The 221,669-nt window shown below is 58.6% G+C and carries 232 protein-coding genes, 1 tRNA gene and 1 pseudogene (1 of these 234 running past the window's edge); 122 read left to right on the forward strand and 112 right to left on the reverse strand.

Features of this window, described 5'->3' with window-relative positions; all coding sequences use genetic code 11:
* Window positions 1-163 precede the first annotated feature (163 nt).
* The 6 genes from ACR0B0_RS12605 to ACR0B0_RS12630 form a co-directional block, all read right to left on the reverse strand.
* Window positions 164-634 (reverse strand): aminoacyl-tRNA deacylase, encoded by a 471-nt coding sequence (locus ACR0B0_RS12605; protein ID WP_170361221.1) that lies wholly within the window; start codon window positions 632-634, stop codon window positions 164-166.
* A 424-nt stretch (window positions 635-1,058) separates the two neighbouring features.
* A complete protein-coding gene (locus ACR0B0_RS12610) occupies window positions 1,059-1,442 on the reverse strand; it encodes a carboxymuconolactone decarboxylase family protein (RefSeq protein ID WP_170350759.1) in 384 nt (127 codons plus the stop codon).
* A 17-nt stretch (window positions 1,443-1,459) separates the two neighbouring features.
* Window positions 1,460-2,200 (reverse strand): sulfotransferase-like domain-containing protein, encoded by a 741-nt coding sequence (locus ACR0B0_RS12615; RefSeq protein ID WP_480648042.1) that lies wholly within the window; start codon window positions 2,198-2,200, stop codon window positions 1,460-1,462.
* A 20-nt stretch (window positions 2,201-2,220) separates the two neighbouring features.
* Complete coding sequence (locus ACR0B0_RS12620) at window positions 2,221-3,039, reverse strand: hypothetical protein (RefSeq protein WP_480648044.1); 819 nt, start codon at window positions 3,037-3,039, stop codon at window positions 2,221-2,223.
* A gap of 19 nt (window positions 3,040-3,058) precedes the next feature.
* Complete coding sequence (locus ACR0B0_RS12625; RefSeq protein WP_480648046.1) at window positions 3,059-4,147, reverse strand: aromatic ring-hydroxylating oxygenase subunit alpha; 1,089 nt, start codon at window positions 4,145-4,147, stop codon at window positions 3,059-3,061.
* Window positions 4,144-5,031 carry a MurR/RpiR family transcriptional regulator gene (locus ACR0B0_RS12630; protein ID WP_170350755.1) on the reverse strand — a complete coding sequence of 296 codons (888 nt, stop codon included), beginning with the start codon at window positions 5,029-5,031 and terminating at the stop codon, window positions 4,144-4,146. Before ACR0B0_RS12630 ends, ACR0B0_RS12625 begins: the two co-directional genes overlap by 4 nt.
* A gap of 68 nt (window positions 5,032-5,099) precedes the next feature.
* On the opposite strand from ACR0B0_RS12630, the gene ACR0B0_RS12635 reads away from it, so the two are divergent.
* From ACR0B0_RS12635 to ACR0B0_RS12670, 8 genes are read left to right on the forward strand one after another with little or no spacing between them, the layout of a single operon-like run.
* Window positions 5,100-7,556 carry an FAD-dependent oxidoreductase gene (locus ACR0B0_RS12635; protein ID WP_480648048.1) on the forward strand — a complete coding sequence of 819 codons (2,457 nt, stop codon included), beginning with the start codon at window positions 5,100-5,102 and terminating at the stop codon, window positions 7,554-7,556.
* Window positions 7,553-8,635, forward strand: a complete 1,083-nt coding sequence (locus tag ACR0B0_RS12640) for an alcohol dehydrogenase family protein (RefSeq protein WP_480648050.1) — start codon at window positions 7,553-7,555, stop codon at window positions 8,633-8,635. The genes ACR0B0_RS12635 and ACR0B0_RS12640 overlap by 4 nt, the downstream gene beginning before the upstream one ends.
* Before the next feature lie 2 nt (window positions 8,636-8,637).
* Window positions 8,638-9,210 (forward strand): dimethylsulfonioproprionate lyase family protein, encoded by a 573-nt coding sequence (locus ACR0B0_RS12645; protein ID WP_425081743.1) that lies wholly within the window; start codon window positions 8,638-8,640, stop codon window positions 9,208-9,210.
* Window positions 9,207-10,313, forward strand: a complete 1,107-nt coding sequence (locus ACR0B0_RS12650; RefSeq protein ID WP_480648052.1) for a mandelate racemase/muconate lactonizing enzyme family protein — start codon at window positions 9,207-9,209, stop codon at window positions 10,311-10,313. Before ACR0B0_RS12645 ends, ACR0B0_RS12650 begins: the two co-directional genes overlap by 4 nt.
* Complete coding sequence (locus ACR0B0_RS12655; protein ID WP_254429568.1) at window positions 10,310-10,594, forward strand: cupin domain-containing protein; 285 nt, start codon at window positions 10,310-10,312, stop codon at window positions 10,592-10,594. The genes ACR0B0_RS12650 and ACR0B0_RS12655 overlap by 4 nt, the downstream gene beginning before the upstream one ends.
* Entirely contained in the window at window positions 10,591-11,697 is a 1,107-nt protein-coding gene (locus ACR0B0_RS12660; RefSeq protein WP_425081741.1) for a mandelate racemase/muconate lactonizing enzyme family protein, read from the forward strand. The genes ACR0B0_RS12655 and ACR0B0_RS12660 overlap by 4 nt, the downstream gene beginning before the upstream one ends.
* The gene (locus ACR0B0_RS12665; RefSeq protein ID WP_480648054.1) at window positions 11,694-12,797 is read left to right on the forward strand and encodes a mandelate racemase/muconate lactonizing enzyme family protein; all 1,104 of its coding nucleotides are present in this window, start codon (window positions 11,694-11,696) and stop codon (window positions 12,795-12,797) included. The genes ACR0B0_RS12660 and ACR0B0_RS12665 overlap by 4 nt, the downstream gene beginning before the upstream one ends.
* 1 nt (window position 12,798) lies before the next feature.
* Entirely contained in the window at window positions 12,799-14,076 is a 1,278-nt protein-coding gene (locus ACR0B0_RS12670; RefSeq protein WP_480648056.1) for an aspartate aminotransferase family protein, read from the forward strand.
* 222 nt (window positions 14,077-14,298) lie between these two features.
* On the opposite strand, the gene hemC is transcribed toward ACR0B0_RS12670, so the two are convergent.
* Window positions 14,299-15,258 carry a hydroxymethylbilane synthase gene (gene hemC, locus ACR0B0_RS12675; protein ID WP_170350748.1) on the reverse strand — a complete coding sequence of 320 codons (960 nt, stop codon included), beginning with the start codon at window positions 15,256-15,258 and terminating at the stop codon, window positions 14,299-14,301.
* A 107-nt stretch (window positions 15,259-15,365) separates the two neighbouring features.
* Between hemC and hemE the strand changes: the two genes are divergently transcribed.
* Window positions 15,366-16,400, forward strand: coding sequence for a uroporphyrinogen decarboxylase (hemE, locus tag ACR0B0_RS12680; protein ID WP_480648058.1), 1,035 nt, complete (start codon window positions 15,366-15,368; stop codon window positions 16,398-16,400).
* A gap of 57 nt (window positions 16,401-16,457) precedes the next feature.
* Here hemE and ACR0B0_RS12685 read toward each other — a convergent pair whose 3' ends face one another.
* Entirely contained in the window at window positions 16,458-17,567 is a 1,110-nt protein-coding gene (locus ACR0B0_RS12685; protein ID WP_480648060.1) for a CaiB/BaiF CoA transferase family protein, read from the reverse strand.
* 171 nt (window positions 17,568-17,738) lie between these two features.
* On the opposite strand from ACR0B0_RS12685, the gene ACR0B0_RS12690 reads away from it, so the two are divergent.
* From ACR0B0_RS12690 to uvrC, 6 genes are all read left to right on the forward strand, one after another.
* A complete protein-coding gene (locus ACR0B0_RS12690; RefSeq protein WP_170350745.1) occupies window positions 17,739-18,668 on the forward strand; it encodes an ABC transporter ATP-binding protein in 930 nt (309 codons plus the stop codon).
* On the forward strand, window positions 18,665-19,426 hold the full coding sequence (locus tag ACR0B0_RS12695) for an ABC transporter permease (protein WP_170377866.1): 762 nt from the start codon (window positions 18,665-18,667) through the stop codon (window positions 19,424-19,426). Before ACR0B0_RS12690 ends, ACR0B0_RS12695 begins: the two co-directional genes overlap by 4 nt.
* 114 nt (window positions 19,427-19,540) lie before the next feature.
* Window positions 19,541-20,338: a S49 family peptidase gene (locus ACR0B0_RS12700; protein WP_170350743.1), complete on the forward strand. Its 798-nt coding sequence runs from the start codon at window positions 19,541-19,543 to the stop codon at window positions 20,336-20,338.
* Window positions 20,339-20,506: 168 nt separating this feature from the next.
* Window positions 20,507-21,469 carry a calcium/sodium antiporter gene (locus tag ACR0B0_RS12705; protein WP_170350742.1) on the forward strand — a complete coding sequence of 321 codons (963 nt, stop codon included), beginning with the start codon at window positions 20,507-20,509 and terminating at the stop codon, window positions 21,467-21,469.
* A gap of 21 nt (window positions 21,470-21,490) precedes the next feature.
* A complete protein-coding gene (locus ACR0B0_RS12710) occupies window positions 21,491-22,270 on the forward strand; it encodes an SDR family oxidoreductase (RefSeq protein WP_480648062.1) in 780 nt (259 codons plus the stop codon).
* A 290-nt stretch (window positions 22,271-22,560) separates the two neighbouring features.
* Entirely contained in the window at window positions 22,561-24,435 is a 1,875-nt protein-coding gene (gene uvrC / locus ACR0B0_RS12715; RefSeq protein ID WP_480648267.1) for an excinuclease ABC subunit UvrC, read from the forward strand.
* Here uvrC and ACR0B0_RS12720 read toward each other — a convergent pair.
* Window positions 24,432-25,316 carry a DMT family transporter gene (locus ACR0B0_RS12720; protein WP_170412566.1) on the reverse strand — a complete coding sequence of 295 codons (885 nt, stop codon included), beginning with the start codon at window positions 25,314-25,316 and terminating at the stop codon, window positions 24,432-24,434. The genes uvrC and ACR0B0_RS12720 overlap by 4 nt on opposite strands.
* 181 nt (window positions 25,317-25,497) lie before the next feature.
* On the opposite strand from ACR0B0_RS12720, the gene pgsA reads away from it, so the two are divergent.
* The 3 genes from pgsA to ACR0B0_RS12735 are packed head-to-tail and all read left to right on the forward strand — an operon-like array spanning window position 25,498 to window position 26,860.
* Entirely contained in the window at window positions 25,498-26,166 is a 669-nt protein-coding gene (gene pgsA / locus ACR0B0_RS12725) for a CDP-diacylglycerol--glycerol-3-phosphate 3-phosphatidyltransferase (RefSeq protein WP_480648064.1), read from the forward strand.
* A 3-nt stretch (window positions 26,167-26,169) separates the two neighbouring features.
* Window positions 26,170-26,415: a molybdopterin converting factor subunit 1 gene (gene moaD / locus ACR0B0_RS12730; protein ID WP_170350738.1), complete on the forward strand. Its 246-nt coding sequence runs from the start codon at window positions 26,170-26,172 to the stop codon at window positions 26,413-26,415.
* 1 nt (window position 26,416) lies between these two features.
* Entirely contained in the window at window positions 26,417-26,860 is a 444-nt protein-coding gene (locus tag ACR0B0_RS12735) for a molybdenum cofactor biosynthesis protein MoaE (RefSeq protein ID WP_170350737.1), read from the forward strand.
* Between the two features lie 36 nt (window positions 26,861-26,896).
* Here ACR0B0_RS12735 and ACR0B0_RS12740 read toward each other — a convergent pair whose 3' ends face one another.
* The 4 genes from ACR0B0_RS12740 to ubiA all read right to left on the reverse strand — a co-directional run bounded on the left by ACR0B0_RS12740 (window position 26,897) and on the right by ubiA (window position 31,049).
* The gene (locus ACR0B0_RS12740; RefSeq protein ID WP_170350736.1) at window positions 26,897-27,715 is read right to left on the reverse strand and encodes an isocitrate lyase/PEP mutase family protein; all 819 of its coding nucleotides are present in this window, start codon (window positions 27,713-27,715) and stop codon (window positions 26,897-26,899) included.
* Window positions 27,716-27,783: 68 nt separating this feature from the next.
* Window positions 27,784-28,104: a hypothetical protein gene (locus ACR0B0_RS12745; protein ID WP_058281823.1), complete on the reverse strand. Its 321-nt coding sequence runs from the start codon at window positions 28,102-28,104 to the stop codon at window positions 27,784-27,786.
* Window position 28,105: 1 nt separating this feature from the next.
* Window positions 28,106-30,022 carry an OmpA family protein gene (locus ACR0B0_RS12750; protein ID WP_480648066.1) on the reverse strand — a complete coding sequence of 639 codons (1,917 nt, stop codon included), beginning with the start codon at window positions 30,020-30,022 and terminating at the stop codon, window positions 28,106-28,108.
* A gap of 64 nt (window positions 30,023-30,086) precedes the next feature.
* On the reverse strand, window positions 30,087-31,049 hold the full coding sequence (ubiA, locus tag ACR0B0_RS12755) for a 4-hydroxybenzoate octaprenyltransferase (protein ID WP_170350734.1): 963 nt from the start codon (window positions 31,047-31,049) through the stop codon (window positions 30,087-30,089).
* Between the two features lie 12 nt (window positions 31,050-31,061).
* On the opposite strand from ubiA, the gene ACR0B0_RS12760 reads away from it, so the two are divergent.
* The 9 genes from ACR0B0_RS12760 to ACR0B0_RS12800 all read left to right on the forward strand — a co-directional run bounded on the left by ACR0B0_RS12760 (window position 31,062) and on the right by ACR0B0_RS12800 (window position 40,531).
* Window positions 31,062-31,787, forward strand: coding sequence for a 16S rRNA (uracil(1498)-N(3))-methyltransferase (locus ACR0B0_RS12760; RefSeq protein WP_480648068.1), 726 nt, complete (start codon window positions 31,062-31,064; stop codon window positions 31,785-31,787).
* Window positions 31,784-32,515, forward strand: a complete 732-nt coding sequence (locus ACR0B0_RS12765; RefSeq protein WP_480648070.1) for an endonuclease NucS domain-containing protein — start codon at window positions 31,784-31,786, stop codon at window positions 32,513-32,515. Before ACR0B0_RS12760 ends, ACR0B0_RS12765 begins: the two co-directional genes overlap by 4 nt.
* On the forward strand, window positions 32,512-33,039 hold the full coding sequence (locus tag ACR0B0_RS12770) for a hypothetical protein (protein ID WP_480648072.1): 528 nt from the start codon (window positions 32,512-32,514) through the stop codon (window positions 33,037-33,039). The genes ACR0B0_RS12765 and ACR0B0_RS12770 overlap by 4 nt, the downstream gene beginning before the upstream one ends.
* A gap of 64 nt (window positions 33,040-33,103) precedes the next feature.
* Window positions 33,104-34,474 carry a glutamate--cysteine ligase gene (locus tag ACR0B0_RS12775; RefSeq protein ID WP_480648074.1) on the forward strand — a complete coding sequence of 457 codons (1,371 nt, stop codon included), beginning with the start codon at window positions 33,104-33,106 and terminating at the stop codon, window positions 34,472-34,474.
* Window positions 34,475-34,557: 83 nt separating this feature from the next.
* Window positions 34,558-35,631, forward strand: coding sequence for a phenylalanine--tRNA ligase subunit alpha (pheS, locus tag ACR0B0_RS12780; protein ID WP_058281830.1), 1,074 nt, complete (start codon window positions 34,558-34,560; stop codon window positions 35,629-35,631).
* 532 nt (window positions 35,632-36,163) lie between these two features.
* Window positions 36,164-36,958 carry a CE1 family esterase gene (locus tag ACR0B0_RS12785; RefSeq protein ID WP_480648076.1) on the forward strand — a complete coding sequence of 265 codons (795 nt, stop codon included), beginning with the start codon at window positions 36,164-36,166 and terminating at the stop codon, window positions 36,956-36,958.
* A gap of 69 nt (window positions 36,959-37,027) precedes the next feature.
* Window positions 37,028-37,435: a cupin domain-containing protein gene (locus tag ACR0B0_RS12790; protein WP_480648078.1), complete on the forward strand. Its 408-nt coding sequence runs from the start codon at window positions 37,028-37,030 to the stop codon at window positions 37,433-37,435.
* A gap of 88 nt (window positions 37,436-37,523) precedes the next feature.
* Complete coding sequence (gene pheT, locus ACR0B0_RS12795) at window positions 37,524-39,920, forward strand: phenylalanine--tRNA ligase subunit beta (RefSeq protein WP_170350727.1); 2,397 nt, start codon at window positions 37,524-37,526, stop codon at window positions 39,918-39,920.
* Window positions 39,921-40,081: 161 nt separating this feature from the next.
* Window positions 40,082-40,531 carry a YtoQ family protein gene (locus tag ACR0B0_RS12800; RefSeq protein ID WP_170397082.1) on the forward strand — a complete coding sequence of 150 codons (450 nt, stop codon included), beginning with the start codon at window positions 40,082-40,084 and terminating at the stop codon, window positions 40,529-40,531.
* Between the two features lie 71 nt (window positions 40,532-40,602).
* On the opposite strand, the gene ACR0B0_RS12805 is transcribed toward ACR0B0_RS12800, so the two are convergent.
* On the reverse strand, window positions 40,603-41,301 hold the full coding sequence (locus ACR0B0_RS12805) for a glutathione S-transferase family protein (protein ID WP_480648080.1): 699 nt from the start codon (window positions 41,299-41,301) through the stop codon (window positions 40,603-40,605).
* Between the two features lie 209 nt (window positions 41,302-41,510).
* Between ACR0B0_RS12805 and ACR0B0_RS12810 the strand changes: the two genes are divergently transcribed.
* Entirely contained in the window at window positions 41,511-42,323 is an 813-nt protein-coding gene (locus ACR0B0_RS12810; protein WP_264187366.1) for a mechanosensitive ion channel family protein, read from the forward strand.
* Between the two features lie 169 nt (window positions 42,324-42,492).
* On the opposite strand, the gene ald is transcribed toward ACR0B0_RS12810, so the two are convergent.
* Window positions 42,493-43,611, reverse strand: a complete 1,119-nt coding sequence (gene ald, locus ACR0B0_RS12815) for an alanine dehydrogenase (protein ID WP_226689294.1) — start codon at window positions 43,609-43,611, stop codon at window positions 42,493-42,495.
* Window positions 43,612-43,749: 138 nt separating this feature from the next.
* Here ald and ACR0B0_RS12820 point away from each other — a divergent pair, with 138 nt between their 5' ends.
* Window positions 43,750-44,208: an Lrp/AsnC family transcriptional regulator gene (locus ACR0B0_RS12820; protein ID WP_170350721.1), complete on the forward strand. Its 459-nt coding sequence runs from the start codon at window positions 43,750-43,752 to the stop codon at window positions 44,206-44,208.
* A 3-nt stretch (window positions 44,209-44,211) separates the two neighbouring features.
* On the opposite strand, the gene ACR0B0_RS12825 is transcribed toward ACR0B0_RS12820, so the two are convergent.
* Window positions 44,212-45,051, reverse strand: coding sequence for a CPBP family intramembrane glutamic endopeptidase (locus tag ACR0B0_RS12825; RefSeq protein WP_170350720.1), 840 nt, complete (start codon window positions 45,049-45,051; stop codon window positions 44,212-44,214).
* 291 nt (window positions 45,052-45,342) lie between these two features.
* Here ACR0B0_RS12825 and ppk2 point away from each other — a divergent pair, with 291 nt between their 5' ends.
* Window positions 45,343-46,260, forward strand: coding sequence for a polyphosphate kinase 2 (gene ppk2 / locus ACR0B0_RS12830; protein ID WP_170350719.1), 918 nt, complete (start codon window positions 45,343-45,345; stop codon window positions 46,258-46,260).
* A gap of 56 nt (window positions 46,261-46,316) precedes the next feature.
* Here the strand turns inward: ppk2 and ACR0B0_RS12835 are convergent, their stop codons facing one another.
* The 3 genes from ACR0B0_RS12835 to rpsU all read right to left on the reverse strand — a co-directional run bounded on the left by ACR0B0_RS12835 (window position 46,317) and on the right by rpsU (window position 49,260).
* Complete coding sequence (locus ACR0B0_RS12835) at window positions 46,317-47,456, reverse strand: CAP domain-containing protein (RefSeq protein ID WP_480648083.1); 1,140 nt, start codon at window positions 47,454-47,456, stop codon at window positions 46,317-46,319.
* 203 nt (window positions 47,457-47,659) lie between these two features.
* Window positions 47,660-48,757: a CAP domain-containing protein gene (locus ACR0B0_RS12840; protein ID WP_480648084.1), complete on the reverse strand. Its 1,098-nt coding sequence runs from the start codon at window positions 48,755-48,757 to the stop codon at window positions 47,660-47,662.
* Window positions 48,758-49,053: 296 nt separating this feature from the next.
* Window positions 49,054-49,260: a 30S ribosomal protein S21 gene (gene rpsU, locus ACR0B0_RS12845; protein ID WP_005614280.1), complete on the reverse strand. Its 207-nt coding sequence runs from the start codon at window positions 49,258-49,260 to the stop codon at window positions 49,054-49,056.
* Between the two features lie 111 nt (window positions 49,261-49,371).
* Here rpsU and ACR0B0_RS12850 point away from each other — a divergent pair, with 111 nt between their 5' ends.
* Together ACR0B0_RS12850 and ACR0B0_RS12855 are read left to right on the forward strand one after the other, a co-directional pair.
* Window positions 49,372-50,064, forward strand: coding sequence for a COQ9 family protein (locus ACR0B0_RS12850; RefSeq protein ID WP_170350715.1), 693 nt, complete (start codon window positions 49,372-49,374; stop codon window positions 50,062-50,064).
* Between the two features lie 55 nt (window positions 50,065-50,119).
* On the forward strand, window positions 50,120-51,106 hold the full coding sequence (locus tag ACR0B0_RS12855) for an NAD(P)H-quinone oxidoreductase (protein ID WP_170377834.1): 987 nt from the start codon (window positions 50,120-50,122) through the stop codon (window positions 51,104-51,106).
* Window positions 51,107-51,137: 31 nt separating this feature from the next.
* On the opposite strand, the gene ACR0B0_RS12860 is transcribed toward ACR0B0_RS12855, so the two are convergent.
* Window positions 51,138-51,995, reverse strand: a complete 858-nt coding sequence (locus tag ACR0B0_RS12860; RefSeq protein ID WP_170350712.1) for a DUF2189 domain-containing protein — start codon at window positions 51,993-51,995, stop codon at window positions 51,138-51,140.
* A gap of 191 nt (window positions 51,996-52,186) precedes the next feature.
* Between ACR0B0_RS12860 and ACR0B0_RS12865 the strand changes: the two genes are divergently transcribed.
* On the forward strand, window positions 52,187-53,170 hold the full coding sequence (locus tag ACR0B0_RS12865; protein ID WP_170412613.1) for a quinone oxidoreductase family protein: 984 nt from the start codon (window positions 52,187-52,189) through the stop codon (window positions 53,168-53,170).
* Window positions 53,171-53,276: 106 nt separating this feature from the next.
* Here ACR0B0_RS12865 and ACR0B0_RS12870 read toward each other — a convergent pair whose 3' ends face one another.
* The 8 genes from ACR0B0_RS12870 to ACR0B0_RS12905 all read right to left on the reverse strand — a co-directional run bounded on the left by ACR0B0_RS12870 (window position 53,277) and on the right by ACR0B0_RS12905 (window position 58,588).
* The gene (locus tag ACR0B0_RS12870) at window positions 53,277-53,750 is read right to left on the reverse strand and encodes a YHS domain-containing (seleno)protein (protein WP_170350710.1); all 474 of its coding nucleotides are present in this window, start codon (window positions 53,748-53,750) and stop codon (window positions 53,277-53,279) included.
* A 179-nt stretch (window positions 53,751-53,929) separates the two neighbouring features.
* The gene (locus tag ACR0B0_RS12875) at window positions 53,930-54,199 is read right to left on the reverse strand and encodes a hypothetical protein (RefSeq protein WP_480648086.1); all 270 of its coding nucleotides are present in this window, start codon (window positions 54,197-54,199) and stop codon (window positions 53,930-53,932) included.
* A complete protein-coding gene (gene plsY / locus ACR0B0_RS12880) occupies window positions 54,196-54,801 on the reverse strand; it encodes a glycerol-3-phosphate 1-O-acyltransferase PlsY (protein WP_480648088.1) in 606 nt (201 codons plus the stop codon). Before plsY ends, ACR0B0_RS12875 begins: the two co-directional genes overlap by 4 nt.
* Window positions 54,801-56,081: a dihydroorotase gene (gene pyrC, locus ACR0B0_RS12885; protein ID WP_170516704.1), complete on the reverse strand. Its 1,281-nt coding sequence runs from the start codon at window positions 56,079-56,081 to the stop codon at window positions 54,801-54,803. Before pyrC ends, plsY begins: the two co-directional genes overlap by 1 nt.
* Window positions 56,078-56,464, reverse strand: coding sequence for a hypothetical protein (locus ACR0B0_RS12890; RefSeq protein ID WP_226689300.1), 387 nt, complete (start codon window positions 56,462-56,464; stop codon window positions 56,078-56,080). Before ACR0B0_RS12890 ends, pyrC begins: the two co-directional genes overlap by 4 nt.
* The gene (locus ACR0B0_RS12895; RefSeq protein WP_480648090.1) at window positions 56,449-56,967 is read right to left on the reverse strand and encodes a hypothetical protein; all 519 of its coding nucleotides are present in this window, start codon (window positions 56,965-56,967) and stop codon (window positions 56,449-56,451) included. The genes ACR0B0_RS12890 and ACR0B0_RS12895 overlap by 16 nt, the downstream gene beginning before the upstream one ends.
* A complete protein-coding gene (locus tag ACR0B0_RS12900; protein WP_170412619.1) occupies window positions 56,964-57,899 on the reverse strand; it encodes an aspartate carbamoyltransferase catalytic subunit in 936 nt (311 codons plus the stop codon). The genes ACR0B0_RS12895 and ACR0B0_RS12900 overlap by 4 nt, the downstream gene beginning before the upstream one ends.
* Window positions 57,900-57,958: 59 nt before the next feature.
* Window positions 57,959-58,588 (reverse strand): scavenger receptor class F, member 2, encoded by a 630-nt coding sequence (locus tag ACR0B0_RS12905; RefSeq protein WP_480648092.1) that lies wholly within the window; start codon window positions 58,586-58,588, stop codon window positions 57,959-57,961.
* An 85-nt stretch (window positions 58,589-58,673) separates the two neighbouring features.
* Here ACR0B0_RS12905 and ACR0B0_RS12910 point away from each other — a divergent pair, with 85 nt between their 5' ends.
* The 6 genes from ACR0B0_RS12910 to ACR0B0_RS12935 all read left to right on the forward strand — a co-directional run bounded on the left by ACR0B0_RS12910 (window position 58,674) and on the right by ACR0B0_RS12935 (window position 66,171).
* A complete protein-coding gene (locus ACR0B0_RS12910) occupies window positions 58,674-59,438 on the forward strand; it encodes a uracil-DNA glycosylase (RefSeq protein WP_480639040.1) in 765 nt (254 codons plus the stop codon).
* The gene (locus ACR0B0_RS12915) at window positions 59,438-60,037 is read left to right on the forward strand and encodes a metallophosphoesterase family protein (RefSeq protein WP_170350703.1); all 600 of its coding nucleotides are present in this window, start codon (window positions 59,438-59,440) and stop codon (window positions 60,035-60,037) included. Before ACR0B0_RS12910 ends, ACR0B0_RS12915 begins: the two co-directional genes overlap by 1 nt.
* Window positions 60,034-60,654, forward strand: a complete 621-nt coding sequence (locus ACR0B0_RS12920; RefSeq protein WP_480638690.1) for a LysE family translocator — start codon at window positions 60,034-60,036, stop codon at window positions 60,652-60,654. Before ACR0B0_RS12915 ends, ACR0B0_RS12920 begins: the two co-directional genes overlap by 4 nt.
* Window positions 60,655-60,660: 6 nt before the next feature.
* Window positions 60,661-61,203, forward strand: coding sequence for a molybdenum cofactor biosynthesis protein B (gene moaB, locus ACR0B0_RS12925; RefSeq protein ID WP_480648094.1), 543 nt, complete (start codon window positions 60,661-60,663; stop codon window positions 61,201-61,203).
* A gap of 106 nt (window positions 61,204-61,309) precedes the next feature.
* The gene (locus ACR0B0_RS12930; RefSeq protein WP_480648096.1) at window positions 61,310-62,764 is read left to right on the forward strand and encodes an efflux RND transporter periplasmic adaptor subunit; all 1,455 of its coding nucleotides are present in this window, start codon (window positions 61,310-61,312) and stop codon (window positions 62,762-62,764) included.
* Between the two features lie 5 nt (window positions 62,765-62,769).
* Window positions 62,770-66,171, forward strand: coding sequence for an efflux RND transporter permease subunit (locus ACR0B0_RS12935; RefSeq protein ID WP_170350696.1), 3,402 nt, complete (start codon window positions 62,770-62,772; stop codon window positions 66,169-66,171).
* On the opposite strand, the gene ACR0B0_RS12940 is transcribed toward ACR0B0_RS12935, so the two are convergent.
* On the reverse strand, window positions 66,141-66,587 hold the full coding sequence (locus tag ACR0B0_RS12940; protein ID WP_170350694.1) for an NUDIX hydrolase: 447 nt from the start codon (window positions 66,585-66,587) through the stop codon (window positions 66,141-66,143). The two genes, ACR0B0_RS12935 and ACR0B0_RS12940, sit on opposite strands and share 31 nt — an antisense overlap.
* 3 nt (window positions 66,588-66,590) lie before the next feature.
* A complete protein-coding gene (locus ACR0B0_RS12945) occupies window positions 66,591-67,403 on the reverse strand; it encodes a protein-disulfide reductase DsbD domain-containing protein (RefSeq protein WP_480648098.1) in 813 nt (270 codons plus the stop codon).
* A gap of 146 nt (window positions 67,404-67,549) precedes the next feature.
* Between ACR0B0_RS12945 and ACR0B0_RS12950 the strand changes: the two genes are divergently transcribed.
* Window positions 67,550-68,104 carry a YqgE/AlgH family protein gene (locus tag ACR0B0_RS12950; RefSeq protein ID WP_170350691.1) on the forward strand — a complete coding sequence of 185 codons (555 nt, stop codon included), beginning with the start codon at window positions 67,550-67,552 and terminating at the stop codon, window positions 68,102-68,104.
* On the opposite strand, the gene ACR0B0_RS12955 is transcribed toward ACR0B0_RS12950, so the two are convergent.
* Window positions 68,105-69,055 carry an L-threonylcarbamoyladenylate synthase gene (locus tag ACR0B0_RS12955; RefSeq protein ID WP_170350690.1) on the reverse strand — a complete coding sequence of 317 codons (951 nt, stop codon included), beginning with the start codon at window positions 69,053-69,055 and terminating at the stop codon, window positions 68,105-68,107.
* A gap of 138 nt (window positions 69,056-69,193) precedes the next feature.
* On the opposite strand from ACR0B0_RS12955, the gene ACR0B0_RS12960 reads away from it, so the two are divergent.
* The 7 genes from ACR0B0_RS12960 (at window position 69,194) to ACR0B0_RS12990 (ending at window position 75,702) form a co-directional block, all read left to right on the forward strand.
* Window positions 69,194-70,897: an acyl-CoA dehydrogenase family protein gene (locus ACR0B0_RS12960; protein WP_170350689.1), complete on the forward strand. Its 1,704-nt coding sequence runs from the start codon at window positions 69,194-69,196 to the stop codon at window positions 70,895-70,897.
* A complete protein-coding gene (locus ACR0B0_RS12965) occupies window positions 70,897-71,943 on the forward strand; it encodes an MBL fold metallo-hydrolase (RefSeq protein WP_170551684.1) in 1,047 nt (348 codons plus the stop codon). The genes ACR0B0_RS12960 and ACR0B0_RS12965 overlap by 1 nt, the downstream gene beginning before the upstream one ends.
* A 4-nt stretch (window positions 71,944-71,947) precedes the next feature.
* The gene (locus ACR0B0_RS12970) at window positions 71,948-72,400 is read left to right on the forward strand and encodes a DUF6173 family protein (RefSeq protein ID WP_170350687.1); all 453 of its coding nucleotides are present in this window, start codon (window positions 71,948-71,950) and stop codon (window positions 72,398-72,400) included.
* A gap of 62 nt (window positions 72,401-72,462) precedes the next feature.
* The gene (locus ACR0B0_RS12975) at window positions 72,463-74,301 is read left to right on the forward strand and encodes a glycerophosphodiester phosphodiesterase (protein WP_480648100.1); all 1,839 of its coding nucleotides are present in this window, start codon (window positions 72,463-72,465) and stop codon (window positions 74,299-74,301) included.
* Window positions 74,288-74,848 (forward strand): hypothetical protein, encoded by a 561-nt coding sequence (locus ACR0B0_RS12980; protein WP_480648102.1) that lies wholly within the window; start codon window positions 74,288-74,290, stop codon window positions 74,846-74,848. Before ACR0B0_RS12975 ends, ACR0B0_RS12980 begins: the two co-directional genes overlap by 14 nt.
* A 68-nt stretch (window positions 74,849-74,916) precedes the next feature.
* Entirely contained in the window at window positions 74,917-75,051 is a 135-nt protein-coding gene (locus tag ACR0B0_RS12985; RefSeq protein ID WP_058281864.1) for an aa3-type cytochrome c oxidase subunit IV, read from the forward strand.
* A gap of 18 nt (window positions 75,052-75,069) precedes the next feature.
* Complete coding sequence (locus tag ACR0B0_RS12990) at window positions 75,070-75,702, forward strand: hypothetical protein (RefSeq protein WP_170350684.1); 633 nt, start codon at window positions 75,070-75,072, stop codon at window positions 75,700-75,702.
* On the opposite strand, the gene ACR0B0_RS12995 is transcribed toward ACR0B0_RS12990, so the two are convergent.
* Window positions 75,691-76,023 (reverse strand): AzlD domain-containing protein, encoded by a 333-nt coding sequence (locus ACR0B0_RS12995; RefSeq protein WP_170350769.1) that lies wholly within the window; start codon window positions 76,021-76,023, stop codon window positions 75,691-75,693. The two genes, ACR0B0_RS12990 and ACR0B0_RS12995, sit on opposite strands and share 12 nt — an antisense overlap.
* A complete protein-coding gene (locus ACR0B0_RS13000; protein ID WP_480648104.1) occupies window positions 76,020-76,736 on the reverse strand; it encodes an AzlC family ABC transporter permease in 717 nt (238 codons plus the stop codon). Before ACR0B0_RS13000 ends, ACR0B0_RS12995 begins: the two co-directional genes overlap by 4 nt.
* Between ACR0B0_RS13000 and ACR0B0_RS13005 the strand changes: the two genes are divergently transcribed.
* Genes ACR0B0_RS13005 through ACR0B0_RS13025 form a run of 5 tightly spaced genes read left to right on the forward strand, consistent with a single transcriptional unit; the run spans window position 76,735 to window position 81,407 of the window.
* Entirely contained in the window at window positions 76,735-77,673 is a 939-nt protein-coding gene (locus tag ACR0B0_RS13005) for a formate dehydrogenase accessory sulfurtransferase FdhD (RefSeq protein WP_480648106.1), read from the forward strand. The two genes, ACR0B0_RS13000 and ACR0B0_RS13005, sit on opposite strands and share 2 nt — an antisense overlap.
* A complete protein-coding gene (locus ACR0B0_RS13010) occupies window positions 77,670-78,206 on the forward strand; it encodes a hypothetical protein (protein WP_480648108.1) in 537 nt (178 codons plus the stop codon). Before ACR0B0_RS13005 ends, ACR0B0_RS13010 begins: the two co-directional genes overlap by 4 nt.
* The gene (gene mobA / locus ACR0B0_RS13015) at window positions 78,203-78,847 is read left to right on the forward strand and encodes a molybdenum cofactor guanylyltransferase MobA (RefSeq protein ID WP_170350680.1); all 645 of its coding nucleotides are present in this window, start codon (window positions 78,203-78,205) and stop codon (window positions 78,845-78,847) included. Before ACR0B0_RS13010 ends, mobA begins: the two co-directional genes overlap by 4 nt.
* Window positions 78,844-79,335, forward strand: coding sequence for a molybdopterin-guanine dinucleotide biosynthesis protein B (gene mobB, locus ACR0B0_RS13020; RefSeq protein WP_480648110.1), 492 nt, complete (start codon window positions 78,844-78,846; stop codon window positions 79,333-79,335). Before mobA ends, mobB begins: the two co-directional genes overlap by 4 nt.
* The gene (locus ACR0B0_RS13025; protein ID WP_480648112.1) at window positions 79,332-81,407 is read left to right on the forward strand and encodes a molybdenum cofactor synthesis domain-containing protein; all 2,076 of its coding nucleotides are present in this window, start codon (window positions 79,332-79,334) and stop codon (window positions 81,405-81,407) included. The genes mobB and ACR0B0_RS13025 overlap by 4 nt, the downstream gene beginning before the upstream one ends.
* On the opposite strand, the gene ACR0B0_RS13030 is transcribed toward ACR0B0_RS13025, so the two are convergent.
* From ACR0B0_RS13030 to ACR0B0_RS13040, 3 genes are all read right to left on the reverse strand, one after another.
* Window positions 81,404-82,396, reverse strand: a complete 993-nt coding sequence (locus ACR0B0_RS13030) for a hypothetical protein (RefSeq protein ID WP_480648113.1) — start codon at window positions 82,394-82,396, stop codon at window positions 81,404-81,406. The genes ACR0B0_RS13025 and ACR0B0_RS13030 overlap by 4 nt on opposite strands.
* Before the next feature lie 14 nt (window positions 82,397-82,410).
* Window positions 82,411-82,881, reverse strand: coding sequence for a transcription elongation factor GreA (greA, locus tag ACR0B0_RS13035; protein WP_058282071.1), 471 nt, complete (start codon window positions 82,879-82,881; stop codon window positions 82,411-82,413).
* Window positions 82,882-83,122: 241 nt separating this feature from the next.
* A complete protein-coding gene (locus ACR0B0_RS13040; RefSeq protein ID WP_170350675.1) occupies window positions 83,123-83,503 on the reverse strand; it encodes a VOC family protein in 381 nt (126 codons plus the stop codon).
* Between the two features lie 84 nt (window positions 83,504-83,587).
* On the opposite strand from ACR0B0_RS13040, the gene soxR reads away from it, so the two are divergent.
* The 4 genes from soxR (at window position 83,588) to ACR0B0_RS13060 (ending at window position 88,444) form a co-directional block, all read left to right on the forward strand.
* Window positions 83,588-84,043, forward strand: coding sequence for a redox-sensitive transcriptional activator SoxR (gene soxR, locus ACR0B0_RS13045; protein WP_170350673.1), 456 nt, complete (start codon window positions 83,588-83,590; stop codon window positions 84,041-84,043).
* A gap of 135 nt (window positions 84,044-84,178) precedes the next feature.
* A complete protein-coding gene (locus ACR0B0_RS13050; RefSeq protein WP_480648115.1) occupies window positions 84,179-85,825 on the forward strand; it encodes an electron transfer flavoprotein-ubiquinone oxidoreductase in 1,647 nt (548 codons plus the stop codon).
* A gap of 131 nt (window positions 85,826-85,956) precedes the next feature.
* Window positions 85,957-87,633, forward strand: a complete 1,677-nt coding sequence (locus tag ACR0B0_RS13055; RefSeq protein WP_480648269.1) for a tetratricopeptide repeat protein — start codon at window positions 85,957-85,959, stop codon at window positions 87,631-87,633.
* Window positions 87,623-88,444 carry a 4-(cytidine 5'-diphospho)-2-C-methyl-D-erythritol kinase gene (locus ACR0B0_RS13060; protein WP_480648117.1) on the forward strand — a complete coding sequence of 274 codons (822 nt, stop codon included), beginning with the start codon at window positions 87,623-87,625 and terminating at the stop codon, window positions 88,442-88,444. The genes ACR0B0_RS13055 and ACR0B0_RS13060 overlap by 11 nt, the downstream gene beginning before the upstream one ends.
* On the opposite strand, the gene ACR0B0_RS13065 is transcribed toward ACR0B0_RS13060, so the two are convergent.
* Complete coding sequence (locus ACR0B0_RS13065; protein ID WP_480648119.1) at window positions 88,437-89,435, reverse strand: polyprenyl synthetase family protein; 999 nt, start codon at window positions 89,433-89,435, stop codon at window positions 88,437-88,439. The genes ACR0B0_RS13060 and ACR0B0_RS13065 overlap by 8 nt on opposite strands.
* 56 nt (window positions 89,436-89,491) lie before the next feature.
* On the opposite strand from ACR0B0_RS13065, the gene ACR0B0_RS13070 reads away from it, so the two are divergent.
* The 3 genes from ACR0B0_RS13070 (at window position 89,492) to ACR0B0_RS13080 (ending at window position 90,763) form a co-directional block, all read left to right on the forward strand.
* Window positions 89,492-89,707: a putative signal transducing protein gene (locus ACR0B0_RS13070; RefSeq protein ID WP_037316655.1), complete on the forward strand. Its 216-nt coding sequence runs from the start codon at window positions 89,492-89,494 to the stop codon at window positions 89,705-89,707.
* On the forward strand, window positions 89,704-90,477 hold the full coding sequence (locus ACR0B0_RS13075) for a tRNA1(Val) (adenine(37)-N6)-methyltransferase (RefSeq protein WP_480648121.1): 774 nt from the start codon (window positions 89,704-89,706) through the stop codon (window positions 90,475-90,477). The genes ACR0B0_RS13070 and ACR0B0_RS13075 overlap by 4 nt, the downstream gene beginning before the upstream one ends.
* Window positions 90,478-90,598: 121 nt before the next feature.
* Complete coding sequence (locus ACR0B0_RS13080) at window positions 90,599-90,763, forward strand: YdcH family protein (RefSeq protein ID WP_170350663.1); 165 nt, start codon at window positions 90,599-90,601, stop codon at window positions 90,761-90,763.
* On the opposite strand, the gene yddG is transcribed toward ACR0B0_RS13080, so the two are convergent.
* From yddG to ACR0B0_RS13130, 10 genes are all read right to left on the reverse strand, one after another.
* Window positions 90,760-91,626 carry an aromatic amino acid exporter YddG gene (gene yddG / locus ACR0B0_RS13085; protein ID WP_480648122.1) on the reverse strand — a complete coding sequence of 289 codons (867 nt, stop codon included), beginning with the start codon at window positions 91,624-91,626 and terminating at the stop codon, window positions 90,760-90,762. The genes ACR0B0_RS13080 and yddG overlap by 4 nt on opposite strands.
* 137 nt (window positions 91,627-91,763) lie before the next feature.
* The gene (gene phbB, locus ACR0B0_RS13090) at window positions 91,764-92,486 is read right to left on the reverse strand and encodes an acetoacetyl-CoA reductase (RefSeq protein WP_170350661.1); all 723 of its coding nucleotides are present in this window, start codon (window positions 92,484-92,486) and stop codon (window positions 91,764-91,766) included.
* 187 nt (window positions 92,487-92,673) lie between these two features.
* Entirely contained in the window at window positions 92,674-93,849 is a 1,176-nt protein-coding gene (locus ACR0B0_RS13095) for an acetyl-CoA C-acetyltransferase (protein ID WP_170350658.1), read from the reverse strand.
* Between the two features lie 183 nt (window positions 93,850-94,032).
* Window positions 94,033-94,866, reverse strand: a complete 834-nt coding sequence (locus ACR0B0_RS13100; protein ID WP_170350657.1) for an EAL domain-containing protein — start codon at window positions 94,864-94,866, stop codon at window positions 94,033-94,035.
* A gap of 92 nt (window positions 94,867-94,958) precedes the next feature.
* Window positions 94,959-95,147, reverse strand: coding sequence for a GlsB/YeaQ/YmgE family stress response membrane protein (locus tag ACR0B0_RS13105; protein WP_226689314.1), 189 nt, complete (start codon window positions 95,145-95,147; stop codon window positions 94,959-94,961).
* Between the two features lie 93 nt (window positions 95,148-95,240).
* Complete coding sequence (locus ACR0B0_RS13110; protein ID WP_480648125.1) at window positions 95,241-96,212, reverse strand: sterol desaturase family protein; 972 nt, start codon at window positions 96,210-96,212, stop codon at window positions 95,241-95,243.
* A complete protein-coding gene (locus ACR0B0_RS13115) occupies window positions 96,209-96,595 on the reverse strand; it encodes a hypothetical protein (protein ID WP_170350652.1) in 387 nt (128 codons plus the stop codon). Before ACR0B0_RS13115 ends, ACR0B0_RS13110 begins: the two co-directional genes overlap by 4 nt.
* A gap of 60 nt (window positions 96,596-96,655) precedes the next feature.
* Window positions 96,656-96,985 (reverse strand): hypothetical protein, encoded by a 330-nt coding sequence (locus ACR0B0_RS13120; RefSeq protein ID WP_170350651.1) that lies wholly within the window; start codon window positions 96,983-96,985, stop codon window positions 96,656-96,658.
* Between the two features lie 87 nt (window positions 96,986-97,072).
* Entirely contained in the window at window positions 97,073-97,435 is a 363-nt protein-coding gene (locus ACR0B0_RS13125; protein ID WP_170361356.1) for a hypothetical protein, read from the reverse strand.
* A 65-nt stretch (window positions 97,436-97,500) separates the two neighbouring features.
* Window positions 97,501-98,067 carry a TlpA disulfide reductase family protein gene (locus tag ACR0B0_RS13130; RefSeq protein ID WP_480648127.1) on the reverse strand — a complete coding sequence of 189 codons (567 nt, stop codon included), beginning with the start codon at window positions 98,065-98,067 and terminating at the stop codon, window positions 97,501-97,503.
* Window positions 98,068-98,088: 21 nt separating this feature from the next.
* Between ACR0B0_RS13130 and argH the strand changes: the two genes are divergently transcribed.
* The 5 genes from argH to ACR0B0_RS13155 all read left to right on the forward strand — a co-directional run bounded on the left by argH (window position 98,089) and on the right by ACR0B0_RS13155 (window position 103,805).
* The gene (gene argH, locus ACR0B0_RS13135; RefSeq protein WP_480648129.1) at window positions 98,089-99,477 is read left to right on the forward strand and encodes an argininosuccinate lyase; all 1,389 of its coding nucleotides are present in this window, start codon (window positions 98,089-98,091) and stop codon (window positions 99,475-99,477) included.
* Complete coding sequence (locus ACR0B0_RS13140; protein ID WP_367647942.1) at window positions 99,474-99,659, forward strand: argininosuccinate lyase; 186 nt, start codon at window positions 99,474-99,476, stop codon at window positions 99,657-99,659. Before argH ends, ACR0B0_RS13140 begins: the two co-directional genes overlap by 4 nt.
* A 91-nt stretch (window positions 99,660-99,750) precedes the next feature.
* Complete coding sequence (locus ACR0B0_RS13145; protein ID WP_480648131.1) at window positions 99,751-99,900, forward strand: hypothetical protein; 150 nt, start codon at window positions 99,751-99,753, stop codon at window positions 99,898-99,900.
* Window positions 99,901-99,965: 65 nt separating this feature from the next.
* Window positions 99,966-101,231 (forward strand): diaminopimelate decarboxylase, encoded by a 1,266-nt coding sequence (gene lysA, locus ACR0B0_RS13150; RefSeq protein WP_480648133.1) that lies wholly within the window; start codon window positions 99,966-99,968, stop codon window positions 101,229-101,231.
* Window positions 101,232-101,267: 36 nt separating this feature from the next.
* Window positions 101,268-103,805, forward strand: a complete 2,538-nt coding sequence (locus ACR0B0_RS13155) for a TIGR02302 family protein (protein ID WP_480648135.1) — start codon at window positions 101,268-101,270, stop codon at window positions 103,803-103,805.
* A gap of 18 nt (window positions 103,806-103,823) precedes the next feature.
* Here ACR0B0_RS13155 and ACR0B0_RS13160 read toward each other — a convergent pair whose 3' ends face one another.
* Entirely contained in the window at window positions 103,824-104,624 is an 801-nt protein-coding gene (locus tag ACR0B0_RS13160; protein WP_480648137.1) for a zinc-ribbon domain-containing protein, read from the reverse strand.
* Window positions 104,625-104,807: 183 nt separating this feature from the next.
* On the opposite strand from ACR0B0_RS13160, the gene ACR0B0_RS13165 reads away from it, so the two are divergent.
* Genes ACR0B0_RS13165 through ACR0B0_RS13180 form a run of 4 tightly spaced genes read left to right on the forward strand, consistent with a single transcriptional unit; the run spans window position 104,808 to window position 107,716 of the window.
* Window positions 104,808-105,485 (forward strand): cell division ATP-binding protein FtsE, encoded by a 678-nt coding sequence (locus ACR0B0_RS13165; protein ID WP_480648139.1) that lies wholly within the window; start codon window positions 104,808-104,810, stop codon window positions 105,483-105,485.
* Window positions 105,482-106,381: a cell division protein FtsX gene (locus ACR0B0_RS13170; RefSeq protein ID WP_170361370.1), complete on the forward strand. Its 900-nt coding sequence runs from the start codon at window positions 105,482-105,484 to the stop codon at window positions 106,379-106,381. The genes ACR0B0_RS13165 and ACR0B0_RS13170 overlap by 4 nt, the downstream gene beginning before the upstream one ends.
* Window positions 106,381-107,121, forward strand: coding sequence for a lysophospholipid acyltransferase family protein (locus ACR0B0_RS13175; protein WP_170350640.1), 741 nt, complete (start codon window positions 106,381-106,383; stop codon window positions 107,119-107,121). Before ACR0B0_RS13170 ends, ACR0B0_RS13175 begins: the two co-directional genes overlap by 1 nt.
* Window positions 107,108-107,716: a pyridoxamine 5'-phosphate oxidase family protein gene (locus tag ACR0B0_RS13180; RefSeq protein WP_170350639.1), complete on the forward strand. Its 609-nt coding sequence runs from the start codon at window positions 107,108-107,110 to the stop codon at window positions 107,714-107,716. Before ACR0B0_RS13175 ends, ACR0B0_RS13180 begins: the two co-directional genes overlap by 14 nt.
* A 149-nt stretch (window positions 107,717-107,865) precedes the next feature.
* Here the strand turns inward: ACR0B0_RS13180 and lpdA are convergent, their stop codons facing one another.
* From lpdA to mdh, 11 genes are all read right to left on the reverse strand, one after another.
* Window positions 107,866-109,254 (reverse strand): dihydrolipoyl dehydrogenase, encoded by a 1,389-nt coding sequence (gene lpdA, locus ACR0B0_RS13185; protein WP_480648140.1) that lies wholly within the window; start codon window positions 109,252-109,254, stop codon window positions 107,866-107,868.
* Between the two features lie 73 nt (window positions 109,255-109,327).
* Window positions 109,328-109,597 (reverse strand): hypothetical protein, encoded by a 270-nt coding sequence (locus tag ACR0B0_RS13190; protein ID WP_170350636.1) that lies wholly within the window; start codon window positions 109,595-109,597, stop codon window positions 109,328-109,330.
* Window positions 109,598-109,599: 2 nt separating this feature from the next.
* Complete coding sequence (gene odhB, locus ACR0B0_RS13195) at window positions 109,600-111,105, reverse strand: 2-oxoglutarate dehydrogenase complex dihydrolipoyllysine-residue succinyltransferase (protein ID WP_170350635.1); 1,506 nt, start codon at window positions 111,103-111,105, stop codon at window positions 109,600-109,602.
* Window positions 111,106-111,108: 3 nt separating this feature from the next.
* Window positions 111,109-114,066, reverse strand: coding sequence for a 2-oxoglutarate dehydrogenase E1 component (locus tag ACR0B0_RS13200; RefSeq protein WP_170350633.1), 2,958 nt, complete (start codon window positions 114,064-114,066; stop codon window positions 111,109-111,111).
* A gap of 39 nt (window positions 114,067-114,105) precedes the next feature.
* Window positions 114,106-114,810 (reverse strand): sulfotransferase family 2 domain-containing protein, encoded by a 705-nt coding sequence (locus ACR0B0_RS13205; protein WP_480648142.1) that lies wholly within the window; start codon window positions 114,808-114,810, stop codon window positions 114,106-114,108.
* A 57-nt stretch (window positions 114,811-114,867) separates the two neighbouring features.
* Entirely contained in the window at window positions 114,868-115,410 is a 543-nt protein-coding gene (locus tag ACR0B0_RS13210; protein WP_480648144.1) for a DUF805 domain-containing protein, read from the reverse strand.
* The gene (locus tag ACR0B0_RS13215; protein ID WP_480648146.1) at window positions 115,407-116,093 is read right to left on the reverse strand and encodes a hypothetical protein; all 687 of its coding nucleotides are present in this window, start codon (window positions 116,091-116,093) and stop codon (window positions 115,407-115,409) included. Before ACR0B0_RS13215 ends, ACR0B0_RS13210 begins: the two co-directional genes overlap by 4 nt.
* A gap of 3 nt (window positions 116,094-116,096) precedes the next feature.
* Window positions 116,097-116,978 carry a succinate--CoA ligase subunit alpha gene (gene sucD, locus ACR0B0_RS13220; protein ID WP_170350627.1) on the reverse strand — a complete coding sequence of 294 codons (882 nt, stop codon included), beginning with the start codon at window positions 116,976-116,978 and terminating at the stop codon, window positions 116,097-116,099.
* A 33-nt stretch (window positions 116,979-117,011) separates the two neighbouring features.
* Window positions 117,012-117,719: a class I SAM-dependent methyltransferase gene (locus ACR0B0_RS13225; protein ID WP_170377761.1), complete on the reverse strand. Its 708-nt coding sequence runs from the start codon at window positions 117,717-117,719 to the stop codon at window positions 117,012-117,014.
* Between the two features lie 42 nt (window positions 117,720-117,761).
* Entirely contained in the window at window positions 117,762-118,955 is a 1,194-nt protein-coding gene (gene sucC / locus ACR0B0_RS13230) for an ADP-forming succinate--CoA ligase subunit beta (protein ID WP_170350625.1), read from the reverse strand.
* Window positions 118,956-119,275: 320 nt separating this feature from the next.
* Window positions 119,276-120,238 carry a malate dehydrogenase gene (mdh, locus tag ACR0B0_RS13235; protein WP_170361389.1) on the reverse strand — a complete coding sequence of 321 codons (963 nt, stop codon included), beginning with the start codon at window positions 120,236-120,238 and terminating at the stop codon, window positions 119,276-119,278.
* A gap of 161 nt (window positions 120,239-120,399) precedes the next feature.
* Here mdh and ACR0B0_RS13240 point away from each other — a divergent pair, with 161 nt between their 5' ends.
* Window positions 120,400-121,155 (forward strand): sulfite exporter TauE/SafE family protein, encoded by a 756-nt coding sequence (locus tag ACR0B0_RS13240; RefSeq protein ID WP_480648148.1) that lies wholly within the window; start codon window positions 120,400-120,402, stop codon window positions 121,153-121,155.
* On the opposite strand, the gene ACR0B0_RS13245 is transcribed toward ACR0B0_RS13240, so the two are convergent.
* Window positions 121,152-121,451, reverse strand: coding sequence for a hypothetical protein (locus ACR0B0_RS13245; protein WP_170551624.1), 300 nt, complete (start codon window positions 121,449-121,451; stop codon window positions 121,152-121,154). The two genes, ACR0B0_RS13240 and ACR0B0_RS13245, sit on opposite strands and share 4 nt — an antisense overlap.
* A 168-nt stretch (window positions 121,452-121,619) precedes the next feature.
* Here ACR0B0_RS13245 and ACR0B0_RS13250 point away from each other — a divergent pair, with 168 nt between their 5' ends.
* From ACR0B0_RS13250 to ACR0B0_RS13295, 10 genes are all read left to right on the forward strand, one after another.
* Window positions 121,620-122,477, forward strand: coding sequence for an HpcH/HpaI aldolase/citrate lyase family protein (locus ACR0B0_RS13250; RefSeq protein WP_480648151.1), 858 nt, complete (start codon window positions 121,620-121,622; stop codon window positions 122,475-122,477).
* Between the two features lie 7 nt (window positions 122,478-122,484).
* The gene (locus ACR0B0_RS13255; protein ID WP_170397171.1) at window positions 122,485-123,039 is read left to right on the forward strand and encodes an NnrU family protein; all 555 of its coding nucleotides are present in this window, start codon (window positions 122,485-122,487) and stop codon (window positions 123,037-123,039) included.
* Window positions 123,040-123,051: 12 nt separating this feature from the next.
* A complete protein-coding gene (locus tag ACR0B0_RS13260) occupies window positions 123,052-123,258 on the forward strand; it encodes a DUF1737 domain-containing protein (RefSeq protein WP_480648153.1) in 207 nt (68 codons plus the stop codon).
* Window positions 123,258-124,286: a MaoC family dehydratase gene (locus tag ACR0B0_RS13265; RefSeq protein ID WP_480648155.1), complete on the forward strand. Its 1,029-nt coding sequence runs from the start codon at window positions 123,258-123,260 to the stop codon at window positions 124,284-124,286. Before ACR0B0_RS13260 ends, ACR0B0_RS13265 begins: the two co-directional genes overlap by 1 nt.
* A gap of 55 nt (window positions 124,287-124,341) precedes the next feature.
* Complete coding sequence (locus ACR0B0_RS13270; protein WP_170551612.1) at window positions 124,342-125,010, forward strand: DUF1194 domain-containing protein; 669 nt, start codon at window positions 124,342-124,344, stop codon at window positions 125,008-125,010.
* Between the two features lie 207 nt (window positions 125,011-125,217).
* Window positions 125,218-125,601 carry a succinate dehydrogenase, cytochrome b556 subunit gene (gene sdhC, locus ACR0B0_RS13275; protein WP_480648157.1) on the forward strand — a complete coding sequence of 128 codons (384 nt, stop codon included), beginning with the start codon at window positions 125,218-125,220 and terminating at the stop codon, window positions 125,599-125,601.
* An 11-nt stretch (window positions 125,602-125,612) separates the two neighbouring features.
* Window positions 125,613-125,984 carry a succinate dehydrogenase, hydrophobic membrane anchor protein gene (locus tag ACR0B0_RS13280; RefSeq protein ID WP_170350608.1) on the forward strand — a complete coding sequence of 124 codons (372 nt, stop codon included), beginning with the start codon at window positions 125,613-125,615 and terminating at the stop codon, window positions 125,982-125,984.
* Between the two features lie 22 nt (window positions 125,985-126,006).
* Window positions 126,007-127,815 carry a succinate dehydrogenase flavoprotein subunit gene (gene sdhA / locus ACR0B0_RS13285; RefSeq protein ID WP_480648159.1) on the forward strand — a complete coding sequence of 603 codons (1,809 nt, stop codon included), beginning with the start codon at window positions 126,007-126,009 and terminating at the stop codon, window positions 127,813-127,815.
* Window positions 127,816-127,828: 13 nt separating this feature from the next.
* Entirely contained in the window at window positions 127,829-128,608 is a 780-nt protein-coding gene (locus tag ACR0B0_RS13290; RefSeq protein WP_170350606.1) for a succinate dehydrogenase iron-sulfur subunit, read from the forward strand.
* A gap of 492 nt (window positions 128,609-129,100) precedes the next feature.
* Window positions 129,101-129,241, forward strand: coding sequence for a hypothetical protein (locus ACR0B0_RS13295; RefSeq protein WP_170350605.1), 141 nt, complete (start codon window positions 129,101-129,103; stop codon window positions 129,239-129,241).
* A 258-nt stretch (window positions 129,242-129,499) separates the two neighbouring features.
* Here the strand turns inward: ACR0B0_RS13295 and deoD are convergent, their stop codons facing one another.
* The 3 genes and pseudogenes from deoD to ACR0B0_RS13310 form a co-directional block, all read right to left on the reverse strand.
* Window positions 129,500-130,213, reverse strand: a complete 714-nt coding sequence (gene deoD / locus ACR0B0_RS13300; RefSeq protein ID WP_170350604.1) for a purine-nucleoside phosphorylase — start codon at window positions 130,211-130,213, stop codon at window positions 129,500-129,502.
* A 17-nt stretch (window positions 130,214-130,230) separates the two neighbouring features.
* Entirely contained in the window at window positions 130,231-130,548 is a 318-nt protein-coding gene (locus ACR0B0_RS13305; protein WP_170350763.1) for an H-NS histone family protein, read from the reverse strand.
* A 123-nt stretch (window positions 130,549-130,671) separates the two neighbouring features.
* Window positions 130,672-132,648, reverse strand: a pseudogene (locus ACR0B0_RS13310) (methylmalonyl-CoA mutase family protein); the annotation flags it as partial.
* Between the two features lie 135 nt (window positions 132,649-132,783).
* On the opposite strand from ACR0B0_RS13310, the gene ACR0B0_RS13315 reads away from it, so the two are divergent.
* The 7 genes from ACR0B0_RS13315 to ACR0B0_RS13345 all read left to right on the forward strand — a co-directional run bounded on the left by ACR0B0_RS13315 (window position 132,784) and on the right by ACR0B0_RS13345 (window position 139,693).
* Entirely contained in the window at window positions 132,784-134,172 is a 1,389-nt protein-coding gene (locus tag ACR0B0_RS13315) for a 1-acyl-sn-glycerol-3-phosphate acyltransferase (RefSeq protein WP_480648161.1), read from the forward strand.
* Window positions 134,173-134,282: 110 nt separating this feature from the next.
* The gene (gene ccrA / locus ACR0B0_RS13320; protein WP_170377733.1) at window positions 134,283-135,569 is read left to right on the forward strand and encodes a crotonyl-CoA carboxylase/reductase; all 1,287 of its coding nucleotides are present in this window, start codon (window positions 134,283-134,285) and stop codon (window positions 135,567-135,569) included.
* A gap of 206 nt (window positions 135,570-135,775) precedes the next feature.
* Window positions 135,776-135,997: a hypothetical protein gene (locus tag ACR0B0_RS13325; protein ID WP_170377559.1), complete on the forward strand. Its 222-nt coding sequence runs from the start codon at window positions 135,776-135,778 to the stop codon at window positions 135,995-135,997.
* Window positions 135,933-136,652 carry a helix-turn-helix transcriptional regulator gene (locus ACR0B0_RS13330; RefSeq protein WP_170361413.1) on the forward strand — a complete coding sequence of 240 codons (720 nt, stop codon included), beginning with the start codon at window positions 135,933-135,935 and terminating at the stop codon, window positions 136,650-136,652. Before ACR0B0_RS13325 ends, ACR0B0_RS13330 begins: the two co-directional genes overlap by 65 nt.
* 84 nt (window positions 136,653-136,736) lie before the next feature.
* Window positions 136,737-137,375, forward strand: a complete 639-nt coding sequence (locus ACR0B0_RS13335; RefSeq protein WP_170377731.1) for an acyl-homoserine-lactone synthase — start codon at window positions 136,737-136,739, stop codon at window positions 137,373-137,375.
* A 60-nt stretch (window positions 137,376-137,435) separates the two neighbouring features.
* Window positions 137,436-138,968 (forward strand): ATP-dependent DNA helicase, encoded by a 1,533-nt coding sequence (locus ACR0B0_RS13340; RefSeq protein WP_170350598.1) that lies wholly within the window; start codon window positions 137,436-137,438, stop codon window positions 138,966-138,968.
* Complete coding sequence (locus ACR0B0_RS13345; protein ID WP_170350597.1) at window positions 138,965-139,693, forward strand: SDR family oxidoreductase; 729 nt, start codon at window positions 138,965-138,967, stop codon at window positions 139,691-139,693. Before ACR0B0_RS13340 ends, ACR0B0_RS13345 begins: the two co-directional genes overlap by 4 nt.
* A gap of 3 nt (window positions 139,694-139,696) precedes the next feature.
* Here ACR0B0_RS13345 and ACR0B0_RS13350 read toward each other — a convergent pair whose 3' ends face one another.
* From ACR0B0_RS13350 to trpS, 13 genes are all read right to left on the reverse strand, one after another.
* Window positions 139,697-140,464, reverse strand: coding sequence for a TIGR02186 family protein (locus ACR0B0_RS13350; protein ID WP_170350596.1), 768 nt, complete (start codon window positions 140,462-140,464; stop codon window positions 139,697-139,699).
* A gap of 2 nt (window positions 140,465-140,466) precedes the next feature.
* A complete protein-coding gene (locus ACR0B0_RS13355) occupies window positions 140,467-141,387 on the reverse strand; it encodes a sulfite exporter TauE/SafE family protein (RefSeq protein ID WP_170350595.1) in 921 nt (306 codons plus the stop codon).
* 344 nt (window positions 141,388-141,731) lie between these two features.
* Window positions 141,732-142,742, reverse strand: coding sequence for an ABC transporter permease (locus ACR0B0_RS13360; RefSeq protein ID WP_170350594.1), 1,011 nt, complete (start codon window positions 142,740-142,742; stop codon window positions 141,732-141,734).
* Window positions 142,742-143,836 carry an ABC transporter permease gene (locus ACR0B0_RS13365; protein ID WP_170350593.1) on the reverse strand — a complete coding sequence of 365 codons (1,095 nt, stop codon included), beginning with the start codon at window positions 143,834-143,836 and terminating at the stop codon, window positions 142,742-142,744. Before ACR0B0_RS13365 ends, ACR0B0_RS13360 begins: the two co-directional genes overlap by 1 nt.
* Before the next feature lie 3 nt (window positions 143,837-143,839).
* Window positions 143,840-145,369 (reverse strand): ABC transporter ATP-binding protein, encoded by a 1,530-nt coding sequence (locus ACR0B0_RS13370; RefSeq protein WP_480648164.1) that lies wholly within the window; start codon window positions 145,367-145,369, stop codon window positions 143,840-143,842.
* 85 nt (window positions 145,370-145,454) lie between these two features.
* On the reverse strand, window positions 145,455-146,453 hold the full coding sequence (locus ACR0B0_RS13375) for a BMP family lipoprotein (RefSeq protein ID WP_058281934.1): 999 nt from the start codon (window positions 146,451-146,453) through the stop codon (window positions 145,455-145,457).
* Between the two features lie 159 nt (window positions 146,454-146,612).
* Window positions 146,613-147,026, reverse strand: coding sequence for a GNAT family N-acetyltransferase (locus tag ACR0B0_RS13380; protein ID WP_480648166.1), 414 nt, complete (start codon window positions 147,024-147,026; stop codon window positions 146,613-146,615).
* Window positions 147,023-147,607, reverse strand: coding sequence for a tRNA (adenosine(37)-N6)-threonylcarbamoyltransferase complex dimerization subunit type 1 TsaB (gene tsaB, locus ACR0B0_RS13385; protein ID WP_480648168.1), 585 nt, complete (start codon window positions 147,605-147,607; stop codon window positions 147,023-147,025). The genes ACR0B0_RS13380 and tsaB overlap by 4 nt, the downstream gene beginning before the upstream one ends.
* Window positions 147,597-148,160 carry a NifU family protein gene (locus ACR0B0_RS13390; protein WP_170350589.1) on the reverse strand — a complete coding sequence of 188 codons (564 nt, stop codon included), beginning with the start codon at window positions 148,158-148,160 and terminating at the stop codon, window positions 147,597-147,599. Before ACR0B0_RS13390 ends, tsaB begins: the two co-directional genes overlap by 11 nt.
* 69 nt (window positions 148,161-148,229) lie before the next feature.
* On the reverse strand, window positions 148,230-148,823 hold the full coding sequence (locus ACR0B0_RS13395) for a 2-hydroxychromene-2-carboxylate isomerase (protein WP_170361429.1): 594 nt from the start codon (window positions 148,821-148,823) through the stop codon (window positions 148,230-148,232).
* A gap of 10 nt (window positions 148,824-148,833) precedes the next feature.
* The gene (locus ACR0B0_RS13400) at window positions 148,834-149,289 is read right to left on the reverse strand and encodes a universal stress protein (RefSeq protein ID WP_170350587.1); all 456 of its coding nucleotides are present in this window, start codon (window positions 149,287-149,289) and stop codon (window positions 148,834-148,836) included.
* Window positions 149,290-149,354: 65 nt separating this feature from the next.
* Window positions 149,355-150,218, reverse strand: coding sequence for a branched-chain amino acid aminotransferase (locus tag ACR0B0_RS13405; protein WP_170377714.1), 864 nt, complete (start codon window positions 150,216-150,218; stop codon window positions 149,355-149,357).
* A 58-nt stretch (window positions 150,219-150,276) separates the two neighbouring features.
* On the reverse strand, window positions 150,277-151,305 hold the full coding sequence (trpS, locus tag ACR0B0_RS13410) for a tryptophan--tRNA ligase (protein ID WP_170361433.1): 1,029 nt from the start codon (window positions 151,303-151,305) through the stop codon (window positions 150,277-150,279).
* A gap of 86 nt (window positions 151,306-151,391) precedes the next feature.
* Here trpS and ACR0B0_RS13415 point away from each other — a divergent pair, with 86 nt between their 5' ends.
* Entirely contained in the window at window positions 151,392-152,078 is a 687-nt protein-coding gene (locus ACR0B0_RS13415; RefSeq protein WP_170350584.1) for a rhomboid family intramembrane serine protease, read from the forward strand.
* Here ACR0B0_RS13415 and murJ read toward each other — a convergent pair whose 3' ends face one another.
* From murJ to ACR0B0_RS13430, 3 genes are read right to left on the reverse strand one after another with little or no spacing between them, the layout of a single operon-like run.
* Window positions 152,079-153,620: a murein biosynthesis integral membrane protein MurJ gene (murJ, locus tag ACR0B0_RS13420; protein WP_480648170.1), complete on the reverse strand. Its 1,542-nt coding sequence runs from the start codon at window positions 153,618-153,620 to the stop codon at window positions 152,079-152,081.
* On the reverse strand, window positions 153,617-156,436 hold the full coding sequence (locus ACR0B0_RS13425) for a [protein-PII] uridylyltransferase (RefSeq protein ID WP_170350582.1): 2,820 nt from the start codon (window positions 156,434-156,436) through the stop codon (window positions 153,617-153,619). The genes murJ and ACR0B0_RS13425 overlap by 4 nt, the downstream gene beginning before the upstream one ends.
* Window positions 156,396-157,568: a penicillin-binding protein activator gene (locus tag ACR0B0_RS13430; RefSeq protein ID WP_170350581.1), complete on the reverse strand. Its 1,173-nt coding sequence runs from the start codon at window positions 157,566-157,568 to the stop codon at window positions 156,396-156,398. Before ACR0B0_RS13430 ends, ACR0B0_RS13425 begins: the two co-directional genes overlap by 41 nt.
* A gap of 88 nt (window positions 157,569-157,656) precedes the next feature.
* Between ACR0B0_RS13430 and rsmI the strand changes: the two genes are divergently transcribed.
* From rsmI to gshB, 3 genes are all read left to right on the forward strand, one after another.
* A complete protein-coding gene (gene rsmI / locus ACR0B0_RS13435) occupies window positions 157,657-158,514 on the forward strand; it encodes a 16S rRNA (cytidine(1402)-2'-O)-methyltransferase (RefSeq protein ID WP_170350580.1) in 858 nt (285 codons plus the stop codon).
* A gap of 1 nt (window position 158,515) precedes the next feature.
* Window positions 158,516-158,887, forward strand: a complete 372-nt coding sequence (locus ACR0B0_RS13440; RefSeq protein ID WP_170397216.1) for a YraN family protein — start codon at window positions 158,516-158,518, stop codon at window positions 158,885-158,887.
* A 61-nt stretch (window positions 158,888-158,948) separates the two neighbouring features.
* On the forward strand, window positions 158,949-159,881 hold the full coding sequence (gene gshB, locus ACR0B0_RS13445) for a glutathione synthase (protein WP_170350578.1): 933 nt from the start codon (window positions 158,949-158,951) through the stop codon (window positions 159,879-159,881).
* Here the strand turns inward: gshB and ACR0B0_RS13450 are convergent.
* From ACR0B0_RS13450 to cobU, 4 genes are read right to left on the reverse strand one after another with little or no spacing between them, the layout of a single operon-like run.
* Complete coding sequence (locus ACR0B0_RS13450; protein ID WP_170350577.1) at window positions 159,878-161,392, reverse strand: YifB family Mg chelatase-like AAA ATPase; 1,515 nt, start codon at window positions 161,390-161,392, stop codon at window positions 159,878-159,880. The genes gshB and ACR0B0_RS13450 overlap by 4 nt on opposite strands.
* 45 nt (window positions 161,393-161,437) lie before the next feature.
* Window positions 161,438-162,322 (reverse strand): glutathione S-transferase, encoded by an 885-nt coding sequence (locus tag ACR0B0_RS13455; RefSeq protein WP_170397224.1) that lies wholly within the window; start codon window positions 162,320-162,322, stop codon window positions 161,438-161,440.
* 58 nt (window positions 162,323-162,380) lie between these two features.
* Window positions 162,381-162,959 (reverse strand): histidine phosphatase family protein, encoded by a 579-nt coding sequence (locus tag ACR0B0_RS13460; RefSeq protein WP_170397225.1) that lies wholly within the window; start codon window positions 162,957-162,959, stop codon window positions 162,381-162,383.
* On the reverse strand, window positions 162,956-163,477 hold the full coding sequence (gene cobU / locus ACR0B0_RS13465; RefSeq protein WP_170361450.1) for a bifunctional adenosylcobinamide kinase/adenosylcobinamide-phosphate guanylyltransferase: 522 nt from the start codon (window positions 163,475-163,477) through the stop codon (window positions 162,956-162,958). The genes ACR0B0_RS13460 and cobU overlap by 4 nt, the downstream gene beginning before the upstream one ends.
* 100 nt (window positions 163,478-163,577) lie before the next feature.
* On the opposite strand from cobU, the gene ACR0B0_RS13470 reads away from it, so the two are divergent.
* From ACR0B0_RS13470 to ACR0B0_RS13495, 6 genes are all read left to right on the forward strand, one after another.
* Entirely contained in the window at window positions 163,578-164,456 is an 879-nt protein-coding gene (locus tag ACR0B0_RS13470) for an RNA polymerase factor sigma-32 (protein WP_170377693.1), read from the forward strand.
* Window positions 164,453-165,268 (forward strand): ChaN family lipoprotein, encoded by an 816-nt coding sequence (locus ACR0B0_RS13475; RefSeq protein WP_480648172.1) that lies wholly within the window; start codon window positions 164,453-164,455, stop codon window positions 165,266-165,268. Before ACR0B0_RS13470 ends, ACR0B0_RS13475 begins: the two co-directional genes overlap by 4 nt.
* Window positions 165,269-165,331: 63 nt before the next feature.
* A complete protein-coding gene (gene coaBC, locus ACR0B0_RS13480; protein WP_170377690.1) occupies window positions 165,332-166,528 on the forward strand; it encodes a bifunctional phosphopantothenoylcysteine decarboxylase/phosphopantothenate--cysteine ligase CoaBC in 1,197 nt (398 codons plus the stop codon).
* 15 nt (window positions 166,529-166,543) lie between these two features.
* Complete coding sequence (gene dut / locus ACR0B0_RS13485) at window positions 166,544-166,999, forward strand: dUTP diphosphatase (protein WP_480648174.1); 456 nt, start codon at window positions 166,544-166,546, stop codon at window positions 166,997-166,999.
* A complete protein-coding gene (locus tag ACR0B0_RS13490; RefSeq protein WP_170377688.1) occupies window positions 166,999-168,048 on the forward strand; it encodes a HesA/MoeB/ThiF family protein in 1,050 nt (349 codons plus the stop codon). The genes dut and ACR0B0_RS13490 overlap by 1 nt, the downstream gene beginning before the upstream one ends.
* A 198-nt stretch (window positions 168,049-168,246) precedes the next feature.
* On the forward strand, window positions 168,247-170,262 hold the full coding sequence (locus ACR0B0_RS13495) for a M3 family metallopeptidase (RefSeq protein WP_480648176.1): 2,016 nt from the start codon (window positions 168,247-168,249) through the stop codon (window positions 170,260-170,262).
* Here ACR0B0_RS13495 and ACR0B0_RS13500 read toward each other — a convergent pair.
* Genes ACR0B0_RS13500 through ACR0B0_RS13525 form a run of 6 tightly spaced genes read right to left on the reverse strand, consistent with a single transcriptional unit; the run spans window position 170,259 to window position 176,823 of the window.
* A complete protein-coding gene (locus tag ACR0B0_RS13500; RefSeq protein ID WP_480648178.1) occupies window positions 170,259-171,191 on the reverse strand; it encodes a 2-hydroxyacid dehydrogenase in 933 nt (310 codons plus the stop codon). The two genes, ACR0B0_RS13495 and ACR0B0_RS13500, sit on opposite strands and share 4 nt — an antisense overlap.
* A gap of 15 nt (window positions 171,192-171,206) precedes the next feature.
* Window positions 171,207-172,346: a rod shape-determining protein RodA gene (rodA, locus tag ACR0B0_RS13505; protein ID WP_170350566.1), complete on the reverse strand. Its 1,140-nt coding sequence runs from the start codon at window positions 172,344-172,346 to the stop codon at window positions 171,207-171,209.
* A complete protein-coding gene (mrdA, locus tag ACR0B0_RS13510) occupies window positions 172,343-174,292 on the reverse strand; it encodes a penicillin-binding protein 2 (protein ID WP_170350565.1) in 1,950 nt (649 codons plus the stop codon). Before mrdA ends, rodA begins: the two co-directional genes overlap by 4 nt.
* A complete protein-coding gene (locus ACR0B0_RS13515) occupies window positions 174,289-174,825 on the reverse strand; it encodes a rod shape-determining protein MreD (protein WP_480638753.1) in 537 nt (178 codons plus the stop codon). Before ACR0B0_RS13515 ends, mrdA begins: the two co-directional genes overlap by 4 nt.
* Window positions 174,818-175,720, reverse strand: coding sequence for a rod shape-determining protein MreC (mreC, locus tag ACR0B0_RS13520; RefSeq protein WP_480648180.1), 903 nt, complete (start codon window positions 175,718-175,720; stop codon window positions 174,818-174,820). Before mreC ends, ACR0B0_RS13515 begins: the two co-directional genes overlap by 8 nt.
* Before the next feature lie 56 nt (window positions 175,721-175,776).
* On the reverse strand, window positions 175,777-176,823 hold the full coding sequence (locus ACR0B0_RS13525) for a rod shape-determining protein (protein WP_008756832.1): 1,047 nt from the start codon (window positions 176,821-176,823) through the stop codon (window positions 175,777-175,779).
* 154 nt (window positions 176,824-176,977) lie between these two features.
* On the opposite strand from ACR0B0_RS13525, the gene ACR0B0_RS13530 reads away from it, so the two are divergent.
* Window positions 176,978-177,763: a 23S rRNA (adenine(2030)-N(6))-methyltransferase RlmJ gene (locus tag ACR0B0_RS13530; RefSeq protein ID WP_480648182.1), complete on the forward strand. Its 786-nt coding sequence runs from the start codon at window positions 176,978-176,980 to the stop codon at window positions 177,761-177,763.
* 171 nt (window positions 177,764-177,934) lie between these two features.
* Here ACR0B0_RS13530 and ACR0B0_RS13535 read toward each other — a convergent pair whose 3' ends face one another.
* Complete coding sequence (locus tag ACR0B0_RS13535; protein ID WP_170350561.1) at window positions 177,935-179,503, reverse strand: 2-isopropylmalate synthase; 1,569 nt, start codon at window positions 179,501-179,503, stop codon at window positions 177,935-177,937.
* Window positions 179,504-179,794: 291 nt separating this feature from the next.
* On the opposite strand from ACR0B0_RS13535, the gene ACR0B0_RS13540 reads away from it, so the two are divergent.
* The gene (locus ACR0B0_RS13540) at window positions 179,795-180,460 is read left to right on the forward strand and encodes an SDR family NAD(P)-dependent oxidoreductase (RefSeq protein WP_480648184.1); all 666 of its coding nucleotides are present in this window, start codon (window positions 179,795-179,797) and stop codon (window positions 180,458-180,460) included.
* A 4-nt stretch (window positions 180,461-180,464) separates the two neighbouring features.
* On the opposite strand, the gene ACR0B0_RS13545 is transcribed toward ACR0B0_RS13540, so the two are convergent.
* On the reverse strand, window positions 180,465-181,910 hold the full coding sequence (locus tag ACR0B0_RS13545; protein ID WP_480648186.1) for an MORN repeat-containing protein: 1,446 nt from the start codon (window positions 181,908-181,910) through the stop codon (window positions 180,465-180,467).
* 146 nt (window positions 181,911-182,056) lie between these two features.
* Here ACR0B0_RS13545 and ACR0B0_RS13550 point away from each other — a divergent pair, with 146 nt between their 5' ends.
* From ACR0B0_RS13550 to ACR0B0_RS13560, 3 genes are all read left to right on the forward strand, one after another.
* Window positions 182,057-183,715: an NAD+ synthase gene (locus tag ACR0B0_RS13550; protein WP_480648188.1), complete on the forward strand. Its 1,659-nt coding sequence runs from the start codon at window positions 182,057-182,059 to the stop codon at window positions 183,713-183,715.
* A gap of 314 nt (window positions 183,716-184,029) precedes the next feature.
* Entirely contained in the window at window positions 184,030-184,263 is a 234-nt protein-coding gene (locus tag ACR0B0_RS13555) for a hypothetical protein (protein WP_170350557.1), read from the forward strand.
* Between the two features lie 160 nt (window positions 184,264-184,423).
* The gene (locus ACR0B0_RS13560; protein WP_480648190.1) at window positions 184,424-185,752 is read left to right on the forward strand and encodes an NAD(P)/FAD-dependent oxidoreductase; all 1,329 of its coding nucleotides are present in this window, start codon (window positions 184,424-184,426) and stop codon (window positions 185,750-185,752) included.
* Between the two features lie 3 nt (window positions 185,753-185,755).
* Here the strand turns inward: ACR0B0_RS13560 and ACR0B0_RS13565 are convergent, their stop codons facing one another.
* Window positions 185,756-186,688: an MBL fold metallo-hydrolase gene (locus ACR0B0_RS13565; protein ID WP_480648192.1), complete on the reverse strand. Its 933-nt coding sequence runs from the start codon at window positions 186,686-186,688 to the stop codon at window positions 185,756-185,758.
* A gap of 116 nt (window positions 186,689-186,804) precedes the next feature.
* Here ACR0B0_RS13565 and ACR0B0_RS13570 point away from each other — a divergent pair, with 116 nt between their 5' ends.
* Together ACR0B0_RS13570 and gltX are read left to right on the forward strand one after the other, a co-directional pair.
* A complete protein-coding gene (locus ACR0B0_RS13570) occupies window positions 186,805-187,239 on the forward strand; it encodes a DUF1801 domain-containing protein (protein WP_480648194.1) in 435 nt (144 codons plus the stop codon).
* A 59-nt stretch (window positions 187,240-187,298) separates the two neighbouring features.
* Window positions 187,299-188,624 (forward strand): glutamate--tRNA ligase, encoded by a 1,326-nt coding sequence (gene gltX, locus ACR0B0_RS13575; RefSeq protein WP_480648196.1) that lies wholly within the window; start codon window positions 187,299-187,301, stop codon window positions 188,622-188,624.
* Window positions 188,625-188,650: 26 nt separating this feature from the next.
* Here the strand turns inward: gltX and ACR0B0_RS13580 are convergent, their stop codons facing one another.
* The gene (locus ACR0B0_RS13580; RefSeq protein ID WP_480648198.1) at window positions 188,651-189,262 is read right to left on the reverse strand and encodes a gamma-glutamylcyclotransferase family protein; all 612 of its coding nucleotides are present in this window, start codon (window positions 189,260-189,262) and stop codon (window positions 188,651-188,653) included.
* A 94-nt stretch (window positions 189,263-189,356) separates the two neighbouring features.
* On the opposite strand from ACR0B0_RS13580, the gene ACR0B0_RS13585 reads away from it, so the two are divergent.
* Window positions 189,357-189,803 carry an RrF2 family transcriptional regulator gene (locus tag ACR0B0_RS13585; RefSeq protein WP_170350551.1) on the forward strand — a complete coding sequence of 149 codons (447 nt, stop codon included), beginning with the start codon at window positions 189,357-189,359 and terminating at the stop codon, window positions 189,801-189,803.
* A gap of 2 nt (window positions 189,804-189,805) precedes the next feature.
* On the opposite strand, the gene ACR0B0_RS13590 is transcribed toward ACR0B0_RS13585, so the two are convergent.
* Together ACR0B0_RS13590 and ACR0B0_RS13595 are read right to left on the reverse strand one after the other, a co-directional pair.
* On the reverse strand, window positions 189,806-192,334 hold the full coding sequence (locus ACR0B0_RS13590) for an ABC transporter permease (protein WP_480648201.1): 2,529 nt from the start codon (window positions 192,332-192,334) through the stop codon (window positions 189,806-189,808).
* Entirely contained in the window at window positions 192,331-193,026 is a 696-nt protein-coding gene (locus ACR0B0_RS13595) for an ABC transporter ATP-binding protein (RefSeq protein ID WP_480638762.1), read from the reverse strand. The genes ACR0B0_RS13590 and ACR0B0_RS13595 overlap by 4 nt, the downstream gene beginning before the upstream one ends.
* Window positions 193,027-193,052: 26 nt before the next feature.
* On the opposite strand from ACR0B0_RS13595, the gene ACR0B0_RS13600 reads away from it, so the two are divergent.
* Window positions 193,053-193,712, forward strand: a complete 660-nt coding sequence (locus ACR0B0_RS13600) for an arylesterase (protein ID WP_480648203.1) — start codon at window positions 193,053-193,055, stop codon at window positions 193,710-193,712.
* Here ACR0B0_RS13600 and ACR0B0_RS13605 read toward each other — a convergent pair whose 3' ends face one another.
* The 5 genes from ACR0B0_RS13605 to ettA form a co-directional block, all read right to left on the reverse strand.
* Window positions 193,713-194,273 carry a L,D-transpeptidase gene (locus ACR0B0_RS13605; RefSeq protein ID WP_170350548.1) on the reverse strand — a complete coding sequence of 187 codons (561 nt, stop codon included), beginning with the start codon at window positions 194,271-194,273 and terminating at the stop codon, window positions 193,713-193,715. It lies immediately after the preceding gene.
* Between the two features lie 191 nt (window positions 194,274-194,464).
* Window positions 194,465-194,671, reverse strand: a complete 207-nt coding sequence (locus tag ACR0B0_RS13610; protein WP_170350547.1) for a cold-shock protein — start codon at window positions 194,669-194,671, stop codon at window positions 194,465-194,467.
* A gap of 210 nt (window positions 194,672-194,881) precedes the next feature.
* A complete protein-coding gene (locus tag ACR0B0_RS13615) occupies window positions 194,882-195,745 on the reverse strand; it encodes a sulfotransferase family protein (protein ID WP_170350546.1) in 864 nt (287 codons plus the stop codon).
* A 38-nt stretch (window positions 195,746-195,783) separates the two neighbouring features.
* Window positions 195,784-196,530, reverse strand: a complete 747-nt coding sequence (locus tag ACR0B0_RS13620; protein ID WP_170350545.1) for a hypothetical protein — start codon at window positions 196,528-196,530, stop codon at window positions 195,784-195,786.
* The gene (gene ettA / locus ACR0B0_RS13625) at window positions 196,527-198,194 is read right to left on the reverse strand and encodes an energy-dependent translational throttle protein EttA (protein WP_170412802.1); all 1,668 of its coding nucleotides are present in this window, start codon (window positions 198,192-198,194) and stop codon (window positions 196,527-196,529) included. The genes ACR0B0_RS13620 and ettA overlap by 4 nt, the downstream gene beginning before the upstream one ends.
* Window positions 198,195-198,329: 135 nt before the next feature.
* Between ettA and ACR0B0_RS13630 the strand changes: the two genes are divergently transcribed.
* The 3 genes from ACR0B0_RS13630 to dacB all read left to right on the forward strand — a co-directional run bounded on the left by ACR0B0_RS13630 (window position 198,330) and on the right by dacB (window position 200,998).
* On the forward strand, window positions 198,330-198,800 hold the full coding sequence (locus tag ACR0B0_RS13630; RefSeq protein WP_480648205.1) for an MOSC domain-containing protein: 471 nt from the start codon (window positions 198,330-198,332) through the stop codon (window positions 198,798-198,800).
* A 32-nt stretch (window positions 198,801-198,832) separates the two neighbouring features.
* A complete protein-coding gene (locus tag ACR0B0_RS13635; protein WP_480648207.1) occupies window positions 198,833-199,453 on the forward strand; it encodes a nicotinate-nucleotide adenylyltransferase in 621 nt (206 codons plus the stop codon).
* Between the two features lie 66 nt (window positions 199,454-199,519).
* The gene (dacB, locus tag ACR0B0_RS13640; protein ID WP_480648209.1) at window positions 199,520-200,998 is read left to right on the forward strand and encodes a D-alanyl-D-alanine carboxypeptidase/D-alanyl-D-alanine endopeptidase; all 1,479 of its coding nucleotides are present in this window, start codon (window positions 199,520-199,522) and stop codon (window positions 200,996-200,998) included.
* A 2-nt stretch (window positions 200,999-201,000) separates the two neighbouring features.
* Here dacB and ACR0B0_RS13645 read toward each other — a convergent pair whose 3' ends face one another.
* Both ACR0B0_RS13645 and ACR0B0_RS13650 read right to left on the reverse strand, forming a co-directional pair.
* Window positions 201,001-201,423, reverse strand: a complete 423-nt coding sequence (locus ACR0B0_RS13645) for a tellurite resistance TerB family protein (protein ID WP_170350540.1) — start codon at window positions 201,421-201,423, stop codon at window positions 201,001-201,003.
* 80 nt (window positions 201,424-201,503) lie between these two features.
* Window positions 201,504-201,971 (reverse strand): Lrp/AsnC family transcriptional regulator, encoded by a 468-nt coding sequence (locus ACR0B0_RS13650; protein ID WP_367647818.1) that lies wholly within the window; start codon window positions 201,969-201,971, stop codon window positions 201,504-201,506.
* Between the two features lie 109 nt (window positions 201,972-202,080).
* Between ACR0B0_RS13650 and phhA the strand changes: the two genes are divergently transcribed.
* The 5 genes from phhA (at window position 202,081) to ACR0B0_RS13675 (ending at window position 207,814) form a co-directional block, all read left to right on the forward strand.
* A complete protein-coding gene (gene phhA, locus ACR0B0_RS13655; RefSeq protein ID WP_480648211.1) occupies window positions 202,081-202,881 on the forward strand; it encodes a phenylalanine 4-monooxygenase in 801 nt (266 codons plus the stop codon).
* 7 nt (window positions 202,882-202,888) lie between these two features.
* Complete coding sequence (locus ACR0B0_RS13660; protein ID WP_226689357.1) at window positions 202,889-203,242, forward strand: 4a-hydroxytetrahydrobiopterin dehydratase; 354 nt, start codon at window positions 202,889-202,891, stop codon at window positions 203,240-203,242.
* Window positions 203,243-203,366: 124 nt separating this feature from the next.
* The gene (locus ACR0B0_RS13665; protein ID WP_170361504.1) at window positions 203,367-204,941 is read left to right on the forward strand and encodes a lysine--tRNA ligase; all 1,575 of its coding nucleotides are present in this window, start codon (window positions 203,367-203,369) and stop codon (window positions 204,939-204,941) included.
* Between the two features lie 48 nt (window positions 204,942-204,989).
* Window positions 204,990-205,391 carry a DUF4864 domain-containing protein gene (locus ACR0B0_RS13670; RefSeq protein WP_170361506.1) on the forward strand — a complete coding sequence of 134 codons (402 nt, stop codon included), beginning with the start codon at window positions 204,990-204,992 and terminating at the stop codon, window positions 205,389-205,391.
* 134 nt (window positions 205,392-205,525) lie between these two features.
* Window positions 205,526-207,814 carry a glycosyl hydrolase family 28-related protein gene (locus tag ACR0B0_RS13675; RefSeq protein WP_480648214.1) on the forward strand — a complete coding sequence of 763 codons (2,289 nt, stop codon included), beginning with the start codon at window positions 205,526-205,528 and terminating at the stop codon, window positions 207,812-207,814.
* 45 nt (window positions 207,815-207,859) lie between these two features.
* Here ACR0B0_RS13675 and ACR0B0_RS13680 read toward each other — a convergent pair whose 3' ends face one another.
* A complete protein-coding gene (locus ACR0B0_RS13680) occupies window positions 207,860-208,522 on the reverse strand; it encodes a hypothetical protein (protein WP_170350534.1) in 663 nt (220 codons plus the stop codon).
* A 146-nt stretch (window positions 208,523-208,668) separates the two neighbouring features.
* Here ACR0B0_RS13680 and ACR0B0_RS13685 point away from each other — a divergent pair, with 146 nt between their 5' ends.
* Both ACR0B0_RS13685 and ACR0B0_RS13690 read left to right on the forward strand, forming a co-directional pair.
* A complete protein-coding gene (locus ACR0B0_RS13685; protein ID WP_170350533.1) occupies window positions 208,669-208,995 on the forward strand; it encodes an antibiotic biosynthesis monooxygenase family protein in 327 nt (108 codons plus the stop codon).
* 62 nt (window positions 208,996-209,057) lie between these two features.
* The gene (locus ACR0B0_RS13690) at window positions 209,058-209,465 is read left to right on the forward strand and encodes a universal stress protein (protein ID WP_170350532.1); all 408 of its coding nucleotides are present in this window, start codon (window positions 209,058-209,060) and stop codon (window positions 209,463-209,465) included.
* Here ACR0B0_RS13690 and ACR0B0_RS13695 read toward each other — a convergent pair.
* Complete coding sequence (locus tag ACR0B0_RS13695; RefSeq protein ID WP_170350531.1) at window positions 209,450-209,953, reverse strand: HugZ family pyridoxamine 5'-phosphate oxidase; 504 nt, start codon at window positions 209,951-209,953, stop codon at window positions 209,450-209,452. The two genes, ACR0B0_RS13690 and ACR0B0_RS13695, sit on opposite strands and share 16 nt — an antisense overlap.
* Window positions 209,954-210,195: 242 nt before the next feature.
* Between ACR0B0_RS13695 and ACR0B0_RS13700 the strand changes: the two genes are divergently transcribed.
* The 4 genes from ACR0B0_RS13700 (at window position 210,196) to ACR0B0_RS13715 (ending at window position 211,792) form a co-directional block, all read left to right on the forward strand.
* Entirely contained in the window at window positions 210,196-210,501 is a 306-nt protein-coding gene (locus ACR0B0_RS13700) for an excalibur calcium-binding domain-containing protein (RefSeq protein ID WP_226689361.1), read from the forward strand.
* A 98-nt stretch (window positions 210,502-210,599) separates the two neighbouring features.
* A complete protein-coding gene (locus ACR0B0_RS13705; RefSeq protein WP_170350529.1) occupies window positions 210,600-210,890 on the forward strand; it encodes an antibiotic biosynthesis monooxygenase family protein in 291 nt (96 codons plus the stop codon).
* 63 nt (window positions 210,891-210,953) lie between these two features.
* Entirely contained in the window at window positions 210,954-211,361 is a 408-nt protein-coding gene (locus tag ACR0B0_RS13710) for a hypothetical protein (protein WP_480648215.1), read from the forward strand.
* A gap of 77 nt (window positions 211,362-211,438) precedes the next feature.
* Complete coding sequence (locus ACR0B0_RS13715) at window positions 211,439-211,792, forward strand: MmcQ/YjbR family DNA-binding protein (RefSeq protein WP_480648217.1); 354 nt, start codon at window positions 211,439-211,441, stop codon at window positions 211,790-211,792.
* Here the strand turns inward: ACR0B0_RS13715 and ACR0B0_RS13720 are convergent.
* From ACR0B0_RS13720 to uvrB, 3 genes are all read right to left on the reverse strand, one after another.
* Entirely contained in the window at window positions 211,789-212,496 is a 708-nt protein-coding gene (locus tag ACR0B0_RS13720; RefSeq protein ID WP_480648219.1) for an ORF6N domain-containing protein, read from the reverse strand. The genes ACR0B0_RS13715 and ACR0B0_RS13720 overlap by 4 nt on opposite strands.
* A 199-nt stretch (window positions 212,497-212,695) precedes the next feature.
* The gene (locus ACR0B0_RS13725; protein WP_170350522.1) at window positions 212,696-213,331 is read right to left on the reverse strand and encodes a hypothetical protein; all 636 of its coding nucleotides are present in this window, start codon (window positions 213,329-213,331) and stop codon (window positions 212,696-212,698) included.
* Window positions 213,332-213,426: 95 nt separating this feature from the next.
* Window positions 213,427-215,613 (reverse strand): excinuclease ABC subunit UvrB, encoded by a 2,187-nt coding sequence (gene uvrB / locus ACR0B0_RS13730; RefSeq protein WP_480648222.1) that lies wholly within the window; start codon window positions 215,611-215,613, stop codon window positions 213,427-213,429.
* A gap of 153 nt (window positions 215,614-215,766) precedes the next feature.
* On the opposite strand from uvrB, the gene ACR0B0_RS13735 reads away from it, so the two are divergent.
* From ACR0B0_RS13735 to ACR0B0_RS13745, 3 genes are all read left to right on the forward strand, one after another.
* A complete protein-coding gene (locus ACR0B0_RS13735; protein WP_170361525.1) occupies window positions 215,767-216,078 on the forward strand; it encodes an ETC complex I subunit in 312 nt (103 codons plus the stop codon).
* Window positions 216,075-216,569, forward strand: a complete 495-nt coding sequence (locus ACR0B0_RS13740) for a GNAT family N-acetyltransferase (RefSeq protein WP_480648224.1) — start codon at window positions 216,075-216,077, stop codon at window positions 216,567-216,569. The genes ACR0B0_RS13735 and ACR0B0_RS13740 overlap by 4 nt, the downstream gene beginning before the upstream one ends.
* A gap of 21 nt (window positions 216,570-216,590) precedes the next feature.
* Window positions 216,591-216,667 (forward strand) — tRNA-Arg (locus tag ACR0B0_RS13745).
* A gap of 139 nt (window positions 216,668-216,806) precedes the next feature.
* Here ACR0B0_RS13745 and ACR0B0_RS13750 read toward each other — a convergent pair.
* The 5 genes in view from ACR0B0_RS13750 to ACR0B0_RS13770 are tightly spaced (each overlapping or abutting the next) and all read right to left on the reverse strand, a layout consistent with a single transcriptional unit that may run on beyond the window.
* Window positions 216,807-218,228, reverse strand: a complete 1,422-nt coding sequence (locus ACR0B0_RS13750; protein ID WP_480648226.1) for an AMP-binding protein — start codon at window positions 218,226-218,228, stop codon at window positions 216,807-216,809.
* Window positions 218,221-219,066: a hypothetical protein gene (locus ACR0B0_RS13755; protein WP_480648228.1), complete on the reverse strand. Its 846-nt coding sequence runs from the start codon at window positions 219,064-219,066 to the stop codon at window positions 218,221-218,223. Before ACR0B0_RS13755 ends, ACR0B0_RS13750 begins: the two co-directional genes overlap by 8 nt.
* Window positions 219,063-220,394: a hypothetical protein gene (locus ACR0B0_RS13760; protein ID WP_480648230.1), complete on the reverse strand. Its 1,332-nt coding sequence runs from the start codon at window positions 220,392-220,394 to the stop codon at window positions 219,063-219,065. The genes ACR0B0_RS13755 and ACR0B0_RS13760 overlap by 4 nt, the downstream gene beginning before the upstream one ends.
* Window positions 220,391-221,491 carry a BtaA family protein gene (locus ACR0B0_RS13765; RefSeq protein WP_480648232.1) on the reverse strand — a complete coding sequence of 367 codons (1,101 nt, stop codon included), beginning with the start codon at window positions 221,489-221,491 and terminating at the stop codon, window positions 220,391-220,393. Before ACR0B0_RS13765 ends, ACR0B0_RS13760 begins: the two co-directional genes overlap by 4 nt.
* A protein-coding gene (locus tag ACR0B0_RS13770; protein ID WP_480648234.1) for a PEP/pyruvate-binding domain-containing protein crosses the window boundary here: on the reverse strand, window positions 221,484-221,669 show its 3' portion. 2,271 nt of this gene lie beyond the right edge of the window; the window shows 186 of its 2,457 coding nt (coding positions 2,272-2,457); the start codon falls outside the window, past its right edge; it ends in the stop codon at window positions 221,484-221,486. The genes ACR0B0_RS13765 and ACR0B0_RS13770 overlap by 8 nt, the downstream gene beginning before the upstream one ends.

Here is a 221,669-nt window from a genome sequence, read left to right on the forward strand (position 1 = left end):
TCAGAACAGCCCGGTCACACTACAATTGATCCCCAAGATCAATCGCTTAACACCCTCAACCCGTCAGAACCACAAAACAATAGGGTGAGAGCTAAAAATCCTGCTCCCGTAGCTCAGAAAAACCCCGCCGGAGCGGGGTAAATCAAAAAAAACACGCCAGAGTTTAATGCATGCAGCAGAAAGCGCCGTGCTTAACGTCTTTCATCATCGTGTCGAAATCCTTCCCGCGCATTTCAATCAAAGTTTGGTGGTCTCCAGCTTCGAACCAAACCCTGTCGAGGCCAGTGAGACTGTTGTCCACAACAGTCGGTAGATCATAGGCATCGCCCACAGGTGGTATCGCGCCAAGGGCGCAATCATCAAACAATTCGCGCATTTCGGATTCAGGAGCTAAACCAAGGCGCCGATCCATCATCGATTGCAGAGCAGTGAGGTCGACCTGATGGTTGCTGGGCAGCACTGCAAGTATGGGCCCCTCTTCCATGTGAATTAAGACGGATTTGGCAAGGTGGTCGCCGGGAACATGTGCCGCTTCTGCACATTCGCTTGCAGTAGCGGCATAGGGATGCGGGACAGTATCAAACGGAAGCCCCTGGGAGTCCAAATGGTGTTTCAGACGAGATGCAATAGTCATGGTGCCCTCCAATTCATAGAAGGCGTCCCGGACGCGAAGCGTGTCACGGTGCGCACCCAGGGCGCAATTTTGTGTATGAGCTCATATTGTGCGCCCAATCAGTCGATCCGGCAAGGGGGGTGCAGTCGCAATGATCAACCCTGATGTAGGCTGTTCAAGTATTAAAGAAGGTTGCGAGGGCTCTGCTTGCCTTGTTTGTTGCGGCGATGAGGTTGCCATGCATATCTAACACATGGCTCTTGGCGTTCTAATCGTATGAGACGACAACGCGTGTCAAAAAATTCTTGCAGCCTGCCCCTCGCTCTGCCCGACACGCCTTAATCGGGACGAGGCGCGGCGAGATTGTCGATATACTTATAAACTTAGGGCCCGAAGCCTGATACTGAACCAGTCATGCCTGCTAAAATCTGACTAGTTTGAGCATTTATTTGGCTTCAAGCACCTTTCGCGCCACACGGAAGCATTCCAGCGCCTGGGGTACTCCGCAATAGATGCCGATCACGTGGATGATGGCCCTGATTTCCTCCTTCGAGACGCCATTGTTAATCGCGCCTTTGCAGTGGATTTCCCATTCGTGCATCTTCCCCAGCGCGCCGATCATCGACAGGTTCATCATCGATCGGGTCTTGGCGTCGATCACGCTGTCGCCCCAGCCAAAGCCCCAGCACCAGGCTGTCATGGCCTCCTGAAACGGGCGCGTAAAGTCATCCGCGGACGCCAGGTTCTTTTCTACATATTCGGCCCCGAGCGTGCCTTTGCGTTGCTCCAACCCTTTGAGGAACAGGTCTTCGTCGAAAATGTCTGCCATTTGGGGCCTCCGGTTCTTTAGCGCGTCAGACGATGTTTGTAGAGGTGATCATAGTGCGGTTTCATCCGGCGATGCACCTGTTTGACCCGATCTGGCGCCTCTTCGATTGAAACATATTTGCGAGGTTGCGGCGCCAACCCGGTCGAGTTCGCGAGATTGGCGTGAAACGACCCGCCATCCCACCAGCTATGTGCCGAAGGATCGCCACCGGCTTCCCAGGTCAAGGCGTCTTCGATAAAAGGAATGCCCACTGCGTCACAGAATTTCTCTGTCATTGCTCGGGGGTCTTCCAGCAGATCATCGCTGTCAATCACAGGCGGAGGGGTGCCGTTCAGGGCGGTTAGCAAGTCGAATAAGGCGCGCTGTTCGGGGAAGCCAACCTCTCCTTCCGCGAAGTCTGGCCAGCGCTTGAACATCGAGGTGATCGTTTTGGCCGGGTCGCGGATCAAGAAGGCATGATTGAAGTGGGACAGGAACTCGGCATCCCACATATGGTTGATGTAGTGCGGAAAGTCCTTGATGAAGACCGGCGCATTTTCGGCTCGGGCCTTGATGTCCTGCCACACTTTCCCAAGCGTCAGGCCGGGCGTTGTGACATCCCCCGGTTTGAACCGGTGCCAAAGTGGGTCTTCTCCTTGATACCACGCCTCGCCGAAGGGTTCGTGCAGGCAATCCAGATCGCCGCGCTGGCGCATCATCCATTCAAAGGCCGTTGAAGTGGATCGGGGCACCGCCCAAAGCGCGAGTATTTTGTGCATGGGTTTCAGCCCTCTTTGATCTACAGGCTTTTCAGAAGCCGACCCAATGGTGTCGCGGGCCGCAAGTCAAGGGATCTGAAGATGCGCCAATAGAGCGCGATGTCGTGGCCGACTACAGGTTTACCCAAGGCGGCCTCCAGATCGTCTACCAAATGCAGGGGGCGTTGTGGCAGATCGTTCGGACCTGTGCGGAAATTACACATGCCGTTGATAAGGATCGCATCGGCATTCGGGGCTTGCTCGGCAACGTATTCGAAGCTTTTGAGCGCCAGATCTCCTTCGAAGACCCAGCGATAGCTGTTCACATCTTCTTGGCTGGCAAACCATCCCTGATCGTAGAAATTGCCGGCATACAAAACATCGAACCCGGCTTCTTGAAGGAACCCGACTGTGCCTTGCCACCATTCCGGCCAATGATAGGCAGCGTTCAACGCCACCTTCTCCACATTCATTTCGCGCAGCGCTTCGATCATGGCGTATCCTGCCATATGAAACTGCGTGCCGTATTTTTCGGACAGATCCGCGCAATACTGTCGTACGCCTTCAACGCCCAGCCCGCAGGCATGCACCCAGTTCGACCCGACCTGACCGCACACATCGACGCCGTTTCGGGACATGCAGTGGACAAAATCCTCAAGCATCCCGAAATTCTGTTTTCGCTGATCCAGCCCATGCACATAGTCGGGGACATGCAGCATCCAGCCATGTACCCCTACGGTGCCCGGGCTGATGCGCAGGAAATCGGATGGAGCCGCATCGAAGTCGAACGGTGGAGAGGTAAAGCCCACCTGATGCGGAAATAGCTTGTGCTCCGGTCGCCAGTCTTCGGGCATCAGCATGGGTGGATCACCTTGATCATCAGTCCACCGCCTCACGCATCCATTGTTGTAACCGGGCAATCGAGTGTTCCGACATCACACCGCATCTGGGGTCCAGCACCAGTGGACCAGGGCGATAGCCACGGGATTTCAAGCCCCGGTGAACGCTTTCGACCAGATGGATATCTTCTTCGACCGTGGTTTCACGATCCTGCACGGCCAATTGACGGATCACCGCACTTTCCGACCCGCCTTCGGTATACCAGCCGCGCCAGACGGTGCAGTGATCGGCATCGACCGCGCGCCAGTGGTAAGTATTCAGCACATTGCCCGGGTAGCATTGGAATGAAAACATCGGCCACAGGAACCACGACTGATAATCACCTGCATGAGGCACCGACATGTCGATGGGATAGGTCATCTTGTCGAGGCTCTGGCATTCCGTCGTGTGGCGCAGCACGTAGCCGCCGCTTGGATCGGGTTGAATGTCATAGGTCTCGGGTTTGACCACGCCTTCGGCAAAGGTCGGGTGGTTAGTCGGGCAATGATAACATTCCGAATAATTCTCTATACTGACCTTCCAGTTGCAGTTTTCCGGAATCTCAACCCATTCCAGCGGTTCCAGATCGTCGATATGAGGCACAAAGGCGCGGATTTCTTCGCGCACGCCGGGGTACCATTCGTCCATTGGCGCGGCGTCATCGTCGAGATTGACGAAGATGAAGCCGTTGAACACTTCGGTCCGGACAGAGGTCAGGCAGATGGTGCTACGGTCAAAGCCGGGGACGGATTTGATGTTGGGCCCTGCGCGCAGCTGGCCGGACAATTCATATGTCCACGCGTGGTAGGGGCAGACGACGACGCGGGTGTTTCCGGCGCCGGTGACCATCTCGTGCGCTCGATGCTGACAAACGTTGTAAAAGGTGCGGATTTCTCCGTCGCGACCCCGAATGCAGAACAGGTTCTGCCCGGCAATCGTGAAGGCAAAGTAGTCCCCTGTTTCGCGGACTTGCGCCACGTGCCCGGCGAATTGCCATGTTCGGGCCATAAGGCCCTGCATCTCTTGCGTGAAAATCGCAGGGTCGGTGTAGTATCGCGCATCAAGCGAACGTGTCAGCGGGGCGTTCATTCGGGCTCCTCTGCGTAAAGGCCAAGCTGGTGCCTGCGTTGGTGAAACCGTTCCACCCGCTCGACAATCTCATCGCTGGAAACGGCGATCACAAAGGACAGCAGCGTTTCCAACAAAGCGATTGTCGATACGGAGGACGGGAAGAATTGCGGCGTGTCAGCAGCGACGACAAAGCCATGCTGCGCGTTCAGGATTACTGGGCTGGCGGGGCTGTCGGACAGGCCGATAACAGTCAGGCCTTGCTGCCGCGCCAGTTTAATTGCGTCGATCACTTCGGTCCGGTAGGGGTGGCAGGTGATGGCGATCAGCACATCCTGTTCGTCGGCCCAGGCCAGATCGTCGACCGGGGTCGAGCCGGGGCGAGGGATGGCGTGAAATTGCTTCATGCCCGTAGAGGCCAGATAGGTAAAGTTGCGCGCGTTCGCGTTATTGACGCCAACGCCCAGCGTGAAGATCTGGCGACAATTCCAGATATCCTCGGCGGCGGCTTTCAGTCGGTCGGCGTCGATTCCGGCAAAGGTGTCTTCGATGTTGCGGATCGCGGCGCCGATCATATCGGCATAAAGGCCGCCCAGCTCCCCCGACTTGCCAATGGTCTGCAACCAGCGCGCGCGATCGGGAAACGACACGGTGCCTTGGCGAATCGCGTCGCGAAATGGGGCGCGAAAATCCTCGTAGCCTTCGAAGCCCACCTGCCGAGCCATCCGCACGAAGGTGTTGGGTTTCACATTGGCAGCCTCGGCAATCTCGCGCACGGTCGAAACCCCTACATCAGTGGGGTTTTCCAGCACGTAACGCGCGGCTTTCTGTGCCTCGGGCGTCAGGGCGTCCCACTCTTCGGTGAGGCGGTCGAGAACGATTGATGATACATTTGTGTCATTCATGATTGACGATGGTACATTTGTGGAATTAGCCTGTCGAGCAGAAACGCGACTCGGGAAGAGGAAAAATCATGTCCGAGAAGAATCTGCCGTCACATGCCCGCGTGGTGATCGTGGGCGGAGGTGTCATGGGGGTCGGTCTGGCCTATCATCTGGCGCATGAAGGGTGGGGCGAGGATACTGTCCTGCTGGAAAAGGCTGAACTGACCAGCGGCAGCACCTGGCATGCGGCAGGGCAGATCACACATTCAACATCGAGCTTTGGGCTGGGCAAATGTGTGGACTACAACATCGGTTTGTATTCAGGTGCGCTTGAGGCAGAGACCGGCCAGCCGGTGACATGGCATGGCTGCGGATCGTTTCGACTGGCCTATACTGAGGATGAGATGGACTGGTTGCGCCACACCCTGTCCGTTGGTCGCTCGCTTGGGTTCAATATCGAATTAGTCGGCCCCGAAAAGGTGGCGGAGCTGCACCCGTTCTACAATCTCGACGGCGTGTTGGGCGCGCTGCATACGCCCGACGATGGCCATGTGGACCCGACAAACGTCACCATGGCGATGGCAACAGGCGCGCGTCAAAAGGGTGTGCGCATCTTCCGCAACTGCCGGGCCACCAACATTACGCAGGTCGGCAATGGCGAATGGGTGGTAGAGACCGAACAGGGCACCATAACTTGTGAACATGTGGTGAACGCGGGCGGCACCTATGCCCGTCAGATGGGCGAATGGTCGGGACTACAACTGCCCATGACTTCGATGACCCACCATTACTTCGTGACCGAGCCGGTGCCGGAGTTCCAGAACCTGGACACCGAACTGCCGGTGATCCGCGACGATCGCAAAGTCTCGGGCTATATCCGGATGGAGCAGCAGCGCGGGCTGATCGGGATTTACGAAAAAGAGAACCCGAACTCGGTCTGGCATGATCATTGCCCCTGGGAATACGAAAACTGGTTGTTCGATGCGGACTACGACCGGGTGATGCCGTGGCTTGAAGAAAGCCTGAACCGGATGCCGATATTTGCTGAACTGGGCATTCAACGCGACGTACATGGCGCGATTTCGCATCCCCCCGATGGCAACCCGTTGATCGGCCCTGCGCCGGGTGTTCGGAACTATTGGTGTTGTTGCGGAACGCAGATCGGCATCGGCTGGGGGCCAGGTCTGACCCGTGAGCTGGCGCGCTGGATGGTGCATGGGGCGGCGGATATTTCGATGCGCGAATTCGACCCGCGCCGGTTTGGGGCGTATGCCAACAAGGACTGGCAGGTGATCAAGGCTGAGGAAGACTACTGCCTGCGCCATGAAATCCCTTTCCCGCATTTCAATCGCCTGGAAGGCCGCCCGATCAAGCCGTCGCCGCTGTATGAACTGCTGAACTCCAAAGGCGCGGTGCATGAGGAGGTGTATGGTTTTGAGCGCCCCCGCTGGTTCGCACGGGACGGGGTCGAACAGCGCGATCACTATTCCTTCCGCCGCACACCGGCAGACGACATGGTCGCAGCTGAGGTCAAAGCGGTCCGCGAACGCGTCGGTATCATGGATGTCACCGCTTTCACCAAGGTCGAGGTCTCTGGCCCGGACGCCTATGCCCTGCTGGACCGGTTGACCGCCAACCGGATGCCGCAAAAGGTGGGCTCGATCACACTGACGCATATGCTGAACCGACGCGGGCGGATCGAATTGGAGACGACGATTGTCCGCATGGTCGAGGACCGCTTCTATCTGGTCTGTGCAGCTTTCTTTGAACAGCGCCTACTGGATCATCTGGCACACCAGTGCGCTGAAGAGGATGTGCAGATCACCGCGCTGTCCGTCGACTGGTCGGCCCTGTCGCTGAATGGCCCCCGATCGCGCGACGTCTTGTCCCGCTGCACCGATGCGGATTTGAGCAATGCCGGTTTCCGCTGGCTGTCGGCGCAGGAAATCACCATCGCGGGGCACAAGGTCTGGGCCTTCCGCATGTCCTATGCCGGGGAACTCGGCTGGGAGCTGCACATGCCCAACGCCGCCTGCCTCGACGTCTATACCGCGCTCTGGACCGCTGGCGAACCTCATTGTATCGCCGACTATGGCAGCTTTGCCATGAACGTGCTGCGGATGGAGAAGGGCTTCAAAGGTGCGGGTGAGTTGACCAACGAGGTCACTCTCGCCGAGGCTGATGTGCTACGCTTTGCCAGTACGGACAAGGAGTATCTGGGCAAGGACAAGACCCTGAATTCTGATCTGCCCTGGATCTGCGCCTATCTTGAGATTGAACCCGACGGAGAGATCGACGGTCATGGCGGCGAAGCGGTCACGCTGGATGGCCGCGTCGTGGGCTCGACGGCTTCGGTGGCTTATGGCCATACGGTCAGTAAGATTCTGGCCTTTGCCTATATCAAGCCCGAAGCCGCAACCCCCGGCACCGCGTTGCAGGTCGTGATCCACGGCAAACCCCGCGTAGCCCGCGTGTTGGGTGAACCTGCCTATGACCCCGACAGCCTGCTGCCCCGTACCGACGCCATGCTGGAGACTGCACAATGAGCCTGCCCGATACAATGAAAGCTATGGTCACGATGGGCCATGGTGGCCTTGAACAAATGGTGTTGCATGAGGACTGGCCGCGCCCGGAACCCGCCGTGGGCGAGGTGCTGATCAAAGTTGCGGCCTGTGGTTTGAACAATACCGACGTGAACACACGCTCGGGTTGGTATTCCAAAACGGTGACGGATGCGACAACGGGTGGCGCGTTTGAAGAAGTGGGCGAAGATGACCCGACTTGGGGCGGCGCGCCAATCACGTTCCCGCGCATTCAGGGCGCCGATATCTGCGGTCAGATCGTGGCCGTCGGCGATGGTGTCGACAGCGCCCGAATTGGTGAACGCGTGATCACCGATGGCTGGCTGCGCGATCCGAACGATCCAGGCAACATGGACAAGACCGGATACTACGGGTCCGAGCGGGACGGCGGATTTGCCGAATACGCCACGACACTTGCGGTGAATGCGGTGCCGATCAAATCAGACCTCACGGATGCGGAGCTGGCGACGTTTTCCTGCTCGTATTCGACCGCCGAAGGCATGCTGACCCGCGCCAACGTGACCGACACCGACACCGTGTTGGTGCCCGGCGCCTCGGGTGGCGTTGGCGGGGCACTGGTGCAATTGGCCAAACGGCGCGGCGCGCGTGTGATCGCAATGGCGTCCGAGACCAAGCATGCAGACGTCGCCAAATTAGGCCCCGACGAGATTTTGCCCCGTGCGCCGGAAAACCTTCGCGTGGCTTTGGGTGCAGAAAAGATCACCGTAGTTGCCGATGTGGTCGGTGGCCCCTATTGGCCGAACCTGATCGACAGTCTGGAACGCGGCGGGCGCTATACGTGCTCGGGTGCGATCGCGGGGCCGATGGTCGAGTTTGATCTGCGAACATTCTACCTGCGGGATTTGACCTTCACAGGTTCGACCGTGATCGACCCTCAAGTCATGCAAAACCTCGTGAAATACATCGAGGCCGGAGAGCTCAAGCCTGCGTTGGCGGCTACCTTTCCACTGGAAGAATTGCGTGAGGCACAAGCGGCCTTTATCGCCAAACAACACACAGGCAACATCGTGGTGATCCCGTGACAATGGACGACGTTCTAGAGGCCGCCCGGCAGCTGCATCAATCCCACCCTGATCTTTCGGGTTTTGGTGCCTGGCCTGACGATCTTGTAGCGACAGGTTTGGAGCCAAACCAAATCCCGGCAGTAGAGTTGGTTCAGCAAACTGAATTCCCGACCGGCGACGCCACGCAATCCCTGTCCGATGCGATCAGGGCAACAGCACATCTGGCGCAATGGAAGCACACCTATACCGAAGAAGAGGTGGGGGCCGATTTCCTAAACCGCTTCGGCTATTATGAATTGTTCGGGCCAACCGGGCATTTCCACTCGACCCAATTGCGCGGCTACGTCGCCTATTGGGGGGCAGGTTTGAATTATGATTGGCACAGCCATCAGGCTGAGGAACTCTATTTGGTTGTCGGTGGCGGAGCAAGGTTTCGCATCGAAGGGAACGAAACCTATATCGGTCCCAACCAGACACGCCATCACCTCAGTTGGCAAAGCCATGCGATGACCACAATAGATGAGCCGATCCTGACCTTCGTTCTTTGGCGCGGCGAGGGAATGGGCGATTTGCCACGAATGGATGCCGCATGAAAATCACCCATGTGCGCGTGTTCCAGACCGGTCTGCCTTATGTGGGCGGTGCCTACGTTTGGGGGGCGGGCAACGCGATTGAAACCGCAACTGCGTCAGTCGTCGTCATCGACACAGATGCGGGTCTGCAGGGGTGCGGAGAATTCACACCTTGTGGTGAGAACTATATGGTTGCGCATTCCGAAGGCGTCGCCGCGCTGGCCCGGTTAGTTGCTCCGTCGCTGTTGGGCGAGGACCCGCGACAGGTGGGGCGCATCGAACAGCTTATGGATCATTTGATTCAGGGACATGGGTACGCAAAGGCTCCGTTTGATGCCGCGTGCTGGGACATTCTGGGGCAGGCTTGTGATCAACCGGTTTGGATGCTGCTGGGTGGTAAGCTGACCGACGGCGCGCCGATGTATCGCGTCGCGCCTCAGAAAGCGGTTGATGAGACGTTCGCCGAAATGAACCGGTACCGCGAGCAGGGGTACCGGCAGTTTCAGATTAAGGTCGGCAGCGACTGGGTCACGGATATTGACCGTATCCGGACGACACTGCCTTTGCTTCAACCTGGTGAAAAGGCGATGGCCGATGCCAATCAGGGCTGGCGCGTTGACAACGCGATCCGGGTGGCGCGCGCAACGCGCGATCTGGATTACATTCTGGAACAGCCCTGCCGCACCTATGAAGAATGCCAGCAGGTACGCCGCGTGGCCAAGCAACCTATGAAGCTGGATGAATGCCTGACTGGTATGCACATGGCGCAGCGCATCGTCGCGGATCGCGGGGCCGAGATCTGCTGTCTCAAAATCTCGAACCTTGGTGGGCTAAGCAAGGCGCGGCGGGTGCGGGACTATCTGGTCGAAAACCGCATTCCGGTGGTCAGCGAAGACACCTGGGGTGGGGAAATAGCCACCTCGGCTGTCGCCCATTTTGCTGCCTCGACCCCGTCCGACTACCTGCAAAACACAACCGACCTGATGAACTACAACACGCGTTCTACCGGAATCGGCGGACCAATGTCGCGGAATGGCAAGCTCTACGCCTCGGATGTACCAGGAATGGGTGTAGTGCCCGATTTCGAAAGCCTCGGTGCGCCTGTTGAGGAGTTTAGATTATGAGACCGCAAGCTGTTGCAACCCAGATGATCGATGACGCGCGTGTGCGGGTGACGCGCTTTGACTTTGCCCCCGACGCTGAAACTGGCTGGCACCGTCACGCGATGGATTACGTCATCATGGCTGTAACCGATTGCCAGATGCGGTTGGAGTTGCCCGATGGAACGGCCAACGAAGTGACGGTTCTCGCTGGAACCGCCTATCGCCGCGACGAAGGGGTGGAACATAACGTTATCAACGCTGGGGATACCCCCATGTCCTTTGTCGAGGTGGAGTTGAAATGAAAATCACCCGCCTTTCGGTCTATCACGTCGATTTGCCGTTAGAGCATCCCTATTGGCTGTCTGGTGGGCGGCTGAAATTCGACGTGCTGGATGCGACGCTGGTTAAGGTGGAAACTGATGCCGGACTGATCGGCTGGGGCGAGGGCACTCCTTGGGGTCACACCTATGTGCCTGCGCATGGGCCGGGCATTCGCGCGGGCATTCAAACCATGGCGCCGTTCATTCTGGGCCTTGATCCGCGACGAGTGCTGGATGTGGAACGGGCAATGGATACCGCGCTGCCCGGACATCTCTATGCCAAAAGCCCGATCGACATGGCGTGCTGGGACATCGCAGGTCAGGCGGCCGGCCTGCCGATTGCTGATCTGATGGGTGGGGGGTCGCGGACGCCGCGTCCTATTGCATCCTCGGTCGGGGCCAAGACTGTGGAAGAAACCCGTGAGGTCATGGAGCGGTATCGCAACCGCGGCTACGTTGCCCATTCGGTAAAGATCGGCGGTGACGTCGAACGTGACATTACTCGTGTGCGCGACGTGGAGAGCATTCGGCGACCGGGTGAGATCGTCCTATATGACGTCAACCGAGGCTGGACCCGGCAACAGGCCCTGCAAGTAATGAGTGCCTGCGAGGATCTGAACGTCATTTTTGAACAGCCCGGTGAGACGCTTGATGATATTGCCGCGATCTCGGGCCGTCATGCCTCACCCGTGTCGGTAGATGAAAGCCTGGTCACCTTGCAGGACGCTGCGCGGATTGCCCGTGACGGGCTGGCCGAGGTGTTCGGGATCAAACTGAATCGCGTCGGCGGTCTGACCAAAGCAGCTAGGATGCGAGATATCGCTCTGGCGCACGGGATCGACATGTTCGTGATGGCCACTGGCGGCTCGGTTCTGGCCGATACCGAGGCACTGCATCTTGCCTCTACCATCCCGGACGACAATTGCCACGCGGTCTGGGCTTGTCAGGATATGATCACGGTTGATATCGCCGCCGGGCGCGGGCCGCGTAACATCGAAGGTCACCTGCACCTTCCGGAAACACCGGGGCTTGGTGTTCATCCCGACGAAGAGGCGCTTGGCGATCCGGTTGGAGTTTATCAATGAGGATCACCAAGATAATGCTCTGGTCCGTCGATCTGACCAGTCACGAGACCTACCACATGGCCGAGGGTAAGACCTGTGCCACAGTTAAAACCCATGTTCTGTGTCTGGAAACGGATACCGGCCTGAAAGGTTGGGGCGAGGTCTGCCCGATCCCCCATTACCTGCCAGCCTTTGCTGATGGCGTGCCGGGGGCGGTGGCGGAAATGGGACCGCAGATCATAGGGGTTTCCCCGTTTGGAGTCGACGCACCGATGCGTAAACTGGACGGGTTCTTGCAAGGGCATCTTTATGCCAAGTCCATTGTCGACATTGCTCTGTGGGACCTGTTTGGTCAGGCCACGGGCCAACCGATCTATGCTTTGCTGGGCGGGCGGACGCGGAAGGACATGCCGCTCTATCATTCGATCACCTGTATCGCGCCGGACGACATGGCGCGGATCGCCAAAACCGCTTATCAAACCGGCATTCGCCAGTTTCAGGTCAAGCTGGGGGTTGAGGGCGACTGGCAGGCCGATGCGGAACGTCTGATCAAAGTGCGTGAGGCCGTGGGACCGGGCCCTCTGGTCTATGGCGACTGGAACTGTGGCGCGTCGCGGTTGCAAGCCACACGCACGGGGCGGGCCGTTGCGCATCTGGACGTGATGCTGGAGCAGCCGTGTAAAACGCTGGAAGACTGCGCTGCTGTGCGACAGGCCACCGGCTTGCCGATGAAGATTGACGAAAACGCATTTGATCCGGCCTCGCTGTTGCGGGCGCATGAACTGGGGTGCATGGATGCAGTGGCGTTGAAATTTTCCAAATTTGGCGGCTTGTCGGCCATGCGCCGCGCGCGGGATCTGACCGTTCATCTGGGGGCAGAAATTTGCGCCGAATGCACCTGGGGGTCGGATATTGTTACGGCCGCATCGTTGCACTTTGCGGCGTCGACGCCGCATGGATCATTGCTGAATACCTGTGACCTGTCGTCCTATGTGGCCCCTCGACTTTGCCAGGATGCACCAAATCGTGAAAACGGCCGGATTGCTCCGCCCGAAGGTTCAGGATTAGGTGTTTCACCTGACCCGGAAGTTCTTGGTTCCCCGATATTGGAGATCGTTTGAGATGCTGAAGATAGGCACACAATCCGAATGGATCGACCGCGCCAATGCAGTTCTACCCGCCGGAGGGTTTGGCAATTTTGATCCTGGCATCATCATTGCCCGCGGCGAAGGCAGCCACGTCTGGGATGAGGACGGCAATGAATATATCGACTATCTGATCGGGTCAGGCCCCATGTTGTTGGGTCATGGCCACCCCGAAGTGATGGAGGCCGTACTGGAGCAATTGCCCAAAGGCATGACCTTCTTTGCCAACAACGCCAAAGGCATTGAACTGGCCGAGGCGATCATCGATGCGGTGCCTTGTTGCCAACAGGTGCGGTTTGTCGCCTCGGGCGGTGAGGCGGACATGTATGCGATCCGTCTGGCCCGCGCATATACGGGGAGCAGCAAGATTCTGAAATTCGAAGGTGGCTATCACGGCATGAGCGCCGAGGCACAGATGAGTCTTGCGCCCAGTCGGCAGGTCAACTTTCCGCAAGCCGTGCCAGACAGTGCCGGTATCCCTGAAAGCGTGGCCGAACAGGTGTTGGTTGCCCCTTTTAATGACCTTGAGGCGGTGGCCGCCCTGTTGGACGAACACAATGACGTCGCTGCGATCATGGTTGAGCCGTTGCAACGGATCGTGCCGCCTGAACCCGGTTACCTGCAGGGCTTGCGCGATCTGTGCGACAAGCACCATGTTCTTCTGATCTTTGACGAGATCGTCACCGGGTTCCGCCTGGCCTATGGCGGCGCGCAAGAAAAATACGGCGTGACGCCCGATATCTGCACTTTGGGCAAAGCTACAGGCGGTGGCTTCCCTCTGGCCGCGCTGGGTGCCAGCGCCGAAATTATGAAGCATTTCAACAAGGCGCAGGTCGGCGAAGAAGGCTGGCTGATGCAGTTGGGCACCTTGTCTGGCAATCCGGTGGCTTCGGTTGCAGGTTTGAAAACCCTCGAGGTTTTGCGGCGCGACGGTGTTTATGACCAGCTGCGCGCAACTGGGTTGGCATTGCAGCAGATGCAGGTCGACGCGCTGACCAAGGCGGGTATTCCGCATCAGGTCGTCGGAGATGAAACGCTGTTCGATATCTATTTCACCGATAGGGCTTGTCGCGACTACCGCAGCGCCAGACATGACGATCCACAACGAATTACCCTCTACAACGATACGTTGCGCGCAAATGGGATCTTCAAATCTCCGGGCAAGCTGTATCCGTCATTGGCCGTGACCGAAGCCGATCTGGAACAGACCCGGGCGGCTGTTGAAAAAGCTGTACAGGCGATCAGTGCAGCCTGAACGATTGATCTGAAATGAAATGGGCCGCTGTCAAAATATGACAGCGGCCCTAACCGATTAGTGATTTGGTGCAGTCTCGCCCCCTCGAATACCACTTAAGCGAATAAACTGAAAAAACTTTCGACTTTATCGAGATCGCCCCTTCACCACATCGGTATGAAACCTTGATGCCAGATCGGAATGCAATCTACAGTGAAGTAATTCACATTACTCAAATTTTTCTCAACTTCTCCAATCGAAGAAGCCCGGGCCTGCTTGTTTCAACAGTGTTTGTGCCATGACGCGGCCCATCTCGGGGCCGTCGGAAATCGTGCCCGTTTGGTCTTCGGCAATCGCCTCGGACCCATCGGGGCGCAGCACTTCGCCGCGCAGGCGCAGTTGTCCGCCTTGCACTTCGGCAAGACCCGCGATGGGGGTTTCGCAGGACCCGTCCAGGGCCGCCAGCAGGGCGCGTTCAGCGGCCAGGCGCTGACCCGTCTCGGTATGGTGGATCGCTTCGAGCATACCCGCTGCACGGGAATCGTCGCTACGACGCTCGATACCGATGGTGCCCTGTGCAATTGCGGGCAGCATGTCCTCGGGGGCAATGGCCGTGGCGGGAACCTCGGCCATGTTCAAGCGGCGGATGCCTGCCATGGCCAGAAAGGTGCAGTCCGCCACGCCGTCGGCCAGTTTTTTCAGGCGGGTCTGCACATTGCCGCGGAATTCCACAACGTTCAGGTCAGGTCGCCGGTTCAATAGCTGCGCCCGACGGCGCAGGGAGGAGGTGCCTACTACCGCGCCCTGCGGCAGATCGTGGATCGAGGTCAGGCTGGGCGAAATAAACGCGTCGCGCACATCTTCGCGCGGCAGGAATGTGTCCAGCACGAGGCCCTCGGGCTGCTCCACCGGCATGTCCTTGGTGGAATGCACCGCGATGTCGATATCGCCGCGCAGCATCGCCTCTTCAATTTCTTTGGTGAACAGGCCCTTGTTGCCGATCTCTTTCAGCGGGCGATCCGCGTCGATCATGGCGCGGTTGTCGCCGGTGGTCTTGATCACCACGATCTCGAACGCCTCGTCCGGCAAGTCAAATGCAGTGCCCAGCCGTTGCCGGGTTTCGTATGCTTGCGCCAGCGCCAGAGGCGAACCACGGGTGCCAATCTTCAGCGGTGAGTCGGGGGAAGGCATGGTCAGTGTCATGCGCCAAGCTTTAGTCGCGTCACATTGCCCTGACAATGGGGGCACACCTTGACAAATTGCCACTGAGGGCCGACCCGTTGCGACAAACCAGACGATTGGGGGCAAAGATGGCCGAGACAAAGAAACTGCTGCGGGCACTGGCGGGTGAGGTGCAGGATGTACCGCCGATCTGGATGATGCGTCAGGCCGGGCGGTATCTGCCCGAGTATCGCGCAACCCGCGCGCAGGCTGGGGATTTTCTGTCGCTATGCTATAACCCTGAACTGGCGGCCGAGGTGACGTTGCAGCCGATCCGCCGCTATGGGTTCGACGCAGCGATCCTGTTTGCCGATATCCTGCTGGTACCGCAAGCGCTGGGCGCGGATTTGTGGTTTGTCACCGGAGAAGGCCCGCGTCTGTCGACCATCACGCAAGCTTCGGAATTCGATGCGCTGAAACCGGTCGAGGATATCCATGACACCCTGTCGCCGGTTTATGAGACGGTGCGCATCCTGTCGCGCGAATTGCCGTCCGAGACCACTCTGATTGGTTTCGCGGGCGCGCCCTGGACCGTTGCGACATATATGATTGCCGGGCGCGGCACCCCGGATCAGGGGCCCGCGCATGCGCTGCGCGAGGAAAACACCGTCCTGTTCGAGGCATTGTTGGAGCGTATTACGCTGGCGACCATCGAATACCTCTCGGCGCAGATCGAGGCCGGGGCTGAAGTGGTCAAGATCTTTGACAGCTGGGCCGGGTCACTGAAAGGGGATGCGTTTCGGAAATATGCGCTTGAGCCTTGTCGGGTGATCACGCAGGCCATCAAGGAACGCCATCCCGATATCCCGGTGATTGGTTTCCCGCGAGAGGCCGGGGATGGCTATATCGGATTTGCCAAGGCAACGGGTGTAGACTGTGTCGCGTTGGACAATTCGGTTTCGCCTGAATGGGGGGCCATGCATGTGCAGGTGGATGGCTGTGTTCAGGGCAATCTGGCCTCGTCCCATATGGTGTCCGGAGGGCAGGCTTTGGTGGATGAGACGCGCCGGATTGTCGAAGCGTTCTCAAAAGGACCACATATTTTCAATCTGGGTCACGGGATCACGCCGGATGCTGACCCTGCGAATGTGCAGCTGATGATCGATACAGTTCGCGGGCGGTAACCGGGAAGGGGCCAGCCCCCTTCTTGGACTGTGGCCAATTCATCCCCCGAGGTATTTTTAGCCAGATGAAGAGGCGGATCGGCGAAGAGTTTCGAGCTCCGCCCGAATTTCCACACTGTGTTCGCCACGGGCTGGGCTTGGTTTCGGGGCCCACGCATGGTTGGAAAATCTCGGGGCGGCGGCGGCCTGAAGGTCACCGTCGATACGCAGCCATGTGTTGCGGGTGGTATTCATCTCATGGGCCTGTGCTTCGGTCGGGCTGAGAACCGGGGCGACACAGGCATCTGTTCCTGCGAACAGATTTGCCCAGTGGTCGCGTGGCTTTGCGGCGAATATGGCGGCAAGACTGCAGGTTTGCGCGGGCCAGAGTGACGGGTCGAACTGGGGCTCGAAAATCTTGTCGTCGGACAGGCCCATCTTTTGCAGGAAAAGCGCATAGAATTTGGGTTCGAGGCATTGGACCGTCACGAACCCGCCGTCGGCACAGGCGTAGGTGCGGCTCCAATGGGGGCCGTCCAGCAGGCTTTGACCGCGTGCGTCAGACAGGTTGCCGGATTGGTTCAGACTCATAAGCAGGTTCATCATATGTGCCGAGCCATCATAAATGGCGGCGTCGACGATGGTGCCTTGGCCCGTGCTCTGCGCGTTCAGAAGCCCGGCCAGAAGGCCAGCGACCAGATACATCGCTCCTCCGCCGATATCACCGACCAGTGTGGCGGGGGTCTGCGGCGGTTGATCGGGGGGTGATCCGTACCAGAGCGCGCCGGACAAGGCGATATAGTTCAGGTCATGTCCGGCCGTGTCCGACAAGGGGCTGTCCTGACCCCAGCCTGTCATCCGGCCGTAGACCAGCTTGGGGTTCATTTCGTGACAGTGTTCGGGACCAAGGCCGAGTTTCTCCATCACTCCGGGGCGAAACCCTTCGATCAGCGCATCAGCCGAGGCGATCAGCCGTTTGGTAATTTCCAGATCGCTCTCGTCCTTCAGGTCCAGATCAATCGACCGTTTTCCGCGATCCAGAACCGAGCGTTCCGGCATGCCAGGTGTTGCCGCCCGTACCTTGCGGTGGATGGTGATGACGTCCGCGCCCATATCCGCCAGCAGCATGGCGGCAAAGGGGGCAGGGCCCAGCCCTTCGATCTCGATAATCCGAATACCGTTCAGCATTGCGCCCCTCCGTTTCGGCGCAGGGTTTCGACTTGTCCGGTGAATTGCAAGGCCGGAGTTACGTGCAATGGCGCCTTTCCCTACCGCAAAAAAGCGCAGGGCGGTGTGCGGAATTGACCTGTTCTGTGTCGGGCGGGCGAGGTAGGGTCGCCGCCAGAACGAGGAACCTGCATGACAACCATTCTTTCGATCAAGGATCTGCGCAAATCCTACGCCGGAGGGTTTGAGGCGCTGAAGGGCGTCTCGCTGGATATCGAGCAGGGGGAGATCCTGGCGCTACTGGGCCCGAACGGGGCGGGTAAGACGACGCTGATTTCGACCATTTGCGGCATCACCACACCGACCTCGGGTTCGGTTGCGGTAGGCGGTCACGATATCCTGACCGATTTTCGTGCCGCACGCCGGATGATCGGGTTGGTGCCGCAAGAGATCGCGTTGGAGCCGTTCGAGAAGGTCTGGAACACGGTCCGCCTGTCGCGTGGTCTGTTCGGGTTAGGCCGCAATGATGCGCGGATCGAAGAGATTTTGCGCAAGCTGTCCCTGTGGGACAAACGCAAGAACGCGATCAAAGAACTGTCCGGCGGTATGAAGCGTCGCGTGCTGATCGCCAAGGCACTGTCGCATGAGCCGCGCGTGCTGTTTCTGGATGAACCCACCGCCGGCGTTGATGTCGAACTGCGCAAGGATATGTGGGAGATCGTGGCCGAACTGAAACAGGCCGGCGTCACCATCATCCTGACCACGCATTACATCGAAGAGGCCGAGGCCATTGCTGACCGTATCGGCGTCATCGACAAAGGCGAGCTGTTACTTGTGCAGGACAAACACACGTTGATGGCGCAGATGGGCAAGAAGCAGATCGAGGTGATGCTGACTGAGCCGATCCAGACCATTCCCGACAGTCTGGCGGTGCATAACCTGACGATGAATGGTAACGGTGATGCGCTGATCTATACCTATGACACGCATGCTGATCGTACCGGGATCACCACGTTGTTGAATGATGTGGCGCAGGCGGGGCTGGTGTTGCGTGATGTGCAGACGCGGCAGTCGAGCCTTGAGGAAATCTTTGTCAATCTGGTGTCGGGAGAGCCCGCATGAACTGGTCCGCCATTGCCGCCATCTACCGGTTCGAAATGGCCCGGTTCTTCCGCACCCTGGCACAGAGCTTTCTGTCGCCGGTCCTGTCGACTTCGCTGTATTTCGTGGTCTTTGGCACCGCCATCGGCAGCCGTATTCAAGAGATCGAAGGCGTGTCCTACGGTGCCTTTATCGTGCCGGGGCTGATCATGCTGTCGGTGGTGATGCTGGCGATATCCAATGCGTCTTTCGGCATCTATTTCCCCAAGTTTCTGGGCACGATATATGAACTTCTCTCGGCGCCGGTGAACTTTATCGAGATTGTGATCGGCTATGTCGGGGCAGCCGCGACCAAGGCACTTTTCGTTGGGTTGGTCATTCTGGTTACGGCCTCTTTCTTTGTGGATTTGCGCATCGAACACCCGATTGCGATGGCTGCATTTCTGATCCTGACCTGCCTCAGTTTTTCTCTGTTGGGGTTCATCATCGGTATCTGGGCCAGTAATTTCGAGCAGATGTCGCTGGTGCCGCAGCTTGTCGTGACGCCGCTGATCTTTCTGGGTGGCACGTTCTATTCCATTTCGATGCTGCCGCCGCTTTGGCAGACGGTCACCTTGTTCAACCCTGTGGTCTATCTGATTTCGGGGTTTCGCTGGTCGTTTTATGGGCTGGCGGATGTTCCGATCGGGCTTAGCCTGTTGGCCATTCTGGCCTTTACCGGCCTGTGCCTTGGCATCATCTGGTGGATCTTTAAAACCGGTTGGCGCATTCGTAGCTAAGCCACAGAGAGGCGTTGCATTTTTGCCCTCTGGCTTCAGGAAATGTGTTCACGTCACGTCTATCGGTAAATCGGTCCCTTGTTTACCGGTTGGGGGCACTCTACATCGGCACCCATGAAACTCAGCCTGCCGTTTATTAAAAAGCAACCCTGCGTGGCCGTTGTGCGCTTGTCCGGTGCAATCGGAATGGCCGGTCGTGGATCGATGTCCGACACTGCGCTGGCACCCGTACTTGAGAAAGCCTTTCGCAAGGGCAAACCTGCCGCCGTCGCGCTTGAGGTCAACTCGCCCGGTGGATCGCCGGTGCAAAGCTCTCTGATCGGCGCGCGTATTCGACGGTTATCTGAGGAATTGAATGTTCCTGTCATTGCTTTTGTCGAAGACGTGGCAGCCTCGGGCGGATATTGGCTGGCAGCAGCCGCGGATGAGATTTACGCCGATGACAGTTCGGTTCTGGGGTCGATTGGGGTGATCTCTTCGGGTTTCGGCGCGCATGTCCTTTTGCGAAAACAGGGTATCGAGCGCCGCGTGCATACTGCCGGCAAATCGAAGTCTATGCTGGACCCGTTTGCACCCGAGAAAAAAGAAGACGTCGCTCGGCTGGAAGTGCTGTTGGCTGACATTCACGAAAATTTCATCACCCATGTCAAAACCCGGCGCGGCGGCAAGCTGGATGAAAGTCAGGACCTGTTCACGGGCGAGGTCTGGCTGGCCCGGCGCGCGCAGGAACTGGGGCTGATTGATGGCATCGCGCATCTGAAGCCCAAGTTGCAGGAACGCTTTGGCGAAAAGGTCAAGTTCCGCCGCTATGGGCTGCGCAAACCTCTCTGGTCGCGCTTTGGGGCTTCGCTGGCACAGGATGCCGTTGCCGGCCTTGAGGAGCGTGCAGCCTACGCGCGTTTCGGTTTGTGACGTGATTATCAAGATTGTCACCCTGTTTCTGATCGCCATGGGTGTGCTGGCGATGTTCGGAAAGCTGCGCTTTCCGGGGCAAAAGAGGCTGCAATCGTCCAGGTGTCCGCGCTGCGGGCGGTTCAGGATCGGCAAAGGCCCCTGCGCCTGCGAAAAAGGAGGCCGGACATGACGGCATGGCTGTTATCCGGCCTTGGATTGCTGATCTTGTTGCTGGCGGGTGATGCGCTGGTACGCGGTGCGGTAAACCTGAGCCTGCGCATGGGCGTGCCTGCATTGATCGTTAGCCTGACCATCGTAGCCTTTGGCACATCAGCGCCCGAACTTTTGATTGCGATCAGCGCGATCAAGGAGAACGCGCCGGGGATTGCGCTGGGCAACGTGGTCGGGTCGAACACGGCGAATATCTTGCTGGTTCTGGGCCTGCCTGCTTTGCTGGCCACGTTGCACACCAGCGAATGCGACAGTCGCAAGAACTATGTTTTCATGCTGCTCGCTTCGGTTCTGTTCATCGGGCTGGCATTCTGTGGCGTGTTCAACATGTTCAGCGGGGCCATTCTGCTGGCTGCGCTGGCTCTTGTTCTGTGGAATGCGTTCCGCGAGGCCTATGCGCATCGCAAGGCCTGTGGTGAGGCTTGTGCCGACGATGATGAGTTGGAAGGTCTGGAAGAGGCTGATCCCAACATGGCCTATTGGAAGGTTTCGGTCTACCTGGTGTTGGGCCTGATCGGTCTGCCCATGGGCGCGCATCTTCTTGTCGACAACGCGACCGTCATTGCGCGCACCTATGGGGTCAGCGAAACGGTGATCGGCCTCACACTGGTTGCCGTGGGAACATCCCTGCCGGAATTGGCCACCACGGTGATGGCGGCGCTGCGGCGTCAGGCGGATGTGGCGCTGGGCAATGTGATCGGGTCAAACATGTTCAACCTGCTGGCCATTGTCGGGATTGCCACGTTGGTTGGCCCTATTCCCGTCGACCCGGAATTCCTTGAATTTGACTTGTGGGTCATGTTGGGCGCGTCGCTGTTGCTGATCCCGTTCGTGTTTTTCAAGCGGGACATCACGCGCGCCTGGGGCATTGTGTTGACTCTGCTCTACGCGGTCTATGTCATCGTTTTGTTGGCGTAACGTGACGAAGAGGGATCATTCATGACCCGAGCCTTAGTGACCGGTGCCGGAATTCGCCTTGGCCGGGCCATGGCGCTGTACCTGGCGCGCCGGGGATATGATGTGGTGGTACACTATGCCACCTCTGAACAACCCGCGCTGGAAACTGTGGCTGAGGTTCCGGCGCTGGGGCGCAAGGCGGTCGCCCTGCAGGCCGATTTGCTGGATGAGGCACAAGTCAGCGCCCTGCTGCCCCGCGCGGCCAAGGCGCTGGGCGGACCGATCACCTGTTTGGTCAACAATGCCTCGATCTTTGAATATGACAACATTCACACGGCCACGCGGCAAAGCTGGGACCGTCACATGGACAGCAACCTGCGCGCGCCTTTTGTGTTGACGCAGGCGATGGCCGAGCAAGGGCTGACGCCCGACACGGACGACGCCGGAGAGCCCCGGGCCACCGGATTGATCGTCAACATGGTCGACATGCGCGTGCGCAAGCTGACCCCCGAGTTCATGTCCTACACCATTGCAAAGATGGGCCTGTGGGCGCTGACCCGTACCGCCGCGCAGGCGCTGACTCCTGCGATCCGCGTCAACGCCATCGGGCCGGGCCCCACCATGCAGGGCCATCGCCAGAGCGAAGACCACTTCAAGGCACAGCGCGCCAACACAGTTCTCGAGCGGGGCGCGAACCCGTCGGATATCACCGCCGCGCTGGGCTATTTTTTGGACGCGCATGCGGTGACTGGACAGCTGCTATGCGTGGATGGCGGGCAACATCTGGGCTGGCAGACACCGGATGTTCTGGGCGTAGAATAAGTAATTCTGCCGTAAGTTTTGCACCGCTCGCGTTCCTGTTACCTGCACGTTACAAAAATGTCTTTTTTTTCATACACTTGTCATGTGTAGGAAATAGTTTCGTTTAAAAACAACAAGTTAAAATGCTGCCTAATTTTTGTGCAGATCAAGGAATCCTTAATGAAACAAGGGAAATTCGCGATGCCCGGAAACTTATCTCCACAGTTATCCACAGAAACCGTGGATTTGTTTTCTCTTGATCTGAAAGGCACAAGATTGCAGCCATGGTCAGAGAATCATATCTCAGGCCCATGACCATCCAAGACGACCCAACATCGAACGCTCAGCCCACCGGCTATGCCATCATTCAGCGCTATGTAAAAACGCTGGACAGCTCACCCGGTGTGTATCGGATGCTGGATGGTGAAAGCCGGGTTTTGTATGTCGGAAAGGCGCGAAACCTGAAGGCGCGGGTGTCGAATTATGCGCGCCCCGGCCATTCTGGACGGATCGAACGGATGATCGCGGCAACCGCCTCGATGATGTTCCTGACCACGCGGACCGAAACCGAGGCACTGCTGCTGGAACAGAACCTGATCAAGCAGCTCAAGCCCAAGTACAACGTGCTGCTGCGGGACGACAAAAGTTTCCCAAATATTCTGGTGGCCAAAGACCACTCCTTTCCGCAGATCAAGAAACATCGTGGGGCAAAGAAAGAAAAGGGCGCCTATTTCGGACCCTTTGCAAATGCAGGGGCGGTGAACCGGACACTGAACCAGCTGCAAAAGGCCTTCCTGCTGCGCAACTGCTCGGATTCCATGTTCGATAGCCGCACACGACCCTGCCTTTTGTATCAGATCAAGCGATGTTCAGGGCCTTGTGTCGGGTTGATCTCCGAGGAGGATTACCGCGAAAGCGTCAAGGATGCGGAACGTTTTCTGTCGGGCCGGTCGACCAAGGTGCAGGAGGAACTGGCCGAACAGATGATGGCCGCCTCAGAGGCGATGGAGTTCGAGCGTGCCGCCAGCCTGCGTGACCGTATCCGGGCGCTGACGCAGGTGCAGACGTCTCAAGGCATCAACCCGCGCGGCGTGGCCGAGGCGGATGTGATCGGCCTGTATATGGACAGTGGTCAAGCCTGCGTTCAGGTGTTTTTCATCCGGGCCAACCAGAACTGGGGCAACAAGGATTTCTATCCTCGTGTAGGGCCGGACGTGTCCCCGGCCGAGGTGATGGAGGCGTTCCTTGGTCAGTTCTACGACAACAAGGAACCGCCCCGGCAATTGATCCTGTCGGATGCCATCGAAAACGCCGATCTGATGCAAGAGGCGCTGACCGAGAAGGCCGGGCGCAAGGTGGAGATTCTGGTGCCTCAGCGCGGCGAAAAGCAGGAACTGGTCGCCGGTGCCCTGCGCAACGCACGTGAATCGCTGGCGCGGCGAATGTCGGAGAGCGCCACACAGGCCAAGCTATTGCGTGGTGTGGCCGAGGCGTTCGATCTGGACACTCCACCCGACCGTATCGAGGTTTACGACAACAGCCACATACAGGGAACCAATGCTGTGGGCGGCATGATTGTGGCTGGCCCCGAAGGGTTCATGAAAAACGCCTATCGCAAGTTCAATATTCGCGGCGATGATCTGACCCCCGGTGACGATTTTGGCATGATGAAAGAGGTTCTGAATCGCCGCTTCACCCGCCTGCAAAAAGAGGACCCGGATCGCGAAAAGGGGCTGTGGCCCGATTTGTTGCTGATCGACGGCGGTGCGGGGCAAGTCAGTGCTGTGCATGAGATTATGCAAACCCACGGCGTCGAGGATATCCCGATGGTGGGTGTCGCCAAAGGTGTCGATCGGGATCACGGCAAGGAAGAATTCCATCGCATCGGCCAACGCCCCTTTGCCCTGAAACGCAACGATCCGGTGCTTTACTTCATTCAGCGCTTGCGGGACGAGGCACACAGGTTCGCCATTGGCACCCACCGGGCAAAGCGCGCCAAAGCCGTGGGGGCGACCCCGTTGGACGAGATCCCCGGCGTGGGCGCGGCGCGCAAACGCGCTTTGCTGGCCCATTTCGGCAGTGCCAAGGCGGTCAGCCGGGCCAACTTGGCCGATCTCAAGGCGGTGGACGGTATCTCAGCCGGGTTGGCGCAGAAGGTTTATGACTTCTTCCACGACAAGGGCTAAACTTGCCGTCCGCGCCACAGGATATAAAGCCCCGAGGCCACGATCAGCCCGCTACCGATCCACATGGTCTGATCCAGCCTTTCGCCAAACATAACTACGCCCAGGCCGACACCGAACAGCAGGCGGGAATAGCGGAACGGCGTGACGGCCGAAACTTCGCCCGTCCGCATGGCTTTCATCAGCGATGCGTAGGCGGCTGTTCCCATCAGGACGGCTCCGCCGACATGCAGGCTGGTGTGCAGGTCCACAGGTGCCATTGGTGCGCCTTCCCAGAACCGATAGGCCAGCCCGGCGACGATGATGCAGAGAAAGCCGTAAAACCCCAGCACCTCGGTTCCCAGTGTGGCCGGTGCGGCCCGGCTGGCCAGATCGCGCCCGGCAAAACCCAGCATCCCCAGCACGGCCAGAATGGACAGGGCCGTGAAACTGTCTCCGGTTGGTTGGATGATCACCACCACACCGATCAGGCCAATCAGGATGGCGCTCCACCGTCGCCAGCCGACCGTTTCGCCAAAGAACAGCGCCGCACCTGCCACCACGACCAGAGGCGTGGCCTGCAAGATTACCGTGGCCGCCGACAACGGCGTCAGAGTGATCGCCAGCACATAGAACAGCCGCCCGAAGATTTCGAACAGCACGCGCACTTTCATCGGTCGCGACAGCACATCGGGGTGAAACAATCGTGTTCCGCGTACGATCGCGACAATCGCAAAGACCACTGTTCCGCCCGCGCCGAACAACAACAGAATCTGCCATATAGGTAACGTGGCCGAGGCCCCCTTGAGCAGCGCGTCCTCTAACGCGAACAGCGCCATGGCCGAGATCATCCAGGCGCTGCCGATCAGGTTTGATCGGGGATCGGTTTGAATATGTGTTGTCATTGCTCTGCCACGTGGAAACCGCGCCAATCTGACCGTAAAGGGATCGCGCGCCAAGGGGGTATCTGGCTGAGAGTTCCAGCTTGCGACCCTTTGACCAACCGTGCCGCAACTGCCTGTGATCGGGACCGTTTTTTGCGGTGCCGTCTTTTATGTCTGCAACCAGCGATGTAATGTCCAAACCATGAAGTGGAACCTGCCCAATATCCTGACCGTGCTACGCCTTATTGCAGCCCCCGGTCTGGCCGTGATGTTTCTGTATTTTACCCGACCCTATGCGGACTGGTTCGCGCTGATCCTGTTTTTAACAGCGGCGATCACCGACTGGTTCGACGGCTATCTGGCCCGCGCGTGGAAACAAGAAACCAAGATCGGGGCCATGCTGGACCCGATTGCCGACAAGGCGATGGTGGTGATCGCGCTGATGATCCTTGTGGGCTATTCAGCCGAACATTGGACGCCGTGGCTGGTGCTGCCCGCCACCGTGATCTTGTTCCGCGAAGTGTTCGTGTCAGGCCTGCGCGAATATCTGGGCGACACGGCCGGAACGCTGAAGGTGACGAAGCTGGCGAAATGGAAAACCACGGCACAGATGGTGGCGATTGCGGTGCTGTTTTCGCAGGGTATCTTTGAGCATAATTTCGTGATGGGCTCTCTCGGGATGAACCCGGAATTGATTGATCAGGCTCTGACCGGGCAGATTGAGGACGTGAACCACCTGCGCTGGCATCTGGAGGGGATGTTCTGGTCAGGCCGCGTTGGGCTGTGGCTGTTGTGGATTGCTGCGACGCTGACATTGATCACCGGCTATGACTACCTACGTAAAGCCATGCCCCATCTGAAGGAGAGCTAAGCGATGGACGTGCTGTATTTCGCCTGGGTCCGCGAACGAATCGGTCTGCCGAAAGAGCGGGTCGAGACCGACGCCGCAACGGTTTCCGATCTGGTTGCCGAACTCAGCGCGCGCGAGGACCGCTATGCCGCAGCTTTTGCCGACCTTTCCGCGCTGCGGGTGGCGCTGGATCAGGAACTGTCGGACTTTGACGCCTCGCTGACCGGTGTGCGCGAGGTGGCGTTTTTCCCACCTATGACAGGCGGCTAAAATGCGCGTCGCGGTTCAGGAAGAAGAGTTCGATCTGGGGGCTGAGGCCAATGCCTTTGCCGCCGGTGACGACGCCAACGGGGCGATTGTGACCTTCACCGGTGTTGTGCGCGATCTGGCCTCGGGCGATCTGGATGTGATGGAGATAGAGCATTACCCCGGCATGACCGAACGGGCCTTGACCAAGATTGCCGAAGAAGCGCAGCAGCGCTGGTCTTTAGGCGATGTGCTGGTGATCCACCGCCACGGACGGCTGGCACCGGGGGACCGGATCATGATGGTCGCCACGGCCGCGCGGCACCGTAAGGATGCGTTTGAGGCGGCGGAGTACCTGATGGATTACCTGAAGTCCCGCGCGCCCTTCTGGAAGAAGGAAATCACCAATTCCGGCGCGCAATGGGTCGACGCCAAGGACGAAGACGAAGACGCGCTGACCCGCTGGTGACATTGCCAGCCGTGCACAGAATGTGACCGTCCAATCTCAACTCAAAAGCCTGTTAAGTTCTTCGCCGGGGATCGCATCCGCCGAATAGCTGAAGGTGCCTTTTGATTTCACTTCGTCAGCCGCCCGCTTCAATGCGCCAAACGCAGCGCGCGCAAATGACCCGCCGACGCTGATCCGTCGAACGCCTGCGTCGGAAAGTTCGGATACGGAATAGACAGGTCCGCTGAGTCCCATCACCACATTCACCGGTTTGTCGACTTCGCGGCACACGGTTCTGATTGCGTCCAAATCCGGCAGACCGGGGGCGTACAACACGGCAGCGCCTGCTTCGGAAAACAGCTGCAAGCGTTTGATCGTGTCACCCAGGTCCGCGCGGCCCCAAAGGTAATTCTCTGCCCTTGCGGTCAACAGGAAAGGCAAGCCTGCCGCGACTTCTGCAGCAGCCTGAATGCGGTCAACCGATTGGTGCAGATCATAGATCGGGGCATCTGGATTGCCTGTCGCGTCTTCGATCGATCCGCCAACCAGACCGATTTCCGCCGCCATGCGAATGGTCTGGGCGCAGGCCCCAGGCTCATGCCCAAAGCCCGCCTCAAGGTCAGCAGAAACGGGCAGGGGAACCGCTTTGACGATGTCTGAGGCATTGTCCAGCAACTCATCCCTGCTTAGGTCAGCAAAAGAGTCGCGTTTGCCTTTTGTGAACGCATAGCCGGCACTGGTTGTTGCTAAGGCTTCAAAGCCCAAATTGGACAGCAACCGGGCCGAGCCCGCGTCCCAGGGGTTGGGCATGACAAAAGCCTTGGACCCAAAGTGCAGGTCTCTGAACTGTTCGAATTTGACTGTTTGATTTGACATGGATCGCCCTCACGTTTGGGACGACCCTACAGCAATGTAACCGGAATCAGAGCGAAAAATCCGGTTCCTCAATCTGCGTTGTTGATACGTCCACGCAGTTCTTCGGCCTCTTGTCGGGCGGCCCGCAGACCGTCCATGGCGGCGGCAAGTTCAGCCTCGGCCTGGGTCAGTTGATTGGTCAGTTCGGCCTCGCGCTGTTGCAGGTAGGTGATCGCCTGATCGCGGGTTTCTTCGGCCTCGTGCAGCTCTTGGCTCATGCGGTCCAGATCGGCCACGTCACTTTGGCGCACGCGTGACAGGCGATGGGCCAGCCAGTTGGCGAACCAGCCCATGCAAAAGGCCGAGAACAGGATAATGGCGGTGGCGATGATGAATTCGATTCTGTTCAACTTACTGGTCCCCTGCATCCGCGTCTGAGGCGGTATTGTCCGTCTGTTCGCCCTCGATCATTTCCGCCTCGATCGCGTCCAGCCCGGTTTCCGGGTTCTCAATCGGTTCGGGCCGGATAAGGCGGAACTCGATCCGGCGGTTTTCTTCGCGGCCTTCTTCGGTGTCGTTATCGGCAATGGGCTGCGTTTCCCCGTATCCCATGGCAGTGAAACTGGCGGTGGGCACCCGGCGCGCGCGCAGCTCGTTCAGGATCGATTGCGCCCTCGATTGGCTAAGTTGTTGGTTCATCTCTTCCCGGCCCTGACTGTCGGTGTGGCCCTGAATCTCAAGCCTGATGGGGCCGCATTCGCGCAAGATGTCAGCAATCTGGTTCACGGTATCGCGCGAGTCGGTGGCAACAGTGGCCGAGCCAGGTTCAAAGGCGATCTTGGTGCCCGCCTGAACCTCGGCGATGCGTTCCTCGCAAACTTCGGGATCAGGCAGTTTGTCGGCGGGTTCGGGGGGTTCCTGATGGGTGATCGACAGGGTGAATTCCTGTGCGTCGCCCAGCTTCTCGGACAACAGACCCGCGATTTGCGCCTTTGTGTCGGGGTCATGGCTGACACCGGACAACTCAAGATCATCCGGCGTCACCGTCAAAGCACCGTTATGCAGTTGGGCTAGCGCCTCAAGCCCGGTCAGAATGCGCACGGGCCAGCCCGTCGGCAGCCCTTCGGGCGCAATGCGGGTTGCGGTGTGGACCTGTTCCGACCCAAAGGCAGCGCGGGCATAGCTGTCGACCATGTCGCGCTGGGTGTCGTCGCCCAGCCGTCCGCGTATCTGCACCAACCCCTCGGGGCTGCGTGTGGCGGTGAATTCGGGGGGGCCGGACACGGTATCGGTTTCCGGGGGCGGTAGGATCGCGTGCAGGGCAAAGACCGGAGGCAGCGCATTTTCAAGCTCGCCCACCACGCGATCAAAGGTCCCGGCATCGGTGCCCTGCGCCGCTGCCAGCGTGATATCCGCATCCGACATCGTAACCGATCCGCCACCCAGATCCGCCAGCGCCTGAATGCTCAGCGTGGCGGCGTCAGACCAACGTGGCGAGGGTACGCCCAATCCGATGGTGCAGGAGTAGGTGGCGCTCAGACCGGCCTCTTTCGCTGCGGCAATAATGGCATCGCGGGCTTTTTCGTCTTGCGCCGAACAGGCGTCGAACTGGCCGCCATTTTCGTCGATCAAAAACCGCAACGTAAAAGGCGTGATCACCGGGCGCGGGGCCGAGATCGCCAGGCCGATCCGCAGGCTGGGCGGCGCGGCACGGGTAAGGCTTTGTTCCAGCCGTTCCTTTTCCTGCTGGCTGTCGGCAATTGCGGTGATCTTGACCAGACCCGGGCTGGCCGAGATCTTGGCGCGGGGTAGGCTGGTCAGCGACTCGACGGCATAGGTGATCGCGGCGTCCCAGCCTTTTGGCTTGGGGTAATCGGCGGTTTCCATCAGGTCTGACACTTGGCTGCCATCGCTCAGATCACGCAGCCGCTCCACCAGTGCCTCGCGGTCCTGACTGGCTGGGATCAGGCCGATCACAGAAATCCCGCTGTCGTTGCGCAAAATCTCAGCGGAAAACCGGGGGGCGGCCAGTTGCGAGGTCGGCGCCACATTCATCTCGTCGATCACACGCGAGGTATCGACCTCGGTCCCGGCTGCGGTCAGGGCGTTAAAGCGGGTGGCCTCATCCGTGGCAGTGCCCGTTAGCACAACGCGCAACCCGTCGGAATACACCTCGGCCCAATCGTGCCCCTTCAGGTCCAGCGCACGGCGCACGGCAAATTCAGAGGACTCTTCGACCTTGGTCACTGCAAAGCTGGCCGCCAACAGGCAAAGGCCAGCCGACACGAGGAAGATAAAGGCTACGGCAAAGATATAGGGCAAACGCATGTGCGGGTTAACGACTCCTCAGGCGAATGTGCGAACTCTTACCTAGCCCCGCGCCAAGGTGCAATCAGAGCAACAGTGCGACGCAGAGGAAGATCAGCGGAATAAGGCCGGTGTCCCGATTGGCGCGGAACAATTGCAGCAGCTTCGCGTTATCCTCAAGATCCAGCCCGCGCAATTGCCAAGCCATGTGCCAGCCCATCGCCCATGGCCCGGCCAAGGCCACGGCCAAAGACATGATTGAGGCTTGTGCCAGCGCCCCGTCGATAATGGCCAGACCCATCAGGAAAACCGTTGCCACCAGAAAGTACTTCAGCCAGCGCCCTGTATCGGTGCCAAACAGACGGGCGGTGGATTTGATGCCAATCAGCTCATCATCTTCTGCGTCCTGATGGGCATAGATCGTGTCATAGAACAGCGTCCAGGCGATACCAGCCAAATACAATATGATTGCAGGCGCACTGACCGTGCCCGTATGCGCGGCCCAGGCCAACAGGATGCCCCAGTTGAAGGCAAGCCCCAGAAACACCTGCGGCCACCATGTGAACCGTTTGGCAAATGGATAGATCGTCACCGGCAGTAGCGACAGCACGCCCATGGCGATGGCGGCCTGATTGAATGTCAGCAGAATCCCCAGCGCCATCAGGCATTGTAGGCCCATCCAGATCACCGCCTGCCGCACACTGACCTGACCGGATGGAATCGGGCGTGACCGTGTGCGCTCCACCTGCCCGTCGAACTCGCGATCGGTGATGTCGTTCCACGTACAGCCTGCTCCGCGCATCAGGAATGCGCCAAGGGCGCAGCCGATGGCGATCCACAGATCCTCCCACCTGGGATTGCCGTCGCTAAGGATCGCCAGCGCCAGACCCCACCAGCACGGAATTAGCAGCAACCACGTACCGATGGGCCGGTCCGCGCGGCTGAGGCGCAGATAGGGGCGGGTGAATTCAGGCGCGTGGGTGTCGACCCAGTTGCCGGATACGGCATCGGCGACCTGACCGTCTGGTGTTGGGGCGTTGCCTTGCATATGTAAGGCCTCATGAGTGCAAAGATCAGACTGTATGTAGAGCACCCTCTGGGTCAGGGGCAATCCGTTGATTTGACGCGCGAGCAGGCCCATTACCTGTTCGGTGTCATGCGCCTGGCTGTGGGCGGCCACGTGGCCCTGTTCAATGGCCGGGACGGAGAGTGGTTGGCCGATGTTGCCGAAGCGGGAAAGCGCGGTGGCGTTCTGACCTGTGTGGAACAGACCAAGCCGCTGCAAATGCCGCCCGATCTGTGGTTCCTGTTCGCGCCGATCAAAAAGGCGCGCACTGATTTCATCGTTGAAAAGGCGGCGGAAATGGGTGCGGCTCGGATCCTGCCCGTGCAGACCGAGTTCACCAATTCCGAACGTATCCGACAGGACCGCCTGCAAGCCCACGCGGTTGAGGCCGCCGAGCAATGCGGAGGCACCTTCGTGCCCGAGGTCGCCGATCTACAACGGCTTGACCGTGTTCTGGATGCATGGCCCGATGGCCGTCAGCTGATGTTTTGTAACGAGGCCGAAGTTGGGTCGGCTCTGCGCTTGGCGGCACAGGAGAAGGGGCAGCCCTGGGCCATACTGATCGGCCCCGAGGGCGGCTTTTCGGATCGTGAACGCACGCGTCTTGTTGGCTTGCCCTTTGCCCATGTGGTCAGTCTGGGCCCTCGTATCCTGCGCGCCGATACGGCGGCCGTTGCGGCGCTGACCATGTGGCAGCAGGCATTAGGAGATTGGTCTTGAAAGCTGAATACTCGGAGTGGTTAGTCTCGCAGGGTTACAACGAGAATACATGCAATACGCAGACAACCCATATTAGACAGATTGAGAAATACTACGGTGAACTGACGCCGCTTTTATCTGGTGAAGGCCTCGAAAGATTGGTTGAGGAATTTACTTACACAAAAGATGACGAGCGCGCAGGTCGGGCCAATCCTACAAAGGTGGAGTTTAGTGGCCGGACATATACGCGCCTTCAATCTTTAAAAGGTGCCATACGTAGATACGCGCGATTTCTTTCTGAGGGAGTTGAAACACCATCCCGCAATGAGAGTTCCGCGACCGAATCCGAACGACCGGATCCTGAACAGCTTGAGAAGCAGCGGTTTGCTTTGGAGCGGGATATGCAGTCAGCGCTACGCAAGAATATTTCTGCGTTGGAGGCTGGATTGACAATTGTAGACGATGGGGCTGAGCGCTCCGTGGATTCTGGCTTTATTGATATTCTCTGCGAAGGGGGAACAGGAGAAACTGTAGTCATTGAATTAAAGGCGGGAAAGACGGATGGCAGAGTTGTAGGGCAAATCCTTGGTTACATGGGCGATCTGATTTCCGAGGGCGATGCAGATGAAATACGAGGCATTATTGTCGCTCATAGCTTTGATAAGCGCACCTTGTCTGCAGCGCGGGCAATCCCCAACTTGAAACTCGTCACGTATTCAATCGAATTCTCTTTCGAGGCCCTGAAATGAGTTTCATCCGACCCGAAGCCAAACTGACCCTGTGGCGCTGGCGCGAAGTGCTGGTGGCGGGGGCTGTCCTGCTGGTGGGGCTCAGCTGGATCAGCGGCCCCGGTGGGTTGCTGGGATGGCTCGGCTGGGTGCTGGTTCTGGTCTCAGTCGCGCTTGCGGTCATCGGCATTCAGCGTGCCCGCTTCCGCACCGGGGCCGGTGGACCGGGCGTAGTTACCATTGACGAAGGCCAGATCACTTATCTGGGCCCGTTGGACGGCGGCATGGTCGCCGCGCGTGAAATTGAGCGTCTGGCGCTGGACCCGACGTCGTCGCCTGCGCATTGGGTGCTGGAACAACCGGGTCAGCCGGTGCTTCACATTCCTGTGAATGCCGAAGGGGCCGAGGCGCTGTTCGATGTTTTCTCGGCGCTGCCAGGGCTGAAAACCGAACAAATGCTGGCGGAACTGAACAGTAGCACGGCACATCAGGTGGTGATCTGGGAACGTACACCCTCGCGTCCGGCGCATCTCAGGCTGCATTGACACTGGCGCGGTTTCCGACCACGAAAGACCGAACGACAGACACATCAGGATCGGAGAACGGTTCATGTCCATCCCCCAGTCCGGCGGCGGACCGATCGAACGCCATGAGCAACTGGCCGAATATCTGGAATCGGGCTGTAAGCCCAAGCAGGATTGGCGCATCGGGACCGAGCATGAAAAGTTCGGCTATTGCAAAGACACGCTGAAGCCGCTGCCCTATGAGGGCGAGCGCTCGATTTTGGCCGTTCTGAAAGGTCTGCGCGACCTGCACGATTGGGAGCCGCTGGAAGAAAACGGCAAGCTGATCGGCCTGCAAAAAGACGGCGCCAATGTCTCGCTCGAACCCGGTGGACAGTTGGAACTGTCGGGTGCGCCTTTGGAAACCATCCATGAGACCTGTGACGAGGTGAACGCGCATCTGCGCGACGTGAAGGATATTGCTGACAAGATCGGCGTCGGCTTCATCGGTCTTGGTGCCGCGCCAACGTGGTCGCATGACGATATGCCCCTGATGCCCAAGGGCCGCTACAAGCTGATGAATGACTACATGGAGAAAGTCGGCACCATGGGTCGGTCGATGATGCGCCGGACCTGCACGGTTCAGGTCAATATCGACTTTGGGTCCGAGGCCGACATGGTGCAGAAACTGCGGGTCGCGCTGGCCTTGCAACCGGTGGCAACGGCGCTGTTCGCCAACTCTCCGTTCTTCGATGGCAAACCAAACGGCCAGAAAAGCTGGCGCAGCTACATCTGGCAGCATCTTGACGATGCGCGCACCGGTATGTTGCCCTTTGTGTTCGAGGACGGGTTCGGGTTCGAACGCTGGGTCCAATACGCGTTGGATGTGCCGATGTATTTCGTCTATCGCGACGGTCAGTATATCGACGCGTTGGGACAGTCCTTCCGCGACTTCCTGCAGGGCAAACTGCCCGCGCTGCCGGGTGAAACGCCGACCCTGTCGGATTGGGCCGATCACTTAACCACGGCCTTCCCCGAGGCGCGGATCAAGAAGTTCATGGAGATGCGCGGCGCTGATGGGGGCCCCTGGCGACGCCTGTGTGCGCTGCCTGCGTTCTGGGTTGGCCTGACCTATGATCAGGGTGCATTGGATGCAGCCTGGGATCTGGTCAAAGGCTGGGACGCGGAAACGCGCGAGGCTCTGCGGGTCGAGGCCGCAAAAGACGGGCTGCAGGCGCAGGTCGGCAACATCAACATGCACGATCTGGCGCGCGAGGTGGTCTCGATTTCCGAGGCCGGTCTGAAATCCCGTGCCTTGCCCGGTGCAGGTGGCCTGGTCCCGGATGAGACTCATTTCCTCAACGCGCTGAAGGACAGCATCGAAACCGGCAAAGTTCCAGCGGATGAGTTGCTGGATCACTACAATGGCGACTGGAATGGCGATCTGACGCGGGTGTTCCCGGAATACAGCTATTGATCCGCACCGTGCGGCTTGCATTCACCGGGATTGGCCGATAGCAGGTTCTGGACCAAATTCAGGGGCCAGTTTCGGAAAGCGTCATGGACGATCTTAAGTCAAAATATCTGGGGCAGATTGCTGAGGCAGGCGACGAAAATGCGCTTGAGGCGATCCGCGTCGCCGCCGTGGGCAAAAAAGGCGAGGTCGCGCTGAAGATGCGCGAGCTGGGTAAAATGACACCCGAGGAGCGGCAGGTCGCAGGCCCCGCGCTGAATGCCCTGAAGGACGAGATCAACTCGGCCCTGTCCGCCAAGAAATCCGCGCTGGCCGACGCCGCGCTGGATGAGCGTCTGCGCACCGAATGGCTGGACGTCACCCTGCCGACCCGCGCGCGCCGTCAGGGCTCGATCCACCCAATCAGCCAGGCGACCGAGGAACTGACCGCGATCTTTGCCGAACTGGGCTTTTCGGTGGCCGAAGGGCCGCGCATTGAAGACGACTGGTACAACTTTGACGCCCTGAACATCCCCGGCCACCACCCCGCGCGGGCCGAGATGGACACATTCTATATGCACCGCGCCGAGGGCGATAACCGCCCGCCGCATGTGCTGCGGACCCATACGTCTCCGGTGCAGATCCGTTCGATGGAGAAACAGGGCGCGCCGATCCGCGTCATCTGTCCGGGCGGCGTATACCGCGCCGACTATGACCAGACCCACACGCCGATGTTCCATCAGGTCGAAGGGCTGGCCATCGACAAAGACATCTCGATGGCGAACCTGAAATGGGTTCTGGAAGAGTTCGTGAAGGCGTTTTTCGAGGTCGACGACGTCGAACTGCGCTTCCGCGCCTCGCACTTCCCCTTCACCGAACCGTCGGCCGAGGTCGATATCCGCTGTTCCTGGGATAACGGGCAGCTGAAGATCGGCGAGGGCGACGACTGGATGGAGATTCTGGGCTCGGGCATGGTCCACCCCAAGGTCATCGCTGCCGGTGGCATCGATCCCGAGGTCTATCAGGGCTTTGCCTTTGGTATCGGCATCGACCGTCTGGCGATGCTGAAATACGGTATTCCGGATTTGCGGGCGTTCTTTGATTCCGACTTGCGCTGGCTGCGCCACTACGGGTTTGCGGCGCTGGATATGCCAAACCTGCATGGTGGCTTGAGCCGCTAAGTGTATCTGCTTGGGGTATATCTAGCAGGCTACTTCGATTGGTGGAGTGACCGAATAGCGAGCGCTCCGGTACGGTGGATTGTTGCGTTGTTTATTGGTCCTGTATTGTTGTCTTTTGTGCCCACCGTGGTACCCGCCATGTTAGCGTTCGGGGTCGTCTTAGGGATACTAGGCTTTGCGCTTATTGTTTTTGTCTACCCTGGCCTGTTGGTGGGATACATCCGGTATGGAATCCAATTTCGACAAGAGCGTGAAGAACTTGAGCAGATCAAGAAAGTACAGGTAGCGGTCAAACAGACAGAAGCGCGAAGCAAAGGTCGATAGGCCGCCGCGCTATCGCCAGACCGCCCGCACAGGCTGGCGATTTGTCCCCGCAGGCACTCAATTTGAACGATGCACGGGCTTGGCCAAGAAAAAATATCCACTACAACCGGTTGATCGCCATCCCGCGGTCTGGCAACAGCGCGGCTTGTCACAATCTCCCACGGGGTTGTGACGTGACAGCGGGCGCAGGCTCGCTAGGGTTCGACGGATGATTTACCGACTGCTCTGCCTCTTCCTGCTGACCGCCACCCAAGCCGCTGCCGTGGATACCTGTCACGGCGATACCGCCTGTCAGGTCGGCGACCGTTCGTATCATGTGTTGGAGCCGGATGGGTGGGATGGCGAAACGCCTCTGCCCGTTTTGCTGCATTTCCATGGCTGGGCGCGGCAGGGGACCGTGGTGGTGAACCATGAACGCATAGCCGGGGCCACGAAGCTGCGCGGCGTGCTTCTGGTGGCGCCGAACGGATTGGGCAAAAGCTGGGATTTCTGGACATCGGACACCGGCGACGTGCCCTTTGCCGATGGGGTGCTTGAGGACGTGGCCAAACGCTATCCCATTGACCCGGAGCGCATCTATGTCTCGGGTTATTCCTTTGGTGGTGCGATGGCGTGGCGCTATGTCTGCCAGTCGGGCAATGACACGGCGGCGCTATTAGCCGTTGCGGGCAGCATCCGCCAGACTGAGGAGTGCCCGCAGGCCCCGCGCGAGGTGCGTCATGTGCATGGCCTTAGCGATACGGTGATGGATTTCCCCTATGGCGCGGATGGCGACACCACCTATCCGGTGGCGCTGTGGCGGCAGAAATATGGATGCCACGACGCGACCCCGCGTGGGGATTGGAGCGTGGTGCCGATCCTGACGCTCAGCCGAATGGAGTGGACCGATTGCGCGCAGGGGCAGGTGGTGCTGGACACGCATCCGGGCGGGCATTTCATCCCTCATGGCTGGATCGGGCGGCAGTTGGATGAATTGCTGGGCCGCGTCCCGAGCTATCCCTGAACTGTTTGACATCGCCGCATGCCCCCTTTCCTGTAAGGCGAAACGATCTGACACGGGATTCCTTGCCGCATGAAACTGCTTTTGCCCTTCGCCCTGATCCTTGCCGCCGCACCCGCCTTTGCGCGTGACATCTATCCGCCGGTTGACGTGCTGCTGCAGACCGAAACTTCGGTCATTGGCGAGGCGCTGGAATATCCCGATGGTACCCCGCAGATCACCATGGCCATCGTCACCATGCAGCCTGGTCAGAAAACCGGCCTGCACCGTCACGAAGCACCGCTGGCGGCCTATATCCTGGAAGGTGAGATCACCGTTGATTACGGCGATGCGGGCAGCCGGACCTACAAGGAAGGTGATGCGTTGGTCGAGGCCCTCCGCTCACCCCACGAAGGTGAAAATACCGGCGACGGGATCGCGCGGATTCTGGCGGTGTTTGCTGGATCGGACAGCGTTGCCAACACAGTGACCGCAGAGTAGGCGCGGCGGTTCTACGCGCCCTCTTTCCCCTCTGCGCATTATCCGGTAAACGCGGTCTGACCCGAGATTTACTGGCGGAAACCGACCGATGAAATTCACTCTTTCCTGGCTGAAAGACCACCTCGACACCAACGCTTCGGTGGATGAGATTGCTGAGGCGCTGACTGATCTGGGCCTTGAGGTCGAAGAGATCGTGAACCCGGCGGACCGGCTGAAGGACTTTACGCTGGGCTATGTGAAACACGCCGAGAAACACCCCGACGCCGACAAGCTGCGCGTCTGTAAGGTGGACACCGATGAGGGTGAATTGCAGATCATCTGCGGTGCCCCCAACGCGCGTGAAGGGATCACCGTCGTGGTTTGCAAACCAGGCATGTATATCCCCGGTCTGGACCTGACCATCAACGTCGGCAAGATCCGCGGCGTCGAAAGCTATGGCATGATGGCATCCGAGCGTGAGTTGGAGCTGTCGGATGAGCATGACGGCATCATCGAGCTGCCTTCGGGCAAGGTCGGTGACAAATTCATCGACTGGCTGGCTGAGAATGAGCCGTCGAAGGTTGATCCGATGATCGAGATCGCGATCACCCCGAACCGCCCCGATGCGCTGGGCGTCGAAGGGATTGCCCGCGATCTGGCCGCGCGTGGCATTGGTAAGTTGAAACAGCGTGACTACACTCCGGTGCCGGGTGATTTCGAAAGCCCAATCAAGGTGACGATTGATGAGGATACGCTGGACGGCGCGCCCCATTTCACCGGACGTCTGATCAAGGGCGTTAAGAACGGACCCAGCCCGCAATGGCTGCAGGATCAGTTGAAGGCCATCGGTCTGCGTCCGATTTCGGCGCTGGTGGACATCACCAACTATATGACCTTTGACCACAATCGCCCGCTGCACGTCTTCGATGCGGACAAAGTGCACGGCAATCTGCGGGTACATCGCGCCAAGGGTGGTGAGAAGCTGGTTGCGCTGGACGAGAAAGAATACACTCTGCAGCCTGGCATGATGGTGATTTCCGACGACAAAGGCCCGGAATCCATTGCCGGTATCATGGGCGGTGAGGAAACCGGCTGTACCGAAGAAACAGTGAATGTCTTCCTGGAAAGCGCGTTCTGGGATCACGTGCAGATCGCCCTGACGGGGCGGGCTTTAAAAATCAATTCGGATGCGCGCTATCGGTTCGAACGTGGGGTAGACCCGGAATACACGCTGGAAGGGTTGGAGCAGGCAACGCAGATGATTTTGGATATCTGCGGTGGCGAAGTGTCCAAGGTCGTGGAAGCGGGCAAAGCGCCGGATCATTCGCGCGCCTTTAAACTGGATGCCGAGCGGGTGCAGTCTCTGGTCGGAATGGAAATCCCCGAAAGCGAACAACGCCAGACCCTGACTCGTCTGGGATTCCGCCTTGAGGGCGAGATGGCGCATGTTCCCAGCTGGCGCCCAGATATCATGGGTGAGGCCGATCTGGTGGAAGAGGTCGCGCGGATTGCATCCCTGACCAAGCTGCAGGGCAAACCGCTGCCGCGTATCACCGATGGCATCCCGAAACCGGTGATGACCCCGACACAACGCCGTCAGTCGATGGCGCGGCGCACGTGTGCAGCGCTGGGGTACAATGAGTGCGTTTCCTACACTTTCATCGATCAGGCCTCGGCGGCCTTGTTTGGTGGCGGGGACGAAGCGACGCAGTTGGAAAACCCGATCTCGACCGAGATGAGCCACATGCGCCCCGATCTGCTGCCCGGCCTGTTGCAGGCCGCCGCCCGCAATCAGGCGCGTGGCTACGCGGATGTGGCGTTGTTCGAGGTCGGTCCGGTGTTCCATGATGGCGAACCGGGAGATCAAAAAACGCAGATCACCGGTCTGCTGGTTGGTCGTAATGGTCCCAAGGACGTGCATGGCGCATCGCGCCCGGTCGACGTGTTCGACGCCAAAGCGGATGCCGAGGCGGTGCTGGCTGCCATTGGCGCACCCGCCAAGGTGCAGATCCTGCGTGACGGCGATGCCTGGTGGCATCCGGGGCGTCACGGCAAAATCTGTCTGGGCCCGAAAAAGGTGCTGGGCGTCTTCGGCGAGTTGCACCCTCGTGTGTTGCAAGCGCTGGATATCAAAGGCCCGGCGATGGCCTTTACGATTTGGCCGGACGAGGTGCCTCTGCCCCGTAAATCCGGAGCCACCCGTGCTGCGCTGGAACTGCGTGACCTGCAAGCGGTTGAACGCGACTTTGCCTTTGTCGTTGACGAGGGGGTCGAGGCGCTGACGCTGGTCAACGCCGCGGCCGGTGCTGACAAGGCGCTGATCGAGGATGTGCGTGTCTTTGATGAATTCATCGGTGGCAGTCTGGGCGAGGGTAAAAAATCGCTGGCCATCACCGTGCGCCTGCAACCAACCGACGCGACGCTGAAGGAAAAAGACATCGAAGCGGTGGCCGAGAAGATCATCGCCAAGGTCACCAAGGCCACAGGCGGTGTGTTGCGCGGATAGGGGCCCTGCCATAAGACTTCAAAAAAACGCGCTTCCGGGCGCGTTTTTCGTTTCACCTACGGGAATTAGGGCGTGTTTGGGATAAGTGTTTCTGGATTTTCTTGATTGGGCTTCCCGCAAATGCGCCTTAAGTAGGTTCCAAATCAATACCGGAGGTCGACATGGGCTTGAACGTATACCTATCAGGGGAAATTCACACCGATTGGCGTGAGCAAATTATCGACGGCGCACAGGGGTTGGACATCACCTTCAACAGCCCCGTCACCGATCACGACGCCAGCGACGATTGCGGTGTGGCTATTTTGGGCGAAGAGCCGAACAAATACTGGCACGACCACAAGGGCGCGATGGTCAACGCGATCCGGACGCGCAAAGGGATCGCGGATGCAGATGTGGTGGTCGTCCGGTTTGGTGAGAAATACAAACAGTGGAACGCTGCCTTTGATGCAGGTTATGCGGCAGCGCTGGGCAAGTCGCTCATCGTCCTACACGGCCCCGATCATCAGCATGCGCTGAAAGAGGTGGACGCCGCAGCCCTAGCCGTGGCCGAACAACCCTCGCAAGTGGTTGAGGTTCTGCGCTATGTGCTGACTGGCACGCTGCCAGGCTGACTTAACCCTTGGAAATTGGGCTTGCGGCTTAATGTGGCCGCAAGCCCGATCACGTCCGAGGGACTGTGAGGTCAGTCCCGCGGTGGCGTTACAAGACCTTTCTGGACGGCAGGGCGTTCCAGAAAACGGTCCAAATAAGCTGTTACATTTGTGTGGTCGTCCCATCCGACCAGTTCTCTGGCACCATAGAAATCTAGTCCGCGCAGCCAGGGCGCGATGGCTATGTCGGCAATCGAATAATCTCCGGCGACCCAATCCTGCCCTTCAAGCTGCTGGTTCAACACATTCAGCAGCCGTTTGGCCTCGTTCACATATCGCTCGCGAGGGCGGGGGTCTTCGATCTCGCTGCCAGCGAATTTGTGGAAAAAGCCAAGCTGGCCGAACATTGGACCAATGCCGCCCATCTGGAACATCAGCCATTGAGTGACCTGGTGCTTGTCTGCCTGGGTCTGACCAATAAACTTGCCCGATTTTTCGGCCAGGTACAGCAGGATGGCACCGCTTTCGAACAAACCAATGGGCTTTCCGTCCGGGCCGTCCGGGTCGATGATTGCGGGGATCTTGTTGTTGGGGTTCAGCGACAGGAACTCGGGGCTTTTGACATCCGCGTCCGACAGGGTGACCTTGTGTGCCTCATATGGCAGGCCGGTTTCTTCCAGCATGATCGAGGCTTTGACCCCATTGGGCGTGGGGAAGGAATACAGCTGAATCCGGTCTGGGAACAGTGCGGGCCAGCGATTCATGATCGGGTGTGGTTTGGTGTCCAGCATTGGGGGGCTCCTGAGTGGATACCCCCAGAACGTAGGGCGCGAGGGGCCATCTTGTAAGCCCCCGAAGCTGTGCGCGACCGGTCAGCGCGTGTTTGCTGGCGAACAACGGGGAAATCCGGTGGAACTAGCACCTAGACCAAAGCGTGTTTTTGCCTCAAACTTTGGCAATTCCCGCGCGAAAGCCGCGGGTTTCTTGTTGTTGAAAGGAGATGGCCGTGGATGAGGTCGTAACACAGGTGGGCGCGTTTGCGCCGCTGATCATGAACGCGGTCAAGGCGCTGATCGTTCTGATCCTTGGCTGGATCGTGGCTGGGGCCGTGGGCGGCCTAGTGCGCCGCCGGATCAACTCGACTCCGCAGATTGATCCGACGTTGGGCAACTTCTCAGCCAGCCTGGTGAAATGGGTCATCCTCGCGATGGTTCTGGTGGCCGTTCTGGGGATCTTCGGGATCGAAGCCACAAGTATCGTTGCCATTCTGGGTGCCGCGTCGCTGGCCATTGGTCTGGCGCTGCAAGGGACGCTCAGCGATCTGGCGGCCGGCGTCATGCTGGTGGTGTTCCGCCCTTACAAGCTGGGTCAATATGTGGATATTGGCGGCACGGCCGGGACAGTGAAAGACCTGAACCTGTTCACCACCGAACTGGTGACGCCGGACAATGTGCAGATCATTGTCCCCAACGGGCAATCCTGGGGGTCGATCATCACCAACTATTCGGCGCATGACACAAGGCGTGTCGATCTGGTGTTTGGTATCGACTATGGCGACAACGCGGACGAAGCGATGAAGATCATTCTGGATGTCGCCAAGGCGGACGAGCGTATTCACAGCGATCCCGAACCTTGGGTGCGCGTGACCAACCTGGGCGACAGCTCGGTCGATCTGACGGCCCGCCTGTGGTGCGCAGCGGCAGATTATTGGGACGTGAAGTTCGAAATTACCAAAGCGGTGAAAGAGGCTTTCGACGCAAAAGGCGTATCGATTCCGTACCCGCATTCGGTAGAGATTCACAAACAGGCCTGAAGGCTCCCGCCCGTCGATCGGGCATTGAAATGCCCACCTCCGGTTGGGCCCGGCGCCGCGCTGATCGCGCGGCGTTTTTCTATGTCGCGCGCAGGTCGATGAACTTTGCGTAACAACAAAAAAAGGCGCCCTTTGGAAAAGGGCGCCTTTCGATTTCTATGTGCCAGCCTTAGGCGTTGACGATGTCGCTGGGCGATACAACGTCCAGACCCAGTGCTACACCAACGGCCTCATAGGTGAGTTGACCAGCGTGAACATTCAGCCCGGCCAACAGATGAGGGTCGTCCTGGCAAGCCTTTTTCCAGCCCTTGTCGGCCAGCGACAGCATGAACGGCATGGTCGCGTTGCCCAACGCGATGGTCGAGGTGCGCGCAACGGCACCCGGCATGTTGGCAACGCAATAGTGCATGATGCCGTCGACTTCGTAGATCGGGTCAGCATGGGTTGTTGCTTTGGAAGTTTCAAAGCAGCCACCCTGGTCGATCGCAACGTCAACCAGAACCGCGCCGGGCTTCATGGTCGAAAGCTGTTCGCGTGTCACCAGTTTAGGAGCAGCCGCGCCCGGGATCAGAACGGCACCGATAACCATGTCGGCATCCTGGATCAGTTCGGCGGTGGCACCAGCGGTCGAGTACTGGTTCTTGAAGGTTCCGCCATACACGTCATCGAGGTAACGCAGACGCGGAAGCGAGCGGTCCAGGATGGTAACATCTGCGCCCATGCCAGCCGCAATCTTCGCGGCATGCGTACCAACAACGCCGCCACCGATCACAACGACCTTGGCCGGTCCAACGCCGGGAACGCCGCCCATCAGAACGCCACGACCGCCATTTGCCTTTTGCAGGGTCCACGAGCCAACCTGCGGCGCCAGACGACCGGCAACTTCGGACATCGGGGCCAGCAGCGGCAAACCACCGCCAGGTGCGGTGACGGTTTCGTATGCAATCGCGGTGCAGCCCGATGCCAGCAGGTCGTGGGTCTGATCTGGATCGGGTGCCAGGTGCAGGTAAGTGAACAGCAACTGACCTTCACGCAGCATCTTGCGCTCGACCGCCTGAGGTTCCTTGACCTTGACGATCATGTCGGCAGTGGCGAACACCTCTTCTGCGGTGTCCAGGATCTGGGCGCCCGCAGCGATGTAGGACTCGTTGTCAAAGCCCGAACCGATCCCGGCACCGGTTTCGATTACAACTTCGTGGCCGCGCGCGACGGCTTCTTGTGCCGCGTTGGGCGTCATTCCGACGCGGAATTCCTGTGGTTTGATTTCCTTGGGGCAACCGATCTTCATTTTTCGCTCCTCCATTCATAAACTGCCTAAATAATGGGCGATCCAGAGCGCAATTTCTGTGAAACTCTGCCTGCAAAATTGCTTTTTTTCAGGAGAATCTTCGTTATATAGTCGGAAACTCGCAAAGGATTTGCGCAAATGAGCTTGGATGCGACGGATAAAAAGATTCTGGCAGCCCTTCAGCGGGATGGCCGTATGTCAAATGCGGAACTGTCCGAGCAGGTGAATCTGTCGCCTTCGGCCTGTCACCGGCGCGTTCAGCGGCTAGAGGCTGAAGGCTATATCCGCAAATACGTGGCGCTGCTGGATGCGCGCAAGATGAATGTGCCCACGACGGTGTTTGTCGAGATCACGCTGCAAGGGCAAGCCGAAGAGCTTCTGAATGCGTTCGAAAAATCCGTGGCGCGCATTCCTGATGTGCTTGAATGCCATCTCATGGCCGGCACGGCGGACTATATTTTGAAGGTTGTCGCCGAGAACACCGAGGATTTTGCCCGTATTCACCGCCAGTATTTGTCACGGCTGCCGGGGGTGGCGCAGATGCAAAGTTCCTTCGCGCTGCGCACGGTGTTCAAGACCACTGCTCTGCCGGTGTGACGTTCAGCCCGGGCCGGGATAGGTGAACAGGGCCAGGTGCAAGGCGTTAAAGCCAAAATGCATCAGAACCGGCACCCAAAGCCGCCCGGTTGCGTAATACCCCAATCCGCAGGCGGCCCCGAGGATCGAGGCGAAGACGACCAGTGCCGGGCCACCGCCCGCATGGGCCAGACCGAACAGCAGGCTGGCAGCTGCGATCCCGAGCGCCACGCCGATTTTCGACGTCAGGACCGATTGCAGATAGCCACGGAAAAAAGCCTCTTCAGTCAGGCAGGTCAGGAATAGGTTTGAAAACGCAAAAATCAGCCACCATGCGGGCAGGACTATCTCGGGCCGCACCGCACCCAGGGAAAGACCCAACGCAAACAGGGCGGGCAGTGCCGCCAACCCGATCAACAAAGGCCCGGTTCTGACCAGCCGCGCGCCATGGATCATGCCTGGCCAAGCCAGCAGAACGGCAAACAAGACCATTGGTTTGTCCAGATTGAGATACATTGTGAACGCAGCGCTGCCCGGGCCTGCCTGTACCTGATTCAGAACCAATAGATTGTGAAACCCGGGGATCAGATGCGCCCCCAGAGCCAGACACCACAGGATCAACACCAGATGCCCGAAAACGGCGGGCACACCGGTCAGACGGCGCAACCCTACAGCACCCAGCAAGCCCGCTGCCGTGATTGCCAAGGCCAGCGGGGTTAGCAGGCCAAGCACTGTTGCTGAACCTAGGAACGCTGCCAACAGGGCCAGACCCAGCCCTTGTCGACCTGATACCATGCCTATTTGTGCGGCAATCAATATGAACCAGGGCCAGATCGCAGGCAGTAGGGAAATGAAATGCGCCACATTCACCTCAGGGGGGTTGAAGGGCACTTGTGCCGACGGAATGAACCCTCTGGCAAGTAGGTTTGGGGCGGATTTATGCCAACCTGTTGGTAATGCGGCAAATCTGCCGCTTGTATCCCTGGGCGTGTAGGTTCAGATTTAGAAAAGGACCAAACCTCTTTTCGCATCGCCTTGACCTTGCTGCCATAAGCGGTTTCGCTTGGGGAAGGGCTTTATCAATTATTCTGATGACATCAGGCGGTTACACGCGCGTTGTATGGTCCGGACCCGATAGACGATAAGGATAAGACCTTGGCTTACGAACATAACGATGCCCCAAAAGATTGGCTGGAAGCCGAGTTGGAAGACACGCTGGACGAAGATTTCGAGATCGAGTTCAGCGAACCCATGCTCTCGATGGAAGTCCGCAAGATCTATAAGGACCAGCATCCCGACATGCTGGATCGCAAAGTCTATTTCCGCAATCTGCTGCGCTTGCAGGCCGAATTGATTAAGGTTCAGGACTGGGTACAGCATACCGGAGCCAAAGTGTGCATCCTGTTCGAAGGGCGTGACAGCGCCGGCAAGGGCGGCGTGATCAAGCGGATCACCCAGCGGCTGAACCCGCGGGTCGCCCGCGTGGTCGCCTTGCCAGCGCCCAGCCGCCGGGAGCAAAGCCAATGGTATTTCCAGCGCTATGTACCGCATCTGCCCGCGGCCGGCGAAATCGTGTTGTTCGACCGATCCTGGTACAACCGCGCTGGGGTGGAACGGGTGATGGGGTTTGCGTCCGAGGATCAGGTCGAACAGTTCTTTCAGGACGTTCCCGAATTCGAACGGATGCTGGTGCGGTCGGGGATCATTTTGCTGAAATACTGGTTCTCAATCACTGATGAAGAACAGCAGTTGCGGTTCCTCATGCGCATTCACGACCCGATGAAACAGTGGAAACTGTCGCCGATGGATCTGGAATCCCGCATCCGCTGGGAGGCCTATACCAAGGCCAAAGAAGACATGTTGTTCCGCACCAACATTCCCGAGGCGCCCTGGTATATCGTCGAAGGCAATGACAAGAAACGCGAGCGCCTGAACTGTATCGAGCATCTTCTGACCAAGATTCCCTATACGGATGTTCCACAGGAAAAGGTCGAATTACCGGATCGAAGATACAACCCGGAGTATGAACGGCGCGTCCTGCCGGATGAGCTGCACGTTCCCAAAATCTATTGATCAAAAGAAAACGCCCCCAAAACCGGGGGCGTCATTAATTTGGAAAACCTGGGGTCTCAGAACACGAAATGTTCGTTTGCCAGGTCTGCGATCTGAGTATTTTGCAGAGTCAGAGTATTCCCAGCGTTGTCGTCGATGATCACATCATTGCCGGATTGCGAAATGTGGTTGTTCATCAGGTCGTTATACCCGGTGATCGCACTATTCAGGCTGAGGTCGATGAAGTCTTCAGAGGTGAAATCCGTGACGGTGTCCGGCCCGATGGTGAATACGAATGTGTCCGCCCCGTTGCCGCCGGTCATTGTGTCAATGCCGCGGGCACCGATCAGAGTATCGTCGTCGTCGCCTCCGATCAGGGTGTCGCGGCCACGGCCACCCCTAAGCACGTCGTTGCCAGAGCCGCCCTGCAACCTGTCGGCACCCATGCCCGATTGCAGCCAGTCATTGCCGGTCGCACCCATCAACAAATCGACGCCTTGGCCACCCAGAAGGACGTCATTGCCGCCATGACCGCTCAGCGTGTCATCGCCGGTGCCGCCGGTCAGCGTATCGCGGCCGAAGCCGCCGTCAAGAATGTCATCTCCTTCGCCGCCGTTCAGCGCGCCGGCCTGACCGGCTTTCAGAATGAACCAATTGTCTGAGGCGTCGCCCACAGTGCCTGCGTCCACGGCCTGTTGGCCGGGTAGGGTAGGTGTGCCGCCGCCAGAGCCGCCACCCGAGCCGCCACCCGACCCGCCGGTGTCCAACTGCACCGGTGCCGAGGTCGTGGCGAAGTTCTGGGTCACGATCACGGCATCCCAACCGTTGAAATTGCCTTCTTCAATCCCGATCCCGATATATTCGAAATCGGGGTTCAGTATGTTGGCCCGGTGACCGGGGCTGTTCATCAGGCTTTGGTGAAGCTGTACCACATCATCGCTGGCACCATTGGGCCCGCGTTCGGATTGCCAGGCGATGTTTTCACCCGATCTCCAACTGCCGGTGAAATCGAAACCGGCATCTCTCATCCGCTGGGTCGCGCTCGAGCCGCCCTGACCGGTGTGGCTGAAGATATCTGTCTGCAGCATCCATTCGCTGTGATCTTCGGCCGAGTCGTTCAGCTGAAGCTCAAGCTTGAGGGGTTGCAGCCCCCGACTTGTGCGTTCGTCATTGATCAATGCAAGCATCTGCCGTTCTAGATTGCTGGCCGTTGACATGATTCTGCCTCCAATTGAATTGAGTTATTTTGGCGAGACATTAATGGCGAGAATTTGACGGGATACAGACACAATCTGGACACCCCGACCCGTTCGGCGATTTGCCACCGCCTGATTCGCGTTGTTTGTGCGAAAAACTGCGCAAGTGCGCTGTGAAAGCGGTGTGAGGCACCGTTTCAGTGCCTCACACGCTGCATCGGACCTTAGACAAAGTCCATCATGCATCCACTGTCGGCCGGTATCAGGATAAAAAAGTCATCCGGTGCGTCCGCCTCCATGACCGGGGCATCGTCATTCGCCGCCGGAGTGTCGTCGCACATATCCAGGCTCAGCATGAAATCGTCCTCGGTGGTGTCCGCATCGGTCACCATCGGGTCGTCATTCATTCTGAAATCGTCGACCAGCGCCAACAGCTCGTTCACGAAATCCTCGATTGCCGCCAGGAATTCTTCCACGTCGAAGCAAACGCCTGCAGTCGTATCAGTGACATCCGGTTCAGGTGTTTCCGGGTCTTCGGTCTCGGTAACGTCAGTGTCCGGTGTTTCTTCGCCCGGTTCGTCGGTCTCGGTGACATCGGTGTCTGGCGTTTCCTCAACCGGTTCGTCGGTCTCGGTGACATCGGTGTCAGGCGTTTCTTCGACTGGGTCGTCGGTCTCGGTGACGTCGGTGTCAGGCGTTTCCTCAACCGGGTCGTCGGTCTCGGTGACATCGGTGTCAGGCGTTTCTTCGACTGGGTCCTCGGTTTCGGTGACGTCGGTGTCAGGCGTTTCTTCGACCGGGTCTTCTGTGACAGGGTCGTCCGGCATTGCCACGTCGTCCGTGGGCGGCGTTGGTGCCGCACCGTTGTCCAGCACCACTGCAGCGTCGGTAGTGGCAAAGTTCTGGGTCACCATGACGGCATCCCACCCATTGTAGTCGCCTTCTTCAATCCCAATTCCGATAAATTCGTAGTCAGGGTTCAGGATGTTGGCGCGGTGGCCGGGGCTGTTCATCAGGCTCTGGTGCAGTTGCTCGACATCGTCGCTGATGCCTGCGGCACCGCGTTCCGATTGCCAGGCGATGTTTTCACCTGACCGCCAGCTGCCGGTAAAGTCGAACCCGGCATCTTCCATGCGCTCGGTCGCGCTAGAACCGCCCGAACCGGTGTGGCTGAATATATCGGCGTTCAGCATCCAGGTGCTGTGATCTTCAGCCGATGCGTTCAGGCGGGTTTCCAGTTGCAGCGGGGATAGCCCGCGGGATGTGCGCTCATCATTGATTAACGCCAGCATTTCTTGCTCGAATGTACTTGCAGTCGACATAGTAGCCTCCGTTTTGAATGGTCGTCTGAGTAGACGAGGCCAGTTACAGGGGGCGTCGAACGGACGGACAGAGCGGTTTAGATTTCAGGCGAATTTCAGCAGGGGCGTGCTACCGATACGGGATTCGCTGCGCTGCAAAATGCCGGGCAAAATGTTGCTTGGCCCGATTTAGCAGCTTGTCGCCTAAGGCTGAGGCGGACTCGGCGGAATGCAACCGGTGATAGAAACGACAAACCCCCGGGCGATGCCTCGGGGGTCGTCAAATAGTGTCATCCAAAGCTGGACGAGCGAGGTGCTTAGAGCAAACCTTCGCGCTGTGCTTTCTTACGTGCCAGTTTACGGGCACGACGGATCGCTTCAGCCTTCTCGCGCGCTTTTTTCTCGGACGGTTTCTCGAAATGTTGCTTCAGCTTCATTTCACGGAACACGCCTTCGCGCTGCAGCTTTTTCTTCAGGGCACGAAGCGCCTGATCGACGTTATTGTCGCGAACACTAACCTGCATGTGGTTGTCACCACCTTTCTAGATAGAGTTGCAAGGAAATTGCAGGAGTTGGCCGTATAGCAAAGCCGGTCTATCTTGTCTAGTACTGGCCCCGAGAACCGGAGAACCGCCATGACCGTTACCTATGAAGATGCAAAACAACAGCTTTTGGATGCGATGCTGACCCACGTGCCCTTTGACGGTTGGTCTGAAACTAGCTTTCGCGCCGCGATCATTGATTGCGATCTGGATGACGGTTTGGCGCGCGCGATCTGCCCCAGAGGCGCGGTTGATCTGGCGCTGGCTTTTCATGCGCGCGGGGATGCGGTCATGGTAGAGCGTCTGAAATCCACCGACCTGAGCGAGCTGAAATTCCGCGAGCGCGTGGCCGCTGCCGTTCGGTTCCGGCTCGAGGCTGTGCCTGACAAGGAATTGGTGCGCCGGGGCATGACGCTGTTTTCGCTGCCGACCCATGCGGCGGATGGGGCCAAGGCGCTGTGGCAGACCTGCGATCTGATCTGGGACACGCTGGGCGATACCTCGGACGACGTGAACTGGTACACCAAGCGCGCGACCTTGTCTGGGGTCTATTCTTCGACCCTGTTGTTCTGGTTGGGGGATGATTCGCCGGACCACCAGAAAACGTGGGAGTTTCTGGACCGTCGCATCGACAATGTCATGCAATTCGAAAAGCTCAAGGCGCAGGTGAATGGTAATCCGCTGTTCAAACCGTTTCTGGCGGTGCCGAACTGGTTTGCCAGTCAGGTGAAACCGCCCGTGAAAATGCGGGTCGACCTGCCCGGGATGCTGAATCCGCGCAAGTAAGCATCTGGGCCTTCCAGAAATTGCCTGCTAGGCATTGGGCAAAGGAGATTTGCCCATGACCGAGACAATGCGCGCCGTTGAGATCACCAAACCCGGCGGACCGGAGGTTTTGCAACTGACCGACCGTCCCGTACCGGAACCCCAAGCCGGTCAGGTGATCCTCAAAGTGGCATATGCCGGGGTAAACCGCCCGGACGCGTTGCAGCGCGCTGGGGCTTATGATCCCCCGCCGGGTGCCAGCGATTTGCCAGGCCTGGAGGCGTCGGGCGAGGTCGTGGCGATCGGTGCGGGTGTCGATGGCCTGTCGGTTGGTGACAAGGTCTGTGCGTTGTTGCCCGGCGGTGGCTATGCCGAATATGTCGCCACGCCCGCTGCACATTGCCTACCGGTTCCCACAGGTATGGAAATGAAAGAGGCCGCCTGCCTGCCCGAGACCTTCTTTACCGTCTGGTCCAACGTCTTCATGCGCGGTGGGTTGAAAGCGGGTGAGCGTTTTCTGGTCCATGGCGGGTCCAGCGGTATTGGCACGACGGCCATCCAACTGGCCAATGCGTTTGGCGCACGGGTCTTTGCAACCGCCGGGTCGGCCGATAAATGCGAGGCTTGCGTCAAACTGGGGGCCGAAAAGGCGATCAATTACCGCGATGAGGATTTCGTGGGTGTCCTGCGCGCCGAAGGTGGGGCGAACCTGATCCTCGACATGGTTGGGGGCGATTATATCCCGCGCAACGTCAAGACCCTGGCTGAAGACGGGCGCCTGGTGCAGATCGCCTTTTTGCAGGGCCCGAAGGTCGAACTGAACTTCGCCCTGATGATGGTCAAACGGTTAACCCTGACCGGCAGCACCCTGCGCCCACAAAGTGATCTGGCCAAGGCAAAAATTGCGCAGGATCTGCGCGAGGCGGTCTGGCCATTGCTGGACGCCGGAAGGGTGGCGCCCGTGATGGACAGCGAGTTCGCGCTGGCCGACGCCGCCGCTGCGCATGCGCGTATGGAAAGTTCAAATCACATCGGCAAAATCGTTTTGAACGTCGCCGGATAAGCTGACCAGCGCGCGGTTCAGGCCGCGCGCTTTAGGCGACGGCCCGGCGGTACAGGTGCCATGTGGCGTGGCCCAGCACGGGCATCACCACAATCAACCCCAGCAGCATCGGGATTGCGCCAATCACCAGCAAGGCGGCGACAATGAAGCCCCATGTCAGGATCACTCCGGGGTTTTGCCGCAGCACCCGGACCGAGGTCACAACCGCCACTGGTAGACCCACTTTGCGGTCCAGCAATAACGGAAAGCTGACCACGCTGATGGCTAGTGCGACCAGAGCAAACAGGAATCCTACCGCGTTGCCAAAGATGATCATTGTCCAGCCCGCACCGGTGGTGAACACCTGCGTGACAAAGGCGCCTAAGGATGTGGGCAGATCAGGGCCCAGCGTGTGGACGTAGATGCTCTGCGCTACCATCAGCCAGACAAGCAACAGCATGACAAGATAGAAACCCAACATCAAAATGGCACCGAAAGATGGCGATCGGAACACACCGAACGCATCCAGCCAATGCACTTCTCCCCCTTGTTCGCGTTTGCGGCTGATCTCGTACAGACCCACTGCGGCTATTGGGCCGATCAGAGCAAACCCCATGATCAGCGGCGCCAGCAGCGGCACCATGTTGCGGTTCAGCCCGAACCCGAACATCAACAATCCTGCGATCGGGTAGATCAGCACGATGAATATGGCATCTGCTCTGGTTTCCAGAAAGTCATTGTACCCAGCCTGTAGACAAGCCCGCAGGTCTTGCATTGTTAAATTTTGCACCACCGGCAGATGCCGCGTATCCGCGCTGCCGATATGGTTGACGCTTTCAGCTATGTGATCACCGGTCGCACCGATATTCTGGGCGGCCCAGCTAATCGGATTTCCAATCGTTTTAGCCATTGATTTCCCCTCCCTTTGCGTATCGCGCAGCAGGGTGGATCCGGCATCGATTGCCTGAGGCCGGACCAGCCGGCAACGCCCAGATAGCAGTATAGCACATTTTTTCACGTTACGGTTGCGTGACGCGGAAATGTGCCGATTGCCCTGATTTTCAGGCGTGTTAGCTTGGTCGCAGGCAACAGGAGGTCAGCATGCAGCAAACGGCAAGAACCGTCGTCATTCACGAACACGGCGGCCCCGAAGTTCTGAGGATCGAAGACCGCCCCGTCGGGGACCCCGGCCCCGGCGAGGTGCGTATCCGCCATCATGCCTGCGGATTGAATTTTATCGACATCTACCAGCGGATCGGGCTGTACCCGATGGATCTGCCGCACGCTCTGGGGATGGAGGCCGCAGGCGTGATCGAAGCTGTTGGCGAAGGTGTGACCCATCTTGAGCCTGGCCAACGTGCAGCTTATGCGGCGGCACCGGCAGGCGCCTATTCTGAAGCCCGGGTGATGCCCGCAGCGCAGGTTTGTCCACTACCTGACGGGATTCCGTATGATGCGGCGGCGGCGATGATGCTAAAGGGATTGACGGTCGAATATTTGTTTCACCGAACGACGCCGTTGAAACGTGGCGATACTGTTTTGTTTCACGCGGCCGCTGGTGGCGTAGGGCTGATCGCGTGCCAATGGGCCAAATCCGAGGGGATTACTCTGATCGGAACCGCCGGGACCGACGAAAAATGTAGCCTTGCCCAATTCAACGGCGCTGCGCATTGCATCAATTACCGCACCGAAAACTTTGTCGAGCGCGTAGCCGAAATCACCGGTGGCAAGGGGGTGGATGTGGTGATGGATTCCATCGGGGCGGATACGTTCACCGGATCGCTGGACTGTCTCAAGCCGTTGGGGATGATGATTTCCTTCGGCAATGCGTCAGGGTCTGTGCCGCTGATAGATATTGGGATGCTGGCGAAGAAGGGCTCGCTCAAGATCACCCGCCCGACTTTGTTTACCCATATTGCCGATCACGCGGTCTGTCAGGCGATGGCCCGACGTCTGTTCGGCAAGGTTGAGGGCGGTGAGGTCAAGATCCATATCGACCAGCGCTTTCCGTTGGATCAGGTGGACGATGCGCATCGTGCGCTTGAGGCACGACAGACCACTGGCAGCACGGTGCTGGAATTGTAAAACTCATCAAGTCCTGGGCAAATGTCACAGGGCCTGTCGCCAGCGGGAACAAACAAAAACGGCGGCGAGTGACCTCGCCGCCGAAAGACTGTCAGATGTCAGCAAATTATTGCTGCAGCTCAGCCGGATCTTTGTCAGCAATGTTTTCCCAGTTCACACCGGCTTTTTCGATAAAGCCCGGAACGTCGCCTTCCCAGCGCTCCTGAATGTCTTTCGACAGGTTCAGGTACAGTTTGTTGTCAACGATTTTCCAGTAGTTCGGGTCGCCGTCGAACTTGAAGCCCATCGCGGTGCCGAATGCGCAGTAACCGCCATATGCGGGCAGGTACGCTTCTGGGTTTTCTTCAAAGGCAGCTTTGTTTTCTTCCGAAGCAAAACGGTACAGCGCGTCGTTGTGCAGGGTCGAGATGCGGTAATCGCCTTTGGTCGGCTCGCCTACGGTGAAATATGCAACCGGGTCATAGCCCTGCATTGCCAGACCGGTCGAGCTTGCGTTGATCTCAACACCAGCGGCCAGCGCCGAGCTTGCGATTGCAACGGACAGCGCAACGCCGCCCAGAATGGATTTGAACTTGTTCATGGTTTCACCTTTCGTGAATAGGCTCGCTCTAGAGCACCTGAATTTTGCCCGGGCAAACCGGATTTTGTTTTTGCGACGCCGGTAATTGGCCGTCACAGAACCTCAATTGGGCAGCGCCCTGATCACGTTCAAGACAATCAATTGTGAAGGTCCGGTAACACAAGTTTTGGTGATGCAGATTACGTATCCGGGATCAGAGCGGTGACGAATGAAACGACCTTATCGGCAGGCATTTCACAGGGGCGCAGCAGGGCACCACTTTGTCGCGTCAAATACAAGTTCATGCTGATATAGTCCGGGCCGCCAAGCTGATGGGCCACCAGTTTGAGAGACCTTCCAGCGCCAAGAACCGAACGGCTGACCACATAGCGCCGCCCATTGGCATAACCGGTAAACGTACCCTCGGGCAACGCGAAAAAGGCGTTCAGAAAACCGGTTGGCGCAATCACGATTTGCCGATTTTCGGCTCGGTTCCCGCCTTGATCCGCGCCAGATTGGCGCTGTGGCGCCAGTAGACCAGCAGGGTTAGGATGATGCTCAGCGCAAAGGCTGAACTGTCCGTCAGCACAATCACCCAGACAACCGACATGGCCGCAGCCACCAGCGCGCCCAGTGATGAAATCCGCCAGATCGCTGCAGCCACCAGCCATGTCAGGCAGCAGGCCACACCTACGCGCCAATCCAGCGCCAGCCACAGGCCCAGAAAGGTGGCCACGCCCTTGCCGCCGTTAAAGCCCAGCCAGACAGGAAAGCAGTGGCCCAAAAAGGCGGCCAGCGCCGCGATCTGGGCGACGTCTTCCCCAGCCAGTGCCCGCGCCAACAGAACGGCCACCGCGCCCTTGGCGGCGTCAAAGATCAGCGTCAGCGCCGCGGCTGCCTTGTTGCCGGTGCGCAGCACATTGGTTGCCCCGATATTGCCTGACCCGATATTGCGCAGGTTGCCCAGCCCCATGACCTTGGCGACGATCATGCCAAAAGGAACAGACCCCATCAGATAACCAAGCACAGCCCAGAGGATCAGCTGGGTCATCGAACTGTCAAATGGCGGCATCAGGGTCTCCGGTAAACTTCTTGTCCAGCCACGTAGGTTGCGGTGACCTTACCTTGCATCCGCTGGTCGTCAAACGGTGTGTTTTGCGATTTTGATTTCAGCGAGAACCGGTCCAGCACAAAGGGCACATCCGGGTCAAACAGCACCAGATCGGCGGGCGCGCCCTCGGACAGGCGACCGCTGTCCAGCCCCAGCCGTTTTGCCGGGTTCAGCGCCATGGCCCGGAACAGCGTCGGCAGGTCCAACTGTTCCGAATGATACAGGCGCAGGGCTGCGGGCAGCAGCGTTTCCAACGCAACGGCGCCCGAGGCGGCCTCTTCAAACGGCAGGCGTTTGCTTTCCTCGTCCTGCGGTGTGTGCATCGAGCTGATGATGTCGATCAAGCCGCTGCGCACGGCCTCGATAACCGCCTGACGGTCATCTTCGGACCGCAGCGGCGGCTTGACCTTGAAGAAAGTCCGATAGTCGGCCACGTCCAGCTCGTTCAGCGTCAGATGGTGGATCGAAGTGCCCGCGGTGATGTCCAGCCCGTTGCGCTTGGCGCGCTCTAGCGCGGGCAGAGCGCGGGCGGTGGTGATCTGATCGGCGTGATAGGCAGCGCCAGTCATTTCCAGCAGGGCAATATCACGGTCCAGCCCCATGCGTTCGGCCATGGGCGTGACGGCGGGCAATCCGCGCAAGGTTGCAAACTTGCCGCTGGTCGCGGCGGCCCCGGCGCTCAGGACAGGTTCCTGTGGGTGCGCGATAACCAGCGCGTCGCAAGACCGCGCATAGGTCAGAGCGCGCGAGAATACCTTGGTGTTGGTGACAACGTGATCGCAATCGGTGAACGCCACCGCGCCCGCATCTTGCAGAAAACCGATCTCGGTCATCTCACGCCCGTCGCGTCCTTTGGTCAGGGCGGCCATGGGCAAGACGTTGACCGGCGTATCCGCCTGCGCGCGGCGGGTGACAAATTCAAGGCTTTCGGGCGTATCGATGGCCGGGCTGGTATCGGGGCGGGTAACGATGGTGGTCACACCGCCGGCTGCTGCTGCCAGACCGGCGGATTTATAGCTTTCCTTGTGCCGCTCGCCCGGTTCGCAGACTTTGACGCCGATATCGACGATGCCAGGGGCAAGGCAGTGCCCGCTGCAATCGATGATTGGCGTATCCGTGGACGGTGCGTCGCCGTCACCGCGCGCGGTAATCTGGCCGTTGCCCACCTGCAGCCAGCCAAGGCTGTCCGTGCCGGTTTCCGGGTCGATCAGGCGGGCGTTGGTGAAGGTCAGGTTGCTCATGCCAGTGCCCTTTCGATTGCGGCTTTGGTGGCGGCGGAATCCGCCTGATATTTGATCAGGTGCTTGTCGCCGCCCTTGGTGACGATCTGGACAAAACTGCCCATGATATTGACCGCCTTGATCTGGTTCAGGGCCACCTTGCGCGGGCCGGGGCCGGTGAGGGTGGTGTCCGTCATCGTCCAGGTGGCGACCAGTTCTTCCGAGGCCATGTACCATGCCCGGATGCCGACGGCGGCCAGACCGGCAGGCGCACCGGTCCAGGGATAGGGGTTTCCAATCAGCCAAAGCACAATCATCGCACCCGCCATGGCCACGGCGGCCAGCCATGCGTTGGTGCGAATATAAGTGCCTCTGTCGGGCGAGAAGGTCACAGGATCAGCCACAGGATGCCTCCGACGGCCAAAAGGATCACTAATGCCAGAACGGCAGAACCGATGCGGCGGGGTTGGTCGTTTTGGGATGCGGGTTGAGGGGCCGAGAACGGTTTTGCGCTTTCGGTTTCGATCGGACCGCCGGTCCAATTGGTAGCCTCTTCGGTGAACAGCCCGATCAGGCGCAGCCGTTTGTCCGGGATCAGAGTGGCTGCGTGACCGCCAAAGGCAGCGCTGCGGACCACCATGACCCAACCCGTTATGGCTTCAAGCGCTGTGCGATCCAACTGATCGGCGGACACGCCGCAGCCCTCGTTCAGATAGCCATAGAGCCCCAGGTCCTCGAGGTCTGAGACCGCAAAGACGTCGATCTGTTCAGGGTCCAGCCCCGCGACGCCCAGAATTTGATCGGCGGCACCGGGTTCACGCAGAAATTTGGCTTCTTCCGGGCGCATGTTCAGCGTGAACAGGCGGATCACGCCGCGTTCATGGGGGGCAACGGTCAGATCGCTCATGCCACCTCGCGCAGGTTGTGGGCCAAAAGTTCCATCGCAGCCATGCGGACGGCGACCCCCATTTCAACCTGTTCCTGAATGACCGAGCGGTTGATGTCGTCGGCCAGGGTCCCGTCAATCTCGACCCCGCGGTTCATCGGACCGGGATGCATGACGATGGCGTCGGATTTGGCCAGCGCCAGCTTGGCGGCGTCCAGCCCATAGCGGTGGTAATACTCACGCTCGGACGGAATAAAGCCGCCATCCATCCGTTCCTTTTGAAGGCGCAGCATCATGACAACATCAACTTCCCTAAGGCCCTCATTCATGTCGTCATAGATCTCGGCACCAAATTCGGCAAAGTGGTCGGGCACCAAAGTGGGCGGGCCGATCAGACGGATGCGGTTTTCCATCTTGCCCAGCAGGATCAGGTTCGACCGTGCCACGCGGGAATGGGCGACATCGCCGCAAATGGCGATGTTCAGCCGGTGCAGACGGCCCTTGGCGCGACGGATCGTCAACGCGTCCAGCAAGGCCTGTGTCGGGTGTTCATGCTTGCCATCGCCCGCATTCAACACCGCACAGTTGACTTTTTGCGCCAGCAGATCGACGGCGCCGGAATGCGGATGCCGCACCACCAGCAGATCGGGATGCATCGCGTTCAGCGTCATGGCGGTGTCGATCAGGGTCTCGCCCTTTTTGATCGAACTGGCCTGCATCGCCATGTTCATTACATCCGCGCCCAGCCGCTTGCCCGCTAGTTCAAAGCTGGCCTGCGTGCGGGTCGAGTTTTCGAAGAACATGTTGATCTGCGTCAGCCCCGACAAAACGTCGGAATGCTTGGTCGATTGCCGGTTCAGGTCGACATATGTCTCGGCCAGATCAAGAATAGCGGTGATATCGGATTGCGACAGATGCTCGATGCCAAGAAGGTGACGATGGGCGAAACGCATGGGCGGGCTCCTGTCTGACAATCGGGCCGCTTATAGGAAGGTCCGCGCGCCTAGGCAACCTAAGGATCGGTTCCTTCTGGCAGTTTCTCGCATCCACCCTCGGGCAGGCATTGTTCGCCGGGTTTGCACCATTTGCCATAGCCGCAGTCGATGGCCTTGATCGGCACGCATCCCTGATGTTCGGAACACTTGAACCCGGGGCGGCATTGCGAGCCGGTTTCCTCGCACAAAAACCATCCGGGGCGCGAGCATCCGCCGCCCGGCAGACAGGACGATCCCGCACCGCAAGTCAGGCCATCATCGCAGACGGTGGGTAGGCCTTCGATTGCTGTGTTGGGGTCAAAATTGGGCGTGATGCGTTCACATTCGCGGCGCGCATTGCAGATCGAGCCGCCCGGGCAATCCGCGCGCGAAGTACAACTGTTCGCCCCCGCAGGCGCGCATCGCGTGCCCCCCGCAACGCAGCGCTCAAACGGGCCGCAGGTGCGCCCGCCCCCGCAATAGGTGCCACCCAGAGGAATGCAATGGCCATCAAAGCTGCATCTCTGTCCGCCCGAACAGCACCTTGTGCCGCATTGGAACTGGCCGGGGCGGCATTGGCCGTTGCGGTCGAAAAGCTGCGCAAAAGCAGGGCCGCTGAGGGTGGTCAGCAGCAAAGTAATCATAAGGAATCGCAATAGAACCATCATGAATACTCTCATGGTCGGTGCGACGGACCGCCCGATCAAGGCCTATTCGCTTTCCCTCGTTCAAAAGCTGGTTAGATTGAAGAGTATGGAATCGGCTTTGGACTATCATACGGCACGGGCTCTGCTGGAGTGGCAGATCGAACTGGGTGCAACGGACGCAATCGGCGATGCGCCGGTTGACCGTTTTGCTTTGCCTGACACTGCGCCCAAGACTAAAAAGCCCGCCGTGGCCCAGGCTGCCCCGGGCAAACCCAAGAAAGTAGATCCAGTTGCCGTCGCGAAAGCGGCAGCCCAAGGTGCTGGGTCGCTGGACCAATTGCGTTCGGCGATGGATACGTTTGAGCATTGCGAGCTGAAGCGTGGCGCGCGGCAGTTGGTCTTTGCAGATGGCACGCCGGGCGCACGGGTCATGATCATCGGCGAAGCGCCAGGCCGAGAAGAGGACCGTGAAGGCAAGCCCTTTGTCGGCCGCGCCGGGCAATTGCTGGACCGGATGCTGGTGGCGATTGATCTGGATCGCACCCAGAATGCCTATATCACCAACGTCCTGCCCTGGCGCCCGCCGCAGAATCGCGACCCGAAACCCGAAGAGATCGGGATGATGAAACCGTTTCTGGAACGGCATGTGGCGCTGGCCAAGCCCGAGGTTCTGGTGATTATGGGCAATATCAGCTGTCAGGCGGTGCTGGGCAAGCGCGGTATCACTCGGTTGCGCGGGCAATGGGCACAGGCGCTGAACCTACCGGTCATCCCGATGTTCCACCCCGCTTACCTGCTGCGCCAACCACAGATGAAGCGGCAGGCCTGGGCTGATCTGCTAGAGCTGAAAGCCCGGCTGGAGGGCAAGTGATGCGCATTCTGGCCTTTTCCGATCTGCATATGGCACGCAACCGCGCGGCCGAGGTCGTCGCGGCCAGCGCCGAGGCCGATCTGGTGATCGGGGCTGGGGATTTCTGCAATGCGCGACAGGGGTTGGACCAGGCGATGGCGATGCTGTCCGGCATCACCGCACCGTTCGTGATGGTGCCCGGCAATGCCGAAAGCGCGCAGGAACTGGTCAAGGCCGCGCCGGAAGGTGACCATGTGCTGCACGGCGCCGGCATGACATTGGACGGCCTGCGGCTGTTCGGGCTGGGGTATGGCGTGCCGGTTACACCATTTGGCGACTGGTCCTGTGACCTGACCGAGGCTGAGGCCACTGAATTGCTGGACCGTTGTGACGCGGCGGATATTCTGATCGCGCATTCACCGCCCAAGGGGTACGGCGATGTCACGTCGCAGGGCGATGCGGTGGGGTCCGTGGCCGTGCGCGACGCAGTGGAACGCCTGCAGCCGCAACTTGCGCTGTGTGGACACATCCATGACAGCTGGGGCTATCGCGGCAGCCTAGGCCGCACGCAGATCGCCAATCTGGGCCCCAAGGTAAATTGGTTCGAGGTCACCTTATGATAGAAATGGTCACGCTGCTGGCGTTTATTCCGGCAGCTTTGGCACTGAATTTCACCCCCGGCGCAGACATGTTGTTTTGCTTTGGGCAAGGTTTGCGGTCAGGTGCCAAACCGGCTTTCGCTGCAAGCGCGGGAATTTCCCTCGGATCGATGGTTCATGTTTTTGTAGCGGGGCTTGGGTTGGGGGCCGCCGTAGCTACGATGCCATGGCTGTTCGATGTAATCCGCTGGATGGGGGTGGCTTATCTGCTGTATTTGGCATGGGGCGCGATCCGGAACGGGGCGGTGTCCGCCGATGCGCCTGCAAAGCCCACAAGCCACGCCTTTCGCGACGGGTTGGTGGTGAACCTGACCAATCCCAAGGTCATCCTGTTCGTTTTGGCCTTTATCCCGCAATTCGTGAATCCCGCCATAGGTCCGATCCTGCCCCAATTCCTGATTTTGGGCGTCATCATCGCGCTGGGCGGGTTTGTGGTGAATGGGCTGGTGGGCGTATTTGCCGGGGGCGCGGGGAAGATTCTGATCTCGAACCCGCGCGCCTCACGTATTATGGGCTGGGTGACCGGGGGAATTTTCGCTGCCCTCGCCATCCGGCTTGCCATCATGGAAAGGGCCTGACACCACATGTCACGCATCGACGAAAGCATGGAATTCATTCCGGTTCGGATCGCAGTTCTGACCGTCTCGGATACGCGATCGCTAGAAGATGACCGCTCAGGTCAGACATTGGTCGACCGGATCGAACGTGCGGGTCATTCGGTGGCCGACCGCAAGATCATCCGCGATGAGCGCGGTGAGATCGCGGCGCAGTTGCGGCTGTGGGCCGGTGACCCGGACATTGACGTGGTGATCTCGACCGGTGGCACCGGTTTGACCGGCCGCGATGTGACGGTTGAGGCGCACCGGGACGTCTATGAAAAGGAAATTGAGGCATTCGGCACTGTTTTCACCCTCATTTCGATGGAAAAGATCGGCACTTCAGCGGTGCAATCCCGCGCCACGGGTGGCGTGGCCGAGGGCACTTATCTGTTTGCACTGCCCGGCAGCCCCGGTGCCTGCAAGGACGCCTGGGACGGTATTTTAGAAAAACAGTTCGATTACCGGCATCGTCCCTGCAATTTCGTGGAAATAATGCCAAGATTGGACGAACATCTCCGACGGAAGTAGACTGGTTGCACGTATAACTGATTGTAACCGCTTTGTGGCTTGGCATTTTTCCGTGCCCGGCTACGTTTTGCATATGGTAGCCTGATGCGACCGGGGTAAGTGATAGATGCGATTTTTGAGGCAAAGCCTTGTTGGTGTCTTTCTGGCGTTTCTAACGCTGGCCTTGGTATTTGTCGCGGTACAGCTGATTGTCAGCGCGGTGCAAGAGGCCCTGAACCGCGACAGTGAGCCACCCGAGGGCCGCGAACGCATTTTTGCCGTCAGCGTGCAACCGGCCGAGTTAGAGACGGTAATCCCCTATCTCGAAGCCTTTGGCGAGGTGCAAAGCCGCCGCCGCCTGGAGCTGCGCGCCGCATTGGGCGGGCGCGTGATCTCGTTGGCTGAGGATTTTGAGGATGGCGGCGTCGTCACCACCGGCGAGGTTCTGGTCGAACTGGACCCGGCTGACGCACAATCGGCCCTGGACCGCGCCAAGTCCGACCTGCTGGACGCTCAGTTCGAGGAACGCGATGCCGAACGCTCACTGCTTTTGGCGCAGGATGAGTTGAACTCGGCCGAGGCGCAGGCGGCCTTGCGTGGACGTGCCATGCAGCGTCAGAAGGATTTGCAAAGCCGCGGGGTGGGCACGCCTGCCGCCGCAGAAGAGGCCGAACTGGCCGAAGCGGCCGCACAGCAGGCGGTTCTGGCGCGCCGTATCGCACTGGCGCAGGCGGAATCGCGCGTCGATCAGGCAACCACGTTGTTGGCCCGTGCCCGTATCGCGCTTGAGGCCGCTGAACGCGATCTGGACGACATGACCGTCCGCGCGCGGTTTGCCGGGACGCTGACGGATGTGACCCTGGTCGAGGGCCGGTTGGTTGCGGCGAATGAAAAACTGGCGGAATTAGTGGATCCCAACGCGCTTGAGGTCGCGTTCCGTGTCTCGACTGCGCAGTTTGTGCGCCTATTGGATGCCCAGGGTAATCTGATCGAGGCGCCGGTGACCGTATCGCTTGAGGTAACAGGAACCGATCTGATCGCCACGGGGCGCATCAGCCGCGACAGCGGATCAGCGGGTGAGGGGCAGACTGGCCGTCTGATCTATGCCCGTCTGGACGACGCGCCCGGTTTCAAGCCTGGCGATTTCGTAACGGTCACAGTACAGGAACAACAGCTGGACAATGTGGTGCGTTTGCCATCATCGGTTCTTGATGCGGCGGGCACGGTGCTGGTGCTGGGCCCCGATGACAGGCTCGAGGCGCTGCCTGTGCAACTGATCCGTCGCCAGGGCGATGAGGTGTTGTTGCGCGGTGATGGTCTGGTCGGGCGCGAGGTTGTTGTTGGCCGGACGCCGCTGTTGGGTGGCGGGGTTCGGGTGCGGCCACTGCGGATCGAGGCCAATGCCGGGGCGGAACCGGACATGGTTGAATTGTCGGATGAACAACGCGCCCAACTGGTGGCGCGGGTCGAGGCCAGCGATCAGATGCCGAACGACGTCAAGGCTCGTGTTCTGGGACAATTAAGCGAGAGCCGTGTCCCGGCCTCACTGGTGCGCAGCATCGAGACCCGGGCAGGAGGGTAAGCGCCATGATGCGCGACATCCCCGGCGCGGCGGGCGGTATCCTCAGCTACTTCACCCGCCACCGGACGGTGGCCAACCTGCTGTTGTTGGTGATGCTGGTGCTGGGCGCGGCGGCGATCCCGTCGATGCGGGCGCAATTCTTCCCGGACGTCATCCTTGAACGTGTCGATGTCAACGTCGAATGGGAAGGTGCGGGCCCCGAGGATGTGGACAATGGCATCGTCCAGCTGCTGGAACCCGCTCTGCTGGCGGTCGAAGGGGTTGCCAGCGCGATTTCGACCTCGCGCGAGGGACGCGCCAATATCCGGCTGGAGTTTGAGCCGAACTGGGACATGTCGCGCGCCGTAGATGAGGTCAGAACCGCCGTCGACAGTGTGACCAACCTGCCTGATGACGCCGAAGAACCCTCGATCCGGCGTGGTGCGTGGCGGGATCGTGTGACGGATGTGGTCGTGACCGGCCCCGTTGACCCGGATCAACTGGCCAAGTTCACCGACGAGATGATCAACCGCCTGTTCGCCGCTGGCGTGACCCGCACCACGATTCGCGGCCTTGCCGCGCCGCGCGTGGTGGTCGAAGTGCCAACGGCGCAATTGATCGCCAATGACATCACCCTGTCCGAGATTGCGCAGGCTATAGCCGCTGAAGCGATGGCCAGCCCCGCAGGTGATGTCACGGGCGCCAATGCGCGCATCCGTACCGGCACCGAAAAGCGCACCCCCGAAGAGATTGAGGGCATTGCGCTGCGCAATTTTGCCGATGGCTCAAAACTTTTTATCGGGGATGTTGCGGATATTCGGGTGGAAGGCGTCAATCGCAATCGCAGTTACTTTGTTGGCGAAAACCCCGCCATGTCGGTGCGCATCGACCGTTCGAACCTGGGAGATGCGATTCAGATTCAGCACTCGGTCGAGGATGTGGTGGCCGAACTGCAGGCCAGCCTGCCCGAAGGAGTGACGATCGAGCTGATCCGCACACGTGCGCAGGCGATCACTGACCGCTTGGATATTCTGGTGGACAACGGTCTGATGGGGTTGGGCCTTGTGGTGTGCCTGCTGTTTTTGTTCCTGAATGCGCGTATCGCCTTTTGGGTTGCGGCGGGTATCCCGGTGGCAATGTCAGCGGCGATTGCGTTCATGTATATCGGCGGGCTGTCGATCAACATGATTTCGCTGTTCGGGCTGATCATCACGCTGGGCATCGTGGTGGATGACGCCATTGTTGTTGGTGAACACGCCGATTTCCGTGCGCGCCGGCTGGGCGAGGCTCCGATCGTGGCCGCCGAACGTGCTGCGCGGCGCATGGCGATGCCGGTATTCGCCGCCACCCTGACCACCGTGATCGCCTTTTTTGGTCTGACTGCCATCGGCGGCCGGTTTGGGGAATTGATCTATGACATCCCGTTCACTGTGATTGCGGTGCTGATCGCCTCGTTGATCGAATGTTTCCTGATTCTGCCCAACCACATGGCCCACGCTATCGCGCATTCGGCGAAAGAGCATTGGTATGACTTGCCCAACCGCGTTGTCAATCGCGGGTTTCGCTGGGTGCGCGATCACCTGTTCCGCCCGCTGATCGCCTGGGTGGTTTGGGCCCGCTATGTGGTTGTGGCCGTGATGGTGGTGATCCTGGCCAGCCAGATTGCGCTATTTATCAAAGGTGACGTGAACTGGCGCTTTTTCAACGCGCCCGAACGCGGCTCGGTCACTGGCAACTTTATCATGGCCGAAGGTGCGACCCGCGAAGATACGCTGGCGATGATGCGCGAGATTCAGCGCGCTGCCGAAGAACTGGGACAGATTTACGAAGAACGCCATGGCCGCAATCCTATCGATTATGTGTTGGCCGAGGTGGGTGGAAATGCCGGATGGTTCAACCCGCCCGCCGCAGAAGGCAAGGATCAGGACTTGCTGGGCGGGATTTCAATCGAGCTGATCGACGCCGACCTGCGCCCCTATTCCAGCTTTGAGTTCGTGGGTGAGTTACAGGATTTTGTACCGCGCCATCCCAAGGTCGAGATGCTGACCTTCCGCGGCTGGCGGTCCGGGCCCGGCGGTGATTCAATCGAGGTGCAGTTCTATGGCGCCGACGTGAACACGCTCAAAGCAGCTTCCGAAGATCTGCGGGCCGAATTGGCGAAATACCCCGAGGTTTCGGCGCTGCAGGACGACCTGGCCTATGACAAGGAAGATTTCATTCTGGATTTGACACCCATAGGGCAGGCGCTGGGTTTTCGTATGGAAACGCTGAGCCGTGTGTTGCGGGATCGTCTGAACGGGATCGAGGCCGCGACTTTCCCCGATGGTCCGCGCAGCGCCGAAATCCGTGTCGAATTGCCCGAAGGTGAACTGACCGCCGATTTTCTGGAACGCACCCTTATGCGCACGCCGGATGGCGTCTATGTGCCGCTGGCCGATATCGTCTCGGTCGAGCGCAAGTCGGGCTTTTCGACGGTGCGGCGCAATAACGGCCTGCGAGTGATTACGGTGGGGGGTGACATCTCCGAGGATGATCCGGCCCGTGCGGCAGAAATTGCCCGGGCGCTGAATGACGAGATCCTGCCCAATATCGCCGCCGAACGGCAGGTCGAATGGCGGTTGACGGGCCTGAGCGAGCAAGAAGATGAATTCCTGACCGAGGCGCGCACCGGCCTGATCCTGTGCCTGACCGGGATCTACCTTGTGCTGGCCTGGGTTTTTGCCAGCTGGACGCGACCTTTGGTGGTGATGGCGATCATTCCGTTTGGATTGGTGGGCGCGATCTGGGGGCACTATATATGGGATGTACCGCTGAGCATGTTTACCGTGATCGGCCTGCTGGGGATGACTGGGATCATCATCAACGACTCGATCGTTCTGGTCACGACCATCGACGCCTATCAGCGAGAGCGGGGGTTGGTGCCGTCGATTGTCGAAGGCACGGCGGATCGACTCAGACCCGTGATGCTGACGACGCTGACGACGGTTTTGGGGCTGACACCGTTGCTGTATGAAGGCTCGCAACAGGCGCAGTTCCTCAAACCTTCGGTGATCACGCTGGTGTACGGGCTGGGTTTCGGAATGTTCCTAGTGTTGTTACTGGTGCCGGCGCTGCTGGCTATTCTAAACGACCTGTCACGCCCGATGACTGCGTTGCGCCGGGCGATGCGGGCACCGGATCGAGTGGTGCAGGGCACGGTGATGGCCACCGGGCTTGTGTTGCTGCTGTGGTTTGGCATGACGATGATTTGGCCCGCGATGACTGGCGCGCCAGTTGGTTTGTTGTCAGGGCTCTACCCGGGGGATGAGGGCATCGCGGCGCTGCATATGGGGCTGGGAGCGTTCCTTGCCGGTGCGCTACCAATTCTGATGCTAAGCGTCGTGTTGTCCGGCTTGCTTTACGTGCGGCTCAAGGGACGGGCGGCTTGACGCGCCTGCAGCGCGGTTTCCAGCAGATCGACGACTCGATCACTCATGGGCAGGTCACCTTGTCTGATCTGATCTATCGAAAACCAACGGGCGTCCAGCGCATCGTCCCCTGCGACGGGAGAACCTGAACGATATTCACAAGCGACCCCGACCAGCAGGTAATGCGACTGCACAGCGCCCTGTTCGTCGCGGCGCAGAAGGTCCAGATTGTCAAGATAACACAGCGGTTCCGCGATGACCGAGGTTTCCTCGCGCAACTCCCTTTGCGCGGCTTGCATCACCGTTTCGCCCCATTCCACATGCCCACCGGGAAACCCCCAGAGCCCCGCATCTGGCTGTTTGCTGCGCTGCACCAGCAGCACGCGGGTTTCATGCACCACAACGGCCAGCGCGCCGATCTTAGGAGTATTCCCCATCTCTCAGCCCGCGCTGCATCCCTGAATGTCGACGGCATGATTGGCGCCCAGCACCGTGATCCGTATGTCGGACCGGTCCAGCGCAAATGGTCCGCCCGAGGCGCTGATCACCTCGGATGTGGCCACCAGGGTCCCGCCCTGCCTTGTCGTTTCGGGTTCCGAGGCCCAAAGCGTGGGGTTTCCCGGTTCGATCACCGCAACCTCGCGCCCTCCGGCCGAGGGCATGGTTACGCGGGCTTCGATCCGCATACCGTCTGATGTGGGGGTCAGATTGCAGCTGGCGGCAGTCACCTGAGCCTCTTTCGCGGAATAGGGGCGTTGGGCCAGTGCTGCGGCAATGGCTGGGTTGCGCCCGGCGTCAGCGTCCAGCGTATGGTCGAAATCCAACGTCTCGGGGATGCAGACATCCTTGCAGACGCCCAAATCCATTTCCCCACGCAACCGCACGGGTTTGGCGGGGTCGCTTGGAGTAATTTCAACAGGCAGCACCAGTTGATCGGCATAGCCCAGCGATTGCAGGCCATTTTGTACAAATACGTGGGGCGCAGGCCAGGTGATCGCCACATCACCCACATTTTGCGAGCGGTTCCAATCAAACTGCGGCGGGATACCAGCGTCACCGGGTGCGCGCCAATAGGTTTTCCAGCCGTCCTTCAGCGTCAGCCGCAGCGCCCCCAGATAGGTGCCATTGGCCGTACGCCCACCATCAAGCACATCCAGTTGCACAACATCGCCCTCAACCTGCGCATGGACGGGGGCGGTCAGGGCGAAACAAGCGGTCAGAGCGGCCGCGGTTGATTTAAGATAACGCGTCATACCCCATAGATGCGTGGTCTTGCCGGTGATTCCAAGTCACGTTCGGGTCACCGTGATGAAATCTGGCGAAATGTGACCTGATCCCTTGCCAACCCCCACGTGCCGGGGCCATTGTTGAAGGAAGACGAAGCAAGAGTTTTAAATCCATGGATCTGACCGGAAAACTGTTGATCGCGATGCCTGGAATGGGTGATCCACGTTTCGATCACTCGGTGGTGTATATCTGCAGCCATGGCGAGGACGGGGCAATGGGCCTGATTGTCAACAAACCGTCGGATTTGCGGATCAAAACCCTGCTCAGCCAGTTGAACATCGCCTGCAGCATCCCTGTCGTGGGCGAACGTCTGGTTCATTTTGGCGGCCCGGTTGAGATGTCGCGCGGATTTGTCCTGCACAGCGCGGATTACGATGCCAACCTGCATTCCATGCAAATCTCGGATGATTTCAGCATGACCGCGACATTGGATGTGCTCGAGGATCTGGCCTCGGGGCGGGGGCCTTTGAATTCGATGCTGGCGCTGGGCTATTCCGGATGGGGTCCCGACCAGCTAGAGGATGAGATTGCCATGAACGGTTGGCTGACCACCGAGGCGACCTCGAAACTGGTGTTCGACGTTCCCGATGATGAAAAGTGGGAGGCTGCGCTGGCGACGCTGGGGGTTGATCCACTGACCTTGTCGGCCAGCGCCGGGCGCGCCTGATCAGCTGTCGCGCGGCGCGGCGGCGCGGCGCAGGCGGTCATTGATAGCCGCGCCCAATCCATGATCGGGGATCGGTGACACCGCAATCGGGCGGCCTGTGGTGTTCAACCTGTGCAGGGCCGAGAACAGGTTTGCGGCGGCTTCGGTCAGATCACCGCTATCTGACAGGTTCAGATCACACGGAACAGCGCCAAACCCCAGCAAAACCTCGTCACCCTGCGGGCCGGCCGCATTCAGGCGTACGGGTGCGTCGGGGGCGTAGTGCGATTGCAACTGGCCCGGCGCGGTCAGTACATCCGAGGCCTGATGCAGGTGCAGTTGTGTATTCAAAACGGTTTCGATCTGTTCCAGCGCCACACCGCCGGGGCGCAGCAATGCGGGCTCTCCGGCCAGTCCAACGATGGTGGATTCCAGACCAACACCGCAGGGGCCGTCATCCAGTATGGCCGCGATACGCCCATTCAGACCCGCGCGCACGTGATCGGCAGTCGTAGGGCTGATCTGACCGGAGGGGTTGGCCGATGGCGCTGCCACCGGCCCGTCAAAGGCTGACAGCAACGCCCGGGCCGTACCATGTGCTGGGACTCGAACCGCCAGCGTCTCTAGCCCGGCTGTGACCAGCGGTGAAATCCCGTGCCCCTGACGCAGAGGAAGAACCATTGTCAGGGGACCGGGCCAGAATGCGGCAGCCAGTGTCTCGGCCCGCTCGGACCATTCGACATATCGCTGCGCTGCCTCGGCAGAGGCCACATGCGCAATCAACGGGTTAAAGCTGGGTCGTCCCTTGGCGGCATAAATGCTGGCCACGGCTTCGGTATTGCGGGCGTCACCGCCCAGTCCATAGACAGTTTCAGTGGCGAAGGCGACCAGCAGGCCCTGCCGCAGCAGGTCAGCTGCCTGTGCGATTCCGCCCGGATCGGCGGCTAAATCCAAAGTGCCGTTAGGGTTCATTTCATGTGACGCCGCGTTTTGATTGCTTGCAGAACAAGGCCAGTTACGTTTCCGACCAATCAAGGATGCATAAAGGTGGGCATTGCAATTTCCAACCCCACCCGCCAAAAACCGACCCAAACAGACCCGGGGGAAGACATGCCATACCGCGCGCCCATTTCCGACTATGAATTGTTGTTCCGCCACGTCGTCGGATTCGATCAAATCGCGGCGACCGAGAAGTTTTCGGAAGCCAGCGAAGATGTGGTCGGTGCGATCCTGTCTGAGGCCGGCAAGATGTGCGAAGAGGTAATGGCCCCGCTGCAACGCCCCGGTGATCTGGAGCCATCGCGGTTGGAAAATGGCGTGTTGCGTACATCGCCCGGTTACGTAGATGGGTGGAAGGCGATTGCCGAAGGCGGTTGGATCGGGATGAGCGGCGATCCAGAGTTCGGTGGTATGGGCCTGCCGATGGCCCTGACCACCGCTGTAAATGAGATGATGTCGGCCGCGTGCTTGTCGCTGCAACTGGCACCGTTGATGACGCAAGGCCAGATCGAAGCGCTGGAACATCACGCCAGTGACGAGCTGAAATCGCTGTACCTGCCAAAGATGATGACGGGCGAATGGTCGGGCACCATGAACCTGACCGAAGCGCAGGCCGGATCGGATGTGGGGGCTTTGTCTTCCAAGGCAGTGCCCAACGGCGACGGGACCTATTCGGTTTCGGGTCAGAAGATCTTTATCTCTTGGGGTGACAACGACTTTACCGAGAATGTATGCCATCTGGTGCTGGCGCGTCTGCCGGATGGTGTGCCTGGAACCAAGGGGATTTCTCTGTTTTTGGTGCCCAAGTACCTGCCCGATGAAAACGGCAATCCCGGTGTGGCCAACGATCTGAAAGTGGTGTCGCTGGAACATAAGATGGGCCTGCACGGCTCACCGACCTGTGTGATGCAATATGACGGGGCCAAGGGCTGGCTTGTTGGTAAGGAACATGGCGGCATGGCTGCGATGTTCACCATGATGAACAATGCCCGCCTGGGTGTTGGTGGTCAGGGTGTTGGGGCTGCCGAGGGTGCCTACCAGCACGCGCTGGCCTATGCGCTGGACCGCAAGCAGGGCAAGACGCCCTCGGGCACCATCATCGACCATGCGGACGTGCGCCGGATGCTGATGAGCATGCGCGCCGATACCTTTGCCGCGCGCGCCATCATGCTGGCCAATGCGGCTGCTATCGATATGGCCACGGCCACCTGTGACGCCGAATGGTCCGCACGCGCCGCGCTGCTGACCCCGATCTGCAAGGCCTTCGGAACTGAAACAGGCATGCGCGTCTCGGAAACCGGTGTGCAGGTTCACGGCGGTATGGGGTTCATCGAGGAAACGGGCGCAGCCCAATATTACCGCGACGTCCGCGTCACCGCGATTTATGAGGGCACCAACGGCATTCAGGCCATGGACCTTGTGGCGCGCAAGATGATGGATGGGGGCGAAGCAGCCTCGCGCTTGTTGGACGAGATCGAGGATCACGCCGAACAGGCCCGCGCCAGCCTGCCGGGTCTGGCGGGTCCCGTATGGGAGGCGACCGAAAGCCTGCGCGAAGCCACCGAGTGGATCGTGGCGCAATCGGACATGAACGCTCGGTTTGCCGGTGCTGTGCCTTATCTGCACGCCTTCGCCCGCGTTTTGGGCGCGCATTACCACCTGAAGGCGGCGCTGGCTGACCCCGAAGGTCCGCGCCTGAAACTGGCGCGGTACTACATCAACGCATTGCTGCCGGAATATGCCGGGCTGCTGACGCAGGCGCAGAACGGGGCCGAGGACATCTATGCACTCACTCCTGAGGAGCTGGCGGTGTAATGGACGGGGATACACCTTTGGCAATCCGCTATCCTTGGCCTGAGCCTCCGGCGCAGGGCGAGGCGATCGAGGTTGCTGAAGGGGTGCTGTGGATGCGCCTGCCGCTGCCCATGGCGCTGGATCACGTCAACATCTATGCGCTGGACGATGGCGATGGATGGACAGTGATCGACACGGGCATGTCTTCGAACAAGACCCGCCGCATCTGGGAAACCCTAATGGGGGGTCCGCTGGGCGGCAAGCCGATCAACCGGGTGGTCGTGACCCATCACCATCCCGACCACGTGGGCAATGCAGGCTGGTTTCAATCGGAGCACGGCGTGGAACTGGTGGCCTCGCGTACCGCATGGCTTTTCTCGCGCATGCTGCAGTTGGATGTGCAGGAAAGCTGGCCGCAGGAAACGCTGGATTATTACCGCAGCGCGGGCATGGACGCGGGTGTTCTGGCCAAACGGATGACCGAGCGTCCGTTCAATTATTGCGACACGGTCTATCCAATGCCTCTGGGCTTTACCCGGATCAAGCAGGGCAGCGTCATCCGCATGGGTGGCCGTGACTGGGACGTTCATATGGGCAACGGGCACGCCCCTGAACACGCCACGTTCTGGAGCCGCGATGACAATCTGGTGATCACCGGGGATCAGATCCTCAGCTCGATCAGCCCCAATCTGGGCGTCTATGTCACCGAACCTTTGGCTGATCCCGTGGCCGAGTGGCTGGAGGCATGTGAGCGTCTGCAAGGCTTGGCGCGGCCTGATCATCTGGCGCTGGGTGGGCACAAGCTGCCTTTTACCGGCTTGCCGCTGCGCATGAAGCAATTGATCGACAATCACCACGGCGCGCTGGACCGGTTGCAGGACTATCTGGACCAACCCAAAACCGCGGCCGATTGTTTTATGCCTCTATTCAAGCGCCAGATCAAAGAAGGCGAGTACGGGCTGGCTTTGGTCGAAGCGGTTGCACATCTGAACCATCTTTACCACATTGGTACTGTCAACCGGACGCGCCGCGCTGACGGGGCGTGGGAGTTTCAGCGCAAAGGGTAAAGCCATGCAAGACCAGATCGAAACATCGGCCGAGGCAGCAGAAGCGGCAGCTTTGCCCCGTTGCTATGAGGTCCACGCCAACCCGGACGCGAAATCCGGTGCCAAGGATCTGCCCGGACAGCTGCAAAAACCGGTCGAGACCAAAAGCCCGGCGCAATGGGCTTATGAGCGGCTGATCTTGTATATCCAGAACTTCGAACAAACGCTGACCGGTGATCAAGAGGTCGCCATGGGCTTTACCGGTGGCGATGCGGGCGTGATGCGGATCGAGGGCATGGGTTATTTTGATCCCGATATCATCACTTTTTACGGCTCGGACGCGACCGGTGCGCGAACCCAGCTGGTGCAGCATGTCAGCCAACTGAATGTGATGCTGCGGGCCCTGCCCAAGTCGGTCGAGGACAAGCCCGCCAATCGCATTGGATTCCGGTTGGCCAAGGATCTGGAAGAAAGCTGATCGCCTGACTTGCAATTCACGTCTACGCAGCCTTGAATGAGTGCAACTTTCAAGGGGGCCACGTGACCAGTTTCTCAGACGTTACAACTGCCTACAGGCGCGCCTGGGCGCGCCGTCGCGTGTTCGTGCCGATCTACATCGCCGTGCGCCTGCTTCTGGTGGCATTGATTGCACCGGGCGTGGCGATCACCGTAAACCTTGCCGTGTCGCTGTCGAATCAAACCGCGCTGACGGATCAGGCCATCGCCGCCTTTATCCTGTCACCCGCCGGTTTCATCGCTGCTGTTGCTGTGCTGAGCCTGTTTCTTCTGGCCGAAGTGTTTGTTTTCTCGGTCATGGCCGCATCGTTGCGGATGGGCGAAGCCGATCCATGGCGTGCGGGCAGTTCCGCCATCGGCCTGATCCTATCGCGCCTTCCGGCACTATTTGGATTTGCCGTGCGCTTCGTGCTGCGCGTTCTGCTGCTGGTGCTGCCTTTTGCTGTGGTTGCAGCACTGATCGCGTGGTGGACGCTGACCGAATATGACATCAACTATTACCTGACCTTCCATCCGCCCTCGTTCTGGGTCGCGGTGGTATTGATCGGAGCGGTAGTTCTGGTCATGGCCTGGGTGTTGATCCGCAGGCTCTCGGCTTGGGCGCTGTCGCTGCATCTGGTGCTGTTCGAAAATGTCCACCCTGGGCATGCCTTTAACATCAGCACCAGCCGGATGGAGGGCAAACGTGGACGCCTCAAGATCGAACTGGCGATATGGCTGATCCTGCGTCTGATCATCGCCGCGCTGATTGCCTGGGTCGCGGGTATCCTGTTCACCATCGTTCCCCTGCAGGGCGCCAGCCATCTGCGTCTGGCCTTGCTTTACAGCCTGTTGGTGGCGGGGGTTTGGTCTTTGGCCGGATTGGTGCTGGCGGCGACCGCGCTGGGCGCGTTGGCAGTGTTGCTGGATGGTTTTTTTGAGATCAAGACAGACGAGCCATTGCATCCCGAACCCGGCAGCCTGCATATTCCGCTGTTGGCAACCGTCGGCGCAGCCGTGGTGGCTGTGTTGATCGGGTTGTGGTTTGGTCAGCATTTGCTGGAACGTGTGCAAGCTCCCGACCGTGCCGAGGTCATCGGTCATCGCGGCGCCGCGGCGGTGCGCCCGGAAAACACTATGGCCGCAGTGCTCAAGGCCATCGAAGACGGTGCGGACTGGGTTGAAATCGATGTGCAGGAAACGGCGGATGACGTGGTGATCGTCGCCCATGATAGCGATTTCATGAAACTTGCGGGCGTGAACCTTAAGGTCTGGGATGCGACGATGGAGGATGTTGCCCAGATCGACATCGGCAGCTGGTTTGGTCCCGAATACGCCGATGAACGCACCCCGACTCTGCGTGAGGTGCTTGAGGCCGCAAAAGGTAAAGCCAAGGTAATTATCGAGCTGAAATACTACGGCCATGACGTCGATCTGGAAAACCGCGTGGTGGCCCTTGTCGAAGAGTTGGGGATGCAGGACGACATTGCCACCATGTCGCTGAAATACCCCGCCGTGCAAAAGATGAAGTCCATCCGCCCCGATTGGCGGGCTGGCGTTCTGGCGGCAACGGCGGTGGGTGACCTAACAGGGCTTGAGGGCGATTTCCTTGCCGTCAACGCCGCGATGGCGACGCCGGGTCTGGTGCGCTCGGTCCATGAGGCGGGCAAGGATATTTATGTCTGGACAGTGAATGATCCGTTGCAGATGTCGGCCATGGCCTCGATGGGGGTGGATGGGCTGATTACCGACCGTCCTGCAATGGCGAATGAGGTACTGCGGGTGCGGGCCAAAATGGGCCCGGCTGAGCGGTTGCTGTTATGGATGGCGACCACTTTTGGCATGTCCATCGACACAGAGGCGATGCGCGATGAAAGCCCATAAGCTAGCGACCTTGCTAGCAGTAATGGCCGCCCCGGCAACGGCACAGGAATTCATGCGAAACATCGAAATGCCAGCCCACCGCGCGCTGATCGCGCAACGTGGGGATGCCGAGCCCATTCCCTTTGAAACAGATGGCTGTTCCGGCGGTTTGTCGGCCAGTTGGCGCTTTGTGGCTGAAACCTTCCCCAAATTCAGCGCGCTATACGAGGCGCACCCGCCGTGGGAATATTGCTGCGTGACCCATGACCGCGCCTACCACAACGCTGGTGGCGCATCGAACGCCGAGCAAAGCTTTGACGCGCGCCAGTCGGCGGATGACACGCTGCGCGCCTGCGTCAAACAGCACGGCGATGACCATGCCGAGGATTATGCCCAACGCTATGACATGACCCCCGACCAGATTCGTACGGCACACTTCTTTACGGCAGAGGCGATGTATACCGCCGTGCGTTTGGGCGGCGGGCCCTGTTCCGGCCTGCCCTGGCGGTGGGGGTTTGGTTATCCGGGATGTTCCGTGTTTCAATCCGTGACCCCTGCGCGCGAATGACGTGGTGACAGGCCTCGATTTTTCGATTATCCAACATCTCAAACACGCGAATTAGGAATCTCTGAGTCATGGCTGAATACAAGCACGGCGAAATGGACATCACCGTCCAAACCAAAACCTTCAACGGTTTCATCAAGGCCACCACATGGTGCGTGGTTGCGATTGCTTTCCTTTGCCTGTTCCTGGCGGTCTTCGCCGCGTAATCCAAACCGGGGTCGACCGTGATCAGGATTTTGTTTGCCTGCCTTCTGGCGGCAACTGTTGCAGGCTGCACCGGGTCGCAGCGCCCTCAGGCAGATCAGTCAGAAGTCGTGGCACGGTCTTACCGTGATCCGGGTCCGTCGACGCTGACGCTTTATACAATGATCAGCACCCGAACCGGTTCGGGGGCGCATACCTCGTTGATGATCAGTGGTAGTGAGCGGGTGATTTTTGACCCCGCAGGTTCATTCCGCGCGGATGTTGTGCCGATCAAGAACGACGTGCTGTACGGCATCACTCCGAATGTCGAGCGCGCCTATCGCAGCAGCCACGCGCGCGAAACGCATTTTGCGCGTATCCAAACCATCGAAGTCACCCCACAACAGGCGGAAATCGCCCTGCAGCTGGCCAAGCAGATGGGGCCGGTATCCAGTGCATACTGCGCCAACTCTACCTCTCGATTGTTGCAGCAGGTGCCAGGGTTCGAACAGATCGGAACCACGTTTTATCCGGTCAAACTGTCCGAGCAATTCGGCCAGATACCGGGGGTGTCCACCACCGAGTATCGCGAAAATGACGATGCCGATCTGCAAAAGGGTCTGGCGGCGAACAATGCCCTGCTGAACCAGCAGAGCGGTGCGCTAGCCCAATAGGTACAGCAGCGCGTAAAGGGTCGCGGCCCCGGAAAAGATCGCGGCAAGCACGTTTTTCGTAATCAACCCGGCCATCAGCGCGACAGCGGCTGCCGCCATGCGCGGGATGTCCGGCTGGCCGCCGGTTGCGGTCGGCCATACCACCAGCGGCGCGATCAGGGCAGGCAGGATCGCCACGGCGGTATAGCGTAAATGGCGCAGCAGCCAGGGGGGCATCGGGCGATCGCCGACCAGTCCGAGGAACACGAACCGCAGGCCGTAGCTGCCCAAAGCCAGCCCGACGATGATGATCCACATGGTGACCGGATCGACCGCGTTCATGACGTGACCTTTCTGCGTTCCAGCCACAATTCCGCCTGCGCCCCGGCCATCATACCGATGCATCCGGCCACCAGCAGACCCAGATTATAGGGCACAGCAACCGTCAGCAGCGAGACCGTTATGGCAACTAATGCCGCTACAACATGCGGCAGTGTGCGCATCATCGGTCCGATCATGGCCAGAAACGTGATCGGCAAGGCGAAATCCAGCGCCCAGCTTTCGGGTATTCGCGTGCCCAACACTGCCCCCAGATAAGTGGACAGTATCCACAAAGGTGTGATCGGTGAGACCGAGCCAAAGAAATAGGCCATGCGTTGAGGTACGGTCATGTTGGGCTCTTTTTCGAACCGGACCATGCAGCTGGCGTAGGACTGGTCCACGACCAGATATGCGCCAATGGCGCGTTGCCATAGTGGCGCGGCCCCCAGATGCGGCGTCAGCGAGGCTGAATACATCGCCATCCGCAGGTTCACAGCCAGCGCCGAAGCCAGGATAATCAGGGTTGGCGCATTGTCTTGCAGCAGTTGCAAGGCCGCGAATTGCGCGGCCCCGGCGAAAACCGTTGCCGTGAACGCCATCGTCTGAATGATGGTCAGCCCGGTTTCGGTGGCGAATACCCCGAACAAGGTGCCGAAAGGGATGGCGACGAAAATGAACGGGGTCCCGTCGCGAAAACCCTTCCAATAGTATGACTTGGATGTGGTGTCTGCCATGGCTAAATCCTATGGTGATAGCCGCAGCAGTAGCGGTCTTGGGAAAGGGTTGCAATTGGCCAAGGAACTGGATGTCTCGGACTACATCATCGCCCCCGATCCCGGCGCGGCCCGCCTGACCCGCGCGGTCGAGGGCGTGGACCAGAATGGAGAGGTCAGCCAGATCTCGGTGGTGGAAGAGCGCCCCCTGACGATTTTCCTCAATTCTCAGGAAATCGTCACCGCAATGACAATCGGCGACTATCCAGAATATCTGGCGCTGGGGTTCCTGCGCAATCAGGGCATGCTACTGGCCGATGATCAGATCACGCGGGTCGATTATGACGACGATTTGGAAACTGTGATCGTGCGCACTGCGCGCGAGACGTCTTATGAGGACAAGTTGAAGAAAAAGACCCGCACCAGCGGGTGTGCCGTCGGCACCGTGTTCGGCGACATGATGGAGGGGCTCGAGGATGTGCGCCTGCCGCAAGTTCAAGTGCGGACATCATGGCTGTATGAGCTGGCGGCCAAGATCAACCGAACCCCGTCGCTGTATCTTGAAGCCGGGGCGATCCACGGAACGGTTCTGTGCCTTGAAAACCGCCCTCTGGTCTACATGGAGGATGTCGGCCGCCACAACGCTGTCGACAAGATCGCGGGCTGGATGCTGTCCGAGGGTGAGGCGGCGGACGACAAGATCCTCTACACCACTGGCCGTCTGACATCCGAAATGGTGATCAAGACGGCGATGATGGGTATACCGGTGCTGGCGTCCCGATCCGGTTTCACCGCCTGGGGTGTCGAGATCGCCCGCGAAGTCGGCCTGACCCTGATCGGCCGCATGCGAGGTCAGCGGTTTGTGTGTCTGTCGGGCGAGGACCGGTTGCTGCGTGATGTGGATCCGGCAAGCGTGGCGGTTGAGGATAAGAAACATCGTAGGAAGAGTGCGGGATGATATCAGAGACACTTTGGATTTTCGTCACTTTTGTTTTAGCAGTCAGCATTCTGCCACTCTATGTTTTGGTGCTGGTAACCTACTTCCGCAGCAAACGAGCCGTCGTTGAAGGCATTTGTGCGCATAGTAAAGATGTGCTGGGTAAGTTGGGCTGGAGCGCCCGGAAATATGTTGGGGTGCTGGATTTGGTGGTTTTCTGGGGACCTGGATGGCAGCAAAACAGCCTTGACTACCGACTTCAGAACACATCGCTTCAGCGTATTGCGATGCATGGGCTTCCGCAGTCGCTTGAATTGATGCCATCGGTACAAAAAGCTGCGCGACGCTATCGCTTGTTGTTTTGGTGTGGCGTGCTTCCTACCTTGATTCTCGGTTATTTTCTGGGCGCGGTAAATCTTGGTGTTCGGTTGGGTGAAACCACGTCAACATCTCCGCGCATTTGGATACTGCTTCTTTTGGCTGGCATCTGCCTTGCGTCGGCGCAGCCGTTCACGAAATTCAAGAAGTGGCCCGAGATCGAGGGCACCGCATGATCCGCCCACTTGGCATCATCCTCGCAGGTGGTCTCGCCACCCGAATGGGTGGCGGAGACAAGGGTCTGTTGCAGATCGGCGGGCAAAGCCTGCTATCTCATGTGATCGACCGGCTTTCCTCGCAAGTGGATGGCCTTGCGCTAAACGCCAATGGTGATCCCGAACGGTTCGCTGATCTGAACCTGCCTATTCTGCCCGACACGATCGAAGGGTTCGCTGGCCCTCTGGCGGGTGTTCTGGCAGGGCTCGACTGGGCGGCCACGCAAGGGGCTGACTGCATTGTCACCGCTGCCGCCGATACTCCGTTTTTACCGCGCGATCTGGTGATGCGGCTGAGCGACGCTGCCCAGGGGCAAACACTTCCGCTGGTGCTGGCTACCACGCCACGCACCGGGGATGAGGCGTTGAAATCTGGTGGTGGAAAACGGGTCAATCGGCACCCGACCTTTGGTCTCTGGCCCGTGGCATTACGCGACGATCTGCGGGATGCGCTGAATGACGGCCTGCGCAAGGTCGTGCTGTGGACCGATAAACATGACGGGCGCGAGGCGCTGTTCCCGGCCGATCCCTTTGATCCGTTCTTCAACGTCAACACACCCGACGATCTGGCGCGGGCAGAACAACTGCTGGAGCAGGCATGAAGGTTTACGGCGTCACTGGCTGGAAAAACGCGGGCAAGACTGGGTTGATGGAGCGGCTGGTGACTGAGATCACCGGGCGCGGCTTTACCGTCTCGACCCTGAAACACGCCCATCACAATGTCGATGTCGATCAGCCGGGCACTGACAGCTATCGTCACCGCGTTGCGGGCGCGTCCGAGGTTCTGCTGGCCTCGGGTCAACGCGTCGCGATCATGCAAGAGCTGCGCGGCGTGCCCGAGCCTCCATTGAATGAGTTACTAGAGCGACTGTCGCCAGTCGATCTAGTGTTGATCGAGGGGTTTAAAAGCGAGGCCCATCCCAAGGTCGAATCCTATCGGGCCGAGGCTGCGAACCCGTTGATGGCGCCTGAGAACGCGACGATCCGCGCCGTCGCAAGTGACACGCCGCTCGATGTGGCTGTGCCGGTCTTTGACCTGAATGACACCGCAGCCATCGCCGATTTCATTCTGCAAGAGGTTGGTTTGTGACCGGTTTCGATAGTTTTGCCATGGTCGATTGGTCCGGTGGCAATGACACCGGCCTTTCCGAACGCAAGGATGCCATCTGGGCCTGTGTGGTGCGACAGGGCAGGGCAGAAGAACCGACATACCTTAGAAACCGCAAGATTGCCGAGCAATGGCTGCACAACCTGATTGCGGATGAGATTGCCTCAGGACGGCGGCTGTGTCTGGGGTTCGATTTCCCCTTTGGCTATCCCAAAGGGTTCGCCCATGCGCTGACCGGCTCGGATGATCCGTTGCGGTTGTGGGACTGGTTCGAGAGCCGGATCGAGGATTCGCCAAAAGCCAACAACCGGTTTGATCTGGCCGGAGAGATTAACCGCCGTTTTGGCGGCAAGGGTCCGTTCTGGTTCAATGGCCTGCGACGTGGCATCGACGGTCTGCCCAAAATCAAGGCGGACTATCACAACCCATTTCCCGAACGCCGTTGCGTCGAACTGAACCCCGAAACCAAGGGCAGCTTTACGTGTTGGCAAATGGGCGGGGCCGGTGCTGTGGGTGGTCAGGTCATGACTGGCCTGCCGGTTCTGGCCCGTCTGCGCCGCGCATTTACCGGACAAATCTCGGTCTGGCCGTTCGAGCCGCTGGACACCCCGGTCGCCTTTGTGGAAATCTGGCCCTCGCTTACCCTGGGGGCCGGGCCGAAAGACCGGATCAAGGACGCCTGGCAGGTGGAACAGGTCGCGCTGTCACTGGCCGGGATGCGACCCAAGGAATTGGCGAACCATCTGAACGTCAACGCAGCAGAGGAAGGCTGGATTTTGGGAGTGCCACAACGCAAGCCGGATATTGCCCCACCGCCCCTGCGCAACGATTGCTTTGCTTTGCCTGCCGGGGTGAGCTGGACGCCGGTGGATGACGCGCTGGCCCTGCTGCGCCAGCGGCTGACGGTAGTTGTGCCTGTTGAAACAATTGCGCTTCCGCAGGCTATCGGGCGCATTCTGGCAGAGAATATCATCGCCAAGCGCTCGAACCCGCCGCAACCGAATACGGCCGTTGACGGCTATGGATTTGCGGGCGCGATGCCCGAGGGTGCGCAGGTGATGCCATTGCATCCGGGCCGCGCGGCTGCAGGTATCCCGTTTGATGGCACGGTGCCGCATGGCCATGCGCTGCGGGTGTTGACCGGCGCGGCGTTGCCTGCGGGTGTGGATACGGTCATTTTAGAAGAGGACGTGACCGTACAAGATGGCCACATCGCTTTTCGCGGCCCCCTGAAACAGGGTGCAAACACCCGCCGTGCAGGTGAGGACGTGACCGCGGGCGATCTGGTTCTGTCTGCCGGGCGTAGGTTGACGCCCGCCGATCTGGCGTTGTTGTCGGCTACCGGAATTGCAAAAGTTCCAGTGCGCAAGACGCTGCGTGTGGCGGTGCTGTCGACCGGTGATGAACTGATCGAACCCGGAGACAAGGCCGGGCCAGGCCAGATATTCGATGCCAACCGCCCGATGCTGTTGTCACTGATCGACCGCATGGGGTTTCAGCCGGTGGATATGGGGCGGGTTTCTGATGACCGGGAAGATTTGCGCGATCGCCTGAATGCGGCGGCGGAACAGGCGGATGTAATCCTGACCAGCGGTGGCGCGTCAGCCGGGGATGAGGATCACGTATCGGCCCTGTTGCGGCAGGCGGGGGCGATGCAGGAATGGAGGATTGCGCTCAAACCGGGGCGGCCGCTGGCTCTGGGATTGTGGGAAGGCACACCGGTCTTTGGCCTGCCCGGTAATCCGGTTGCGGCTAAGGTCTGCACCCTGATCTTTGCGCGCCCGGCTTTGGGTCTGATGGCGGGTGAGGGCTGGCAGGACCCACAGGGGTTCGATCTGCCCGCCGCCTTTGAAAAACGCAAGAAACCGGGCCGCCGCGAATATCTGCGCGCCCGAGTGCGCGATGGCCGGGTCGAGGTGTTTGCCTCTGAAGGATCGGGCCGGATCAGCGGGCTCAGCTGGGCCGAAGGGCTGGTCGAGATCGAGGACGGCGCGCGCGATATCAAACCGGGCGATCTAGTCCGGTTCATCCCCTATGGCAGTTTCGGCCTTTAGTCGAAGGTTCCAGCCACACGCCCCAGTAACATGAAGGCTCGCGCCGTTCGGGTCTCACCCAATGCGGTCAGGTCGGCATCGCTGGCCTCAGGTTCAAAAGCCACGATCATGTGGTCAAAGCGGCGCAGAAAATGATGTGCGGCGTCGCGAAAGATCGGGTCCTGCTTCATCCGCGCCGCCGTCAGCGCAAGCGACGACCGATCCCGAATGCCGCCCAAAGCCGCCACCGAGCGACCACGGGCACCCTGCGCGAATTGCCGCCAGATCTCGGGGCGGGACATGTCGGGGCGCAGGTCATCCATATAGATGCCTTCCTGGCTGAGCAGCGTCAAAACGTCCTGCGAAGCCTGCACCAGTTGGGCGGTCTTGCGGTCCTTCAACGCCAGACGCAAGGCGTCGAACCCTTCGGCGTCATCCTGCGTTTCGGGGAAATTCAGCGCTCGGATGAAAATATCGGTGCTGAGTGGCGGCGCGATGTCCTCGGCCTGCGTCCCCAGCTCCAACGAGGTTTGGTCGCCGGTTCCGTTTGACGCTGCCGCCCGCGCGGGTTCGCAACGTTTGGTCGAAAACGTGGCCAGTGTACTTTCTGTCTTTTTCGCGGATTCAGCGATTTCGTCCAACTTCTTGCTGACGGCCGGTTCGTGGGAAATGGCGGCCCGCTGTTGCTGGAGGACATAAGTCTGCCGGATTGCATCAATCGCAGTCTGCAGACGCTCACTTTCTTCGCGCATGACGCGGCTGGCGCGCATCGCCGTAGCCGCGACCCAGATCATTGCTACCGGCATGAACACCGCCAGCAAGGTCACCACGAACCCACCGCCCTCGACGTCGTCGGGCAGCACCAGAAACACCACCGAAACCACCAGCCAGATCACGCTAAGCACGATGGCCGCAATCTCGATCTCGGTCACGGACGGCCGCGAGGGCTTGTCGTAAATACCCAACGACGTTGGCCGCTCGGCTTCCTGCTCTGGCGTGGGCTCGGACATGAAGGACGCTCCGGTCAGGCGTACTCGATACTCAGGACTTCGTAAGACCGCACACCACCGGGGGTGCGGACTTCGACACTGTCACCTTCGTCCTTGCCGATCAGGGCGCGGGCGATGGGGGATTTGATGTTGAGCAGACCGTTTTCGATATTGGCCTCATACTCACCCACGATCTGCCAGGTCTTTTCCTCGTCAGTGTCCTCATCGACCAGCGTAACCTTGGCGCCGAATTTGATCGCACCCGACAGCTTGGCAGGGTCGATCACATCGGCCAGCGATAGGATGCCTTCCAGCTCTTTGATACGGCCTTCGATAAAGCCCTGTTTTTCGCGGGCCGAATGATATTCGGCGTTTTCCTTCAGGTCACCCAATTCACGGGCCGTAGCAATGGCCTCGATGATAGCTGGGCGCTCAACGGATTTCAGGTTTTTCAGCTCTGCCGCAAGCGCGGCATTGCCCGTAGGCGTCATCGGAATTTTTTCCATGGTCTTGTCGTCCACGCATAAATTGATGCGCCCCGCCGCATGGAACCAGCGTCGGGGCGAATTGATGGGTTGGCAAATACCTGACCCAAATGAGGCGTGAATTGCAAGAGGTCTTGGCCCCGCAGCGGGCGGATTACGGCCTATGTTGTTCGGGAAAAGTTTGAATCGCCAATACCCTGTCGCACTTCGCGCTCTCGGGATATTGGCGATAACGAGTTTGTAAGATGTTTCCCGGAACGCCCTAGTTGTAACTAATCACTTCGAATTCGATGCCATTGTCGTCGTCAAAGTAGAACCGTTTTCCGGGCTCATAATCCGCATGTGACTTGGGCGTGAAGCCGGCTTTGATCACTTGCTGCTCGGTGGCGTCGATATCTTCGACCAAAACACCCACGTGGTTCAGCCCTCCAATGATGTCGTAACTGCTTTCGCCGGATGGCTGCGGATCGCTGGGCGCATAAAGCGCCAGATAGGTATGCGCGCTGCCCACATGCACGGTATAGCCGCCCGCAATGGCCGGGCCTTCCCAGCGGGTTTTCCAACCAAACACCTTGTGCATCCACGCGGCCGAAGCCTGCGGGTCGCGAACGGTGAAGTTGGTGTGTTCAAGCGTCGCCATCATGGGGTCTCCTTTGCGAATTGAGGCTTGTCACGACTCACTGTAATTTCTAAACCTAACTTTAGGTCAAGGGACTAAATGAGGACAATGGCAGTTTCCGAAGGGCTGGCAATTGGCGCATTGGCCCGGCGCACGGGGTTGGCTGTGTCGGCCATCCGGTACTACGAGGCGCAGGGGCTGATCGCGCCATGGCGCAATGCGGGTGGGCAGCGGCGGTATCAGCGCGCTGATATTCGGCGGTTGAGTTTCATCATGATCGCCCAGCAGTTTGGCCTGACGTTGCCCGAGATCAAGGATGTTTTGTCCGACTTGCCTGGCAACCGCACACCAACGCCAAAGGATTGGCAGAAAATCAGTGTTGGGCTGCGTGACCGTCTGGATCAGCGAATCGCTACCTTGACGCGGTTGCGCGACAATCTGGATGGGTGCATCGGCTGTGGCTGCCTCAGCCTTCCGAAATGCGCCCTTTACAACCCGGACGACCGCGCCAAATGCCATGGTAGCGGTCCCAGGTACCTTATGGGGGACTCTCCCGATACATAACTGCCGCATTGCAGCAATGTTACGCCGTGTTTTGATTGACCAAGGTCTTAGCAACCATGTAATCAGCCGTGAAACAATATTGCGCCGACAGCATGTAGAAAGCGCCAATTCGGAAAGTTAGCTAAGGAGCCCGCGATGGCCGAGATTGAACGCGAAGCGATGGAATACGATGTGGTTATCGTGGGCGCAGGCCCGGCGGGCCTTTCGGCAGCCATCCGTCTGAAACAGCTGGACGCGGACCTGAACGTCGTTGTTCTAGAAAAAGGCTCGGAAGTGGGCGCGCATATCCTGTCGGGCGCGGTATTGGACCCCTGTGGTCTGGATGCGCTGATCCCCGACTGGAAGGAAAAAGGCGCGCCGTTGAACACGCCGGTGACCGAAGACAATTTCTACATGCTGGGCGAGGCGGGTAAGATCCGTATTCCCAACTTCCCGATGCCGCCGCTGATGAACAACCACGGCAACTACATCGTCTCGATGGGCAATGTCTGCCGCTGGATGGCCGAACAGGCCGAGGAACTGGGCGTGGAAATCTTCCCCGGCATGGCGTGTTCAGAGCTGGTTTATGGTGACAATGGTGAAGTCAGAGGCGTCGTGGCCGGGGTGTTTGGCCTGGAACCCGATGGCTCATACGGCCCCAACACCGAACCTGGTATGGAGCTGCACGGCAAATATGTCTTCCTGTCCGAAGGCGTGCGCGGTTCGCTGTCCAAAGAAGTCATCGCCAAATACGACCTGCAGGCCGGCAAAGAGGTGCAAAAATACGGCGTCGGCATGAAAGAGATCTGGGAGATCGACCCCGCCAAGCACAAGGAAGGCACCGTCACGCATACGATGGGCTGGCCGCTGGGCAGCAACGCGGGCGGCGGATCCTTTATCTATCACCTTGAAAACAATCAGGTCTATGTCGGGTTTGTGGTCCACCTGAACTATAAAAACCCGCACCTGTACCCGTATATGGAGTTTCAGCGCTTCAAGCATCATCCGATGGTGGCCGAGCTGCTGAAGGGCGGCAAGCGCGTGGCCTACGGTGCCCGTGCGATCACCGAAGGCGGCTATCAGTCGATGCCGAAACTGGTAGCGCCGGGCGTGGCGCTGTTGGGCTGTTCGGCGGGCATGGTCAACGTGCCGCGCATCAAGGGCAATCACAACGCGATGCTGTCGGGCAAAGCCGCGGCTGAAGCCGCCTTTGACGCCATCAAGGCAGAACGCTCGGGCGATGAGCTGACCGATTACGAGACCGATGTGCGCAATGGCCCGATCGGCAGCGATCTGAAAAAGGTGCGAAACGTCAAGCCGATCTGGTCGAAATGGGGTCTGACCGCCAGCCTGATGCTGGGCGGTCTGGATATGTGGACCAACACGCTGGGCTTTTCGCTGTTGGGCACAGTGGGCCATGGCAAGAACGACGCGGATTCGACCGAAGAGGCCAGCAAACACAAGCCTATCGATTATCCCAAACCCGATGGCACGCTGTCGTTTGACCGCCTAACCAACGTCTCGTTTGCGATGACCAATCACGAGGAAAGCCAGCCCTGCCACCTGAAACTGGCGGACCCGGACATCCCGGTCAAAGTCAACCTGCCCAAATACGACGAACCGGCGCAGCGCTATTGCCCGGCGGGTGTGTATGAGATGGTCGAGGATGAAGGCAATCCGCGCTTCGTGATCAACTTCCAGAACTGCGTCCACTGTAAGACCTGCGACATCAAGGACCCGAGCAAGAACATCACTTGGACCACGCCGCAGGGTGGCGACGGGCCAAACTATCCAAATATGTAAGCAAAAAACCGGGCACTGGCAGGGTCGTGAAGGCTCTGCCATTGCCTCTTGCCAGCCAAAGCCCTAGCTTATTGCGCAGACAAGAATAGCAAGGCAGGATTTTGGTGATTTCTCTGGTTCGTCGCGCCGCAATGGCTGCGCTCTTCACCTCGTCGATTGTGCTTCCAGCTGTAGCGGATTCGGGGTCCGGTGCGTATTTGGCTGGCCGTCAGGCCATCTATCAGAACGACTATTCAGCCGCTGAAAAATACTATGCGCAGGCCCTGAAAGCCGATCCTGAAAATGCAGCATTGTTGGAAAGCGTGGTTGTCGCACGGCTGGCGCTGGGCGATGTGGTACGCGCGCTGCCTGTTGCGCAGATGATTGAGGATGCCGGTTTGCCCAGTCAGGCAGCAAGGATGGTGATCACCGCCAATCTGGTGGCCGACGGCAAACTGGATGAATTGCTGGCCCGTGATCCCGAAACGCAAGGCGTGGGGCCTTTGGTCGACGGTTTGGTACAGGGATGGGCATACATTGGCCAAGGGGCCATGACCCGCGCGATGGAGCAGTTTGACGAGGTCGCAACGCAGGATGGCTTGCGCGACTTTGCACTGTACCACAAGGCGCTGGCGCTGGCCTCGGTTGGCGATTTTGAAGGGGCCGAAGAAGTATTCACGGCCCATAACGGTGCGGTTGCCCGCTTTTCGCGACGGGCCGCTTTGGCCCGGGCCGAGGTTTTGTCGCAACTGGACCGCAATGAAGAGGCACAGCAATTTCTGGGTGAGGTATTTGCGGCCGGCAGCGACCCGTCGATCGAAGGTTATGTGGCGCGCCTGTCCGATGGTGATACCCTGCCGTTCACCCATGTTCGATCGGCGCAAGATGGCATGGCCGAGGTTTTCTTTTCCGTTGGCGCAGCGCTGAGCAATGAGGCGGCGCAGAACTATGTCCTGCTTTATGTGCGCACGGCTGCGTTCCTGCGTCCCGGACATGTGGATGCGATCTTGCTGAGTGCCGAATTGCTGGACGTGCTGGAGCAATATGATCTGGCCGTGGAAGCCTATCGTCAAGTACCCGCCAGCAGCAGTGATTATCACGCGGCTGAACTAGGCCGGGCCGAGGTGCTTAGCCGGTCGGACAAAAAGGATGCTGCTGCCGAGGTGTTGCAGACCCTGGCCAGCCAGAACCCAAACCTGCCCAGCGTTCATGTAGCTCTGGCCGATCTGCAACGCCAGCAAGAAGAATACACCAGCGCTGTCGCGTCTTATGATCGTGCCATCGAACTGACCGAGGGTGGGAACTGGTTTTTGCACTATGCCCGTGGCATCTCGCACGAACGGCTCAAACAATGGGATCAGGCCGAGGCCGATTTCCGCCGCGCGCTAGAGTTGAACCCAGATCAGCCGCAGGTGCTGAACTATTTGGGATATTCTCTGGTCGAACGGCGCGAAAAACTGGACGAGGCGCTGAACATGATCGAACGCGCTGTCGCGGCGCGCCCCGACAGCGGTTATATCGTCGACAGTCTGGGCTGGGTCCTTTTTCGTCTGGGCCGCTATGATGAGGCGGTCGAACATATGGAGCGCGCGGTCGAGCTGATGGCGGTTGATCCAGTGGTGAACGATCATCTGGGTGATGTTTATTGGGCTGTGGGCCGCGCGCGCGAGGCTGAGTTCCAGTGGAAACGCGCCCTGTCCTTCATTGATCCTGAAGACACGGATGCCGAGGCTGATCCCGACCGTATCCGTCGCAAGCTGGAGATTGGCCTCGACGAGGTTCTGGCCGAAGAAGGGGCGGAACCGTTGAAGGTCGCCAATGGCAACTAAGGCCTTCGCGCCCGCCAAGATCAACCTGACTCTGCATGTGACCGGCCAGCGGGTTGATGGATATCACCTGTTGGATTCGCTGGTCGTATTTGCTGATGTGGGCGACAGGTTGCAGTTTACACCAGACCCTGAATTGTCGATCTCAGTCACCGGAGAACACGCGGCAGGCGTGCCTGCGGACAGTCGCAATCTGGTCTGGAAAGCGGCCCAAGCCGCCGGGTGGACGGGCCATATCGATCTGAACAAGGTGCTGCCGCATGGTGGCGGGATTGGCGGCGGTTCGTCTGACGCCGCCGCGACCCTTTGGGCGTTGTCTGGTCAGGGGGTCAACATACCAGAGGACCTGCCTGTTTCTCTGGGTGCTGATGTACCTGTTTGCATGGCCGCCCAAGCGACACGAATGCAGGGAATTGGCGATAGGCTAACGTCCGTGTCCCTTCCGAATTTGCCCGCAGTTCTGGTCAACCCGGGTATTCCGGTGCCCACATCTTCGGTGTTTCAGGCGTTGGCCCGGCGGGACAACCTGCCCATGCCGATTGATATCCCGGAATTCGAGAATGCCGGGGCCTGCGCCGAATGGTTGCGTGACCAGCGGAATGATCTGGAAATCCCCGCAATGGGCATCGCCCGCGAAATTGAGTTTGCGCTGGATTCACTGCGATTGACTACGCGGGCGCTGTTGGCCCGCATGTCGGGGTCAGGTTCGACCTGTTTCGCGCTCTATCCCACAATGAAAGACGCGCATTTCGCAGCGTACGAGATCGGCGCGGCCCATCCCGATTGGTGGTGCCGTGCGGTGCAGCTTAATTGAGGCGCGAAACCACGTAGTCGGCCAGATCACGCAGCAGCGTGCGAATCTCATGATCGGGCAGGGGCGCCAGCGCATCCTTGGCCTTGGCGGCCCAGTCGAACGCATCTGACCGGGTGGCGTCGAGCGTGCCGTATTTTCCCATCAGGCTCAGCGCGTGGTCCAGGTCACCCTCTTCCTGACGACCCCGGCCAATCGTGCGCTCCCAAAAGGCATGTTCATCAGGGTTGGCTTGCGCCACGGCCTTGATCACCGGCAAGGTCAACTTGCGTTCGCGGAAATCGTCGCCGACATTTTTGCCGGTGGCCTTGCTATCACCTTGATAATCCAGCAGATCATCAGCGATCTGGAAGGCAACACCCAAAGCATCGCCATAGTCATACAGCGCCTTGATCTGTTCCTCGGACGCTCCGGCGATTACACCGCCAACCTCGGTCGCGGCAGAGAACAGGGCGGCGGTCTTGCCGCGTACAACCTGCAGGTAAATAGCCTCATCCGTGCCCAGATCGGTGGCCGCAGTCATCTGCAGCACTTCACCTTCGGCAATGGTGGCCGAGGCATTGGCCAGAATATCCAGAACACGCAGTGACCCGGTCTCAACCATCAACTGGAAACTGCGGGAGAACAGGTAATCGCCCACCAGAACGCTGGATTTGTTGTCCCACAGCAGGTTCGCCGTTGGGCGGCCACGCCGCTGGGCGCTTTCGTCCACCACATCGTCATGCAGTAGGGTCGCCGTGTGGATGAACTCAACCGTCGCGGCCAGCCGCACATGGTGGTCGCCCGCGTAACCGAACAGACGTGCGGCCGCCAGGGTCAGCATCGGACGCAGACGTTTGCCACCGGCCTCAACCAGATGTGCTGTCACTTCGGGGATGCGCGGCGCGTGATCAGAGGCCATACGCGTGCGGATCAGCTCATTCACCGCAGCCATTTCGCTGGTCAGAAGGTCAGCCAACCGCTCATGCGGTTTTGTGATCGCGTCGATTTCCATCACACTCCTGATACAAGGCTCGACTTTCGACTTACCTTGCCCTTACATCCATCCCTATGAAAGAACTTTTGCGCAGCACCGATCCGACGATCCTGGCCTTTGCTTCGGCCCTTCTTGAGGGTGAGGATATAGACTGCTTTCAGATGGACGTAAATATGAGCATCCTCGAAGGCGGCATCGGAATCTTCCCCCGTCGTCTGATGGTGCGGGCTGATGACCTGACACGGGCTGAACGGGTGATGCGCGATAATGAGATTCCGCTGGGTCGATGAGCCACTTGCCGGATAATGATCTGACCTGTAACGATTTTTTGAACGGCCGTGTGCGCCTGTGGCAACCGCGTTCGGGATATCGTGCGGGCGTGGACCCGGTCTTGCTGGCTGCCTCGGTTCCGGCGACACGTGGTCACACCGTGCTGGAACTGGGCTGCGGGGCAGGCGCCGCGATCCTGTGCCTTCTGGCGCGTGTGCCCGGATTGCAAGGGGTCGGGGTGGAATTGCAGGCCAGCTATGCCGCGCTGGCCCGTCGCAACGCAGCCGAGAACGCCGCGTCGTTCGAGGTGGTCGAGGCCGATCTTGCCGCCCTGCCTGCCGATCTGAAACAGCGCCAGTTTGACCATGTCATCGCCAACCCGCCCTATTACCGCGCCGGAGCGCACAGTGCCGCTGCGGATGACGGACGGGCAATCGCGCTGGGTGAGGGCACACCACTGGGTGTTTGGTTCGACACTGCGGCCAAACGTCTCGCACCGCGCGGCTATTTGCACATGATCCAAAAGGCCGACCGTTTGCCAGATATGCTTGCGGGCTGCACGGGGCGCCTGGGCTCAGTCGAGGTGTTGCCTTTGGCGGCACGCGCGGGTCGGGCTGCCGAATTAGTGATTTTACGCGCCAAAAAGGGCGGAAAGGCCGTGTTTCGGTTGCATGCGCCGTTGATTTTGCATGCAGGCGCGCGCCACGAAAAAGACGGTGAAAGTTACACACCGCAGGTTTCGGCGGTGCTGCGCGATGCTGCCGCCCTGCCGGGGTTGTCCGGCCAATAGGCAGTAACCAGCCGAATTTGTCGGATTTATTACAGAATCTGTGCGTCTGCAGCGTGACAGGGTGGAAACGATGTGATCAACTTCTTACGTGAAACTCAGACACCAACAGAGGAGTATCGCCATGAGCGTGAGCGCACACCTGACCGAACTGAAGAAAAAGCACGAAACACTCGGTCTTGAAGTTGAACAAGCCCAACGCTCGCCTGGCATCGACGATCTCCATATTGCACAACTCAAAAAGCAGAAGCTTAAGCTAAAAGAAGAGATCGAGCGCCTGTCAGCCTAGCGACGCAAGCTCGCCCGCGCGGCAATGGCCGCGCCGCCAGTGATCAACACGGCCGCGATCGCCAGACCCCAGGACGGGGCGGCGATCCCGGCCCCAACCAAAGCCAGCGTAGACAACAGCGGTGCCGCGTAAGAGGCAGTACCGAGGATTTGTATGTCACCCTGCTTTACCCCGATATCCCACACATAAAACGCTAGACCCACCGGCCCCAGACCCAGTGCCACGACCGAAGCCCAGCCAAAGGCGTTGTCGGGCCAGATGGTTTCTTCAACGGCCAGATGCAGCGCGCCCGAGGCAATCGCCGCCGCGATGCAGAACACGGCGACCGAACTGGTCGGAGTGTCCCCCAAACGGCGCGACAGGACCGAATATCCCGACCATGTCAGCGCGCACAGCAGCGCCAGCCCATACCCCGGTAGATGAGCGGTCTGAACCCCTGCGCTACCGCCTCCTGCGATGATGATCGCAGCTCCGGCAAAGCCCAGACAGGCCCCAAACAGATGACCGATACGCAGATGCTCGCCCGGCAATAGCCCGGAAAACAGCACGATCAGCAGGGGCCAGAGATAGGCGATCAACCCAGCCTCAGCTGCTGGAGCCATGCGCAGGGCCGAAAAATAAAGCGCGTGATAGCCGAACAGGCCCGTGGCACCGAACAGATACGTTGTCCAGGGCACCGCCCGTAACTGGGGCAAACCGCCGTTGGCCCATGTCCAGATCAGGCCCAGCGTGCCGCCGATAGAAAAACAGATGGCGTTCAGCAAAAGCGGTGGGGTTGGGGTCGAGGCGACTGTGAACAGCGCCAGTAAAGACCACAGCAGCACAGCCACAAACCCAATCGCTGTTGCCTGAGATTTTGTCATAGGGCCGTGACCTTTTTCACCGATCTGCTTTGAAAGGATACAACCACCGGGAAGTGGTGCAATTCTTTAACTGTCTGTTTCAGAACGAAAAAGGCCGATCCTAAAGGACCGGCCTGAATTGTTCGTGGGTCTGCAGATCAGACGAAGAACTGCGCACCGTTGGCCGAAATTGTCGAGCCATTAATGAACTGAGAATCGTCCGACGCCAGAAATGCCACGCAGCGCGCGATTTCCTCGGGCTCCCCCAGTCGACCAGCCGGGATTTGACCGATGATGGATTCACGAACCTTCTCGGGAACCGCCATCACCATCTCGGTTGCGATGTAGCCGGGGCAGATGGCGTTCGCGGTGATACCAGCACGGGCCCCTTCTTGCGCGAGGGATTTCACAATACCGAGATCACCCGCTTTGGTCGCGGCATAGTTCACCTGCGCGAACTGGCCTTTCTGACCATTGATCGAGCTGATGACGATCACACGGCCAAACTTGCGCTCGCGCATGCCGGACCATACCGGGTGGACGGTGTTGAAAACGCCGGTCAGGTTGGTGTCGATCACCTGATGCCACTGCTCAGGCGTCATTTTGTGGAACGGGGCATCGCGGGTGATGCCTGCATTGGCGACCACGATGTCGATCGGGCCAACTTCGGCTTCGACCTTTTCGATGCCCGCTTTCGATTCGTCATAGTCGGCCACGTTCCACTTGTAGGTGGCGATGCCGGTTTCCTCGGTGAATTTTGCGGCGGCTTCGTCATTGCCGGCATAGGTGGCTGCAACATTGTAGCCTTCGGCCTTGAGCGCCTTGGAAATTGATGCGCCGATGCCGCGGGAACCGCCGGTGACGAGTGCTGTACGTGCCATTGAGGAATCCTCCAATTAAGTCTGACTTGGTAATTCTGTTACTCTGAGAGAGATTGCTGCGCAATATCGTTTCGTCTTCGTTTTGATCTTTCTGTTCGGCGATATTGTCGCATCTAAGGGATAGGGCCGGAATGTAACAAAAAAGGGCGCCCAGTAGACGCCCTTTTCCATTTAGTTGTCAAAGCACTTAGTCGCGCTCCACACACAGGGCGACACCCATGCCGCCGCCGATGCAAAGGGTCGCCAGACCCTTTTTCGCGTCGCGGCGCTTCATTTCGAACAGCAGGGTGTTCAGAACGCGGCAGCCCGATGCGCCGATCGGGTGACCGATAGCGATTGCGCCACCGTTGACGTTCACGATGGATGGGTCCCAACCCATGTCCTTGTTCACGGCACAAGCCTGTGCGGCAAAGGCTTCGTTGGCTTCAACCAGATCCAGGTCGTCAACCGACCAGCCCGCTTTTTCCAGCGCTTTGCGCGAGGCATAGATCGGACCAACGCCCATGATCGCCGGGTCCAGACCCGCCGTGGCGTAAGAGGCGATGCGGGCCAGAGGCTCGATCCCGCGCTTTTCGGCGTTTTCGGCTGACATCAGCAGGGTGGCGGCGGCACCGTCGTTCAGGCCCGAGGCATTGGCTGCGGTGACCGAGCCATCCTTGGTGAAGGCCGGGCGCAGCTTGCCCATGGCTTCCATGGTTGCGCCGTGGCGGATGTATTCATCCTTGTCCATAACGATGTCGCCCTTGCGGGTCTTGATGGTGAAGGGCGTGATTTCGTCGGCGAATTTACCAGCCTTTTGCGCCGCTTCGGCCTTGTTCTGCGAGGCAACGGCGAATTCGTCCTGCATGTCACGGCTGATCTGCCATTTTTCAGCAACGTTTTCAGCGGTTTGACCCATGTGATAGCCGTTGAAGGCATCCCACAGACCATCGCGGATCATCGTGTCGATATATTTCATGTCGCCCATCTTGTGACCGGCGCGCAGCGCGGCGGCATGGGGCGAAAGGGTCATATTTTCCTGACCACCGGCGGCCACGATTTCGGCATCGCCCAGCTGGATGTGCTGTGCGCCCAACGCAACCGCGCGCAGACCCGAGCCACACACCTGGTTGATGCCCCAAGCCGCGCTTTCTTGCGGCAGACCCGCATTGATATGGGCCTGACGCGCCGGGTTCTGGCCCTGTGCAGCCGTCAGTACCTGACCCATGATGGTTTCGCTGACTTCACCCTTGTCAACTCCGGCACGTTCTACAACTGCTTCGAGTACGGCAGTGCCCAGATCATGTGCGGGTGTGTTTGCAAACGAGCCGCCAAAACTGCCGACACCGGTACGGGCTGCAGATGCGATTACTACGTTAGTCATATAGACAATCCTTTACCATCAAGGTCCAGTGGGAACCGTGATGACGCAGATCGCAGAGGTCCGGCCTCTAAGATCCAGAGCGCCTCATGATCCCCCGCTCCAACTGCTCATGGAATAGCGTAACGCTGCAATTGCAGCAACGGTCAGCTTGTCTCAGGTAAATTGGAAATGGATTCTAAATCTTTAACTACCGGTTTTCTTGAGTTTTTTGTCTTTCCAAGGGCCCGACACAGTGGGTGCGCCGAACAAAAACCCCTGCAAGCAATCCACGCCATTGGCCACAAGGAATTCGGCATCGCCCCTGGTTTCGACCGATTCGGCGGTTACTAGAATTTCAAATTCCCGGGCCACAGCGACCAGTGCCCGGACCAACGCTTGATTGTCCGGGTTTTCGGAAACTCCGCGGACGAACTGACCGTCGATCTTGGCGGCATCAAACAAAAACTCGCGAAAGTGGCGGAAACTGAAATTGCTGGCACCGAAATCGTCCAGCGCAAACGCAACGCCGCGGGGTTGCAGCCGGTCCATGAAATCGATCACCAACTCGGGCACAGTCATGGCCGAACTTTCCGAAATTTCCAGGATCAACCGTTCGCCCAAATTGGCGTCTTTCTTGAGAAACCGATCTAACACCCGAGAATACCGCGCATAGCCGATCGAACGTGCGGACATGTTGATGGACAGGCGGATTTCGGGGTTATTGATCAGTGTCCTCAACCCCATTTCCAATGCGACACAATCCAGATCGCGCCCGATCGGGGTGTTTTCCAATTGCGGCATGAAATCCCGTGCAGGAATAACCCGCCCGGTTTCGTCCAGCACCCGAATGAACCCTTCGTAGAACGCTACACCGAATGGTTGATGCGCCTGCATGACCGGCTGAAAGGCCAGTTTGCATTGTTTGTGCTTTACCGCTTCGGTCGCCATCTGAACCGAGGATTCGTCACGGGATGCGACGGCTGCGTTTAGCGGGCTTTCGGCACCCTCGGGCGCATCTGCCTGTTTCCTGTCCCGCATGTCCTTGCCAAGCCCCTTAACGTCACCGGTCAGGGCCCTATTTCAAGGCAAAGGTATGAATCTGCGGTTAAGAGGGGCGAATTTGCCAGGTGTCAGCGCGCGGATTCCCAAACCCGCCCAAGTACAGCGGCGGCGCCGGCCACGGCTCCCATGAAGCCCAGTGCAAGCATGACAAAGCCCAATGCAACGATGGTTGAGGGGCCACCCGTCAGTGCCGTCAACATGGCCAAAGCTAGACCGATCAAACCAAGTGTGGTCGATACTGTCATCAAACGGGTCATGGCGGCCTCCGGGTTACTGGCTACGGGTCACATCCGCTGAATATGGAATGTGAAATCCCGTTTTCAAGAAAGCAGAGAGTCGAACAGGCGGATTTAAGCCTGTTTTGCCTGTGTATTGGGCGTCTGGGCCTCAAGTTGTTCAAAACCGGGCGTTCCGTGATCTTCGGGATGGCGCGCCAGATGCCGGGCTTTGATCTGTTCCGAGCTTTCGCGGCTGCCATCATGGCTGTAACCCGGTGGAGCAAAGCAATAGGCCAGACGTTCGCGCAACGTCAGCCCCGGCTGGGTTGCGTCGCGCCAGATACTGACCCATTCGTGAAAGGCCACGCGCAGCGGGTTGAACGTGCCAATATTGTGGACCAGCCCGTAATCGACGCGGTCGTCCTTTTGTTCGGGCACAAACGTGCCAAACAGTTTGTCCCAGATGATGAAAACCCCGGCATAGTTGCAATCCAGATAACGCGCGTTCCGTCCATGATGGGCGCGGTGGTGGCTAGGGGTGTTCATCACCGCCTCGAACCAGCGGGGCATTTTCCCAATCGCCTCGGTGTGAATCCAGAACTGATAGATCAGATTCAAACCGCCGCAGAACAGCACCATCGCCGGGTGGAAGCCCAGCAGAATCAGCGGCGCACGTACTACCATCATGAAGGTAAACGTATAGGTCCATGTCTGACGCAGCGCCGTGGTCAGATTGTAGTGTTGAGAACTGTGGTGGTTCACGTGACTGGCCCAGACCCAGCGGATGCGGTGACCGAACCGATGCACCCAGTAATAGCGTAAATCATCCAGCACAAAGCACAGGATGATCACCGGAATCGAGGTGCCCAAGTTCAGCGGCGTGATCTGCCACAGCCACATGAAAAAGCCATATGCGATGAACCCAAGCAGCAACCCCGAGGCGATATTTCCTGCCCCCATGATCAGCGAGGTGACGGCATCGCGCGTCTCATACCGTCCGCCCCTGCCTTTGAAAGCGATCCACAGGAACTCGGCCAGAATGGCGGCGATGAAGAACGGCACCGCCCATTGCACGGCGTCGGGAAAGCTCACTTGGTCGGTCATGCGGGGTCCATCAGGTTTTGCCAGTGGGGGCGTTCGAAATCGTCAAGGCGGATCAGGGCTTTGGGCGTGCCGAAGTCATGAAATTGAATTTCGAAACCCTCGGGGTGATCGATCCAGTCGAAATCCAGAAGGTGGCGCGCCACCGTATCGGCACCAAAGGACCACAACAGCCCGTTTCCCGTCTCGGTACGGATCAGGGCGGACCGTTTGTCATGTGCGATTGTTATATCAATTATTACGTCGTCCGGCGCATGGCGCAGCCATTCCGAACGCGCGGTCTGGGGGGTCAGTTCGCGCACGCGTGACCGCCCTGACAGGTGCAGCAGAACGGTGATGCCGACGATGCCTCCGACCACCAGAACCAGAAGTATTTCAAGCGGCATTCTTTCCTCCCGCCCGACAGATTGCAGAGCGGCAATGACGCTGTCAAAGGTAGCGTTACGTCAGCCAGCTTCGAACGTGTCCAGGACTTCGTGCTGCACCACGCGTTCGACAAAGGGCACCAGCCCATCAGGCCCCGAGGCCCTGTCTTTCAGGTGTATGCAGATGTCTGGCCTGCGTGCTGCGATGATGCCGACCATCTCGCCGCGGATCTTGTCATCCAAGCCCGCGCCCATGACCGCACAGACGATCCGGGGTTCGGCATCCAGTTGCCGCCGGACCTCATCCTGATCATGCGCGCCCAGCCATTGGATAGGCATGTGATCCAGACGCCGCGCCACGTCGCCGATTACATTCGGCAAGCGACCGATCAACAGAACCACTGGTTTCATTGTCGCCTCCTTTCACTGGTAACCAACAGAAAAACCGGCCCCGAGGGACCGGTTCTATTCTAGCACAGATGAATTCTGTGTTTCTGCCTAGTTGGAAATGGTCATAGGCACAGCCTCACCTTTTCCTTTATCGCGTGTGAAGGTTACCTGATTGCCGTCGATTGTAACTTTCTGGCAATCTTCGGGAAGTTGGTTGGTTCCAATAAAAACATTTCGGCAAAAATACCTTTTGTTCCAGACCCAAGCCCCTTTGATTTTGCCTTTTTTGGCGGTTTCCCCCTGAATCGTTCCGTCCGCCGCGACGACAAGCCAGGACCCTCCGCTTACGAGCTTCTTGCCAACGATTGTGTCCATGAATTGTTGTTGCTTTTTAATGTCTTTGGCGTCTGCTGTCGTCGCTGCAATACAAAGAACACTGACCGCCGCGATCAGGATGGCAATTGATTTCATAGCTATTCCCCCAACGATTAAAGCTGAGAGAATAGCATGATTCGTCGTTTTTCGTGTGTGTTTACTTAGCTTTCAGCGCCGACAAGCGTCGCGATAATCGCCTTGGCACTTTCTGAATTCCAATCAGCATCGCCGATTAACCGGGCAATTTCCTGACCCTCAGGATCCAGAATAACGGTGATTGGCAACGCAACAACGCCAAACTCGCGTGCGGCGGCTGAACCGGGGTCCTGATGGCGCGGCAGGTTATTAATGCCGTTCTCCTCGAAGAACTTCTTGATCCCGGCGGGTGAGTTGCGCCCGGTGGCAAGGGTCAGAACCTCAAACTTGTCACCGCCGAACTCTTCTTGCAGCTCGGCAATCTGCGGCATCTCTTTGCGGCAAGGCGCACACCACGTGGCCCAGAAGTTCACCAGAACATACTTGCCGGCATAGTCCTCAAGCGTTCCAACTCCGCCCTCATCTTCCAGCTGGAATTCGATTGTTTTTGCGGGCTTGGGTTCTTTGTGCAGGATCAGGCGTTTCAGTGTTCCATCACGCAACGGGCCAAGCGTTTCGGCATCTGTCGCCAAAGCGGCGTTTGCACCCAGCGCAAGGGCCATATAAAGGGGGATCAGACGAAATAGGCGCATATCAACTCCGGGTTTTCTTACATGACCGATCAATCTTCGAACCAGATGTGGGGCGGCCGCTTTGCCGCCGGTCCAGACGCGATCATGGAGGCAATCAATGCCTCGATCGGGTTCGATCAGCGGATGGCAGCCCAGGACATCGCAGGCTCGCGCGCCCATGCCGCCATGTTGGCTGCCACAGGCGTAATAACTGATAGTGATGCGCAGGCAATTCGGGAAGGGCTGCTCACCGTTTTGTCAGAAATTCAGAACGGGGAATTTCAGTTCTCGATCGCGCTGGAAGACATCCACATGAATGTCGAAGCGCGTCTGAAAGAGGTTATTGGCGAGCCTGCAGGTCGTTTGCACACGGGCCGCAGCCGGAATGACCAGGTTGCGACCGATTTCAAACTGTGGGTGCGTGATCAACTGGACGCTGCAGAGAGCGGTCTGCTGGCCCTGATCCGCGCGCTTTTGGCGCAGGCCGAGGCCGGGGCCGATTGGGTCATGCCAGGCTTTACCCATCTGCAAACCGCACAGCCGGTGACGTGGGGCCACCACATGATGGCCTATGTCGAGATGTTTGGCCGTGACCTGAGCCGCGTCCGCGATGCGCGAGCCCGGATGAACGAATCCCCCTTGGGGGCGGCGGCTTTGGCTGGGACGTCTTTTCCCATCGACCGCCAGATGACGGCCGAGGCGCTGGGCTTTGACCGGCCTGCCGCCAACTCGCTGGACGCAGTAAGCGACCGCGATTTCGCGCTTGAGTTCCTGTCGACCGCCTCGATCTGCGCCATGCACCTGTCGCGCTTTGCTGAAGAGCTGGTGATCTGGTCTTCGGCCCAGTTCCGATTTGTCACCCTGTCTGATCGGTTTTCAACTGGTTCGTCGATCATGCCGCAGAAGAAGAACCCGGATGCTGCAGAGTTAATCCGCGCCAAAGTGGGCCGCATTTACGGTGCAAATACCGCATTGATGATGGTGATGAAAGGCCTGCCGCTGGCCTATTCCAAGGACATGCAAGAAGACAAGGAGCAGGTCTTTGATGCCGCCGACAATTGGATGCTGGCGCTGGCTGCGATGGAAGGTATGCTTAAGGACATGACTGCCAACCGCGAGAGCCTTGCGGCGGCAGCGGGCTCGGGGTTCTCGACCGCTACCGACCTTGCCGACTGGCTGGTTCGTGTATTGGGCCTGCCGTTCCGCGACGCCCACCATGTGACCGGATCGCTGGTGGCCATGGCCGAAAGCAAAGGCTGCGACTTGCCTGACCTGACGCTGGAGGACATGCAATCGGTCCACGCAGATATCACCGATGACGTCTATTCTGTCCTTACCGTCCAAAATTCGGTAAACTCGCGCCAGTCTTATGGCGGCACCGCACCGGATCAGGTGCGGGCCCAGATCAAGCGATGGAAGGCGTTGGTATGATGCAAATTCTCCGTGTTGTCCTGCTGATTGCGGCTGGGTTTGCCCTGGTCGCCTGTGGCGCAGATGGCGAGCCGATCCAACCCACGATGAGCGCCAATGTAGGCGTCGGAAGCAGCGGCACTTATGTTGGTGGTGGTGTTGGCTTTCGGCGCGGTGGATTGGGTGTTTTTCTTGGGGTTTAATCCTCTGAGGTAATTGCATTTTGTCCACGCGGCGCCCATGTTCGCACGTATGATCGGCCTGGTGCCGAATTTCCTGAGCTAAGATGACATCATGAAGATTTTCGGCCTGATCCTGACTATTGCCGTACTTGCGGCCTGCGAGCCTTCGCACAACTCTCGCCCCGAACCCGAGGCGAATTCCGGCAGCTCTGGCGTCTCGATTTCGGGCTATGGGCGGGTGGGCGTTTCTGTCATCAACTGACCGAATACCGCCGGATGTGCGGAATCCATTGATCCGCCGGGCGGTTTTGGTCTAAGCGCGCTGTCATGGATCACTTTCTCTACCGCGACGGCGCGCTTTACGCCGAGGATGTCCCAATCTCCGAAATCGCTGCCGCGGTCGGGACCCCGTTTTACGTCTATTCCACCGCGACTTTACTGCGCCATTTCCAGCTGTTCGATGACGCGCTGGAAGGGACCGAGCATCTTGTCTGCTATGCGATGAAAGCCGCCAGCAATCAGGCGATCCTGAAAACGCTGGCGCAGGCGGGCGCGGGGATGGATGTGGTCTCGGGCGGGGAATATCTGCGCGCCAAGGCGGCGGGTGTGCCAGGCGATAAAATCGTGTTCTCAGGCGTTGGCAAAACTGTGGATGAGATCCGCACCGCGCTGACCGGGGGCATCCGTCAGTTCAACGTCGAATCCGAGCCCGAGATGGAAGTGATTAACGCTGTAGCGCTGGAATTGGGTGTGGTTGCGCCTATCACTGTGCGGGTTAACCCGGATGTTGATGCCAAAACCCACGCCAAGATCGCTACAGGAAAGTCCGAGAACAAGTTCGGTATTCCCATCGCCCGCGCGTCAGAGGTCTATGCCCACGCCGCGTCCCTGCCCGGGCTTGAGGTGATTGGCATCGACGTCCATATCGGCTCGCAACTAACCGAGCTGGAGCCGTTCGAGCTGGCCTATACCAAAGTCGCCGAGTTGACTGAGCAGCTGCGTGCCGAAGGTCACAATATCCGCCGTCTCGATCTGGGCGGAGGTTTGGGCATTCCCTATACCCGTGCCAATGACGCACCACCGCTGCCCGTAGAATACGGTGCGTTGATCAACAAAACGCTGGGCCATCTGGATTGCGAGATCGAGATCGAACCTGGTCGTCTGATCGCGGGCAATGCCGGTTTGATGATCAGCAAGGTGATTTATGTGAAATCCGGTGAGGGGCGCGATTTTCTGATCCTCGATGGGGCCATGAACGACCTTATCCGCCCCGCCATGTACGAGGCGCATCACGATATCGTTGCCGTGCAGGAACCGGCGCCGGGCGTTGAACAACAGCCCTATGATATCGTCGGTCCGGTCTGTGAGACCGGTGATACCTTCGCCAAACAACGCAACATGCCACCGCTGGCGCCGGGTGATCTGGTGGCCTTTCGCAGCGCCGGAGCCTATGGGGCGGTGATGGCCAGCGAATATAACACGCGCCCCCTGATCCCTGAGGTTCTGGTACATGGGGATCAATTTGCAGTTATTCGTGAACGGCCAAGCTTTGACGAAATCATAAACCGCGATACCATACCCGAGTGGCTTTGACGCGATGACCGCGCGGGCCCGCTCAGGAGGCCTGCCTTGAACGCAAGACATAACCTGCCGATTCCAAGACTTTCCCTGTGGCTGACGCACGCAGGGATGCTGGCCGAGCAGGTTTTGCGTGCATTCTGGCCATTTTTCTCGATTTTCATGGCGATTCTGGCTGCGTTGATGCTGGGGTTGCAGGATCACGTCCGGGTCGAGGTGGTCTGGGCAGTGGGTGTTGTCGCAGTGATTGGCCTGCTGGTGGCACTGGTCTGGGGTATCAGGCGATTCCATTTGCCCAGACGGGCCGAAGCGCTGATGCGGGTGGATGCGTCACTGCCGGGGCGTCCGATTCAGGCGCTTATGGACGATCAGGCCATTGGGGCGATGGATGCCGATTCAGTCGCGCTGTGGCAGGCGCACCAGACGCGTATGGCGCAACGGGCGGCGCAGGCTGAGCCGGTCAAACCAGATTTGCGGCTGGCTGATCGCGATCCTTATGCGTTGCGTTACTCTGCCTTGCTGGCGTTGGTGATCGCGGTTCTGTTCGGATCGTTCTGGCGCATTGGTTCAGTGGCCGAGATGACGCCGGGCGCGGCCACGGCTGGGCAGGGGCCCAGCTGGGAAGGATGGGTGGAGCCGCCACGCTATACCGGCTTGCCGACGCTTTACCTGGCGGACCAATCAGACCCGACACTATCTGTTCCACAAGGCAGCCGCATCACCCTGCGTTTTTATGGCGAGGTCGGCGACCATAGCTTGACCGAGACGACATCGCCCCTGGGCGCCGAAGACGCATCTGAGGTGGAACAGGATTTTATTGCCACCCGTTCAGGCCAGTTGACGATTGATGGTCCGGCAGGGCGGAACTGGGCCGTAAACATCATTGCGGATACGTCGCCGAAGATTGCGATCGCCGACGAAGCCGAGACCGAGGCTGGTGGACGCATGAAACTGCCGTTCACTGCTGTGGACGATTATGGCGTGGTCTCTGGATCAGCCGTGATCGCGCTTGATCTGGCTGAGGTCAGCCGGAGCTATGGTCTGGCCGCTGTACCTGAACCGCGCGAAGTGATCACCGTGGAACTTCCGATGCCGATTACCGGCGACCGGATCGATTTTACCGAAGACCTGATCGAGGATTTCTCGCAGCACCCTTGGGCGCATTTGCCGGTCAAGATTACATTGACGGCACGGGATGCGGCCGATCAGGAAGGCCACTCTGATCCGTATCAGACCACATTGCCTGCGCGGCGTTTCTTTGATCCACTGGCCGCTGCAGTGATCGAACAGCGGCGTGATTTGCTGTGGGCCAGGGACAACGCGCCCCGGGTGTCTCAGATTTTGCGCGCGATCTCGCATCTGCCCGAAGGGTTCTTTCGATCCGACACCGCGTATCTGCGTCTTCGTGTGACCCTGCGGCGATTGGAAATGTTCGATGACTACGGGCTGACACTGGAACAACAGGAAGAGATCGCCCAGGCCCTGTGGGATCTGGCGATCATCATCGAAGACGGTACGCTGGCCGATGCGCTGGAACGGATGCGCCGGGCACAGGAACGCCTGACCGAGGCGATGAAGAACGGCGCCTCCGATGAGGAAATCGCTGAGCTGATGCAAGAGCTGCGCGAGGCAACGCAGGATTACATGCGCCAACTGCAGCGTCTGGCACAGGAAAACGGTGAGTTTGACGAAAACCAACAAGGCGAGAATGGCGAATCCCTGCAGATGACGCAGGACGATCTGCAGCGGATGATGGACCGTATTCAGGAACTGATGGAACAGGGCCGCATGGCTGAGGCTCAGCAGGCGCTGGAAGAGTTCCAGCGGATGATGGAAAACATGCGTGTCACTCAGGGCCAGGGGCAGGGCCAGCAATCCGAAGGCCAGCAGGCGATGGAAGGGTTGGCCGAAACCCTGCGCGAACAGCAAGGCCTCAGCGATCAGGCTTTTCGCGATCTGCAGGAACAGTTCAACCCTGGCGCGCAGGCTGGTGAAAGCCAGGGCAACGAAGGCCGCAATGGCGGTCAGGGTCGGGGGCAAAGCCACGAAGGTCAGGGTGGTCGCGGCGCAGATCAACAGGGCGACGGCCAGCAGGGGCAAGGATCGCTGGCTGATCGCCAACAGGCTTTGCGCGATGAATTGGGTCGTCAGCAACAGAATCTACCCGGTGCGGGCACGCCCGAGGGCGATGCCGCGCGCGATGCGCTGGGCCGCGCAGGGCGGGCTATGGACGAGGCCGAAAATGCGCTGCGCAATGATGATCTGGCTGATGCAATCGACAACCAGTCCGAGGCGATGGAAGCCCTGCGCGAAGGCATGCGGTCACTGGGTGAAGCCTTGGCCCAGAACCAGCAGAACCAACCGGGTCAGGGATCGCAAGAAGGTGATATGCAGGCCAACAGCCGTGATCCGCTGGGCCGCAACCCGGGTTCAAATGGATCGATCTCAACCGATGACAGCCTGTTGCAGGGCGAGGATGTCTATCGTCGCGCCCGCGAATTGCTGGACGAAATCCGTCGCCGCACCGGTGAATCGGATCGTCCTCAGATCGAGTTGGAATACCTCAAGCGGCTGTTAGAGCGGTTCTAGGTCCGTCTTTCAATCAGGTCAGTTCTGTGCTGTCCCCGAAGTCTGTGCTTCGAGCCACAGACGTGCCTGATCCACCAGCGACACATATGGGGTCAGGATCGGTTCGGCCTGCGGCACAGCCTCGCTGATTTTTTGGGCGTTGCCATAGACCAGCAACAGAATGATGCCAACAATCAGGATCAATGCAAATCCGCGCACAAATCCGCCAGATTTACGCGGCGCGGGCTCGTCTTCTGCGCCCATGATGTCGTCGCTGCGCAAGCTGGAATTGATCGCTTCGACATCGGGCAGGTCATCTTTCTGGCCCGCGTCTTCTGCGGTTTCCGTGGCCGTCAGTTCCTTGATGGCGTGTTCGGGGTCAGGTTCCGGAGGAGTGTCCAGTGCCAAATCGGGCTGAGTTTCTATGCTGCCGCCTTCCTGGGCACGCAGCTCAGCCTCTCGGGCGGCTTCCTCTTGCAGGATGCCGGCAACAGCGGGGTCGATATTTCCGGTTGTTTCGGGTTTTTCCGGCTCGGGGGCTGCTTCAGGTTCTGGTGCGGGTGTTGTTTCGGGTTCCGTCGCAGGTTCAGATCTAGGCTCAGCCTGCGGTTCCGCGGCAAACGCTTCATCCACCGGTGTGGGGGTCGGGTCTGTCGCGGCTTCCTCGGCTGCAGGCTCTTCTGAAATGGGCGTGACCGCTGCGGGCGCGGGTTGGTCCGGGTATTTGGCCTGGAACCAGGTGTTCTCGCAATTTGAACACTGAACGTCGCGGCCCTCTTCCGGGATGACTTCGTCTGGCACCTCATATTGGGCACCGCAATTCGGACACGTAAGACGCATGCTGCCTCCTGGTCGGGACCTCGACCTGATAATAGTTTTTTTAGGGATGTTATTCCGTTAAGACCTGACCGCAAAGGGTGTTTTCGGTTTGGCAGCATAAATGTCACCAATTCGCCCCGGTGCAGGCATTGAAACCACAACCACGCTCGGGCAAGAAGAGCAGCAATTAGAACGGGGGCCCCTGTGATCGAGCTGGAAAATGTCAGCTACACCTATGGTGGAGGTGAATTGCTGAGCAACGTGTCCCTGCGACTGCAGCCGGGTTCGTTCCACTTTCTGACCGGCCCTTCGGGCGCGGGCAAGACCACTTTGCTTAAACTGTGCTACGGCGCATTGCTGCCCACGTCCGGACGGTTGAGCGCGTTTGAACAGGACGTGGCCCAGTTGGATCGCGATCAGATGGCTCTGCTGCGCCGCCGGGTTGGCGTTGTGCATCAGGATTGCCGGTTTCTGGATCATATGACGGTGGCCGAAAATGTCTCGCTGCCGCTGATGGTGTCGGGGCGTTCGGAATCTGCGTTGCGGGATGATCTGACTGAATTGCTGAACTGGGTGGGTCTTGGCACCCGGCTGGGCGCGCTTCCGCCCGAACTGTCGGGTGGTGAACGTCAGCGCGCCGCGCTGGCCCGGGCGGTGATCCTGTCGCCCGATGTTGTTCTGGCAGATGAGCCCACTGGCAATGTGGACTGGGAGATGTCGCAACGCTTGCTGCGCCTGTTGGTCGAGCTGAACAAGATGGGCAAAACCGTGCTGATCGCCACCCATGATCTGAGCCTGATCCGAGCTGCCAAAAGCCAGGTGCAGGCACGCGTGCTGCGTATTTCGCAACGGCAGGTCCAACTTGCGGGGGCAGACCTATGAGCAAGGGGATGATCCGAAACTTGCTGAAACGGGATGCGCGGGCCGATCGGGTGGTGCCCCCCACCGGTTACACCGCGCATCTGACCTTGTTCGTATCGGGCGCGATGGCTTTTCTGACCGTGTTTGCGCTGGCCCTGTCGCTGGCGTCCGGGCGATTGGCCGACCGTTGGGCAACCGAACTGGCCGGGGCGGCCACCTTGCGGATCAATGCCCCCGCCGACCAGCTGGCCGCCCAGACCGAGGCTGCGTTGACCGTGCTGGCCCAAACCCCCGGCGTCGCATCGGCCCGGGCGCTGACGACCGAGGAGCAGGCCGCGCTGTTGTCGCCATGGTTTGGTTCTGACCTGCCGCTGGACACATTGCCCGTTCCGCAACTGATCGAGATCATCGAAGGCGATCCGGGTCTGGATGCAACCGGACTGCGGTTGCGGTTGGGGGCCGAGGTGCCGGGCGCTGTGCTGGACGACCACACCCGCTGGCGCGAACCTCTGGTCGATGCGGCCATGTCACTGCGCCGGCTCGGTTGGGTCTCGATCCTGCTGATCGGTGGCGCGACCGCAGCCATGATTACGCTTGCGGCTAATGCCTCGCTTGCGGCCAACGCGCAGATCATTGAGGTGCTGCGTCTGGTTGGTGCCAGGGATCGCTTTATCGCCCGCGCCTTTGTCCGGCGCTTTACCTACCGGGCATTCTTTGGCGCGGTTGTCGGGGTATTGCTGGGTATGACCGGGGTGCTTTTGCTGCCCGAAGCCTCGGACGAGGGCGGGTTTTTGACCGGTCTGGGCTTTCAGGGGGCAGGCTGGTTGCTGCCTGCACTGATCCCTGTATTGGGCGCAACTGTTGCCTTCCTGGCCACGTGGACCGCCGCCAGCCGCAAATTGAAGGAGCTTTCGTGATGGCCACAGCGTTTCAATGGGTACGCTCTTTGATCTTCATGATCGTGATCTATGTCTGGATGCTGATCCTGGGCATCGTGTTTGCCCCCTTTGCCCTGTTCAACAAGCGTGGTGCGTTGCGGGCGTGTAAGACCTATGCCCGCACAACCCTGTGGCTGGCGCGCTGGATGGTTGGCATTCGATCCGAAGTACGCGGCACAGTGCCGGTGGACGAGGTGGTGATTGGCGCCAAGCACCAGTCCTTTCTCGACATCATCATAATTTTCGACGCCATCCCCCACGGCAAATTCATAATGAAGAAAGAGCTGCTGTGGACCCCTGTCATTGGCATGTATGCGCGGCGTCTCGGCTGTATCCCAGTCGATCGCGGTAAAAAAGGCGCGGCCGTTGCCAAGATGGTCAAAGACGTCGCCAAAGAATTCACTGAGCCCGGTCAATTGGTGATCTACCCGCAGGGCACACGCGTTGCGCCAGGGGTGCAGAAACCTTACAAAGTGGGCACAGCGGTTCTGTATGAGGGGTTGGGATTTCCCTGTGTCCCGGTGGCGACAAATGCCGGAGTTTTCTGGCCGCGCACAGGTGTTCTGCGCAAACCGGGTTTGGCGATTGTGGACTTTCTTGATCCGATCGAGCCGGGGGTTGCGCGCAATTCGTTTCTTGGTCGATTGGAAGACGTGATTGAGACGCGATCCAATGCATTGATGAAAGAAGTGGGGTTTGATCCGGATGGAGTTCATTAAGGACATCAAATCGCTCGAAGAGATCTACAACAGACCGCCCGGCGCGGCCTCTTTTCGAAAAGTGGTACACAGCCTGACACCACTTTATCGCAAATGGATCATGAGCTCGCGGCTTTGTATCCTCAGTACCGTGGGTCCCGAAGGTGTGGATGGCAGCCCCCGCGGAGATGATGGCCCGGCGGTGTTAGAGCTTAATCCAAATACGCTGGCCCTTCCGGACTGGCGCGGCAATAATCGATTGGATTCACTGCGCAATATTGTGCGTGATCCGCGTGTGGCCTTGATGTTTATGGTATCGGGCTCCAACAACGTGGTGCGTGTAAATGGAACGGCCCGACTGACTGCGGATGCAGACCTGCGCGCCCGGTTTGAGAAACACGGCAAACAGCCAGCCACGGTCATCGTTATCGAAATCACCGAGATCTACACGCAATGCGCCCGTGCCTTGATGCGCGCTGAAATTTGGACCTCGGGTGACAGTTCCGTCGAGTTGCCCAGTATTGGTGAGATTTTGGCCGAGGCAAGTCAGGGTGAGGAGGGCGGTGAACGCTACGATTCAGAATGGGGCGCACGCGCTGCAAAAACGATGTGGTAAATGGGGGCTCTGCCCCCGCTGCGGTAAGCCGCAACTCCTCCGAGGTATTTAATGGCCAGATGAACGAGGAATCCGCCTTTTCATCTTGCCAAAAATATCTCGGAGCGCGAGGCGAGAGCCTCGCTAACTCCGGTTGAGTCAGTGCTGTCCTACGAGTGGATCGGACCGTCACCACAAGCCAGCGCAGCCTCGCGCACAGCTTCCGAATAGGTCGGGTGGGCGTGGCAGGTCAGGGCCAGGTCTTCGGCTGAGGCGCCAAATTCCATAGCCACGCAGACCTCGTGGATCAGATCGCCCGCTGCCGGGCCGATGATGTGCGCGCCCAGAATGCGGTCCGTGTCCTTGTCGGCCAGAATTTTGACAAAGCCATCGGCGGCAAAGTTCGCCTTGGCGCGACCGTTGCCCATGAACATGAATTTGCCGACCTTGTATGAACGACCTTGTTCCTTGAGCGTTGCTTCTGTTTCACCAACATTGGCGACCTCGGGCCATGTGTAGATCACGCCGGGGATAACACCGTAATTTACATGTCCATGTTTACCCGCGACCTGTTCAGCAGCGGCCATGCCCTCATCCTCGGCCTTGTGGGCCAGCATCGGGCCTTCGGTCACGTCGCCGATGGCGTAGACTCCCGGTACGTTTGTCTGCCAGTCGCTGCCAACTTTGATCTGACCGCGCGGTGTCATTTCGACCCCCAGAGCCTCCAGTCCCAACCCGTCAGAGAACGGCTTGCGCCCGGTGGCGACCAACACTGTATCCGCGTCGATCACATGCTCGCTGTCGTCTTTCAGAAGTTTATAGGTGACCTTGGCCTTGGTTTTGGTCGCTTCGGTCTTTTGCACCGCTGCGCCCATCACAAACTTCAAGCCCTGTTTCTTGAGAATGCGCTGGAAAGTCTTCTGAACCTCGGGGTCCATGCCCGGTGTGATTTCCTTGAGGAACTCAATCACCGTCACTTCGGCCCCCAATCGCTGATAAACCGAGCCAAGTTCCAACCCGATCACACCGGCACCAATCACGACCATCTTCTTGGGAATCTTGCCAAGTGACAGCGCACCAGTCGAGGTCACGACAACCTTTTCGTCAACGTCTACACCAGGCAGCGAGGACGGTTCAGACCCCGAGGCGATGATAATGTTCTTGGCCGAGTGAACCTCATCCCCCACCTTGACCTGACCAGCGGCAGGGATCGAGCCCCAACCTTTCAGCCAGTCGATCTTGTTCTTTTTGAACAGGAACTCGATGCCTTTGGTGTTGCCCTCAATGGTTTCTTCCTTGTAGGCCTGCATCTGTTTCCAGTCGACTGAGGGGCTTTTGCCCTTGAGGCCCATTTTGGCAAAGTTATGCTCGGCCTCATGCAATTGATGTGAAGCGTGCAGCAGCGCCTTTGACGGGATACAACCCACGTTCAGACAGGTGCCTCCCAGCGTTTCACGCCCTTCGACAACGGCGGTTTTCAGGCCCAGCTGGGCGCAGCGGATAGCGCAGACATAGCCGCCTGGGCCGGCGCCGATTACGATGACGTCATAGTTTGCCATTATACTCTCCTAAGTCGACCGGATGGGCCGGTGGCTGCATGATCCAGCGTAGCCGGATCCTGCTGTGCTTTCTTCAAACCGGGTCCAGCAGCTTGATCGTGATATGTGCAATGCCGCCCCGCTCGTGGTGCATCGCCAATTCCTCAGATCCGAAAAAGGCCCGTGCTTTGTCCAAGTTCGTCACTTCGAACATGGCGATGGCGTGGTCGCTCTGATCTGGGTCCCGCCAGACGTGCAGGTCGCGGATACCCGCAGCCTTGCGCATTGGCGTATCCTCACGAAACACTTTCAGCCAGGCATCGAAATCGGCCACATCGGCCTGCCACAATACATGCGTTGCCATAATTACAGATCCATCAGCAGGCGGCGCGGATCTTCCAGCGCCTCTTTTACACGAACAAGGAAGGTCACGGCGCCTTTGCCGTCAACGATCCGGTGGTCATAGGACAGGGCCAGATACATCATCGGACGGATCACGACCTGACCGTTGATTGCCATCGGACGGTCCTGAATCTTGTGCATGCCCAGGATACCCGATTGCGGCGGGTTCAAGATCGGCGAGGACATTAGCGAGCCATAGACACCGCCATTCGAGATGGTGAAGGTGCCGCCCTGCATCTCCTCCATTGACAGCTTGCCATCACGGGCGCGCTTGCCTTTTTCGGCGATGGCTTTTTCGATCTGGGCAAAGGACATCGAATCCGCGTCGCGGATAACCGGAACCACAAGACCGGTCGGTGTTCCGGCGGCAACGCCCATATGGACAAAGTTCTTGTAAACGATGTCGGTGCCGTCGATTTCCGCATTCACCTCGGGCACTTCTTTCAGCGCGTGGCAGCAGGCCTTGGTGAAGAAAGACATAAAGCCCAGACGCACGCCGTGCTTCTTTTCGAACTGGTCTTTGTACTGGTTACGCAGGGCCATCACCTCGGTCATGTCCACCTCGTTATAAGTGGTCAGCATGGCGGCGGTGTTCTGACTGTCTTTCAGACGCTTGGCGATGGTCTGGCGCAGGCGGGTCATCTTGACCCGTTCCTCGCGCGCGGCATCACCTGCTGCGACCGGTGCGCGCGGTGCAGGTGCAGGCGCTGGGGCCGGAGCAGGGGCTGCGGGGGCAGCTGCGGCGCGGGCCACGTCCTCTTTCATGATGCGGCCATCGCGGCCAGTACCTGTAACCTGATCGGCGGACAAACCAGCCTCGGCCATCGCTTTCTCAGCCGAGGGTGCATTGGCCACGTCTTTAGCAGCGGTGGCTGCTGCAGGCGCTGCTGCGGCGGCTGGGGCTGCGGCCGGGGCGGCTCCAGCACCCGAACCCGAAATCACGGCCAGCTTGGCCGAGGCGTCCACGGTGGTGCCTTCGGGCGCTACGATTTCCGCCAGAACACCAGCAGCCGGTGCCGGAACCTCAACCGAGACCTTATCGGTTTCCAATTCGCACAGCATTTCGTCTTGCGCCACGGCATCGCCAACCTGTTTGAACCAGGTCGAAACGGTAGCCTCGGTCACGGATTCACCCAAAGTGGGCACCATCACATCGACGCTGCCACCACGAGCGGCCGCTGCAGGCGCGGCAGCAGGGGCCGGGGCAGCGGCGGGGGCCGGGGCAGCACCTTCGCCTGCGGTGATGGTGGCCAGCAATGCGTCAACGCCTACGGTTTCACCTTCGGCAGCGACGATTTCGCCCATCACACCGGCAGCGGGGGCTGGAACCTCGACCGTTACCTTGTCGGTTTCAAGCTCACAGAGCATCTCATCCACGGCCACAGCGTCACCAGGTTTCTTGAACCAGGTGGCAACCGTAGCTTCGGTGACGGATTCGCCTAGCGTAGGTACACGAACTTCAATGGTCATCGTTTACTTTCCTTCGAGGCTCAGCGCTTCGTTCACAAGCGCCTCTTGTTGAGCTTTGTGTTGGCTGGCCAGACCCGTCGCGGGCGAAGCCGAGGTTGCGCGGCCGACATAAATCGGCCTTGTGTGTTTGGCGCCGATGCGGGTCAGCACCCATTCGATATTGGGTTCGATAAAGGTCCAGGCGCCCTGGTTCTTGGGTTCTTCCTGACACCAGACCATCTCGGCCCCTTTGAAACGCTCAAGCTCATTGATCAGCGAGTGGGCGGGGAAGGGGTAGAACTGCTCGATCCGCATCAGATAGACGTCGTCGATCCCGCGGGCGTCGCGTTCTTCCAGCAGGTCATAGTAGACCTTGCCCGAACACATCACGACCCGCTTGATCTTGTCATCCTTGACCAGCTTGGTGTCCGAATTGCCGTGTTGTGCATCATCCCACAGCACCCGGTGGAAGCTTGAGCCTGTCGTGAATTCGTCGGCAGTGCTGACCGCCAGCTTGTGGCGCAGCAGCGATTTCGGCGTCACCAGGATCAGCGGTTTGCGGAAGGTGCGGTGCAACTGACGGCGCAGGATGTGGAAGTAGTTCGCAGGCGTCGTACAATTCGCCACGATCCAGTTATCCTGGCCGCACATCTGCAGGAACCGCTCAAGCCGTGCGGACGAGTGTTCGGGCCCTTGCCCTTCAAACCCGTGCGGCAGCAGGCAGACCAGACCGGACATGCGCAGCCATTTGCTTTCGCCCGAGCTGATGAACTGATCGAACATGATCTGCGCACCGTTGGCAAAGTCTCCGAACTGCGCTTCCCACAGGGTTAGTGCGTTCGGTTCGGCCAATGAAAACCCGTATTCGAAACCCAGTACAGCGTATTCGCTGAGCATCGAGTCGATCACTTCGTATTTCGACTGGCCTGCTCGGATGTTGTTCAGCGGGTAGTACCGCTCTTCGCTTTCCTGATGCACAAAGCCCGAGTGACGTTGACTAAAGGTGCCGCGTGTTGCGTCCTGACCGGACAGGCGCACCGGGAACCCTTCGGTCAGCAACGAGCCAAAGGCCAGCGCCTCGCCCGTGGCCCAGTCAAAGCCCTTGCCGCTGTCGAACATGTTCTTCTTGTGATCCAGCAACCGCCCGACGGTCTTGTGCAGGGCAACGTCGGCGGGTGCATGCGTCAGGGCCTTGCCGATCTCGACCAGAGTGTCCGGCGTGATCGCGGTTTCGCCGCGGACATATTCTTCTTTGTTCTTGTCCAGATGTGACCAGCGCCCGTCCAGCCAGTCAGCCTTGTTGGGTTTGTAGTCTTTGCCCGCGTCGAACTCATCGTTCAGATGGGCCTGAAAGGCGGCTTTCATATCCTCGATCTCACCCTCGGGGATCAGGCCGTCCTTGACCAAGCGCTCGGTATACAGAGACAGCGTGGTCTTATGGGTTTTGATCTTCTTATACATGATCGGATTGGTGAACATGGGCTCGTCGCCCTCATTGTGACCAAACCGGCGATAGCAGAAGATGTCGATCACGACGTCTTTGTGGAACTTCTGGCGGAACTCGGTTGCGACCTTGGCGGCGTGCACGACGGCCTCTGGGTCGTCACCGTTCACGTGGAAGATTGGTGCTTCGACCATCAGCGCGATATCCGTGGGATATGGGCTGGAGCGTGAGAAGTGCGGAGCGGTGGTGAAACCGATTTGGTTATTGACCACGATGTGCATGGTGCCGCCGGTCTTGTGCCCGCGCAGACCCGACAGGCCAAAGCCTTCGGCCACAACACCCTGACCGGCGAACGCCGCGTCGCCGTGCAGCAGGATGCCCATCACAGTCGTGCGGTCATCGTCTTTCAACTGGTCTTGCTTGGCGCGGACCTTGCCCAGCACCACCGGGTTCACCGCCTCAAGGTGCGAGGGGTTCGCGGTCAGTGACAGGTGGACCGAGTTGCCATCAAACTCACGGTCGCTGGAGGCGCCGAGATGGTATTTCACGTCGCCCGAACCATCCACGTCTTCGGGCTTGAAGCTGCCCCCCTGGAATTCGTTGAAGATCGCGCGATAGGGCTTGCGCATCACGTTGGCCAGAATGTTCAGACGGCCCCGGTGCGGCATGCCGATCACGATGTCCCGAACGCCCAGGGCGCCACCGCGTTTGATGATCTGCTCCATCGCCGGGATCAGGGCCTCGCCGCCGTCCAGACCAAAGCGCTTGGTGCCCATGTATTTGACGTGCAGGAATTTCTCGAAACCTTCGGCCTCGACCATCTTGTTCAGGATCGCCTTGCGGCCCTCCTTGGTGAAGGCGATTTCTTTGCCATAGCCTTCGATCCGTTCCTTCAGCCACGCGGCCTGTTCGGGATCAGAGATATGCATGTATTGCAGCGCAAAAGTGCCGCAATAGGTGCGTTTCACGATCTCAACGATCTGGCGCATGCTTGCCATCTGCAGGCCAAGCACGTTGTCGATAAAGATCGGACGGTCCATGTCGGCCTCGGTGAAGCCATAGGTTTTGGGGTCCAGCTCGGGGTGTGTACTGGCCGTGCGCATGCCCAGCGGGTCCAGATTGGCGGCCAGATGGCCCCGGATACGGTAGGCCCGGATCAGCATCAGCGCCCGCAGGCTGTCCAGCACCGCGCGCTTGATTTGATCGTCGCTGACGGCAACGCCCTTGTCCGCAGCCTTTTCCTTGATCTTTTGGCCCGCTGCCTTGGCGTCGATCTCGGCCCATTCGCCGGTTAGCGCGCCGGTTAGGTCATCGGCTGGCATCGGCGGCCAGTCGGTGCGCGCCCAGGATGGCCCCTCGGCCTCACGCTGCACGTCCGGCGTAGCGTCACCCATGGCCTTGAAGAACTCGGCCCAGGCGGCATCCACCGCGCCGGGATTCTTGGTGTACTGGGCATAAAGCTGTTCCAGATACTCGGCATTGTGCCCCTGCATAAAGCTAGAGGCGTGAAATGCGGAATTGGGCGTATGTTCGGTCATGTGCGAACCTCGAATGGGCTGGCGGTTTCGGTTTTGGTCTCAGTGCTGCGGGCTGTCGGGGTAGCCGAGCTTGTCAAACACCCAGGCCATGTTTCGTCGGACAGTATCGATCGTTTCGGAGTCATAATACTCTGGCACAGGTATTCCTTTTCGTCGTTCTTTCATCGATTTGTCATGCCCCAAGTTAAAACTGTTTTCCGGCAAGCCAAAATCAGCAAAAATACCGTTCAGGTCGGCAACCAGATGTTCCTTTCGAATAAAGCGATCCACGATCAAAATGTTGTCGATCGAGACAATCTTCCAATCGATGGACCAAGTTCCCGACAAGATGAACGATTTGAACTGCTCAAATTCCGTTTTCGGATCTTCCGAGGGCAGGTTCTGCTGGTATTTCATGAAGTGAAACTGAGACACCGCCCTGTCAAAGGGATCGCGGACATTTGCGATTTTGGTGTACTCGTCGAATGTTTCGGCCCCAAGGTTCTCTTTGACTTCCCAGGCCGGCATGTGGTTGCGCCATGGGTATTTGTGCTTGCGCCAGAACTGCCAATCCGGATGCGGTTCACGCCGCCCAGGCCCCCGTGCCCCGACGATCCCGTATTTTGAGATCCTGACCTTGCCGTTTTCCAGTTCCCCCAGACCCGGCTTTTCGCAAAGCGGTTGCAGGACCTTTTCCGTCGACGTGCCAGCCGTCTTCGTGGTCTTGAGGTAGATGAATTTATGCTTGTGGCACACCAGAACCATTTCAGCGGTCCTTTCCGGAAGACGATGGCCGCGACCTTCTATGCATACCAAGTCCGTTCACTGGGGCACCTCAATTGGATTGGGGCCGTATTTATTGACACCTGGCTGGCTTGGGCGGGTCAGCCACCACAACACCAGAAGAGGAGACACAAACAGAACGATCAACGTCGGAACAACAATCAGCAGCGTGGCGCGGGTAAACAGAATGTCCAGACTGCCGCCGTGCTGAAAATGCGACGCAAGACCGATACCAAAGATCAGAACCGCAAAGGCCCCGAGGATTAGCAGGATCGGCAGCAATGCGTATAGCCCGCTGCGCCCGGTATCATGCATCCGCCGCCACGCGACGGCTAGGTGCGGGATGAACACGATCAAGCTGACGATGCTTTGCACCGGTGCCGAAGACGTGGCGGTGACGGATTTGGATGTTTCAGTTTCAGTCACAGCAACCTGAGTGAAGAACTGTGCATCAATGACCCCGGCGATAAAGCTCCAGATCACGATGAACAGAAAAAAGAACCAGTATTCAGGCCGCGAGGCACGACCCGAGAAGGTGAAGAATTTCGAGAAACAGGTGCGGATGGCGTCGGAGAAGGTCATTTTGAGTTCTCTGCCTGTTTCGTGACATAGGTTGAGAAAATGGAGGACACATCTATCCCAATGTCCGAAACGGTTGAAATGCGCTCGGTGTTCAGTACTGCACTGTTCAGAACCCGTTTTAGGCCATTGCTTTCATAAGATTGAGATCTGAGACGGTACACCGGAGGCAAAGTCGCAGGGTCGCGTCCTGAACCCCCAAGCAAACGCTCAAATGTCACTGGTGAGTCTTCATCCTTGAGTGCAATCAGGCAACGTAATTGACTGTAGGTGTTATACTCATCAGTGCTGATGCGTAAAACACTCCCAGTTTGCAATTTTACAAACCAACGGTCTTTTTGTTCTGTGCCTTCGACAGTTACTAGATTGCGTGTACCGGCGGCATTTTTTAGCGCAAGTTCCCATGTTCTTACTATGCGCGGATCAGCAACGTCCCCATAACCAAACTGTTCTGAAAGTAACGATGCGGCAAAAGACTTTATTGCGCGGTCATCAAGTTCTGCTGGAACAGCGTGAGTCCAACCAATCTTGATCAGGTTATCCGTTACCGTCACCAGATCAATGGCGGATTGACAAGCCGCCACGGTTTCCGAAGCGAATTTTGAGCTGTCGGCGACAGCTGGGGCAGTTGTGGCTGCCGAGACGGCAGCCACAAGGCCAATAAGGGTTCTTGTACCCCAGTTCACAGTTTACCCAATCGCTTCCAGCACCGCCTCACCCAGTTGCGCCGGGCTTTCGGCCACGACGATACCGGCCGAGCGCATGGCTTCGATCTTGTCCTCAGCTCCACCTTTGCCGCCGGCGACGATTGCGCCCGCGTGGCCCATGCGGCGGCCCGGAGGGGCCGTACGGCCTGCGATGAAACCTGCGGTTGGCTTTTTGCGGCCCTTCTTGGCCTCATCCGCCAGGAACTGCGCGGCTTCTTCCTCGGCTGAGCCACCGATCTCACCGATCATAATGATCGACTCGGTTTCGTCATCGGCCAGGAACCATTCCAGCACGTCGATATGCTCGGTGCCTTTGATCGGGTCGCCGCCGATGCCCACGCAGGTGGACTGGCCCAGACCCACATCGGTGGTCTGCTTGACGGCCTCATAGGTCAGGGTGCCCGAACGGGAAACAACGCCGACCGAACCGCGCTTGTGGATGTGACCGGGCATGATGCCGATCTTGCAGGCATCCGGCGTGATCACGCCAGGACAGTTCGGACCGATCAGGCGCGAGCTTGAGCCTTCCAGCGCGCGTTTCACCTTCATCATGTCCAGAACCGGGATGCCTTCGGTAATGCAGACGATCACCTCCATCTCGGCATCAATCGCTTCGAGGATCGAGTCAGCCGCAAATGGAGGCGGAACGTAAATCACCGAGGCGTTGGCTTCGGTCACGTGCTTGGCTTCGTGGACCGAGTTGAACACGGGCAGGTCGAGATGGGTCATCCCACCTTTTCCAGGGGTCACGCCGCCGACCATCTTGGTGCCATAGGCGATGGCCTGTTCGCTGTGAAATGTGCCCTGCGAGCCGGTAAAGCCCTGACAGATCACTTTGGTATTTTCATCGATGAGGACTGCCATTTCGTGGCCTCCATAGTGATTAATGTTAGCGCGCTAGATGTTTTGATCACCAGCGCTGCGAGTCTCGTTTTGGTCGGGATCAGAACCGCGTCGTGCCACGGCGTCGATGACCTGGTCTCGGGACCAAATCCCCAAAGACCGTTGTTTCTGACCTTCTCGCGTCAGCATAAACTCGGGGTCCAGGTTGATTTCGCCCGTTTCACTGACGGTCTCGATCGGTTCTGAAAAGTTAAAGGGTGCAACGCACGGGTTGAACCGTTTGAAACCTCCGTTTCTTGGCAGTCTGGGGTTTTGGGGGATGTAATGCCGCGTCGTCAGCAAATACGGGATTCCGCTGGCGACGAAGTTTTCAAAAAAGGCCCACCGCAACCACCATTTTAGATGAAAAAGACAGTCGCGGCACATCATCATATCCGCCTTTGGCAGAGTGTCTGATGTGATGTCGAGGTGCATGAACTCGCGTCCTGGAGCAGCATGCTGCTGTTTGACCTCTTCCAGAACCTCCAGCGAAATGTCCCCGCCGACATATTGAATGCCGGTCAGGTCCACATGTTGCATCCAAGTCCAATCACCACATGGCGCGTCAAGAAACGTTTTGACATTGTACTCGTCAAAAATACGCGGAAGCGCATCACGCAGCGGTCGGGTCGCCGCAAGGGTCGACCCATGCCCCGAGCGCGGTCCGTTGCGGCGTCCGGACCAGCTCAGCGTTTCAAAAGTGTCTCTCAAACCACTGCGCATAGCGGTTCTCCGTTTGGTTTAAGGTTCGATGAGCTGTGGCGATTACCCCTTAACCGCCTTCACGATCTTCTCGGCACCGTCTTTCAGGTTGTCCGCCGCGATCACGTCCAGGCCCGAGGTGTTGATGATCTCTTTGCCTTTCTCGACATTCGTGCCTTCCAGACGCACGACCAGCGGAACCTGCAGGCCGACCTCTTTCACCGCGGCGACAACGCCCTCGGCAATGACGTCGCAGCGCATGATGCCGCCGAAGATGTTGACCAGAATGCCTTTGACCTGCGGGTCCGAGGTGATGATCTTGAACGCCTCGGTCACTTTCTCTTTGGTCGCACCGCCACCCACGTCGAGGAAGTTGGCAGGCTCAGCGCCATACAGCTTGATGATGTCCATCGTCGCCATCGCCAAACCGGCGCCGTTGACCATGCAGCCAATCTCACCGTCCAACGCGATGTAGTTCAGGTCGTATTTCGAGGCTTCCAGTTCCTTGGGGTCTTCCTCGGTCGTGTCGCGCAGTTCGGCGATGTCGGGGTGGCGGTAGACCGCGTTGCCGTCAAAGCCAACCTTGGCGTCCAGCACCTTGAGGTCGCCGCTGTCGGACACGATCAGCGGGTTGATCTCCAGCATCTCCATGTCCTTCTCGACGAAGGCGTTATAGAGCTGACCCATCAGCTTAACGCATTGCTTGACCTGAGCGCCTTCCAGACCCAGCGAGAAGGCGATGCGACGGCCGTGATAGGGCTGATAGCCGGTTGCAGGGTCAACCGAGAAGGACAGGATTTTCTCGGGCGTGGCTGCGGCCACTTCTTCGATGTCCATGCCGCCTTCGGTCGAACAGACGAAGGAAATGCGGCTGGTCTGGCGATCCACCAGCAGGGCCAGGTACAGTTCACGCTCGATGCCGGAACCGGCTTCGATATAAATGCGGTTAACCTGTTTGCCCGCCGGGCCGGTCTGATGCGTAACCAGCGTGCGGCCCAGCATCTTCTTGGCTTCTTCGGCGGCTTCTTCCACCGATTTGGTCAGACGCACGCCGCCTTTTTCACCGGCATCGGCCTCTTTGAAGCTACCTTTGCCGCGTCCACCTGCGTGGATTTGCGCTTTGACAACCCAAAGCGGGCCGTCCAGTTCACCGGCTGCGGTTTTGGCTTCCTCGGCGCGCAGAACCGCGCGTCCCTCGGAGACCGGAGCGCCATAGCTGCGAAGAAGAGCTTTGGCCTGATATTCGTGAATGTTCATCAACACTGTCCCGTCTGACTACGATTACCCCGTTATAGAGGGCTGTAGAGCGCAAATATAAAGGCTTTTTTGACGGCGAAGAGCTTTTTAGTGTAGATTTTTGTTATTTGTGATCACAGTTTTTTGGGGTGTGATCACAATTCATTCTCGGGCAGTTACTTGATTCGAATCTGAAACCAAACCTGTCAAAAACACATTCAAAAACAAAATTTAAAACGTTTGCGCCAACATTTTCGGTAGCTCCATTCGGACTTGGGCAAACGGGCAATAGAAAAGCCGGACCTGAAAAGGACCGGCTTTCGAAAGTCTCATAAAAGGGATCAGGCCAGCGAGCTGTCGATACCTTTGCACGCTTCGATCAGGCCTTTCACCGCATTGACCGAATTGTCGAAACCGGCCTGCTCTTCTTCGTTCAGCTTGATGTCGACAACACGCTCGATACCGCCCGCGCCGATTACGGTGGGCACGCCCACATAAAGGCCGCTGACGCCCAGCTCACCTTCGCAATAGGCTGCGCAGGGCAGGACGCGCTTTTGGTCTTTCAGATAGGCTTCGGCCATTTCGATTGCCGACGTGGCCGGTGCGTAAAAGGCCGAACCGGTTTTCAGCAGGCCAACAATTTCGGCACCGCCGTCACGGGTGCGCTGTACGATAGCGTCCAGCTTGTCTTGCGTGGTCCAGCCCATTTCGACCAGATCGGGCAGCGGGATACCAGCGACGGTCGAGTAACGGACCGACGGCACCATAGTGTCGCCATGGCCGCCCAGAACAAACGCGGTGACGTCTTTCATCGAGACGTTGAACTCTTCGGCCAGGAAATGAGCAAAGCGGCCCGAATCCAGAACACCTGCCATACCGCAGACCTTGTTGTGCGGCAGGCCCGAGAATTCACGCAGCGCCCAGACCATCGCGTCCAGCGGGTTGGTGATGCAGATGACGAACGCGTCGGGTGCGTTGGCCGCAATGCCTTCGCCGACAGATTTCATGACCTTCAGGTTGATGCCCAACAGGTCGTCGCGGCTCATGCCCGGCTTGCGAGGGACGCCAGCGGTCACGATGCAGACGTCGGCGCCAGCGATATCTTCGTAGGACTGAGTGCCTTTCAGCTTGGCGTCAAAGCCTTCGGACGGGCCGGATTCAGCGATGTCCAGCGCCTTGCCTTCGGGGGTGCCTTCGGCGATGTCGAACAGGACGACGTCACCCAGTTCTTTCATTGCTGCGAGGTGGGCGAGCGTGCCGCCGATCTGACCTGCGCCGATCAGCGCGATCTTGGGTCTGGCCATTTGGATTATCTCCGGTCGGTTTTGAAATCGCGGTTTTGCTAGTCGTTAAATGGGTTTCGCGCAAGTACCCTTGGGCGCGGCATGCAACCGCATACCATTTGCACCCGGCCGTGTGATTGCGCTAAACGGCCTTTTAGACAGGCCAATTTGCAGGACGCCACATGTTCGAATTGAACTTGATGTTTTTTGCCGTGGCGATCCCTGCGGTGGTCTTTGCCGGAATCTCGAAGGGCGGGTTCGGGTCGGGGGTGGCGTTTGCGTCCTCGTCGATTCTGGCCCTGATACTTGAACCCGGGCAGGCGCTTGCGCTGATGTTGCCGATCCTGATGGTGATCGATGTAGCCACCCTTGGCCCTTATTGGAAACGGTGGAGCTGGCCGGATTCACGCCTGTTAATACTGGGCGCTGTGCCGGGGGTTGCGCTGGGGGCGTGGTTGTATCGCGCCACCAATGATGACCTGCTGCGATTGTTGATCGGCGGGATTTCGATCGGATTTGTGGTCTGGCATTTTTCACAGACTAAGGGCTGGGTGCGCGGCTTTGCCAATCGCCTGCCGCCACCTGCGGGTCTGTTTGCGGGGTTGATTGCCGGGTTTACCAGTTTCGTAAGCCACGCCGGAGGGCCCCCGGCCGCGGTCTACCTGCTGTCGCAGCGCTTGACGAAGACTCAGTTTCAGGCGTCGACCGTGCTGGTTTTCTGGGTCATCAATATCGCGAAGTTTGTGCCTTATGCCTATCTGGGGCTGTTCACCTGGCACACCGCTTGGGCTGACCTGCTGCTGACGCCCTTTGCGATCCTGGGCGCATGGCTGGGCGTCCGGGCGCATTTCATGCTGTCCGAGCGCCTGTTTTTTGGCATTGCCTATGTGCTGCTGACATTGACCGGCAGCAAGCTGATCTGGGACGCGTTGACCTAGACGTTGGGCGGCAGCGCCTCGGCCATATCATCATAGGCCTGGCCCGAGGCAACTAGGCAAGTTATCCCGTCCGGCAATGTCACCGTGATCGTCCAGCTGCCGCTTTGATCCGAAGCGTAAACCTCCATCACGGTCCCTTGCCGCGCGACGCCGATACTGCGGCGTGTTTCGCCGTAGGTCTCGGTCAGGCGCCTCACTATGTCCTCGCGCGGGGCACAGGTGCGGGCCTGTACCTGTTGTGCGGCCAGAACCATGATCCCAAGGCCCATCGTCATCTTGAACAACGTCGTTTTCATCAGTCACCCCTTTCGATTCCAACGTAATCAGGGTGCGTCCGGCGGGCAGAAATCCGGTTAAAGCTCCGCACGTTGCGTCGTAAATGCTGCAGCGCGGCGATTTTGCCCTTGAACTTTCCGACAAAAAATGCCCCATTCCGCGCAACATTCTTTCAAAGGGAGAGGCCAATGGACCCCCGTCAGCGCCCCTATCGTTCCGTTCTCTATATCCCCGGCTCGCGCGATCGGGCGCTGGACAAGGCCCGCACCCTGCCGGTGGATGCGATCATCTTTGATCTTGAAGACGCCGTTGCCGCCGACGAAAAGGCCAATGCGCGCGAAACGCTCAGGGCGGCACTGGCTGCTGGCGGGTATGGTGACCGGGTCAGGATCGTGCGCATCAACGGGCTGGATACCGAATGGGGCCGTTCTGACGCCGAAGCCGTACGCGAGATGGACGCGGATGCCGTGTTGTTGCCCAAGGTGGGCTCGGCCGCTGACGTGGACGCGCTGGCCGCGATCACCGGCGACATGCCGATCTGGGCGATGATGGAAACTCCGCAAGGGATGTTGAACGCGGCCGAGATTGCAGCGCATCCGTTGATGGCAGGCTTTGTCATGGGCACCAACGATCTGGCCAAAGATCTGCAAACCCGGTTCCGTCCGGACCGTCTGCCGTTGATGACGTCGCTGGGCCTGTGCGTGTTGGCCGCCAAGGCCCATGGGCTGATCATCGTGGATGGTGTCTATAACGCATTCAAGGATGAGGCTGGTCTGGCCGCAGAATGCGAACAAGGCCGTGACATGGGTTTTGACGGCAAGACGCTGATCCACCCGGCGCAGGTCAACATCACCAACGCGGCCTATGCGCCGTCAGAGGCCGAGATCGACTTGGCCCGCCGTCAGATTGCAGCGTTTGAAGAGACCGAGGCACAAGGGCAGGGCGTTGCCGTCGTGGATGGGAAGATCGTTGAAAACCTGCATGTTGTAACAGCCCGCGAAATTCTGGCAAAAGCAGAGGCGATTTCAGCTTTGCAAGCGGGGTAAGCCAGCAATGGGCTTTGTTCTTCTGATCCTTGGGGTGGCGCTGTGGTGGGCCGCTCATCTGTTCCAACGCGTCATGCCGGCGCAGCGCGCGGCGATGGGCAGCGCGGGCAAAGGCGCGGTTGCGCTGGCGCTGGTCGTGGCAATCCTGCTGATGATCTTCGGCTATCGCATGACCGATACCGTTTTCGTCTGGGCACCACCATCCTTCATGATCCACATAAACAATCTGTTGGTGTTGATCGCGATCTATATGATGAGCCCCGCAGGCACCAAGGGTCGCCTGTTGAACAAGCTTCGCCACCCAATGCTGGGCGGGTTCAAGCTGTGGGCTTTTGCGCATTTGCTGGTTAACGGCGATTTGGCCTCGATCATTCTGTTCGGCGGGCTGTTGGCCTGGGCTGTTGTCGAGGTCATTGTGATCAACAAGTCCGAGCCCGATTGGACACCCGGTGAACCCGGTACCTATGGCAAGGACGCGATGTTCTTTGTCGCCTCGATCGTGTTGTTGGGTGTGATCGGCTATATTCACGGGCTGGTTGGTCCGTCTCCGTTCCCATCTTAAGGAAATGACATCATGGCAAAACTCTATCGCCTGCTGACCGAGGAAGACACATCCGCCTTCTGCCACAAAGTGTCAGACGCCTTAGCAAATGGGTGGGAGCTGTATGGTGACCCGTCTTACGCCTATGACGAAAACAGCCGCATGATGCGGTGTGCGCAGGCTGTGACCAAAGAGGTCGAGGCCGACTATTCCTCCGATATGAAACTGGGACAGCAATAATGGCAAAGACAAATCCGGGCCGCTTTTTCGAGGACTACTCTGTTGGTCAGGTGCTGCATCACGCCGTGCCGCGTACTGTAACTGACGGAGAGCGGGCGCTGTACCATGCGCTCTACCCGGCGCGACACGCGCTTTATTCGTCGGATGAATTTGCTCGGAATTGCGGCTTGCAGCAAAGCCCGATTGACGATCTGGCTGCTTTCCACGTGGTGTTTGGCAAGACCGTGCCAGACATCTCGCTGAACGCGGTTGCCAATCTGGGCTATGCTGAGGGACGCTGGCTGTTGCCGGTCTATCCGGGCGATACGCTGCGCTCTGAATCCGAGGTAATCGGGGTCAAGCAGAATTCGAACGGCAAGACTGGCGTGGTCTGGGTACGCACGCGTGGCCTGAATCAACGAGATGAGGTTGTCATCGAATATGTCCGTTGGGTGATGGTGCGCAAATCGAACCTTGACGCCCCCGCGCCCGAGGCGGTTGTACCGGACCTGAAAAAAGTGCTTGAGCCCAAAGACCTGGTGGTGCCTACGGGGTTGGATTTCTCGAATTACGATTTTGCCCAATCGGGCGAGGCGCATCGTTGGGGTGATTACGAGATTGGCGAAACCATTGATCATGTCGACGGCGTGACGGTGGAGGAGGCCGAGCATATGCTTGCCACCCGGCTGTGGCAGAACACAGCCAAAGTGCATTTCGACCTGACCTTCCGGCCCGATGGTCGTTTGATTTATGGTGGCCACGTAATTTCGATGGCGCGGACATTGTCGTTCAACGGTCTGGCCAATGCGCAGATGATTGTCGGCCTGAACGGCGGCGCCCATGCCAACCCCTGCTTCGCAGGCGACACAATCAAGGCTTGGTCCGAGGTTCTGGACAAGGCCGAAACTGGTGTGCCGGGCGTGGGTGCCATCCGTCTGCGGCTGGTCGCGACAAAGGGTGGAGAGCCGTTTGCGCTGAAAAACGAAGATGGCCGGTATCAGCCGAACGTCCTGTTGGACCTTGATTATTGGGCGCTGATGCCAATCTGAGCACGCCCCACATTCATTTGATCGCAGCCTGTGTCAATCATGCTAGGCTGCGATCATGGTCTTACTTCGATCACTTGCTGCCTTCCTGTTTCTGACGCCGCCCGCTGTCGCGTGCGATCTGGCGTTGGCTTTGGCAGTGGACGTATCCGGTTCGGTCGATACGACGGAATACCGGATACAGATGGATGGGCTGGCCGCCGGGTTGCGCGACCCCTTGGTGTCCGAGGCGCTGGTGCGGGGGCAGGCACAGTTGATGCTGGTGCAGTGGACCGGGTCCTCGCGTCAAAAGGTGACGATCCCGTGGACCCGGATCGATAGCTTTGACACGCTTGAACGGTTTGCCGATCAAGTTGCCGACGACCCCAGGGTTTGGCGCAACTTTTCAACCGCAATCGGTGAGGCGCTTGAGATGACCATGTCTAGCTTCGATGCAGTGGCGGATTGCAAACGGCATCTGATAGACATTTCGGGCGATGGGGTGTCGAACGAGGGTGTCGAACCAACCGAGACGCACAGGGCGTTGCGCACACGCGGGGTGACGGTAAACGCAATTGCGATCGAGGAAAGCGAACCGGACCTGACCGCCTATTTCTTTGAAAATGTCATTGTCGGCGAGGGCGCATTTGTGGTGTCGGCAGCGGGGTTTGCCGATTACCCCGAGCGGATTCGAAAGAAGCTGTTGCGCGAAGTTACACAGCAATCAGCGGCTTTGGAGCAGCAGTAGCAGATTCGTGATCACAATGCTTGTTCCCTGAAAACGCTAACATTCAAGGCTTGGAAGGGTTTTCGTGATCACAGTATTATTTTGCGTGATCACAAACTGATGAAATCTGCTATTTTGAACCCTTTTTACCCATTTTTGCGCATGCAGCACGTGACAGAAGGGCAAAAAACAGTAAAACGACCGGTAGCCAACGAAAGAGGAGCCGACATGGCCGATGTCAATCGGGGCAACCGCCCGCTCTCGCCACACATTATGATCTATCGCCCCCAGATGACTTCGTTGTCGTCGATCATGGTTCGCCTCTCGGGATTGGGCGCCTTTGCCGTTGCAATCTTGATCGTCTGGTGGCTGTTGGCCGCTTCGACATCGGAAAGCGCGTTTCTGGCCATCGCCGGATTTTTGCGCAGCTGGTTCGGCGACATCCTCCTGACCTTGGCCACCTGGGCGCTGTGGTATCACACGCTGGGTCGTCTGCGTCACGTCTTTTGGGATTTCGGCTACTGCCTTGATGTCGAGGTCTCTGAGAAACTGGGTCTAGGCATGTTCGTCGGTGCGACCATCCTGACCATTATCACTGTGATTGCGGTTTAAGGGGACGGCACATGCGATATCTGACTGACCGTAAACGCGCGCAGGGTCTGGGCGCAGGGAAATCCGGCACACAAACACATTGGCGCACCATGGTCCGGGCGATGATCCTGACCGTGCTGGTTCCGATCTTCATCTTCACCTTCGGGGCCGGTATCGGCGGCACATACGAAGAAGTCGTCGCCTATTTCAGCCGCCCATTCCCGGCAATTGTGACCGCTCTGACTTTGGTCGTGGGCATGCAACAGCTGATGTATGAGGCGCAGGAAACCATCGAAGATTATGTCCATGGTGTTCTCGAGAAAGTCTCGCTCGTTGCAATGTGGGCCCTGGGCTACACGCTGATCGCGGCCGGGCTGTTCGCTCTGGTCAAGCTCGCCCTGTGATGCGCGGTAAGGAACAAGAACAATGACAGCAGCATATGAATATGAAACCCACGAATACGACGTCGTTGTCGTAGGCGCAGGTGGTGCAGGTCTGCGGGCGACGCTGGGCATGGCCGAACAGGGCCTACGCACTGCATGCGTCACCAAAGTGTTCCCGACACGCTCGCACACGGTTGCGGCGCAGGGCGGCATCGCGGCATCTCTGTCTAACATGGGACCGGACCACTGGCAGTGGCACATGTACGATACCGTCAAGGGCTCGGACTGGTTGGGTGACACCGACGCGATGGAATATCTGGCCCGTGAAGCACCCAAAGCGGTGTATGAGCTGGAGCACTACGGCGTGCCCTTCAGCCGGACCGAAGAAGGCAAGATTTATCAGCGTCCCTTCGGTGGCCACACAACCGAATTCGGCGAAGGTCCTGCCGTGCAGCGCACCTGTGCTGCAGCCGACCGGACAGGCCACGCGATCCTGCACACGCTGTATGGTCAGTCGCTGAAGAACAACGCCGAGTTCTACATCGAATACTTCGCCATCGATCTGATCATGTCCGAGGACGGGCAGTGTCAGGGTGTCGTCTGCTGGAAACTTGACGACGGAACGATGCACGTCTTCAACGCCAAGATGGTGGTACTGGCGACCGGCGGCTACGGCCGTGCCTATTTCAGCGCCACGTCGGCCCATACCTGCACCGGTGACGGTGGCGGCATGGTGGCTCGTGCGGGTTTGGCGCTGCAGGATATGGAGTTCGTTCAGTTCCACCCGACCGGCATCTACGGTTCGGGCTGCCTGATCACCGAAGGCGCACGGGGCGAGGGTGGCTACCTGACCAACTCGGAAGGCGAACGGTTCATGGAGCGTTATGCGCCCCAATACAAGGACCTCGCGCCACGTGACTACGTATCGCGCTCGATGACCATGGAGATCCGTGAAGGCCGGGGCCATGGTGACAATGGCGACCACATCCACCTGAATCTCAGCCACCTACCGGCCGAAGCGCTGGCGGAACGCCTGCCGGGCATTTCGGAATCGGCGCGTGTCTTTGCTGGTGTCGACGTGACCAAGGAACCGATCCCGGTTCTACCGACCGTGCACTATAATATGGGTGGCATTCCGACCAACTATTGGGGCGAGGTTCTGAACCCCACAGCCGATAACCCAACGGCTGTTGTACCGGGCCTGATGGCCGTGGGTGAAGCGGGTTGTGCCTCGGTCCATGGCGCGAACCGATTGGGCTCGAACTCGCTGATTGACCTTGTGGTGTTTGGCCGGGCGGCCGCGATTCGGGCCGGTGAAGTTGTCGATGCCAAAGCGTCGAACCCGGTTCTGAACCAAGCGTCGGTCGACAAGGCGTTTGACCGGTTTGATGCTGTGCGGAATGCGAGCGGCGCAATCCCTACCGCCGATCTGCGGCTTGAGATGCAGCGGACCATGCAGGAAGACGCAGCCGTATTCCGGACCGCCAAGACCATGGCCGAGGGCGTCGAAAAGATGACGGTGATCGCGGCCAAGATGGACGACCTGAAGGTCTCTGACCGCTCGTTGGTGTGGAACAGTGATCTGATGGAATCTCTGGAACTGACCAACCTGATGCCAAGCGCGCTGGCCACCATCGTTGGTGCCGAGGCACGCAAGGAATCCCGCGGTGCCCATGCGCATGAAGACTTCACCGAGCGTGACGACGAAAACTGGCGTGTCCATACCGTTTCGCGGGTTGAGGGCAACAAGGTTGACCTCAGCTATCGCCCGGTTATTGCCGATCCGCTGACCACCGAAGAAGAAGGTGGCATCAGCCTCAAGAAAATCGCGCCGAAGGCGCGGACGTTCTAAGGAGAGGAACTTTATGGTACAACTAACCCTCCCCAAGAATTCGCGCATCACGACGGGCAAAACCTGGCCGAAGCCGGAAGGCGCGACCAATGTGCGTAAGTTCCAGATCTATCGCTGGAACCCGGATGATGGAAAAAACCCCCAGCTCGACACCTATTTCGTTGATATGGACAGCTGTGGGCCGATGATTCTGGATGCGCTGATCAAGATCAAGAACGAGATCGATCCGACCCTGACCTTCCGCCGCTCGTGCCGCGAAGGCATCTGCGGTTCCTGCGCAATGAATATCGACGGGATCAACACGCTGGCCTGTATCTACGGCATGGATGAGATCAAGGGTGACGTGAAAATCTATCCGCTACCGCATATGCCGGTAGTCAAAGACCTGATCCCCGATCTGACACATTTCTATGCCCAGCACGCTTCGATCATGCCGTGGTTGGAAACCAAGACCAACCGCCCCGCAAAAGAGTGGAAGCAGTCGATCGAAGACCGCAAAAAGCTGGATGGTTTGTATGAATGTGTGATGTGCGCCAGCTGCTCGACCTCGTGCCCGAGTTACTGGTGGAACGGCGATCGCTACCTTGGGCCCGCCGCGTTGCTGCATGCCTATCGTTGGATCATCGACAGCCGCGATGAAGCCACGGGTGAGCGTCTGGACGAGCTGGAAGATCCCTTCAAGCTGTATCGCTGCCATACGATCATGAACTGTGCCAAGACCTGTCCCAAGGGGCTGAACCCGGCCAAGGCAATTGCCGAGATCAAGAAGATGATGGTCGATCGGTCCGTTTGATCACAGCCACAAAAGAAGACAAAACCCGGGGTGGCAACACTTCGGGTTATTTCGTGTTATGCGGGCATTGTAATGTCGGAGTACATCAATGACCCATAGACTACTAAAAGCCTTGTCAATTTCTGCCATCACCATTCTTTAAGCGTGTGGTGGATCGGGCAGCGACCGGGCGGACTTAGCATTCAAACAGGTAGACTGTGCAAAACAGGCCGGAATTGGGGGGGCATTTACCACTCAATACACCCTTCAGGATGGTAAGCAGACTGAGGTGTTCGTTTCCGGCAACGGCGTCAGCGAAGAACAAGCCGCTAAAGCGAATGCTTGTATGATCGCGTAATTGGCGAAAGACGAGAAAGGCTGGCAGATGCAAGTGCCAGCCTTTTATGCAGTTTTGTCATGCCGAGATTGCAAAAAGATGTGATGAAGTCAGTTGTTGGACTGCTTAACCATTCAACAGGGGAGGAGTGATGGAACCGAAACGGGATCGCTCCGATGCACGACCAAAACTCAAAAACGAACGCTGCTGAAGCTCTGGAACTGTTGGAACAAGCTTGGGCTTATTACACGCCGGAACCTGCGCCGGTGGCTGAGGTTCACGAGCCTGAATTGTTCGAATACGCAAACGCCGCCTAACGCTTGAATTTATCCTTGGATTGGGCAATGCATAAGCATGCCCATTCTGTTGTTAGTACTGGCGGCCGGAGTGTTCGCCTATTTTATCTGGCGATCACGTACGTCGTCGTTGACGCGTGATTGCCGATGGCGGCAACACCGCAAGGAAGGCGTTTGGGTTTGTGCCTATTGCGGGGCACAGCACGAAGGCGCGGATACACCGACCAGTTGCCTGAAAGGGAAATAGGACAGCAGGGCGATCTTTCGCCCTGTCTGTGGCTATGCCGCGTCGGGAAATGCTGCTTGCAGCGCGATTTCCACCATATCCCCAAAGCTGCTTTCGCGTTCGGACGACGGCAGTGCCTCACCCGTCAGCAGGTGATCGGACACGGTCAGAACCGCCAGCGCGCGGCAATTGTGACGCGCGGCGAGGATATACAATTCGGCGGCCTCCATCTCGACCCCCAGAATGCCGTGTCGCACCATCTGTTCGTTCAAATCAGGTCGTTCGTCATAAAACACGTCCGACGAATAAATCCCGCCGATATGCGTGGGTGTCCCTTTCGCAGCCGCCGCCTGAGCCGCCGCCTGTAGCAAACCCCAGTCGGCGCAGGGGGCAAAGTTAAGTTCTTTCAGAATGCCGCGTGATGGCGTGCTGAGCGTGGTCGAGGTCATCGCCAATATCACATCGCGGATATTGACGCTGTCCTGCATCCCGCCGCACGATCCGATGCGGATCAGGGTTTTGGCACCAAAATTGCGGATCAGTTCATTGGCGTAAATCGACAAGGACGGCATCCCCATGCCGCTGCCCTGAATTGAAACCGGGTGTCCTTTCCAGGTTCCGGTGAAACCCAGCATGCCCCGCACATTATTGACCAGCCTGGCATTCTGCAAAAAGGACTCTGCCGCCCATTTCGCCCGATAGGGATCACCGGGCATTAAAACGGTTTCAGCAATTTCACCTTTTTCTGCGCCAATATGAATTGTCATTTTTCACTCAATTCCTGTCAGATTTCCAAATCCGAAATATCTGCCCCGGCTTTTAACGCGTCATGAACCCATTGCGGTTTGCGGCCTCGGCCCGACCAGGTTTGTTCAGGATTGGACGGATTCTTGTATTTTGCGTTGGCTTTCGGGCTTTTAGGTAGCTTTGAGCCATTGCCAGACAGGTCTGAAAGTGAAAATCCGAACTCAGCGGCGGCCTTTTCGGCCGCTTTCAAAGCCTCTTTGCGATCACGCTTTTCCGCATTTTTAAGCGCGATTTCCACCTTGTCGCGCAATTCAAGCAGTTCTTTTCGAGACATTTTATCTAGGCTGATCGCCATTTTTTTCTCCGTTCCGCACTTCGTCATACGTGGACGCAATAGCCCACCGTAATTCCAAATCCGAAATTTATCTATCCCCTCGTGAAGGGGAATAGAAACAGAGATTTCCCAAAAAGGGTTGAATTATTCAGCCGCGATATTTTGCGGATCGACCAGAGTTACGATATCGCCCATGATTACATTCAACTCAAAGTTCTTGGGCGTATAGATTTTGGCAACGCCCATTGCCTTTAGTTTCGCTGCATCATCATCGGGAATGATCCCTCCAACCACGACAGGGACATCGTTCAGCCCGGCTTCGCGCAGGCGGGTCATGACGTCTTGCACCAATGGGATGTGGCTGCCGGACAGAATCGACAGACCGATGACATGGGCCTTGTCTTCAATGGCAGCCGTGACGATTTCCTCGGGTGTCAGGCGAATGCCTTCATAGCTGATGTCGATGCCGCAATCGCGGGCGCGGAAGGCGATTTGCTCGGCTCCGTTTGAATGGCCGTCCAATCCCGGCTTACCCACCAGGAATTTCAGGCGGCGCCCCAGTTTGTCACTGACCGCATCAACAGCAGCGCGCAGATCCTCCAGCCCTTCGGTCTTGTTCGATACCGAACCTGAGACGCCGGTTGGGCCGCGGTAGGTACCGTAGACCTTGCGCATTTCTTCAGCCCACTCGCCGGTGGTGACACCTGCCTTGGCGGCGGCGATTGACGGTTCCATCACGTTGGTGCCGGATCGCGCCGCCTCACGTAGTGCGGCCAAAGCCGCCTTGACGGCTGCGTCGTCACGATCTGCGCGCCATTCATTCAGGCGGTTGATCTGCTCTTGCTCAACGGCAGGGTCGACAACCATGATACCGCCATCTTCGGTCTCCAGTGGTGAGGGTTCGCCCTGTGTCCATTTGTTCACCCCGACCACGACGGTTTCGTTGCGTTCGATCCGGTTCAGGCGTTCGGCGTTGGAATCGACCAGACGGGATTTCATGTATTCGATCGACGCCACCGCGCCGCCCATCGATTCGAGGTTGCCCAATTCAGCCCGCGCGCCTGCTTTCAGCACTTCAACCTTAGCGTCCACGACGGGGTTGCCGTCAAACAGGTCACCATATTCCAGCAAGTCGGTTTCATAGGCCAGGATTTGCTGCATCCGCATCGACCATTGCTGATCCCACGGACGTGGCAAACCCAACGCTTCATTCCATGCGGGCAATTGCACAGCACGGGCGCGGGCCTTTTTCGACAAGGTCACGGCAAGCATTTCGATCAGGATGCGATAGACGTTGTTTTCGGGCTGCTGCTCGGTCAGGCCCAGCGAGTTGACCTGAACACCATAGCGGAACCGACGGTATTTTGAATCCTCGACGCCATAGCGTTGTTGCAGAATTTCGTCCCAAAGATCCACGAAAGCCCGCATCTTGCACATTTCGGTGACAAAGCGGATGCCCGCGTTCACAAAGAACGAAATGCGACCGCAAAGCGCCGGGAAATCCTCGGCTGGGACGCGGGGGCGCAGCTCATCCAATACGGCGATGGCCGTGGCCAGTGCATAGGCCAGCTCTTGTTCGGGTGTCGCGCCGGCTTCTTGCAAGTGATAGGAACACACATTCATCGGGTTCCATTTCGGCACGTTGGTATAGCAATACTCGGCCACGTCCGCGATCATCTTCAGCGACGGTTTTGGCGGGCAAACATAGGTGCCGCGGCTCAGGTATTCCTTGATTAGGTCGTTCTGCACGGTGCCTTGCAGCTTGGACACGTCCGCGCCCTGTTCCTCGGCCACAGCGATATAAAGCGCCAGCAACCAAGGGGCGGTGGCGTTGATCGTCATCGAGGTGTTCATCTGTTCCAACGGAATCTGATCGAACAATACCCGCATGTCGCCCAGATGGCTGATCGGAACGCCAACCTTGCCGACCTCGCCGCGCGCCAATGTGTGATCGCTGTCGTAACCGGTCTGCGTCGGCAGGTCGAAAGCCACGGAAAGACCGGTCTGTCCCTTCGCCAAATTCCCGCGATACAGCGCGTTTGAGGCCTTGGCGGTGGAATGACCGGCATAGGTTCGGATGAGCCAAGGGCGATCTTTCTGCGTCTGCGTCATAGCTGGGCCTCGTGTTGCGGGTGGGCAAGAAAATTACGTCACTGGCCTCTAAAGCGCAATTTTCGGGATATGTCAATTCGCTGCGTCGCGGCATTTCAGGTTCTTCAGATTGTAGGTGGCCCGGTTTGGTGGCAGGGTGCGTGCATGACTCAGACCGTGGAACTTCCGCTTTGGCTGTTTTTGCTGATCGTGGTGTTTGCCGCGGTCACTCTGGCCTCGCATTTTCTGTTTCCTTCGGTGCGCTGGTTTTTTCGCCGCCGGCTTGAGCGGGCAGTCAAACGCCTGAACAAACGCCTGCAGCGACCCATCCAACCGTTCAAGCTGGCGCATCGACATGACATGATTCAGCGGCTGATTTATGACCCGCAGGTCGGGCAGGCGGTTCAGAACTTTGCACGCGAGGAACGTGTTCCCGAGGCCGTGGCCTTTGAAACGGCCCGTCGTTATGCGCGCGAAATCGTTCCGTCCTTTTCAGCGGTAGCCTATTTCAGCATCGCCATCCGCCTGACTCGTATGCTGAGCAACGCGTTTTATAACGTGCGTCTTAGCTATATGGACGAAAAAGCCCTGCGCAACATTGACCCAGAGGCGACGGTTGTTTTCGTCATGAACCATCGCAGCAATATGGACTATGTGTTGGTGACCTATCTGGCGGCGCAACAATCTGCGCTGTCTTATGCGGTTGGGGAATGGGCGCGCGTCTGGCCGCTTAGCCGTTTGATCCGGGCAATGGGTGCCTACTTTATCCGCCGCAAATCGGGCAGTGAGCTTTATCGGCAGGTGCTGGCTTGCTATGTGCGGCACGCGACCGAAGCGGGCGTGACACAAGCTATGTTCCCCGAGGGCGGTCTTAGCTTGACCGGCGCACTGGGTCGGCCAAAGCTGGGGCTGCTCAAATACATCATTGATGCCACCACCCCCGACGGTAGGGACGTTGTTTTTGTACCCGTCGCGCTGAATTATGACCGCGTGCTAGAGGATACAATCCTGACCAAAGCGGCGCTGGGAAATGAACGCAGGTTTCGGGCCAGGATCGGGGTCATCGCCTGGTGGATTATCAAACAGGTCGGCCGACGGTTGGTAGGTCGTTATCAGCGATTCGGCGTGGCTTCGGTGCGGTACGGCCAGCCTGTTTCGCTGCGGGCGTTCCGGGCGGACCACAATACCAACCTGATGACCGATCTGGCGCGGGACTTGATGGTGGGCATTGGCAAAGCGATTCCGCTGGTTCCGGGGCCTGCTACGTGTTGGTTGGTGCGTGAAAAGGGCGAAATTGCCGAAACAGACGCGGTGGCGCTGATAGACCAACTGCTGCGACGCAACGGAAGTCCTGCACCATTGGAGCATAGTGCAATCGAGGCTAGTATTCAGCAATTGGTGGATCGCCGCATTCTGAAACGCGAGGGCGGGAAATTATCGTCGTCAGGTCAAAGAGTTGACCTGTTGAACTATTATGCAGCCTCGGCGCCACTGGATGCAGGGCAAGTGATTTCTGCGACTGCAAAAGAAATTTCTGCACCCGCTGGGTCATAAAATTACAAAATGAACTCAAAATGGGTTGCAATATTGCTCGATGGAAAATACTCATCGGGTAAAGCCGCCGATTCTGCGTTGCGGCAAGGATTTTAGAAAAGGAGGCCAACATGGCTCTGGACACCGATAGCGGCATCGCGTCGTACGAGGCACCGGAAAAAGACCTCTATGAGATGGGTGAAATCCCTCCGATGGGGTTTGTCCCGAAACAAATGTATGCATGGGCGATCCGCAAGGAACGCCATGGCGAGCCGGACACGGCCATGCAGCTGGAAGTGGTAGATGTCCCCAAGCTGGACAGCCACGAGGTGCTGGTTCTGGTGATGGCCGCTGGCGTCAACTACAACGGCGTCTGGGCGTCGTTGGGTAAACCGATCAGCCCGTTTGATGGTCACGGACAGCCGTTCCACATCGCCGGTTCGGATGCATCGGGCATCGTTTGGGCCGTAGGCGACAAGGTCAAGCGCTGGAAAGTGGGCGATGAAGTCGTAATCCACTGCAACCAGGATGACGGTGACGACGAAGCCTGTAACGGCGGCGATCCGATGTATTCGGACAGCCAGCGGATCTGGGGCTATGAGACGCCGGATGGGTCGTTCGCTCAGTTCACTAATGTTCAGGCACAGCAGCTGATGCCGCGCCCCAAGCACCTGACCTGGGAAGAAAGCGCCTGCTACACGCTGACGCTGGCCACCGCATACCGGATGCTGTTCGGTCACGAGCCACACGATCTGAAGCCGGGCCAGAACGTTCTGGTTTGGGGTGCGTCGGGTGGTCTGGGCTCATATGCAATCCAGTTGATCAACACTGCGGGTGCAAACGCGATCGGTGTGATCTCGGACGAAAGCAAACGTGACTTTGTAATGGGTCTGGGTGCTAAGGGTGTTCTGAACCGCAAAGACTTTAACTGCTGGGGCCAATTGCCCACAGTGAACACACCGGAATATGCCGATTGGTTCAAAGAAGCACGCAAGTTCGGCAAGGCCATCTGGGACATTACCGGCAAGGGCAACAATGTCGACATGGTGTTTGAACACCCCGGCGAAAGCACCTTCCCGGTGTCGACCTTCGTGGTGAAAAAGGGCGGAATGGTTGTGATCTGCGCCGGTACCACCGGCTATAACCTGACCTTCGACGTGCGCTATATGTGGATGCACCAGAAGCGTCTGCAGGGTTCGCACTTTGCGCATCTGAAACAAGCGGCTGCTGCGAACCAACTGATGGTCGAGCGTCGCCTGGACCCATGCATGTCCGAGGTGTTCTCGTGGAATGAGCTACCCGATGCGCACATGAAGATGATGCGCAACGAGCATAAGCCGGGCAACATGTCGGTCTTGGTTCAAGCTCCGCAGACCGGAATGCGGACACTGGAAGAGGTTTTGGACGCCCGCGGTTGAGCCGCACCAAAATCAGGTAATGGAGCCCGCGAACCGTGTTAACGGTTCGCGGGCGTCACTTTTTCAAGGGTAAGTCTATTTATTTTAAGAGGTTATAGATATTAACCCCACTGATTTGGGGGAGTAGAAAGCAGCGAATAGGCAAAAAAATACTGCACATGTTATGGTTGTGTTAACCCTTCGTTAACCGTTTCGGAGAGACCCTGATGGCGCAGAATGAGTGGATACTGGACGTGTTGTCGGACCTCAACGCCTTCGCCGTTGAGAATGGTATGATCGCGCTGGCCGAACAGCTGGACGACACCAAGCTGATCGCCGCAGCCGAGATCGCGTCCATGAAGGCTGAGGTACGGACGCCGGCGGATGGGAAAAATACTCGATATGAGCCAAGTCCTGGAGGACTTGGAAAACACCAGCACGCTCGATGAATTAAGTGGCGTCGCAATCCGATTGCGTGACCGGCTGAAAGTCGAGCACCTTATATACCACTGGGTCGACGGTGCCGGGGATCAGTACGGCTATACGACCTATCCCGATGCTTGGGCAGAGCGATATCTGGAAAAGAGTTATCACCGCATTGATCCGGTCATCCTGGGGTGCTTTCAGCGGTTCCACCCGGTCGATTGGAAAACGCTGGATTGGTCCAGCAAAGTGGCCAAGGCATTTCTGCAAGACGCACAAAGCCACGGTGTCGGCAATCAAGGCTATTCCATCCCGATCCGGGGGCCGAACGGGCAATTCGCCTTGTTTACGGTCAACCATACCTGTGATGATGAAACCTGGCAGCGTTTCATCGAGCGTCATGGTCGTGAGCTGATCCTGATCGCGCATTATTTCAACCGCAAAGCGCTGGAATTCGAAGTTGACCGACAGCCCGACTCTGCCCGCAGTCTGTCGCCACGCGAAGTCGACGCGATGACCTTGCTGGCGCTGGGGTACAGCCGGGCCCAGGTGGCCCATTCGCTGTCTATCTCTGAACATACACTACGGGTCTATATCGAAGGCGCCCGGGCGAAGCTTGGGGCGCAGAACACCACTCACGCCATCGCCACAGCGCTCAGCCGAGGATTAATAGTGGTTTAAGAGGCGCGCGCCCTCAGAACGGGAAATTAACTATGACTTTGTACCCCCTTCGTTCCTGCACAGGACGACAAGGGGAAAAAAGTCATGTTGCGCTATTTGTATGCGGATGAGCTGCACAAGTTTCCGGATCTGGCCGAAGGGATGTTCCGGGATCGCGCGGATCAGTTCAAAACCCGGTTGGGTTGGGACGTACACGTTAACGAAAAAGGGGAAGAGCGGGATCGGTATGACGAACTGAACCCGCTTTATGTCATCTGGGAAGAAGAAGACGGCAGTCATGGAGGCTCAATGCGCGTGTTGCCGACCACCGGCCCGGTCATGGTGAACGAGGTGTTCGGCCATCTGACCGGTGGCAAACCAGTCTGCAGCCCGCTGATTTGGGAGGTCACAAGGTTCTGCCTGTCGCGCACGGCCAGCCCACACACCGCAGGCGCCATCATGCTAAGCGGCGGTGAGATGATGGAAGGGTTCGGCCTGACCCATATCGCTGGGGTCTTCGATGCACGCATGATTCGGATTTACCGCCTGATCGGATCGTCCCCGGTGGTTCTGGGGACCGAAGGGCATGGGCGTGATCAGATTTCGGTCGGGCTGTGGCCCTATTCTGCCGATGATTGCAACCGCGTGGCCGAACGCGCGGGGATCCCGCGAGAGCTGTCGCGGCTGTGGTTCAAGACGGCATTCGGGATCGGACGGCAGCATCGCTTTTCTCTGTCGGCCTGATCAGGCGAAAAGCCCAATCCCTCTCTGGTGATAGCTGGCGCGGCCCTGTAGGGTCGCGCCATGTCTTTGCCCCCCGTGACCTTCTCTGACGACCAGGCCGCCGCCTATGACAGCATCTCTGAAATGCTGCGATCAGCCGGTGTAGATCTGGATGATGATGCCCTGCTGAAATTGCCAGGCAACGGCAAATCCGGTGTGATGGCGGTGATCGGCAAAGCCGGCTCGGGCAAGACCCTGTTGCTGGCCGAGCTGTACAAGGCCTTGGCCGAAACCGGTGTTCAGATTGTGTCGGGTGATTTCGAAAGCCGCAAAGCGAAGGAAAAGCGCAGCCTTGCGATCCTGGCCCCCACCAACAAGGCTGCCAGCGTGTTGCGTCTGCGCGGGGTCCCTGCAACGACCATTCACCGCATTCTCTATACCCCGGTTTATGACCCGGAATATGAACGCATCGCCGAATGGCTGGCGGGCAATGACGAACGCCCCGAGGTCCAAGGTCTGACGGACGAGGCGTTGGACCGTGCAGCGGCGTTTTATGCGAATAATAAATCGATCCCTGGTGCCTTGGCCGCCGCCGGACTGCGCGGGTCCGATTTCATCACCGGCTGGAAACGTCGGGACGAGCCTTTGGATATCGGGTTCGTCGATGAGGCCTCGATGCTGGACGACCGGCAATTCGAGGACCTGCAAGAGATTTTTCCGACCTTGTTGTTATTTGGTGACCCTGCGCAGCTGGCCCCCGTCAATCAATCGGGCAGCATGGTGTTTGACGCTTTGCCCGAGCCGCGCAAACAGATCCTGCACCGGGTCCACCGGCAAGAGGCGGACAATCCTATCCTAGACCTGGCCCACGCGCTGGCGGACCCTAAGATGGGGTTCGAGGATTTCGAACGTCTTATAGAACAAACCGCCCGTCAGGATGACCGCGTGGTCTGGGGTCAGCGGGTCGAGGTTGATCTGATGGCCCGCAGCCCGGTTCTGGTCTGGCGCAACGCCACACGTATTCGGTTGATTCAGGCGTTTCGGCAAGTTCACGGCGCGCCGGAGACCGAGCTGCTGGAAGGTGAACCAATGATCTGTGATGGCATCGAACTGCCGTTGAAACACCGCAAGAAACGTTTGGACCTTGAGGCGCGCGGGTTGATCAAAGGCGCGCAAGTCATCTATTTGGGACCGGGGCGCAAGCCGGGCTTTTCACGCCTGCACGTGATGGGCGCCGAGGACCCACAGGTCAGTGCGGCCTCGATCGTCAAGATCGAAAAACCGGATGAAGAAGAACCCTTTATCCCCTTCGCCGCCCGCATGGGTGCCACCTTTCTGCATGGCGCGGCGGTAACCATTCACAAGGCGCAGGGCTCGCAATGGGACACGGTACAGGTCTTTGCGCCGGACATTTACGCCGCCGCCCGCATGGGCAGGACCGAGGCCGGGCAGCCGCTTTGGAAGCGGCTGGCCTATGTCGCCATCACCCGCGCGCAAGAGCGGTTGATCTGGGTTGTGCGCAACCGTCTGGCCAAGCCCACCCATCCGCTGCGTGTGGATGATCTGCGCGCGGTTCCGGCGGCGTCCTTGACATTGGAGGCTGAAGATACATGACATCCATCATAGTAACCGGCGCAAGCTCGGGCATTGGGCGGGCCACGGCGGACTTGTTCTTGAACGAAGGCTGGACAGTGGGCCTGTTGGCGCGCAGTGCCGATACGTTGCACGAAATGGCCAAGGATCGCACAAACGCGATCCCATTGGTTGCGGATGTAACGGACGCGGATGCGGTCCATGCGGCCTTTGGCGCGTTTCAGGAAAAGGCTGGCCGGTTGGACGCGTTGTTCAACAATGCGGGCATCTTTGCGCCCGGCGGAACCATCGACGAGATCGCGCTGGAGGATTGGTATCAAACCGTCAACGTCAATCTGAACGGCATGTTCCTATGCGCGCGCGAGGCTTTTCGGATCATGCGCCACCAGTCGCCGCAGGGCGGGCGCATCATCAACAACGGCTCGATTGCCGCATATGTGCCGCGCCCGAACTCGGTGCACTACACGACCACGAAACATGCCATCACCGGTCTGACCCGCAGTCTGTCGCTGGACGGGCGGGACCTCGGAATTGCTTGCGGTCAGATCGACATCGGCAACGCGCGCACGCAGATGGTACAGGGACTGGTGGATGCCGCGGTTGAGGCCGGTCAGACGCCCGACCCGACCATGGCGGTTGAAGATGCAGCACGCTCGGTGCTGCATATGGCGACCCTGCCGCCCGAGGCGAATGTGCAGTTCATGACCGTGATGGCAACAACGATGCCCTATATCGGGCGCGGTTAGAGGTTAGTTTTCACGCAGCAATCGGAACGCAGTCGACGCCCCCCAGCCCGCTGCAATCGCAATGACCAGTGACATCAGCCCGTACCACACAGGTTGCTGTCGGGACATGTTGTACAAAAACCGCTCCAGCCCCACTTTGCGCACGTCGATGGTTGTCTCAAATTCCGAGATCACCTCTTTGCCGCGGGTCAGGAAGATGCGCGCAGCATAGTCGCCTTCGGTCAGGTCGGCAGGCATTGCAATTGAGGTGCGGAACAGGGTTTGCTCATCCACGGCCACTGTGTTTTCGCGAATGGAATACAGCCCCTCATCCTCGCGAATGCGCACCACCGCATCTGCAAAATCCTGCGCGCCTCGGATATGCATGGCCGCCCCGACCGATCGGATGGCGCGTTCGATTGAAATCCGGTATCTCAGGTCCTCGGTGTCCAAAAGGATATTATCCAGCGGCCCGCTTGTGGCGACGGCGTAGAAACTTGGCGCAAGGTCGACCAGAACGCTGTCAGTGTTGACCCAGATGCCCAGTTTGCGTTCCTTGCGCCGGACTGTCACTGGGCTGGACGGCCCGGCCACAGTCACGATCACCTCAAGCGGTGGGCCGGCGGGGATCGGTGCTTCTCGTTTGACGGCACCGAAGATCAGGATTTCAGAACCATCGAATGTCGCGGTAATGGCGACCCGGTCCTGGCTGAGACCCAGCACCACCTGCTCTTCTTGCGCAAGAGCTGGCGAGCAGCAGAAAACCAGCAGGGCAATCAAGCGTTTCAGCATGATCAGTGCCCTCCTTCGCTGCCAATGGAATACAGCTCGGATGGTTCGATCAATAAGTCCAGTGCCAGCTTGCCGCAGACCACCAGAACCAGGGCTGCCAGCAAAACGCGCAACTGCTCGGCGGGCATCTTCGCGCCAATCACCGTGCCAATCTGCGCGCCCACGACACCGCCGACCAGCAGCAGAACGGCCAGAACAACATCAACCGTATAGTTCGTGGTTGCGTGCAACATGGTGGTAAAGCCGGTCACGAAGATGATCTGAAACAAGGATGTTCCAACCACCACCTTGGTGGGCATGCCCAGTAGATAGATCATTGCAGGCACCATAATAAAGCCGCCGCCGACGCCCATGATGGCCGCCAGTACACCGACGCAAAGCCCGACCAGAATTGGGGGAATGACCGAGATATACAGGCCCGAAGTGCGAAAGCGCATTTTGAACGGCATCGCATGAACCCAGCCACGCTGGCGCCGTTTTGCTGGTGCGCCGCCGCCCTTTTTGGCCTTGCGCAGTGCCCGCAAGCTTTCAATGAACATCAGGCCACCAACGACGCCAAGGAAGACGACGTAGCATAGCGTGACAAGCAGATCGACCTGGCCCAGGCTTTTGAGATAGTTGAACACCACCACCCCAAGGGCCGCACCCATTAAGCCCCCGATCAATAAGACCGTGCCCATTTTCAGATCTACGGTCTTTCGTCGAAAATGCGCTAATACACCGGAAAAGGACGAGGCGACGATCTGATTGGCTTCGGTTGCGACGGCGACAGCGGGGGGGATGCCGATGAAGAACAGCAGCGGCGTCATCAAAAACCCGCCGCCTACACCGAACATGCCCGACAGGATGCCAACCATCCCACCCAGCCCCAGCAGCAAAAAGGCGTTGACGGAGACTTCGGCGATTGGAAGGTAGATCTGCATGTGTATTTACCGGATGAGGTCAGACGCGTCACACAAAGTGATCCGGCCCGTCTCATACCACAGGGATGAGGCTTTAATACTGCGCGCGCAATGCGGCCGTATGGCGAATACCAACCTGCCGATCGCGCGGGCTGCGTGACCGACAAGCCGATCTGGCTGAATTGAAAAACGGACCCCGGAACCGAGACGTTTTTGAGCGTTTGCCACCGTGACAGGAACGAATCCGATCTTGGCTATCACAGGAAACAAACACATACCCCCTTAGAGCGGTTGCGGCATGCAAAATCAACTCTGCATGCCGCTCTGCAGCGAACAGGACTGAAATGAGTCTTAAACTGGACTTATCAGCGCTCTTTCACATAGGGTTCGCCACCGGCGCGTGGCGGGACGGCTTTGCCTACGAACCCGGCCAGAATAACCACCGTCAGGATATAGGGCAGGGCGTCCATGGCCTGGACCGGGATAACCACGCCGCCCAGGTCGATGTTCTGGAAACGCAGCGCAATCGCCTGTAACAGACCGAACAGCAGGCAAGCCCACATCGCATGCCAAGGCCGCCATTTCGCAAAGATCAGCGCGGCCAAAGCGATGAACCCGCGACCGGCGGTCATTTCTTTGACGAACCCGGCCTGCAGGGCAGTGGCCAGATAGGCCCCGGCGATCCCACACAGCACGCCGCAGATGGCAACGGCCGCAAATCTCAGGCCGACAACCGAGACACCGGCGGTATCCACCGCAGCCGGATTTTCACCCACCGCGCGCAGGCGCAAGCCGAACCGGGTGCGATACAGAATCCACCATGTCAATGGCACCATCAGAAACGCCACATAGACCAATATCGAATGACCCGAGAGTAGTTCGGAATACACCATGTGAAACGAATTGGTGTCAGACATCAGTTCAGAAACCGGTTTCCCCGACAGTTCAGCATCTTCGGGGCCGATTGCATAAGGAAACTCTGCAGATTCGAACCGTCCACCGCCAAAGAGAGAAGGCGTGCGCCCGCCCTGTTTGAACCAGCTCTGCGCAATCAGAACGGTCAGGCCCGAGGCCAGAAAGTTGATGGCAACGCCCGAGATCAGCTGATTGCCCCTGAAGGTGATCGAAGCGAGCCCGTGCAAGCCGGACAAAATCAGCGAGGATCCGATTCCCGCCAGCAGGCCCAACCAGACAGACCCGGTCACTGCCGCAATCGCCGCCGAGAAAAACGCCGCCATCAACATCTTGCCTTCCAGCCCGATGTCGAAAATACCCGCGCGTTCCGAATACAACCCGGCCAGACACGCCAGTAAAAGCGGTGTTGCCAGGCGGATCGTTGAATCAAAAACCTGAATGAGTGTTACGAAAATCTCCATCACTCGGCCCCCTTCCGCAGACCGAGGAACAGTTTCTCAAGCGGCATGCGCACCATGTTGTCCAGTGCCCCGGTAAACAGGATCACCAGCGCTTGAATAACCACGATCAGCTCACGCGGGATCGAGGTCCACAGCGCCAATTCGGCACCGCCCTGGTACAGGAACCCGAATAAAAGGGCCGCCACAAACACGCCGAACGGGTGCGATCGGCCCATCAGCGCCACGGCAATCCCGATGAAACCCGCACCTTCGGTCGAGTTGAGTACCAGCCGTTCAGCCTCTCCCATCACGTTGTTGGTCGCCATCAACCCGGCCAACGCACCCGAGATAAGCATGGCGACGATAGTGATGCGTACGGGCGAGATACCGGCATAAACAGCGCCGGTTTCGGAATGACCATAGGCGCGAATCTCATACCCCAGCCGCGTCCGCCAGATCAGCGCCCAGACCACGAAACAGGCCAGGATCGCGACAAAGAACGAGATATTGGCCGGCGCACCTTTGAACACCGCGTTTTCAGCGGTCGAGAACATCGACTGGAAGGTCGGCAGATGCACGGCCTCGGGGAAGCGTGCAGTTGCAGGATCTTGCGAGCCCTGCGGGCGCATCACATTGACCAGCATATAGTTCAGGAAGGCCGCCGCGATAAAGTTGAACATGATCGTGGTGATGACGATATGACTGCCGCGCTTGGCTTGCAGATAGGCCGGTATCGCGGCCCATGCCGCCCCAAACAGCATCGACGCCGCACAGGCGGCCAGCAGGGCAATGCTCCAATGCGGCCAGTCGATGTACAGACACACTATGGCAACGCCAAGCCCGCCCAGCATGGCTTGGCCTTCGCCGCCGATGTTGAACAGCCGCGCGTGGAACGCCACAGCTACCGCCAGCCCGGTGAACATGAAATTGGTCGCGTAATAGAGCGTATAGCCCCAGCCATAAGTCGACCCCAGCGCGCCGGTAACCATCAGATTCACCGCTTCAACCGGGTTTTCACCAATGGCCAGAATAACCAGCGCCGAAAGGATCGCGGCCAATATCAGACTGATCAGTGGGATCAGAACGACATCGGCCCATTTGGGCATTTTATCCATGCTTCACGCGGCCTCTTCCGCAACACCGGCCATCAGCAGGCCCAGTTCTTTTTCATCTGTCTCATGGGGCAGGCGTTCGCCCATAATATGTCCGTCGAACATCACCGCTATCCGATCGGACAGCGAGAAGATCTCCTCCAGCTCGACCGAGACCAGCAGGATTGCCTTCCCCTGATCGCGCAGGGCGACGATTTGTTTGTGAATGAATTCGATCGCGCCGATATCCACACCGCGTGTCGGCTGGCCGACCAGCAACAGGTCGGGGTTCCGCTCGATCTCGCGCGCGACGACGATTTTCTGCTGGTTGCCGCCTGAAAAGCTTTTGGCGGTCAGCCAGCCATTGGGCGGGCGCACATCGAACTTTTGAATCTTGCGCTCGGTATCCGCGCGCAGGGCGGCATTGTCCATGAACAGACCGCGTTTATAGGCAGGGTCGCGGTGATAGCCGAACGCCACGTTTTCCCACGCGTGGAAATCCATGATCAGGCCCTCGCGCTGACGATCCTCGGGGACGTGAGCGATGTGCTGCGCACGCCGCGCCTGACCGTCAGACCCATACCCACTAAGCGCCAGCGGTTCACCATTCAGCTTGATAGACCCTTTTCCAGGCCGCATCCCGCCCAAAACCTCAAGCAGTTCCGACTGGCCATTACCCGCAACACCGGCGATGCCGACGATCTCACCCGCGCGGACCGTCAAGTCGATACCCTTGACCCGCTCAACACCCGCTGAATCGAAGACGCGCAGGTTTTCGACCTCAAGAATGGGTTTGCCGGGTTTTGCAGGAACCTTGTCGACCTGCAGCAGAACCTTGCGGCCTACCATCAGCTCGGCCAGCTCCTCGGGGCTGGTCTCGGCGGTTTTGACTGTCGCCGTCATCTGCCCGCGCCGCATCACCGAGACTGTATCGGTGTTTTCCATGATCTCGCGCAGCTTGTGGGTGATCACGATGATCGTCTTCCCTTCGGCCCGCAGACGGTCGAGAATGCGGAACAGCTGATCGGCCTCGGCCGGGGTCAGAACGCCGGTCGGTTCGTCCAAAATCAAAATCTCGGCTTTGCGATACAAGGCTTTGAGGATTTCGACCCGTTGCTGCATCCCCACGCCGATTTCGTCAATGCGCTTGTCTGGGTCAACGAACAGCTCGTATTCTTCTTCCAGCTCTTTCAGTTCCTTGCGAGCCTTGGACAAAGACGGAGCCAGCAGCCCGCCATCTTCGGCGCCCAGAACGATGTTTTCCAGAACCGTGAAATTCTCAACCAGCTTGAAATGCTGGAACACCATCCCGATTCCCGCCGCAATCGCCGCCTGACTGTCGGGGATGTCGGTCTTGGTTCCGTTGATCCAGATCTCACCCTTATCGGCTTTGTAAAAACCGTAGAGAATGCTCATCAGCGTGGATTTGCCTGCACCGTTTTCACCGATGATCCCGTGGATCGTGCCGGGGACGACGCTGATGGAAATGTCTTTGTTGGCCTGAACCGGCCCAAAGGCTTTGGAAATCCCTTTGAGCTTAATGGCGGGGACTGTCATGTCGTGTCCTCAATTGCCGAAAAGGCCGCGAACGCTGCGGCCAAGTGGGAATGAGGCGGAGGATCAACCCCCGCCCCACGCGATATTAGAACTGCAGTGCCGGGCAGCTGTCGTTCTCGTAATAGCTGACGACGGTGACGTTTCCGTTGATGATGTCACTGCGTGCATCTGCAACGGCCGAGCTCATCTCTTCCGTAACTAGTTCAGCGTTGTATTCATCCATGGCGACGCCCACACCCTCTTCGGCCAGACCCATGGCGAAAACGCCGGTTTGCAGATCCTCGCCAGCCTTCATGGCGTCATAAACGGCCACGTCCACGCGCTTCAGCATCGAGGTCAGAACCTTGCCCGGATGCAGGTGGTTCTGGTTGCTGTCCACACCGATCGAAAGGATGCCTTCATCGGCGGCGGTCTGCAGAACGCCCACACCGGTGCCGCCCGCAGCAGCATAGATGACGTCAGCACCCTGGCTGATCTGTGCCTTGGTCAGTTCGGAGCCCTTGACCGGGTCGTTCCATGCCGATGGGGTGGTACCAGTCATGTTGGCAACGATATTGATGTCGGGGTTCACGGCTTTGGCGCCTTGCGCGTAACCGCAGCCAAAATGACGGATCAGCGGAATATCCATGCCACCGATGAAGCCAACTGTTCCGGTCTTAGATGCCATCGCAGCCATCATTCCAACCAGATAGGAACCCTCATGCTCGGCAAAGCCGATCTGACGCACGTTCGGAGCATCTAGCCAATTCACATCAACTGCAACGAATTTGGTGTCGGGATAGTCGCCCGCGACAGCCGCCAGCGGATCAGCCATTGCGAAACCCATGGTGATGATTGGGTTCAGGCCAGCTTCGGCAAAACGACGCAGGGCTTGTTCACGCTGGGCTTCAGATTGCAGTTCGATTTCGCGATAAGTCTTACCGGTCTGTTCCGCCCAACGTGATGCCCCATTATGGGCTGCTTCGTTGAACGATTTGTCAAACTTGCCACCCAAGTCGAAGATCAGGGCTGGTTCAGCCAGGGCCGCACCCGCGGTCAACGCGACGGCGGCGGCAGCGCCCATCAAGGATTTCATCAGGGTCATTTCATACTCCCGTTTGTTATTGTTGGTCGGGGTCAAGATAGCCCCGATTACTCACTGTGAGCGAGCATAACTGTTGTGATGGCGGGAATTAAGGGCGTTTGCAACCGGTGCGGTCAACTGATTCTTGACCAAATGGTCGAAAAAATTAGGAGGCGTCGGTCAGGTCAGGGCGCAGATCATGACAACGGCGTCGATTTTCTCAGCTTTTTCGCGCAGATAGTAACCCTTGCGCAGGCCGCAGGTTGTGTATCCACAGCGCTGGTACAACGCGATAGCCGGGTGATTGTCTGCCGCAACGTCCAGAAAGGCGCGGGTTGCGCCCAAAGCTTTGGCTTTTGCGTGCCAGTCCTGCATGAGGCGCAGGGCAAGACCTTGGCGCTGACGATTGGGGTGGGTGGCGATTGTCAGCAGTTCAGCTTCACCTGCAGTGACTTGAAACAGGGCAAAACAGTCAGCGTTACCAATGACATGCGTGAACCGATTGGTCAGAAGATCAGCAAATTCTGATTCCGTCCAAGGGCGCGACTGCGTGAAGGCTGCCGTATGGGTATGAGCCAATTCTTGCGGGGTCATCCGTCAAGCAGAACCGGTGGTGAGTCCTTTGACGGGGCCGCATCAGCCGGGCGCACATAGAACGGGGCAGGGGGCTGGGTCGTGGTGGACCATCTTTGCGCTGTCAGCCGGGCAAGGGCGTTGACCAGCACATCGGCGTCATCATTCAGAATCAGATTTCCAAGTGATTCTGCGTGTTCCTGCGCCATCAGTGCGGGGTCCTGACCGGGCAGCGCGACATAGACTTGCTCGCGGGGTGCGCGGATCGCGGGAATCCCATCCCCGATTTCGGCCAAAGCATCAAAACCGGTAACTCCAACAGCCGGGATACCAAGTCCCAACGCCAATCCCCGCGCCGCCGAAACCGAGATACGGATGCCGGTAAAATTCCCCGGCCCGATCCCGACTCCAATGGCGGTCAGATCGCGCCACGTGCAATCCGCCTCGGCCAGAACCTCTTCTAACAGCGGCATCAACCGTTCTGCCTGCCCGCGTGACATGGGCTCAACGCGCGAAGCGACAATCGTGTCGCCATGTAGCAAAGCGGCCGCGCAATGCGCGGCCGATGTGTCAAATGCCAAAATGATCTGGTCAGACGGCAACGGGGCGAACCTCGGTCACTTCCGGGATGTAGTGGCGCAGCAGGTTCTCAATTCCCATTTTCAGCGTCAGGGTCGAGGACGGGCAGCCCGCGCAAGCGCCTTGCATGTGCAGGTAAACAACGCCCCGGTCGAACCCGTGGAACGTGATGTCACCGCCATCCTGCGCCACCGCCGGGCGCACGCGCGTATCCAGCAGGTCCTTGATCTGATTGACCACTTCGGCATCCTCGCCGAAATGTTCTGCGTGACCTGACCCATCAACAGCATCTTCACCCAATACCGGCTGACCGGATTGAAAATGCTCCATCACAGCACCCAGGATGGCCGGTTTGATGTGATCCCACTGAACGTCATCCGATTTGGTCACGGTGACGAAATCATTGCCAAAGAACACGCCGGTGACACCAGACACTGCAAAAATCCGTTTCGCCAAGGGCGATTTTTCCCCGGCTTCCGCCGAAGGGAAGTCTGCAGTGCCCGCTTCCAGCACCGGCTGACCGGGCAGGAATTTCAGCGTTGCAGGGTTCGGCGTGGATTCGGTCTGGATGAACATGTCACGGCTCCGTTTCAGTTGTACCTGATATGCGGGTCCGGGCCGGGGAAGTCAAGATTTGGAACCATTCTAAATTTCTGCCGCCAGTTGCATCGCCGCATCCAGCCGGTCATCGCCCCAGAACAGTTCATCCCCCACTAGAAAGCTTGGCGCCCCGAAAATCCCCTTGGCCTGCGCGGTCTGAGTCTGTTGGATCAAGGCCGCCTTGATATCCGGGTCTTGACAGCCGGCCAGCGTTTCTGGGGGCAGGCTGGCTTGGGACAGGCAGTCGATCAGCACCTTGTCGTCCGAGATATTGAGGCCATCAACGAATTCGGCGGCATAGACGGCCCGAACAAAGGCAGCCCGTTGAGGGTGGGTTTCAATCGTCATTACTAGCCGCGCAGCTTTCAGGCCATTCTGGGGAAAGGGGTCAGGCCGGGCAAATCGCAACCCCCGCTGGGCCGACAACCGTTCCATATCGCGCCACATATAACGACCTTTGGCGGGATAGATGTTGAACGGCGAATTGTCCCAGCCCTGCGCGGCGAAAATCGGACCAAGCAAAAAGGGATGCCATTCAACTGACACCCCGTTCTGCGCAGCCAGATCCTCGATTCGCATCGCACTTAGGTAAGAGTATGTGGATGCGAATTCGAACCAGAACTGGATGCTGCGCTGCATGGGTGCCCTTTTAGGTGATTTCTTCCAGCTTTTCCTTGCTCAGATCACCAGGAACGATGGTGATCGGAATTGGCAGGTTGCCCGAATTCTTTGTCAGTTGCGTCACCAGCGGCCCGGGGCCTTTCTTTTCAACGCCTGCGCCTAGCACCAGCACCCCGATCTCGGGGTCTGATTGCACATGTTCGATGATCTCGGCGACCGGCTCACCTTCGCGGATGGCCAGTTCGGGGTCGATGTTTTGCTTGTCGCGCATCCACTTGGCGAACACCTCGTAATGGGCGTGAATACGCTCGCGTGCTTCCTCGCGCATAACCTCGGCCACGCCGATCCAATGGTTGAACTCATCCGGCGGAATGACCGATAGGATTGTAACGCCACCGCCGGTGTGGGCTGCGCGCATAGCGGCAAAACGCATCGCGTTCAGGCATTCGCGACTGTCATCCAGAACGACCAAGAATTTGCGCATGAAGTGTCCTCGTATATTTCAGGCGATCATGCCCGACCATTTGCGTGCTGGCAATAAGCGGCTGGTTAGCGGGTGCTTAGTGCCCAGTCCCAATACAGCTCGCGCGCACGGCGGGCTATGGGGCCGATTTGATATTGCGTATCCTCCAGCGCGGTGACCGGGGTGATCTTGTTCATGTTGCCGGTCATAAAGACCTCATCCGCCTTGTGGAAATCGTCAAAGCCAAGGATGGCTTCGTGAACGACCGTCCCGTCGGCGCGCAGGTTTTCAATGTGACGCGCGCGGGTGATGCCAGCCAGGAAGGTGCCGTTGGGGGTTGGGGTAAACACCTCTCCGTCACGGACCATGAAGATGTTGGCGGTTGCAGTTTCGGCCACGTGGCCCAGAGCGTCTGCGACCAGCGCATTCGAGAACCCCTTGGCACGAACCTCTTGCAGCATGCGGGCATTGTTGGGGTACAGGCACCCGGCCTTGGCATTCACCACCGACGATTCCAGAACCGGACGGCGGAATTTTGTGGTACCCAGCGTGACCGAGGCGGTCTCGGGCGCCATCGGGATCTCTTCTAGGCAGATGGCAAAACCAGTGCTGTTTTCCTGTGGGACAATCGCGGTCGCATCGCCGTCGATGCCCCAATACATCGGGCGAATATAGACGGCTGAGTCCGGTCCGTAAGAAGCCAACCCCTCGCGGATGATCTCGACCATCTGCTGGGTTGAGACGAACGGGGTCAGCATCAGTGCCTCGGCTGAGCGATTCACGCGGGCACAATGTGCCTCAAGATCCGGGGCCATGCCGTCGAAATAGCGCGCACCGTCGAAGACTGACGATCCCAGCCAAGCACCGTGATCGGCCGCGCGCATGATCGGGGCATCCCCGTCATGCCATTGACTTTCGAAATAGGTGCGGATGTTCTTGCCGACTGCCATGACGCCCTCCCATGCTTTGCGCAAACCTAGGAAGGCGCTGCGGTAACGTCCAGCGCAATCAGCCTTGTTTTGAGCTGACCATGCCCACAATTTCGTAAGTCTGCTGCAGGATCGGCGCGGCAATCGCGCGGGCCTTTTCCGCACCTTTTCCCAGAATACGGTCAATCTCGGCTTCTTCGCCCATCAGGCGGGCCATTTCGGACGAAATCGGTGCCAGTTTTTCCACCGCCAGTTCTGCAAGCATCGGTTTGAATTCACCGAACTGTTTACCGCCAACATCGGCCAGCACCTGATCGACCGTCTGATCGCTGAGCGCGGCATAGATGTTCACCAGATTGCGCGCCTCGGGGCGGTCTTCCAGACCATCGATCTCGGATGGCAGCGCATCCGGGTCGGTCTTGGCTTTGCGAATCTTCTTGGCGATCGTGTCGGCGTCGTCCGTCATGTTGATGCGGCTCATGTCCGAGGGGTCGGACTTGGACATCTTTTTGGACCCGTCGCGCAGGCTCATGACACGGGTCGCGGCCCCTTCGATCACAGGTTCGGTGATCGGAAAGAAATCGACGCCGTAATCATGGTTAAACTTGATCGCGATATCGCGCGTCAGCTCAAGATGCTGTTTCTGGTCGTCGCCAACCGGCACATGCGTTGCGTGATAGGTCAGGATGTCGGCGGCCATCAGCGACGGATAGGCGAACAGACCCAACGAGGCGTTTTGCTGGTTCTTTCCGGCCTTGTCCTTCCATTGAGTCATCCGCTGCATCCAGCCCATGCGGGCGACGCAGTTAAAGATCCACGCCAATTGCGCATGCTCAGGCACCTGGCTTTGGTTGAACAGGATCGATTTATCCGGGTCGAGACCGGCAGCGATGAAACCAGCGCAAAGTTCGCGCGTCGAATGGGCCAGTTCCTTGGGGTCCTGCCAGACGGTGATCGCGTGCAGATCGACCATGCAATAGATGGTCTCCATGTCCGGCTGCTGCATATCCACAAACCGCTTGAGCGCACCCAGATAGTTGCCAAGATGCAGGTTTCCCGACGGCTGGATGCCGGAAAACACGCGCGGTGTGAACTGGGTCTCGGTCATCGAAGGGAACTCCCGTCTGGAAAAATCAGCCCCCGTCGCTTACCCATGAGGCCAAGGGACGTCAACCGCCGCGAAAGGCCAGCCCAATGAGCAGTGAGAATTATACACCCGCCGTGAACCCTTTGCCGCCCGTTGTGGTGGCCTTGGTGCTGTTCATTATGGGGGTGGAACTGGCCTTTACCCTGGGAACACGCGGGCTGATCGGCGGTCCGTCGGCGGTGGGATGGCGGCTGGATGCGCTGCAGAGCTATTCGTTTTCGCCTGATATCTTTGATTGGATGGTCGAGAACGGGCGCTGGCCGTTCGAACATGTCATGCGTTTCGTGACCTACCCCTTCGTGTCGGGCTCTTTCACGCAGGCCGTTTTTGTCTGCGTCTTCCTGTTGGCCATGGGCAAGATGGTGGCCGAGGTCTTTGGCGGGTTTCAGATGTTGGTGATCTTCGTGCTGTCTGGCGTGGGCGGGGCACTGGCCTATGCACTGCTGCTGGACCCCCAATACCCGCTGGTCGGAGGGTTCCCGCCTGTCTATGGCCTGATCGGCGCATTCACGTGGTTGCTGTGGCGCAAACTGTCATTGGTTGGCGAAAACCAGCACCGCGCCTTTGGTTTGATCGCGGCCCTGATGGGGATTCAACTGGTGTTCGGCCTGCTGTTCGGCGGTACGTCCGACTGGGTGGCTGATTTGGGCGGGTTTGCCACAGGCTTTGGCCTTTCGTTCCTGCTTGCCCCGGGTGGCTGGGCGCGGATCGTGCGGCGCATTCGCCGCGACTGATCACGACCGACGCAAGGCTTTGCGGAACTCTGACACCTCGAAGGCGCCAAACAGGTGGCCTAGGAAGAAATAGGTGGCCGCGGCAATCTTGATCAGGATGATCAGCGCCAGATAACGCCAGCCGGACAGCTCGAACGCCCAGCCGAACAGGTGAATGGCGGCGTATAGAACGACACCCATCCCCAGCGACGCGGCCACGATGCGCCATGCCCGGTGTTTGAAGCGGTCGTCGAACCGCGCCTCTTCACCCATGCGTCGCGCGCCGAGGATCAGCAGACCGACCATAGCCCACCCGGCAGCCGACGCCGCAATGGCCGGTGCGATCCAACCCACCAGCGGATAGAGACCAAAGGCCAGCCCGGCATTCACGACCATTGCAACCACGGCATAGCGGAACGGGGACCGCGTATCCTCACGTGCGAAATACAGCGGTTGCAACAGCTTTTGCAGCATAAAGGCAGGCAGGCCGAATCCGTAAATTGCCACTGCCAGCGCTGTGGCGGCGGTGTCCTCGGCGCTGAATTGGCCACGTTCGAACAGGACCGAGACCATCGGGTTTGGCAGTATCACAAACGCCACGGTCGACGGTATGGTCAGCAACAGCGTGAACTCACCTGCGCGGGAAAACGCGTTGCGGGCGCCGTCCTTGTCCCCGGCGCGCAGGCGGCGGGACAGATCGGGCAGTAGCACGATGCCGACGGCGATACCCACCACGCCCAGCGGCAGTTGATACAACCGGTCAGCCGCGAACAGCCAACTGATCGCCTTTTCGGTTTTCGAGGCTACCAATTGCCCCACCACCAGATTGATCTGAGTGACGCCCATTGCCAGTGCCGCCGGAACGGCGATGCGCACCATGCGGCGCATCTCGGGGCTGAGCTTCGGCAGACCGGGCCGGATGCGAATGCCTGCACGCTCGGTCGCCACCCAGACTAGCGCCAGCTGTGCGACCCCGGCCACGGGAATGACGGCGATCAGCCAACGGATCACCTCGCCTCCAGCGGCTGCCCCGGCGATCAGGGCCGTGCAGGCAAAGATGTTCAGCAATACGGGTGCGGCGGCGGCGGCGGCAAAGCGACCCGTGGCGTTCAAAACACCCGAGAACAGCGCCGCCAGCGACATGAACAGGATATAAGGGAACACCACATATCCATAGGCTACGGCCAGATCGAACCGTTCATCACCGTGAAACCCTTCGGCCGTGATCCAGACCAGCGCGGGCATGAACACCATTGCCAGCCCGACCAGCGCCAGCACCGCCACGGCCAACAGATTGAAGGCGTCCTGCGCAAAGCCTTGGGCGTTTTCCTCTCCTTCCAGCCGCTTGGAAAACATCGGCACAAAGGCCGCGTTGAACGCGCCTTCGGCAAAGAAACGGCGGAACATGTTTGGCAGACGGAAGGCCGCGACAAAAGCATCCATCACCGGACCTGGACCGATATAAGCCGTCAGCAGTATTTCCCGCAAAAAGCCCAGAATCCGGCTGGCCAGCGTCCAGAACCCGACCGTGAACAGGCCTGAAAACAACCGGATCTGCTTCATGAGGCCGCGCGCTCGGCGCCTTCGGTGATGGCTTTGCGCAGTTTGGTTTCAAGCGTGCGCTGTTTGCCTTCCGCATGGTATTTTAGACCAAACATATCCTTGACGTAAAAGGTGTCGACCACCTGTTCGCCATAGGTCGCGATCACTGCGTTGGCGATATAGACATTGGCCGCGGCCAACGTTCGGGTCAGGTCATAGAGCAGACCCGGACGGTCGCGGGTATCGACCTCGATGATAGTGTAAATCTCGGACCCATCATTATCAAAGGTGATATGGGTCGGCACGTTGAAGGCGCGTTCGCGTTTCTTGATCTTGTCGCGCGATTTCAGCGCATCGCGGGCAACAACCTCACCCTTGAGCGTCTTTCGGATCATCTGGGCCAGGCGTGGCAGGCGGCTGGCCTCGAACGGGTGGCCTTCGGTGTCCTGAATCCAGAAGGCATCGGTTACATAACCGTCTTTGGTGGTGTAGCTGCGCGCATCCACCACGTTGGCCCCGACCAGCGCCAGAGCACCCGCAATTCGCGCAAAGATACCGGGGTGATCGCCCATTGCGAAACAGGCCCGTGTGGCGTCCCGGTCTTCGTCCGGTTGCATGCGGATTTCTACCTCACCCGGATCACCGCTGTGTTCCAGCGCCCGCAGCATCTCGGCAAACTCGACTTGGGTGTGCAGGTTCAGGCCCTGCCAGTACGGCGCATAGTGCCGCCCGGTTTCGACCTTTAGGTCCGCCTTGGACCAATTCGACAACGCGGCACGCAGGGCTTTTTTGGCCTCGGTCCCGCGATTGGCGCGGTTGAGGTCCTCCATCCCGGTTTCAAGCGCGCGCTTGGTTTCGGCGTGCAGGGCGCGCAAAAGGGTGGCTTTCCAGTTGTTCCACGTGTTCGGCCCGACCCCGCGAATATCGCAGACTGTCAGAACCGTCAGCAGGTCCAGCCGTTTGACCGTTTTCACCGCTTTGGCAAAATCGCGCACAGTGCGCGGGTCTGAGATGTCGCGCTTTTGCGCCATGTCCGACATCAACAAGTGATACCGCACCAGCCATTCCACGGTTTCCGAGTCCGCCTTGTTCAGCCCAAGCCGGGGCGCAACCTTACGGGCGATTTGCGCGCCGAGGATCGAGTGATCTTCGGGTCGTCCCTTGGCGATGTCATGCAACAACAACGCAACATACAGCACCTTGCGGTTCACACCGCCTTTCAGAATGGACGACACCAGCGGCAGCGGTTCAATTAGTTCTCCGCGTTCGATCTGGGCGAGGTTGACGATACATTGGATGGTGTGCTCGTCCACCGTATAGCTGTGATACATGTTGAACTGCATCATCGCCACGATGGGCTCGAACTCGGGCAGAAAGGCGGACAGCACCCCCAGTTCGTTCATCCGCCGCAGCGCGCGTTCGGGGTTGCCGTGTTTCAGCATCAGATCAAGGAAGATGCGCCGCGCCTCGCGGTTTTCGCGCATATCTTCGTCGATCAGGTCCAGGTTCGCGGTCACCAACCGCATCGCGTCTGGGTGGATCAGCATGCCGGTGCGCAAACCTTCTTCGAACAGACGCAGCAGGTTCACTTTGTCGGCAAGGAATTTCTCGGGATCGGCCACGTCCAGACGACCATGCACCACCCTATAGCCCGCCTTGACTCGCGGTCGGCGACGGAAGATGCGTTCAAGCAGGGCCTCACCTTTCATATGCGAGGCTTCCAGCTTGGTCAGGAAAATACGCGTCAATTCCCCGACATAAGTGGCCTCGCGGAAATAGCGCTGCATGAACACTTCGACCGCGCGGCGCCCGGCCCGGTCTTCATAACCCATCCGGTCGGCCACCTCGACTTGCAGGTCAAAGGTCAGTTGTTCGGTCGGGCGTCTGGTGATCAGATGCAGATGCGAACGGACGGCCCACAGGAAATCCTCGGCCTTTACGAATGTTTTAAACTCTTCGGGCGTAAACAGGCCCAGAGGCACCAGTTCAGCCACATCCTGAACGCCATAGATGTATTTCGCGATCCAGTAGAGCGATTGCAGATCGCGCAGCCCGCCTTTGCCTTCTTTGACATTGGGCTCGACCATATAGCGCTCACCCTGTTTTTGGTGACGCTCATCGCGTTCCTGCAATTTGGCTTCGATGAACTCTCGCTCGCTGCCTTTGAACAGGTCAGCCTTCAGGCGGTTGTCCAGCTCGGCGGCCAGTTTGCTGTCCCCCGCCAGATAGCGCTGTTCCAGCATCGAGGTTCGGATGGTGAAATCCTCGGCCCCAAGCCGCAGGCAATCCTTGATCGTGCGGGACGCATGGCCAACCTTCAGCCGCAAATCCCACAGGATATACAGCATGGATTCAATCACGCTCTCGGCCCAGGCGGTGATTTTGTAGGGCGTCAGGAACAGCAGGTCGACATCAGAGGACGGTGCCATTTCCCCGCGCCCATACCCGCCCACCGCCAGCACAGCGATCCTTTCCCCCTGTGTCGGGGTGGCCAGAGGGTGCAGATCCTCGCTGGATACCTTCATGGCGGTACAGACCAGCCCATCGGTCAGATAGGTGTAGGAATGGGTCAGCGGCCGTGCATCAAACGGGCGTTCGGCAAAGGCATCGGCAATGGCCTGGCGCCCGCCTTTCTGGGCATCACGCAAGATGCGAACGGTCTCATTGCGCCGCGCTGCGTTGTCCGAGGTCTTGTCAAAGGCCTCCGACAGCTGTGCCATGACGGCGGCGCTGTCGAAAATTTCATCCGCCGGGCAGATCAGCTCACCCCTGGGGGTGAGCTTCAAACCCGTTTGCTCAGAAACCGGCGCCTGTGAAGCTTTGTGGGGCAGGGTCAATCACTACTACCTGTTTATTTTGGATCGTGGCGACAGCCAGACCGCGTTCATTCGTACCGTTCGGCCGCAGGCGGAAGATACCGCCAACCCCCTGGAAACCGGCGTTTTGCGTCAGCGCCGAAGCGGTCAGAGCGTTGGATTTACCCTGGCTGACAAGTGCGGCGATTGCGGCGATGCCGTCATAGGCCAATCCACTGATCGGGTGCGGGGCCTCGCCATAGGTATTGTTATACCGTTGTCGGTATGCCTGCGCCTTCGATGGGTCCGGGAGCGCAAACCAGCCACCTTGTACGCCTGGCAGGTCCAGTGTTTGCGGCGGGATGTCCCAGCGTGTCAGTCCGATAAACTGCGTGCTTGTTGTGGAAACGCCCGCCTCAGGCAGTAGCTGAGTGAAAAGCGGCAGCGCGCCGGCTGTGGTTGCCGTTAAGAACAGCGAATCCGCGCCAGACGCATCTACTGTTGCTTTGACTGAGGGAACCGAGTTGATGACGCCCTGCTGCGAACGGTCATACCCCACCGATCCTGCATTGTTCACGCGGCTGCCGGCAAGCGCGTTGGCAATGGCGGTTTGACCCAACTGGCCCGCAGCATCGTTGCTGTGAACGATGACCATGTTTGATTTGCCTTGCGACCCAGCAAAACTGACAAGGCGGTTGGCTGTATTGTCGAAAGTTGGTCCAAGCACGAAAACATTGCCGCCTGCAATGCTGGTGTTGTTCGAGAAGGACAACACGTTGACGTTGCTGCTCAGCGCCGCAATGCCTGCAGAGTTTGCAGCCTGCGCATAGACCGGACCGAGTATGATTTTCGCCCCGTCCGCCACCGCCTGTTGCGCAACCGCAGCGGCCGTATTTGAACTGCCCCGCGTGTCATAAACGCGCAGATCAATCTGAACATTCTGCAGATCTGACATGGCCAGTCGGGCGGCGTTTTCCAGGCTACGTGCCAGCGCCGCATCACCGGCCTGCCCCGATCCCGCGGGAACCAGTAGGGCAACAGGCACGGGGTCTGACGTGTCGATCGACGGACCTCCGCCGATGGTGCTGACGTCACAGGCGGCCAGAAATGCGGCGGTTGCCAGTACGGCGGCGGTGCGCGCCAGTTTGCGAACGGGCTTGCAAACGGTAAACATCTGAATGAAAACTCCCTGTCCCGGCGGCTTGAGATGCCGCCAATCTATTGGGTCGCGATAATAAACGTCACGCTGTGAGGGTCCAGCTTTGAATTTCCAAAAAGTCAGATTGGGCACCGGCCTGTATTTTGTTGCCACTCCGATTGGAACAGCGCGCGATATCACGCTCAGGGCGCTGGACGTGCTGGCCTCGGCCGATGTGATTGCCGCCGAAGACACTCGCAGCCTGCGGCGGTTAATGGAGATTCATGGCGTCCCGCTCGAAGGGCGGCGCATTCTGGCTTATCACGACCACAGCGGCGCGGGGGCACGTGGCAAAATTCTGGATGCTCTGGCCGAAGGGAAATCGGTTGCTTATGCGTCCGAGGCCGGAATGCCGCTGATTGCCGATCCGGGTTATGATCTGGGGCGGCAGGCGGCCGAGGCCGGGCATATGGTGACCTGCGCGCCGGGGCCGTCGGCGGCATTGATGGCCCTGACGCTGGCGGGGTTGCCGACGGACGCGTTCTTTTTCGCGGGTTTCTTGCCCAACGCAACCGGCGCGCGCCGGACGCGGATCGAGGCGTTGCGCGACATTCCCGGCACGCTGGTGTTTTACGAATCACCCAAGCGCGTGGCGGCTTGCTTGTCGGATTTGGCCGAGGTGTTGGGTGGAGATCGCCAGGCCGCGATGTGCCGTGAGTTGACGAAAAAGTTCGAAGAGATCCGGCGCGGCTCATTGGGTGAACTGGCTACTGCCCTGCAAGGACAGACGGTCAAAGGTGAAATTGTTCTTCTGGTCGACAGGGGTCATTCGGAATCTGTTAACGAATCCGACATAGAAGAGGCTTTGACACGCGCCTTGGAAACCCATTCGGTGCGTGATGCGGCGGATCTGGTGTCGCAGATGTACAAACTACCGCGCCGTCCGATTTATCAAAAGGCGTTGAAATTGGGAAAGGGATGACATGACCTCGCGATCTGTCCGAAGTTCGGTTTCCTACCATGCCGGACAGGCGGCAGAGTTGCAGGTCGCAGCCGACTATGAACGTAGGGGTTTCAAAATCGCGCATCATCGCTGGCGCGGCGCAGGCGGTGAGATCGATCTGATCGCCCGGGGCAGTGACGGGCTTGTGTTCATCGAAGTCAAGAAAAGCACCAGTTTCGACATGGCCGCGGCGCGGATTAGCCAGCGGCAGATTGACCGGATTTTTACTTCAGCAGCGCAATTTCTGGAAACGGAACCGGGCGGGCAGCTGACAAATGTTCGGTTTGATGCGGCGTTGGTGGATGCCACGGGGGCTGTTCAAATCATCGAAAACGCGTTTGGTCAGGCCTGACACCCATTGAACCCTCGGCCCCTCTGGGCCATGTATCTGGCGTGAAACTGAGGGACACGCCATGAAAATCGCCTTTCAGATGGACCCGATCGGGGCCGTGGATATCAACGCAGACAGCTCATTCCGTCTGGCCGAAGAAGCACAGGCGCGCGGGCATATGCTGTTTTTCTACAGCCCGGACCAGTTGGCCTATCAAGAGGGGCGGATCACCGCGCGCGGTCAGGACATGAAAGTGCAGCGTGTGGCAGGCAACCCGGCCGAGCTGGGCCCGGAACGCGAGGTGGATTTGGCCGAGTTCGACGTGATCTGGCTGCGCCAGGACCCTCCGTTCGATATGCATTATATCACCTCGACTCATCTGCTGGATCGTCTCAAAGGGCAGGTGTTGGTGGTCAATGATCCGTTTTGGGTGCGGAATTACCCCGAAAAGCTGCTGGTTCTGGATTTCCCTAACCTGACCCCGCCAACCACGATCGCGCGTGATCTGCAAACCATCAAAGCGTTCAAGGAAAAGCACGGCGATGTCATTCTGAAGCCGCTCTATGGCAACGGTGGCGCGGGCGTGTTCCGGCTGGATGCGAATGACCGCAACCTGACCTCTCTGCACGAGCTGTTTACAGGCTTCTCGCGCGAGCCGTTGATCGTGCAGAAATTCCTGCCCGATGTCAGCAACGGCGACAAGCGCGTGATCCTTGTGGATGGCGAAGCCGTGGGCGCGATCAATCGTGTTCCGGCGAAGGGTGAGACGCGGTCAAACATGCATGTGGGGGGGCGGCCCGAAAAGATCGGCTTGTCCGAGCGTGACCGGGAGATTTGCGCGGCGATTGGCCCGTTGCTGAAAGAAAAAGGCCAGATTTTCGTAGGGATCGACGTGATCGGAGACTATCTGACCGAAATCAACGTGACCTCGCCCACCGGCATTCAGGAGCTTGAGCGCTTCGACGATGTGAACATCGCCGAAAAAATCTGGCAGGCCATTGAAGCCAAGCTTTAAGAGGCAACCTTGGCGCTGATGCGAAAGCTCAGCGCCTCGGCCACGTGAGGGCGCCGGACATCTGGTGTGCCATCGAGATCTGCAATCGTGCGCGCGACCCGTAAAATACGGTGAAAGGCGCGCGCCGACAGGCCGAACCGTTCAGCGGCCTTCAACAGCAACTCTTTGCCTTCGGCATCCGGCGCGGCAATTTCTTCCAGTATCGAACCTTCAACATCGGCATTCTGCCGCGTAGCGGGCGTGTCCTGGAACCGTTCGGCCTGAATGGCGCGGGCCTGGTCGACGCGCGCTGCAACTGTCGCCGAACTGTCGCCGGAAGGTGGCAGGTCCAGATCGGTGAACCCGACTGGGGGCACCTCGATCCGCAGATCAAACCGATCCATCAGCGGGCCTGATATGCGGCCCAGATAGTCCTCTCCGCAGACAGGCGCGCGAGAACAGGCGCGGGCGGGATCGGTCAGATATCCACATTTGCAGGGGTTGGCTGCAGCCACCAGCATGAACCGGCAGGGGTATTTCACATGGGCATTTGCGCGCGCGACCATAACCTCGCCAGTCTCGATAGGTTGGCGCAGGGTTTCCAGCACGGTGCGCGGGAATTCGGGAAATTCGTCCAAGAACAGAACGCCATTATGAGCCAAGGAAATCTCGCCCGGCTTGGCGCCCTTGCCACCCCCAACGATCGCCGCCATAGAGGCGGTATGGTGGGGTTCGCGAAAGGGACGGCTGCGGCTGATGCCGCCTTCGTCCAGCAACCCGCACAGAGATTGGATCATCGAAGTTTCCAGTGCCTCGGTCGGGGTCAGAGGCGGCAGAATACCGGGCAGGCGCGCGGCGAGCATGGATTTACCCGATCCGGGTGTGCCGATCATGATCAGGTGGTGGCGGCCTGCGGCGGCGATCTCCAGCGCGCGCTTGGCCCGTTCCTGCCCTTTTACATCGCGTAGATCGCGGGCGCTGGGCGCCAAGTTCACTTCGCCGGGTTGGGCCGCTGGCAAGGGCGACTGGCCCGAAAAATGGCGTACGACATCGCCGAGTGATCCCGCGCCGATGACCTGTGTGGCATCCACCCAAGCCGCCTCGGCGCTGGAGGCTCGGGGGCACAGCAACGCGCGATCCTCTGCTGCGGCAGTCATGGCGGCAGGCAGCGCACCGACGACCGGAACCAGCGAGCCGTCCAGAGACAACTCGCCCAGCGAAACCGCGCCTTCGGCGGCGTCGGGCGGGATGATTTCCAACGCCGAAAGCAGCGCGACGGCGATGGGCAGGTCGAAATGGCTGCCTTCTTTGGGCAGGTCAGCGGGGGACAGGTTGATGGTGATCCGTTTCGACGGCAGCGCGATGGCCATCGAACTCAGCGCGCTGCGGACGCGGTCGCGGGCCTCGGACACGGCCTTGTCGGGCAGGCCTACGATGGAAAAAGCGGGCAGGCCCGGCGAGACGGCGCATTGCACCTCGACCGGGCGGGCATCAACCCCTTGGAAAGCGACGGTATGAGAACGGGCGACCATGAACGACCTGTTTGGTTAACAGGTCGTTGCTGCCATGGATGCGGTTTACGAATGGTTAACGGTGTCGGTCATTGCTAAGAATTTTGGCCAGGCACCGGGGTCCGCAACCGTTTTGTCGCGGCAGAATTGGTTACAGAATCCCCAGCGCTGACCGTCCAGTTCCAGAAAATGGGTGACCGCTTTGCCGGAATAAGGACAGATATCGTTGATCGATGGTCCGTTATCTACAGATTGGGCATCGGTTTGCGCGCCGATGGGCCATGCCTGTGACGGCAGGTCGAATGCGTAGGGGAACGGATCATAGGTCACGGTCAATCCCATTGCGCGCCATTGTCGGACCGAAGGGTCGGATAGCAAATCCAGGCAATATTCCCGATTAGCCACGGACACAGGTAAACCATAGCCAATGATCCGCGCGGCCACGGGGGTGTAAAATACATCCACCAGAGAATACCTGCCGAAAAGCGGCCCGGAGTCTGCACCGGATATAGTGCGGGCATGTGCCCAGAGGGTTTCGATCCGGTCCAGATCAACCAGCGTTTCAGGCGATGGATCAAATCCCTGCCAGCAGTGCAACAGTTGCATCGAACATTCCGCGCGCAACGCGGCGAACCCGGCAGTCATTTCGGCGCACAGCCACCGGGCCGTTGCGCGGGCGGCTACGTCTTCGGGCCACATCCCGGCCTCTGGATGCCGTTCGGCCAAAGTCTCGGCCATGGCAAGGCTTTCGCCCACTATGGTCCCATCCGGCAGGCGCAGGGCAGGGACAAGGCGCGCCGGAGCCAGTGGCTTCATATCCTCGGTCATGGTGCCGGAATAGAGACCGATCATGTGGTTTCGGTAGGGCAGGCCGAACTTTTCCAGCATCAGCCAACCGCGCAAGGACCAGCTGGAAAACAGGCGGTCTCCGATAAATAATTCATAGGTCATACGACTACGATGGCGCGCCGCGATCGTTCAGTAAATCAGTGATTTGTGCGGGGTGTGATCACGGACAGTGATTGATCTGCCCAACAGACCACCGATCGCCGTGATGAGTAATGTCGGTGACCGAGAGGTTGTCGATGCGATGGCTGAACGCCTCTTGTGCGTCAACGCCAAGGGCGCGCTGCACCTGGGTTAGGATCACGCCGAAATGGGCCACGATGATCAGGTCGTGGCCCGTGTAATCGGCAATCAACTGGTCGATCACGGCATCGACGCGGGCGCGAACCTCGTTCCAGCTTTCACCTTTGGGCGGGCGCACGTCGCCGGGATTGTCCCAATACGCAAAGGCCAGATCGGGGTTTTCGGCCTCAATCTCTTTGAAATTGCGCAATTCCCATGTGCCGAAGTGAATCTCGCGCAGGTCTCTATGATGCGGCAGGCGCTGGCGTTTACCCTGAATGGCCGATGCCGTATCGGTGGCCCGCAGCAAGTCAGATGATACCACCAGCGCCTTGTCTGGCAGATGGTCGTGCAACCGCGCGATAGCGGCGTGATCGCTGAGGTCGGCAGGCAGATCGGACCACCCGACCATGGTTTTCGCATGGGTCGGCCCGTGACGAACAAGATGCAGCCGGGTCACGGCAATTGTCCTTTCAGCACCAGCGGAAGCCCAGCTGTGACCTGCACGACCAGATCGGCCTGCGCGGCCAGCGCGATGTTCAACCGTCCCTGGGCTTCGCGGAAGCGGCGGGACAGAGAGTTGTCCGGGACGATGCCATGGCCGACTTCGTTCGAGACGATGATAACCGGCGCCCGGCACGATTGCAGGGCCTGCAACAGCACAGATTGGGCTTGTTCCAGATCGTTTTCAGCCAACAGATGATTGGTCAGCCACATGGTGGCGCAGTCGATCAGACAGATATGATCGGGGGTCAAATCGGACAGGGCCGGGCCAAGATCAAATGGGGCCTCGATCGTCGACCATCCTGCACCGCGTTGGGCGATATGGCGCTGAACCTTGTCGCGCATCTCATCATCAAACACTTGTGATGTGGCGAGATAAGCGCGGGTTTTTCCTGATAAAACAACAATTTGCTCGGCAAAGGCAGATTTACCAGAGGCCGCGCCACCCAATACAAAGGTTAAATCCGGATACACTATTATTACCTTTCTGGTGATCCACCCGGTTTTGTTCTGCGTATCGACCCTAGGTCGGTAAGGCAAGCCCGGCCCGCGCCTGTGAAAAGGGGAGATTTCCATGGCACTGGATAATGGAACCGATTTTTCGATGTCCCGGCAGGCAATGAAAGCCGAATTGCTGGACGCAGAAACTGAATTAAAGCTGGCTTATGCGTGGCGTGACGACCGTGACGAACAAGCGTTGCATCGGTTGATCACGGCCTATATGCGGCTGGCGATTTCGATGGCGGCCAAGTTCAAGCGATACGGCGCGCCGATGAATGATCTGATTCAAGAGGCCGGATTGGGCCTTATGAAAGCGGCTGACAAATTTGATCCCGACCGAGGTGTGCGCTTTTCAACCTATGCGGTCTGGTGGATCAAGGCGAGCATTCAGGACTACGTGATGCGCAACTGGTCGATGGTGCGCACTGGGTCGACCTCATCGCAGAAATCTCTGTTTTTCAACATGCGGCGGGTTCAGGCGCGTTTGGAACGCGAGGCCGCAACCGAAGGGATGGATCTGGACCGTCATCAGTTGCACCAGATGATTGCAGCTGAAATCGGCGTGCCCTTGCGTGATGTTGAGATGATGGAAGGGCGCCTTTCGGGCTCGGATTTCTCACTGAACGCGGTGCAATCGACCGATGAAGACGGTCGGGAGTGGATCGATGCGCTAGAGGATGAACGCGAGCAAGCTGCCGAGACGGTTGAAAACAGCCACGATACCGAACAGCTGCGCGAATGGTTGGTGACGGCGATGCAGGCGTTGAACGACCGCGAACGCTTTATCGTGCGCGAACGCAAGCTGCGCGATCCTGCCCGCACGCTGGAAAGTCTGGGGCAAGAGCTTGGCCTGTCCAAGGAACGCGTGCGTCAGCTTGAGGCTGCGGCTTTTGTGAAAATGCGTAAGAACCTTGAAGCCCAGTCGCGCGAGGTGCAACACTTCATCGCATGAGACAGCTTGCGATTCTTGTTTGTACACTGATGGTTATGGCCGCGCCCGGCCAGGCCGAGGATTTGATCCCCAATGATATTCTGGCCGCGATGACCTCGGCGGATGTAGTCATTTTGGGCGAGATACACGACAACCCGCAACACCATGTCATTCAGGCCGAAGCATTGAAGGCCATCACCCCCTCGGCTGTTGTGTGGGAGATGGTAACCGAAGAAGGTGCGCAGCGACTGGCGGATAAGGCTGTGTCCAACCCCGAAGAGCTTGCGCGCATTCTGGAATGGCTTGAATCGGGCTGGCCGCCGCTCAGCATGTATTACCCGGTGTTTCAGGCATCAGACGCGCCGGTTTATGGGGCGATGGTTCCACGGGCCGCAGCCCGAGCCGCGATGGAGCGAGGTGCGGCCACCGCTTTGGGCGCGGATGCGGCACGTTACGGGTTGACCGTGCCTTTGCCAGCCGACGAACAGGCCGCGCGCGAAGCCGATCAACTGGCCGCCCATTGCGATGCGATCCCCGAAAGCGCCTTGCCGCAACTGGTGGCCATTCAGCGCTTGCGCGATGCGGTGCTGACGCGCGCCATCTTGCGCGCCACCGATGAAACTGGCGGCCCGGTGGCGGTGATTACCGGGAATGGCCATGCCCGTAAAGATCGGGGCATTCCCACCTTTTTGTACCGATTGCGCCCGGGGCTGAAGGTCTTTGTGCTGGGTCAATCCGAAGATGGCGTGGTTAATGGCACATTCGACGCAGTGATCGACAGCCCCAGCGTTGAACGTGAAGACCCATGTCTGGCGTTTCAAAAGCAGAATTAACCGCTGGAACTGTCAGGCCCCCTTGCCTAATGTCGGGGCCGACCGGGACAGGAAGGGCTCAACATGCTGGCATCGAAACGCATTCTGCTGATTATCGGCGGTGGGATCGCGGCCTATAAGTCGCTGGACCTGATCCGGCGCCTACAAGAACGCGGCGCGGCCGTGACGCCCGTGTTGACGCGCGCGGCTGAGGAATTCGTGACACCCCTGTCCGTGGCGGCTCTGGCCGGAGAGAAAGCCTATCGCGATCTGTTCGATCTAACAGATGAGGCCGAGATGGGGCATATCCAATTGTCGCGCTCGGCGGATTTGATCGTTGTGGCCCCCGCGACGGCGGATTTGATGGGGAAGATGGCTACCGGGCTGGCGAACGATCTGGCCTCGACCCTGTTGATGGCGACCGACACGCCGGTTCTGTGTGCCCCTGCGATGAATGTGCGCATGTGGGACCATCCGGCGACGCAGCGCAATTTGAAGCAATTACAGGCCGACGGCGTCCGTTTTGTCGGCCCGAACGAGGGTGATATGGCTTGCGGCGAATACGGCCCCGGCCGCATGTCAGAACCGCTTGAGATCGTCGCAGCGATTGAGGCGGAACTGGGTCAGGGCCCGCTTAGCGGTAAGCGTGTGCTTGTGACCTCGGGGCCGACGCATGAACCGATTGACCCGGTGCGTTATATTGCCAATCGCTCGTCTGGGGCGCAGGGTACGGCGGTGGCCCGGGCGCTTGCTGCACTGGGCGCTGACGTGGTCTTTGTTACCGGCCCAGCGGATGTTCCGCCGCCCCCAGGGGTGCAGGTCGTGCAGGTCGAAACCGCGCTGCAAATGTCGGACGCCGTCAATGCCGCACTGCCGGTGGATGCAGGCGTGTTCGCTGCAGCTGTCGCGGATTGGCGGGTCGCCAGTGCCTCGGACAAAAAGCTGAAGAAAAGCCGCGATGGGATGCCAGCGCTGGAGTTTGCCGAAAATCCCGACATCCTAAAACGCGTATCGCATATGAAAACCGGTCGCCCGGCGCTGGTTGTGGGATTTGCCGCCGAGACGGACAATGTGATCGAACATGCCACCGCCAAACGGGGGCGTAAGGGCTGTGACTGGATCGTGGCAAATGATGTCAGCCCGGCAACCGGGATCATGGGCGGGTCCGAGAATGCGGTGATCCTGATCTCGGATGATGGGGCTGAGGAATGGCCGCGCATGGGCAAAGATGCAGTGGCCGAGCGTTTGGCGACCAAGATCGCCGACGCTTTGACGAGCTAGACAAGAGGAACGGTGATGGTTGCAATTCGTGTGATCCGCGAACAGGGCGCTGACCCCTCAGTACCCTTGCCGTCTTATGAAACCGTGGGGGCGGCTGGTGCGGATGTGCGGGCAAACCTGCCCGGCGGTGCGTCAATCACGCTTGAACCGGGCCAACGCGCCCTGGTGCCCACTGGTCTAAGGATCGAAATTCCGCAGGGGTTCGAAGTTCAGGTGCGCCCCCGTTCGGGTCTGGCGCTGAAACACGGGATCACTCTGCCCAATACGCCCGGTACGATCGACAGCGACTATCGCGGCCCATTGGGTGTGATCGTCCTGAACGCAGGTCAAGAGGCGTTCGAGATCACTCATGGCGAACGCATCGCGCAACTGGTCGTAGCCCCGGTCGTGCAAGCCGCGTTCGAAGCGGTTGATATGCTCAGCGACACGGCGCGCGGGGCGGGTGGTTTCGGCTCGACCGGGCGCGGCTGATGCTTCTGGTCGGGATTTTAGCGGCTGGTCTGTGGGGCATCGGTTATCTGGCTGGTGTATCGAGAACGGCCCGCACGACTTCGGTGGCCGTGCTGCTTCTGGGTGTGATTACGGCTCAATTGCTGCTGCCTGATGGGCATCCGTTGCGTCAGGCGACCGGCGGTTCTGCGGCGATGTGGCTGATACTGGCGGGTACGGTGTTGCTGGTACTGGTTTACGGACGTGTTCTGAAAGCGTTGCGAAACCGCGCCGCGCCAGCCTCAGCCAAGGAGCCCGCAATGCCATCCGACCAGTTTTCTGAGACCGAACTTGAGCGCTATGCCCGCCATATCGTCCTGCGTGAGCTGGGCGGGCCGGGACAGAAAAAGATGAAACAGGCGCGGGTTCTGGTCATCGGTGCTGGCGGTCTTGGGGCACCTGCGTTGCAATATCTGGCTGCCGCCGGAGTGGGGACTATCGGCGTGATTGATGATGACGAGGTTGAAAACGCCAATCTTCAACGGCAGGTTATCCATCGCGACGCAGATATCGGCATGCCCAAGGTCTTTTCGGCCCAACAGGCGATGCTGGCGCAGAACCCCAATGTGGTTGTTCTGCCATATCACCGCCGCCTGACGGATGAAATCGCCACTGAACTGTTTGCCGATTTTGACCTGATCCTTGATGGCACCGATAACTTTGACACCCGTTATTTGGCAAACCGCACTGCTGTCGCGCTGGGCAAGCCCCTGATCTCGGGCGCGCTGTCACAATGGGAAGGCCAGCTCAGCGTCTTCGACCCGGCCAATGGTGCGCCCTGCTATCAATGTATCTTCCCCCAGGCTCCGGCCCCCGGTCTGGCCCCCTCCTGCGCCGAGGCTGGTGTGATTGGCCCGTTGCCCGGCGTGGTAGGCTCGATGATGGCGGTCGAGGCGATCAAGGTAATCACTGGGGCGGGGCAAGCCCTGCGCTGTGAGATGCTGATCTACGACGCGCTATTTGGTGAAAGTCGTAAAATCACCCTATCACGCCGGGAAGATTGCCCCATTTGCGCAGGTTCCGAAAACTAGATGCAACCGCCGCGCGCGTCAGCGCGCGGTCCGGCCCAACGCCGCCAAGGCGCATCTTTGATGCGCGCTGCGGGGGCGGGAGCCCCTGAAACCGCGCCCTGTTTCTGGCGCGCGAAACTGGATTGTCGCGGAATTTGATACGCCACCTCTGGACCATTCCAGCCCGCCTCCCTAGCTTGACCAGCAAAGGAGATTTGCATGACCAACCCGATCCTGTCCAACTGGACCACGCCGTTTGAAATCGCTCCGTTCAACGCAATCTCAGACGACGATTTCGCCCCCGCGCTCGAGCAGGCCATGCAGGCGCATAACGCCGAGATCGACGCGATTGCCGATAACCCCGATGCGCCCACCTTTGCCAATACGGTCGAAGCGCTGGAAGCTGCTGGAGAGCAGATGGACAAGGTGTTGTCGGTCTTTTTTACGGTCGCAGGGGCAGACAGCAACCCGGCACGAGAGGAGCTGCAACGAGACTTCTCGCCCAAACTTGCGGCGCATTTCTCGGGCATTTCTTCGAATAAGGCTCTTTTTCAACGGCTGGCCGATCTGTGGTCTCGCAAGGAGGATCTGAACCTAACGGATGAACAGGCCCGCGTTCTCATGCTGACCCATCGCGGTTTTGTCCGCGCGGGTGGGGCGCTTGAGGGCGAACAGGACGCCCGGATGCAGGACATCAAGGCACGGCTGGCCTCGTTGGGAACGTCTTTCACGCAAAACCTTCTGGCCGACGAACGTGATTGGTATATGGAGCTATCCGAAAACGATCTTGAGGGGTTGCCTGCATTCGTGGTGGATACCGCCCGCGCTGCGGGGCAGGAAAAGGGAGTAAAGGGTCCGGTGGTCACCCTGTCGCGCTCGCTGATTGTGCCGTTCTTGCAATTCTCGCCCCGGCGCGACCTGCGGGAAAAGGCCTATCGGGCCTGGGCGGCGCGTGGTGCCAATGGCGGTGAGACCGACAATCGCAATATCTCAGCTGAAATCCTGCAACTGCGCGAAGAACGCGCCAAGCTGCTGGGCTATGACAGCTTCGCCGGTTTCAAGCTGGAAACTGAAATGGCCCGCACGCCTGACAAGGTGCGCGACCTGCTGATGCAAGTTTGGGGCCCCGCCAAGTCACGCGCCGATGCCGATGCTGAAATCCTGACGCAGATGATGCAGGAGGACGGCGTCAACGGCCCGCTGGAAGCGTGGGACTGGCGCTATTATGCCGAGAAACGCCGCAAGGCCGAGCATGATCTGGATGAGGCCGCGTTGAAGCCTTACCTGCAGTTGGATCGGATGATCGAGGCTGCCTTTGCCTGCGCAAACCGCTTGTTCGGGCTTGAATTCGCACCGTTGGATGTGCCGCTTTATCACTCCGATTGCCGCGCGTGGGAAGTCACGCGCAACGGGCAACATATAGCCGTATTCATAGGCGACTACTTCGCACGGGGGTCTAAACGGTCAGGGGCATGGTGCAGTGCGATGCGGTCGCAGGCCAAGTTCCCCAAAGTGCAGGCGCCGGTCGTGATCAACGTCTGCAACTTTGCCAAGGGCGATCCTGCGTTGTTGTCTTACGACGATGCCCGGACCCTATTCCACGAGTTCGGTCACGCGCTGCATCAGATGCTGTCCGATGTGACCTACGAAAGCATTTCGGGCACCAGCGTGGCGCGGGACTTTGTAGAGTTGCCCAGCCAGCTATATGAACACTGGCTGGAAGTGCCCGAGGTTCTGGCCGAATTTGCCACTCACGCCGAAACCGGCGAAGCGATGCCACAGGAGATGTTGGAAAAAGTGCTTAAGGCCGCCAATTTCGATCAGGGGTTTCAGACGGTGGAATATGTTGCCTCGGCGCTGGTCGATCTGGCGTTCCACGATGGTAATGCCCCGGCTGATCCAATGGCGAAACAGGCTGAGGTTTTGTCCCAGATCGGCATGCCGCAAGCCATTGGGATGCGCCACGCCACCCCGCATTTCGCGCATGTCTTTGCGGGCGATGGCTATAGCGCGGGCTATTACAGCTATATGTGGTCCGAGGTCATGGACGCCGATGCCTTTGCCGCGTTTGAAGAGGCCGGAGGGGCCTTTGACCCCGAACGCGCTAAAGCGTTGGAAGAAAACATCCTGTCCACCGGCGGCTCACGCGAGGCCGAAGAGCTGTACCTAGCCTTCCGCGGTCGGTTGCCGGGGGTTGAGGCCTTGCTGAAAGGGCGTGGCCTGATCGCGGCCTAGTACCCCAGAGACCGGTCAACGAGGTGCAGGAAGGGTTTGCCTTCCTCACCCCGGCGGATGTTCTCGCAGATCACCTGCGCCGCTGTTTCGGGCCGGGTTTCCGATGCGATATGCGGGGTCACCGTCACGTTCGGATGCGCCCAATAGGGGTGATCTGCAGGCAGCGGCTCAACCCGAAACACGTCCAGCGTCGCGTGACCGACCTGACCCGTATTCAGTGCCGCCAGCAGGGCATCGTCGTCGATCAACGGGCCCCGACCGGGGTTGATAATGCAAGCACCCTTTGGCAGCAGGGCCAGAGTGTCGGCGTTCAATATATTCACGGTGGCGGGTGTGTCGGGCAGCAGCAGAACCACGATCTCGGCCCGCGACAAGGCTGTACGCAGCCCGTCAGGACCATGCAGGCAAGTGATACCGGGAATATCCTTGGCTGTGCGGCTCCAGCCAGTGACATCGAAATTCAGCGCCGCCAGCGCACGCGCTGCCGCTTCGCCCAACGCGCCAAGGCCCAGAACACAGACCTGACGTCCGGTTGCCAGCGGGGGCGGTGCAGGGGTCCAGACACCATCCTGCACGGTGATGTGTCGATCCATGCCGAGGTGATGGCGCAGCACGTGGCCCACCACCCATTCGGTCATGCCTTGTGTCAGGCCATGATCCACCATCCGCGCCAGCGGCACGGTCAGGGTCGCATTCCCCGCGATTTTTTCTACCCCGGCCCACAGGCTAAGCACGGCCTTCAGCCGGGTGTATGGGGTGAAATCCAGTAACCCACCGCTTGGGGCATAGACAATATAGTCGACTTGATCCGGCTCAAACTCGGTTGCCAGGTGAAAGTCTACCCCGGCTTCGGTCAGGCCTTTGGTCAATAGAGGCTTATAGATCGGCCATTGCGCTGGGCGCGCGGAAAACAGGACGTTCACGGGCATAAGGGGCCTTTCGGATCAGCGGGGGCGGTGGATATGGGCGCTTTGGACGATGCCGAAGGCGGCCATCAGAACCAGCATGGCGGAACCGCCATAGCTGACCATCGGCAACGGCACTCCCACCACCGGGGCAAGGCCCATCACCATCGACATGTTGACAGCAAAGAACAGGAAGAAATTCAGTGCGATGCCCAGCGTCACCAGTGATGAGAATCGATCTTTTGTCGAGAGCGCGGTGATTAGGCAGAACACCAGGATCAGGCCATACAGAGTCAGTAGGGTGATGCCACCGACAAAGCCGAACTCTTCGGCCAGCGTGGTAAAGATGAAGTCGGTGTGTTTTTCGGGTAAAAAGTTCAGACGCGACTGCGTACCCTGCATGAACCCGCGCCCGTTCCATCCCCCCGATCCCAAAGCGATCTTGGACTGGGTGATGTGATACCCTGCGCCCAGCGGATCGGTAGACGGGTCCAGAAACGTGTCGATCCGTCGGAACTGATAATCCTTGAGCAACTGCCACTCGGTCCCGCGGCTGTTGAACACGGTGGCAATCAGGCCGACCACAGCGGCGATGACGGCGGCGAAATAGGCCCAGTGGACTCCAGCCAAAAACATCAGCCCGCCACCTGCCGCCAACAGCAGGATTGAGGTGCCCAGATCGGGCTGTTTCAGAACCATGAACGTGGGGATCAGGATCAACGCCACCGGGATCAGCACCCACAGCGGGCGTGACGTTTTATGAGACGGTAGCCAGTCGTAATAGGCGGCCAAAACCATAACCAGCGCAACTTTCATAACCTCGGACGGCTGCAGTCGCATGAATCCCAGGTCGATCCAGCGCTGCGCGCCCATGCCGATGGTGCCAAAAAGCTCAACGAAAACAAGCAATACGATTGACCCGAGATAGGCCACGACAGACATGTTTCGCCAGAACCAGATCGGTACCAGCGCGATGATGAACATCGCTGTCAGACCCAGCCCAAAGCGTTCCATCTGCGGTTCCGCCCAGGGCATCCACGATCCACCCGCAACCGAATACAGCATCAGGAATCCGGCACTTGCTGTGCTGATCAGCAACAGGGTCAGTGGCCAGTTCATATACAGGAATTTGCGGAACCCCGACGGTGTGGATTTGACGGCATATTCAAGATAGCTCATGCGCGGTCCTTCTCGGTCGGACGCGCTTTGGGGCGGCGATCGCCCTCAAGCCGTTTTTGCTGTTCCTTGATGCGGTCGCGATCGCCAGCCGGATAGGCCTCGAGCGGCGGTGTGCCGTTGTACAGCGCTTGCAACATGATGTCCCGTGCGACCGGGGCCGCTGCCTTGGAGCCACCGCCGCCATGTTCCACCACCACGGCCACGGCGAATTTCGGATTGTCATAGGGTGCAAAGCTGACGAACAGCGCGTGGTCGCGGCGTTCCCATGGCAGGTCTTCGTTGCGGATCACACCGGCTGCGCGCTCCGCCTTGGTGATGTTGCGCACCTGGCTGGTGCCGGTTTTACCGGCCATGCGGAATTCATCCGCGATGATACGGCTGCGATAGGCGGTGCCGCGCCGGTTGTTCGAGACCGTGAACATGGCATGACGCACCTGTTCCAGATTATTGCGGTTCACCGCCAGCGGTTCTCCCGCGCCGGAAGGTTGTTCAATCCCGTTCACCGAGCGTACCAGCCGCGGCGACACCGCGCGACCGGTTGCAATCCGCGCCGTCATGACTGCCAATTGCAGCGGTGAGGCCAGCATAAAGCCTTGACCGATCGAGGCATTCGCCGTGTCGCCGACCAGCCATTCCTCGCCATGAACACGCTGCTTCCACGCCTGGTTAGGTGCCAACCCGGCGGCGACGGCAGACATCGGTATGTCGTGCTTTACGCCCAGACCAAAAATGCGCGCCATTTCCGAAATCTTGTCGATACCGGTGCGCAGAGCCACGTCATAATAATAGACGTCGCAGCTGCGTTTCAGCGAGGTTTCCAAATCAACCGTGCCGTGCCCGCCGCGTTTCCAGCAGTGGAAGCGGCGGCTGCCCACCTTTAGGTGGCCGGGACAATAGACTGTGTTCGATGGCCCGATCACCCCGGCCTCAAGCGCGGCCATGGCGGTGATCATCTTGAAGGTCGAGCCCGGCGGATAGGTGCCCTGAACCGTCTTGTTGGCCAGCGGGCGGTAATTGTCCTGTGTCAGCGTCCGATAGTCTGCGACCGAGATACCGCGCACGAACAGATTCGGATCAAAACTGGGGGCTGAACTGATGGCACGGATATCGCCGGTTTCGCAATCGATCACCACGGCGGCGGCACTTTCCCCGGCCAGACGTGCTTGCGCGTATTGCTGTAGATCCGCATCGACAGAAAGCTGCAAGTCGGCCCCGGTCTCACCTTCTTGCCGGTCCAGTTCACGCATCACGCGGCCGGTGGCGTTGACCTCGACCCGTTTCGCCCCGGCTTTGCCGCGCAGGGCAATCTCTTGCTTGGCCTCTAGCCCGACCTTGCCGATCTGGAACCGCGGAATTCGTAGGACCGGCTCTGGGTCTTCGATCTGGCTCAGGTCATAATCGCTGACCGGGCCGACATAGCCGACCACATGGGCAAAATCCTCATAGCGCGGGTACTGCCTTGTCTGTCCCACTTCGGGGATCACACCGGGCAGGGCGGGTGCGTTGACGGCAACCTTCGAGATATCCTCCCACGTGACCTGATCGGCCAGCGTGACCGGCAGGAACGGGGCCGAGCGGCGCATTTCGGTCTTGGCGCGTTCAATCTCATCTGCCGTCAGGGGGATCAGCTCTGAAAGCTTGGCGATAACCTGATCGACGTCACCGGCATCTTCGCGCACCATGACGATACGGTATGAGGGCGAGTTCTGGCCGATGATCTCGCCGTTCCGGTCGTAGATCCGTCCACGGGTTGGCGGGATCAGGCGGATATTGATCCGGTTTTCCTCGGCCAGCAGGCGGTATTCATCGGCCTGATCCACCTGCATATAGCGCATCCGGGCGGCGAGCCCGCCGATGAAGGCGGCTTGTAGCCCACCCAAAAGCAATGCTCGACGAGGCAGGCGTTTATAGGCAAGGCCCGGGGCTTTGGGTTTGCGCTGTTTCATCCCCGTGCCCCTACGGCATTGGTATTGGCCACGGTTGCGCGCCGCACGCCAAGCGCGTTCTGGCTAAGCAGAACGATCAAAGGATAAACCGCAATTGTCAGAACCACTTGTATCACTACAGGCCCCAATGCCGCTTGTTGTACAGACACAATAGCAAGAATGACACGGTTCAGCATGAAAACTCCCGTGATCGCCACCGCAACGGTGGACCATTCGCTAACAAAACCTGAATCCCGCATTCCAAATGCAGCCGAGCGCAGATAAGCCGAGCCCAACACTACGAGCGCGGCCAACAAGCCGGGCGGGCGTTGTAACAACAGATCAGCCATCAGCATGACGAAGGCGATCAGCAGGGTCGGTACAAATTCGGGCCGCCGCAATACCCAGGCAAAAGTCAGTGCGATCAAAAAGTCGGGAAATGGCCAGCGGTCCGGTTTCGTGTCCAGTGGCAGCAAGTGCAGAAATAGCACAAGGGCGGCCAGTATAAGATACAGCCCACGCTTGGACCAAAGCTGTGAGGTTGCGTTATCCATCGCCGACCTCGGACGGGGTCAGGGCGGCCTCGGGGTTTCGTGGACCGACGATATCACCCGTATCGCGGATCTGAGGCGCTGATTGATAGCGCAGCACCCGCAGAAATTCGAGCCGTTCAAAATCTGCTGACAGGCGCACCCGCAGGCGACCGCCGGGATCAGCAGTGATCTGACCGATCAGCAAACCGCCGGGAAACACGCCACCATCGCCCGAGGTTACGACCCGGTCGCCGGGGCGGACCAGCTCTCGGTTCTCCAGAAACTCGACCGCCGGTGCGGACGTGTTGTCGCCGGTGATCAGGGCGGTCTGGCCAGAGGGCTGGATTGTGGCAGGGATCGCGCTGGAGGCATCGGTCATCAGGATCACCCGTGCCGTGTCCGGCCCCACGCCGGAAATGCGCCCGACCACACCAATCCCATCCATTGTGGCCCAGCCATCGGTGATGCCGTCGCGTTCCCCCACATTCAGCAGAACCGACTGCCGGAAGGGTGACCCGCTATCGGCCATCACGACCCCGGTGATATAGGTCAGACGGGGATCGAGACGCACGTTGTTCAAATCCAACAGCCGGGCGTTTTCCTGTTCAAGCTGAAGTGCTGCTTCTTTCCAGGCGCGCATCAGGCGCAGCTCGCTGCGCAGCTCCTGGTTCTGTTCGCTCAGGCGTTGGTAACTTTGGAAATCGCGGACCAGGTTGACCACGGCGGTGACCGGGACCATTGCCCACTCCATCGAGGGCACCACCCGGTCCACGACCTGCGCGCGGAACCGTTCCACGCGCGGGCTGTCGATCCGCCAGACCAGAAAGATGGCAAGCAGGCACAGCACCACAATCCCCAACAGCAGACGGCGCAGGGGGGTGGTGTATTCGTCGCGCTGTGATCGGTCCTTTGCCACAGGTTACCTTCCCGTGCTGCTCTTGCCCGAGTGTTGTCCCTTAAAGGGTGCGCGCCTTAGCTTTCGTAGTCAATCGCGTGGCGCAGCTGTTTTTCATATTCCAACGCCTTGCCGGTGCCCAAAGCCACACAATTCAGGCTTTCATCTGCAATCGACACGGCCAGCCCGGTTTGTTCGCGCAGGGCCAGATCCAGATCGCCCAGCAGCGCGCCACCTCCGGTCAGCATGACGCCTCGGTCCACGATGTCCGCAGCCAGATCGGGCGGAGTGGTTTCCAGCGCGGTCATGACGGCTTCGCAGATCGCCTGAACTGGCTCCGACAATGCCTCGGCCACTTGCGCCTGGCTGATTTCGATTTCCTTCGGCACGCCGTTCAGCAGGTCGCGGCCACGGATATGCATCGACTGACCGCGGCCGTCATCGGGCATACGGGCGGTGCCAATGGTGGTCTTGATCCGCTCGGCGGTCGATTCACCCACCAGCAGGTTCTGCTGGCGGCGCAGATACGAGATGATGGCTTCATCCATCCGGTCTCCGCCCACACGGACTGAACGGGCATAGACGATGTCGCCCAGCGACAGAACGGCCACCTCGGTGGTGCCGCCGCCGATATCAACGACCATGTTGCCGGTCGGGTCAGTAATTGGCATGCCAGCACCGATCGCGGCAGCAATAGGTTCCGCAATCAATCCGGCGCGACGCGCACCTGCGGACAGAACCGACTGACGGATCGCACGCTTTTCAACCGGAGTTGCGCCGTGTGGAACGCAGACTATGATTTTGGGTTTCGAAAAGGTCGAGCGCTTATGCACCTTGCGGATGAAATGTTTGATCATCTCTTCGGCGGTGTCGAAATCGGCAATGACGCCTTCACGCATCGGGCGGATGGCTTCAATCGAACCCGGCGTCCGGCCCAACATCAGCTTGGCATCCTCGCCCACGGCCAGCACTTTTTTCACACCGTCTTTCACGTGGTAGGCGACAACGGACGGTTCCGACAGGATCACGCCGCGTCCTTTGACATAAACCAGCGTGTTCGCTGTCCCAAGGTCGATGGCCATGTCCGCTGTGAACAGGCCGCCTAGATTGCCAAAGATCCCCATGATTCCCCTGATCCTGTATGTCGGTTTTCTACTGCCCGCGACTCGACGGTTCCGGGACGGATGACTTATAGGGTGCCAATACGCCCGGTTAAAGGGCTGATTCCGCGACAATCAGCACCTTTCCGCCTTATTGAGAGGGACTTTAGAAGGCAATATGCTCTCTTATCAACACATTTACCACGCCGGGAATCTGGCTGATGTGCAAAAGCACGCATTATTGGCATGGGTGCTGAATTATTTGACCCGCAAAGACAAGCCGCTGACATACCTTGAAACCCACTCTGGACGGGGGCTGTATAAGCTGGATGCGGTTGAGGCACTGCGCACGGGCGAGGCGGCGGCGGGAATCGGGCGAGCCCAAAAGGCCGACTGGTTCGATGCGGATCATCCACTGAGCCGGGCAATTGCGGCGGTTCAGCAGCGACAGGGGAGCGTGGCCTATCCCGGTTCTCCGATGATCGCGGCCAGTTTGCTGCGCGATCAGGACAGTTTGCACTTTGCGGAGCTACACCCGCAGGAACACGCGGCTTTGGCTATGGCGATGTCACCCTATGGAGCCAAAGTGTATCAGCAGGATGGGTACGAATTGGCGCAATCCCTGCTGCCGCCGACGCCGCGGCGCGGGATGTTGCTGATCGACCCAAGCTACGAGGTGAAATCGGAATATGATCGTCTGCCCGGCATCATCGCCAAACTGCATCGCAAGTGGAATGTTGGCGTGATTGCCCTGTGGTATCCGCTTCTAACGGATGACCGTCACCGGGCCATGGTTTCGGCGCTGCAGGCGCAGAATCTGCCCAAGGCGTTTTGCCACGAGGTTCGGTTTGATCCGGTGCGAGAAGGGCACCGCATGGTCGGTTCAGGTATGTTTATCGTCAATGCACCTTTCGGTCTGGAAAACGAAGCCGCCAGGTTGACTAAGTTGTTCAAGGCGCTCTGAACACAGTCTACAGTCAATTCCAGAATGCTCCCGCCTCGTTTGCCCGCATCAAAGATGCAGCCAACCGAGTTGGGCCCGGCAGCGCGCCTTTGGCGCGCTGCCGGGCCCAAAACCCAAGAAGGTTCGGCGAAGCCGGGCCGCCGCGGATGCGGGAGCCTTTGACCTTTGTCTCTAGGTCAGATCTTTGTAGCTGATCTCGCGCGCGTCGGCACCGGGGCCGGTTTTTTCACGGCGTACGATCAGGCGGTTCAAGGCGTGAAGATAGGCTTTGGCCGAAGCCACAACCGTATCCGTGTTGGCCGATTGACCCGTTGCAATCATGCCGTCTTCTTCCAGACGGACTGACACCGTGGCCTGGGCATCAGTGCCCGCGGTTACTGCATGCACTTGATACAGCTGAAGATGGGCTTTGTTCGGAAAGATCGCGCGGATAGCCTTGAAGGTCGCATCCACCGGACCGTCGCCGTGTTCGGTTGCGATGATGTCTTTGCCGTCCACTTCCAACTCAACCGTCGACTCCGCTTGCCCGCCGGTTCCGCAGGTCACTTTCATCGACACCAATTGCAGATGATCGTCTTCATCGTCCAGCGTCATCAGTGCAATAAGATCGTCGTCAAACACCTCTTTCTTGCGGTCAGCCAAATCCTTGAACCGCACGAAGATATCCTTGAGCTGGTTGTCACCAACCTCATAGCCCAGCGTTTCCAGCTTGTCGCGCAACGCCGCACGGCCCGAGTGTTTTCCCAAAGGCAAGGACGTGCCCGAGAGGCCGATATCTTCGGGGCGCATGATCTCAAAGTTTTCGCGGTTCTTCAGCATGCCATCCTGGTGGATACCACTTTCATGGGCAAAGGCGTTCTTGCCAACGATGGCCTTGTTGAACTGCACGTTGAAGCCCGACACCGTCGCAACGCGGCGAGAGATATGCATGATCTTGGTCGTATCAATGCCGGTGTTCCACGGCATAATGTCGTTGCGGGTGCGCAGCGCCATGACGACCTCTTCCAACGCCGTATTGCCTGCGCGTTCGCCAAGGCCATTGATCGTGCATTCAATCTGACGTGCCCCGCCCGCGACAGCGGCCAGCGAGTTCGCCGTCGCCATGCCAAGATCGTTGTGGCAGTGGGTGGCAAATACCACCTCATCTGCACCCGGCACCGTCTCGATCAGGCGCTTGATCAGGTCAGCCGATTCCATCGGGGCCGTATAGCCCACAGTGTCTGGGATGTTGATCGTCGTGGCGCCGGCCTTGATCGCAATCTCGATCACGCGGCACAGATAGTCCCACTCGGTCCGCGTTGCATCCATCGGCGACCATTGCACGTTTTCACACAGGTTGCGAGCGTGGCTGACAGTCTCGTGGATTTTCTCGGCCATTTCGTCCTGTGTCAGGTTCGGAATGGCGCGGTGCAGTGGTGAGGTGCCGATAAACGTGTGAATTCGGTTCTTTCCGGCGTGCTTGACGGCTTCCCAACAGCGGTCGATATCCGCGAAATTGGCACGCGCCAGGCCGCAGATGCGGCTGTTTTTGGATCGCTCGGCGATCTCGGAAACCGCTTTGAAATCGCCCTCGGACGCGATGGGGAAACCGGCCTCGATGATGTCGACGCCCATTTCATCCAGCAGTTCTGCGATTTCCAGCTTTTCGTCATGGGTCATGGTTGCGCCGGGGCTTTGCTCGCCGTCGCGCAAAGTGGTGTCAAAGATCAAGACGCGGTCTTGGTCGGTCACGTTGGTCATGGGATTCTCTTTCTTCTTCTGTCCTAAAGCCTATGGCGCGCGGGCGTCCTCCTCTGAGCGGGCGCGCCGGATGGCACGCTCAGAGGCGGATTAGGATCAGTAGGCCACGCAGAGACGCACCGCGCAGGGCGGTGTCGGCAAAAGGGATATCTGCGCGGTTGATCATGGGGCGGAATTTATACAGAGCCCGCCCAGAATGAAAAGACCCATTTGCGCCTTAACTGCTGTTGCAGGGGTTTCTTTCAAGAGTGGCGTATTGATCCGCGTAACAGGACGTCTAGGTGGTTAGTGATGAAAACAGCGTTGATCATAGGCGCGTCAGGAGGAATCGGTCAGGCGGTATGTCACCGACTGAGGCGGCAGGGCGTGGCGGTGACCACCTTGTCGCGGTCTACGGACGGGTTTGATTTAACCGATCCCGCCGGTATTGAGAGCGTATTGGGCAAGTTGTCCGGCCCCTTCGATTTGATCCTTGTCGCCTCGGGCGCGTTAGAGATCAACGGGGCGGCCCCGGAAAAAACAATGCGCGCGGTCACAGCACAGACAATGATGGGCCAGTTTGCGTTGAACGCCGTCGGACCTGCACTGATTCTGGGCCATGCATCACGCCTGCTGCCGCGGGATCGCCGGGCGATTTTTGCTGTGCTATCGGCGCGCGTCGGGTCCATCGGGGACAATAGGCTGGGCGGTTGGGTCAGCTATCGCGCAGCAAAAGCCGCGGTGAACCAGATCGTACATACGGGGGCGATCGAACTGCATCGTACCCACCAGCAAGCGATCTGCGTTGCCCTCCATCCTGGCACCGTGAAAACTGAATTCACCCGAAAATACCTGGGACGTCATCCCGCTGTTGCACCGGATGAAGCCGCCGAGAACCTGTTGACCGTGATGGCGCATTTAACTCCAGCCGAAACTGGAGGGTTTTTCGATTGGGCCGGAGACCCCGTGCCGTGGTGATAGTTCAACCGTCCGAATCGGTGGTGTCTGTTGTATCCGTCTCAGGGGTTGTGCTGTTCGATGTCGCCAATGCACCGTTTTCCCAAACACCGGTTTCCTCTTCGCCGTTGGCATAGCGCACTGTGCCGTTGCCGTGCCGTTTGGCGTCGACAAAGCTGCCCTCGTAAACATCGCCGCTTGGGTATGTGGCGATCCCGTCACCGGTGATCTTGCCTTCGGTCCATTGTCCAGAATAGCTGAACCCATTGGCCATGACGATTTCACCTTGCCCGTGGCGTTTGCCTGCGTTGAACTCGCCGGAATAGGTGGTGCCATCGGGATACGTGGACAAGCCCTTGCCCTGACGCAGACCATCGGCCCAATCCCCGTCATAGCTGGACCCGTCAGCAGAAGTCAGAATGCCCTTGCCACTCGGTTTGGCGTTTTTGAACTGTCCTTTGTAGACCGTGCCGTTGGGATAGGTGGAAATACCCTGACCTTCAATCACGCCAGCGATCCAATCGCCGTCATAGGTCGAGCCGTCGGGGTAGGTGATCAGGCCCTTGCCCTCGGCCAAATCAGCCTTGAAATCGCCGACATGGACCGAGCCATCCGGATAGGTCATCTCACCTAAACCCTCAAGCAGCCCGTCGGTCCATTCGCCGGTGTATGCAAATCCGTCAGTGCCGGTATAGGCCCCCTGACCATGGCGCAGATCGTTGGCATAGTCGCCTTCGTAGACGTCGCCATTGGCATAAATCATCTTGCCCTTGCCTTGCCGCCGACCCTCGATCAGTTCGCCTTCGTAGACGTCACCGTTGACAAGGGTCATACGCCCGGAGCCTGTTATGCGGTCTTCGACCCAATCGCCGACGTAAGTCATCCCGTCGGGCAGGGTCAGGCTGCCTTGACCGTGGCGCTGACCATCCTTGACTTCGCCCTCGTAGATACCGCCTTCGGCATAGGTAATCTTGCCACTGCCCTGTTTGACACCATCAACCCAGTCCCCGTCATAGCTAAAGCCGCTGGGGTCCGTCATCACGCCCTTGCCGTGATAACGCGCGTTTTTGAAATTGCCCTCGTAGCGCGCGCCATTGGCATAGATCGCGATGCCAGCGCCATTGAGTGACCCGTCGGCCCATTCACCGTCGTAGCTGCCGCCGTCGGCATAGATGATCTTGCCGCGCCCTTCGGGTTGCCCTTTGACAAACATGCCTTCGTAGATCGAGCCGTTGACATAACGGGCAATCCCCTTGCCCTGAATTTCACCCTCGGCCCATTCGCCGCTATATTCGAACCCGTTAGGCAGGCGATACGTGCCGGTCCCGTGGCGCAGGCCGTTTTCGAACGTGCCTTCATAGACGCCGCCAACTTCATCGTCCGTGGTAATTACCTGACCGTTCTGCGCGGCGGCGCCAGCAGCGATCAGAGCGATTGCTGATGCGGCAATGGAAATGCGAAAAGCGTTCATAATCTGTCCTGCCTGCCCAGTGTTCATCCTTTTGCGCAAAACTAAGGTACCGGTGGGGGCAGAGCAACGGGTTTTGCCGCATTTGCCTTTTACTTGCGCAATGATCTGCTAAATGGCTGTAAGACTGACGAGGGCAAGAGGGCACAATGGCCGACCGTTTCCGTATCACTCTGGCGCAACTCAATCCCACTGTGGGGGATATCGACGGTAACGCTGCCAAGGCGTTGGCCGCGTGGAAGCAGGGGCGCGAGGTCGGGGCCGATCTGGTGGCGTTCCCCGAGATGTTCATCACCGGCTACAACACGCAGGACCTCGTGATGAAGCCTGCATTCCACCGGGCGGCGATGGAGGCGGTCGTGGATCTGGCCAAACAATGCGCCGATGGCCCTGCGGTGGCGATTGGCGGACCTTGGGCAGAAGATGGCAATCTTTTCAATGCGTACCTGATCCTCAAGAACGGGCGGATCAGCAGCAAGTCGTTGAAACATCATTTGCCCAATGAAACTGTATTCGACGAAGTTCGCCTGTACGATGCCGGGCCTTTGGGCGGGCCTTATGCGGTTGGCAACACCCGCATCGGCAGCCCGATCTGCGAAGACAGCTGGCATCCGGACGTGGCCGAAACGCTTGAGGAAACCGGGGCCGAGTTTCTGCTGATCCCCAATGGTTCGCCGTATTTTCGCAACAAATACGACGTGCGCCTGAACCATATGGTGGCCCGCGTGGTCGAGACTGGGCTGCCGCTGATCTATCTGAACATGGTTGGCGGTCAGGACGATCAGGTATTCGACGGGGCCACGTTTGGCCTGAACCCGGGCGGAGAGCTGGCGTTTCGGATGCCTGTCTTTGACGAGGCCGTGACGCAGATCGATCTGGAGCGTGGCGATGATGGCTGGCGCATCGTGCCCGCTGAAATCGTGCCGCAGCCCGACGAATGGGAGCAGGACTATCGCACCATGGTGCAATCCTTGCGCGATTATATGGGCAAGACCGGGTTCAAAAAAGCGCTGCTGGGTTTGTCGGGCGGCGTTGATTCTGCCTTGGTCGCGGCTATCGCAGTGGATGCCATTGGCGCTGAGAATGTTCGCTGTGTGATGCTGCCTTCGGAATACACCAGTCAGGCGTCATTGGACGATGCCGAAGCCGTCGCCAAGGCGATGGGCGTTCACTATGACTATGTGCCGATCTCGGACAGCAGGGCAGCCGTGACCGAGACCTTGGCCCCGCTGTTTACTGGGTGTGATGCGGATTTGACCGAAGAGAACATTCAATCCCGCTTGCGCGGTTTGCTGTTGATGGCGATCTCGAACAAGTTTGGTGAGATGCTTCTGACCACAGGCAACAAATCCGAGGTCGCGGTGGGATATGCCACCATCTACGGCGACATGAACGGCGGCTATAACCCGATCAAGGATTTGTACAAAACCCGTGTGTTCGAGACCTGCCGCTGGCGCAATGCAAACCACCGCGACTGGATGATGGGGCCCGCAGGTGTGGTGATCCGCCCTTCGGTCATCGACAAACCGCCCAGTGCCGAGCTGCGTGAGGACCAAAAGGACAGCGACAGCCTGCCCGACTATCCGGTTTTGGATGCCATTCTGGATATTCTGGTCGATCGTGAGGGCTCGATCGCCGATTGTGTCGCTGCCGGATTTGACGAGGCTGATGCGCGGCGGGTCGAGCATCTGATCTATATCAGCGAATACAAACGCTTTCAGTCCGCCCCCGGAACTCGGTTGACACATCGGGCTTTCTGGCTGGATCGCCGCTATCCGATTGTGAATCGCTGGCGGGACAAAGGCTGAACTGCTCTGGAACCAATTAAGGAAAAAATGATTGTCTCCTTCGCTAGGCTAGTTTGCCCAGAGAGGTGAGCATTGTTTCAAATTTTCCGATAACACTCTAATTTTCCAGCCTCTCTTGGAATGGATGGCTTGAAATTGAGACATTTTTTTGCCACATTTTAGCTTAATTCACGCCCCATCTGGGGCGGTGTGACCTTATTTCGAAAGTATCGAATTGTGGCGCACTTGGTATTGGATGTCTGAGTTAACGATTTGGTGTTATTATGTATGAGGGATATGACAAACCGCTTCACCCGCCGTTGAGGTACAAATCAATGGAGTCCGAGGCGCGGGTTCTGGACGAAGCTAAGTTGGATTCTGCCATCGCGGATCTTCTTCGCGAGGATGAGCCCGAAGACCCCGAGCCTGAGGTGAAATCCACAAAAGCGCCGGCCGTCTTTCCTGAACTGCCTCAACAGGCCGAGATGGATGAAGAGGTCGAGACGAAAGACAGCGGGTTGGGGGCGACCCTGCGCCAGAAATTGGCAGAGTTGCGCGGCGCGGCTTAATTTCTAGGTGAATACGGACGGAATGGCGCGTGTTTTCTCGCGCCTATTGGCGTGTTCGCCACAACTTTTGAAAATCATCACCCCTGCGGCACAAGGCACGTTGCCTGCGCGCTCGCTCTGGGCCTTCATGGCGGTTCGAGCCATGAAATAAGAGCGGTTGATGCCCGGCCCCAAGCCAACCCCCGTCGAACCTGATTTGCACTTGCCCAAAACCGTGGATGTGGTTGTCATTGGCAGCGGCATAATCGGCGCGTCCACCGCGTTGGAACTGTCTGAACGCGGTGCTTCGGTGCTGCTGTGTGAAAAGGGGCAGATCGCGGGCGAGCAAAGCTCGCGCAACTGGGGATGGGTGCGTCTGGGTATGCGCGACCCGCGGGAAATCCCGTTGATGGTCGAGGCGCTGCACCTTTGGCAAGGGCTGGATCAGCGGACCGGCCGCAAGACAGGTTATACCCGTGCAGGCATCCTGTTTGGCGCCTCGGGCAAACGCAGCAGCGGAAATCTGGAACGCTGGCTACGCCATGTCGACGGGTTGCAAACCGGTGCCAGATTGGTGGCCGGGGGTGAGTTGGACGCGATGCTGCCTGATACTGCAGCGGATTTTGATTGCGCCCTTTTTATGCCGCAGGACGGTCGGGCCGAGCCGCAATGGGCCGCACCCGCCATCGCCGAGGCGGCGCGGGACCGTGGGGCGGTGCTGATGACCAATTGCGCAGTGCGCAGTGTCGATCTTAGGGATGGCCGCGTTTCTGGTGTGTTCACCGAGCGTGGTCGGGTGGCATGTAACTATGTGGTTCTGGCCGGTGGTGCGTGGTCACGTCTGTTTGCCAGGAATGCCGGGATTGATCTGCCGCAACTGAAGGTACTGAACACGGTTCTGCGCACGTCACCTGTCGAGGGTCCTGAAACAGCGCTTTGGGCGGATGAATTCGCAATGCGAAAGCGTGCCGATGGCGGCTATAGCATCGCGTCCGGTCGTGAGAATACGGTTGATATCGTGCCCGATAGCTTTCGTCTGGGTCGACAGTTCCTGCCTGCCTTTAAACAGGAATGGCGGTCTTTGCGCTTTCGATTGTCGGGCCGCTGGCGCACTGAGGCGCAGCAGGATCAGACCTGGCTGCCAACCGATGTGACGCCGTTCGAAAAATGCCGTGTGCTGGACCCCGAGCCGTCGTCAAAAGTGTTGCGCAAGGCATGGGCCAAAGCACGCAATGCGTTTCCGGCGCTTGAACAGGCCGAGATTGTACAAAGCTGGGCGGGCATGATCGATGTAACACCGGATGCGGTGCCGGTAATCTCGGGGGTGGATGAGATGGCGGGAATGTATATTGCAACCGGTTTTTCCGGTCACGGGTTTGGTATTGGCCCCGCAGCAGGTCGTCTGATGGCTGACCTGGTCGCCGAAACCACGCCTTGCGTCGATCCGGCCGCTTTTCGCCTGTCCCGTTTCACGGATGGCTCAATAGTGCGGCCGGACCCTGGATACTAGGGCTTAGCCCATCATCTGATAGCTGACCGGGACAAAGCGGAACCCGTCACCGCGCGTTTCGACAAAGCCGGCCGCCGGGAACGGCATGTGATAGCCGATCATAGGCACCTTGTCGGCGGCCAGCATGCCCAGCACATTGCGCCGGGATGCAGTGGCTGCCGCCTTGTCCATGTCAAAGCGCACCTCCCATTCCGGGTGGGCAAAAGACCAGACATAGTGATTGGCCAAATCAGCGGTCAGCACCAGACGTTGCCCGTTGCTTTCCAAGTGGTAAACTGTGTGACCCGGAGTATGCCCATAGGCTGCGACTGCGGTGATGCCCGATGCAACCTCGCCCCCGTCTTCGACAAAGGTCATCTTTTCGGCCAGCGGTGTCACTTTGGCTGCGACCAGATCGCCGACGCGGTTGCCTGCGTCTTGCGCGGCCCAGAAATCATACTCAGGCGATGCAGTGACATAGCGCGCATTCGGGAAGGTCGGCGCGTCGTTCGTGGTCATGCCGCCGATATGGTCGGGATGCATATGGGTGATCACAACGGTATTGATCTGATCTGGCGTCACGCCCGCATCCGCCAGCGCGGCCTGAATGCCGCCCTGACCTAGGCCAGTGTCGAACAGAACCAGCTCAGACCCGGTATTGACCAGTGTTGGGGTAAAAAAGAACTGCGCCACCTCGGGCGAGATGAAGTTGTCGGCTGAGACCTTGGCGAAATCCTCGTCCGAAGCGCCGCCGCCAAAGATATCCTTGGCGCCGTCACGGGGCAGGCTACCGTCCAACAATGTGGTGACGGTGAAGTCGCCCAACTTAAAGGATTTGGCGATGGTTGAATTGGTCTTGGTCTCGGTCCCGGCGGCCAGAACCGGGGCGGCGGCGGATGCGAATGGCAATGCTGCTGCGGCTCCTAGGGCCGCGCGGCGAGTCAATTTGATGGTCATTTTCGATCTCCCTGTCAGAATATCAGGATGTTAGGTAGGGCGGAGAGGGTCACTTGCCACTCTATACACTCAAGACATGGGCTGTGTGGTTGAACATTACGTGTTAAATTTTGTTCATGGCGCGATCTGTAAACAAAACCGTCCCCACAGGGCAAAGCGTTGAGAGTTTCCTTTCGGCGGTACAGCCAACGCGAAAAGCCGAGGAGGCACGGGTACTGGATGCAGTATTCCGTAACGCGACGGGATTTGCACCTGTTATGTGGGGGGCGTCGATGATCGGGTACGGGCGATACCATTACCGATATAAATCCGGGCGCGAGGGTGATTTTCTGGCCACCGGGTTTTCCCCACGTAAATCTGCGCTGTCGATCTATATCATGCCCGGTTATGCGGATTTCGGGGATATTCTGACGGGCCTGGGCAAGCACAAACTGGGCAAATCCTGCCTTTATGTGAACAAGCTGGCGGATATTGATCTGGATGTGCTCTTCGAGCTGATCCGCGCCGGGTTGAAAGACTTGGATCGGCACTGGCCGGTGCAACCGACCTGAAACCCCTGCTGGACAAAAACGCGCCTTTGTGACATGAGCCGCGCCAACAGGAGAACTCCATGACCACCACCCGTTTTGCCCCGTCGCCCACCGGTTATATCCATGTGGGCAACCTGCGCACCGCCTTGATGAACTATCTGATCGCCCGCAAGGCAGGCGGTACATTTATTCTGCGTATCGACGACACCGATCCCGAGCGGTCGAAAGAAGAATATGTCGACGCCATCAAGCAGGATCTGGAATGGTTGGGTCTGCATTGGGACCGGGTCGAGCGCCAGTCCGAACGGCTGGACCGTTATGCCGAAGCTGCGGACAAACTGCGTGAGATGGGCCGGTTTTATGAGGCGTTTGAAACGCCGACCGAGCTGGACCTGAAGCGCAAGAAACAGCTGAACATGGGCAAGCCGCCAGTTTATGACCGCGCCGCGCTGAACCTTTCTGAGGCTGAGAAAGACGCGTTGCGGGCCGAGCGTGGTAATGGTGTCTGGCGGTTCAAGCTGGATCATGAGCGGATCGAATGGACCGATGGTATTCTGGGCGACATCTCAATCGATGCGGCCTCGGTGTCTGACCCGGTGCTGATCCGGGGGGATGGTCAGGTTCTGTATACGATTGCGTCGGTGGTGGACGACACCGAAATGGGCGTTACTGACGTTGTGCGCGGCTCGGACCACGTGACCAACACCGCGACGCAGATTCAGATCATCGAGGCACTGGGCGGCACTTGCCCGCGCTTTGCGCACCACTCCCTACTGACCGGCCCGCAGGGTGAAGCTTTGTCCAAGCGCCTGGGCACGCTAGCCCTGCGCGATTTGCGTGAACAGGGTGTGCAACCAATGGCTCTGCTGAGCCTGATGGCGCGTCTGGGCTCGTCCGATCCGGTTGAGTTGCGTTCGGACATGGCTGAACTGATCGAAGGATTCGATGTAACCCGTTTCGGGGCTGCACCAACAAAGTTCGACGTGCAGGACCTGTTCCCGCTGACGGCGAAGCACCTGCAATCGCTGCCGCTGGCCGATGTGGCCGACGCCGTTGCCGACGCAGGCGTTCCAGCCGACTTGGCCGAGCCGTTCTGGTTGATGGCGCGCGAAAACATCACCACCCTGGCCGATCTGAAAGGCTGGTGGGAGCTGTGCCGCGACGGGGCTGAACCCTTGATCGCGGATGAGGACCGTGAGTTTATCGCCGAAGCCGTTGCGCTGCTACCCGAAGGGCCTTTCGATGGTGAAACATGGGGCGCATGGACCAAGGCGGTGAAAGAAGCCACCGGCCGCAAGGGCAAGGGCCTTTTCATGCCGCTGCGCAAGGCGCTGACCGGCATGGAGCGGGGCCCGGAAATGGCGACCTTGCTGCCGTTGCTGCAGGTGATCCGCGCGCGCGGATGAATGTACCTGATCCGGTATTAATCAGCCTAGAACACGAATGAGGCAGGCAAACCGCCTGCCTTTTTTTGTTGGCCGGTCTGCAGCACTTGTGCCGAAACCTGTTGCAAACGATCATCCACCAATTCGGTCTCTGCCGGTTTTAGTTGCTGATGGCGCGGATACCGAGGTTCTGCGCGATCATTCAGGATTGGCGCGTCCCAACCATCGGTGGTTGTAAAAAACCGATCCACTCCATCGGGTCCGAAGGCACGCAGATAACCCTGCACAACCACGTCAATATAACTTAGCAGCAGCGGGTGGTGGTTGCTGGGTGCGGTATGACGGTCATGCGGCACCGCATAGACGGCAATTTCAACGTCATGGGTCAGGGGGTGTGTCACCGCCTGCGTGGCAGGCACCCGATCATAAGCCCATTCCCGTTCATCCAGCGCCGCCCAGTCGTTTTTCGGCACATGAGCTATCATCCCCTCAATCTCACAATCCGGGTCCGGCACTGCTGTCAGAAAGGCCACCGGGCGCAGATCGGTATGGCGCCAGGCGCGCCGCCATCCCTTTAACCGGGCCGGGTGCGGATCGGGGAAATCATGGGTCGAAAGGTTCACAAGGCTGCCATAGCCAAAGAAATAAGGGTCCGCCATGCGCCTACATGTCCTTCTAAGCGATTGATGTATGTCAAACCGCTTTTTTGCCAGACATGCAATAAGGTCCCACCTTGAAATTTGGGAGGCCAACATGCGGATTACCAAACGGACAAACATAGCAGTGCGCCTTTTGATGTATTGTGCGGCGCATCAGGATCGATTGGTGACAAAGGCCGAGATTGCGGATGTGTGCAATATCTCGGAAAACCATCTGGCACAGGTGATCAATCAATTGAGCCAGCTAAATTACCTGAGCACCCAGCGCGGTCGCAATGGCGGTATGTCTCTGGCGCGCCCAGCTGACGAAATTCGCGTCGGGTCGGTTTTTCGCCATGTCGAGGGCGCTTTACCGATCGCCGAGTGTTTTGCCGATGCCGACAATACTTGTCCACTGACCGATGCGTGTCGGTTGCGGGTGGCGCTTAGCGACGCTGCCGAGGTTTTCTATGCCTCGCTGGACGAGATCACGCTGGATGCGCTGGTCTGTGACAACGAACAGCTGTTGCAAATCCTGCAACCGGTGGCCTGCGTGCGCTGATCCTAGTCAGCGGCGCGCAGAATGCTGGCCGGGCGTACCGCCAGTGGGCGCAGGGCAAAGACCAGACCTGCGCCCAGTGTCACAAGGATTCCAGCCAGCACGATACCCAGGGCTGAACTCCAGATGACCGTGAACCCGGTGTCAAAGATGTATGTGGCCACAGCCCAACCCCCTAATATCCCGGTCAGCAGGGCGACACATCCGGCGGCCGCGCCCAGCAAGATCGAACGCAGCGCAAAGCTGAGCAAGATGCGCCGCCGGTCTGCGCCCAATGTCTTGAGGATCGCAGATTCGCAGCGGCGCGCGGTTTCGCCTGCTGCGGCGGCCCCGATCAGGACCAAGAAACCGGTCAGCAAAGACACACCCGCTCCATAGGAGGTCGCCGCCGCCAGCCCGGCCAGCAGGCCTGAGACACGATCAATCGCGTCCCGCACCCGGATCGCTGTGATGTTCGGATATTGCCCGGCCAGGTCGCGCAGAATGGCAGCCTCGGCCTGTTCTTCGGCATAGACGGTGGCGATAAAGCTGTGTGGGGCTCCGGCCAGCGCCGAAGGGTTCATCGACATGATAAAGCCGATGCCGGCGGTTGAAAAATCGACCTCGCGTAGTGAGGTGATTTCGGCAGTGATGTCCCGGCCAAGGATATTTACGGTCAACTCGTCGCCTAGGGACAGGCCCATTTCCTCGGCCTCTTCTGCCGCGAAACTGACCTGCGGTGAACCGGAATAGTCATCCGGCCACCATTCGCCTGCCGTGACGCGGGTGTTTTGTGGCCGAGCGGCGGAATAGGTCACGCCCCGATCACCGTCTAGAACCCAGTGGTCGCCAGCTACCTCACGGGCAGGGCGGCCGTTGATCTGGGTGATGATCCCCCGCAGCATCGGTGCGCTTTCAACACGGGTGACAGCCGGGTCAGCGTTCAGCCGTTCGGTAAAACCGGGCATCTGGTCTTTTTGAATGTCGACGAAGAAATAGGATGGCGCCACGTCCGGCAAATTGCCTGCGATTGCATTGCGCAAGGTTCCGTCAATCTGGCCAACGGCGGCTAGTACCGAAAGCCCCAGCCCCAAGGACAGCACGACCGACGCAGCCCCTTCGCGCGGGTCCGAGATGGCCGATAAGGCCCATCGCAGGGCCGGGCGACCACGTGCTGGTTTGGCACCGAAACGGGCAAACTTGCGGATTGCCAAAGCCGACAGAGACAGCACAAGCAGCGCGCCGACCAGCCCTCCGCTGGTCCAGAGTGTCAGACGTGCCGAACCGCTGAACCAGGATGCTGATGCGACCAGCAGGACCAGCCCGATGCCAGTCGCCAGGATGAATACCGGGCGCGGGAAGGCGTGGGCCGAAGACAACGCATCGCGGAACAGGGTCGCGGCCCGCACTTCTTCGGTGCGGGCCAGGGGCCAGAGGGTGAACAGGAAGGCCGTCAGAACCCCGTATAGCGCGGCCTCGGCCAGCGGACGCGTATAAAGCGAGAAGACCGCCGGGACAGGTAATTGGCTTTCGATCAGCGGGGCCAGTAGCAGGGGAAGTAGCCCACCCAAAGTTATGCCTATAAGGATGCCAATACCGGACAATACACCGATCTGGATCATGTAGGTTTGCAAAATCGTCGCGCGATCCGCCCCTAAAGTGCGCAGCGTGGCGATGGTTTCGGTCTTTTGCCCCAGATAGGCCCGGACGGCGGCAGAGACGCCAATACCGCCAACCGCCAGACCCGACAGTCCCACAAGAACCAGAAAGGCGCTGAGGCGGGCGACGAATTCCGCGATCCCCGGAGCGCCATTGCGGGCATCGGTCCAGCGCATACCGGTACTGTCGAAACTTTGCTGTGCTGTGGTGGACAAGGCCGCAAGGTCAGTATCGGGTGGCAAAGCCAGCCGGTATTTGGTGGAAAACAACGTCCCCGGCGCCAAAAGGCCCGACGCCTGTAAATCTTCGGTTCGTACCAAAGTACGCGGTCCCAATCCGAACCCGTCGGCAGCCCCGTCCGGCTCGTGAATCAGGGCGGCGGTCAGGGCAAACTCTTGCGTACCAAGGGCAAAGCGGTCTCCGACGGACAGACCTAACCGATCCATCAGCACCGGATCCATGACCGCTCCGGGCAGGTTTTGATCACCATCCAGAGCGGTGGATAGCGTTTGGTCAGGGTCCAGCACGGGTGTGCCCAACAACGGATAAGCCGCATCCACCGATTTCACCTGGGTCAGCGCGCGCTGGGCTTCCTCGCCTTGCTGGACTACGGCCATAGAGCGGAAGTCGACCACTTCAGACACAGCCGTTGCGGTCTGTTCCATCCAGTCACGCTCATCCTCATTGGCGAAGCGGTAGGTGAATTCCAATTGGGCATCGCCACCCAGAAGCGCAGCGCCTTCCTGGGCAAGTCCGGTCTGGATGGCCTGACGCACCGATCCAACGGCGGCGATGGCGGCAACACCCAGCGCAAGACAGGCCAGAAACACCCGAAAACCGCGCAGGCCGCCGCGCAGCTCGCGCCGGGCCAGACGGCCAGCCAGCCGCAGGCTCATTCCGCGGCCTCTTGCTGAACGTCTTCGGCAATCGTTCCGTCTCGCAACCGCACGACCCTGTCGCATTTGCGCGCCAGACTGTGGCTGTGCGTGACCAGAACCAGTGTTGCGCCGTGTTTGTCACGCAGACCAAACAGAAGATCGACAATGGCGGCACCAGTTGCATCGTCCAGATTTCCCGTGGGTTCATCCGCCAGCAATATCTGCGGTCGCGGGGCCGATGCCCGGGCTAGCGCCACCCGTTGTTGTTCACCCCCCGACAATTGCGCCGGGTAATGATCGCGCCGATGGGACAGGCCGACCGCTTCCAGTTCGGCCTCGGCGCTGTCGAACGCATCCCTGTGGCCGGCCAGTTCCAGCGGCGTGGCCACGTTTTCCAGCGCGGTCATGGTCGGGATAAGGTGGAAGTTCTGAAACACCACCCCCATCGTGTCCCGCCGAAAACGGGCCAAGGCGTCTTCGTCCATTTCTGTCAGATCGTTGCCAAGGGCGGTGATCTTGCCCGCCGTCGCCAGTTCCAGCCCGCCCATCAGCATCAACAACGAGGATTTGCCCGACCCGGAGGGCCCCACCAGACCCAGTGTCTCACCTTTGGCCACGGTCAGGGAGATGTCATGCAGGATATTGACCCGCCCGGCATTGCCATCCAGCGACAAAGCGGCATTTTGGAGCGAAAGAACAGGTGTCGTCATAGGTCTTTCCAAATGAAGGCGGTCAAATGGGATATGGAGCGGTTCCGATGGTGCGCAAGGCTTTGTTGTCGGTGATATTTGTCTGCTGCGGTTTTGCAACCACAGCTGAACAGGTCGTAATCGCAGCCTTAGGCGATTCCCTGACACAAGGCTATGGGTTGCCGGAAGAGGACGGGTTTGTACCGCAGTTGGACCGGTGGTTGAGGGCACAAGGCGCGGATGTACGCCTGATCAACGCCGGTGTATCCGGCGATACCACAGCCGGAGGCGCCGCGCGCGTGGGCTGGACTTTGACGCCGGACGTGGATGGTATGATCGTGGCGCTGGGCGGTAATGATCTGCTGCGGGGGATCGATCCGGCAGTGTCGCGCAGTAATCTTGAGGCAATTGTAAAAGTGGCAGACAGCTCGGAGGTCGATATCCTGCTGGTCGGCATGCAAGCGCCGGGGAATTATGGGGCGGATTACAAAGAAGCGTTTGACGCGATCTATCCCGACTTGGCGACTGCGTATGAAACGGGTTATGTGCCCAGTTTCTTTGCTGGGCTGACAGCCGGGGGCGATCCGGGCGCCGCCCGCAACTACATGCAATCAGATGGCATTCATCCGAACGCCGCAGGTGTGACCTTGATCGTTGAGAACCTAGGTCCTTACGTGTTGGAGCTTGTGAACGCCACGCGGCAGTGATCAGACGACAGTGACCACGGTGCCGATGGGCACACGTTCATACAGATCGACCACATGTGAATTCAGCATGCGAATACAGCCGTTGGATGCTGCCCGCCCAATGGTTTGCGGCTGCGTGGTGCCGTGAATGCGGAAATAGGTATCGACACCGTTCTGGAACAAATACAGCGCCCGCGCCCCCAATGGATTGTCGCCTCCACCAGGTTGGACATAGTCATTGTCCTTGAACTTGGCATAGGTGACGGGTTCGCGTTCGATCATCTCATCAGTCGGGCGCCAGGTCGGCCACTCCTTCTTGACGTCGATCGTGGCGGTGCCGGTGAATTCCAACCCCGCTTTACCCACCCCGCACCCATAGCGGACCGCCTTGCGCGGTTCGGTAACGTAGTAGAGGTAGAAGGACCGGGGAACGACAAGCAACTGACCCGGCAAAAACTCTTTCTTGATCCGTACGTATTGCGGCGTGGGATCGTATTCGACAGCTTTTTGCTTTGCGATTGCAACACCGGGCAAAAGGCTGGTGGCAGCAGTTGCTGTCAGGAAAGTACGGCGCGTGAACATGGCAGCTCTCTTCAACAAAACACAAAATTCTTGACCCTAATGTCGGAATGATAGCCGATCTGGTCAATCGCCGGAGAGAAGTAACCTGTTTGTGATGTATTCGCCGGGACACACTTGCGGATGATGGTCAAACGCAAAAGTGGTCGTCCAGTAAGGAAAAGGGCAGAGAAATGCTCTGCCCTTTCATTGACTTACGCCAACTGAATGTCGTCGGCGCTTTCGCGGCCGTCACGACCCGAGCGCAGCTCGTACGTGACTTTCTGATTGTCGGCCAGGCCGGTCAGACCCGAACGCTCGACAGCTGAGATGTGTACGAAGATGTCTTTGCCGCCATCTTCGGGTGCGATAAAGCCATAGCCTTTGGTGGTGTTGAACCATTTTACGGTGCCTGCGGGCATATCCGTTGTCTCCTGTTTAGTGCTGCCCACGGTGTTGCGGCAGCCCGGCGTCGTTGTCTGTATCGATAGACTGAGCGCCGTAGAAGGAGACAGTAGGTCGAAATAGAAAAACGTGTGCCCGTCAGATATGGCATTTGCACAAGCGCAGGGCAAGAGAGTGCTGAAGGCGATATCCTTCAGTAGGCAATTGGCCGTTCGGTTAAGGGCGAGTCAAATCTTGTAAATCTTGCTTTCCTCAGGAAACATTGTTCGGATCGCCTTCAGACTTTGGTCTGACAGAACAACGGGTCGTTGATCACTTGCGGCCTTTCCAACCCCATCCGATTGATTAACGTGTGGAAGCGCCTTTTGTTTGTTCTTGGCGCTGGAAAGTGGCTTAAGTCTGCGAGACCGCCAAGCCTCGGACAAAGCTGGGAATCTACGATTTTCCAGCTTGCTGGTTAGCCACCTGTTCAGTTTCTCAGTGTTTTCAAGCTGAAACACGTTTTTGACGTGGTTGACACCTGCGCGGTCGATGGCATGTGCTTCTAGGCTGAGCGGGGAAAGATTCTGGGTCGAAATCCATTTGGGCGCAAGTTCCTGCCAGGCAGGGTTCATGCCAACTTTGCCGAATTGAATCCATTCTTCAAAGTCGATTGTCGAGTTTTCATTCCAATCGGATTGATAGTTGTAGAGACAATCAGCATCAGGTCGAAAAAACCGATAATATGACCAGAGCATATCAACCGGATTACGGATGGTCATGAAATAGGTCAGCTTTGGGTGATCCGGGTACAACTCTGCCAGCTTTGCTTTGACATAGGGCGCCGTATCATGCGGGTGAAAATGCTCGACCGTTTTGGCCACATCGACAGCAAAATCACCGTCATCCTTTGAAAGAAAAGGGCCCAGATGTCTGCGGATTGATGTGGAACCACAGCGTGGCTTGGATATGAAAACAAGCCCCTTTGAGAAAAGCACTCTCACAAATATTGTCCTTTTGTTACTCGTCTGCTGCGGCTGCGATGTGACCAACAGTTGCAACCTGACCCACTTTTTTCCAATTGCCAAGCTGGTCTGACCTGGGTGATGCATCGTCGAACATCCAGTCAGGGTGCTTTGATCTGCGGTCTTCAGTTGGAAATCGGTAGTTCTTCGACAGTCATTCGGTATTGTTTGGACGCAACAAAACACCGTGGCAGGTGTTCGATCACGTCGTCGATCGGATCGTAAACAAGATCGGCTGCAGCTTTGAGTTCTGCCGGAATGTCCTTTGGCACACGCTCGCGCCGTTCAGGGGGCCTGAAGTCCAATCCAGTAAAGCGCGAGATGGTTTCCTGATATTCCCAAAGCGCGTCATAGTGAACGCACAGAACAGGCACGTCTTCATATGTCACCCATTCCTTGATCTGCCGCGCCTGCTGCAGCACATCGCGCTGAAACAGTTCGTCATAGGTACCGGTGGCATGCAGGTGATGAAAATGCAGGTCGATCCAATCTGCACCGTATCTGTCCAGCGCGGAATAGACGGAAAACGCGGAATCCTTAGCAGACCCAAAACAAAAAACGACCCGAGTGTTCTCGGGCCATGAAGAGAGGGGCTGAGGGTAATCGTGTGTCTTGTACACGCACGGCGCGTGAAATGTAGCGTCGTCCAGCCGGGCGATGAAGTTCGATTTTTTCGCAGCTTCCCTATCAACGTCTCTTAGCGAATCCGCAAGGGCCAGAAAGGTCATTGTGCTACCTGACCGGCCATTGCTGGCGACGATGACGCAATTTTCCGGCGCGTTTTGCGGGATGCGCTTCAAACGCCGGGGGGCCAGCCTTTTGCGTACGCTGCGCATCCATTTGTCTATACGTGCTTCGATGAAACCGTTCATCGCGCAAACTTTTTGTGCTTCAACCGCTTGGGCTCCAGCGCATCTGGTCCCAAACGACGCTTCTTGTCCTCTTCGTAATCTTCGAAGTTGCCCTCGAACCATTCCACATGGGCATCACCTTCGAAGGCCAGTATATGCGTACAGATACGGTCCAGGAAGAAACGGTCGTGGCTGATGACCACCGCGCAGCCGGCGAAATCGACCAGGGCGTCTTCCAGCGCGCGCAGGGTTTCGACATCCAGATCGTTGGTCGGTTCGTCGAGCAGCAGGACGTTGCCACCCTCTTTCAACAGACGGGCCATGTGGACGCGGTTTCGCTCACCCCCGGACAGCAGCGAGACTTTCTTCTGCTGGTCGCCGCCCTTGAAGTTGAAGGACGAGCAATAGGCGCGGGAATTGACCTGCGCGTCGCCCAACTGGATGATCTCGGCACCGCCGGTGATCGCCTCCCACACGGTGTCGTTGTCTTTCAGGTCGTCGCGGGACTGGTCGACATAAGACAGCTCAACCGTGTCGCCTAGCGTGATGGTGCCGCTGTCGGGCTGTTCCTGACCGGTGAGCATCTTGAACAGGGTCGATTTACCGGCGCCGTTGGGGCCGATGACGCCGACAATGCCGCCGGGGGGCAGCGCAAAGTCCAGACCTTCGATCAGTTGCTTGTCGCCCATGTGTTTCGACAGGCTTTCGACCTCGATAACCTTGCCACCAAGGCGCTGGCCGTTGGGTATGACGATCTGGGCGCGGGTAAGCTTTTCGCGTTCGGACTGTTCGGCCAGCTCGTTATAGGCGTTGATCCGCGCCTTGGATTTGGCCTGACGGGCCTTCTGACCCTGGCGCATCCATTCCAGCTCGCGCTGCAGCGTCTTCTGCTTGGACTTGTCTTCGCGCGCTTCTTGCTCCAACCGCTTGGCTTTTTGTTCCAGCCATGCGGAATAGTTGCCCTCGTACGGAATGCCGCGGCCGCGGTCGAGCTCGAGGATCCATCCCGTAATATCATCCAAGAAATAGCGGTCGTGGGTGACGATCAGGATGGTGCCCTTGTAGTCGATCAGGTGCTGTTGCAGCCAGGCGATAGTTTCGGCGTCCAGGTGGTTGGTCGGTTCGTCGAGCAGCAGCATGTCGGGCGCTTCCAGCAGCAGTTTGCAGAGCGCCACGCGGCGTTTCTCACCACCGGAAAGGTTGGCGATGTTGGCGTCGTCCGGCGGGCAGCGCAGCGCCTCCATCGAGACGTCGATCTGGCTGTCGAGGTCCCAGAGGTTTTCCGCATCGATCGCGTCCTGCAGAGTGGTCATTTCCTCCATCAACTCGTCCGAATAGTTCTCAGCGATCTCCATGGCGATCTCGTTGAAGCGGTCGACCTTGGCCTTTTTCGCGGCCACGCCCAGCATGACATTTTCGCGGACTGAAAGCGATTCATCCAGCTGGGGTTCCTGCGGCAGATAACCGACCTTGGCGCCCTCAGCCGCCCATGCCTCACCCGAGAAATCGGTGTCGAGGCCGGCCATGATCTTCATCAGCGTCGATTTACCCGCACCGTTGACGCCGACAACACCGATTTTCACGCCAGGCAGAAAGCTCAGGTGGATGTTTTCAAAGCACTTCTTGCCACCGGGATAGGTCTTTGAGACACCCTGCATGTGGTAGACATATTGATAGGCGGCCATGTCGCGTCCTCTGGGTCGGGGAAATTGGGTTGAAACGCTAGATATCTAAGCGGGGCGGGCGGGGCAAGCTGGTGGTTTTGTGAATTTCTAATGGCGTCGAATTTAGTTAGATCTATTCGCTGAGTGGGAGCTAAAATGTCGAATTTGGCGGAATTGATAGCTGGCTGGGCCAAGCCGGGTTGTGTCGATTGGATTGGATTGCGACCTGAGCGCTGCAAAGAAATGCGCGCGGTTGATAATATTATGATTTCAGCAGACGGCCTAGAGGGCGACCGGGGTCGCGCTGGCAAAAGGGCTGTGACTCTGATCCAGCAAGAACATCTGGCGGCGATTGGTTCCTACTTGGGGCAAGGGCCGATTGCCGCCGACATCCTACGGCGCAACTTGGTGGTTTCGGGGATCAATCTGGCGGCGCTCAAGGGGCGGGAGGTGCAGGTGGGGGAGGCTATTCTGCGATTCACTGTCATCTGCGCGCCGTGCAGCCGGATGGAGGAGGCGCTGGGCAAGGGCGGCTATTCCGCCGTGCGTGGGCACGGGGGATGGTGCGCCGAGGTCATCAGGTCCGGAGGGGTCCGGCTGGGCGATCTGGTGCAACCGGTTGATTGACAAGCCGCTTCAGTTCTGAACATCAGCAAAGGATGTTGCGAAGCGATATTCCATATGCACGGCCTGGCCAGGTCGTTGGTCTGTTCGGCGGGTCTTTTGATCCGCCGCATCAGGGACATGTGCATGTCTCGCTTGAAGCGATGAAGGCGTTTGGGCTGGATCGGGTTTGGTGGCTGGTGTCTCCGGGCAATCCGTTAAAGGCGCGTGGACCTGCCCCGCTACAGCGGCGCATCAAGGCGGCGCGGGACGTCATGCAGCACCCCAAGGTCGAGGTGACGGATATCGAGGCGCTGACCGGGACGCGGGCGACGGCGGATACGCTGGCGGCCTTGCAAAAACTTTATCCGCAGGTGCGGTTTGTCTGGCTGATGGGCGCGGACAATCTGGCGCAGTTTCATCACTGGAAGGATTGGCGGCTGATTATGGACAGCGTGCCGGTGGGGGTTGTCGCACGGCCGGGGGATCGGATCTCGGCACGGATGTCGCCTGCGGCGCGGCTTTACGCTCGATATCGCATTGACGGCCAAGCGCGGCATTTGCTGGGGCGTGCGCAGGCACCGGCGTGGTGTTTCGTGAATGTACCGATGGTCGATGTCAGCTCGACCGAGATTCGCACACGCGGTGGCTGGGATGGAGGGGTGTTGCCTGAATAGCCCCCATGCGGGCATAATCACATTCAGTGGTTGTTTGCCTGTGATCTCTGGGATTTTAATTGACCCATGGTTGATCGTATTTCGCGTCGTTTGTTTCTTGCGGGCCTTGGGGCCTCTATTGCGTCGGGCTCAGCGTTGGCCGACGCGCCTGTTCAATCCTTGCGACCGCAACTGCGGGGGGACCTGCCCAGCGGGGCAGAGCGCCTTATCCAGTCCGCCGGGTTGCGCGGGGAGGTTGTGTTTGCAGTCTCTGATGCAGAGACCGGTATGCAGGTTGAGGCGTTTGGCGGCGATCAGGGCCTGCCGCCCGCCAGTGTCGCCAAAGCACTGACCGCGCTTTATGCGCTGGATGTTCTGGGCGCGGATTATCGGTTTGAAACCGCGTTGATGGCGGATGGGCCGATTAAGAATGGCGTGTTGGATGGTGACCTGATCCTTGTTGGTGGCGGCGACCCGTTGCTGGACACAGATGATCTGGCCACGATGGCCGCCAATCTGCGCGAGGCCGGAATCACCGAGGTGCGCGGGGCGTTCATGGTCTATGACGGAGCGTTGCCCTATGTGTTCAGCATTGACCCCGGGCAGCCGGATCATCTGGGTTATAGCCCTGCCATCAGCGGCATCTCACTCAATTTCAATCGCGTCCATTTCGAATGGAAGCGCGCTGGTGCCAGTTATGACGTGAGTATGGATGCGCGCACCGCCCGATATACTCCGTCTGTGGATATGGCGTCGATGCAGGTCGAAAAGCGCAGTTTGCCGATATACACCTATCAGCCAAGTGCGCGGCAGGATCGCTGGACCGTTGCCCGCGGTGCGCTGGGCAATGGTGGCGCGCGTTGGCTGCCCGTTCGCAAACCTGCGCTTTATGCGGGGGATGTTTTCCGTACTCTGGCGCGAGCAAATGGCATTGTGCTGGGGCGCGTACAGATCACGCGGCAAACCCCGCAGGGCACTGTTTTGGTGGTGCATCAGAGTGATCCGCTGGAAAGTATTCTGCGCGGTATGCTCAAATATTCGACCAACATAACGGCCGAATTGGTCGGTATGACGGCTTCGAAAGCCCGCGGAGCAAATATGCAAAGCCTCGCCGATTCCGCCGCTGAAATGAATCGCTGGGCGGCCGAGACCTATGGTGTGACCGGAATTGCGATGGTGGATCATTCGGGGCTTGGCGATGCGTCGCGCGTGGCACCCGCGGATTTGGTTACCGCGCTGGTGGTGGCGCGCAAAGATGGCGCGCTGCGGCCCTTGCTCAAAAAATTTACCCTGGCGGACCGTCAGGGACGGCCGGTCAAGGATCACCCGATCAAAGTAGACGCAAAGACCGGGACGCTGAATTTCGTGTCGGGATTGGGCGGCTTCATAACTGCACCGGATGGCTCCGAATTGGCCTTTGCCATCTTTACCGCTGACGTTGATCACCGCGCGACCATTCCCCGTGCGCTGCGCGAGCGTCCGGAAGGCGCGCGCAGCTGGAACAACAGGTCGCGCAAGCTGCAACGCGCGTTGATCGAACGTTGGGGAACGTTACAGGGCAGCTAGGATCAGGTCGTGTGGCGCGCCCGTGCGCCACGCTCGATCGCTGCGGCGTGCAGACGGTCAATGCTCAACTCGTAGCGGATTTCTTCCAGCAGGCGCAGTTCGGTTTCCGCAAGCGACCCGTCCGCAGCGGCCACATCGCAAGCCAGCGCATAGGCCGTTTCATTCAGCCGCTCGGGAAGGTTATCGCGGATCAGGCCGAAAAGTGCATCCAGCCCGTCCTCTTGCTCGAACAGGTCGAACACCGTCTGAGATACACGGCGCGTGCGGTCGATATCGTATTCGGCAAAGACAGGTAACATGTTGACGGCGCCTTCGATCTTGACCAGCTCGGCCGTGCGAATGGTTTCATCCGATGCAGAGACCGCGACCATGATCGCAACCAGGCAATCCTGTGGGGACATCGGGTGGGGTACTTGTTCGGTCATGGTGTCGTCCTGATTGGGCTTTTGCGCTCGCACGATAGGAGGGCTAGCGGGCAGGTTCAACGGATTTTGCCCCTGACCGATCAGAGAATGGGCAACGGGCCGCGTGTTTTGGTCTGGCGCAGCACAAAATTGCTGCGCGTGTCGCGGACAAGGCCGGATTTCAGCAGCCGTTGCATGATGAAATGTTCAAGGTCCTCGGGCGTCTTGGCATAAACCTTTAGGATAAAGTCGTGGTCCCCGGTGATTGAGGCGCATTCGACGATTTGCGGCTCGGTTTCGACCAATCGCAGGAATGAGTTGATGCTGTCCTCTTGATGATCGCGCAATGCGACGTGAACATAGGCAATGGCGTCCAGCCCGACCGATTTGGCCCGCACTTGCGCAATGTAGCCTGATACCACCCCGGATGCCTCAAGATCGCGTACGCGCCGCCAACATTGCGAGGCGGAAAGACCGGTTCGGTCGGCAAGTTCTTGCATAGACAGGCGGCCATTGGTCTGCAGCTCTTGCAGGATGGCGATATCAGCGGGTTGGAGGGTTTGTTTCACAAATTGTCACCTTTCGATATATGTTTGCCAAAATAATCAGAAACCATCGATTGTCCAAATCAAAACCTTCAAGTCGCGTGGCTATACTTTTCCTGCGGAGGGAATGCAGATGCCAAAGTCGACCAAATACATCGCCAAAGTGGCCGATGAACGCGGCCATATCGCCTATACAGAAGAAGAGGACGCCGTTTGGGCTGACCTCTATGCTGCGCAAGCAGAGAACGTGCAGCGTTATATGGCGCGAGACTATCTTGAAGGGTTGGAAAGGCTGGACTTGCCAAAGACCCGCGTGCCTTCTTGCGCGGATATCTCGGAACGGCTGTTGGACATGACCGGCTGGCGGGTTCAGCCTGTGCCAGCGCTTATCGGGTTCAAGACATTCTTTGGCATGCTGGCAGATAAGGTGTTTCCCGCTGCGTCCTTTATTCGGTCACGCGAGGATTTCGATTACATTGAGGAACCCGATATTTTTCATGAAATTTTCGGTCATACCCCGCTGCTGAGCGATCCACGCTTTGCGGCGTTCAGCCATGCCATCGGCAAGGCAGGCGTGCAGGCTGATGACAAGGACTATGCCTGGCTGATCCGACTGTATTGGTTTTCGATCGAATTTGGGTTGCGTCGACAGGATGGTGTGATCAAGGCGTTGGGGTCGGGGTTGGCGTCCTCGCCGACAGAGCTTGTCTATGCCGTCGAAAGCGACATTCCTGATCGGGATCCGTTCGATGCGCTGACGATCCTGCGCACGCCTTATCGGATCGATATGCATCAGATGGGCTATTTCGTGCTAAACTCACCCGAGGAACTTTTTGCCGCCGCCGACCGCGATTTGCTGGCAGACGTGCGACAGGCACAATTCCTGGGATTGTTGCCAAACAAGTTCCCGGAAAAAGCAACCGCAGCGGAGTGAACGGATCATGACACTAACAGGAGAAACCTGCAGCCTATCGGACCGAACCTGTGTGCCCTGTTCAGGTGGCGTTCCAGCTTTGACGCGGGATGAGGCGAACACGCACATGGCGGAGCTTTCGCCCGATTGGAATCTGGACGCTGATTCGAAAGAACTGAGCCGTCACTACAAGTTCAAAGGGTTCGCCAAGGCGACCTATCTAGCCAATCTTTGCGCGTGGCTCGCCGATCAGCAGGGGCACCACCCGGATGTCACCTTTGGCTGGGGTTATGTGGATGTCAGGCTGACCACGCATGAAATTGGTGGTCTAAGCGAGAATGATTTCATCTGGGCGGCCAAACTGGACCAGTTGACCATATAGATCAGCCTTCCATACAGGAAAAAACCAGCGCTTTATTGACTCATGCTGCACCGGCACAATAGGAGGGTCCGGTCGGTTGCATGGGGTGACCGGCGCTGTTTTCCCCGATGGAGCTTGTCTAAAAATGTCTGAACTGCGTGAAACCGCGATTGCGTCCAAGGCCTGGCCTTTCGAAGAGGCGCGCCGGGTGCTCAAACGCTATCAGAAAGCGGCTCCGGAAAAGGGATACGTGCTGTTTCAGACCGGCTATGGCCCGTCGGGTCTGCCGCATATCGGTACATTTGGCGAGGTTGCACGGACCTCGATGGTCCGTCACGCCTTTGAACAAATCAGTGACATCCCGACTAAGCTGATCTGTTTCTCGGACGACATGGACGGTTTCCGCAAGGTGCCGACCAACGTGCCGATGCAGGAAGAGCTGAAAGAAGACCTGCATCTGCCGCTGACCAAGGTGCGCGATCCGTTTGGCACCCATGCCGGGTTTGCCCAGCACAACAATGCGATGCTGTGCGATTTCCTGGACAGTTTCGGGTTTGAGTACGAGTTCGCCTCGGCCACGGATTACTACACCAGCGGTCGGTTTGATGAGATGCTGTTGATCGCGTTGGAGCGCTTCGACAAAATTCAAGAGATCATGCTGCCGACGCTTGGGCCGGAACGGCGCGAGACCTATTCGTGCTTCCTGCCGATCAGCCCGAAAACCGGGCACGTGCTGCAAGTGCCGACGCTGGAGCGCAATGTCGCTAAGGGCACGATCGTCTATCAGGAACCTGACGGCGAGAAGGTCGAAATCCCGGTCACTGGCGGTAACGTCAAGATGCAGTGGAAGCCGGATTGGGCGATGCGCTGGGCTGCGCTGGGTGTGGACTATGAGATGTCGGGCAAGGACCTGATCGACTCGGTCACGCAGTCGTCCAAGATTTGCCGGGCGCTGGGCCAAAAGCCACCCGAGGCGCTGAGCTATGAGCTGTTCAACGACGAGCAGGGCCAGAAGATTTCCAAATCGAAGGGCAATGGCTTGTCGATGGAGGAATGGCTGACCTATGCCGCGCCTGAAAGCCTGTCGTATTTCATGTATCAAAAGCCCAAGACGGCAAAGCGGCTGTATTTTGACGTAATCCCGAAGGCAGTGGATGAGTATCATCAACAGCTGCGAGCCTATCCGGGGCAGGAGCTGAAGGCCCAGTTGAACAACCCTGTTTGGCATATCCATGGCGGCAATGTTCCTGCATCCACGCTGATGGTGCCTTTTGCGATGTTGTTGAACCTCGCGTCCGTTTCGGGGGCTGAGGATAAAGAGGCGTTGTGGGGGTTCATTCGCCGCTATGCGCCTGAGGCGACGGCTGAAACGCATCCGGATCTGGATCAGGCGGCTGGCTTTGCTGTGCGCTATTTCAACGATTTCGTCAAACCAACACGTCAGCACCGCGCCCCGACGGATCAGGAACGCGAAGCGTTGGAGGCACTGAAAACTGCGTTGGAAGCTTATGACGGCCCCATTGAGGATGAAGCGCTGCAATCGGTGGTTTATTCGATCGGGCGAGAGCGGTTCGATCCCATGCGGGGTTGGTTTACTGCGCTGTATGAAGTGTTGTTGGGTGCCTCGCAGGGCCCACGTTTTGGCGGCTTTATCGCGCTGTACGGCGTGCCGGAAACGATCGCGCTGATCGATAAGGCGTTGGCGGGTGAGCTGGTCTGATTTGACCTGATACCGCGTGGGGCTACTCTTTCAACAGGAGGTGGCCCCATGCGTCGAATACTGCTTGCACTATCCCTCAGCGCCGGTTTGGCCTCGGGCGCGTTTGCCCAAAGCGCCGAGATCGAGAAAAACATCGCGGCGCAGATTAAGGCGTTTGAGGCTGATGATTTTGCCACCGCCTTTACCTTTGCCAGCCCCAATATCCAGCAACTGTTTCAAACGCCCGAGAATTTCGGCGTCATGGTTAGGCGCGGCTATCCGATGGTCTGGCGTCCGGCGGAGGTTCGTTTTCTGGAATTGCGCGAGGTGGCCGGGGCGCTGTGGCAAAAAGTCATGATCACTGATGACGCTGGTAGGGTGCATATCCTGGACTATCAGATGGTGCAGATGGACAACGGTTGGAAGATCAATGGCGTGCAACTGCTGGGCAATTCTGATCCGGCAGCTTGATGCAACACCACCGTCACGGTGATATGAGCGGCGGTTAATCCCTTTTCGGTACTCAGGCTTTTGCGTTCGGGGCGTGTGTCTCCGGGCACTGGGTTTATGCGCGCTGATGCGGCGCGATTGGGAAAGGGATTTCTATGAACAAGGCAATCACCGACGGTATCGTGTTCACGCCGCCTGCTTTCGCAAATGGTTTGAATGTGTGGTCCAGCGGCGACGGGACGCCCGGCTCGCCTACCTATGACGGATCGGGCACCGGCGCATTTGTTCCGGCGGATGCGGATTTTGCGGGCTGTCTGGAAATCCTGAAAGTCAGCACCACCCAGCGCCTGCGTTACATGGGGCAGACGCCGTTGTTGCCGGGCTGTTACCTGCAAATCAAGGCTCGGGTCAAAGCCATCAGCGGCCCGCTGCCCGAGGTACGTATCGCCGGATGGGCTGGCGGTACCGGGGATGTTCAGGTTACCGGTGTGGTCGAGCAAGGCCCGGCCACGCAGCTTTCGGGCTATGGCACTGTGCACGAGATCACGGCCATTGTCGGCACCGGTCAACGCCCTGGCGTGGATATGCCATGGGGTGTACAAGCCCTTTACGGGCATTTCGGTCTGGATATCGACGGCGCAAATGGGGCGGTTATCCGCGTTGATGATATCGAGATTTCGGATGTCACCGGTGTGTTCCTTCGCAATCTCATCAGTCTGGTCGATGTCCGCGATTTCGGCGCGGTCGGGGATGGCGTGACGGATGACTCAGCTGCGTTTGAGGCCGCGGATCAGGCTGCGAATGGTCGTCGTATTTTCGTGCCCGAGGGGACCTATCTGCTGGCGCAAAACACGTCGGTGGCATCCGAGATCGAATTTGAAGGCACCGTAACAATGCCGGATGACAAGATGCTGCTGCTGACCAAGAATTTTGATCTGCCGACCTATATCAATGCGTTTGGTGATGAAATGCGGGCCTTTAAAAAGGCGTTTCAGGCGTTGTTGAACAATTCTGACCATGAATCGTTGGATATGGGTGGGCGCAAGGTATCGGTAACCGAGCCCATCGATATGGCCGCTGCTGTTCCGAACCGGCAAACCGGATTCTCGACGCGCCGTGTGATCCGCAACGGACAGTTTGACGTCAAAAGCAGTACGGCCTGGGATACCGAAACCTTTACATCGGTCGCGACCTACAACCCGAACGATCCCACCCGGTTGGTGAACGTGGCGAATGTGGCCAACATTCCGGTTGGTTGTCTGGTACAGGGGAGCGGGGTCGGTCGCGAGATTTACGTGCGTTCGAAGAACGACGGCGCGGGTGAAATCACGCTCAGCGCGCCGCTCTACGATGCGTCTGGTACGCAGACATTCACGTTCCTGTCTTTCAAGTACCTGCTGGATTTCAGTGGTTTCAGCACGCTGCGCAAATTTGGAATGGAACAGATCGAATTCCAATGTAACGGCCGCAGCAGCGCGATCCGTCTGGCCCCGTCAGGCAGCACCTTTGCATTGGCGAACTGTTTTGTCAGCCGCCCCAAAGATCGCGGGATCACGTCTATCGGTACTGGTTGTCAGGGCATGTTGATCGATACGTGTCAATTCCTGTCCACCGAAGAATCCTTTAACGTCCCAGACCGTTCGTCGATCGCGCTAAACGCGACGGCCAACGACGTCAAACTGCGCCACAACCGGGCCGTACGGTTCCGCCATTTTGCGGTTCTGGGTGGCACCAACAACATGATCCTCGGCAATCACTTTTTTCAGGGCGACAGCATTCCACAAGGTGTACGCAGCCCTGGATTGGTCATGATCGGCACTTACAACAGCTCGACAATCTCGGGGAACTATATCGACAATTGCTCGATCCTGTGGACCAACGAACGTGACGCAGATCCGGTTTACACAACCGGGTTTTCCTTCAGCTCGATGGCCATTACCGACAATATTTTCTATTCCAGCGAGGCCCCGCCCTGGTTCACTTACCTCATTGTTCGTCCCCATGGTGCAGGACACTTCCTGAACGGTGTGATCGTGACCGGAAATAAGTTCCGCGCAACAAGCGGTGGTATCACGCGGGTGGAACGGGTGGATACCTCATTTGCCAGTATGAACAACTATGCGCATCGCAATGTGATGTTTGAAAACAATACCTTTCACGGCGTTGACCAAAAAGTTGCGAACCCATTGCGGGTCAAGCATACGCAAGGAACCGCAGCGCAAGCCTGGTCCGTTCAGACAGCCGGAGAGCTGCCTTTCGGGGGCTATGCGCGTAGTTGCGACGCGGTTACGGCATTGGGAGCTTTGAGAAATACATTCGGCGCGGTGACCTATGCCACCCCCTATGTGCAGTTAGAACAAGGTGCGTCGAGAAACGCGATCAACCTGCGCTGGCCCGAGGCGGTCCGCGGAGAAGTCTCGACCCGCATTCGTATGGAAAGCTGACAACTGGGATGGCCACACTTTTGCAGGGTGGCCATTTCACCGGTATCAAAACTCTTCCCAAAGCGCGATTTTCAAACCAGTATCGTTGCGGGCATCGTTGCGTTCAAGGCCCAGCACCCAGGTGGGCCCTTTGTCGCGCGCACGGATCATGACCGAGGGCCTGGCCCTCCAAAATAACGAGTGTCCAGAGGTATAAGCCGTTTCCACCTGTATCAGAGGATTGAGCAATCGATCTGACGAAAGGCCCGCCGTGATATCCAGTTTGCGATAAACCGCGTCATGTGTGCGAATTTCCAGGGCCGTGTCGACCGCAACCCAACCGTTGCCCCAACCGGTTTGAAACCCTTTGCCATAGGACAGGGTCAGTTTGTACATCGCCCAGGCGTCAAGTTGCTTGTGGTGGGCACCGGCCCCGAACTCGGCCGCGAAATGCCCCCATTTGTTGAAATTGGCCACGGGAACCCGGGCAAACAACAGGGCGTGGCCGTAGAAATCCCGGCTTTGTTCGAAATCTACCCCGATTGTGAGGTTCGGCCTGTATCCGAATTCAGCATAAAGCGCCGTTTTGTAATCATAGCTGCCGTCACGGTCTTTGAATGCAGTGACCGAGGCCGCGGTGAACGCTGCGTCCTTCTCACGCAGCCATGCGCCGGACCAAGCCGGGGCTGCGGCAAGCAGCAATACCAAAAAAGCGAGAACCCGGAACATGCACGCAGTTTCCGCAAGCATGGTTAACGGTTGGTTAGTGTTTTGTTTATTTTCTGGAAACCAATCCAAGGCGACGTGTCGTTTAAGGAAACACAAGACCTTTCCAAATCCTGTGTTAAGCTTGCAAAAGAAAAGGGAGATTCCAGATGCCGAAGATTTCCAAGACCGCGAGCGTCCAGACTGTCATCACCACTTTTGAGATGACACCGGGTACCTGCCACGATCTGTTGGATGCGTTGACCGACGCCTACGCCGAGTTTATCTCGAAACAGCCGGGATTTGTTTCCGCAGGGCTGCATGTGAACGATGCGCAGACGCGGATTGCCAACTATTCCCAATGGAACCGTCGTGAGGATTTTCTGGCAATGTTGCGAACGCCGGAAATGCGCGATCGCAATCGCAAGATCAACGAGATGTGTAAAAGCTTTGAGCCGGTGATGTATGACGTGGCCGAAACTTTTGGCAGTTCCTGACTTGTATCAAAACCTTAATCGATAAAATCAGGTATGGTGGCTGAAGAAAGTAGAGGCTCACCATGTATCACAACATTCTTGTTCCAATTTCATTTGATGCCGATCGGGATATCTCCGGCCCGCTGAAACTGGCCGAGATTTTGGCAACACCAGATGCTCAGGTGACACTGCTGCATGTGGTCGAGCATATTCCGAACTACGCGATTTCCTACATGCCGCCGGAATATCTGACCGCGGCCCGCAAGGCGGTCCAGGGCGAGCTGGATGAGTTGGCGGCCAAGCTGTCCAATGCGACGGGTGTGGTGATCGAAGGGCATTCTGGGCGCACCATTCTGGACTGGGCGGAATCCCACAAGCCTGACCTGATCATCATGGCCTCACACCGGCCTGGCATGCAGGATCTTTTGTTGGGCTCAACCACAAACCACGTGGTCCGTCACGCCGCCTGTGCGGTTCACGTGGTGCGTTGATCAGGCCGCAAATCGTTGGGGGCAAGGCGCCAGGCCTTGCCGAACCCTCCGTTCAGAACGGCGTCTGAAATGGCGAAACGCACAAAGCTGAAATCGGTGAAATCGACATAGAGTTTCGATTTGGGTCGCAAGGTCAGATATCGCGACCGCAAGCTGGCATGTTCGGCGCTTTCACGGGCAACGAACGTGGCTGTGGCATGCAATGTCAATCGGGGATGGGTCAGCGGGTCGCCGGTGTTGCCGGGTTCTCCGATTAGCAACGCGCAAACCGGATTGGCACGCAAGGCGGCTGTATGATCCGCCAATGTCGAAATCAGGGTCATAGGGCTGCCCGCGTCATCCGTGGCCAGGGCGATGCGCGACACCGAAGGCACCCCTAAGTCCGGTCGCAAAGTGGCAAGCGCACCATAGGTTGCGCCCTCGATCAGATCACGAGTCAAACATCGGGCGGTCTCATCGACCGGGTGAAATGGGCTGGATTGGCTCATGATGTGCGTGGTTCTAGCTGTTTGAAACACGCAAAAGATACCCCCTATGCCCTCCCTGTGCGAGGGCTTGTTTCCGGGTCAATTGGGGTCTCGGTTTCGCCACAAATCGAGGGTAACAGAGGGACATGCAGTTTAGAAAACCCACCCCTGAAACGGAATCTTCTGTCCCCAAGGTTTCGCGGCGTCAAAAACGGGCAGAGGCGCAGCGGAAACGCGCATTATCCCCGGTTCGAATTTTCCTCATGGTCCTGATGCTGCCGGTGACGATTATGGGTATCGTCGTGGGGGTCTATCTGCGGACGTCTGAGTATAGGCACGAAGAAGCTTTGCTGCATCTGATTGCCCTGGCCGGGTGCGGCGCGATTGAAACCATTGTGCCGGGGCCATTCGTTGAGGGCGGTCCTGGGTATCACCCGCGCAATGACCCCGATGGCGATGGTGTGGCCTGCGGAACGCAAAGGTCGATTTCCGGGCAGAGCGCAGTGCCGCAACCGGCTGAAACGCCCAGATCGCGGACAGTCGGCAACGCCAAATTCCTGCGGCCCTGACCCCAAATCTAACAGAATCCCCGTGACTGTGGTACACTCCGCCGGACGCGTCGTTTTGGCCGTCATTGGGGGATTTCGCCCAGATAGTGAGGAAAATCATGTTTGCACGTATTACTCAGTTCAAGATGAAGCCCGGAATGCGGGATGCGGCCGAGGCAAAGATGAACGAGCTTAAAGATCAGATTATGGGCATGGAAGGCATGCACAGCTTTACCAATGTCATGAACGAGGACGGTACCGGTTTTGTTGTGGCCGTGGTTCAAAGCGAAGAAACCTCGAACGCCAACGCCCCCAAAGTGGCGGCGCTTTGGGGACATTTTGCCGAATTCCTAGAAGGCCCGCCATCACCGGCCGGGTTCGACGTGGTTGTCCATTGGGATAAAGGATAGGTCCGCGTATTCAGGGCCAAATTTCTCAACTCTAGTACCAGACTTTTTCAGGAGGAATGTTCAATGAGCTTTTCGAAATGCGCAGCTATGGCTTTGATCGCAACCCTGTTTTCCGGTGCGGCCATTGCCGACACATCCAAAGATTTCCTGACGGCGACCAAGGTGTCCCAGATTAAGGATATGGGCGCACAGCAAATGGACGGGGCGTCGATAGAAAAGATCGTCTCGGGGAAAACTCTCAAAAGTTCCAATTGGACCTGGACGTTTGAAAAAGATGGAAAACAATCTTCGACGGCAAATGACGGGTCATGGACAGACCAAGGCACGTGGTCGGTCAAAGGCAATGAACTCTGCCGGGAATCTGATACCTCTGGTAAGGGTGAACTCTGTTCGAAGGTCTATTTTATGGGCCGTGACCTGAGATTCACTGACGGCAAACGCAATTTGCATGATTGGTGGGTCAGCTACTAAACACATGGCAAGAAAGTAAGCGAGAGGATTGACCATCTCGCTTGCTTTCAGTCGTTCTTGCAAGCCAAGATCCAACCATGACCCGAGATGAATTCAACAGCTTTTGCGCCAGCCTCAAAGCCACCAGCCACGTGGTGCAATGGGGCAATGCGGATGTGTGGAAGGTGGGCGGCAAGGTCTTTGCGATCTGCGGCTGGAACGATGGGATGGACGCGTTTACCTTCAAGGCCACCGATCTGGCTTTTGAGGTTCTTGGTGATGAGCCCGGTATCCGCCCAGCGCCTTATCTGGCCTCGCGGGGGATGAAGTGGCTGCAGGTCTATGAGGAACGCGGGATGAGCGATACTTCCCTGCGCGAGCATATCGTGACGTCCTATGATCTGGTTGTGGCCAAGCTGACCAAGAAGGCGCGAGCCGAATTGGGTGTTTAACCCTTCATCGCGTGCAGCAATTCCAGTAGACGTTTTCGGTCGTCATCATCGGCGTAATCTCCGATCGCCAGACGCTGGGCGATGTTCAAGCGCAAGCGTTCGTGCTGGGTACGCACTTCTTCTCCGGCGGTTTCGGCTAGCGTTTTCATGATCACCGCCACGGCCTGTTGCCGCTTGGTGGTGGGGTTGGCGATGTAATCGACCAGGCTTTGCTGCCCGGAATCGAGGATGTTTTCGGCCAGATCGCGCAGCTGCTCGCCATTGGGCAGCAGTGGGGCAGGGGCATCTTCTGGTGGCAGGATTTCCGGCACGCTGCGCGGAGACTCGGCCAATGCGTTAGCGCCGTCAACAAAGGCCTCGGTGATCATACGGGTGATCTTGATCGCGCGCGGGTCCTTGAACAGGGCCGAGGCGATGGCCACGCCGTAATCGGTATAGACCCACGGATTGACCCGCCGTCCGCCACGGCCCTTGGGTTTTGAGATCACATTCTGTGATTGCAAATCGGCGACCTCGGCATCGGTCAGCTGAAAGCGGTAGCCCTCGAACAGGTCCTTGTTGCGCGAGACGGCCTGATTGAAGGCGCTGACGGACTTTCCGTAGAACTGCGCCAGATCCTCGGCCAGCACCACACGGGTACCGCGAACCCGGTGAATGGCGCTTTGGACCTCATGCGTGCTGGGCAGGGTGTTTGGTTTCGTCATGGCAACCGTTTGGAATCACAATTTGTGATTTCAAACGTGGAGGAGTGCGCGCTGGGCTGCAAGGGTGGAGTGTGGGAGAGTTTGATACTTCACCGAGCGAAAATATCGCAATGATTCCAGAGCCGACTTGGACCGCATCAATTAAGACGAAGCGATCTGAGAAAAGCTCGGGCATTCGTGATAACTCTCCCACATACGGTCAATCAGGCGAAAACGTGGTGAAAACCCTGCATTTTAACTTATCTTCAGCATAGACAGCTTCAACCCAAGCGGGTTTCTTTCTTTTCAGCGATTTCGCAAACGTCTCTTCGCACAGGTTCATTGCATCCTTTTCGGCGGCTTCGCGGCTTGGTGCGCTCTTGGAATAGGCCCAGGTATGAATTCCATTTGTCGCGAAAGACCGATATTCATCAAAATTAATCTGCGACCACCCGTCGAGATAGTTGTATGCATCCAAAGCGGTTTTTGACAGGGTCAACTCTTTTGATTTTATGTCAAAGCCTGTAGGTACAACGGAAAGGTATAGGACGCAGTCTTCGGGACTTTCCGCTTTGAAGCGGCATGACCGCATCGCAACGTCCTGAGCTGTTTTCAAGTTGTGATATCCCCATGCGGCACCATTGAAGTTATCCGTTTTCTTTGTTGTGTTGATTACCACTGCACCAAAGAAATCAGCTTTTTGCGAGTACCTAACATCCCTCTTTTGTGAGCCTCGCAGCTTGACATCCGAATGATAAATGAGAGTGCGCCCAGAGTAGTCCGTACGAGGTTCATCTGACCATGCAGGTGCAATAGAAGTTACAATGACAGTGAAAACCGGAATAAGAAATCGCATAGGTCGCCTTTTGCATTTAACGTAATTTTTCAGGGCGACTACCTCTATAGGTTGTTTCTTGGTGCTGCCTCAATGGTAAAAAGTGGCTTAGATATTCACCGCTTCCGCCTCTTCACATTCCCACCCCTTTGCCCCGGCCTGCCAGCCGTTGACCGACCGCGCGACTTCACGGCGTCTTCCGAGGCTTTCTCGACCGCCCATTGACGCGCCATCGGGTCGTCGGCAACGGCCAGATCGACCGCTTCCAGACGTTTGATCTCATCCCGGATGTTGGCGGCTTCTTCAAATTCCAGGTTCTCGGCGGCTTTTCGCATTTGTTCGCGCAGACCGTCCAGATGGGCCTCGAGGTTGGCGCCGTGCATCGGTTTTTCGATGGTGGCGGTGACGCGGTTCATGTCGACGTCGCCTTCGTAGAGACCGGCCAGAACGTCTTCGACGTTCTTCTTCACCGTCTCAGGCGTGATGCCGTGTTCCTCGTTGTAAGCGAGTTGCTTGGCGCGGCGGCGGTTGGTTTCATTCAGGGCGCGTTCCATGCTGCCGGTAACCTTGTCGGCATACATGATCACCCGGCCATCGGCGTTCCGCGCGGCGCGGCCAATGGTTTGAACCAGAGAGGTCTCGGACCGCAAAAATCCCTCTTTATCCGCGTCCAGAATGGCGACCAGCCCGCATTCGGGGATGTCGAGGCCTTCACGCAGCAGGTTGATGCCAACCAGCACGTCGAACGCGCCCAGACGCAGGTCGCGCAGAATCTCGATACGTTCCAGCGTGTCGATGTCCGAGTGCATGTAGCGGACCTTGATGCCCTGTTCGTGCAGGTATTCGGTCAGATCCTCTGCCATGCGTTTGGTCAGGGTCGTGACCAGAGTGCGATAGCCATCGGCGGCGACCTTGCGCACCTCGTCCAGAAGGTCGTCCACCTGCATGGATACAGGGCGGATTTCGACCTCAGGGTCCAGCAGGCCGGTGGGGCGGATCACCTGTTCGGTGAAGACGCCGCCGGTCTGTTCGATCTCCCACTTCGCCGGGGTGGCCGAGACAAACACGGATTGGGGGCGCATGGCGTCCCATTCCTCGAACTTCAGCGGTCGGTTGTCCATGCAGGAGGGCAGCCGGAACCCGTGTTCGGCCAGCGTGAACTTGCGCCGATAGTCACCCCGGTACATGCCGCCGATCTGCGGAACGCTGACGTGGGATTCGTCGGCAAAGACGATCGCGTTATCGGGGATGAATTCGAACAGGGTCGGGGGCGGCTCACCGGGTGCGCGGCCTGTGAGATAGCGCGAGTAGTTCTCGATCCCATTGCAGACGCCGGTGGCCTCAAGCATTTCCAGATCGAAATTGGTGCGCTGTTCCAGTCGCTGCGCTTCCAGCAATTTGCCCTCGCCCACCAGTTGATCAAGCCGGGTGCGGAGTTCTTTTTTGATCCCAATGATGGCCTGCTGCATGGTCGGTTTCGGCGTCACGTAGTGTGAGTTCGCATAAACGCGCACCTGCTCCATTGTGGCCGCGCGTTCGCCAGTCAGCGGGTCGAATTCGGTAATGGTCTCCAGTTCCTCGCCAAAGAACGAGAATTTCCAGGCGCGATCCTCAAGGTGGGCGGGCCAGATTTCCAAGGAATCGCCGCGTACCCGGAAAGACCCGCGCTGAAACGCTTGATCGTTGCGCCGGTATTGCTGGGCGACCAGATCGGCCATCACCTGTCGCTGGTCGTATTCGTTGCCGACCTTTAGGTCTTGCGTCATCGCTCCATAGGTTTCGACTGAACCAATACCATAGATGCAGGAAACCGAGGCGACGATGATCACATCGTCCCGCTCTAACAGTGCCCGCGTGGCCGAGTGGCGCATCCGGTCGATCTGCTCGTTAATCTGGGATTCTTTCTCGATGTAGGTGTCCGACCGCGCCACGTAGGCCTCAGGCTGATAGTAGTCATAGTAGGACACGAAATACTCGACCGAGTTCTCGGGGAAGAAGCCTTTGAATTCGCCATACAACTGCGCTGCCAGCGTCTTATTGGGTGCAAGGATGATAGCCGGGCGCTGGGTCTCCTCGATCACCTTGGCCATGGTAAAGGTCTTGCCCGTCCCCGTCGCGCCCAGCAGAACCTGATCGCGTTCACCGTCCATCACACCCCCGGCCAGCTCCTTGATGGCCGTTGGTTGGTCACCCGCTGGTGCGAACTCGGTATGCATAACGAATTCCTTGCCGCCTTCCAGCTTCAGGCGGGCGCGGACATCCTCGGCATTCATCTGGGTCTTGTCGGAATGAGCATAGGCCATAGGGGAAGATTCCTTTCGCGCCTGATTTTGATCTGTTTTTGTTCTTGTTCAAGGGGGCATTTCCAAATGCCGAAATTGCGACAATTGCGGACTTGTCCGCGCCGCCTGCCTGACGCATAAACATCCCTATCCAAATGAGTACGGAGAGGCGACATGCGCGCACGGATTTACCAGCCCGCAAGAAATGCAATGACCTCGGGAATGGCCAAGACCCGCAAGTGGGTTTTGGAATACGCCCCCGCGTCATCGCGCGAGGTTGATCCGCTGATGGGCTGGACCTCGTCCAACGACACGCAGACCCAGGTGCGCCTGAAGTTCGACACCAAGGAAGAGGCGTTGGATTACGCCAAGGACAACGGGATTGATGCGCAGGTCAGCGAACCGCATAAGCGCAAGCCCAACGTACGCGCAGGTGGGTATGGTGAAAACTTCGCCCCGGGTCGTCGGGCACCCTGGACCCATTGACCGAAACCCTTGGAATGATCGACATCCGCGAAGTGGATCCCGGAGCGCAGGACATGCGCCCGATCATTCAAGCGCATTTGGCCCATAGCTGGGATGCCACGCCCCAGACCTCGAACCACACCCTGGACGTCGATGCATTGCGAGAGCCCGGCATTCGATTCTGGGCATTGTATGAAGCGGGTAAACCGCTGGGATGCGGAGCGCTTAAAGCCTTGCCCGATGGCACCTCTGAGGTGAAATCAGTGCATGTCGTGACCGCCGCCCGTGGCCGTGGTCTGGCGCGAGTGATCATGACCTACCTGGCTGACCTTGCCCGTTCAGAAGGTGTGGCGGCCCTGGTGCTGGAAACTGGGGCGGAACATCTGACGGAATATGATGCCGCGCGCAAACTCTATGAGGCGCTGGGATATACCTATTGCGGACCGATATTTGGGTATGAGGCCGACCCGAACAGCGCCTTCATGCGCTTGGGTCTTGAACCCCGCCCGTAAAAACCGCAAGAAGGGCGCAGCGGTCCCTTAGCTCAACTGGATAGAGCAGCTGACTTCTAATCAGCAGGTTGAGGGTTCGAGTCCTTCAGGGATCGCCATTTCACCAAATCATCGAAATACCAAAGAAAGAAATCTTGAACACGTCCGTTGTCGCTGTACCAAGGTCGGTCGCAATTGTTGGAGATTACTTGGATTTCAGTGGGAAGGTGCTTTGCCATGATTTCGACCCGTGTTGCACTAGCGGGCAACGATACGTTCAAGTTCCGAGCGGTCAACTTTAGATGCGTGGCGTTTGTCCATGGGGATTTTGTGAACTGAAATCACATTGGGCACGCCAAAATCCGACGCGAATTTACGCCAATCCTGAAGGTGATCACGGCGCCCTTCGACACATAGCGTCGGTCTGGTCCCAGTGTTGATCAACGCACAGCGCGCAACACCCGGCCATTGTCTTGCCGCGACTTCAATCGCAAAGGGAAAGAGCAGGCCCGATTTCACTTCTATTTCAGACCCCACCCGACCCCACAACCACAAGCGTCCCTCTTCATCCAACGTGCCGGCGTCTCCGGTGCGATGCCAGATGACGGCGCCTTCTTTGATTTTATTTTCGCCCGAATGTGCGGGATCAAGATAGCCGTCATTCACGTGCGCCCCAGCGACCTGTATCTCGTTGTCGCAGATACGGAGTATGATTTCAGGAACCGGATACCCCACAAGTAGACCTTTCCCTTCGGCCATCTGTCGGTGATCGTGTTCTGAGATATCTGTGGCATCAAGGTGGGCAATCGGTTCAGCCTCGGTCGATCCATAGACACAAACCACGGAAAGCCCGTTTCGGGTTCGCAACGTGTCAACAAGGTCCGGAAAAACCGGACCGCCACCCGTGAAGACCGTGTTCAACTGTCCGGTATTTTGGGTTTGGGTCAGTTTTTCGCAAATTGAGGGTGGAATGAGGGCGCGAGTAACTTGCTGCTTTTGAATCCAGTCCGCCAAGTGGGTGGGCGCAAGGCGGTCAAACTTGCTCAGCCGCCAGTTTGGCATAACGGTGGTGCGCCCTGCGGCCAGGTTGATCAGGGTGAACACCGGAAAGGCCACCAAATCCCTTTCAGCCTTGTCGCTTTCTAGAAGGGGAGCAATGGCGTCGTGTTGCGCCATTAAAAACGCATGCGAGCGCGGGATGGCCTTGGGCTGGCCTGTCGTTCCGGAGGTGAATGAGATCAAGGCTGTGTCATCGGCCTGAATCTGATGATTGGGCGGCGAGCCGGGGCCTTCTTTGGGCGTCAGAAGTTGCAGCCTCCAAAGCTCTGGAATTAGAAACTTGAGCAAAGAGTACGCGCCCGCTGCGCAAAACGCCTTGGGCGAAGTGCCCCGCGCAGCGTGGCGCAAACCGGCCAGTCCCATTGCCGGTTCCGGCAGCACAACGGTTGCACCCAACGACCACAGGGCCGCCAGGCTCGCATATAGGTCTGCGTCGACGGGCATTGCCAGCAATACGCGGTCGCCTGGCCTGATACCTTTTGCGTGCCATCGGCCTGCCAGTTTCTGCATGCGAGAGTGCAGTTGCTGAAAACTGATCTGGCGGCCTTTGCCGTCCACTATGGCGGTTCTGTTCGGAAACCGTTCAACCGCAGCAGCAAAATGTGCTATCAAATCAGCCATTCAGCTTACGTCCAAGCAGAGAGTATCGCCGGAATATAGTCGCCCCTTCTGCCGCACTGCGATCAGCGGACTTATTGTCGTCGTGGATCAGGGCATGGATGGCAGTGTCGCACCCCATCTCTGCAGCCGCTTTGTGAAACCTGTGGGCCAGATGCCGCCCTGCACCCGGTTCCAGACTTGCATAGGTTTTGAGGATCGCGGAACTGGGGGTAGCCCCTTCGGCATAGTTGGGAATGCCGAACAGAAAACCCGCCAAATTGCCATCGTGGCGACGCGCAAACAGGATCAGTTCACGCTTCATCATCGGCACGACAGGCAGGTACATGGCCAGGAACTCGGACTCGGAAATCGGTTTGTAAAACGCATTTTCCGAAAACGCCTGTGCAGACAGCGCGAACACCTGGCGAAACAAGCCTTCGGGATCATTTCCATCCCACGCTTCCACCTCAAAACCATCGTTTTCAGGCGGTGCCACTGAGTCGGTATCCTCCAACCGCACACGGGCCGAGAAATACCGGCTGATTTCGCAAAAACCCGCGGATCGGAAGACTTCAGGTTCATGCGCTTTGTTGGTCGGCTCCATCAGGAACGGAGCGGATCCGTCGCTGTAGGAGACGAACCGGTAACTGTGCCAGGTGTCCCCTGACATCGGCCCAATGACCCGGTCGATGCCTGCGTTTCTGACCAGTTCTATACCCGTATCCAGAATTTCGGCACCGGCTTCGGGTGATTTGCATGAAAAGTCACCGAATGTTGCCGCTTGTACGCCCTCCCAATTGGGGCCGTTCAGGTAAACGGTCAGCTTCGCATCAGCGGTTTTGATTGTCTCTTTGGTCATGACGCGACTCCGGCAAAAAAACCTGCACCGATCGATCCCGCAACGGAGTACGCGTAATAGATCAACGGAAGGGCAAGGGCCAATACTGTTAACCTCAGCACCCGATCTTTTTCAAACCACCGCGGTCTGATCCACGGTACGGCCGTCATGCAGATTAAGGAAAGCAGCGCCAGAATTGTCAGCGGTTCGGCCCAGCGTGCAGGTTCCGGGTTCAGCGCAGTAGCAAAGTGTCTGACTAAGAATAATGTTGTGGCCACCACAAGGATCGCAAGGATTTTGCCTCGCAGCGCCAGAACGCTGAACCCCATGGCCAGCCCCATCGCACTGAGGCCATAAAACGATACGGCATTCCACCCGGTCGCATTGCCAAGCGCCAGCCATCCGAAACTGAACAACCCCAGAGACGCCACGACATCCAGATCCGGGTACTTGCTGTCGCAGGGGGTCGATACCCGTGCCCAAAGATGCGTCGCCAGTACCAAAATAGGCAGGACCGCATTTTGAAGTGCAGTGACCGCCAGCAAGAGGAAAACGGTGATGACGTAAACCCGTGTGGCATGTTTGGTAAGACCCAGCCTTGCGCCCAGGATGCTGAAACCGCCGAGCGAGGCCAGAAAAACCAAGGCTATGGTCGCCAGCTCAATCAAGGAACTGTCGAAGTGTACGCTCAGAAAAATCAGGAGGCCAAGTGGGAGGAACAGGTTGTCAAAACCCCGCCAGCTTTGGGCCTCGACCAGGGTTCCAAACGCAGCAACCATAACGCAGAGCATAAGGGTGTTCGCCGGTGGCAAGGCGGCCATGAACAGAAAACAGACGATCGCGATCAGCATCGTAACCACGAAAAAAACGACCGATCCCTCGACGCTTTTCTCACCATCCTCGACAATGAACCGCCGCGTTCCATACGCGGTTCCGGCCAGCGCGGCGGCGGCGTCTGCCAAGGTCAGAACCGCAATCGGCAAGATGTAGAACAACAGGTTGTCCCCGGCCAGCAGGAAGCAAAGCCCCACCGACAACGCGAGCAGGAAGTCACCATATGATGTTCGCTCCACCCCATGCAGGGTCGCGCCAAGACCTTTCGAATAACGAGGAAGACGCAAGACAAGCATCACAAGCATTGTGGCGGCGATCAGCATATAAACCGGCCAGCGGTCGGGAAAGATCCAGGGCAGCAGCAACGCAAAGAGCCCCGTGCTTACATGCATCAGTTTCCGCTGCACTTCGGCGTTCAGCCCTGCAGCTTTGGCCAGATGGCGGATGACCATCATCACGCCGAGCAATGCCAACACCGACCCTGCCGCCAGCAATATCTGCATGAGAACGGTCAAGGCCGGACCTCTTCGACCACGAAATCCGAATAGAAGAAGGCCAGATCGCGAGCCTTCTGTTGTGTTTCGATATCGGTCAGGGTTTCAATCCTGTCCCGGTAATCCGCTGGTACACGGCGCGGCGCCATCATGTTCCAATACACCAGTCGCGCATTTGGCTCTGCAGCACTCAGGATCGCACCATAGACCTGCTTGAAAGTATCAGGGGACATGTATTCGAAAATGTCGGACAGGTTGAACCCGCTGGCCTTTTCGCCTGTCGCGACGAAAGCCTCGAGCGAGCCAAGGCGAATATCCAGGCGATCCAATCGGGACCGGACAGTTTCATAATGTTCCGGACGCCACGCCATCGGCAATGCGTCGCCATGGGTGCCCTTCAGAATCCAGTGCAGATAAGGGTTTTGCGATGGATCGGTCGCGACCCCGGCATGGCGCAGTCGGCGAGCAACATGTTGGGCCGGGCTTCCATCTACGTGGTCGAAAAACGCGCTGTCCCGCCCCATCCGCCCCATCACGAATCGCGAGAAGAAAGTGTTTAGCAACAACCGCCATCGGAATGTGTTGAACCGCGTGTCGAAAAAAACCTCGCGTGCGTCGGGGGGGCGGGGCGTGAACACGTCGTCGACGGTGCGGCGCGAATGGACCAGCGGTAACAGCCAAGTTCGAAAGATGCGAAAATACCGCTCGAACTTACCGACGCCGCCGATGCCGTGTCTGTCTACTTCGGACGCAAGGGTCTGCCAGAAGGCGTTTGTTTCTTCATCGGTTTCTTCCAACACCCGGTTCAGCAAAGCAAGCCGCCGCTTACTTTGGCGCGAGCCTGTCAACTCAATGAACTCTGAATGCGTCAGCACCTTATACGCCGCGATCCTGAGCTTGAGGCAGGCGATCTGAGCCGGGGACAAATCCAGCACCACAACACGCGCGGGATCGAGTGTCAGCATGGCCAGCGCATTGTCTCCGGCCGAACATATCGACACCAGTGTCCGCCCCGTGCAATCACCCAATGCGGCGGTCAGGACGTCCGCGTCCTCCCACAGTTGGGCGTACCGGATATGGTCGAAATCCGCCTTTTCTTCGATTTCACTGCTACGCATCGCACCGCTCCACGGCGCCGCTTGCCCCGTCGACAGACAGTACTTCTCCGTCTTTGATCCATTGTGTGGCCCCTTTAAGGCCAACAACGCAGGGGATACCCAATTCGCGCGCCACAATGGCCGAGTGGGACAACAAGCTGCCACGTTCGACAACGATGGCAGAGGCGTTCGAGAAAAC

Source organism: Ruegeria sp. BA12 (assembly GCF_056539625.1).

Excerpts from the sequence above, each read along its gene's own strand:
- ACR0B0_RS12605 (WP_170361221.1), bottom strand. The coding sequence starts at position 634 with ATGACTATTGCATCTCGTCTGAAACACCATTTGGACTCCCAGGGGCTT.
- ACR0B0_RS12610 (WP_170350759.1), bottom strand. The coding sequence starts at position 1,442 with ATGGCAGACATTTTCGACGAAGACCTGTTCCTCAAAGGGTTGGAGCAA.
- ACR0B0_RS12615 (WP_480648042.1), bottom strand. The coding sequence starts at position 2,200 with ATGCACAAAATACTCGCGCTTTGGGCGGTGCCCCGATCCACTTCAACG.
- ACR0B0_RS12620 (WP_480648044.1), bottom strand. The coding sequence starts at position 3,039 with ATGCTGATGCCCGAAGACTGGCGACCGGAGCACAAGCTATTTCCGCAT.
- ACR0B0_RS12625 (WP_480648046.1), bottom strand. The coding sequence starts at position 4,147 with ATGAACGCCCCGCTGACACGTTCGCTTGATGCGCGATACTACACCGAC.
- ACR0B0_RS12630 (WP_170350755.1), bottom strand. The coding sequence starts at position 5,031 with ATGAATGACACAAATGTATCATCAATCGTTCTCGACCGCCTCACCGAA.
- ACR0B0_RS12635 (WP_480648048.1), top strand. The coding sequence starts at position 5,100 with ATGTCCGAGAAGAATCTGCCGTCACATGCCCGCGTGGTGATCGTGGGC.
- ACR0B0_RS12640 (WP_480648050.1), top strand. The coding sequence starts at position 7,553 with ATGAGCCTGCCCGATACAATGAAAGCTATGGTCACGATGGGCCATGGT.
- ACR0B0_RS12645 (WP_425081743.1), top strand. The coding sequence starts at position 8,638 with ATGGACGACGTTCTAGAGGCCGCCCGGCAGCTGCATCAATCCCACCCT.
- ACR0B0_RS12650 (WP_480648052.1), top strand. The coding sequence starts at position 9,207 with ATGAAAATCACCCATGTGCGCGTGTTCCAGACCGGTCTGCCTTATGTG.
- ACR0B0_RS12655 (WP_254429568.1), top strand. The coding sequence starts at position 10,310 with ATGAGACCGCAAGCTGTTGCAACCCAGATGATCGATGACGCGCGTGTG.
- ACR0B0_RS12660 (WP_425081741.1), top strand. The coding sequence starts at position 10,591 with ATGAAAATCACCCGCCTTTCGGTCTATCACGTCGATTTGCCGTTAGAG.
- ACR0B0_RS12665 (WP_480648054.1), top strand. The coding sequence starts at position 11,694 with ATGAGGATCACCAAGATAATGCTCTGGTCCGTCGATCTGACCAGTCAC.
- ACR0B0_RS12670 (WP_480648056.1), top strand. The coding sequence starts at position 12,799 with ATGCTGAAGATAGGCACACAATCCGAATGGATCGACCGCGCCAATGCA.
- hemC (WP_170350748.1), bottom strand. The coding sequence starts at position 15,258 with ATGACACTGACCATGCCTTCCCCCGACTCACCGCTGAAGATTGGCACC.
- hemE (WP_480648058.1), top strand. The coding sequence starts at position 15,366 with ATGGCCGAGACAAAGAAACTGCTGCGGGCACTGGCGGGTGAGGTGCAG.
- ACR0B0_RS12685 (WP_480648060.1), bottom strand. The coding sequence starts at position 17,567 with ATGCTGAACGGTATTCGGATTATCGAGATCGAAGGGCTGGGCCCTGCC.
- ACR0B0_RS12690 (WP_170350745.1), top strand. The coding sequence starts at position 17,739 with ATGACAACCATTCTTTCGATCAAGGATCTGCGCAAATCCTACGCCGGA.
- ACR0B0_RS12695 (WP_170377866.1), top strand. The coding sequence starts at position 18,665 with ATGAACTGGTCCGCCATTGCCGCCATCTACCGGTTCGAAATGGCCCGG.
- ACR0B0_RS12700 (WP_170350743.1), top strand. The coding sequence starts at position 19,541 with ATGAAACTCAGCCTGCCGTTTATTAAAAAGCAACCCTGCGTGGCCGTT.
- ACR0B0_RS12705 (WP_170350742.1), top strand. The coding sequence starts at position 20,507 with ATGACGGCATGGCTGTTATCCGGCCTTGGATTGCTGATCTTGTTGCTG.
- ACR0B0_RS12710 (WP_480648062.1), top strand. The coding sequence starts at position 21,491 with ATGACCCGAGCCTTAGTGACCGGTGCCGGAATTCGCCTTGGCCGGGCC.
- uvrC (WP_480648267.1), top strand. The coding sequence starts at position 22,561 with ATGACCATCCAAGACGACCCAACATCGAACGCTCAGCCCACCGGCTAT.
- ACR0B0_RS12720 (WP_170412566.1), bottom strand. The coding sequence starts at position 25,316 with ATGACAACACATATTCAAACCGATCCCCGATCAAACCTGATCGGCAGC.
- pgsA (WP_480648064.1), top strand. The coding sequence starts at position 25,498 with ATGAAGTGGAACCTGCCCAATATCCTGACCGTGCTACGCCTTATTGCA.
- moaD (WP_170350738.1), top strand. The coding sequence starts at position 26,170 with ATGGACGTGCTGTATTTCGCCTGGGTCCGCGAACGAATCGGTCTGCCG.
- ACR0B0_RS12735 (WP_170350737.1), top strand. The coding sequence starts at position 26,417 with ATGCGCGTCGCGGTTCAGGAAGAAGAGTTCGATCTGGGGGCTGAGGCC.
- ACR0B0_RS12740 (WP_170350736.1), bottom strand. The coding sequence starts at position 27,715 with ATGTCAAATCAAACAGTCAAATTCGAACAGTTCAGAGACCTGCACTTT.
- ACR0B0_RS12750 (WP_480648066.1), bottom strand. The coding sequence starts at position 30,022 with ATGCGTTTGCCCTATATCTTTGCCGTAGCCTTTATCTTCCTCGTGTCG.
- ubiA (WP_170350734.1), bottom strand. The coding sequence starts at position 31,049 with ATGCAAGGCAACGCCCCAACACCAGACGGTCAGGTCGCCGATGCCGTA.
- ACR0B0_RS12760 (WP_480648068.1), top strand. The coding sequence starts at position 31,062 with ATGAGTGCAAAGATCAGACTGTATGTAGAGCACCCTCTGGGTCAGGGG.
- ACR0B0_RS12770 (WP_480648072.1), top strand. The coding sequence starts at position 32,512 with ATGAGTTTCATCCGACCCGAAGCCAAACTGACCCTGTGGCGCTGGCGC.
- ACR0B0_RS12775 (WP_480648074.1), top strand. The coding sequence starts at position 33,104 with ATGTCCATCCCCCAGTCCGGCGGCGGACCGATCGAACGCCATGAGCAA.
- pheS (WP_058281830.1), top strand. The coding sequence starts at position 34,558 with ATGGACGATCTTAAGTCAAAATATCTGGGGCAGATTGCTGAGGCAGGC.
- ACR0B0_RS12785 (WP_480648076.1), top strand. The coding sequence starts at position 36,164 with ATGATTTACCGACTGCTCTGCCTCTTCCTGCTGACCGCCACCCAAGCC.
- ACR0B0_RS12790 (WP_480648078.1), top strand. The coding sequence starts at position 37,028 with ATGAAACTGCTTTTGCCCTTCGCCCTGATCCTTGCCGCCGCACCCGCC.
- pheT (WP_170350727.1), top strand. The coding sequence starts at position 37,524 with ATGAAATTCACTCTTTCCTGGCTGAAAGACCACCTCGACACCAACGCT.
- ACR0B0_RS12800 (WP_170397082.1), top strand. The coding sequence starts at position 40,082 with ATGGGCTTGAACGTATACCTATCAGGGGAAATTCACACCGATTGGCGT.
- ACR0B0_RS12805 (WP_480648080.1), bottom strand. The coding sequence starts at position 41,301 with ATGCTGGACACCAAACCACACCCGATCATGAATCGCTGGCCCGCACTG.
- ACR0B0_RS12810 (WP_264187366.1), top strand. The coding sequence starts at position 41,511 with ATGGCCGTGGATGAGGTCGTAACACAGGTGGGCGCGTTTGCGCCGCTG.
- ald (WP_226689294.1), bottom strand. The coding sequence starts at position 43,611 with ATGAAGATCGGTTGCCCCAAGGAAATCAAACCACAGGAATTCCGCGTC.
- ACR0B0_RS12820 (WP_170350721.1), top strand. The coding sequence starts at position 43,750 with ATGAGCTTGGATGCGACGGATAAAAAGATTCTGGCAGCCCTTCAGCGG.
- ACR0B0_RS12835 (WP_480648083.1), bottom strand. The coding sequence starts at position 47,456 with ATGTCAACGGCCAGCAATCTAGAACGGCAGATGCTTGCATTGATCAAT.
- ACR0B0_RS12840 (WP_480648084.1), bottom strand. The coding sequence starts at position 48,757 with ATGTCGACTGCAAGTACATTCGAGCAAGAAATGCTGGCGTTAATCAAT.
- rpsU (WP_005614280.1), bottom strand. The coding sequence starts at position 49,260 with ATGCAGGTTAGTGTTCGCGACAATAACGTCGATCAGGCGCTTCGTGCC.
- ACR0B0_RS12850 (WP_170350715.1), top strand. The coding sequence starts at position 49,372 with ATGACCGTTACCTATGAAGATGCAAAACAACAGCTTTTGGATGCGATG.
- ACR0B0_RS12855 (WP_170377834.1), top strand. The coding sequence starts at position 50,120 with ATGACCGAGACAATGCGCGCCGTTGAGATCACCAAACCCGGCGGACCG.
- ACR0B0_RS12860 (WP_170350712.1), bottom strand. The coding sequence starts at position 51,995 with ATGGCTAAAACGATTGGAAATCCGATTAGCTGGGCCGCCCAGAATATC.
- ACR0B0_RS12865 (WP_170412613.1), top strand. The coding sequence starts at position 52,187 with ATGCAGCAAACGGCAAGAACCGTCGTCATTCACGAACACGGCGGCCCC.
- ACR0B0_RS12870 (WP_170350710.1), bottom strand. The coding sequence starts at position 53,750 with ATGAACAAGTTCAAATCCATTCTGGGCGGCGTTGCGCTGTCCGTTGCA.
- plsY (WP_480648088.1), bottom strand. The coding sequence starts at position 54,801 with ATGCCGCCATTTGACAGTTCGATGACCCAGCTGATCCTCTGGGCTGTG.
- pyrC (WP_170516704.1), bottom strand. The coding sequence starts at position 56,081 with ATGAGCAACCTGACCTTCACCAACGCCCGCCTGATCGACCCGGAAACC.
- ACR0B0_RS12895 (WP_480648090.1), bottom strand. The coding sequence starts at position 56,967 with ATGAGCGATCTGACCGTTGCCCCCCATGAACGCGGCGTGATCCGCCTG.
- ACR0B0_RS12900 (WP_170412619.1), bottom strand. The coding sequence starts at position 57,899 with ATGCGTTTCGCCCATCGTCACCTTCTTGGCATCGAGCATCTGTCGCAA.
- ACR0B0_RS12905 (WP_480648092.1), bottom strand. The coding sequence starts at position 58,588 with ATGATGGTTCTATTGCGATTCCTTATGATTACTTTGCTGCTGACCACC.
- ACR0B0_RS12910 (WP_480639040.1), top strand. The coding sequence starts at position 58,674 with ATGGAATCGGCTTTGGACTATCATACGGCACGGGCTCTGCTGGAGTGG.
- ACR0B0_RS12915 (WP_170350703.1), top strand. The coding sequence starts at position 59,438 with ATGCGCATTCTGGCCTTTTCCGATCTGCATATGGCACGCAACCGCGCG.
- ACR0B0_RS12920 (WP_480638690.1), top strand. The coding sequence starts at position 60,034 with ATGATAGAAATGGTCACGCTGCTGGCGTTTATTCCGGCAGCTTTGGCA.
- moaB (WP_480648094.1), top strand. The coding sequence starts at position 60,661 with ATGTCACGCATCGACGAAAGCATGGAATTCATTCCGGTTCGGATCGCA.
- ACR0B0_RS12930 (WP_480648096.1), top strand. The coding sequence starts at position 61,310 with ATGCGATTTTTGAGGCAAAGCCTTGTTGGTGTCTTTCTGGCGTTTCTA.
- ACR0B0_RS12935 (WP_170350696.1), top strand. The coding sequence starts at position 62,770 with ATGATGCGCGACATCCCCGGCGCGGCGGGCGGTATCCTCAGCTACTTC.
- ACR0B0_RS12940 (WP_170350694.1), bottom strand. The coding sequence starts at position 66,587 with ATGGGGAATACTCCTAAGATCGGCGCGCTGGCCGTTGTGGTGCATGAA.
- ACR0B0_RS12945 (WP_480648098.1), bottom strand. The coding sequence starts at position 67,403 with ATGACGCGTTATCTTAAATCAACCGCGGCCGCTCTGACCGCTTGTTTC.
- ACR0B0_RS12950 (WP_170350691.1), top strand. The coding sequence starts at position 67,550 with ATGGATCTGACCGGAAAACTGTTGATCGCGATGCCTGGAATGGGTGAT.
- ACR0B0_RS12955 (WP_170350690.1), bottom strand. The coding sequence starts at position 69,055 with ATGAACCCTAACGGCACTTTGGATTTAGCCGCCGATCCGGGCGGAATC.
- ACR0B0_RS12960 (WP_170350689.1), top strand. The coding sequence starts at position 69,194 with ATGCCATACCGCGCGCCCATTTCCGACTATGAATTGTTGTTCCGCCAC.
- ACR0B0_RS12965 (WP_170551684.1), top strand. The coding sequence starts at position 70,897 with ATGGACGGGGATACACCTTTGGCAATCCGCTATCCTTGGCCTGAGCCT.
- ACR0B0_RS12970 (WP_170350687.1), top strand. The coding sequence starts at position 71,948 with ATGCAAGACCAGATCGAAACATCGGCCGAGGCAGCAGAAGCGGCAGCT.
- ACR0B0_RS12980 (WP_480648102.1), top strand. The coding sequence starts at position 74,288 with ATGAAAGCCCATAAGCTAGCGACCTTGCTAGCAGTAATGGCCGCCCCG.
- ACR0B0_RS12985 (WP_058281864.1), top strand. The coding sequence starts at position 74,917 with ATGGCTGAATACAAGCACGGCGAAATGGACATCACCGTCCAAACCAAA.
- ACR0B0_RS12995 (WP_170350769.1), bottom strand. The coding sequence starts at position 76,023 with ATGAACGCGGTCGATCCGGTCACCATGTGGATCATCATCGTCGGGCTG.
- ACR0B0_RS13005 (WP_480648106.1), top strand. The coding sequence starts at position 76,735 with ATGGCTAAATCCTATGGTGATAGCCGCAGCAGTAGCGGTCTTGGGAAA.
- ACR0B0_RS13000 (WP_480648104.1), bottom strand. The coding sequence starts at position 76,736 with ATGGCAGACACCACATCCAAGTCATACTATTGGAAGGGTTTTCGCGAC.
- ACR0B0_RS13010 (WP_480648108.1), top strand. The coding sequence starts at position 77,670 with ATGATATCAGAGACACTTTGGATTTTCGTCACTTTTGTTTTAGCAGTC.
- mobA (WP_170350680.1), top strand. The coding sequence starts at position 78,203 with ATGATCCGCCCACTTGGCATCATCCTCGCAGGTGGTCTCGCCACCCGA.
- mobB (WP_480648110.1), top strand. The coding sequence starts at position 78,844 with ATGAAGGTTTACGGCGTCACTGGCTGGAAAAACGCGGGCAAGACTGGG.
- ACR0B0_RS13030 (WP_480648113.1), bottom strand. The coding sequence starts at position 82,396 with ATGTCCGAGCCCACGCCAGAGCAGGAAGCCGAGCGGCCAACGTCGTTG.
- greA (WP_058282071.1), bottom strand. The coding sequence starts at position 82,881 with ATGGAAAAAATTCCGATGACGCCTACGGGCAATGCCGCGCTTGCGGCA.
- ACR0B0_RS13040 (WP_170350675.1), bottom strand. The coding sequence starts at position 83,503 with ATGATGGCGACGCTTGAACACACCAACTTCACCGTTCGCGACCCGCAG.
- soxR (WP_170350673.1), top strand. The coding sequence starts at position 83,588 with ATGGCAGTTTCCGAAGGGCTGGCAATTGGCGCATTGGCCCGGCGCACG.
- ACR0B0_RS13050 (WP_480648115.1), top strand. The coding sequence starts at position 84,179 with ATGGCCGAGATTGAACGCGAAGCGATGGAATACGATGTGGTTATCGTG.
- ACR0B0_RS13055 (WP_480648269.1), top strand. The coding sequence starts at position 85,957 with ATGGCTGCGCTCTTCACCTCGTCGATTGTGCTTCCAGCTGTAGCGGAT.
- ACR0B0_RS13060 (WP_480648117.1), top strand. The coding sequence starts at position 87,623 with ATGGCAACTAAGGCCTTCGCGCCCGCCAAGATCAACCTGACTCTGCAT.
- ACR0B0_RS13065 (WP_480648119.1), bottom strand. The coding sequence starts at position 89,435 with ATGGAAATCGACGCGATCACAAAACCGCATGAGCGGTTGGCTGACCTT.
- ACR0B0_RS13070 (WP_037316655.1), top strand. The coding sequence starts at position 89,492 with ATGAAAGAACTTTTGCGCAGCACCGATCCGACGATCCTGGCCTTTGCT.
- ACR0B0_RS13075 (WP_480648121.1), top strand. The coding sequence starts at position 89,704 with ATGAGCCACTTGCCGGATAATGATCTGACCTGTAACGATTTTTTGAAC.
- ACR0B0_RS13080 (WP_170350663.1), top strand. The coding sequence starts at position 90,599 with ATGAGCGTGAGCGCACACCTGACCGAACTGAAGAAAAAGCACGAAACA.
- yddG (WP_480648122.1), bottom strand. The coding sequence starts at position 91,626 with ATGACAAAATCTCAGGCAACAGCGATTGGGTTTGTGGCTGTGCTGCTG.
- phbB (WP_170350661.1), bottom strand. The coding sequence starts at position 92,486 with ATGGCACGTACAGCACTCGTCACCGGCGGTTCCCGCGGCATCGGCGCA.
- ACR0B0_RS13095 (WP_170350658.1), bottom strand. The coding sequence starts at position 93,849 with ATGACTAACGTAGTAATCGCATCTGCAGCCCGTACCGGTGTCGGCAGT.
- ACR0B0_RS13100 (WP_170350657.1), bottom strand. The coding sequence starts at position 94,866 with ATGCGGGACAGGAAACAGGCAGATGCGCCCGAGGGTGCCGAAAGCCCG.
- ACR0B0_RS13105 (WP_226689314.1), bottom strand. The coding sequence starts at position 95,147 with ATGACCCGTTTGATGACAGTATCGACCACACTTGGTTTGATCGGTCTA.
- ACR0B0_RS13110 (WP_480648125.1), bottom strand. The coding sequence starts at position 96,212 with ATGACCGACCAAGTGAGCTTTCCCGACGCCGTGCAATGGGCGGTGCCG.
- ACR0B0_RS13115 (WP_170350652.1), bottom strand. The coding sequence starts at position 96,595 with ATGCCGCTTGAAATACTTCTGGTTCTGGTGGTCGGAGGCATCGTCGGC.
- ACR0B0_RS13120 (WP_170350651.1), bottom strand. The coding sequence starts at position 96,985 with ATGAAACCAGTGGTTCTGTTGATCGGTCGCTTGCCGAATGTAATCGGC.
- ACR0B0_RS13125 (WP_170361356.1), bottom strand. The coding sequence starts at position 97,435 with ATGAAATCAATTGCCATCCTGATCGCGGCGGTCAGTGTTCTTTGTATT.
- ACR0B0_RS13130 (WP_480648127.1), bottom strand. The coding sequence starts at position 98,067 with ATGCGCCTATTTCGTCTGATCCCCCTTTATATGGCCCTTGCGCTGGGT.
- argH (WP_480648129.1), top strand. The coding sequence starts at position 98,089 with ATGACCGATCAATCTTCGAACCAGATGTGGGGCGGCCGCTTTGCCGCC.
- ACR0B0_RS13140 (WP_367647942.1), top strand. The coding sequence starts at position 99,474 with ATGATGCAAATTCTCCGTGTTGTCCTGCTGATTGCGGCTGGGTTTGCC.
- ACR0B0_RS13145 (WP_480648131.1), top strand. The coding sequence starts at position 99,751 with ATGAAGATTTTCGGCCTGATCCTGACTATTGCCGTACTTGCGGCCTGC.
- lysA (WP_480648133.1), top strand. The coding sequence starts at position 99,966 with ATGGATCACTTTCTCTACCGCGACGGCGCGCTTTACGCCGAGGATGTC.
- ACR0B0_RS13160 (WP_480648137.1), bottom strand. The coding sequence starts at position 104,624 with ATGCGTCTTACGTGTCCGAATTGCGGTGCCCAATATGAGGTGCCAGAC.
- ACR0B0_RS13170 (WP_170361370.1), top strand. The coding sequence starts at position 105,482 with ATGAGCAAGGGGATGATCCGAAACTTGCTGAAACGGGATGCGCGGGCC.
- ACR0B0_RS13175 (WP_170350640.1), top strand. The coding sequence starts at position 106,381 with ATGGCCACAGCGTTTCAATGGGTACGCTCTTTGATCTTCATGATCGTG.
- ACR0B0_RS13180 (WP_170350639.1), top strand. The coding sequence starts at position 107,108 with ATGGAGTTCATTAAGGACATCAAATCGCTCGAAGAGATCTACAACAGA.
- lpdA (WP_480648140.1), bottom strand. The coding sequence starts at position 109,254 with ATGGCAAACTATGACGTCATCGTAATCGGCGCCGGCCCAGGCGGCTAT.
- ACR0B0_RS13190 (WP_170350636.1), bottom strand. The coding sequence starts at position 109,597 with ATGGCAACGCATGTATTGTGGCAGGCCGATGTGGCCGATTTCGATGCC.
- odhB (WP_170350635.1), bottom strand. The coding sequence starts at position 111,105 with ATGACCATTGAAGTTCGTGTACCTACGCTAGGCGAATCCGTCACCGAA.
- ACR0B0_RS13200 (WP_170350633.1), bottom strand. The coding sequence starts at position 114,066 with ATGACCGAACATACGCCCAATTCCGCATTTCACGCCTCTAGCTTTATG.
- ACR0B0_RS13205 (WP_480648142.1), bottom strand. The coding sequence starts at position 114,810 with ATGGTTCTGGTGTGCCACAAGCATAAATTCATCTACCTCAAGACCACG.
- ACR0B0_RS13210 (WP_480648144.1), bottom strand. The coding sequence starts at position 115,410 with ATGACCTTCTCCGACGCCATCCGCACCTGTTTCTCGAAATTCTTCACC.
- sucD (WP_170350627.1), bottom strand. The coding sequence starts at position 116,978 with ATGGCAGTCCTCATCGATGAAAATACCAAAGTGATCTGTCAGGGCTTT.
- ACR0B0_RS13225 (WP_170377761.1), bottom strand. The coding sequence starts at position 117,719 with ATGCGCAGTGGTTTGAGAGACACTTTTGAAACGCTGAGCTGGTCCGGA.
- sucC (WP_170350625.1), bottom strand. The coding sequence starts at position 118,955 with ATGAACATTCACGAATATCAGGCCAAAGCTCTTCTTCGCAGCTATGGC.
- mdh (WP_170361389.1), bottom strand. The coding sequence starts at position 120,238 with ATGGCCAGACCCAAGATCGCGCTGATCGGCGCAGGTCAGATCGGCGGC.
- ACR0B0_RS13240 (WP_480648148.1), top strand. The coding sequence starts at position 120,400 with ATGTTCGAATTGAACTTGATGTTTTTTGCCGTGGCGATCCCTGCGGTG.
- ACR0B0_RS13245 (WP_170551624.1), bottom strand. The coding sequence starts at position 121,451 with ATGAAAACGACGTTGTTCAAGATGACGATGGGCCTTGGGATCATGGTT.
- ACR0B0_RS13250 (WP_480648151.1), top strand. The coding sequence starts at position 121,620 with ATGGACCCCCGTCAGCGCCCCTATCGTTCCGTTCTCTATATCCCCGGC.
- ACR0B0_RS13255 (WP_170397171.1), top strand. The coding sequence starts at position 122,485 with ATGGGCTTTGTTCTTCTGATCCTTGGGGTGGCGCTGTGGTGGGCCGCT.
- ACR0B0_RS13260 (WP_480648153.1), top strand. The coding sequence starts at position 123,052 with ATGGCAAAACTCTATCGCCTGCTGACCGAGGAAGACACATCCGCCTTC.
- ACR0B0_RS13265 (WP_480648155.1), top strand. The coding sequence starts at position 123,258 with ATGGCAAAGACAAATCCGGGCCGCTTTTTCGAGGACTACTCTGTTGGT.
- ACR0B0_RS13270 (WP_170551612.1), top strand. The coding sequence starts at position 124,342 with ATGGTCTTACTTCGATCACTTGCTGCCTTCCTGTTTCTGACGCCGCCC.
- sdhC (WP_480648157.1), top strand. The coding sequence starts at position 125,218 with ATGGCCGATGTCAATCGGGGCAACCGCCCGCTCTCGCCACACATTATG.
- ACR0B0_RS13280 (WP_170350608.1), top strand. The coding sequence starts at position 125,613 with ATGCGATATCTGACTGACCGTAAACGCGCGCAGGGTCTGGGCGCAGGG.
- sdhA (WP_480648159.1), top strand. The coding sequence starts at position 126,007 with ATGACAGCAGCATATGAATATGAAACCCACGAATACGACGTCGTTGTC.
- ACR0B0_RS13290 (WP_170350606.1), top strand. The coding sequence starts at position 127,829 with ATGGTACAACTAACCCTCCCCAAGAATTCGCGCATCACGACGGGCAAA.
- ACR0B0_RS13295 (WP_170350605.1), top strand. The coding sequence starts at position 129,101 with ATGCACGACCAAAACTCAAAAACGAACGCTGCTGAAGCTCTGGAACTG.
- deoD (WP_170350604.1), bottom strand. The coding sequence starts at position 130,213 with ATGACAATTCATATTGGCGCAGAAAAAGGTGAAATTGCTGAAACCGTT.
- ACR0B0_RS13305 (WP_170350763.1), bottom strand. The coding sequence starts at position 130,548 with ATGGCGATCAGCCTAGATAAAATGTCTCGAAAAGAACTGCTTGAATTG.
- ACR0B0_RS13315 (WP_480648161.1), top strand. The coding sequence starts at position 132,784 with ATGACTCAGACCGTGGAACTTCCGCTTTGGCTGTTTTTGCTGATCGTG.
- ccrA (WP_170377733.1), top strand. The coding sequence starts at position 134,283 with ATGGCTCTGGACACCGATAGCGGCATCGCGTCGTACGAGGCACCGGAA.
- ACR0B0_RS13325 (WP_170377559.1), top strand. The coding sequence starts at position 135,776 with ATGGCGCAGAATGAGTGGATACTGGACGTGTTGTCGGACCTCAACGCC.
- ACR0B0_RS13330 (WP_170361413.1), top strand. The coding sequence starts at position 135,933 with ATGGGAAAAATACTCGATATGAGCCAAGTCCTGGAGGACTTGGAAAAC.
- ACR0B0_RS13335 (WP_170377731.1), top strand. The coding sequence starts at position 136,737 with ATGTTGCGCTATTTGTATGCGGATGAGCTGCACAAGTTTCCGGATCTG.
- ACR0B0_RS13340 (WP_170350598.1), top strand. The coding sequence starts at position 137,436 with ATGTCTTTGCCCCCCGTGACCTTCTCTGACGACCAGGCCGCCGCCTAT.
- ACR0B0_RS13345 (WP_170350597.1), top strand. The coding sequence starts at position 138,965 with ATGACATCCATCATAGTAACCGGCGCAAGCTCGGGCATTGGGCGGGCC.
- ACR0B0_RS13350 (WP_170350596.1), bottom strand. The coding sequence starts at position 140,464 with ATGCTGAAACGCTTGATTGCCCTGCTGGTTTTCTGCTGCTCGCCAGCT.
- ACR0B0_RS13355 (WP_170350595.1), bottom strand. The coding sequence starts at position 141,387 with ATGCAGATCTACCTTCCAATCGCCGAAGTCTCCGTCAACGCCTTTTTG.
- ACR0B0_RS13360 (WP_170350594.1), bottom strand. The coding sequence starts at position 142,742 with ATGGAGATTTTCGTAACACTCATTCAGGTTTTTGATTCAACGATCCGC.
- ACR0B0_RS13365 (WP_170350593.1), bottom strand. The coding sequence starts at position 143,836 with ATGGATAAAATGCCCAAATGGGCCGATGTCGTTCTGATCCCACTGATC.
- ACR0B0_RS13370 (WP_480648164.1), bottom strand. The coding sequence starts at position 145,369 with ATGACAGTCCCCGCCATTAAGCTCAAAGGGATTTCCAAAGCCTTTGGG.
- ACR0B0_RS13375 (WP_058281934.1), bottom strand. The coding sequence starts at position 146,453 with ATGACCCTGATGAAATCCTTGATGGGCGCTGCCGCCGCCGTCGCGTTG.
- ACR0B0_RS13380 (WP_480648166.1), bottom strand. The coding sequence starts at position 147,026 with ATGACCCCGCAAGAATTGGCTCATACCCATACGGCAGCCTTCACGCAG.
- ACR0B0_RS13390 (WP_170350589.1), bottom strand. The coding sequence starts at position 148,160 with ATGTTCATCCAGACCGAATCCACGCCGAACCCTGCAACGCTGAAATTC.
- ACR0B0_RS13395 (WP_170361429.1), bottom strand. The coding sequence starts at position 148,823 with ATGCAGCGCAGCATCCAGTTCTGGTTCGAATTCGCATCCACATACTCT.
- ACR0B0_RS13400 (WP_170350587.1), bottom strand. The coding sequence starts at position 149,289 with ATGCGCAAATTCTTGGTCGTTCTGGATGACAGTCGCGAATGCCTGAAC.
- ACR0B0_RS13405 (WP_170377714.1), bottom strand. The coding sequence starts at position 150,218 with ATGGCAGTCGGCAAGAACATCCGCACCTATTTCGAAAGTCAATGGCAT.
- trpS (WP_170361433.1), bottom strand. The coding sequence starts at position 151,305 with ATGACCGAGACCCAGTTCACACCGCGCGTGTTTTCCGGCATCCAGCCG.
- ACR0B0_RS13415 (WP_170350584.1), top strand. The coding sequence starts at position 151,392 with ATGAGCAGTGAGAATTATACACCCGCCGTGAACCCTTTGCCGCCCGTT.
- murJ (WP_480648170.1), bottom strand. The coding sequence starts at position 153,620 with ATGAAGCAGATCCGGTTGTTTTCAGGCCTGTTCACGGTCGGGTTCTGG.
- ACR0B0_RS13430 (WP_170350581.1), bottom strand. The coding sequence starts at position 157,568 with ATGTTTACCGTTTGCAAGCCCGTTCGCAAACTGGCGCGCACCGCCGCC.
- ACR0B0_RS13440 (WP_170397216.1), top strand. The coding sequence starts at position 158,516 with ATGACCTCGCGATCTGTCCGAAGTTCGGTTTCCTACCATGCCGGACAG.
- gshB (WP_170350578.1), top strand. The coding sequence starts at position 158,949 with ATGAAAATCGCCTTTCAGATGGACCCGATCGGGGCCGTGGATATCAAC.
- ACR0B0_RS13450 (WP_170350577.1), bottom strand. The coding sequence starts at position 161,392 with ATGGTCGCCCGTTCTCATACCGTCGCTTTCCAAGGGGTTGATGCCCGC.
- ACR0B0_RS13455 (WP_170397224.1), bottom strand. The coding sequence starts at position 162,322 with ATGACCTATGAATTATTTATCGGAGACCGCCTGTTTTCCAGCTGGTCC.
- ACR0B0_RS13470 (WP_170377693.1), top strand. The coding sequence starts at position 163,578 with ATGGCACTGGATAATGGAACCGATTTTTCGATGTCCCGGCAGGCAATG.
- ACR0B0_RS13475 (WP_480648172.1), top strand. The coding sequence starts at position 164,453 with ATGAGACAGCTTGCGATTCTTGTTTGTACACTGATGGTTATGGCCGCG.
- coaBC (WP_170377690.1), top strand. The coding sequence starts at position 165,332 with ATGCTGGCATCGAAACGCATTCTGCTGATTATCGGCGGTGGGATCGCG.
- dut (WP_480648174.1), top strand. The coding sequence starts at position 166,544 with ATGGTTGCAATTCGTGTGATCCGCGAACAGGGCGCTGACCCCTCAGTA.
- ACR0B0_RS13490 (WP_170377688.1), top strand. The coding sequence starts at position 166,999 with ATGCTTCTGGTCGGGATTTTAGCGGCTGGTCTGTGGGGCATCGGTTAT.
- ACR0B0_RS13495 (WP_480648176.1), top strand. The coding sequence starts at position 168,247 with ATGACCAACCCGATCCTGTCCAACTGGACCACGCCGTTTGAAATCGCT.
- ACR0B0_RS13500 (WP_480648178.1), bottom strand. The coding sequence starts at position 171,191 with ATGCCCGTGAACGTCCTGTTTTCCGCGCGCCCAGCGCAATGGCCGATC.
- rodA (WP_170350566.1), bottom strand. The coding sequence starts at position 172,346 with ATGAGCTATCTTGAATATGCCGTCAAATCCACACCGTCGGGGTTCCGC.
- mrdA (WP_170350565.1), bottom strand. The coding sequence starts at position 174,292 with ATGAAACAGCGCAAACCCAAAGCCCCGGGCCTTGCCTATAAACGCCTG.
- ACR0B0_RS13515 (WP_480638753.1), bottom strand. The coding sequence starts at position 174,825 with ATGGATAACGCAACCTCACAGCTTTGGTCCAAGCGTGGGCTGTATCTT.
- ACR0B0_RS13525 (WP_008756832.1), bottom strand. The coding sequence starts at position 176,823 with ATGGGGATCTTTGGCAATCTAGGCGGCCTGTTCACAGCGGACATGGCC.
- ACR0B0_RS13530 (WP_480648182.1), top strand. The coding sequence starts at position 176,978 with ATGCTCTCTTATCAACACATTTACCACGCCGGGAATCTGGCTGATGTG.
- ACR0B0_RS13535 (WP_170350561.1), bottom strand. The coding sequence starts at position 179,503 with ATGACCAACGTGACCGACCAAGACCGCGTCTTGATCTTTGACACCACT.
- ACR0B0_RS13540 (WP_480648184.1), top strand. The coding sequence starts at position 179,795 with ATGAAAACAGCGTTGATCATAGGCGCGTCAGGAGGAATCGGTCAGGCG.
- ACR0B0_RS13545 (WP_480648186.1), bottom strand. The coding sequence starts at position 181,910 with ATGAACGCTTTTCGCATTTCCATTGCCGCATCAGCAATCGCTCTGATC.
- ACR0B0_RS13550 (WP_480648188.1), top strand. The coding sequence starts at position 182,057 with ATGGCCGACCGTTTCCGTATCACTCTGGCGCAACTCAATCCCACTGTG.
- ACR0B0_RS13555 (WP_170350557.1), top strand. The coding sequence starts at position 184,030 with ATGGAGTCCGAGGCGCGGGTTCTGGACGAAGCTAAGTTGGATTCTGCC.
- ACR0B0_RS13560 (WP_480648190.1), top strand. The coding sequence starts at position 184,424 with ATGCCCGGCCCCAAGCCAACCCCCGTCGAACCTGATTTGCACTTGCCC.
- ACR0B0_RS13565 (WP_480648192.1), bottom strand. The coding sequence starts at position 186,688 with ATGACCATCAAATTGACTCGCCGCGCGGCCCTAGGAGCCGCAGCAGCA.
- ACR0B0_RS13570 (WP_480648194.1), top strand. The coding sequence starts at position 186,805 with ATGGCGCGATCTGTAAACAAAACCGTCCCCACAGGGCAAAGCGTTGAG.
- gltX (WP_480648196.1), top strand. The coding sequence starts at position 187,299 with ATGACCACCACCCGTTTTGCCCCGTCGCCCACCGGTTATATCCATGTG.
- ACR0B0_RS13580 (WP_480648198.1), bottom strand. The coding sequence starts at position 189,262 with ATGGCGGACCCTTATTTCTTTGGCTATGGCAGCCTTGTGAACCTTTCG.
- ACR0B0_RS13585 (WP_170350551.1), top strand. The coding sequence starts at position 189,357 with ATGCGGATTACCAAACGGACAAACATAGCAGTGCGCCTTTTGATGTAT.
- ACR0B0_RS13590 (WP_480648201.1), bottom strand. The coding sequence starts at position 192,334 with ATGAGCCTGCGGCTGGCTGGCCGTCTGGCCCGGCGCGAGCTGCGCGGC.
- ACR0B0_RS13595 (WP_480638762.1), bottom strand. The coding sequence starts at position 193,026 with ATGACGACACCTGTTCTTTCGCTCCAAAATGCCGCTTTGTCGCTGGAT.
- ACR0B0_RS13600 (WP_480648203.1), top strand. The coding sequence starts at position 193,053 with ATGGGATATGGAGCGGTTCCGATGGTGCGCAAGGCTTTGTTGTCGGTG.
- ACR0B0_RS13605 (WP_170350548.1), bottom strand. The coding sequence starts at position 194,273 with ATGTTCACGCGCCGTACTTTCCTGACAGCAACTGCTGCCACCAGCCTT.
- ACR0B0_RS13610 (WP_170350547.1), bottom strand. The coding sequence starts at position 194,671 with ATGCCCGCAGGCACCGTAAAATGGTTCAACACCACCAAAGGCTATGGC.
- ACR0B0_RS13615 (WP_170350546.1), bottom strand. The coding sequence starts at position 195,745 with ATGCATCACCCAGGTCAGACCAGCTTGGCAATTGGAAAAAAGTGGGTC.
- ACR0B0_RS13620 (WP_170350545.1), bottom strand. The coding sequence starts at position 196,530 with ATGAACGGTTTCATCGAAGCACGTATAGACAAATGGATGCGCAGCGTA.
- ettA (WP_170412802.1), bottom strand. The coding sequence starts at position 198,194 with ATGGCCGCCTATCAATATGTCTACCACATGCAGGGTGTCTCAAAGACC.
- ACR0B0_RS13630 (WP_480648205.1), top strand. The coding sequence starts at position 198,330 with ATGTCGAATTTGGCGGAATTGATAGCTGGCTGGGCCAAGCCGGGTTGT.
- ACR0B0_RS13635 (WP_480648207.1), top strand. The coding sequence starts at position 198,833 with ATGTTGCGAAGCGATATTCCATATGCACGGCCTGGCCAGGTCGTTGGT.
- dacB (WP_480648209.1), top strand. The coding sequence starts at position 199,520 with ATGGTTGATCGTATTTCGCGTCGTTTGTTTCTTGCGGGCCTTGGGGCC.
- ACR0B0_RS13645 (WP_170350540.1), bottom strand. The coding sequence starts at position 201,423 with ATGACCGAACAAGTACCCCACCCGATGTCCCCACAGGATTGCCTGGTT.
- phhA (WP_480648211.1), top strand. The coding sequence starts at position 202,081 with ATGCCAAAGTCGACCAAATACATCGCCAAAGTGGCCGATGAACGCGGC.
- ACR0B0_RS13660 (WP_226689357.1), top strand. The coding sequence starts at position 202,889 with ATGACACTAACAGGAGAAACCTGCAGCCTATCGGACCGAACCTGTGTG.
- ACR0B0_RS13665 (WP_170361504.1), top strand. The coding sequence starts at position 203,367 with ATGTCTGAACTGCGTGAAACCGCGATTGCGTCCAAGGCCTGGCCTTTC.
- ACR0B0_RS13670 (WP_170361506.1), top strand. The coding sequence starts at position 204,990 with ATGCGTCGAATACTGCTTGCACTATCCCTCAGCGCCGGTTTGGCCTCG.
- ACR0B0_RS13675 (WP_480648214.1), top strand. The coding sequence starts at position 205,526 with ATGAACAAGGCAATCACCGACGGTATCGTGTTCACGCCGCCTGCTTTC.
- ACR0B0_RS13680 (WP_170350534.1), bottom strand. The coding sequence starts at position 208,522 with ATGTTCCGGGTTCTCGCTTTTTTGGTATTGCTGCTTGCCGCAGCCCCG.
- ACR0B0_RS13685 (WP_170350533.1), top strand. The coding sequence starts at position 208,669 with ATGCCGAAGATTTCCAAGACCGCGAGCGTCCAGACTGTCATCACCACT.
- ACR0B0_RS13690 (WP_170350532.1), top strand. The coding sequence starts at position 209,058 with ATGTATCACAACATTCTTGTTCCAATTTCATTTGATGCCGATCGGGAT.
- ACR0B0_RS13695 (WP_170350531.1), bottom strand. The coding sequence starts at position 209,953 with ATGAGCCAATCCAGCCCATTTCACCCGGTCGATGAGACCGCCCGATGT.
- ACR0B0_RS13700 (WP_226689361.1), top strand. The coding sequence starts at position 210,196 with ATGGTCCTGATGCTGCCGGTGACGATTATGGGTATCGTCGTGGGGGTC.
- ACR0B0_RS13705 (WP_170350529.1), top strand. The coding sequence starts at position 210,600 with ATGTTTGCACGTATTACTCAGTTCAAGATGAAGCCCGGAATGCGGGAT.
- ACR0B0_RS13710 (WP_480648215.1), top strand. The coding sequence starts at position 210,954 with ATGAGCTTTTCGAAATGCGCAGCTATGGCTTTGATCGCAACCCTGTTT.
- ACR0B0_RS13715 (WP_480648217.1), top strand. The coding sequence starts at position 211,439 with ATGACCCGAGATGAATTCAACAGCTTTTGCGCCAGCCTCAAAGCCACC.
- ACR0B0_RS13720 (WP_480648219.1), bottom strand. The coding sequence starts at position 212,496 with ATGACGAAACCAAACACCCTGCCCAGCACGCATGAGGTCCAAAGCGCC.
- ACR0B0_RS13725 (WP_170350522.1), bottom strand. The coding sequence starts at position 213,331 with ATGCGATTTCTTATTCCGGTTTTCACTGTCATTGTAACTTCTATTGCA.
- uvrB (WP_480648222.1), bottom strand. The coding sequence starts at position 215,613 with ATGGCCTATGCTCATTCCGACAAGACCCAGATGAATGCCGAGGATGTC.
- ACR0B0_RS13735 (WP_170361525.1), top strand. The coding sequence starts at position 215,767 with ATGCGCGCACGGATTTACCAGCCCGCAAGAAATGCAATGACCTCGGGA.
- ACR0B0_RS13750 (WP_480648226.1), bottom strand. The coding sequence starts at position 218,228 with ATGGCTGATTTGATAGCACATTTTGCTGCTGCGGTTGAACGGTTTCCG.
- ACR0B0_RS13755 (WP_480648228.1), bottom strand. The coding sequence starts at position 219,066 with ATGACCAAAGAGACAATCAAAACCGCTGATGCGAAGCTGACCGTTTAC.
- ACR0B0_RS13765 (WP_480648232.1), bottom strand. The coding sequence starts at position 221,491 with ATGCGTAGCAGTGAAATCGAAGAAAAGGCGGATTTCGACCATATCCGG.